This is a genomic window from Halomonas sp. PGE1, assembly GCF_013000985.1.
Classification (GTDB): domain Bacteria; phylum Pseudomonadota; class Gammaproteobacteria; order Pseudomonadales; family Halomonadaceae; genus Halomonas; species Halomonas alkalicola.
In genome coordinates, this window is sequence record NZ_CP053032.1 from 837327 (window position 1) to 1061157 (window position 223831).

195 protein-coding genes, 5 tRNA genes, 3 rRNA genes and 2 pseudogenes (2 of these 205 only partly in view) are annotated in these 223831 nt (G+C 68.8%); 118 read left to right on the forward strand and 87 right to left on the reverse strand.

All coding sequences use genetic code 11. The features are described from left to right. The 3 genes and pseudogenes from HIR79_RS04030 to HIR79_RS04040 form a co-directional block, all read left to right on the forward strand. Nucleotides 1-431 (forward strand): annotated as a pseudogene (locus HIR79_RS04030) (benzoate/H(+) symporter BenE family transporter); its annotated part reaches 274 nt to the left of the window's first position; the annotation flags it as partial. A gap of 70 nt (nucleotides 432-501) precedes the next feature. Continuing rightward, complete coding sequence (locus HIR79_RS04035) at nucleotides 502-1323, forward strand: universal stress protein (RefSeq protein ID WP_169957285.1); 822 nt, start codon at nucleotides 502-504, stop codon at nucleotides 1321-1323. Nucleotides 1324-1394: 71 nt separating this feature from the next. Beyond that, entirely contained in the window at nucleotides 1395-1775 is a 381-nt protein-coding gene (locus HIR79_RS04040) for a hypothetical protein (protein ID WP_169957287.1), read from the forward strand. 340 nt (nucleotides 1776-2115) lie between these two features. Here HIR79_RS04040 and HIR79_RS04045 read toward each other — a convergent pair. Beyond that, nucleotides 2116-2192, reverse strand: a tRNA-Met gene (locus HIR79_RS04045). A 188-nt stretch (nucleotides 2193-2380) separates the two neighbouring features. Between HIR79_RS04045 and phbB the strand changes: the two genes are divergently transcribed. Beyond that, on the forward strand, nucleotides 2381-3127 hold the full coding sequence (gene phbB, locus HIR79_RS04050) for an acetoacetyl-CoA reductase (protein ID WP_169957289.1): 747 nt from the start codon (nucleotides 2381-2383) through the stop codon (nucleotides 3125-3127). Between the two features lie 101 nt (nucleotides 3128-3228). Here phbB and HIR79_RS04055 read toward each other — a convergent pair whose 3' ends face one another. Beyond that, complete coding sequence (locus HIR79_RS04055; RefSeq protein WP_169957291.1) at nucleotides 3229-6015, reverse strand: DUF349 domain-containing protein; 2787 nt, start codon at nucleotides 6013-6015, stop codon at nucleotides 3229-3231. Between the two features lie 262 nt (nucleotides 6016-6277). Between HIR79_RS04055 and minC the strand changes: the two genes are divergently transcribed. The 4 genes from minC to sbcB all read left to right on the forward strand — a co-directional run bounded on the left by minC (nucleotide 6278) and on the right by sbcB (nucleotide 9728). After that, the gene (gene minC / locus HIR79_RS04060; RefSeq protein ID WP_169957293.1) at nucleotides 6278-7027 is read left to right on the forward strand and encodes a septum site-determining protein MinC; all 750 of its coding nucleotides are present in this window, start codon (nucleotides 6278-6280) and stop codon (nucleotides 7025-7027) included. Between the two features lie 60 nt (nucleotides 7028-7087). Then, entirely contained in the window at nucleotides 7088-7906 is an 819-nt protein-coding gene (minD, locus tag HIR79_RS04065; RefSeq protein WP_110069971.1) for a septum site-determining protein MinD, read from the forward strand. After that, a complete protein-coding gene (minE, locus tag HIR79_RS04070) occupies nucleotides 7903-8163 on the forward strand; it encodes a cell division topological specificity factor MinE (RefSeq protein WP_119023006.1) in 261 nt (86 codons plus the stop codon). The genes minD and minE overlap by 4 nt, the downstream gene beginning before the upstream one ends. A gap of 77 nt (nucleotides 8164-8240) precedes the next feature. Beyond that, entirely contained in the window at nucleotides 8241-9728 is a 1488-nt protein-coding gene (sbcB, locus tag HIR79_RS04075) for an exodeoxyribonuclease I (protein WP_169957296.1), read from the forward strand. A gap of 202 nt (nucleotides 9729-9930) precedes the next feature. Here the strand turns inward: sbcB and HIR79_RS04080 are convergent, their stop codons facing one another. Both HIR79_RS04080 and HIR79_RS04085 read right to left on the reverse strand, forming a co-directional pair. Then, on the reverse strand, nucleotides 9931-12765 hold the full coding sequence (locus HIR79_RS04080) for an insulinase family protein (protein ID WP_169957298.1): 2835 nt from the start codon (nucleotides 12763-12765) through the stop codon (nucleotides 9931-9933). 61 nt (nucleotides 12766-12826) lie between these two features. Continuing rightward, nucleotides 12827-13501, reverse strand: coding sequence for an SOS response-associated peptidase (locus HIR79_RS04085; RefSeq protein ID WP_169957299.1), 675 nt, complete (start codon nucleotides 13499-13501; stop codon nucleotides 12827-12829). A 221-nt stretch (nucleotides 13502-13722) separates the two neighbouring features. Between HIR79_RS04085 and HIR79_RS04090 the strand changes: the two genes are divergently transcribed. Both HIR79_RS04090 and HIR79_RS04095 read left to right on the forward strand, forming a co-directional pair. Beyond that, nucleotides 13723-14340 (forward strand): TetR/AcrR family transcriptional regulator, encoded by a 618-nt coding sequence (locus HIR79_RS04090; protein ID WP_169957300.1) that lies wholly within the window; start codon nucleotides 13723-13725, stop codon nucleotides 14338-14340. 2 nt (nucleotides 14341-14342) lie between these two features. Beyond that, entirely contained in the window at nucleotides 14343-15068 is a 726-nt protein-coding gene (locus HIR79_RS04095) for a 1-acyl-sn-glycerol-3-phosphate acyltransferase (protein ID WP_169957301.1), read from the forward strand. Nucleotides 15069-15139: 71 nt separating this feature from the next. Here HIR79_RS04095 and HIR79_RS04100 read toward each other — a convergent pair whose 3' ends face one another. Both HIR79_RS04100 and HIR79_RS04105 read right to left on the reverse strand, forming a co-directional pair. Next, nucleotides 15140-16411, reverse strand: coding sequence for an HlyC/CorC family transporter (locus tag HIR79_RS04100; RefSeq protein ID WP_169957302.1), 1272 nt, complete (start codon nucleotides 16409-16411; stop codon nucleotides 15140-15142). Between the two features lie 77 nt (nucleotides 16412-16488). Continuing rightward, nucleotides 16489-17289, reverse strand: coding sequence for a cytochrome C assembly family protein (locus HIR79_RS04105; protein ID WP_110069979.1), 801 nt, complete (start codon nucleotides 17287-17289; stop codon nucleotides 16489-16491). A 205-nt stretch (nucleotides 17290-17494) separates the two neighbouring features. Between HIR79_RS04105 and ffh the strand changes: the two genes are divergently transcribed. From ffh to HIR79_RS04160, 11 genes are all read left to right on the forward strand, one after another. Further along, on the forward strand, nucleotides 17495-18904 hold the full coding sequence (gene ffh, locus HIR79_RS04110; RefSeq protein ID WP_169957303.1) for a signal recognition particle protein: 1410 nt from the start codon (nucleotides 17495-17497) through the stop codon (nucleotides 18902-18904). Nucleotides 18905-19026: 122 nt separating this feature from the next. Beyond that, nucleotides 19027-19275 carry a 30S ribosomal protein S16 gene (gene rpsP / locus HIR79_RS04115; RefSeq protein WP_110069981.1) on the forward strand — a complete coding sequence of 83 codons (249 nt, stop codon included), beginning with the start codon at nucleotides 19027-19029 and terminating at the stop codon, nucleotides 19273-19275. A 37-nt stretch (nucleotides 19276-19312) separates the two neighbouring features. Next, nucleotides 19313-19864, forward strand: coding sequence for a ribosome maturation factor RimM (gene rimM / locus HIR79_RS04120; protein WP_110069982.1), 552 nt, complete (start codon nucleotides 19313-19315; stop codon nucleotides 19862-19864). A gap of 29 nt (nucleotides 19865-19893) precedes the next feature. Then, nucleotides 19894-20655 (forward strand): tRNA (guanosine(37)-N1)-methyltransferase TrmD, encoded by a 762-nt coding sequence (trmD, locus tag HIR79_RS04125; protein ID WP_110069998.1) that lies wholly within the window; start codon nucleotides 19894-19896, stop codon nucleotides 20653-20655. A gap of 156 nt (nucleotides 20656-20811) precedes the next feature. Then, nucleotides 20812-21168, forward strand: a complete 357-nt coding sequence (rplS, locus tag HIR79_RS04130) for a 50S ribosomal protein L19 (RefSeq protein ID WP_110069983.1) — start codon at nucleotides 20812-20814, stop codon at nucleotides 21166-21168. A gap of 113 nt (nucleotides 21169-21281) precedes the next feature. Continuing rightward, nucleotides 21282-22181 carry a site-specific tyrosine recombinase XerD gene (gene xerD, locus HIR79_RS04135; protein ID WP_169957304.1) on the forward strand — a complete coding sequence of 300 codons (900 nt, stop codon included), beginning with the start codon at nucleotides 21282-21284 and terminating at the stop codon, nucleotides 22179-22181. Between the two features lie 3 nt (nucleotides 22182-22184). Beyond that, the gene (locus HIR79_RS04140) at nucleotides 22185-22937 is read left to right on the forward strand and encodes a DsbC family protein (RefSeq protein ID WP_169957306.1); all 753 of its coding nucleotides are present in this window, start codon (nucleotides 22185-22187) and stop codon (nucleotides 22935-22937) included. Between the two features lie 163 nt (nucleotides 22938-23100). Next, nucleotides 23101-24417 (forward strand): homoserine dehydrogenase, encoded by a 1317-nt coding sequence (locus HIR79_RS04145; protein WP_169957308.1) that lies wholly within the window; start codon nucleotides 23101-23103, stop codon nucleotides 24415-24417. Between the two features lie 3 nt (nucleotides 24418-24420). Continuing rightward, on the forward strand, nucleotides 24421-25809 hold the full coding sequence (gene thrC, locus HIR79_RS04150; protein ID WP_169957311.1) for a threonine synthase: 1389 nt from the start codon (nucleotides 24421-24423) through the stop codon (nucleotides 25807-25809). 140 nt (nucleotides 25810-25949) lie between these two features. Then, on the forward strand, nucleotides 25950-27752 hold the full coding sequence (locus HIR79_RS04155; protein WP_169957313.1) for a single-stranded-DNA-specific exonuclease RecJ: 1803 nt from the start codon (nucleotides 25950-25952) through the stop codon (nucleotides 27750-27752). A gap of 78 nt (nucleotides 27753-27830) precedes the next feature. Further along, the gene (locus HIR79_RS04160; protein WP_119022992.1) at nucleotides 27831-28448 is read left to right on the forward strand and encodes a YitT family protein; all 618 of its coding nucleotides are present in this window, start codon (nucleotides 27831-27833) and stop codon (nucleotides 28446-28448) included. A 12-nt stretch (nucleotides 28449-28460) separates the two neighbouring features. On the opposite strand, the gene HIR79_RS04165 is transcribed toward HIR79_RS04160, so the two are convergent. Then, nucleotides 28461-29060, reverse strand: a complete 600-nt coding sequence (locus HIR79_RS04165) for a GspH/FimT family pseudopilin (protein ID WP_169957316.1) — start codon at nucleotides 29058-29060, stop codon at nucleotides 28461-28463. Between the two features lie 95 nt (nucleotides 29061-29155). Here HIR79_RS04165 and thiO point away from each other — a divergent pair, with 95 nt between their 5' ends. Then, nucleotides 29156-30247 carry a glycine oxidase ThiO gene (gene thiO / locus HIR79_RS04170; RefSeq protein WP_169957319.1) on the forward strand — a complete coding sequence of 364 codons (1092 nt, stop codon included), beginning with the start codon at nucleotides 29156-29158 and terminating at the stop codon, nucleotides 30245-30247. 29 nt (nucleotides 30248-30276) lie between these two features. Here thiO and HIR79_RS04175 read toward each other — a convergent pair whose 3' ends face one another. Beyond that, nucleotides 30277-30561: a PP0621 family protein gene (locus HIR79_RS04175; RefSeq protein ID WP_169957321.1), complete on the reverse strand. Its 285-nt coding sequence runs from the start codon at nucleotides 30559-30561 to the stop codon at nucleotides 30277-30279. Between the two features lie 101 nt (nucleotides 30562-30662). On the opposite strand from HIR79_RS04175, the gene HIR79_RS04180 reads away from it, so the two are divergent. Then, nucleotides 30663-32294 (forward strand): NAD+ synthase, encoded by a 1632-nt coding sequence (locus tag HIR79_RS04180; RefSeq protein ID WP_169957324.1) that lies wholly within the window; start codon nucleotides 30663-30665, stop codon nucleotides 32292-32294. Nucleotides 32295-32388: 94 nt separating this feature from the next. Here HIR79_RS04180 and HIR79_RS04185 read toward each other — a convergent pair whose 3' ends face one another. Then, nucleotides 32389-33213 (reverse strand): outer membrane protein assembly factor BamD, encoded by an 825-nt coding sequence (locus HIR79_RS04185; protein ID WP_169957326.1) that lies wholly within the window; start codon nucleotides 33211-33213, stop codon nucleotides 32389-32391. 140 nt (nucleotides 33214-33353) lie between these two features. Here HIR79_RS04185 and rluD point away from each other — a divergent pair, with 140 nt between their 5' ends. The 5 genes from rluD to ilvN all read left to right on the forward strand — a co-directional run bounded on the left by rluD (nucleotide 33354) and on the right by ilvN (nucleotide 40582). Continuing rightward, nucleotides 33354-34313, forward strand: a complete 960-nt coding sequence (gene rluD, locus HIR79_RS04190; protein WP_169957329.1) for a 23S rRNA pseudouridine(1911/1915/1917) synthase RluD — start codon at nucleotides 33354-33356, stop codon at nucleotides 34311-34313. A 24-nt stretch (nucleotides 34314-34337) separates the two neighbouring features. Next, on the forward strand, nucleotides 34338-35093 hold the full coding sequence (gene pgeF / locus HIR79_RS04195) for a peptidoglycan editing factor PgeF (protein WP_110069996.1): 756 nt from the start codon (nucleotides 34338-34340) through the stop codon (nucleotides 35091-35093). Nucleotides 35094-35286: 193 nt separating this feature from the next. Then, on the forward strand, nucleotides 35287-37881 hold the full coding sequence (clpB, locus tag HIR79_RS04200) for an ATP-dependent chaperone ClpB (protein WP_169957332.1): 2595 nt from the start codon (nucleotides 35287-35289) through the stop codon (nucleotides 37879-37881). Nucleotides 37882-38366: 485 nt separating this feature from the next. Continuing rightward, nucleotides 38367-40091: an acetolactate synthase 3 large subunit gene (locus HIR79_RS04205; protein WP_110070876.1), complete on the forward strand. Its 1725-nt coding sequence runs from the start codon at nucleotides 38367-38369 to the stop codon at nucleotides 40089-40091. Next, nucleotides 40091-40582 carry an acetolactate synthase small subunit gene (ilvN, locus tag HIR79_RS04210; RefSeq protein WP_110070877.1) on the forward strand — a complete coding sequence of 164 codons (492 nt, stop codon included), beginning with the start codon at nucleotides 40091-40093 and terminating at the stop codon, nucleotides 40580-40582. Before HIR79_RS04205 ends, ilvN begins: the two co-directional genes overlap by 1 nt. Nucleotides 40583-40813: 231 nt before the next feature. On the opposite strand, the gene ilvY is transcribed toward ilvN, so the two are convergent. Then, nucleotides 40814-41701 carry an HTH-type transcriptional activator IlvY gene (gene ilvY, locus HIR79_RS04215; RefSeq protein WP_110070878.1) on the reverse strand — a complete coding sequence of 296 codons (888 nt, stop codon included), beginning with the start codon at nucleotides 41699-41701 and terminating at the stop codon, nucleotides 40814-40816. 71 nt (nucleotides 41702-41772) lie between these two features. On the opposite strand from ilvY, the gene ilvC reads away from it, so the two are divergent. The 13 genes from ilvC to HIR79_RS04280 all read left to right on the forward strand — a co-directional run bounded on the left by ilvC (nucleotide 41773) and on the right by HIR79_RS04280 (nucleotide 59372). Next, nucleotides 41773-42891, forward strand: a complete 1119-nt coding sequence (ilvC, locus tag HIR79_RS04220) for a ketol-acid reductoisomerase (protein ID WP_283241852.1) — start codon at nucleotides 41773-41775, stop codon at nucleotides 42889-42891. 156 nt (nucleotides 42892-43047) lie between these two features. Continuing rightward, nucleotides 43048-43929 carry a CDP-diacylglycerol--serine O-phosphatidyltransferase gene (pssA, locus tag HIR79_RS04225; protein ID WP_110070880.1) on the forward strand — a complete coding sequence of 294 codons (882 nt, stop codon included), beginning with the start codon at nucleotides 43048-43050 and terminating at the stop codon, nucleotides 43927-43929. A 735-nt stretch (nucleotides 43930-44664) separates the two neighbouring features. Further along, a 16S ribosomal RNA gene (locus tag HIR79_RS04230) occupies nucleotides 44665-46203 on the forward strand. A gap of 94 nt (nucleotides 46204-46297) precedes the next feature. Further along, a tRNA-Ile gene (locus tag HIR79_RS04235) sits at nucleotides 46298-46375 on the forward strand. A gap of 213 nt (nucleotides 46376-46588) precedes the next feature. Next, a tRNA-Ala gene (locus HIR79_RS04240) sits at nucleotides 46589-46664 on the forward strand. A gap of 230 nt (nucleotides 46665-46894) precedes the next feature. Further along, nucleotides 46895-49783, forward strand: a 23S ribosomal RNA gene (locus HIR79_RS04245). 85 nt (nucleotides 49784-49868) lie between these two features. Continuing rightward, nucleotides 49869-49984, forward strand: a 5S ribosomal RNA gene (rrf, locus tag HIR79_RS04250). The 16S, 23S and 5S rRNA genes sit together here with 2 tRNA genes alongside, the layout of an rRNA operon. A gap of 355 nt (nucleotides 49985-50339) precedes the next feature. Continuing rightward, nucleotides 50340-51029, forward strand: coding sequence for a tRNA (guanine(46)-N(7))-methyltransferase TrmB (gene trmB / locus HIR79_RS04255; protein WP_169957337.1), 690 nt, complete (start codon nucleotides 50340-50342; stop codon nucleotides 51027-51029). Between the two features lie 63 nt (nucleotides 51030-51092). Continuing rightward, nucleotides 51093-52532, forward strand: coding sequence for a D-alanyl-D-alanine carboxypeptidase/D-alanyl-D-alanine endopeptidase (dacB, locus tag HIR79_RS04260; protein WP_169957340.1), 1440 nt, complete (start codon nucleotides 51093-51095; stop codon nucleotides 52530-52532). 31 nt (nucleotides 52533-52563) lie between these two features. Beyond that, a complete protein-coding gene (locus tag HIR79_RS04265; RefSeq protein ID WP_169957344.1) occupies nucleotides 52564-52935 on the forward strand; it encodes a diacylglycerol kinase in 372 nt (123 codons plus the stop codon). 79 nt (nucleotides 52936-53014) lie between these two features. Beyond that, nucleotides 53015-55996, forward strand: coding sequence for a bifunctional [glutamate--ammonia ligase]-adenylyl-L-tyrosine phosphorylase/[glutamate--ammonia-ligase] adenylyltransferase (glnE, locus tag HIR79_RS04270; protein ID WP_169957347.1), 2982 nt, complete (start codon nucleotides 53015-53017; stop codon nucleotides 55994-55996). 381 nt (nucleotides 55997-56377) lie between these two features. Further along, nucleotides 56378-57697: an IS1380 family transposase gene (locus HIR79_RS04275; RefSeq protein WP_119023480.1), complete on the forward strand. Its 1320-nt coding sequence runs from the start codon at nucleotides 56378-56380 to the stop codon at nucleotides 57695-57697. Between the two features lie 265 nt (nucleotides 57698-57962). Beyond that, the gene (locus HIR79_RS04280; protein WP_249322247.1) at nucleotides 57963-59372 is read left to right on the forward strand and encodes an ABC transporter substrate-binding protein; all 1410 of its coding nucleotides are present in this window, start codon (nucleotides 57963-57965) and stop codon (nucleotides 59370-59372) included. A gap of 25 nt (nucleotides 59373-59397) precedes the next feature. Here the strand turns inward: HIR79_RS04280 and HIR79_RS04285 are convergent, their stop codons facing one another. Continuing rightward, nucleotides 59398-60204, reverse strand: coding sequence for an SDR family NAD(P)-dependent oxidoreductase (locus HIR79_RS04285; protein ID WP_169957349.1), 807 nt, complete (start codon nucleotides 60202-60204; stop codon nucleotides 59398-59400). A 408-nt stretch (nucleotides 60205-60612) separates the two neighbouring features. Between HIR79_RS04285 and aroQ the strand changes: the two genes are divergently transcribed. Then, nucleotides 60613-61056 carry a type II 3-dehydroquinate dehydratase gene (gene aroQ, locus HIR79_RS04290; protein ID WP_169957352.1) on the forward strand — a complete coding sequence of 148 codons (444 nt, stop codon included), beginning with the start codon at nucleotides 60613-60615 and terminating at the stop codon, nucleotides 61054-61056. 9 nt (nucleotides 61057-61065) lie between these two features. Here the strand turns inward: aroQ and HIR79_RS04295 are convergent, their stop codons facing one another. From HIR79_RS04295 to HIR79_RS04310, 4 genes are all read right to left on the reverse strand, one after another. Beyond that, nucleotides 61066-61509 (reverse strand): hypothetical protein, encoded by a 444-nt coding sequence (locus HIR79_RS04295; protein ID WP_169957355.1) that lies wholly within the window; start codon nucleotides 61507-61509, stop codon nucleotides 61066-61068. A gap of 99 nt (nucleotides 61510-61608) precedes the next feature. After that, a complete protein-coding gene (locus HIR79_RS04300) occupies nucleotides 61609-61923 on the reverse strand; it encodes an AzlD family protein (protein ID WP_119023717.1) in 315 nt (104 codons plus the stop codon). Further along, nucleotides 61923-62633 (reverse strand): AzlC family ABC transporter permease, encoded by a 711-nt coding sequence (locus tag HIR79_RS04305; protein ID WP_169957358.1) that lies wholly within the window; start codon nucleotides 62631-62633, stop codon nucleotides 61923-61925. The genes HIR79_RS04300 and HIR79_RS04305 overlap by 1 nt, the downstream gene beginning before the upstream one ends. Further along, a complete protein-coding gene (locus tag HIR79_RS04310) occupies nucleotides 62630-63625 on the reverse strand; it encodes an LLM class flavin-dependent oxidoreductase (RefSeq protein WP_169957361.1) in 996 nt (331 codons plus the stop codon). The genes HIR79_RS04305 and HIR79_RS04310 overlap by 4 nt, the downstream gene beginning before the upstream one ends. Nucleotides 63626-63820: 195 nt before the next feature. Between HIR79_RS04310 and HIR79_RS04315 the strand changes: the two genes are divergently transcribed. From HIR79_RS04315 to HIR79_RS04335, 5 genes are all read left to right on the forward strand, one after another. Further along, nucleotides 63821-65455 carry a BCCT family transporter gene (locus HIR79_RS04315; RefSeq protein WP_119022924.1) on the forward strand — a complete coding sequence of 545 codons (1635 nt, stop codon included), beginning with the start codon at nucleotides 63821-63823 and terminating at the stop codon, nucleotides 65453-65455. A 105-nt stretch (nucleotides 65456-65560) separates the two neighbouring features. After that, nucleotides 65561-65761, forward strand: a complete 201-nt coding sequence (locus HIR79_RS04320; protein ID WP_240407690.1) for a hypothetical protein — start codon at nucleotides 65561-65563, stop codon at nucleotides 65759-65761. A gap of 3 nt (nucleotides 65762-65764) precedes the next feature. After that, nucleotides 65765-66463, forward strand: coding sequence for an extensin-like domain-containing protein (locus HIR79_RS04325; protein WP_169957365.1), 699 nt, complete (start codon nucleotides 65765-65767; stop codon nucleotides 66461-66463). An 87-nt stretch (nucleotides 66464-66550) separates the two neighbouring features. Then, nucleotides 66551-67906 (forward strand): MFS transporter, encoded by a 1356-nt coding sequence (locus tag HIR79_RS04330; protein ID WP_169957367.1) that lies wholly within the window; start codon nucleotides 66551-66553, stop codon nucleotides 67904-67906. Nucleotides 67907-67918: 12 nt separating this feature from the next. Further along, nucleotides 67919-68665, forward strand: coding sequence for a sulfite exporter TauE/SafE family protein (locus tag HIR79_RS04335; RefSeq protein ID WP_249322248.1), 747 nt, complete (start codon nucleotides 67919-67921; stop codon nucleotides 68663-68665). Nucleotides 68666-68704: 39 nt separating this feature from the next. On the opposite strand, the gene HIR79_RS04340 is transcribed toward HIR79_RS04335, so the two are convergent. After that, complete coding sequence (locus HIR79_RS04340; RefSeq protein ID WP_249322249.1) at nucleotides 68705-69976, reverse strand: E22 family MetX-like putative esterase; 1272 nt, start codon at nucleotides 69974-69976, stop codon at nucleotides 68705-68707. A 118-nt stretch (nucleotides 69977-70094) separates the two neighbouring features. On the opposite strand from HIR79_RS04340, the gene HIR79_RS04345 reads away from it, so the two are divergent. The 7 genes from HIR79_RS04345 to HIR79_RS04375 all read left to right on the forward strand — a co-directional run bounded on the left by HIR79_RS04345 (nucleotide 70095) and on the right by HIR79_RS04375 (nucleotide 77836). Continuing rightward, complete coding sequence (locus HIR79_RS04345) at nucleotides 70095-70619, forward strand: retropepsin-like aspartic protease family protein (RefSeq protein ID WP_169957374.1); 525 nt, start codon at nucleotides 70095-70097, stop codon at nucleotides 70617-70619. A 7-nt stretch (nucleotides 70620-70626) separates the two neighbouring features. Continuing rightward, nucleotides 70627-71655, forward strand: coding sequence for a YihY/virulence factor BrkB family protein (locus tag HIR79_RS04350; RefSeq protein ID WP_169957376.1), 1029 nt, complete (start codon nucleotides 70627-70629; stop codon nucleotides 71653-71655). Beyond that, entirely contained in the window at nucleotides 71652-72689 is a 1038-nt protein-coding gene (locus tag HIR79_RS04355; protein ID WP_169957378.1) for an NAD(P)H-dependent flavin oxidoreductase, read from the forward strand. The genes HIR79_RS04350 and HIR79_RS04355 overlap by 4 nt, the downstream gene beginning before the upstream one ends. A 31-nt stretch (nucleotides 72690-72720) precedes the next feature. After that, nucleotides 72721-74457, forward strand: a complete 1737-nt coding sequence (locus HIR79_RS04360) for a VRR-NUC domain-containing protein (protein ID WP_169957380.1) — start codon at nucleotides 72721-72723, stop codon at nucleotides 74455-74457. Continuing rightward, a complete protein-coding gene (locus HIR79_RS04365; RefSeq protein ID WP_169957383.1) occupies nucleotides 74454-76871 on the forward strand; it encodes an ATP-dependent DNA helicase in 2418 nt (805 codons plus the stop codon). The genes HIR79_RS04360 and HIR79_RS04365 overlap by 4 nt, the downstream gene beginning before the upstream one ends. A gap of 10 nt (nucleotides 76872-76881) precedes the next feature. Then, nucleotides 76882-77547 (forward strand): cupin domain-containing protein, encoded by a 666-nt coding sequence (locus HIR79_RS04370; RefSeq protein ID WP_119022916.1) that lies wholly within the window; start codon nucleotides 76882-76884, stop codon nucleotides 77545-77547. A gap of 109 nt (nucleotides 77548-77656) precedes the next feature. Next, complete coding sequence (locus HIR79_RS04375; protein ID WP_110070209.1) at nucleotides 77657-77836, forward strand: PLDc N-terminal domain-containing protein; 180 nt, start codon at nucleotides 77657-77659, stop codon at nucleotides 77834-77836. A gap of 74 nt (nucleotides 77837-77910) precedes the next feature. Here HIR79_RS04375 and HIR79_RS04380 read toward each other — a convergent pair whose 3' ends face one another. From HIR79_RS04380 to HIR79_RS04395, 4 genes are all read right to left on the reverse strand, one after another. Then, a complete protein-coding gene (locus tag HIR79_RS04380) occupies nucleotides 77911-79239 on the reverse strand; it encodes a hypothetical protein (RefSeq protein ID WP_169957386.1) in 1329 nt (442 codons plus the stop codon). An 88-nt stretch (nucleotides 79240-79327) separates the two neighbouring features. Next, the gene (locus HIR79_RS04385) at nucleotides 79328-79840 is read right to left on the reverse strand and encodes a hypothetical protein (protein WP_119022914.1); all 513 of its coding nucleotides are present in this window, start codon (nucleotides 79838-79840) and stop codon (nucleotides 79328-79330) included. A gap of 365 nt (nucleotides 79841-80205) precedes the next feature. Continuing rightward, on the reverse strand, nucleotides 80206-81456 hold the full coding sequence (locus HIR79_RS04390; protein ID WP_169957387.1) for a ribonucleotide-diphosphate reductase subunit beta: 1251 nt from the start codon (nucleotides 81454-81456) through the stop codon (nucleotides 80206-80208). Nucleotides 81457-81648: 192 nt separating this feature from the next. Then, on the reverse strand, nucleotides 81649-84546 hold the full coding sequence (locus HIR79_RS04395) for a ribonucleoside-diphosphate reductase subunit alpha (RefSeq protein WP_169957390.1): 2898 nt from the start codon (nucleotides 84544-84546) through the stop codon (nucleotides 81649-81651). 338 nt (nucleotides 84547-84884) lie between these two features. On the opposite strand from HIR79_RS04395, the gene HIR79_RS04400 reads away from it, so the two are divergent. Both HIR79_RS04400 and HIR79_RS04405 read left to right on the forward strand, forming a co-directional pair. After that, nucleotides 84885-85598 (forward strand): winged helix-turn-helix domain-containing protein, encoded by a 714-nt coding sequence (locus tag HIR79_RS04400; protein ID WP_110070206.1) that lies wholly within the window; start codon nucleotides 84885-84887, stop codon nucleotides 85596-85598. Nucleotides 85599-85601: 3 nt separating this feature from the next. Further along, nucleotides 85602-87203: an ATP-binding protein gene (locus tag HIR79_RS04405; protein WP_169957393.1), complete on the forward strand. Its 1602-nt coding sequence runs from the start codon at nucleotides 85602-85604 to the stop codon at nucleotides 87201-87203. Nucleotides 87204-87216: 13 nt separating this feature from the next. On the opposite strand, the gene HIR79_RS04410 is transcribed toward HIR79_RS04405, so the two are convergent. After that, a complete protein-coding gene (locus HIR79_RS04410; RefSeq protein ID WP_169957396.1) occupies nucleotides 87217-88131 on the reverse strand; it encodes a LysR family transcriptional regulator in 915 nt (304 codons plus the stop codon). Between the two features lie 104 nt (nucleotides 88132-88235). Between HIR79_RS04410 and metE the strand changes: the two genes are divergently transcribed. From metE to HIR79_RS04425, 3 genes are all read left to right on the forward strand, one after another. Then, nucleotides 88236-90533, forward strand: a complete 2298-nt coding sequence (gene metE, locus HIR79_RS04415) for a 5-methyltetrahydropteroyltriglutamate--homocysteine S-methyltransferase (RefSeq protein WP_169957398.1) — start codon at nucleotides 88236-88238, stop codon at nucleotides 90531-90533. A 95-nt stretch (nucleotides 90534-90628) separates the two neighbouring features. After that, complete coding sequence (locus tag HIR79_RS04420; protein ID WP_119022909.1) at nucleotides 90629-91339, forward strand: COG3650 family protein; 711 nt, start codon at nucleotides 90629-90631, stop codon at nucleotides 91337-91339. Nucleotides 91340-91513: 174 nt separating this feature from the next. After that, nucleotides 91514-92122 (forward strand): FMN-dependent NADH-azoreductase, encoded by a 609-nt coding sequence (locus tag HIR79_RS04425; protein ID WP_169957401.1) that lies wholly within the window; start codon nucleotides 91514-91516, stop codon nucleotides 92120-92122. A 96-nt stretch (nucleotides 92123-92218) separates the two neighbouring features. Here HIR79_RS04425 and HIR79_RS04430 read toward each other — a convergent pair whose 3' ends face one another. Next, a complete protein-coding gene (locus HIR79_RS04430; RefSeq protein ID WP_119022907.1) occupies nucleotides 92219-93286 on the reverse strand; it encodes a metal-dependent hydrolase in 1068 nt (355 codons plus the stop codon). A 61-nt stretch (nucleotides 93287-93347) separates the two neighbouring features. After that, the gene (locus HIR79_RS04435; protein ID WP_169957404.1) at nucleotides 93348-93884 is read right to left on the reverse strand and encodes a DNA-3-methyladenine glycosylase I; all 537 of its coding nucleotides are present in this window, start codon (nucleotides 93882-93884) and stop codon (nucleotides 93348-93350) included. 101 nt (nucleotides 93885-93985) lie between these two features. Here HIR79_RS04435 and HIR79_RS04440 point away from each other — a divergent pair, with 101 nt between their 5' ends. From HIR79_RS04440 to HIR79_RS04450, 3 genes are all read left to right on the forward strand, one after another. Continuing rightward, nucleotides 93986-94462, forward strand: a complete 477-nt coding sequence (locus tag HIR79_RS04440; protein ID WP_169957407.1) for a DUF411 domain-containing protein — start codon at nucleotides 93986-93988, stop codon at nucleotides 94460-94462. A gap of 180 nt (nucleotides 94463-94642) precedes the next feature. After that, nucleotides 94643-95083, forward strand: a complete 441-nt coding sequence (gene gloA, locus HIR79_RS04445) for a lactoylglutathione lyase (protein ID WP_169957411.1) — start codon at nucleotides 94643-94645, stop codon at nucleotides 95081-95083. A 35-nt stretch (nucleotides 95084-95118) separates the two neighbouring features. Next, nucleotides 95119-95565 carry an META domain-containing protein gene (locus HIR79_RS04450; RefSeq protein WP_502708660.1) on the forward strand — a complete coding sequence of 149 codons (447 nt, stop codon included), beginning with the start codon at nucleotides 95119-95121 and terminating at the stop codon, nucleotides 95563-95565. A 184-nt stretch (nucleotides 95566-95749) separates the two neighbouring features. Here HIR79_RS04450 and HIR79_RS04455 read toward each other — a convergent pair whose 3' ends face one another. The 5 genes from HIR79_RS04455 to HIR79_RS04475 form a co-directional block, all read right to left on the reverse strand. Next, a complete protein-coding gene (locus tag HIR79_RS04455; RefSeq protein WP_169957414.1) occupies nucleotides 95750-96487 on the reverse strand; it encodes a phosphatase PAP2 family protein in 738 nt (245 codons plus the stop codon). 181 nt (nucleotides 96488-96668) lie between these two features. Continuing rightward, a complete protein-coding gene (locus HIR79_RS04460) occupies nucleotides 96669-99641 on the reverse strand; it encodes a valine--tRNA ligase (protein ID WP_169957415.1) in 2973 nt (990 codons plus the stop codon). Between the two features lie 263 nt (nucleotides 99642-99904). Next, nucleotides 99905-100360, reverse strand: a complete 456-nt coding sequence (locus HIR79_RS04465) for a DNA polymerase III subunit chi (RefSeq protein WP_169957416.1) — start codon at nucleotides 100358-100360, stop codon at nucleotides 99905-99907. 3 nt (nucleotides 100361-100363) lie between these two features. Continuing rightward, nucleotides 100364-101464, reverse strand: coding sequence for a branched-chain amino acid aminotransferase (locus HIR79_RS04470; RefSeq protein WP_169957417.1), 1101 nt, complete (start codon nucleotides 101462-101464; stop codon nucleotides 100364-100366). A 165-nt stretch (nucleotides 101465-101629) separates the two neighbouring features. Continuing rightward, nucleotides 101630-103141: a leucyl aminopeptidase gene (locus tag HIR79_RS04475; protein WP_119022899.1), complete on the reverse strand. Its 1512-nt coding sequence runs from the start codon at nucleotides 103139-103141 to the stop codon at nucleotides 101630-101632. Between the two features lie 150 nt (nucleotides 103142-103291). On the opposite strand from HIR79_RS04475, the gene lptF reads away from it, so the two are divergent. The 8 genes from lptF to HIR79_RS04515 all read left to right on the forward strand — a co-directional run bounded on the left by lptF (nucleotide 103292) and on the right by HIR79_RS04515 (nucleotide 109852). Further along, on the forward strand, nucleotides 103292-104374 hold the full coding sequence (lptF, locus tag HIR79_RS04480) for an LPS export ABC transporter permease LptF (protein WP_119022898.1): 1083 nt from the start codon (nucleotides 103292-103294) through the stop codon (nucleotides 104372-104374). Beyond that, nucleotides 104371-105435: an LPS export ABC transporter permease LptG gene (gene lptG, locus HIR79_RS04485; RefSeq protein WP_169957418.1), complete on the forward strand. Its 1065-nt coding sequence runs from the start codon at nucleotides 104371-104373 to the stop codon at nucleotides 105433-105435. Before lptF ends, lptG begins: the two co-directional genes overlap by 4 nt. A gap of 13 nt (nucleotides 105436-105448) precedes the next feature. After that, on the forward strand, nucleotides 105449-105925 hold the full coding sequence (locus tag HIR79_RS04490; RefSeq protein ID WP_110070189.1) for an RDD family protein: 477 nt from the start codon (nucleotides 105449-105451) through the stop codon (nucleotides 105923-105925). Between the two features lie 111 nt (nucleotides 105926-106036). Next, nucleotides 106037-106243, forward strand: a complete 207-nt coding sequence (locus HIR79_RS04495; RefSeq protein WP_169957419.1) for a (2Fe-2S)-binding protein — start codon at nucleotides 106037-106039, stop codon at nucleotides 106241-106243. Between the two features lie 155 nt (nucleotides 106244-106398). Then, nucleotides 106399-106881 carry a bacterioferritin gene (gene bfr / locus HIR79_RS04500; protein ID WP_110070187.1) on the forward strand — a complete coding sequence of 161 codons (483 nt, stop codon included), beginning with the start codon at nucleotides 106399-106401 and terminating at the stop codon, nucleotides 106879-106881. Nucleotides 106882-107184: 303 nt separating this feature from the next. Further along, a complete protein-coding gene (locus HIR79_RS04505) occupies nucleotides 107185-108243 on the forward strand; it encodes an ABC transporter substrate-binding protein (protein ID WP_169957420.1) in 1059 nt (352 codons plus the stop codon). A gap of 2 nt (nucleotides 108244-108245) precedes the next feature. Beyond that, nucleotides 108246-109088, forward strand: coding sequence for an ABC transporter ATP-binding protein (locus tag HIR79_RS04510; protein ID WP_169957421.1), 843 nt, complete (start codon nucleotides 108246-108248; stop codon nucleotides 109086-109088). Continuing rightward, on the forward strand, nucleotides 109085-109852 hold the full coding sequence (locus tag HIR79_RS04515; protein WP_169957422.1) for an ABC transporter permease: 768 nt from the start codon (nucleotides 109085-109087) through the stop codon (nucleotides 109850-109852). Before HIR79_RS04510 ends, HIR79_RS04515 begins: the two co-directional genes overlap by 4 nt. A gap of 6 nt (nucleotides 109853-109858) precedes the next feature. On the opposite strand, the gene HIR79_RS04520 is transcribed toward HIR79_RS04515, so the two are convergent. The 4 genes from HIR79_RS04520 to HIR79_RS04535 all read right to left on the reverse strand — a co-directional run bounded on the left by HIR79_RS04520 (nucleotide 109859) and on the right by HIR79_RS04535 (nucleotide 113024). Continuing rightward, nucleotides 109859-110083 (reverse strand): DUF1653 domain-containing protein, encoded by a 225-nt coding sequence (locus HIR79_RS04520; protein ID WP_169957423.1) that lies wholly within the window; start codon nucleotides 110081-110083, stop codon nucleotides 109859-109861. Between the two features lie 35 nt (nucleotides 110084-110118). Continuing rightward, nucleotides 110119-110973 carry a tRNA cyclic N6-threonylcarbamoyladenosine(37) synthase TcdA gene (tcdA, locus tag HIR79_RS04525; RefSeq protein ID WP_169957424.1) on the reverse strand — a complete coding sequence of 285 codons (855 nt, stop codon included), beginning with the start codon at nucleotides 110971-110973 and terminating at the stop codon, nucleotides 110119-110121. Nucleotides 110974-110985: 12 nt separating this feature from the next. After that, nucleotides 110986-111759: a pseudouridine synthase gene (locus HIR79_RS04530; protein ID WP_110070233.1), complete on the reverse strand. Its 774-nt coding sequence runs from the start codon at nucleotides 111757-111759 to the stop codon at nucleotides 110986-110988. 86 nt (nucleotides 111760-111845) lie between these two features. Further along, the gene (locus tag HIR79_RS04535; RefSeq protein ID WP_110070181.1) at nucleotides 111846-113024 is read right to left on the reverse strand and encodes a cation diffusion facilitator family transporter; all 1179 of its coding nucleotides are present in this window, start codon (nucleotides 113022-113024) and stop codon (nucleotides 111846-111848) included. A gap of 171 nt (nucleotides 113025-113195) precedes the next feature. On the opposite strand from HIR79_RS04535, the gene HIR79_RS04540 reads away from it, so the two are divergent. Next, the gene (locus HIR79_RS04540; RefSeq protein ID WP_119022896.1) at nucleotides 113196-113870 is read left to right on the forward strand and encodes an SDR family oxidoreductase; all 675 of its coding nucleotides are present in this window, start codon (nucleotides 113196-113198) and stop codon (nucleotides 113868-113870) included. A gap of 97 nt (nucleotides 113871-113967) precedes the next feature. Then, a complete protein-coding gene (locus tag HIR79_RS04545; RefSeq protein WP_119022895.1) occupies nucleotides 113968-115260 on the forward strand; it encodes an MFS transporter in 1293 nt (430 codons plus the stop codon). Here HIR79_RS04545 and HIR79_RS04550 read toward each other — a convergent pair. Then, nucleotides 115229-116575: a glycosyltransferase gene (locus HIR79_RS04550; protein WP_169957425.1), complete on the reverse strand. Its 1347-nt coding sequence runs from the start codon at nucleotides 116573-116575 to the stop codon at nucleotides 115229-115231. The two genes, HIR79_RS04545 and HIR79_RS04550, sit on opposite strands and share 32 nt — an antisense overlap. 157 nt (nucleotides 116576-116732) lie before the next feature. Between HIR79_RS04550 and HIR79_RS04555 the strand changes: the two genes are divergently transcribed. Together HIR79_RS04555 and HIR79_RS04560 are read left to right on the forward strand one after the other, a co-directional pair. Then, nucleotides 116733-117152 carry a SpoIIAA family protein gene (locus tag HIR79_RS04555; protein WP_169957426.1) on the forward strand — a complete coding sequence of 140 codons (420 nt, stop codon included), beginning with the start codon at nucleotides 116733-116735 and terminating at the stop codon, nucleotides 117150-117152. A gap of 39 nt (nucleotides 117153-117191) precedes the next feature. After that, the gene (locus tag HIR79_RS04560; RefSeq protein ID WP_169957427.1) at nucleotides 117192-117656 is read left to right on the forward strand and encodes a LysE family translocator; all 465 of its coding nucleotides are present in this window, start codon (nucleotides 117192-117194) and stop codon (nucleotides 117654-117656) included. On the opposite strand, the gene tnpC is transcribed toward HIR79_RS04560, so the two are convergent. Further along, nucleotides 117657-119105 carry an IS66 family transposase gene (tnpC, locus tag HIR79_RS04565; protein ID WP_154487592.1) on the reverse strand — a complete coding sequence of 483 codons (1449 nt, stop codon included), beginning with the start codon at nucleotides 119103-119105 and terminating at the stop codon, nucleotides 117657-117659. 129 nt (nucleotides 119106-119234) lie between these two features. Between tnpC and HIR79_RS18620 the strand changes: the two genes are divergently transcribed. After that, nucleotides 119235-119363, forward strand: coding sequence for a hypothetical protein (locus tag HIR79_RS18620; RefSeq protein WP_283241853.1), 129 nt, complete (start codon nucleotides 119235-119237; stop codon nucleotides 119361-119363). 18 nt (nucleotides 119364-119381) lie between these two features. Here HIR79_RS18620 and HIR79_RS04575 read toward each other — a convergent pair whose 3' ends face one another. From HIR79_RS04575 to ugpB, 4 genes are all read right to left on the reverse strand, one after another. After that, nucleotides 119382-120536, reverse strand: coding sequence for a sn-glycerol-3-phosphate import ATP-binding protein UgpC (locus HIR79_RS04575; RefSeq protein ID WP_169957428.1), 1155 nt, complete (start codon nucleotides 120534-120536; stop codon nucleotides 119382-119384). A gap of 2 nt (nucleotides 120537-120538) precedes the next feature. Further along, nucleotides 120539-121387 (reverse strand): sn-glycerol-3-phosphate ABC transporter permease UgpE, encoded by an 849-nt coding sequence (gene ugpE, locus HIR79_RS04580; protein WP_169957429.1) that lies wholly within the window; start codon nucleotides 121385-121387, stop codon nucleotides 120539-120541. A gap of 15 nt (nucleotides 121388-121402) precedes the next feature. Continuing rightward, a complete protein-coding gene (ugpA, locus tag HIR79_RS04585; protein WP_110070860.1) occupies nucleotides 121403-122287 on the reverse strand; it encodes a sn-glycerol-3-phosphate ABC transporter permease UgpA in 885 nt (294 codons plus the stop codon). Between the two features lie 64 nt (nucleotides 122288-122351). Continuing rightward, nucleotides 122352-123671 carry a sn-glycerol-3-phosphate ABC transporter substrate-binding protein UgpB gene (gene ugpB / locus HIR79_RS04590; RefSeq protein ID WP_169957430.1) on the reverse strand — a complete coding sequence of 440 codons (1320 nt, stop codon included), beginning with the start codon at nucleotides 123669-123671 and terminating at the stop codon, nucleotides 122352-122354. Between the two features lie 238 nt (nucleotides 123672-123909). Between ugpB and HIR79_RS04595 the strand changes: the two genes are divergently transcribed. The 3 genes from HIR79_RS04595 (at nucleotide 123910) to HIR79_RS04605 (ending at nucleotide 128095) form a co-directional block, all read left to right on the forward strand. Next, nucleotides 123910-124605 (forward strand): HAD family hydrolase, encoded by a 696-nt coding sequence (locus HIR79_RS04595; RefSeq protein WP_169957431.1) that lies wholly within the window; start codon nucleotides 123910-123912, stop codon nucleotides 124603-124605. 99 nt (nucleotides 124606-124704) lie between these two features. Then, nucleotides 124705-126300: a methyl-accepting chemotaxis protein gene (locus HIR79_RS04600; RefSeq protein ID WP_169957432.1), complete on the forward strand. Its 1596-nt coding sequence runs from the start codon at nucleotides 124705-124707 to the stop codon at nucleotides 126298-126300. A 52-nt stretch (nucleotides 126301-126352) separates the two neighbouring features. Next, nucleotides 126353-128095: a GGDEF domain-containing protein gene (locus HIR79_RS04605; RefSeq protein WP_502708661.1), complete on the forward strand. Its 1743-nt coding sequence runs from the start codon at nucleotides 126353-126355 to the stop codon at nucleotides 128093-128095. A gap of 12 nt (nucleotides 128096-128107) precedes the next feature. On the opposite strand, the gene HIR79_RS04610 is transcribed toward HIR79_RS04605, so the two are convergent. The 3 genes from HIR79_RS04610 to HIR79_RS04620 are packed head-to-tail and all read right to left on the reverse strand — an operon-like array spanning nucleotide 128108 to nucleotide 131908. Next, nucleotides 128108-129751 (reverse strand): ABC transporter permease, encoded by a 1644-nt coding sequence (locus HIR79_RS04610; protein WP_169957434.1) that lies wholly within the window; start codon nucleotides 129749-129751, stop codon nucleotides 128108-128110. A 53-nt stretch (nucleotides 129752-129804) separates the two neighbouring features. After that, nucleotides 129805-130770 (reverse strand): ABC transporter substrate-binding protein, encoded by a 966-nt coding sequence (locus HIR79_RS04615; protein ID WP_169957435.1) that lies wholly within the window; start codon nucleotides 130768-130770, stop codon nucleotides 129805-129807. Between the two features lie 40 nt (nucleotides 130771-130810). Then, nucleotides 130811-131908: an ABC transporter ATP-binding protein gene (locus HIR79_RS04620; RefSeq protein ID WP_169957436.1), complete on the reverse strand. Its 1098-nt coding sequence runs from the start codon at nucleotides 131906-131908 to the stop codon at nucleotides 130811-130813. A 235-nt stretch (nucleotides 131909-132143) separates the two neighbouring features. Between HIR79_RS04620 and HIR79_RS04625 the strand changes: the two genes are divergently transcribed. Together HIR79_RS04625 and ltrA are read left to right on the forward strand one after the other, a co-directional pair. Beyond that, on the forward strand, nucleotides 132144-133196 hold the full coding sequence (locus HIR79_RS04625; protein WP_169957437.1) for a porin: 1053 nt from the start codon (nucleotides 132144-132146) through the stop codon (nucleotides 133194-133196). A gap of 625 nt (nucleotides 133197-133821) precedes the next feature. Further along, a complete protein-coding gene (ltrA, locus tag HIR79_RS04630; RefSeq protein ID WP_211620937.1) occupies nucleotides 133822-135198 on the forward strand; it encodes a group II intron reverse transcriptase/maturase in 1377 nt (458 codons plus the stop codon). 181 nt (nucleotides 135199-135379) lie between these two features. Here ltrA and phnE read toward each other — a convergent pair whose 3' ends face one another. From phnE to HIR79_RS04645, 3 genes are read right to left on the reverse strand one after another with little or no spacing between them, the layout of a single operon-like run. After that, entirely contained in the window at nucleotides 135380-136180 is an 801-nt protein-coding gene (gene phnE, locus HIR79_RS04635; RefSeq protein WP_169957438.1) for a phosphonate ABC transporter, permease protein PhnE, read from the reverse strand. Next, a complete protein-coding gene (gene phnC, locus HIR79_RS04640) occupies nucleotides 136137-136940 on the reverse strand; it encodes a phosphonate ABC transporter ATP-binding protein (RefSeq protein WP_169957439.1) in 804 nt (267 codons plus the stop codon). The genes phnE and phnC overlap by 44 nt, the downstream gene beginning before the upstream one ends. A gap of 10 nt (nucleotides 136941-136950) precedes the next feature. Next, nucleotides 136951-137760 (reverse strand): phosphate/phosphite/phosphonate ABC transporter substrate-binding protein, encoded by an 810-nt coding sequence (locus HIR79_RS04645; protein WP_169957440.1) that lies wholly within the window; start codon nucleotides 137758-137760, stop codon nucleotides 136951-136953. Here HIR79_RS04645 and HIR79_RS04650 point away from each other — a divergent pair. Next, complete coding sequence (locus tag HIR79_RS04650) at nucleotides 137737-138474, forward strand: SIR2 family NAD-dependent protein deacylase (protein ID WP_169957441.1); 738 nt, start codon at nucleotides 137737-137739, stop codon at nucleotides 138472-138474. The genes HIR79_RS04645 and HIR79_RS04650 overlap by 24 nt on opposite strands. Before the next feature lie 54 nt (nucleotides 138475-138528). Beyond that, a complete protein-coding gene (locus tag HIR79_RS04655) occupies nucleotides 138529-139323 on the forward strand; it encodes a tRNA-uridine aminocarboxypropyltransferase (RefSeq protein WP_169957442.1) in 795 nt (264 codons plus the stop codon). Between the two features lie 6 nt (nucleotides 139324-139329). Here the strand turns inward: HIR79_RS04655 and HIR79_RS04660 are convergent, their stop codons facing one another. The 7 genes from HIR79_RS04660 to def form a co-directional block, all read right to left on the reverse strand. Next, nucleotides 139330-140577 (reverse strand): TraB/GumN family protein, encoded by a 1248-nt coding sequence (locus HIR79_RS04660; protein ID WP_169957443.1) that lies wholly within the window; start codon nucleotides 140575-140577, stop codon nucleotides 139330-139332. 65 nt (nucleotides 140578-140642) lie between these two features. After that, nucleotides 140643-142091, reverse strand: a complete 1449-nt coding sequence (locus HIR79_RS04665; protein WP_169957444.1) for a TrkH family potassium uptake protein — start codon at nucleotides 142089-142091, stop codon at nucleotides 140643-140645. 13 nt (nucleotides 142092-142104) lie between these two features. After that, entirely contained in the window at nucleotides 142105-143478 is a 1374-nt protein-coding gene (trkA, locus tag HIR79_RS04670; protein ID WP_169957445.1) for a Trk system potassium transporter TrkA, read from the reverse strand. Between the two features lie 100 nt (nucleotides 143479-143578). Continuing rightward, on the reverse strand, nucleotides 143579-143785 hold the full coding sequence (locus tag HIR79_RS04675) for a dodecin (protein WP_110068383.1): 207 nt from the start codon (nucleotides 143783-143785) through the stop codon (nucleotides 143579-143581). A gap of 31 nt (nucleotides 143786-143816) precedes the next feature. Continuing rightward, the gene (rsmB, locus tag HIR79_RS04680; protein ID WP_169957446.1) at nucleotides 143817-145187 is read right to left on the reverse strand and encodes a 16S rRNA (cytosine(967)-C(5))-methyltransferase RsmB; all 1371 of its coding nucleotides are present in this window, start codon (nucleotides 145185-145187) and stop codon (nucleotides 143817-143819) included. Beyond that, nucleotides 145184-146188 (reverse strand): methionyl-tRNA formyltransferase, encoded by a 1005-nt coding sequence (gene fmt / locus HIR79_RS04685; protein WP_169957447.1) that lies wholly within the window; start codon nucleotides 146186-146188, stop codon nucleotides 145184-145186. The genes rsmB and fmt overlap by 4 nt, the downstream gene beginning before the upstream one ends. Before the next feature lie 109 nt (nucleotides 146189-146297). Continuing rightward, nucleotides 146298-146810: a peptide deformylase gene (gene def, locus HIR79_RS04690; protein WP_169957448.1), complete on the reverse strand. Its 513-nt coding sequence runs from the start codon at nucleotides 146808-146810 to the stop codon at nucleotides 146298-146300. 173 nt (nucleotides 146811-146983) lie between these two features. Here def and HIR79_RS04695 point away from each other — a divergent pair, with 173 nt between their 5' ends. The 5 genes from HIR79_RS04695 to aroE are packed head-to-tail and all read left to right on the forward strand — an operon-like array spanning nucleotide 146984 to nucleotide 151619. Next, nucleotides 146984-148093 carry a LysM peptidoglycan-binding domain-containing protein gene (locus tag HIR79_RS04695; RefSeq protein ID WP_169957449.1) on the forward strand — a complete coding sequence of 370 codons (1110 nt, stop codon included), beginning with the start codon at nucleotides 146984-146986 and terminating at the stop codon, nucleotides 148091-148093. Nucleotides 148094-148102: 9 nt separating this feature from the next. Beyond that, the gene (dprA, locus tag HIR79_RS04700) at nucleotides 148103-149215 is read left to right on the forward strand and encodes a DNA-processing protein DprA (protein ID WP_110068388.1); all 1113 of its coding nucleotides are present in this window, start codon (nucleotides 148103-148105) and stop codon (nucleotides 149213-149215) included. Between the two features lie 52 nt (nucleotides 149216-149267). Further along, the gene (gene tsaC, locus HIR79_RS04705) at nucleotides 149268-149825 is read left to right on the forward strand and encodes an L-threonylcarbamoyladenylate synthase type 1 TsaC (protein ID WP_169957450.1); all 558 of its coding nucleotides are present in this window, start codon (nucleotides 149268-149270) and stop codon (nucleotides 149823-149825) included. A gap of 38 nt (nucleotides 149826-149863) precedes the next feature. After that, complete coding sequence (gene hemF, locus HIR79_RS04710; RefSeq protein ID WP_169957451.1) at nucleotides 149864-150793, forward strand: oxygen-dependent coproporphyrinogen oxidase; 930 nt, start codon at nucleotides 149864-149866, stop codon at nucleotides 150791-150793. A 13-nt stretch (nucleotides 150794-150806) separates the two neighbouring features. Continuing rightward, nucleotides 150807-151619, forward strand: coding sequence for a shikimate dehydrogenase (aroE, locus tag HIR79_RS04715; protein WP_110068391.1), 813 nt, complete (start codon nucleotides 150807-150809; stop codon nucleotides 151617-151619). A 38-nt stretch (nucleotides 151620-151657) separates the two neighbouring features. On the opposite strand, the gene HIR79_RS04720 is transcribed toward aroE, so the two are convergent. Together HIR79_RS04720 and HIR79_RS04725 are read right to left on the reverse strand one after the other, a co-directional pair. Continuing rightward, on the reverse strand, nucleotides 151658-151915 hold the full coding sequence (locus HIR79_RS04720; RefSeq protein WP_110068392.1) for a hypothetical protein: 258 nt from the start codon (nucleotides 151913-151915) through the stop codon (nucleotides 151658-151660). Between the two features lie 52 nt (nucleotides 151916-151967). Next, a complete protein-coding gene (locus tag HIR79_RS04725; RefSeq protein WP_169957452.1) occupies nucleotides 151968-152774 on the reverse strand; it encodes a M48 family metallopeptidase in 807 nt (268 codons plus the stop codon). 126 nt (nucleotides 152775-152900) lie between these two features. On the opposite strand from HIR79_RS04725, the gene HIR79_RS04730 reads away from it, so the two are divergent. Further along, entirely contained in the window at nucleotides 152901-153767 is an 867-nt protein-coding gene (locus HIR79_RS04730; protein ID WP_169957453.1) for an ATP-binding protein, read from the forward strand. 35 nt (nucleotides 153768-153802) lie between these two features. Here the strand turns inward: HIR79_RS04730 and HIR79_RS04735 are convergent, their stop codons facing one another. From HIR79_RS04735 to trmJ, 15 genes are all read right to left on the reverse strand, one after another. Then, a complete protein-coding gene (locus HIR79_RS04735; protein ID WP_169957454.1) occupies nucleotides 153803-154429 on the reverse strand; it encodes a hypothetical protein in 627 nt (208 codons plus the stop codon). Between the two features lie 249 nt (nucleotides 154430-154678). Continuing rightward, the gene (der, locus tag HIR79_RS04740) at nucleotides 154679-156085 is read right to left on the reverse strand and encodes a ribosome biogenesis GTPase Der (RefSeq protein ID WP_169957455.1); all 1407 of its coding nucleotides are present in this window, start codon (nucleotides 156083-156085) and stop codon (nucleotides 154679-154681) included. Then, nucleotides 156082-157233 carry an outer membrane protein assembly factor BamB gene (bamB, locus tag HIR79_RS04745; protein WP_169957456.1) on the reverse strand — a complete coding sequence of 384 codons (1152 nt, stop codon included), beginning with the start codon at nucleotides 157231-157233 and terminating at the stop codon, nucleotides 156082-156084. The genes der and bamB overlap by 4 nt, the downstream gene beginning before the upstream one ends. Next, the gene (locus HIR79_RS04750; RefSeq protein ID WP_169957457.1) at nucleotides 157230-157895 is read right to left on the reverse strand and encodes a YfgM family protein; all 666 of its coding nucleotides are present in this window, start codon (nucleotides 157893-157895) and stop codon (nucleotides 157230-157232) included. Before HIR79_RS04750 ends, bamB begins: the two co-directional genes overlap by 4 nt. A 54-nt stretch (nucleotides 157896-157949) precedes the next feature. After that, nucleotides 157950-159260, reverse strand: coding sequence for a histidine--tRNA ligase (gene hisS, locus HIR79_RS04755; RefSeq protein WP_283241854.1), 1311 nt, complete (start codon nucleotides 159258-159260; stop codon nucleotides 157950-157952). A 40-nt stretch (nucleotides 159261-159300) separates the two neighbouring features. Then, complete coding sequence (gene ispG / locus HIR79_RS04760) at nucleotides 159301-160413, reverse strand: flavodoxin-dependent (E)-4-hydroxy-3-methylbut-2-enyl-diphosphate synthase (RefSeq protein ID WP_169957458.1); 1113 nt, start codon at nucleotides 160411-160413, stop codon at nucleotides 159301-159303. Nucleotides 160414-160421: 8 nt separating this feature from the next. Then, on the reverse strand, nucleotides 160422-161387 hold the full coding sequence (locus HIR79_RS04765) for a RodZ domain-containing protein (protein ID WP_169957459.1): 966 nt from the start codon (nucleotides 161385-161387) through the stop codon (nucleotides 160422-160424). A 30-nt stretch (nucleotides 161388-161417) separates the two neighbouring features. Continuing rightward, nucleotides 161418-162170 (reverse strand): type IV pilus biogenesis/stability protein PilW, encoded by a 753-nt coding sequence (gene pilW / locus HIR79_RS04770; protein ID WP_169957460.1) that lies wholly within the window; start codon nucleotides 162168-162170, stop codon nucleotides 161418-161420. A 118-nt stretch (nucleotides 162171-162288) separates the two neighbouring features. Beyond that, nucleotides 162289-163416 carry a dual-specificity RNA methyltransferase RlmN gene (gene rlmN / locus HIR79_RS04775; protein ID WP_169957461.1) on the reverse strand — a complete coding sequence of 376 codons (1128 nt, stop codon included), beginning with the start codon at nucleotides 163414-163416 and terminating at the stop codon, nucleotides 162289-162291. Nucleotides 163417-163487: 71 nt separating this feature from the next. Continuing rightward, the gene (gene ndk, locus HIR79_RS04780; RefSeq protein WP_169957462.1) at nucleotides 163488-163913 is read right to left on the reverse strand and encodes a nucleoside-diphosphate kinase; all 426 of its coding nucleotides are present in this window, start codon (nucleotides 163911-163913) and stop codon (nucleotides 163488-163490) included. Nucleotides 163914-164111: 198 nt separating this feature from the next. After that, nucleotides 164112-164438: a HesB/IscA family protein gene (locus tag HIR79_RS04785; protein ID WP_169957463.1), complete on the reverse strand. Its 327-nt coding sequence runs from the start codon at nucleotides 164436-164438 to the stop codon at nucleotides 164112-164114. A 58-nt stretch (nucleotides 164439-164496) separates the two neighbouring features. Further along, entirely contained in the window at nucleotides 164497-165654 is a 1158-nt protein-coding gene (locus HIR79_RS04790) for an IscS subfamily cysteine desulfurase (protein WP_169957464.1), read from the reverse strand. 34 nt (nucleotides 165655-165688) lie between these two features. Next, a complete protein-coding gene (gene iscR / locus HIR79_RS04795; protein ID WP_169957465.1) occupies nucleotides 165689-166159 on the reverse strand; it encodes a Fe-S cluster assembly transcriptional regulator IscR in 471 nt (156 codons plus the stop codon). Between the two features lie 97 nt (nucleotides 166160-166256). Continuing rightward, nucleotides 166257-167126, reverse strand: a complete 870-nt coding sequence (gene cysE, locus HIR79_RS04800; RefSeq protein ID WP_169957466.1) for a serine O-acetyltransferase — start codon at nucleotides 167124-167126, stop codon at nucleotides 166257-166259. Between the two features lie 117 nt (nucleotides 167127-167243). Further along, complete coding sequence (gene trmJ / locus HIR79_RS04805) at nucleotides 167244-167987, reverse strand: tRNA (cytosine(32)/uridine(32)-2'-O)-methyltransferase TrmJ (protein ID WP_169957467.1); 744 nt, start codon at nucleotides 167985-167987, stop codon at nucleotides 167244-167246. A gap of 205 nt (nucleotides 167988-168192) precedes the next feature. On the opposite strand from trmJ, the gene HIR79_RS04810 reads away from it, so the two are divergent. The 3 genes and pseudogenes from HIR79_RS04810 (at nucleotide 168193) to HIR79_RS04820 (ending at nucleotide 172202) form a co-directional block, all read left to right on the forward strand. Next, the gene (locus HIR79_RS04810; protein WP_169957468.1) at nucleotides 168193-168987 is read left to right on the forward strand and encodes an inositol monophosphatase family protein; all 795 of its coding nucleotides are present in this window, start codon (nucleotides 168193-168195) and stop codon (nucleotides 168985-168987) included. A 376-nt stretch (nucleotides 168988-169363) separates the two neighbouring features. Beyond that, entirely contained in the window at nucleotides 169364-170485 is a 1122-nt protein-coding gene (locus HIR79_RS04815) for an AI-2E family transporter (RefSeq protein ID WP_169957469.1), read from the forward strand. A 9-nt stretch (nucleotides 170486-170494) separates the two neighbouring features. After that, nucleotides 170495-172202: pseudogene (locus HIR79_RS04820) on the forward strand (potassium/proton antiporter). Between the two features lie 92 nt (nucleotides 172203-172294). On the opposite strand, the gene secF reads toward HIR79_RS04820, so the two are convergent. The 5 genes from secF to queA form a co-directional block, all read right to left on the reverse strand. Continuing rightward, entirely contained in the window at nucleotides 172295-173221 is a 927-nt protein-coding gene (gene secF / locus HIR79_RS04825) for a protein translocase subunit SecF (RefSeq protein ID WP_169957470.1), read from the reverse strand. Between the two features lie 9 nt (nucleotides 173222-173230). Next, a complete protein-coding gene (secD, locus tag HIR79_RS04830) occupies nucleotides 173231-175081 on the reverse strand; it encodes a protein translocase subunit SecD (RefSeq protein WP_169957471.1) in 1851 nt (616 codons plus the stop codon). A 153-nt stretch (nucleotides 175082-175234) separates the two neighbouring features. After that, nucleotides 175235-175567, reverse strand: coding sequence for a preprotein translocase subunit YajC (gene yajC, locus HIR79_RS04835; protein ID WP_119022049.1), 333 nt, complete (start codon nucleotides 175565-175567; stop codon nucleotides 175235-175237). A 138-nt stretch (nucleotides 175568-175705) separates the two neighbouring features. After that, complete coding sequence (tgt, locus tag HIR79_RS04840) at nucleotides 175706-176824, reverse strand: tRNA guanosine(34) transglycosylase Tgt (protein ID WP_211621025.1); 1119 nt, start codon at nucleotides 176822-176824, stop codon at nucleotides 175706-175708. Nucleotides 176825-176834: 10 nt separating this feature from the next. Next, complete coding sequence (gene queA, locus HIR79_RS04845; protein ID WP_169957473.1) at nucleotides 176835-177890, reverse strand: tRNA preQ1(34) S-adenosylmethionine ribosyltransferase-isomerase QueA; 1056 nt, start codon at nucleotides 177888-177890, stop codon at nucleotides 176835-176837. 128 nt (nucleotides 177891-178018) lie between these two features. On the opposite strand from queA, the gene HIR79_RS04850 reads away from it, so the two are divergent. The 3 genes from HIR79_RS04850 (at nucleotide 178019) to HIR79_RS04860 (ending at nucleotide 179910) form a co-directional block, all read left to right on the forward strand. Beyond that, a tRNA-Leu gene (locus HIR79_RS04850) sits at nucleotides 178019-178105 on the forward strand. A gap of 161 nt (nucleotides 178106-178266) precedes the next feature. Beyond that, nucleotides 178267-179139, forward strand: a complete 873-nt coding sequence (gene yghU / locus HIR79_RS04855) for a glutathione-dependent disulfide-bond oxidoreductase (RefSeq protein ID WP_169957474.1) — start codon at nucleotides 178267-178269, stop codon at nucleotides 179137-179139. 126 nt (nucleotides 179140-179265) lie between these two features. Further along, nucleotides 179266-179910, forward strand: a complete 645-nt coding sequence (locus HIR79_RS04860; RefSeq protein WP_169957475.1) for an alternative oxidase — start codon at nucleotides 179266-179268, stop codon at nucleotides 179908-179910. A 22-nt stretch (nucleotides 179911-179932) separates the two neighbouring features. On the opposite strand, the gene HIR79_RS04865 is transcribed toward HIR79_RS04860, so the two are convergent. From HIR79_RS04865 to HIR79_RS04875, 3 genes are all read right to left on the reverse strand, one after another. After that, nucleotides 179933-180316, reverse strand: a complete 384-nt coding sequence (locus HIR79_RS04865) for a septal ring lytic transglycosylase RlpA family protein (protein ID WP_169957476.1) — start codon at nucleotides 180314-180316, stop codon at nucleotides 179933-179935. A gap of 200 nt (nucleotides 180317-180516) precedes the next feature. Then, nucleotides 180517-181404, reverse strand: a complete 888-nt coding sequence (locus HIR79_RS04870) for a S66 peptidase family protein (RefSeq protein ID WP_169957477.1) — start codon at nucleotides 181402-181404, stop codon at nucleotides 180517-180519. A 226-nt stretch (nucleotides 181405-181630) separates the two neighbouring features. Next, a complete protein-coding gene (locus HIR79_RS04875; protein ID WP_119023650.1) occupies nucleotides 181631-181951 on the reverse strand; it encodes a hypothetical protein in 321 nt (106 codons plus the stop codon). 146 nt (nucleotides 181952-182097) lie between these two features. On the opposite strand from HIR79_RS04875, the gene HIR79_RS04880 reads away from it, so the two are divergent. Together HIR79_RS04880 and HIR79_RS04885 are read left to right on the forward strand one after the other, a co-directional pair. Next, the gene (locus HIR79_RS04880) at nucleotides 182098-182490 is read left to right on the forward strand and encodes an HIT family protein (protein ID WP_169957478.1); all 393 of its coding nucleotides are present in this window, start codon (nucleotides 182098-182100) and stop codon (nucleotides 182488-182490) included. Nucleotides 182491-182527: 37 nt separating this feature from the next. Next, complete coding sequence (locus tag HIR79_RS04885) at nucleotides 182528-183154, forward strand: transglycosylase SLT domain-containing protein (protein WP_249322307.1); 627 nt, start codon at nucleotides 182528-182530, stop codon at nucleotides 183152-183154. A 12-nt stretch (nucleotides 183155-183166) separates the two neighbouring features. Here HIR79_RS04885 and HIR79_RS04890 read toward each other — a convergent pair whose 3' ends face one another. Together HIR79_RS04890 and HIR79_RS04895 are read right to left on the reverse strand one after the other, a co-directional pair. Continuing rightward, on the reverse strand, nucleotides 183167-183499 hold the full coding sequence (locus HIR79_RS04890) for a hypothetical protein (protein WP_169957479.1): 333 nt from the start codon (nucleotides 183497-183499) through the stop codon (nucleotides 183167-183169). Between the two features lie 74 nt (nucleotides 183500-183573). Then, the gene (locus tag HIR79_RS04895; RefSeq protein ID WP_169957480.1) at nucleotides 183574-184539 is read right to left on the reverse strand and encodes a patatin-like phospholipase family protein; all 966 of its coding nucleotides are present in this window, start codon (nucleotides 184537-184539) and stop codon (nucleotides 183574-183576) included. A 147-nt stretch (nucleotides 184540-184686) separates the two neighbouring features. Between HIR79_RS04895 and ftsH the strand changes: the two genes are divergently transcribed. Beyond that, nucleotides 184687-186630, forward strand: a complete 1944-nt coding sequence (gene ftsH, locus HIR79_RS04900) for an ATP-dependent zinc metalloprotease FtsH (RefSeq protein WP_249322250.1) — start codon at nucleotides 184687-184689, stop codon at nucleotides 186628-186630. A 153-nt stretch (nucleotides 186631-186783) separates the two neighbouring features. On the opposite strand, the gene HIR79_RS04905 is transcribed toward ftsH, so the two are convergent. Further along, nucleotides 186784-187401 (reverse strand): LysE family translocator, encoded by a 618-nt coding sequence (locus HIR79_RS04905; protein ID WP_169957481.1) that lies wholly within the window; start codon nucleotides 187399-187401, stop codon nucleotides 186784-186786. A gap of 154 nt (nucleotides 187402-187555) precedes the next feature. Between HIR79_RS04905 and HIR79_RS04910 the strand changes: the two genes are divergently transcribed. The 6 genes from HIR79_RS04910 to HIR79_RS04935 all read left to right on the forward strand — a co-directional run bounded on the left by HIR79_RS04910 (nucleotide 187556) and on the right by HIR79_RS04935 (nucleotide 192325). Continuing rightward, the gene (locus HIR79_RS04910) at nucleotides 187556-188071 is read left to right on the forward strand and encodes an Lrp/AsnC family transcriptional regulator (RefSeq protein WP_169957482.1); all 516 of its coding nucleotides are present in this window, start codon (nucleotides 187556-187558) and stop codon (nucleotides 188069-188071) included. Between the two features lie 216 nt (nucleotides 188072-188287). After that, on the forward strand, nucleotides 188288-189691 hold the full coding sequence (dbpA, locus tag HIR79_RS04915; protein ID WP_169957483.1) for an ATP-dependent RNA helicase DbpA: 1404 nt from the start codon (nucleotides 188288-188290) through the stop codon (nucleotides 189689-189691). Nucleotides 189692-189719: 28 nt separating this feature from the next. Next, nucleotides 189720-190622, forward strand: a complete 903-nt coding sequence (locus tag HIR79_RS04920) for a PA4780 family RIO1-like protein kinase (protein WP_119022034.1) — start codon at nucleotides 189720-189722, stop codon at nucleotides 190620-190622. A gap of 85 nt (nucleotides 190623-190707) precedes the next feature. Next, nucleotides 190708-191454 carry a creatininase family protein gene (locus tag HIR79_RS04925; protein ID WP_169957484.1) on the forward strand — a complete coding sequence of 249 codons (747 nt, stop codon included), beginning with the start codon at nucleotides 190708-190710 and terminating at the stop codon, nucleotides 191452-191454. 98 nt (nucleotides 191455-191552) lie between these two features. Next, entirely contained in the window at nucleotides 191553-191744 is a 192-nt protein-coding gene (locus HIR79_RS04930) for a tautomerase family protein (RefSeq protein ID WP_110068427.1), read from the forward strand. A 134-nt stretch (nucleotides 191745-191878) separates the two neighbouring features. Continuing rightward, nucleotides 191879-192325: a DUF4399 domain-containing protein gene (locus tag HIR79_RS04935; protein ID WP_110068428.1), complete on the forward strand. Its 447-nt coding sequence runs from the start codon at nucleotides 191879-191881 to the stop codon at nucleotides 192323-192325. Between the two features lie 12 nt (nucleotides 192326-192337). On the opposite strand, the gene HIR79_RS04940 is transcribed toward HIR79_RS04935, so the two are convergent. Further along, the gene (locus HIR79_RS04940) at nucleotides 192338-192715 is read right to left on the reverse strand and encodes a hypothetical protein (protein WP_169957485.1); all 378 of its coding nucleotides are present in this window, start codon (nucleotides 192713-192715) and stop codon (nucleotides 192338-192340) included. A 95-nt stretch (nucleotides 192716-192810) separates the two neighbouring features. On the opposite strand from HIR79_RS04940, the gene menA reads away from it, so the two are divergent. Both menA and HIR79_RS04950 read left to right on the forward strand, forming a co-directional pair. Beyond that, nucleotides 192811-193698, forward strand: a complete 888-nt coding sequence (menA, locus tag HIR79_RS04945; protein ID WP_169957486.1) for a 1,4-dihydroxy-2-naphthoate octaprenyltransferase — start codon at nucleotides 192811-192813, stop codon at nucleotides 193696-193698. A gap of 40 nt (nucleotides 193699-193738) precedes the next feature. Then, entirely contained in the window at nucleotides 193739-194581 is an 843-nt protein-coding gene (locus HIR79_RS04950; RefSeq protein WP_169957487.1) for an alpha/beta hydrolase, read from the forward strand. Nucleotides 194582-194625: 44 nt separating this feature from the next. On the opposite strand, the gene HIR79_RS04955 is transcribed toward HIR79_RS04950, so the two are convergent. After that, the gene (locus HIR79_RS04955) at nucleotides 194626-195348 is read right to left on the reverse strand and encodes a YebC/PmpR family DNA-binding transcriptional regulator (RefSeq protein WP_169957488.1); all 723 of its coding nucleotides are present in this window, start codon (nucleotides 195346-195348) and stop codon (nucleotides 194626-194628) included. A gap of 181 nt (nucleotides 195349-195529) precedes the next feature. Between HIR79_RS04955 and HIR79_RS04960 the strand changes: the two genes are divergently transcribed. The 3 genes from HIR79_RS04960 to HIR79_RS04970 all read left to right on the forward strand — a co-directional run bounded on the left by HIR79_RS04960 (nucleotide 195530) and on the right by HIR79_RS04970 (nucleotide 201505). Further along, a complete protein-coding gene (locus HIR79_RS04960) occupies nucleotides 195530-196738 on the forward strand; it encodes a M24 family metallopeptidase (protein WP_169957489.1) in 1209 nt (402 codons plus the stop codon). 116 nt (nucleotides 196739-196854) lie between these two features. Then, nucleotides 196855-198261 carry a uracil-xanthine permease family protein gene (locus HIR79_RS04965; RefSeq protein ID WP_169957490.1) on the forward strand — a complete coding sequence of 469 codons (1407 nt, stop codon included), beginning with the start codon at nucleotides 196855-196857 and terminating at the stop codon, nucleotides 198259-198261. A gap of 154 nt (nucleotides 198262-198415) precedes the next feature. Continuing rightward, complete coding sequence (locus tag HIR79_RS04970; protein ID WP_249322251.1) at nucleotides 198416-201505, forward strand: bifunctional diguanylate cyclase/phosphodiesterase; 3090 nt, start codon at nucleotides 198416-198418, stop codon at nucleotides 201503-201505. Nucleotides 201506-201511: 6 nt separating this feature from the next. Here the strand turns inward: HIR79_RS04970 and HIR79_RS04975 are convergent, their stop codons facing one another. Continuing rightward, the gene (locus HIR79_RS04975) at nucleotides 201512-203299 is read right to left on the reverse strand and encodes an acyl CoA:acetate/3-ketoacid CoA transferase (RefSeq protein WP_169957491.1); all 1788 of its coding nucleotides are present in this window, start codon (nucleotides 203297-203299) and stop codon (nucleotides 201512-201514) included. A gap of 182 nt (nucleotides 203300-203481) precedes the next feature. Here HIR79_RS04975 and HIR79_RS04980 point away from each other — a divergent pair, with 182 nt between their 5' ends. Together HIR79_RS04980 and HIR79_RS04985 are read left to right on the forward strand one after the other, a co-directional pair. Continuing rightward, on the forward strand, nucleotides 203482-203940 hold the full coding sequence (locus HIR79_RS04980; protein WP_249322252.1) for a LexA family protein: 459 nt from the start codon (nucleotides 203482-203484) through the stop codon (nucleotides 203938-203940). Continuing rightward, complete coding sequence (locus HIR79_RS04985; RefSeq protein WP_169957492.1) at nucleotides 203937-205214, forward strand: Y-family DNA polymerase; 1278 nt, start codon at nucleotides 203937-203939, stop codon at nucleotides 205212-205214. Before HIR79_RS04980 ends, HIR79_RS04985 begins: the two co-directional genes overlap by 4 nt. Before the next feature lie 49 nt (nucleotides 205215-205263). Here the strand turns inward: HIR79_RS04985 and HIR79_RS04990 are convergent, their stop codons facing one another. Further along, the gene (locus HIR79_RS04990; protein ID WP_169957493.1) at nucleotides 205264-208767 is read right to left on the reverse strand and encodes an EAL domain-containing protein; all 3504 of its coding nucleotides are present in this window, start codon (nucleotides 208765-208767) and stop codon (nucleotides 205264-205266) included. Nucleotides 208768-208924: 157 nt separating this feature from the next. On the opposite strand from HIR79_RS04990, the gene HIR79_RS04995 reads away from it, so the two are divergent. Both HIR79_RS04995 and HIR79_RS05000 read left to right on the forward strand, forming a co-directional pair. Next, nucleotides 208925-209788, forward strand: coding sequence for a bifunctional nuclease domain-containing protein (locus HIR79_RS04995; protein ID WP_249322253.1), 864 nt, complete (start codon nucleotides 208925-208927; stop codon nucleotides 209786-209788). Between the two features lie 55 nt (nucleotides 209789-209843). Next, complete coding sequence (locus HIR79_RS05000) at nucleotides 209844-210224, forward strand: hypothetical protein (protein ID WP_169957494.1); 381 nt, start codon at nucleotides 209844-209846, stop codon at nucleotides 210222-210224. Between the two features lie 77 nt (nucleotides 210225-210301). On the opposite strand, the gene HIR79_RS05005 is transcribed toward HIR79_RS05000, so the two are convergent. Together HIR79_RS05005 and HIR79_RS05010 are read right to left on the reverse strand one after the other, a co-directional pair. Further along, nucleotides 210302-210377 (reverse strand) — tRNA-Thr (locus HIR79_RS05005). Between the two features lie 36 nt (nucleotides 210378-210413). Further along, on the reverse strand, nucleotides 210414-211238 hold the full coding sequence (locus HIR79_RS05010; protein ID WP_169957495.1) for an acyl-CoA thioesterase: 825 nt from the start codon (nucleotides 211236-211238) through the stop codon (nucleotides 210414-210416). A gap of 54 nt (nucleotides 211239-211292) precedes the next feature. On the opposite strand from HIR79_RS05010, the gene tadA reads away from it, so the two are divergent. Next, the gene (tadA, locus tag HIR79_RS05015) at nucleotides 211293-211778 is read left to right on the forward strand and encodes a tRNA adenosine(34) deaminase TadA (RefSeq protein WP_119022016.1); all 486 of its coding nucleotides are present in this window, start codon (nucleotides 211293-211295) and stop codon (nucleotides 211776-211778) included. On the opposite strand, the gene HIR79_RS05020 is transcribed toward tadA, so the two are convergent. Beyond that, the gene (locus HIR79_RS05020; RefSeq protein WP_169957496.1) at nucleotides 211743-213767 is read right to left on the reverse strand and encodes a GGDEF domain-containing protein; all 2025 of its coding nucleotides are present in this window, start codon (nucleotides 213765-213767) and stop codon (nucleotides 211743-211745) included. The two genes, tadA and HIR79_RS05020, sit on opposite strands and share 36 nt — an antisense overlap. Next, nucleotides 213733-215214, reverse strand: coding sequence for a membrane-bound lytic murein transglycosylase MltF (mltF, locus tag HIR79_RS05025; protein ID WP_169957497.1), 1482 nt, complete (start codon nucleotides 215212-215214; stop codon nucleotides 213733-213735). The genes HIR79_RS05020 and mltF overlap by 35 nt, the downstream gene beginning before the upstream one ends. Before the next feature lie 168 nt (nucleotides 215215-215382). Here mltF and purL point away from each other — a divergent pair, with 168 nt between their 5' ends. The 5 genes from purL to scpB form a co-directional block, all read left to right on the forward strand. After that, nucleotides 215383-219399, forward strand: a complete 4017-nt coding sequence (gene purL, locus HIR79_RS05030; protein ID WP_169957498.1) for a phosphoribosylformylglycinamidine synthase — start codon at nucleotides 215383-215385, stop codon at nucleotides 219397-219399. A 163-nt stretch (nucleotides 219400-219562) separates the two neighbouring features. Continuing rightward, on the forward strand, nucleotides 219563-220384 hold the full coding sequence (locus HIR79_RS05035; protein ID WP_249322254.1) for a crotonase/enoyl-CoA hydratase family protein: 822 nt from the start codon (nucleotides 219563-219565) through the stop codon (nucleotides 220382-220384). Nucleotides 220385-220432: 48 nt separating this feature from the next. Next, on the forward strand, nucleotides 220433-222310 hold the full coding sequence (gene radD, locus HIR79_RS05040) for a DNA repair helicase RadD (protein ID WP_169957499.1): 1878 nt from the start codon (nucleotides 220433-220435) through the stop codon (nucleotides 222308-222310). 126 nt (nucleotides 222311-222436) lie between these two features. Further along, the gene (locus tag HIR79_RS05045; RefSeq protein ID WP_169957500.1) at nucleotides 222437-223360 is read left to right on the forward strand and encodes a segregation and condensation protein A; all 924 of its coding nucleotides are present in this window, start codon (nucleotides 222437-222439) and stop codon (nucleotides 223358-223360) included. After that, nucleotides 223357-223831 carry the 5' portion of an SMC-Scp complex subunit ScpB gene (scpB, locus tag HIR79_RS05050; RefSeq protein ID WP_169957501.1) on the forward strand. The gene runs 416 nt beyond the window's last position, so only the first 475 of its 891 coding nucleotides appear in the window; its start codon is at nucleotides 223357-223359; the stop codon falls past the right edge of the window. Before HIR79_RS05045 ends, scpB begins: the two co-directional genes overlap by 4 nt.

The following is a 223831-nucleotide window of genomic DNA, read 5'->3' on the forward strand; positions in this document are numbered from 1 at the left end:
TCGGCGGCATCACCACGGTGGTGGCGGCCATCACCGCGGCGATCTGCACCAGCAAGGAGGCCCACGAGGATCCCGACAAGCGCTACGTGGCCGGGGTGGCCAACGGGCTCTTCTACCTGATTGGCGGCACCTTCGCCGGCACCATCGTGCTGCTCTTTACCTCGCTGCCCGGCGAGTTCGTGGCGATCCTGGCGGGGCTGGCGCTGATCGGCGCCATCACCAGCAACGTCAGCGCCTTCGCCGCCCACAGGGACCACCTGGAGGCCTCGGTGATCACCTTCATCGCCACCGCCTCCGGGATCAGCTTCCTGGGCCTGGGCTCCGCCTTCTGGGGCGTGGTGGTGGGGGCCCTGGCCTACCAGCTGCTGCACCGACCCTTCACGCTGTCGCGGCGGGATGCCCCTGCGGCGGCTTCCGAGAAACAACAATAGGCGCCAGGCGCCGATCACAGACGTGCCGGGTCATTCCGACAACTCGCCCGGCGCTTCGAGGAGAACCTTCATGCAGACGATCCATGTGGCCCTGGACGAGACCGACCACTCCCTGCGCGGCCTGGCGCTGGGCCGGAACCTGGCGGCCCAGCTCGGGGCCTCCCTGAACGTGGTGTCGGTGGTCGCCGACCCGGCCCAGTCCGAGAGGCGACGCGAGGCCCTCAGGGCTCGCCTGGCCGAGGAGAAGACCCCCGGCCTCGAGTCGATACCCGTTGAGGTGATGGTGAACGACAGCGCCAAGGACGCCCTGGCGAGCCTGGCCGATCAGGAGGGCGTTGGGCTGTGCCTGGGCGCCCACGGGCGTCGCCCGGTGCCGGAGATGCTGATCGGCAGCGTCACCGCGGGCGTGGTGCGCCGCGCCAGTCGCCCGGTGCTGCTGTGCGGGCCGCGCTATGTCCCGGAGCGCCATGCTCGGGTGGAGGTGGTGATGGTGTGCGTGGATGGCTCCACGCTCTCCGAGGCAATGCTGCCCCACGCGGTGGCGCTGGCCGAGTGCTTCGGGGCCCGCCTGCAGCTGCTGCAGGTGATCGACGCCAGCGCCATGGCGGCGGCCGCGGGGGAGGGCGGTCCGGGTGACGTGATGGAGTCCGGCTACGTGCACGGCCTGGCGCGGCGCCTGGAGCGGGAGTACCGCATCGAGGTGGACTGGGAGGTGCTGCATGGCACCCCTGCCGACGCCATCGTCAGCTACCTGGCCGACAGCCGCGACGTGATGCTGGCCATGACCACCCACGGGCGCAGCGGCCTCTCTCAGGTAGTGGCCGGCAGCGTCAGCCACGAGGTGCTCCACGAGGCGTGCTGCCCGGTGGCGGTGCTCAGGCCAAAGGGCTGATGCGGATCAACTTCTGGCCTTTTGAGGTGGGCTAGGCTGGGGGGAACCGAATCACCAACGAGGGGTTCCCCATGCTCGCTATCACCTCTGCCATGCGCCGCATGGCCCACGCCTGGCGCTGCCGCCAGCAGCGCCAGGCGTGGAGCGCCATGGACGCCGACCAGCAGGAGCTGCGGCTGCGCGACCTGGGGCTGGCACGCCTCGACGAATCGCTCTTCTGGTCCGGGGAGCGTTCGCCCCTGGAGCAGCTGCCGCGGATGATGGTGGTCTACGGCGTCAAGCATGCCGACACCATCCTGGCCGGCCCGGGTGTTCGCCGTGACCTGGAGCGGGTCTGCTCGCTCTGCCCGGAGAAGGCCCGCTGCAAGCGCGTGCTGGCCAGCGAGCCCGACGTGGATGCCTGCGGCTTCTGCCCCAACGCCTGTACCCTGGAGGCGCTGCGGCGGCACTGAGGGGCGGGAGGGGGAGGTCCACATCGGGCCGTGAACTCAAGAAAGCCGACTCCAGGAGGGGCCGGCTTTTTTCCGGTATGAACGGGGCATCGGGCACAAAAAAAGCCAGAACCTGTTGGTTCTGGCTTTTTTCGATGTTTGGTAGCGGGGACCGCCGGCCTCGAAACAAGAGGGAACCGATGACCGTCATCGGCCCCAAAGCAAAACGCCGGCTCCCTAGGGAACCGGCGTTTCGATATTTGGTAGCGGGGACCGCCGACCTTGGAACAGGCGCGAACCGATGACGGGTCATCGGGCACAAAAAAGCCAGAACCTGTTGGTTCTGGCTTTTTTCGGTATTTGGTAGCGGGGACCGGATTTGAACCGATGACCTTCGGGTTATGAGCCCGACGAGCTACCAGACTGCTCCACCCCGCATCAACGTGAGGCGTATTCTACAGGGATTACCCCTTTAGTCAAGGGTCCGGGTTCAAACGCTCGTCCCGGCACTGGTTCATGGTCCATACTCCGCGGAGTTGTCATCAAACTGGCAACGCTACAAAGAATAATTGGTGTGCAGGCCGAGTTGGCCTGGTCACAGCGTCATGACAATCAGGGAGGTTACAATGGCCAACAACGCAATCGTTGCTTGGGTGACCGGTGGAACCGGCGGCATCGGCAGTGCCATCTGTCGTTCGCTGGCCGATGAGGGCTATCAGGTGGTGGCCGGCTACCACAATCCGGAAAAGGCCAAGAGCTGGCTCGAAGCCCAGAAGGCGGATGGCTACAGCAACATCGATATTGCCGGGGTGGACCTGGTGGACTTCGAGGCCTGCGTGAACGGGGTCAAGGAGATCGAGGCGAAGCACGGCCCGATCGGCGTGCTGGTGAACTGTGCGGGCATCACCCGCGATGGCACCATGAAGAAGATGACCCCCGAGCAGTGGCACGAGGTCATCGACACCAACCTCAACAGTGTCTTCAACACCTGCCGCAGCGTGCTCGACAGCATGCTGGAGCAGCAGTACGGCCGAATCATCAACATCTCCTCCATCAACGGCCGCAAGGGCCAGTTCGGCCAGGTGAACTACTCGGCCGCCAAGGCGGGCATGCACGGCCTGACCATGGCACTGGCCCAGGAGACCGCCACCAAGGGCATCACCGTGAACACCGTGTCGCCGGGCTACATCGCCACCGACATGATCATGAAGATCCCCGAGAAGGTGCGCGAGTCCATCCGCGAGACCATCCCGGTCAAGCGCTATGGCAAGCCGGAAGAGATCGGTCGCCTGGTGGCCTATCTGGCCCACGAGGAGTCCGGCTTCATCACCGGCGCCAACATCGACATCAACGGCGGCCAGTTCATGGGCTGATCGCCCCGGTTTCCTGCGCCCCTGGTCATCGATCGGCCAGGGGCCGCCGTAACGACAAGAAGCGCGAGGCGATCCCTCGCGCTTCTGCCTTTTCTGGGGTCTCAGGGTGGCGGCAGGCGGGTCAGGCGCTCCAGCAGGCGATCCAGCTCCCCCACCTCGCGGCTCCACAGCGCCGGTGCGATCGGTCCCGTGGCCAGCAGCTCGCGCAGCACGCCGTGGACCTCCTCGGCGCGGGAGAGCTCGCGCCCGAGGTTCTCGTTGAGGCGCTCCACCTGGATCGCCAGGCGCAGCGGGTCGTCGCGGTGGCTGACGCTGCCCACGGCAAGCAGGGAGAGATGCACACGCACCCTCGCCAGGCGCTCCGCCACCTCTTCGTCGGTTTCGGGCGCCTGGCGCGCGGCGTTGCGGCGGGCGTGGGCGCTGCGCATGTCATCCGCCAGGCGCGGAGACTCGGGCAGCGCCACCTCGCGGGGCTCGCCGCCGGCCAGGCGCTCGGCGTCGGCTGCCAGGTGGGCGAGCAGCAGCGGCTGAACCTCTCGCCAGCGCTCCACCTCTTCCACCACTGCCAGGCGCTCGAGGCGCTCGCGTCGGGCGCGCACGATGCCCGACCAGCGCCGGCGCATGCCCTCGGTGCGACGTCCGCCGGGGAGGGGCTCCAGAGCGGCGGCCTCGGCAATGGCGGAGGCGAGCACCGCCTCGTCGGCGCTGCCGGCGGGGTGCCAGGCGTCCAGGCGTTCGATCAGCGCCTGCATGGCCTCCTGGCGTTCCCGGGCCTGACGGACGCGGTCGTCGCGCTCGGCTTCCCGGGAGGCAAACACCTGGTCGCACAGGCCGCGAAACTCCCGCCACAGCGCCTGCTCCTCGCCCCGTGGGGCGCGCCCCAGCTCGCGCCAGCGCTGCTGCAGCGCCTTGACCGCTTCGGCACGGCGGGCCGCGGGCATCGCCTGGCCCAGCAGGGCGCGCACCTGCTCGATGAGATCGCGCTTGGTCTCGGCGACCGCCCGGGCGCGCTGGTCGATCAGCGCCTGAAGCGCATGGCGGATGCGGGCGAAGCGACGCCCGATGGTCTCGGCCTGGTCGCGGGGCACCGGCGAGGCGCGTCGCCACTGGTCCCTGGCGCGGTCGCGGATCTCGCGCAGGGCGTCGGGATCGGCCTCCTCGGCGGGCTGCTCGAGCAGCGTTTCCAACTGATCGCAGAGGGCCTGCCGGGTGGCCAGGTGGGTCTGGCGCTCGGCGTCGAGGCGTTCGCGCCATGGGGCGAGCCGCTCATGGATGCGGTCGGAGGCGGCCCGGAAGCGGGCCGATTGTTCGCGATTGGCGGCGGCGTCCCCCAGCGCCTTCCACTCCTTGACCAGCTGGCGGTGGCGGCGATCCAGCGCGGCGTCGACGAGGCTCGCCTCCTCGGCCAGGGCCTCGATGGCCTGCAGCAGCTGGTCGCGCTTGGGGCCGGCCACGAAGCTGCGCCAGTCGCGCAGCTCGGCGAGACAGGCCCCCAGCTGTCGAAGGCGCGCCCGGTGGGGCTGGGGCACCCTGGCGTCGAGCCCGTCGGCGGCCTGGCGCAGGCGCTGGTGAAGGCGGCTGGCGCCCTTGAAGGCGCCGCGCTCCAGCAGGCTCTCCAGGTCGTCGAGGTCGGCGATGAAGCGGGCCAGGCGTGCCGTCTGATCTTCCTCGTCGCCCGGGGCATCCGGCTGTGCCAGACGCTGTCGGGCCCGCTGCAGCAGCGGGGCAGGGGCCAGGCCACGAGGCCAGTCGATGGCCCCCAGGAGTGCCGTGAGGCGGTCGTCATCGCCGTCGGTCAGGGCCCGCTCGAGCTCGTCGGCGCGCTCCTCCAGGCGCACCCAGGCCTGGCTGATGCGCTCGAAGCCTTCGCGGACGGCGTCATAGCGCTGGCGGAGCGCCTGGTCCGCCAGGTGCTGATCGGAGAGCGCCTGCCAGCGCTGGGCCAGCAGCTGCTTCTGGGCGCGCAGGCTGGCAATGTCCTGGGCCGTGACCACGTCGCTGCGCCCCAGGGCCTCGAGCCCCTCCTCCAGGGCCTCCACCAGCGCCTCCCTGGCCTGCTCGGCGTCCTCGCGGCGGGCCTCGGCGGCTTCGCTGGCGCGCAGCCGGGCCTCGTGGTCGCCGATCACCTTGCGACAGCGCAGGCAGGCATCGTGGAAGCGGCGCTCCTGAGTGGCGTCGGGGAGATCCTGAAGCGCCATCCATTCGCGCTCCAGGTGGCGAAAGCGGCCGCCATAGAGCGGCTCCCAGGGGGCGGTGGCGTGGCGTTCCAGATCGGCCAGCAGCCCCTCGCGGCGCTCCCGGGCGGCGGCCAGCTGCGCCGAGTCGGCGCGCAGGCGGTTGAGGCGCTCCCTGGCCCCGCGCATGACCTGGCGGTCGCGTCGCGCCTGCTGGGCCAGGCGAGCCAGTCCGGCCTCGCTGTCGACCCGCGCGGCGGCGGCGTGGCGCACGGCGGCGATGCCGTTGTCGCAGGCCTGGCGGATCAGGGCCTCCTCGCCGTCCAGCCTGGCCAGTGCCGCCAGGCGCAGCTGCTGGTTATCGCCCTTCAGACAGAGTTCGGCGAGCAGCGCGTCATCATCGAGCCGTTCGATCAGGGCGATGCGCGTGCCCAGTTCCAGGTTGCCGCTGCCGCCGGCGAGCAGGGCGATCAGCCGGTGAGTGAGCTCCGCTGAGGCATCGCCCCTGCTGAGCAGGGTGATCAGCCGCTCTGGGTCGTCGAGGCGGGCCAGCGCCTCGCTGCGCACGCCGGGGTCCTCATCCAGGGCGAGCCGCTCCAGCGCCTGGCGGTGCTCCTCGCGGCTGAGGTCGAGGCGTGCGACGGCCTGTCGCCGTACCAGGGGGTCGGGGTGCTGCCAGCGCGGGGCAAACAGGCGGCGGAGGAGTCCGGACATGGGCGATCCTGATCAAGGGGCGCATCACGCACCAGGACGCGCCAGTCGGTTATTGTCGGGAGGGCCGGGAAGGGCCGCCAGGCGAGGCTCGGGCCTGGCCTGGGTATCTAAGCATGCGGTGCCGCTGGGGAAAAGCCCGCGCTGTGGCCGCCTGGAGACACTGACAGTGTAGGCTTGCTGGGCGTATGATCAGTTGCAGGGGGCGCGGCACTCGCTTAGCTTTGGTGGCGTACCCCGACCAACACCGATGTGGAGTTCGGCAATGAGCCTCAAAGTGGACAGGGATAGCATGGCCTTCACCTTCAAGGGCGGCATGCTGCCGATGACGGTGATGGAACTGAGCAGTGCCGACCCCGAGCAGATTCGAGAGCAGCTCGCCGGCAAGCTCAGTCAGTCCCCGGCCTTCTTCCAGCACACCCCGGTGGTGCTCAGCGTCGAGAAGCTCGACGAACCCCACCTGGCCCTGGAGCGGATCTGCGCGGTGTGCCGTGCCCATAAGCTGCTGCCGGTGGCGGTGCGCGGCGGTGCCGAGCCGGTCAAGCAGTCGGCCTGGGCACTGGGCCTGGGCTGGTTCCCGCCCCTGGAGGCCAGCCGCCCCAGGGCCCTCGAGAGCGTGCCGCCGGTCGAAGCCGCGGTGGTCGCCGAGGAAGAGGCGGCGCTGACCTCCCCGCCGGGCGTGGCCAGCGGCGGAAGGATCTTCCGTGGCACGGTGCGCTCCGGCCAGCAGATCACCTCCCCGGAAGGGGACCTGGTGGTCATCGGTGCGGTGAACGCCGGCGCCGAGGTGCTGGCCGCGGGCAGCGTGCATGTCTACGGCGCCCTGCGCGGCCGCGCCCTGGCCGGCATCCATGGCGACCCCCTGGCTGCCATCTTCTGCCGTGAACTCCACGCCGAGCTGCTGTCGGTGGCCGGCAACTACAAGCGACTCGAGGACATCGACCCGCGCCTGCTGGGCGCCACGGTGCAGGTGCGCCTCGACGGAGACCAGCTCGGCATCACCGCGCTGACCTGAGGCACGGCAGGACCGAGAGGGTCATCCTCTTACCACTCAATGACAGACAGGAAGCGACTCTTGGCCAAGATCATCGTTGTGACCTCCGGCAAGGGAGGCGTCGGCAAGACAACCAGCGCGGCAGCCATCGCCACCGGCCTGGCGCTTCGCGGCAACAAGACCGTGGTCATCGATTTCGACGTGGGGCTGCGCAACCTCGACCTGATCATGGGCTGCGAGCGCCGGGTGGTCTATGACCTGGTCAACGTGATCCAGGGCGAGGCCGGGCTCAGCCAGGCGCTGATCCGCGACAAGCGGGTCGACAACCTGCATATCCTGCCGGCCTCCCAGACCCGCGACAAGGACGCCCTGAGCCAGGAGGGCGTGGAGAAGGTGCTCGAGACCCTTGCCAAGGACTTCGACTACATCCTCTGCGACTCCCCGGCGGGCATCGAGCGCGGCGCCCAGCTGGCCATGTACTTCGCCGACGAGGCGATCGTGGTCACCAACCCCGAGGTCTCCTCGGTGCGTGATTCCGACCGCATCCTCGGCCTGCTGGCCTCCAAGACCCGGCGCGCCGAGCGCGGCGAGGAGCCGATCAAGGAGCACCTGCTGGTCACGCGCTACAACCCGGAGCGGGTCGACCTGGGCGACATGCTCAACCTGGACGATATCCGGGAGATCCTGGCCATCGACCTGATCGGCGTGATTCCCGAGTCCGAGGCAGTGCTGCGGGCCTCGAACCAGGGGGTGCCGGTGACCCACGATGCCGCAAGCGACGCCGGCCAGGCCTACACCGACACGGTGGCCCGCCTGCTCGGCGAGGAGGTCCCCCTGCGTTTCCACGAGTACCAGAAGAAGAGCCTGCTGAGCCGCATGTTTGGAGGTGTTCGCCGGTGAAACTGCTTGAATTCCTGAAGCGAGAGCGCAAGAAGACCGCGTCGGTCGCCAAGGAGCGGCTGCAGATCATCGTGGCCCACCAGCGCAGCCAGCGCGGTCAGCCCGACTACATGCCCCTGCTCGAGAAGGAGCTGCTGGAGGTGATCCGTCGCTACGTCCAGGTGGATGACGACGCCATCAACATCAGCCTCGACAGCGAGGACAACTGCTCGGTGCTGGAGCTCAACGTCACCCTGCCGAAGGGGGCTCCGGGCTGAGCAGGTCCGGCTGAGACCGGCGCGGGGCTGTGCTAGGCTGTGGCCTCCATCCCGTCTGACCGTCGGAGAGCCCGCCCATGGCGCCGCCCGCTGCCCCGCTGACCTTCCTGTGGCATGACTACGAGACCTTCGGTGCCGATCCGCGCCGTGACCGCCCGGCGCAGTTCGCGGCGATCCGCACCGACGCCGACTTCAACGAGGTCGGCGAGCCGGTGGAGTGGTTCTGCAAGCCCGCCGACGACTTCCTGCCCCACCCCCAGGCCTGCCTGATCACCGGGATCACTCCCCAGCAGGCGCGCCGCCGCGGCCTGCCCGAGGCGGAGTTCGCCGGCCGCATCGAGGCGCTGATGAGTGCGCCCGGCACCTGCGTGCTGGGCTACAACAGCCTGCGCTTCGATGACGAGGTGACGCGCCACCTCTTCTATCGCAACCTGATCGACCCCTACGCCCGAGAGTGGCAGAACGGCAATTCCCGCTGGGACCTGATCGACGTGGTGCGGGCCTTCCACGCCCTGCGCCCGGCGGGCATCGAGTGGCCGCGCCGCGCCGACGGCGCGCCCAGCTTCCGCCTCGAGGACCTGACCGCCGCCAACGGCATCGCCCACCAGGGCGCCCACGATGCCCTGGCCGACGTGCGCGCCACCATCGCCCTGGCGAAGCGGCTGCGCGAGGCCAACCCCCGGCTCTTCGACTACCTGCAGGGGCTGCGCGGCAAGCGCGCGGTGGCCCGGCTGCTCGACGTGCCGGGGCGCAAGCCGGTGCTGCACATCTCGCGTCGCTACCCCGCCAGCCGCGGCTGCGCGGCCCTGGTGGTGCCGCTGGCCGAGCACCCCACCAATCCCAACGGCGTGATCGTCTACGACCTGTCGATGGACCCGACGCCGCTCTTCGACCTCTCCGCCGAGCAGATCCGCCAGCGGGTCTTCGTCAGCAGCGACGACCTGGCCGAGGGCGAGGAGCGTATTCCCCTCAAGGTCATTCACATCAACAAGTGCCCGGTGCTTTTCCCGGTCAGCGCGCTCAAGGACGTGGAGGGGCCGCACCGGGGCGAGTATGGCGAGATCGTCACCCGCCTGGGGCTCGACGTCGATGCCTGTCGCGAGCACTGGAAGCGCCTCGCCGCCCGCCCCGAGGTGGCGGCGCGGGTCAGCGAGGTGTTTGCCGCACCGCCCCCGGCGGGCCCGGAGGACCCCGACCTGATGCTCTACGCCGGGGGCTTCTTCTCGCCGGCGGATCGCCAGCAGATGCAGCGGGTGCGTGACAGCGACCCCTGGGACCTGGTGGGGGCGCGCTTCGCCTTCCAGGACCCGCGCCTGGAGGAGATGCTGTTCCGCTACCGGGCGCGCAGCTACCCGGAGACCCTGGAGGGGGAGGAGCTGGCACAGTGGGAGGCCTATCGCTGGGCGCGCATGAACGATGCCGCGGTGGCCGGCCTCACCCTCAAGGGCTTCGCCCGCGAGATCGAGCGGCTCAACCAGGGCGAACTCGGCGATCGCGAGCGCCAGGTCCTCGAGGAGCTGGTGATGCATGTGGAGGCGATCATGCCCCCTCAGGCCTTCGACTGAGGCATCGCTCCTCAAGCCTTGGAGACCACGGGCTACCAGCGAGGCTGTTGCTACTGGTGGGAGCCACGCTCTGCGGGGCGAAGGTTATGGCCTCGGCACCGGCGGCAACACCGCCGGGCGGCTGCGCCGCCATTCGCCGGGCGGAGCCCAGCTCCCACCAGTGCTCCTCGCTTATCTTGCGTTACTCCTTACCCTCCACTCTTCATTCCTCGACTTCCGGCAGCGGCTCCAGGTGCTGGGCGAGGGCCAGCACGTCGTCCGGCTCGTCACCCGGGTCGAAGGCGACACGGGCCACCGCCGCCTGGCGCAGCTCGGGCCACAGTTCGCGCAGTTCGTCGGCGCTGACCGCCAGGGCCCGCTCGGCGAGTCGCTCGCGGCGGTCGAATTCGGTGTCGCCGAAGGACATCGCCTGCCACAGGCGGCCGGCGCGGCCGGCCAGGCTGGTGTCGCGCTGGGTCAGGCGGTCGTGGACCGCCTGGCGATAGGGCGCCAGGGCCTCGTCGTCCAGGGCCGCCAGGGTCTCCTCGAAGTCGTCCAGGAAGGCGTCGATGCGCGCCTCGATCGCCTCGCTCCCGGTATCCGGGGACTGCACCAGCAGCGCCAGCCCCGGGGCGTCGAGCATCGGCGAGTAGCCGGCATGGACCACATAGCCCAGCTGCTCCTCGGTGCGCAGCCGCTGGTAGAAGGGGGTGTCGATCAGCCGGCCGAGCACCGCCAGGCGGGCCTGGCTGGTCAGCGAGCGGTCGGGCCCCTGGAGGTAGCGCAGCACCACCGACTCCTCGCGGCTGGTGTGGGGGGTCAGGCTCGGCAGGTCGGTATCGGCCTTGAGCGGCGTGAGGTCGGGAATGGCCGCTGCATCGAGGCTCGGCGCCAGGCGTTCGGCGACCCGCCGGCCCAGGGCCTCGGCCTCCTCGGCGCCCAGGTTGCCCACCGCCATGGCCTCCAGGCGAAGCTCGGCCAGCAGGGCATCGCGGTAGTCGCGCAGGTCATCCGCGTCGAGCTCACGGCTCGCCTCCAGCAGGGCGGCGCTGGGCCACTGGGGGCGCACCAGCGCCTCGGCGAGGGTGCGACTGGCCTGGCGGTGCAGCGCCGCCTGGGGGGCGTTGCGCCACTCCCGCTGCAGCCGGTAGCGCACCCGCGCCACGCTGGCGTCGTCCACCTCGCCCTCCTGCAGCTGCTCGAGCACCCGCTCCATCATCCGCTCCTGGCGGTCGCGCCAGCCGGAGAAGGCCAGGGTGATGCCGCGGGCGTGGGCATAGGCCTCGACGTGCTGGCCGGCCAGGCGTGCCGGGTAGAGGGCCTCGTTGAGGCTGTCGTCCAGCCAGCCGGCGAGCAGGCGGGCGAGGGCGGCGTCCCGGGCGGAGCTGGCCGCGCCGGGGTGCTGTAGGCTGAAGCGCCACTCCACCTTGGGGGTGTTGAAGGTGGCATCGGCCATGTGCCAGAGGTCGAAGGCCGGCTCCGCCACCAGCCGCCGCGGGCGCTCGTCCTGGTCGTCGAGCAGGTCGAGGTCCTCGGCGATGTAGGGGTTGGGGGCGGGCAGGGCCAGGCCGGAGAGCGTCGGCGCCTCGTCGTGTCTGTCTTCACCCCAGGGGGCGTGAAACCAGGGGGAGCGCTCCTCGCCCTCCACGTCCGGAGCGCTGTAGAGGCGGATCAGGTTGTCGGGGGTGAGGGCGTCGAGGTAGGCCTCGCTGCGCTCGCGCTCGAAGCCGTCCATGCGATAGGCCGCATACTGCACGTCCTCCACCGGGAAGCGCGAGAGGTTCATGGCCAGACGCATGGCCTCCTGCAGCGGCGCGCCATGCTGCTGGAAGCGGAACTCCTGCTCGGCAAGGCTCGCCTTCTCGTCGTAGCGCCACGCCTCCAGGCCCTCGTCGCGGACCTGGTCGATAGCGGCGAACAGCGTCGCCTCGATGGCATTGCGGGCCTCGGCGCCGGCGGGAGTCAGGCTGACGTTGATGCTGAACAGGGCGTGCCGGCCGTCACCGCGGGCGACACCCGCCGAGAGGCCGTCGGCCCAGCCGGCTTCGCGCAGCACCGCCAGCAGGCTGCCGTCTCCCTCGTGGCCGAGCAGGTGGGCGATCAGGTCGGCGGGCTTGTGGCGGTACTCGGTGATGGGATCGGGAATCGGGAACAGCAGGCGCAGCTGGCGGCTGTCGCGCACCGACTGCAGCGCGACCCGCCGGGGCAGGGTGTCGGTAAGCGCCAGCGGTTCGGTGATCTCGGGCGGCGCGAGCCCGCGGTCGGCGATGTCGGCGAAGCGGCTCGCCACCATGCCCTCGAGCTCATCCAGCGGCTGGGGCGCCACCAGTGCCAGGTGCATGACGTTGGCATCGTAGTAGCGCTCGTAGAAGTCGATCACCCGTTCGCGCAGGCTGGGCTCGCCCTCGGGGCGGTCGGCCAGTGTCTCGCGGCTGCCCACCGAGAAGCCGGTGGTGGGGTTCTCGGGGTTGAGCAGGCCATTGAGCACGTCGTTCTCGCGGCGCACGTCGTCGCGGATGCGCGCCATGTACTCGGAGTGCACGATGTTGCGCTCGCTCTCCAGCTGGTCGGCGTTGAACAGCGGCGAGATGAAGAACTGGCTGAAGCGGTCCAGGGCCCCTTCCAGGGCGCTCGGGTCGATGTCGAAGAAGTAGTTGGTGTCCTGGGGCGCGGTGAAGGCGTTGTGGGTGCCTCCGTGGCGCGAGATGAAGCCCTGGTAGGCGTCGGCCTCGGGGAAGGGCTCGGTGCCCAGGAACAGCATGTGCTCCAGGAAGTGGGCCAGGCCGGCGAGGTCCTCCGGGTCCTGGGCGCTGCCCACCGAGACGTTCATGGAGGCGGCGGCCTTGTCGGCCTCGGGGTCGCTGACCAGCAGGGCGGTGAGGCCGTTCTCCAGGGTCAGTATCCGGTAGTCGCGGCTGTCGTGGGGGCTGACCCGCGGCGTGGTCACCTCGGCGATGGCGTCCGCGTCGGGGTGGGGCTCGGCCACGGCGGGTGCGGCGATCAGCAGGGCCGCGGCGGCGGCCAGTCCGCAGCATCGGGCAGTCAGGGTGGGGGACATCGTCTCTCCTGTGGATCTGGGCGTCGTGGCTCGGGGCGTCGCGGTTCGCGGCATCGGGGCCTCAGTCGGGCTGGCGCAGCATGGGGCCGACCGGGTGGGCGCAGGCGGCATCCTGATGCGCGGGGCTGTTCACTCGTCTTGATACCGGGAAAGCGCCCAACAGTTCCCGTGGGGCGGGGATGAGCATGGCCTGGGCTGCCTCCGACGGCGTCTCGGGGTCGAGCCAGCGACGCGCGTCCTCGGGGGCGATCACCGCCGGGAGCCGGTCGGTGAGTGGGGCCAGCAGCGGACCGGTGGGCACCGTGATCAGCGCCAGGGAGTCGCTGTGCTGGGCCAGGCTGGTGTGGAAGCGGCACCAGAGCCCGGCCAGCAGCAGCGGTCCGCGGTCGATTCGGGTCACCAGGAAGGGCTGCTTGAAGCGCGGCTGCGCCTTCCAGACGTAGACGCCGCTGGCCGGGACCAGGCAGCGCCTCGCCTGGAAGGCCTCGCGGAACATGGGGCGCTCCTCCAGGGACTCGGCCCGGGCGCAGTGGGGAGCATGGTCCAGCACCTCGAGCCAGGGGGGCGTCAGGCCCCAGAAGAGTCGGCCCAGGCGCGGCACGCCGGCCTCGAGGCGAATGGCCGAGAGCATGCGCCTCGGCGCCAGGTTGGGGCTGGTCACCAGGGGGGCGTCGATGACCAGCCCCGGCAGCAGGCGCGCGAGGTCGAGGGGGGCGATATGCAGTCGTCCGGCCATGGGCGCTCCGCGGGGGATGGGTCGCTCAGGGTAACCAAGGGGCGGGCCGGAAGAAAGGGTGAGGCCGGCTCCTTGGCCGCTGCTGAGAGGGGAAATCGGGGCGGGGAGGGCGTGGGTATCGAAAACAGTGTTCGAACTGCGCTATCCTTGGGTTCCGGAGTGCGTCGACGTCGCCGCGCTCCTGCTTATGCAACCGCCCGCTCGAGGCTCGCGAGGAAACGATGGCCCGTCCCAGACAGCATGCTCCCGAGGCGCTCCATGCCCAGGTCATGGCGGCTTGCGATGCCTGGCTGCAGGAGAATCAGGTGCACACCCTCTCCCTGCGCGCCCTGGCCCGGGAGGTGGGCTGCGCCCCGAGCACCCTGCTCAAGCTCTATGGCAGCTTCAACAACCTGCTCCAGCACGTCAACATCGAGACCCTGGCCCACCTGCGCGAGGTGATCGAGCCGCTGAGCAGTCAGGCCGCGCCGGAGCAGCGGCTCACCGCCCTGGCGCGCGCCTACTGGCAGTTCGCCCAGCGCGATGCCTACCGCTGGCAGCTGCTGTTCGACTATCCCCTGGCTCAGGAGGGCGAGCTGGACCAGCGCCAGAGCGACATGATCGAGGGGCTCTTCCTGCGCGTGGAGGCGACCCTCAAGGAGTACCAGCCGGCCCTGGATGACCTGGAGGCGCGTCGCCTGGGGCGCACCCTGTGGGGCAGCGTCCACGGCCTGGTGCTGCTCGGGCTCAACGAGCGCCTGGGCTACTGGCAGGGCCAGCAGCTCGAGGTGGGCGAGCTGCTCGACCAGTTGCTCTGTACCATCCTGGCCGGGCTCAAGGCGAGGTCGACCGGGACGTGAGCATGACGGGTTGGGAGGCCTTGGGGTGGGGAGTGCTGGTCGGCCTGGGGGCGCTGCTGGCCTGGCGGGTCGTTCGCCGCCCCAGGCCCCTGGTGCGCTGGCTGGTCTACCTGGCGGTGCGCCTCATCTACCGGCTGCGACTGAGTGGCACGGCCCATATTCCCGACCGCGGGGCGGCCCTGGTGGTCTGCAACCACGTCAGCTTCATGGACGCCCTGGTCATCGGCGGCGCCAGTCGGCGCCCGCTGCGCTTCCTGATGGACAAGCCGATCTACGACTCGCCCTGGCTCAACTGGCTGTTTCGCCTGGTGGGGGCGATTCCCGTGGAGTCGGAGCGCCATGATCCGGGCAACGTGCGGCGCGCCCTCCACCATGTGAGTCGGGCGCTGCGCGATGGCGAGGTGGTGATGCTCTTTCCCGAGGGGCGCCTGACGCCGGACGGCGAGATCCACGCCTTCCGGCGCGGCCTGGAGCTGATCCTGGCCCGTGACCCGGTGCCGGTGGTGCCGGCGGGGCTCTCGGGCCTGTGGGGCTCCTGGACCTCCCATGTCGACGGCCCGGCCCTGAGTGGCCGCCCGCGGCGCTTCCGGGCGCGGGTGGCGCTGCATTTCGGTGAGCCGCTTGCCCCGGGGCGTGCCACCCGGGCGGTGCTGGAGCGGCGGGTGAGGGAGCTCAAGGCCGAGGCCGACCAGCGGGCGCTGCCCGCGGGCGTCGAACCCCTGGAGTGATGCCGAGACCGGCCGTCCGGTGCTGCCCGCGGGCGTCGAGGCCCTGGAGTGACGCCGCTCCCGGGCCGCCCTCAGCGGCGGCGCGGGGCCTGCCAGCAGCGCGCGGCGGTGATCAGGTTGTCGCGCACCTCGAGGATCTCCATGCGCACGCTGCCCACCTGCAGGCAAGCGGGGCCGTCGGGAAAGGCCTCCAGGTGCTCGAGGATCAGGCCGTTGAGGGTCTTGGGTCCGTCGGTCGGCAGCTGCCAGCCCAGCGCCTTGTTGATATCGCGAATGTTGGCGGTGCCGTCGATGAGCTGGCTGCCGTCCTCCTGTCGGTGAATCTCCTGCTCCATGCCTGCCACGTCGGTGGTGAACTCGCCGACGATCTCCTCGAGGATGTCCTCCAGCGTCACCAGCCCCTCCACGTCGCCATACTCGTCCACCACGATGCCGATGCGCCGCTTCTGCTTCTGGAAGTTGAGCAGCTGGGTGTGCAGCGGGGTCGATTCGGGAATGAAGTAGGGCTCGCGGGCCTCCTGGACGATGGCCGCCTTGGTGACCTCGTCCCGTGACAGGAAGCGTGCCGCGTTGCGCAGGTGCAGCATGCCGATGATGTTGTTGATGTCGCCCTTGTAGACCGGCACCCGGGTGTGCTGGCTGGTGCGGACCTGGGTCAGGATCTCCTCCAGGTCGTCGTCCAGATCGATGCCCACCACCTCATGGCGCGGCACCATGATGTCGTTCACGGTGACGTTCTCGAGATCGAGGATCGACAGCAGCATCGCCTGGTGGCGCTGGGGAATCAGGGTGCCGGCCTCATGGACCACGGTGCGCAGCTCGTCGCGGGTCAGATGGTCGCCGCCCCCCTCGATGCTCTTCACGCCGAGCAGCTTCAGCAGTCCGTTGGAGATGACGTTCACCAACCATACCAGCGGATAGAGCAGCCTGAGCAGCGGCTCCAGCACCCGGGAGGCGGGGAAGGCGATGCGCTCGGGCTTCACCGCCGCATAGGTCTTGGGGGTGACCTCGGCGAAGATCAGCACGGTGATGGTCAGCAGCGCGGTGGCCACGGCGGGGCCGGTGACCTCGCCGAAGAAGTAGATGGCGATGATGGTGGCGATGGAGGCCGCCAGGTTGTTGACGAAGTTGTTGCCGATCAGGATCACCCCGATCAGGCGGTCCGGCCTGGCAAGCAGCCGCACCACGCGCCTGGCCCGAGAGTCGCCGCTGTTGGCCTGATGGCTCAACCGGTAGCGGTTGAGCGACATCATGCCGGTCTCGGAGCTGGAGAAGAAGGCGGAGAGACAGATGAGCAGGAACAGCAGGCCGAACAGCAATCCCAGCGGGAAGTCGTCGCTCAAGTCGAAGGATCCTCGTTGCGTGTCAGGCCCGATTTGACGGGACGGGCGCGCGCGCTGTCAAGGCGCCGGGAGCGGCCTCAGCCGCGGCCCAGCAGCACCTCCAGTACGAACTTGCTGCCGAAATAGGCGACCAGCAGCACGCCGTATCCGCCCAGGGTCCACCGCACCGCCCGCATGCCGCGCCAGCCCAGCCGGTGGTGGCTGAACAGCAGCACAGTGAAGATCACCCAGGCGGCCAGCGACAGGATCGTCTTGTGGGCCAGGTGCTGGGCGAACATGCTGTCGAGGAACAGGAAGCCGCTGAGGATCGACAGGGTGAGCAGCCCCACGCCTCCCCAGATCAGCTCGAAGAGCACGCGTTCCATGGTGGTCAGTGGCGGCAGTGCCTGGACCAGCCCGCGGATATGGTGCTGGCGCAGGGCGCGGTTCTGCAGCCCCAGCAGCACCGCTTGCACGGCAGCGATGGCCAGCACGGCGAAGGCCAGCAGCGAGCTCAGGGCGTGCAGGGCGATGCCCGGCGTCAGCCCTTGCGCGCGCTCGGGGCTCGGCAGTCCCGCGGCCAGCAGCAGGGCCAGGCCGGCCAGCGGCAGGATGCCCACTGCGGAATTGAGTATCGGCTTGAACAGGCTGACCAGCAGCAGTACCGCGACCACGCCGGCGCTGATCAGGATCACGCTGGTGGAGAGGCCGGGCAGCACGGGCACGCCGTGACCGAACAGGCCGATGGCCAGCGGCAGATGGCTGAGCAGCCCGAGCAGCGCCATGCCGCGCACCAGCAGCGGCTGCGGAGAGGCCCGGCGCAGCAGCACCATGCCCTGCCAGGAGGCGGCGGCCAGGTAGAGAAGGAAGGCCAGGAAGGCCAGGGAGAGCGCCTGCATCGATTGCGTTCCGTGCGCCGGTGGAAATGAATGACGTGAGCGTTAATGGCGAGGGCTACTATAACCAATCCCTCGGGCAGCGCACAGCGTGGCGGGTGCGTCACCCTGCCGCCAGGGTCGGCGGCGGATGGCGAGCGCATGGAGACTGCCGGCCACAGCACGTATAATCGGTTCCACTTTCGGGCCGTCGTCTCTGGAGAGGCCAATGTTTCAGAATCTCAGCGAGCGTCTGTCGCAGACGCTGAAGTCGATCAAGGGTCAGGCGCGCCTGACCGAGGAGAACATCAAGGAGACCCTGCGCGAGGTGCGCCGGGCGCTCCTCGAGGCCGATGTCGCCCTGCCGGTGGTCAAGGACTTCATCGAGCGGGTACGCGAGCGCGCGGTGGGGCAGGAGGTCTCCAAGAGCCTCTCGCCGGGCCAGCAGTTCGTCAAGATCGTCCAGCAGGAGCTCGAGGCGACCATGGGCGAGGCCAACGAGGGGCTGACCCTCAAGGGCTCTCCCGCGGTGGTGCTGATGGCCGGCCTGCAGGGCGCGGGCAAGACCACCTCCGTGGCCAAGCTGGCGCGCTACCTGAAGGAGCGCGAGAAGAAGAAGGTGCTGGTGGTGTCGGCGGACGTCTACCGTCCGGCGGCCATCGACCAGCTCGAGACCCTGGCCGGGGAGGTCGGCGTCGACTTCTTCCCGTCGCGCTCCGACCAGAAGCCGGTCGATATCGCCGAGGCAGCGATCAAGCACGCCAAGATCCAGTTCCACGACGTGCTGCTGGTGGATACCGCCGGCCGCCTGGCCATCGACGAGGCGATGATGGCCGAGATCCAGGCGCTGCATAAGGCGGTGGCGCCCCAGGAGACGCTGTTCGTCGTCGACGCCATGACCGGCCAGGACGCCGCCAACACAGCCAAGGCCTTCCACGAGGCGCTGCCGCTGACCGGGGTGATCCTCACCAAGGCGGACGGCGACGCCCGCGGCGGGGCGGCGCTGTCGGTGCGCCACATCACCGGCAAGCCGATCAAGTTCATGGGCGTGGGCGAGAAGGTCGACGCCCTGGAGCCCTTCCACCCGGATCGCATCGCCTCGCGGATCCTCGGCATGGGCGACATGCTGTCGCTGATCGAGGAGGCCGAGCGCACCGTCGACAAGAAGAAGGCGGAGCAACTGGCGAAGAAGGTCAAGAAGGGCGAGGGCTTCGACCTCGAGGACTTCCGCGACCAGCTCCAGCAGCTCAAGAAGATGGGCGGCATGGGCGGCCTGCTCGGCAAGCTGCCCGGCATGGGCCAGATGGCCGAGCTGGCCCAGGGCCCCGGCCCGGAGAAGGAACTTGGCAAGCTCGAGGCGCTGATCAACTCCATGACGCCCCAGGAGCGCCGCCGCCCCGAGATCATCAACGGCTCGCGCAAGCGGCGCATCGCCGCCGGCGCCGGCCTGCAGGTGCCCGACCTCAACCGCCTGCTCAAGCAGCACAAACAGATGCAGAAGATGATGAAGAAGGCGGGCAAGAAGGGCGGCATGCAGAAGATGATGCGCGGCATGTCCGGCATGATGGGCGGCGGCGGTCCCGGTGGTCCCGGTGGCATGGGCGGAATGGGCGGCCCCGGTGGGATGCCCTGGCGGTAGGCCCGAAAAAGGTTCCCAAGCGGGGCTGTTTTCCGTAGAATGCTGCCTCTTCACTGGCAGGACCGCGATGTCGCGGTCATTGTTGTGACCGAATTCAACTCAACCGAAGGACTGACTAGGCCATGGTTACCATTCGTCTGGCTCGTGGTGGCGCCAAGAAGCGTCCCTTCTACCACCTGACCGTTACCGATTCCCGCAACTCCCGCGACGGCCGCTTCATCGAGCGTCTGGGCTTCTTCAACCCGATCGCCCGCGGTCAGGAAGAGCGCCTGCGCGTCGACCTCGAGCGCGTCGCTCACTGGCAGAGCCAGGGCGCCATGCTCTCCGACCGCGTCGCCGAGCTGGTCAAGGAAGCCCGCAAGCAGGCCTGAGCCTGACTTGCTGTTGTCAGTGATCACGAGGTCGTCGATGAGCGAACACGCTACCGTGCAGCCCGCTGACGATCATGTGGTGCTGGGCAAGCTGACCAGCCCCTATGGTGTCAAGGGCTGGCTCAAGGTGTACTCGTACACCAGCCCCATGGAGGGCGTGCTCGACTACCCCGAGTGGGTGTTGAGATGTGGCGATCGTCTGGAGCGTCGGCGCCTGGTACAGGGGCGTCGTCACGGCAAGGGCCTGGTCGCGCTGCTCGAGGGGTGTGATACCCGTGAGGGCGCCGAGGCGCTGGCCGGGGCGGAGATCCTGCTGCCCAAGGCCGAGCTTCCCGACCTCGACACCGGTGAACTCTACTGGCACCAGCTCGAGGGCCTGCGGGTCGTGACCCGCGAGGGCGTCGTGCTGGGTTGCATCGATCACCTCTTCGAGACCGGCGCCAACGACGTCATGGTCGTGAAGGGTGCGCTGGACCCCGAGGCCGTCGACGGCGGAGAGCGGCTGCTGCCCTACCTGCCCGAGCAGGTGATCCTCGAGGTAGATCTCGAGGGTGGGGTGATGACCGTCGAGTGGGATCCCGATTTCTGATGGCCGAGGGCTCCCCCGAGCAGGCGGCGATGTGGATCGGTGTCGTCTCGCTGTTCCCGGAGATGTTCGAGGCGATTACCCGCCACGGCGTTACCGGGCGAGCGGTGGAGAAGGGGCGCATCGCGCTGGAGTTCTGGAACCCCCGGGACTTCGCCACCGACCGCCATCGCACCGTGGATGACCGCCCCTACGGCGGCGGCCCCGGGATGCTGATGAAGGTCGACACCCTGCGCGCGGCTATCTTCGCCGCTCGCGAGCGGGCCGAGCGGGCCACCGGGCAGCGCCCGAAGGTGGTCTACCTGTCGCCCCAGGGGCGACGGCTCGACCAGGCCGGAGTGCAGGAGCTGGCGTCGGGTCCCCCCCTGGTGGTGGTGGCCGGACGCTATGAAGGCATCGATGAGCGCGTGGTGGAAGCGGATATCGATGAGGAGTGGTCGATCGGCGACTACGTGCTGAGCGGCGGCGAGCTGCCGGCCATGGTGCTGATCGACGCCGCGGCGAGGCTGGTGCCCGGGGTGCTGGGCCATCAGGACTCTGCGGTCGAAGACTCCTTCAACGACGGGCTGCTGGACTGTCCGCACTACACCCGCCCCGAGGAGATCGACGGGCGCTGCGTGCCGGAGGTCCTGCTAAGCGGCAACCATGGCGCCATCCGGCGCTGGCGGTTGAAGCAGTCCCTGGGGCGCACCTGGCAGCGCCGCCCCGACCTGCTCGAGGGCAGGACGCTGGACCGGGAGCAGCGCGAGCTGCTCGCCGAGTTCATCGAGGAACACGCCCTGTCGACCCGCTAGGACAGGGCGGAGGTGCGGGACACGACAAGCCCCCGAGGCCGTGGACCCGTGTCACCCATCATCTCCCGCGCTCTCGAGCTCGCTCGGGCGCCGGAATCACGATTCATCGGCACTCCAAGCCGACTGATGAATCAGGTTATCAAGGAGTTAGTTGTCATGAGCAGCAAGAACAAGGTGATCCAGGCGCTCGAAACCGAGCAGATGAGCAAGGAAATCCCGGCCTTCGCCCCCGGCGACACCGTCGTCGTCCAGGTCAAGGTCAAGGAAGGCACCCGTGAGCGTCTCCAGGCCTTCGAAGGCGTGGTGATCGGCAAGCGTAACCGCGGTCTCAACTCCGCCTTCACCGTGCGCAAGATCTCCCACGGCGTCGGCGTCGAGCGTACCTTCCAGACCTACAGCCCGCTGGTCGACTCCATCAGCGTCAAGCGTCGCGGCGACGTGCGCCAGGCCAAGCTGTACTACCTCCGCGAGCGCAGCGGCAAGTCTGCCCGCATCAAGGAAAAGCTGGCCTGAGGCTGCCGCCTCGGCCGCTGGTGGGCCGGGCGCTGCCCGGCCCCGCGAGACCCCGTCACCGCACCCGCGGGGCGGGGTCTCGTGCCATCTGGGCCACGCCTTCCTGACGCGCCATGACCTCGCCCGACAACGCTTCCCGCATCGATGCCTTCCTCGATGCCCTGTGGCTCGAGCAGGGCGTGAGCGAGCATACCCTGGCGGCCTACCGCCGCGACCTCTCGGCCTGGGCAGGGCGTCTCGACGCCCGGGGCGAGGCGCTGCTGGCGCCGGCCCCGGAGGCGCTGCCTGGCTGGCTCGATGAGCGCCGCGAGGCGGGCTATCGCCTGACCAGCAACGCCCGGCTGCTCTCGAGCCTGCGGCGCTTCTACCGCTGGGCCCTGGAATCCGGCCTCATCGAGGGCGACCCGCTGGCGGAGGTGCGCCTGCCGCGGGTGCGGCCGGCCCTGCCGGACACCCTGGAGGAGGCCGAAGTGGAGCGGCTGATCGCCGCCCCCGATATCGCCACCGACCTGGGGCTGCGCGACCGGGCCATGCTGGAAGTGCTCTACGGCGCGGGGCTGCGGGTCTCCGAGCTGGTCGGCCTGACCACCGATGCGGTCAACCTGCGCCAGGGGGTGGTGCGGGTGCGCGGCAAGGGCGACAAGGACCGGCTGGTGCCGCTGGGCGAGGAGGCGGTAGAGTGGCTGTCACGCTACCTGCGTGCGGGGCGTGGCGGCCTGATGCGCGACATCACCCGTCCGGCGCTCTTCCCGGGCCGGGATGATCGTGCCATGACCCGCCAGGCCTTCTGGTACCGGATCAAGGCCCACGCGCGCAGCGCAGGTATCGAGCGACCGCTGTCGCCCCACACCCTGCGCCACGCCTTTGCCACCCATCTGTTGAATCATGGGGCCAACCTGCGTGTCGTACAGCTGCTGCTGGGTCACAGCGATCTCTCGACCACGCAGATCTATACCCATGTGGCGCAGGCGCGCCTGGAGCGCCTGCACGCCGACCATCATCCCAGAGGCTGAACGATGAACATCTCTTTCCGGACCCTGCTTGGCGGCCTGTTGGCCACCACCCTCGGTGCTTCCCTGCTGGTCCAGGCCGACTCGCCACAGGGCCAGGCCGAACGGCTGGCCGAGCGCCTGGCGGTCAACGGCCAGCCGATGCCGGTCCAGAGCGTCAGCGAGACCCCCGTGGCCGGCTTCTTCGAGGTGCTCCTGGAGACCGGCGAGCGCTTCTACAGCGACGCCGAGGGGCGCCACTTCCTGGTCGGCGATCTCTACGAGAACGGCGAGCAGGGGCTGGTCAACCTGACCGAGCAGGGCCGCAACGGCGAGCGCGCCGCGCGCCTGGCCGAGGTGCCGGAGGCCGAGCGGGTGATCTTCCGCGGCGCCGGTGAGAGCCGCGCCGAGCTGGTGGTCTTCACCGACACCACCTGCCCCTACTGCCGGCAGCTCCACGAGGAGGTGCCGCGGCTCAACGAGCTGGGCATCGAGGTGCACTACCTGGCCTTCCCGCGCACCGGCATGAATGCCGAGGGTGCCCGCATCCTGCAGCAGATCTGGTGCGACGCCAATCCCAGCGAGGCGATGAGCAGCGCCAAGCGGCAGGAGTCGCTTTCCGGGGCCGCCAACTGCGACAATCCGGTCGAGGCGCAGTATCATCTGGGCCTGGAGCTCGGCGTCCAGGGCACCCCGGCCATCGTGCTGCCCGACGGTCGTCTGGTCCCCGGCTACGTGCCGGCGGAGCGACTGGCCGCCATGCTCGGCATCGAGGGCTGAGCCCCGCGATCCATTAAACGACAGACACCGGCCCGAGCCGGTGCAGCGGCCTGCCTCGGGGCAGGCCGCATCCGCTGAGACACAGCGTCCGGCCACCTGGCCTGGCCACAGCGCCAGGCCAGGTGGCCGGACCACAAAGAATCATCCGAGCAGGAGCGAGACATTGAAACCGGTGAGAGTAGGAATCTGTGGGCTGGGTACCGTCGGCGGCGGTACCTTCAACGTATTGACGCGCAACGCCGACGACATTGCGCGGCGTGCGGGCCGCCCGATCGTGATCGAGCAGGTGGCCTACCGCACTCCCAACCCCGAGTGCGACCTCACCGGCATCCAGACCACTGCCGACGTCTTCGAGGTGGCCACCAACCCCGACGTGGATGTGCTGGTGGAGCTGATCGGCGGCTATGACGTGGCCCGGGATCTGGTGCTCACCGCCATCGAGCACGGCAAGCACGTGGTCACCGCCAACAAGGCGCTGATCGCGGTGCACGGCAACGAGATCTTCGAGGCCGCCCATCGCAAGGGCGTGATCGTGGCCTTCGAGGCCGCCGTGGCCGGGGGCATCCCGGTGATCAAGTCGCTCCGCGAGGGGCTGGGCGCCAACCGCATCGAGTGGGTGGCCGGCATCATCAACGGCACCGGCAACTACATCCTCACCCACATGCGGGACGAGGGGCGCGCCTTCGAGGACGTACTGGCCGAGGCCCAGGCGCTGGGCTACGCGGAGGCCGACCCCACCTTCGACGTGGAGGGGATCGACGCCGCCCACAAGCTCACCATCCTCGCCTCCATCGCCTACGGCGTGCCGCTGCAGTTCGAGAAGGCCTACACCGAGGGCATCTCCCGGGTCACCGCCGAGGACGTGGAGCAGGCCGACAACCTGGGCTATGTGATCAAGCACTTGGGCATCTCCAAGCGCACCGACCTGGGCCTGGAGCTGCGCGTGCACCCGACGCTGATCCCCAAGGAGCGGCTGCTGGCCAATGTGCACGGCGTCAAGAATGCCATCGCCGTGATGGGCGATGCCGTGGGCCCGACCCTCTACTACGGCGCCGGCGCCGGTGCCGAGCCCACCGCCTCCTCGGTGGTGGCCGACATCCTCGACGTGGCCCGCGATATCGCCACCGATCACCACTACCGGGTGCCCTACCTGGCCTTCAGCGGCATCAGCGAGGACGTCAGCCAGCTGCCGATCATGCCCATGGAGGAGATCATCTCCGCCTACTACCTGCGGCTGCTGGCGGTGGACCGCCCCGGCGTGCTGGCCCGGGTGGCCACCATCCTCGCCGAGCAGGGCATCTCCATCGAGGCGCTGATCCAGAAGGAGGCCACCGAGGGTGAGCTGGTGCCGATCATCCTGATGACCCACCGCACGGTCGAGAAGCAGATGAACGAGGCGATCCGCCAGATCGAGGCCATGGCCGATATCGCCGGACCGGTGACCCGGATCCGCGTGGAATCACTGGACGAGCAGGAATAACTCATGCGCTACATCAGCACCCGCGGGCAGGCGCCCGCGCTCTCTTTCGAGGAGGTCGTGCTCACCGGCATGGCCAGCGACGGCGGCCTCTACGTGCCGGAAACCGTGCCTCAGCTCTCCCACGACGACCTGGCCGCCATGGCGGGCCTGTCGTACGCCGAGATCGCCTTCCGGGTGATGCAGCCCTACGTCAACGGCGAGATCGATGACGAGACCTTCCGCACCATCGTCACCGAGGCCTATGCCACCTTCAGCCATGACGCCGTGGTGCCGCTCAACCAGCTCGACGCCAACCACTTCCTGCTCGAGCTCTTCCACGGCCCGACCCTGGCCTTCAAGGACGTGGCCCTGCAGCTGCTCGGTCGCCTGCTCGACCACTTCCTGAAGAAGCGCGGCGAGCGTGCGGTGATCATGGGCGCCACCTCCGGCGATACCGGCTCCGCGGCCATCGAGGGCTGCCGCCACTGCGACAACCTCGACATCTTCATCCTCCACCCCTACCAGCGGGTCTCGGAGGTGCAGCGCCGCCAGATGACCTCGGTGCTGGCCGACAATGTCTTCAACGTCGCCATCGAGGGCAACTTCGACGACGCCCAGGCCATGGTCAAGGCGAGCTTCGCCGACCAGTCCTTCCTGAACGGCACCCGGCTGGTGGCGGTGAACTCCATCAACTGGGCGCGCATCATGGCCCAGATCGTCTACTACGTGGCCTCCGCGGTGGCGCTGGGCGCGCCGCACCGCAAGGTGAGCTTCTGCGTCCCCTCGGCCAACTTCGGCAATGTCTTCGCCGGCTACATGGCCTACCGCATGGGCCTGCCGGTGGAGCGCTTCGTGATCGCCACCAACGCCAACGACATCCTGCACCGCACCCTGGCCGCCAACGACTTCTCCAAGCAGGAGCTCAAGGCGACCCTGGCGCCCTCCATGGACATCGTGGTGTCGTCCAACTTCGAGCGCCTGCTGTTCGAGGCCTACGGTCGCGACGGCGCTGCGGTGGCGGCGCTGCTGGAGCGCTTCCAGGCCGAGCCGACCGCCCTGGCAGACGCGCCCCTGGCCAGGCTGCGCGAGCTCTTCGCCAGCCACAGCGTGGATGACGCCACCATCCTCGGGGTGATCCGCGAGGCGCACCACCGCACCCAGGAGATCCTCGACCCCCACACCGCCACCGGCTACCGCGCCGCCGAGCGCGAGCGGGGCGAGGCGAGCGTGCCGATGGTGACACTGGCCACCGCCCACCCGGCCAAGTTCGCCGAAGCGGTGGTCAAGGCGGGCTTCCCGGGCGTGCCGCTGCCGCCGCACATGGACGACCTGCTGGAGCGCGAGGAGCGCTACACCGTGCTGCCGGCCGAGCTCTCCGCGGTGCAGCAGTTCGTGGTCGACAACCGCCGCTAGCTTTTCCTTACGGGGTTGATCCGAGCTCGCATCACCGTCACCAGGGGTGGCCTTAGCATCAGCGAGGGGCGCCGGATCAGCCCCGAGCGGGCTGCTGCCTCTGCGCTCTCAACTGCCAGCACTATCTGCAGGAGTCAGGCGTGAACGCCGCAAGCGATCCCATCGAACTGAGTGAGCGCCTGAGGCCGCGCATCCTGCCGCGGCCCCGGGATGCTGCCCTCTACGCCCGCGCCCAACGCGAGGGGCTATCCGAGCTCCAGGCGCGGATCCTCGCCGGGCGCCTGGCGGGCTTTACGGGCGAGATCGGCCCCCTGGTCGCGCCCAGCCTGCGCCACCTGGCCCACCCCGAACAGCTCGCCGATGGCCGCCGTGCCGCCGAGCGCATCGCCCGCGCGGTGGTCGACGGCGAGCATATCGGCATCCTCACCGACTACGACGTGGACGGCATCACCTCCCACGTGGTGATAAGGCGCACCCTGGTGGAGCTCTTCGGCGTGCCGGAGGTGAAGCTGCACAGCCTGATCGGCCACCGCATCCATGACGGCTACGGCATCAGCCTGCCGCTGGTGGAGCGCACCCTCGCCCTCTCGCCGCGCCCGACCCTGGTGATCACCGCCGACTGCGGAAGCTCCGATGAGCCGCGTATTGCGCGCCTGGCCGCGGCGGGCATCGACGTGGTGGTCAGCGACCACCACGCCCTACCGGTGGAGGGGCCGCCGCCCTCGGCCCACGCCGTGGTGAACCCCACCCGGGAGGACTGCGCCTACCCCGACCCCACCATCGCCGGCTGCATGGTGGCCTGGCTGGTGATGTCGCTGGCCCGCGGCGTGCTGATCGAGTGGGGCGTGCTTGCTGAAACCACGCCCAAGCTTTCGCCCTGGCTCTCCTATGTGGCGCTCGGTACCGTGGCGGACTGCGTCTCCCTGGGCGGCAGCCCCGCCAATCGCGCCGTGGTGACCCACGGCCTGGCCCTGATCAACCGCATGGAGGCCGCCTGCTGGCGGGCCATGGCCGAGCGCCTGGGCGCCGACAGCGTGCCCTTCGACGCCGAGACCCTGGGCTTCCAGATGGGGCCGCGGATCAACGCCCGCTCGCGGCTCGACGACCCCTATGCGGCGCTGCACTTCATGCTCGCCGAGCAGGATCATGTGGCGAGCCGCTACCTCGACGTGCTCGACCAGGATAACCAGTCGCGCAAGGCGATCGAGGCCGACATGGCCGAAGAGGCGAGGGCGCTGGCGCTGCCGGCGCTGGCCGCCGACGAGCCCGCCGTGGTGGTGTTTCTGGACAGCGGCCACCCCGGCGTGCAGGGCATCGTGGCGTCCCGCCTGGTGCAGGCCTACGGGCGCCCGGCGCTGGTGCTGACCCCGGCGGCGGCCCCCGGCATGCTCACCGGCTCCGGGCGCTCCATCGAGGGGCTGCACCTGCGCGATGCCCTGCAGCGCACCTTCGAGCTGGCCCCGGAGGCACTGCCCCGCTTCGGGGGCCACCGCGGGGCCGCCGGCGTCGGCGTGCCCGTCGAGCGTCTCGAGGCCTTCAGGGCGGCCTTCCTGCAGGCGGTAGGCGAGCAGTTGGGCGGCGCGGCGCTCTACCCGAAGATCCTCACCGACGGCGAGCTGGGGGCGGATCAGCTGAGCCTGGCGACCCTGGACGAGCTGCAGGCGCTGGGCCCCTATGGCCGCGAGTTCGAGGCGCCGCTGTTCCAGGGTGACTTCGTGGTGGAGGCGCTGCGGCCGGTGGGGGCCGATGGCACCCACCTGATGCTGGAGCTCTCCTCCGGGCCGGTCAGCCTCAAGGCGATCTGGTTCCGGGCCCTGACCCCCGGCGAGATCCCCGCCTTCGGCGTCGGGGATAGGCTGCGCTGCGCCTACAAGCTCAACCGCAATCGCTGGCGGGGTCGCGAGAGCCTGCAGCTGATGGTGGAGCACGCCGCGCCGAGCTGATCCCGGGACCTGGATCAAGCGCCCCCGGGCAGCGCTTCGCTACACTGCCCCACCGTCATCCGTCGCAAGAGAGGCGCCATGGACCCGCAAGAACAGCCCACCGACCCCCATCGCCACTACGAGGATGCCCTGGCGCTGCTGATCGGCACCCTCTTCGTGGCCCTGGGCGTCACCCTCTACAGCCAGGCGCTGCTGCTCACCGGTAGCACCGCCGGTATCGCCTTCCTGCTGCAGTACGCCAGCGGCTGGTCCTTCGGGGTCTGGTTCTTCCTGATCAACCTGCCGTTCTACTGGCTGGCCATCCGCCGCATGGGGTGGTCCTTCACCCTGCGCACCTTTGCCGCCATCGGCCTGGTGTCGCTCTTCTCCGAGCTGACCGGGCGCTGGATCGTGATCGAGGCGGTGGCGCCGCTCTACGCCTCGCTGATGGGCGGCTGCCTGATCGGGCTGGGCATGCTGGTGCTGTTTCGCCATCGCGCCAGCCTCGGCGGGGTCAACATCCTGGTGCTCTACCTGCAGGACCGCCACGGCTGGCGCGCCGGCTATGTGCAGCTCGCCATCGACGGCGCCATCATGCTGCTGGCCCTTGCCCTGCTGCCTCTGGAGCGGGTCGGCCTGTCGGTGCTGGGCGCCGTGGCCCTCAACCTGATCATCGCGCTCAACCACAAGCCCGGGCGCTATATGGGGGTCAGCTGAGGCCTGGTGTCATCAGCACTGGGCGGGGTCCGTCTCCTCGTCATTGAGGCGTACCCGCCCCATATTGTTGACGATGATCTTGCGGCCATCGCCGTGGCGACCACAGACGGTGAAGGTGCCGTTGTGGCCACGGCTCCAGCCGGTGGCCTGGTAGCGCACCGGGTAGTCGCGGTTGAAGGTGATGGTCGGCCCGCGGCTGGGCTCGAGCACCCGCAGTACCTCGACGTCGGCCAGATTGCCGGCGGTGGCGTGGCCGTCGAGGATGGCGATGGGCAGCGTCCAGTCATGCTTCTCGCAGTGGGTGGCCTCCGGGCCGGTGACCGGGCAGAGGGCGATCACCTGGCGTCGGGTGACCGCGGTATTGCGGGCCAGCGCCAGGGCGGTCTTGATGCGCATCACCTCGGCGGCCACCTCGTTGCGGGCGGTGAACTGCTGGTAGCGGGGAATCGCCGCGGTGAACAGAATGAGCAGCACGGCGATGGCCACGATCAGCTCGATCAGCGTCAGGCCGTGCTGGTGGAGAGCGGACCAGGGCGGCGCAGAGCGCCCTGCCTGGTGGCCGCTGGCATCGACAGGGTGGCGGACGATGTGGCGAGGCGTGATGGGGCGCATGTGGCCCTCCCGGAGTGGACTCCCTGACCCGTGGGTGGTCCCTTCACCCTAGCCAAGCGACGCGATCTCCCTGTCAGACAAAACGGACAATGACTGTGAGCGAATTCCTGATTGTGGGGGGCGGGGTCATCGGCATGATGACCACGCTGCAGCTGGCCGATGCGGGCCACTCGGTGACCCTGGTCGAGCGCCGCCGCTGCGGCCAGGAGGCATCCTGGGCGGGGGGCGGCATCGTCTCGCCGCTCTATCCCTGGCGCTACGGCCCGGCGGTCTCGTGGCTGTCGCGCTGGTCGGAGGGCTTCTACCCCGAGCTGGCCCTGCGCCTGCGGGAGGAGAGCGGCGTCGACCCGGAGTACCGCCAGAAGGGGCTGCTCTACCTGCGGGTGGAGGACGAGGCGCGCGCCCTTGAGTGGGCCCGGGAGCAGGGCAAGCGGCTCGAGCGCGTCGATGCCGACTTCCTCTATGCCCGGGAGCCTCAGGCGGCGCCGGGCTTTCAGGAGGCGCTGTGGATGCCGACCCTGGGCAGCATCCGCAACCCGCGGCTGGTGAGTTCGCTGCGGACGCGGCTGGCGGCGATGCCCCGGGTCACCCTGCATGAGGAGGTCGAGGTGACGGGGTTCGAGGTGGCCGGCGGCCGGGTGCTGGCGGTGCAGACGACCCGCGGCGACCTGGCCGGCGGCCAGGTGGTGGTGAGCGGCGGGGCCTGGGCGGCGGGGCTGCTCGAGACGCTGGGCGTTGCCCTGCCGGTGCGTCCGGTGAAGGGGCAGATGATCCTGTTCAAGGCGCCGCCGGGGCTGGTGCAGCGGGTGGTGCTGATGGACGGCCGCTACGTGATTCCCCGCGCCGACGGTCGCGTGCTGGCCGGCTCCACCCTGGAGGAGTGCGGCTTCGACAAGTCGACGGACACCGAGGCAAGGGCATCGCTGCTGAGCAGCGCCACGGCGATCATCCCGGCCCTGGCCGACTGCAAGGTGGAGCACCACTGGGCGGGGCTGCGCCCGGGCTCGCCGGACGGGGTGCCCTTCATCGGGGCGGTGCCGGGCCTCGACAACCTGTACGTCAATGCCGGCCACTACCGCAACGGCCTGGTGCTGGCGCCGGCCTCGACGCGGCTGCTGGTGGATCGGCTGCTGGGTCGCGAGCCGATCCTCGATCCGACGCCCTATGCCCTGGAAGGGCGCTGTTAGAAGGCGCTGGCCGACTTTTCAGGCAGAGCCTACTCCCGGTCGTCCGGGGCCTGCTCCTTCTGCTCCTGGAGGTAGCGGTCGAGGTGGGCGCTGGAGCAGAACCACTCGCCCTGGTCGCGCAGGGCGTCGCTCTCGGGGACGTGCACCTTGCACCAGCTGCAGCGCACCATCTGGCCGCCCTCCGGGCGGGCGTCGTCGTCGTGCTCCAGCAGCTCCTCGCGGTTGAGCTTCCACTCCCGGTACATGCGGTAGAGCTTGAGGCCGGCGAAGAACAGCACGGCGAAGATGATCAGGCGGATGATCAAGAGGTTCATTCCGTAGGGGACTCCCAGGTGGGGGCGGGACGGCTTTGCCAGTCGGCGGCCCTTGCGGGACAATGGGTGTATTCGTCGATTCTCGAGAGATTTCCAAGCCCATGCAAGACCTGACGCTGGTGATGGCTCAGCTGGACCCCCTGGTCGGGGACATTCCCGGCAATACCGATCGCGCCATCGAGGCGGTGCGCGAGGCGCGCATCGAGCATGGTGCCGATATCGTGGTGCTCCCCGAACTCTTCCTGACCGGCTACCCGCCGGAGGACCTGCTGCTGCGCCCCTCCATGGAGACCCGCCTGCGGGCGGCCCGCGCGCGCATGGCGCAGAAGGTGGTGCGCGACGTGCTGGTGATCGTCGGCTACCCGGGGCGCCGCGAGGGGCGCACCTGGAACCTGGCCGGCGCCCTCTACAACGGCGAGTGGCTAGGCGAGTATGCCAAGCAGGCGCTGCCCAACTACCAGGTGTTCGACGAGCAGCGCTACTTCGCCGCCGGCACCCAGCCGCTGGTGCTCGATCACAAGGGGGCGAAGCTGGGCCTGCTGATCTGCGAGGACCTGTGGGACGAGGCGCCGGCGCGCCAGGCCCGGGAGGCCGGTGCCCAGGTGCTGGTCAGCCTCAACGCCTCCCCCTTCCACCAGGACAAGCCCGCCGAGCGGCTGCGTCTGCTCGAGGCGCGGGCCGCCGAGGTGGGGCTGCCCATCGTCTACGTCAACATGATCGGCGGCCAGGACGAGCTGGTGTTCGACGGCGGCTCCGCCTGCGTGGATGCCAAGGGAAGCCTGATGATCCAGGCGCCCCACTGGCAGGTGGGGCTGATGCCGGTGCAGCTGGTCAGGGAGAAGGGCCACTGGGTGCCGCAGCCGGGCGAGACCGAGCCCGACGTCGAGCCCGAGGAGAACCTCTACTGCGCGCTGGTCACCGGGCTTCGCGACTACGTCAACAAGAGCGGCTTCGAGGGGGTGGTGCTGGGGCTCTCCGGGGGCATCGACTCGGCGCTGTCGCTGGCCATCGCCGTGGATGCGCTGGGCCCCCAGCGGGTGCAGGCGGTGATGATGCCCTACCACTACACCGCGGACATCTCGAAGGAGGACGCCGCCAGGCAGGCCGAGCTGCTCGGCGTGCACTACGAGGTGCTGCCCATCGAGCCCATGGTGGAGGCCTTCATGACGACCCTGGCCGGGGTCTTCGAGGGCAGCGAGCGCGACACCACCGAGGAGAACCTGCAGTCGCGCTGTCGCGGCGTGCTGCTGATGGCGATCTCCAACAAGAAGGGCCTGATGGTGCTCACCACCGGCAACAAGAGCGAGATGGCGGTGGGCTATGCGACCCTCTATGGCGACATGGCGGGGGGCTACAACGCCATCAAGGACGTCTACAAGACCTGGGTCTACCGCCTGGCCCGCTGGCGCAATACTCAGTCGCCGGCGATCCCCGAGCGGGTCATCGAGCGGCCGCCCTCCGCGGAGCTCGCCCCCGGCCAGCAGGACAGCGACTCGCTGCCGGACTACGACACCCTGGATGCCATCCTGGTGCGCTATATCGAGGGCGACATGAGCGCCGAGGCGATCATCGAAGCGGGCTTCGATTGCGACGATGTCTACCAGGTGGTCCGGCTGGTGGACCGCTGCGAGTACAAGCGCCGCCAGGCCGCGGTGGGGGTGCGGGTCACCCGGCGCGGCTTCGGTCGCGACCGCCGCTATCCCATCGTCAACGGCTGGCAACCCGGCGAGTAGGGCCCGCCGCGACCAGGCTGCCCCGGAACGCCACCTCCCCCTCGGGAGGTGGCGTTCTGCCGTGTGGGGCTCAGGGCGGGGCGGGCGCTCGGGGTCAGGCCGAGAGCGACTGGGCGTTCACGTGCCTGGGTTCGAAGGTGCGGCCGCGCAGCTGGTTGTGGCGGGGGTCGTTCTCGATCAGCACTTCCAGCACCTCACGCGCGCGGTCGCGCATCTCCAGGCCCAGATAGCCTTCGACCATCACCGCCAGGGCGTCGCGGGTCGCCTCGCTCTCCGGGTAGTTCTCGATCACCCAGCGGCCGCGCTCCACGGCGGCCAGGTAGGCCCCGCGGCGCAGGTAGTAGTCGGCCACGTGAAGCTCGTGGCGGGACATCAGGTTGCGCAGGTAGACGATGCGCTGCTGGGCATCCGGGGCGTACTGGCTGTTGGGGTAGAGCCGCACCAGTTCGCTGAAGTCGGTGTAGGCGTCGCGGGAGGCGCCCAGGTCACGCCGGGAGATGTCGATCAGCTTCAGGCGCTCGAGGCTGAAGCGGCCGGCCTGCCAGGCGGCGAGCGCGCGCATGTAGAGCGCGTAGTCGGCCTGGGGGTGGCTCGGGTGGAGGCGGATGAAGCGGCTGGCTGCGGCTCGGGTGGCTTCCCAGTCGCTGCTCTCGTAGTAGGCGTAGATCAGCTCCAGCTGCGCCTGTTCGGCGTGGTTGCCGAAGGGGAAGCGGGTGTCCAGGGCCTCGAGCCGGGTGATGGCCGCAGTGAAGTTGCGCCGCTCCAGGGAGCTGCGCGCCTCTTCGTAGAGCTCGCGCTCGGCGATCCCGGCGAACTCATCCTCTTCTTCATCGGTGGAGCCGCTGCTGGCGCAGCCCACCAGCAGGCTGGAGGCCACCAGCAGGGCCGCAAGTCGGGCGGTAGGGCGGAATACGCGCATCGTGATCCTCGTGGCAAACAACGCGGACTGGCCGTGGTAGAATCGACCGAAACCCGCTCACTATAAAGCACTGCGCGGCAAAACGCAGTCACCGCGCGCTGCTCTGACCCACTCTCCTGCTGACAGGCCGCCCCGCACCCATGCCACAGACCCTGGAAGCCCAGCAACGCGTTCCCGACGCCATGGCCGGCCTGCGCCTCGACCAGGCCGCTGCCGAGCTCTTCGCCGACCACTCCCGCGAGCGCCTCAAGGCCTGGATCAAGGCCGGGGCGCTGACCCTGGACGGTCGGCCTGCCAAGCCCAGGGACAAGGTCTACGGCGGCGAGTGGCTGCGCCTCGACGCCGAGATCGAGGATGACACCCGCTTCGAGCCCGAGGACATCCCCCTGGCGGTGGTGCACGAGGACGACGAGGTGCTGGTGATCGACAAGCCCGCGGGGCTGGTGGTGCATCCGGCGGCAGGCAATCCCGATGGCACCCTGCTCAATGCGCTGCTGCACCACTGCCCCGCGCTTGCCGGCGTGCCGCGAGCCGGCATCGTCCATCGCCTCGACAAGGACACCACCGGCCTGATGGTGGTGGCCAAGACCCTGGCCGCCCAGACGGCCCTGGTGGCGCAGCTCCAGGCGCGCACCGTGTCCCGCGAGTACGATGCGGTGTGCGTGGGGGTGATGACCTCCGGCGGCACGGTGGACGCCCCCATCGGCCGCCACCCCAAGGATCGCAAGCGCCAGGCGGTGACGGCCTCCGGCAAGCCGGCGGTGACCCACTACCGGGTGGTGGAGCGCTTCCGCGCCCATACCCATGTCCGCTGCCGGCTGGAGACCGGGCGCACCCACCAGATCCGCGTGCACCTGGCCCACCTGCGCTACCCCCTGGTGGGAGACCCCACCTACGGCGGTCGCCTCAAGCTGCCGCCCGGTGCCGCCGAGCCCCTCAAGGAGATCCTGCGCGAATTCCCGCGCCAGGCGCTCCACGCCCGCAAGCTGGCCTTCGTGCATCCCGGCAGCGGCGAGACGGTGACCTTTCGCTCGGCGCTGCCGGATGACATCCTGATGCTGCTGGACTACCTGCGCCATGACCACGAGACGATGCGCTGACCCCTCCTTGTCGAGGACCCGTTGATGAGCGATGCCCCCGATCTGCGGCCGACCCTGATCCTGCCCGACTGGCCGGCGCCCACCTCCGTGGGCGCCTTCGTCACCACCCGCGAGACCGGCCCGAGCCAGGGCGACTTTGCCTGCTTCAACCCGGCGGACCACGTCGGCGACAACCCCGACCACGTGGCCCTCTGCCGGCGCCTGCTGCAGAAGCAGGTCGACGAGGAGCGGCCGCTGCTGTGGCTCAACCAGGTCCACGGCGCCCGGGTACAGCAGCACTTCGAGGCGACGCCGCCCGAGGCCGATGCCGCGGTGGCCGTCAATCGCGACTACGCCTGCGTGGTGCTCACCGCCGACTGCCTGCCGGTGTTCTTCAGCGACCTTCGCGGCACGCGGGTGGCGGTGGCCCACGCGGGCTGGCGCGGGCTGGCCGGCGGGGTGCTCGAGGCCACGGTGGCGGCGCTGGGCGTGCCGCCGGAGGAGCAGCTGGCCTGGCTGGGGCCGGCGATCTCCAATGCCCAGTTCGAGGTGGGGCCCGAGGTCTACCAGGCCTTCGCTGGCGTGCACCCCGAGGCGGCCGACGCCTTCGACCCGAGCCCCTATCGCCTGGGTCACTACATGGCCGACCTCTACCGCCTGGCGCGCCTGCGCCTGGAACGTCTCGGCGTCGCCCACATCAGCGGCGGCCACTTCTGCACCGCCTGCGAACCGCGCTTCTACTCCCATCGCCGCGACGATGGCCGCACCGGGCGAATGGCCAGCGTGATCTGGCTGCGATAGCGCCAAGCGAGAGGCGCCGTGGGCCGGTCGAAGAGCGACTCCTTGTGCCTTGATCCGCGTCAACTTGCCACGTGCTTCCCCTGGCGGCCGACTTGAAAGCCGGCCAGCCTGACTCCATTGAGTGTGTCAAGACAAATTGACCGGGCCGAGCGGGGCGTCCGACCGCCTCGCCACCCCGATGGAGGAAGTTCTCATGCGTTTCGACAAGTTCACCGCCAAGCTGCAGAGCGCCGTGGCCGATGCCCAGTCCCTGGCGGTTGGCCGCGGCCATAACCAGCTGGAACCCGGCCACCTGCTGCTGGCGCTGCTGGATGCCCGCGATACCGGCGTGAAGGCGCTGGTCCAGAAGGCCGGCGGCGATGCCGCCCGGCTTCGCGACGCCCTGGTGGGCCACCTCGACGACCTGCCGAAGGTCGCCCACTTCGACGGCGAGGTGCAGCCCTCCCGCGAGCTGATCAAGCTGTTCAACCTCACCGACCGCGAGGCCCAGAAGCGGGGCGACCAGTACATCGCCAGCGAACTGGTGCTGCTGGCCGCCCTCGAGATGGGGCACGCGGTTACCCGGCTGCTGACCCAGGCGGGGGTGACTCGCAAGGCCCTGGAGGCCGCCGTCGACGGCGTGCGCGGCGGCGAGCGGGTCGATGATCCCAACGCCGAGGAGAGCCGCGAGGCGCTGGAGAAGTACACCCTGGATCTCAACGAGCGCGCCGCCAGCGGCAAGCTCGACCCGGTGATCGGCCGCGACGACGAGATCCGCCGCACCATCCAGGTGCTGCAGCGGCGCACCAAGAACAACCCGGTGCTGATCGGCGAGCCCGGCGTGGGCAAGACCGCCATCGTCGAGGGCCTGGCCCAGCGCATCGTCAACGGCGAGGTGCCCGAGGGCCTCAAGAACAAGCGCGTGCTGTCGCTGGACATGGGCGCGCTGCTGGCCGGCGCCAAGTTCCGCGGCGAGTTCGAGGAGCGCCTCAAGTCGGTGCTCAAGGAGCTGGCCCAGGAGGAGGGCCGGGTGATCCTGTTCATCGACGAGCTGCACACCATGGTGGGTGCCGGCAAGGCCGAGGGCGCCATGGACGCCGGCAACATGCTCAAGCCGGCCTTGGCCCGCGGCGAGCTGCACTGCGTGGGCGCCACCACCCTGGACGAGTACCGCCAGTACATCGAGAAGGACGCGGCGCTCGAGCGGCGCTTCCAGAAGGTGCTGGTGGATGAGCCCAGCGAGGAGGATACCGTGGCGATCCTGCGCGGCCTCAAGGAGCGCTACGAGGTGCACCACGGCGTCGATATCACCGACGGCGCCATCATCGCCGCGGCCAAGCTCTCGGCACGCTACATCACCGACCGCCAGCTGCCCGACAAGGCCATCGACCTGGTCGACGAGGCCTCCTCGCGCATCCGCATGGAGCTCGACTCCAAGCCCGAGGAGATGGACCGTCTCGATCGTCGGCTGATTCAGCTCAAGATGGAGCGCGAGCACCTCAGGAAGGAGACCGACGAGGCCTCGAAGAAGCGCCTCGAGGTCCTCGAGGAGCAGATCGAGGCCCTCTCGCGGGAGTACGCCGACCTCGAGGAGATCTGGAAGGCCGAGAAGGCCAGCATTCAGGGGGCGGCCCAGTTCAAGGACGAGCTCGAGCGCGCCCGGGTCGAGCTGGAGCAGGCGCGCCGCCAGGGCGACCTGGCGCGGATGTCCGAGATCCAGTACGGGGTGATCCCCGCGCTCGAGAAGAAGATCAGCGAGGCCGGCGAGGGCGAGGCCGACACTACCCGTCACCAGCTGCTGCGCTCCAACGTCACCGAGGAGGAGATCGCCGAGGTGGTCTCGCGCTGGACCGGCATCCCGGTGGCCAAGATGCTCGAGGGCGAGCGCGACAAGCTGCTGCGCATGGAGGAGGCGCTCCACGAGCGGGTGATCGGCCAGGAGGAGGCGGTGACCGCGGTGGCCAACGCCGTGCGGCGCTCCCGGGCCGGGCTCGCCGACCCCAATCGCCCCAACGGCTCCTTCCTGTTCCTGGGCCCCACCGGGGTGGGCAAGACCGAGCTGTGCAAGGCGCTGGCCCATTTCCTCTTCGACACCGAGGAGGCGATGGTGCGCATCGACATGTCGGAGTTCATGGAGAAGCACTCGGTGGCGCGGCTGATCGGGGCGCCCCCCGGCTACGTGGGCTACGAGGAGGGCGGCTACCTGACCGAGGCGGTGCGGCGCAAGCCCTACTCGGTGCTGCTGCTCGACGAGGTGGAGAAGGCCCACCCGGACGTCTTCAATATCCTGCTGCAGGTGCTGGAGGACGGACGCCTCACCGATGGCCAGGGTCGCACCGTGGACTTCCGCAACACTGTGATCGTGATGACCTCCAACCTGGGCTCGGAGATCATCCAGCGCCTGGGCGGCGACGACTCCAACGTTGACAAGAACTACGAGCAGATGAAGGAGATGGTGATGGAGGTGGTGGGCAGCCACTTCCGCCCCGAGCTGATCAACCGCATCGACGAGGTCGTGGTGTTCCACGCCCTGGGCCAGGAGCAGATCCAGGCCATCGCCGCCATCCAGCTTGCGCGGCTGCGTGCGCGGCTGGCCGAGCACGACCTCGGCCTCGAGGTCAGCGATGCGGCCATGGCGCAGCTCGCCGTGGTGGGCTTCGACCCGGTCTACGGCGCCCGCCCGCTCAAGCGGGCGATCCAGGCGCGGCTCGAGAACCCGCTCGCCCAGGACCTGCTGGCCGGCAGGTTTCTGCCGGGAGATGTCATCCACGTGGAGGCCGAGGGCACCCAGCTGGTGTTCCAGAGCTGAGGCGTACAAAGCGTTACGCGGCCGGCCGGGTGCGAGCCCGGCGACGGTCTACACTGAGTTCAGGTTGCGTCCTGTAACCCCCTTGCCCGCCCGGTGTTCAACCCGGCGGGCTCTTTTATGCCCATGCCCCTCGCCACTCTCACACTTTTTATGCGGTTGACACCGTTGCATCGCTAATGGAATCTTGGCCCTTCCTGATTTGCGGGCGCGGAACTCTGCGGGCAACCCCCTCATCCCCGCGCGATGGGTAGGCCAGAGGGCCTCTACCCGCCGAAGGACTTCCGGGCACGGGCCAACCGCCCGTCCCGGCCAACGCCCCGACGCGGCGATCCGCCGCGATGAGAGTGCAGGCCCCAACAGGGTCTTTAACTGCCAGGGTTTGGCATCAGGTGCCGGCATGTCCGGCAGCGGCATACCGCCGCACTCGACCCCGCGCCCGCTTCGGGCGCGGATCGCACTCGAGACCTCCAGGGGAGAAACACAACGTGGAACTGCTTTCCGGCGCGGACATGATCGCCCGCTTCCTGCAGGATGAGGGCGTCGAATATATCTACGGCTATCCAGGCGGAGCGGCGCTGCACATCTACGACGCCCTGTTCCGTCAGGACAAGGTCAAGCACATCCTGGTGCGCCACGAGCAGGCCGCCACCCACGCCGCCGACGGCTACGCGCGCGCCTCGGGCAAGCCCGGCGTGGTGCTGGTCACCTCCGGCCCCGGCGCCACCAACGCCGTCACCGGCATCGCCACCGCCTACATGGATTCGATCCCGATGGTGGTGTTGTGCGGCCAGGTGATGAGCCACCTGATCGGCGACGACGCCTTCCAGGAAACCGACATCATCGGCGTGACTCGCCCCATCGTGAAGCACAGCTTCTCGATCAAGCATCCGACCGAGATTCCCGAAGTCCTCAAGAAGGCCTTCTACCTGGCCTCCACCGGTCGTCCCGGCCCGGTGGTGGTGGACATTCCCAAGGACATGACCGCCCCCACCGAGCGCTACGAGTACGTCTACCCGAAGAAGGTCAAGATGCGCTCGTACAACCCGGTCACCCGCGGGCACACCGGCCAGATCAAGAAGGCCGTGGAGATGATGCTCAAGGCCAAGCGCCCGGTCTTCTATACCGGCGGCGGCGTGGTCACCGGGCGGGCCAGCGAGGGGCTCACCGATCTGGTCAAGCAGCTGGGCTTCCCGATCACCACCACCCTGATGGGCATCGGCGCCTACCCGCAGGGCGACAGGCAGTGTCTGGGCTGGCTGGGCATGCACGGCTCCTTTGAATCCAACATGGCCATGCACCATGCCGACCTGATCATCGCCATCGGGGCGCGCTTCGATGACCGTGTCACCAACAACACCTCCAAGTTCTGCCCCACGGCCAAGATCATCCATGTGGACGTCGACCCGAGCTCGGTCTCCAAGACGGTGCGCGCCGACGTGCCCATCGTGGGGCCGGCCGGCAGCGTGATCAGCGAGATGATCAGCCTGGTGCAGGGCAAGGAGATCGCCAACCCCGAGGCCCTGGCCGAGTGGTGGCAGAAGATCGACGGCTGGCGCGAGGAGCGCGTGGGCAAGCTCTACGAGCCCTCGAAGCCCGGCGAGAAGATCAAGCCTCAGGAGGTGGTCGAGGCGCTGTGCCGGGTGACCCGCGGCGAGGCCTATGTCACCACCGACGTGGGGCAGCACCAGATGTTTGCCGCCCAGTACTACAAGTTCGACAAGCCCAACCGCTTCATCACCTCCGGCGGCCTCGGCACCATGGGCTTCGGCTTCCCGGCGGCCATGGGCATCAAGCAGAACTTCCCGGAAGAGCAGGTGGTCTGCGTGACCGGCGAGGGCAGCTTCCAGATGATGATGCAGGAGCTCTCCACCTGTAAGCAGTACGGGGTGGGCGTGAAGATCATCAACCTGAACAACGCCTCGCTCGGGATGGTGCGCCAGTGGCAGGACCTGAACTACAAGTCCCGCCATGCCCACTCCTACATGGAGTCGCTGCCCGACTTCCAGAAACTGATCGAGTCCTATGGCTTCACCGCGCTGAAGGTCGAGACCCTCGACCAGCTCGAGCCGGCCCTGGAGCGCTTCCTGGCCGACAAGCACGAGCTGGTGTTCCTCGACGTGGCGGTCGACCCGCACGAGCACGTCTATCCGATGCAGGTGCCCCTGGGCGCCATGCGTGACATGCTGCTTTCCAAGACGGAGCGGACCTGATGCGCCATATCATCTCGATTCTGATGGAAAACGAACCGGGCGCCCTGTCTCGCGTGGTGGGGCTCTTCTCTCAGCGCAACTTCAACATCGAGACGCTGAACGTGGCGCCCACCGAGGAGCCGACCCTGTCGCGCCTCACCGTCACCACCGTGGGCGATGACCGGGTGATCGAGCAGATCACCAAGCACCTCAACAAGCTGATCGACGTGGTCAAGCTGGTGGACCTCACCGAGGGCAACCACATCGAGCGCGAGCTGATGCTGGTGAAGGTCAAGGCGCTGGGCGCGGCCCGCGACGAGGTGAAGCGCACCGTGGATATCTTCCGCGCGCAGATCGTCGACGTGTCGCCGAGCCTCTACACCGTGCAGATCACCGGCGATGCCGGCAAGCTGGACGCCTTCCTGCAGGCCATGGCCCCGGTGGGCATCCTGGAGGTGGCGCGTACCGGGGTTTCCGGTATTGCCCGCGGCGACAAGGTGCTGTCGCTCTGATTTACTACTGCGTTCGACGACCCACATGGATGTGGGAAGTGCGCTGGTTCGCCGGGAGCGAACCTAGCCATCTCGGCCACCGGCGGTGCTCACAATCCTCATTGAGCAGCCAGTCAACTCCGGTTGCTGCGCTCCGGCGGTGGCCGACTTATCGTCGCTCGTGACGTAAATCTACATCTGCAGAATGTTAGGCCGCCCCTCGGGGCGGCCTTGCTGTTTTCGGGGAAAACCTCAGCGCTCGATCACCTCATCCCATAGCGCCTGGATCAGCGGGCTTCGCAGGCGTCGCTCCAGCACGCAGAGGCCCACGTCGTAGTGGGGCAGCTCCGGCTTCACCGGCAGCACCCGCACCCGCTCCTGGAGCGGGCTGTTGTCGAGCACGATCTTCGGCACCACGCCGATGCCGAAGCCCAGCCCCACCATGCTGACGATCGCCTCGTGGCCCGCCACCTGGGCGTAGATGCGTGGCGCCACCCCCAGTGCCTTGAACCAGGTGTCGGCAAACTCCCGGGAGAGGCCCGCCTCGGAGAGGATCATCGGCACCTCCCGCCACTGCTCGGCGCTGGGCGACTCCGGGGTAGAGGGAATCCACGGGGCGGCCTCCCGCGGCGCGATGAACACCAGCGGCGCACGGGTCAGCGACTTGAAGGCCAGCGCCTCGGGGGTGCGTCGCGGGCGGGGGGTGATCGCCATGTCCTCCTCGCCGGCCAGCACCCGCGCCATGGCCTCGGCGGGGTCGCCGGTATGCAGCTTGAGCTCGATGCCGGGGTGGTGGGTGCGAAACTCGCTGAGCAGCGCGTAGAGGAAGCTGTAGCTGGCGGTCACCGAGCAGTAGACGCTGATCTCCCCGGTGAGTCGCAGCGCCTCGCTCTGCAGCGAGAGCCGCAGCTGTTCCCACTGCTCGAGGGCCTCTCGGGCGTAGGCCTGGAAGGTCTCGCCCTGGCGGGTCAGGGCCACGTGACGGTTGTCGCGCTCGAAGAGCGTGACCCCCAGGCTCTCCTCGAGCTGGCGGATCGAGCGGGAGAGGGTCGAGGGGCTGACGTGGCAGGTTTCGCTGGCGCGGCCGAAGTGCAGGCTGTCGGCCAGGGCGAGGAAGTGCTTGAGGGGGCGCATGTCCATGAGGTCAGTATTGCATGATCTGGCATGTCACGTTGCAAATATCGCGTTTTACGCAATGGTAGGGCTGGCGTATGGTGTCCCCATCGGATGCCGCGAATCCAGTCCCGCGTCAGACGGGGCGGGTGGCCATCAACGCTGACACCCACATTCATCGACGTTCCAGGAGCACGACCATGCACGTTTACTACGACAAGGATTGCGACCTCTCCCTCATCCAGAGCAAGAAGGTCACCATCGTGGGCTACGGCTCACAGGGCCACGCCCACGCCAACAACCTGAAGGAGTCCGGCGTCGACGTCACCGTCGCCCTGCGCGCCGGTTCTTCCTCCGCCGCCAAGGCCGAGGCCGCCGGCCTCAAGGTCGCCAGCGTGCCCGAGGCGTGCAAGACCGCCGACGTGGTGATGATCCTGGCCCCGGACGAGAATCAGAAGGCGATCTACGAGAACGAGGTCGAGCCGAACCTGAAGCAGGGTGCCACCCTGGCCTTCGCCCACGGCTTCAACATCCACTACAACCAGATCGAGCCGCGCAAGGACCTGGACGTGATCATGATCGCGCCCAAGGCCCCGGGCCACACCGTGCGCTCCGAGTTCGTCAAGGGTGGCGGCATCCCCGACCTGATCGCCATTCACCAGGACGCCTCCGGCTCCGCCAAGGAGCTGGCGCTCTCCTACGCTGCCGGCGTCGGCGGTGGCCGCAGCGGCATCATCGAGACCACCTTCAAGGATGAGACCGAGACCGATCTGTTCGGTGAGCAGGCCGTGCTGTGCGGCGGCGCCGTCGAGCTGGTCAAGGCCGGCTTCGAGACCCTGACCGAGGCGGGCTATGCCCCCGAGATGGCCTACTTCGAGTGTCTGCACGAGCTCAAGCTGATCGTCGACCTGATGTACGAGGGCGGCATCGCCAACATGAACTACTCCATCTCCAACAACGCGGAGTATGGCGAGTACGTGACCGGCACCGAGGTGATCAACGAGCAGTCTCGCGAGGCGATGCGCAACGCTCTCAAGCGCATCCAGACCGGCGAGTACGCCAAGATGTTCATCCAGGAAGGCAACGGCAACTACCCGTCGATGACGGCGCGTCGCCGCCTGAACGCCGAGCACCAGATCGAGATCGTGGGTGCCAAGCTGCGTGGCATGATGCCGTGGATCGCCGCCAACCAGCTGGTGGACAAGTCCAAGAACTGATCCCGATCGGTTGTCGGACAGACGAAGAGGGCGCGGGCATCCGCGCCCTCTTTCATTGTGGGGCCGAGCCGATGCGTGGCGTTGTGGGGGCGTGTCGGGCGTGTAGAATGAGGGTGCGCCCTCGCGGCGCCTTCATTTCGGCTATGGACGAGACGCATGAGTCAGGACCCCCGTACTACCGATCACGACCCTGCCCGGCCGGATGCCGAGCCGGACGCCCAGGCGTCACCCGAGCGGGTGCCCCCGGCCGAGGAGGATCTGGCGGCGGCCTTCGTGCGCGAGACCGAGGTGATCGAGGAGGCCGTGGAGGATGGCAAGAAGGTTCGCCGCAAGGGAATCTATCTGCTGCCCAACCTCTTCACCACCTCGGCCCTGTTCGCGGGCTTCTTCGCGATCGTTGCCGGCATCAACGGCGACTTCACCGCAGCGGCGGTGGCGATCTTCATCGCCATGGTGCTCGACGGCCTGGATGGCCGGGTGGCGCGCATGACCAACACCCAAAGCGCCTTTGGCGCCGAGTATGACAGTCTCTCGGACATGCTCTCCTTCGGGGCGGCGCCGGCGCTGGTGGCCTTCACCTGGATTCTCCAGGACATCGGCAAAACCGGCTGGGTGGTGGCCTTCCTCTACGTCGCCTGTGCCGCGCTGCGCCTGGCGCGCTTCAACGTGCAGATCGGCAGCGTCGACAAGAAGTGGTTCATCGGCCTGCCCAGTCCCTCGGCGGCGGCGCTGGTGGCCGCCAGCATCTGGACCTTCCACAGCTTCGATGCCGAGGCCTTCGGCTTCAAGCTGCTGATGCTGCTGATCGTGGCCGCCGCCGGCGTGCTGATGGTCAGCAATATCCGCTACTACAGTTTCAAGGAGGTGGACCTCAAGGGGCCGGTGCCCTTCGTGGTGCTGCTGGCCATCGTGCTCGGTTTCGTGGTGATCTCGATGCAGCCCTCGGTGATGCTGCTGCTGCTGTTCGGGGCCTACGTGGCCTCCGGTCCGGTGATGGCCGTGATGCGCAAGATGAAGAACGCGCCCCCCGCCGGCTGACTACCACCGCCTCATGATCACAGCGCCCGCCTCGTGCGGGCGCTGTCGTCTCGGCGCCGCGGTTTGTCCACAGCCCCTTCCGCTGCGGCGCTGTGGATAGTTCGGGGCGATGTACTGACTCCCCGGATTCGCCGCTCTGCCATCATCCTGAAACTTTTTTACAGAGAGGGCTTGCCCCGGGCCGGGGGAAGCCGTAAAGTATGCATCCGCTGCCGGTGACCAGCAAGGTTGCAGGCGGTGAAAGGTGGTAGAAGTGGTTGTTCTGCTTGGGATTTTTGAAAGTTTCGAAAATCTTCTCGCTTGACACTCACCGCGGATTCGCTAGAATGCGCACCACTTGTTCTGCAGGGCTCGCTGAGGGCTCTATTCGCAGCGCCTCGGCAAGATGAGGTGAGCAGTCAGCGAAAGTCGGACGGGGTGCCACGCACCGCCAACCGCCGCTTGACACGCTGAAGCGAATCGGTAGAATACGCCTTCCTCGCAGGGCGCTGGCGACAGAGAGTTCACTCTCACCGACAGCAAGCGAGACGCTCCACTCGAATGTCGAGACGGGAGCCGCTCTTTAACAATCGATCAGGTAATTCATGTGGGCGCTTGTCGATGTGTCGGTGACCAGTCACTGAAACATCAAGGCAAGCGACTCGTCAAAGATCTTCGGATCTTTTTGAGAACGTTTGAACCTTGAGCCAAGTTTGGTCCGCTTCCTTCTTCGAAGGGTAAGGACTATATGATCTTAAACTGAAGAGTTTGATCATGGCTCAGATTGAACGCTGGCGGCAGGCCTAACACATGCAAGTCGAGCGGCAGCACGGGAAGCTTGCTTCCTGGTGGCGAGCGGCGGACGGGTGAGTAATGCATAGAAATCTGCCCGGTAGTGGGGGATAACCTGGGGAAACCCAGGCTAATACCGCATACGTCCTACGGGAGAAAGCAGGGGATCTTCGGACCTTGCGCTATCGGATGAGTCTATGTCGGATTAGCTTGTTGGTGAGGTAATGGCTCACCAAGGCGACGATCCGTAGCTGGTCTGAGAGGATGATCAGCCACATCGGGACTGAGACACGGCCCGAACTCCTACGGGAGGCAGCAGTGGGGAATATTGGACAATGGGCGAAAGCCTGATCCAGCCATGCCGCGTGTGTGAAGAAGGCCTTCGGGTTGTAAAGCACTTTCAGTGGGGAAGAAAGCCTTGGGGCTAATACCCTCGAGGAAGGACATCACCCACAGAAGAAGCACCGGCTAACTCCGTGCCAGCAGCCGCGGTAATACGGAGGGTGCGAGCGTTAATCGGAATTACTGGGCGTAAAGCGCGCGTAGGCGGTCTGATAAGCCGGTTGTGAAAGCCCCGGGCTCAACCTGGGAACGGCATCCGGAACTGTCAGGCTAGAGTGCAGGAGAGGAAGGTAGAATTCCCGGTGTAGCGGTGAAATGCGTAGAGATCGGGAGGAATACCAGTGGCGAAGGCGGCCTTCTGGACTGACACTGACGCTGAGGTGCGAAAGCGTGGGTAGCAAACAGGATTAGATACCCTGGTAGTCCACGCCGTAAACGATGTCGACTAGCCGTTGGGCTCCTTGAGAGCTTTGTGGCGCAGTTAACGCGATAAGTCGACCGCCTGGGGAGTACGGCCGCAAGGTTAAAACTCAAATGAATTGACGGGGGCCCGCACAAGCGGTGGAGCATGTGGTTTAATTCGATGCAACGCGAAGAACCTTACCTACCCTTGACATCGTGCGAACTTTCCAGAGATGGATTGGTGCCTTCGGGAACGCACAGACAGGTGCTGCATGGCTGTCGTCAGCTCGTGTTGTGAAATGTTGGGTTAAGTCCCGTAACGAGCGCAACCCTTGTCCTTATTTGCCAGCGAGTCATGTCGGGAACTCTAAGGAGACTGCCGGTGACAAACCGGAGGAAGGTGGGGACGACGTCAAGTCATCATGGCCCTTACGGGTAGGGCTACACACGTGCTACAATGGCCAGTACAAAGGGTTGCGAAGCCGCGAGGTGGAGCTAATCCCGAAAAGCTGGTCTCAGTCCGGATCGGAGTCTGCAACTCGACTCCGTGAAGTCGGAATCGCTAGTAATCGTGAATCAGAATGTCACGGTGAATACGTTCCCGGGCCTTGTACACACCGCCCGTCACACCATGGGAGTGGACTGCACCAGAAGTGGTTAGCCTAACTTCGGAGGGCGATCACCACGGTGTGGTTCATGACTGGGGTGAAGTCGTAACAAGGTAGCCGTAGGGGAACCTGCGGCTGGATCACCTCCTTATCGACGACGTCCCGACACGCGGCAAGTGCTCACAATGAATTACCTGATCGACCAGAGCAAAAGACTGTTTGGGTATAGGCCCAGCGTGACCAATGGGTCTGTAGCTCAGTTGGTTAGAGCGCACCCCCTGATAAGGGTGAGGTCGGCAGTTCAAATCTGCCCAGACCCACCATTCTCTGAACGGCCGGGTAGCTCAGTTGGTTAGAGCGCGCCCCCAGAATTTCTGTAAAGAGAAGGGTGAGGTCGCGGGGTTTATTCAAATCTGCCCAGACCCACCAAATTTGATCCAGTCCTGCGTTATTTCTGTGACTCGCATAGCAGGCTATGCGTCGCCACGAAAATGCCTTGCCTGAATAAACATTACCCAGAAGTATCGGGCTATCGTGGGGCCATAGCTCAGCTGGGAGAGCGCCTGCCTTGCACGCAGGAGGTCAGCGGTTCGATCCCGCTTGGCTCCACCATCCTCCCCCCCACAACAGTCATTACCTGATCGGATCCGCAGTCATAAGCCATCCTTGCACCTTGCAATGACCGGTTTATGACTGTCGATTGACAGTCTGCTCTTTAACAATGTGAATCATGCTGACAAACGTTCCTTCCTGGAGAGATTCAGGAAGAACATGAGATACGTCTCAAGCGTATCCGGCAATTGTCAAACTGTCATCGCAGATCAGACCCCTTGGGGTTATATGGTCAAGCGATGAAGCGCACACGGTGGATGCCTAGGCAGCCAGAGGCGATGAAAGACGTGGTAGCCTGCGATAAGGCTCGGCGAGGTGGCAAACGACCTGTGACCCGGGCATTTCTGAATGGGGAAACCCACCCTGCATAAGCAGGGTATCCCACACTGAATACATAGGTGTTGGGAGGCGAACCGGGGGAACTGAAACATCTAAGTACCCCGAGGAAAAGAAATCAACCGAGATTCCCCCAGTAGCGGCGAGCGAACGGGGACCAGCCCTTAAGCATGTGACTGATTAGACGAACGCGCTGGGAAGCGCGGCCATAGTGGGTGATAGCCCCGTAGTCGAAAATCTGATCATGTGAAATCGAGTAGGTCGGGGCACGTGAAACCTTGACTGAATATGGGGGGACCATCCTCCAAGGCTAAATACTCCTGGCTGACCGATAGTGAACCAGTACCGTGAGGGAAAGGCGAAAAGAACCCCGGAGAGGGGAGTGAAATAGATCCTGAAACCGTGTGCGTACAAGCAGTGGGAGCAGACTTGTTCTGTGACCGCGTACCTTTTGTATAATGGGTCAGCGACTTATTTTCAGTGGCGAGCTTAACCGTATAGGGGAGGCGTAGGGAAACCGAGTCTTAACTGGGCGACCAGTCGCTGGGAATAGACCCGAAACCGGGCGATCTATCCATGAGCAGGTTGAAGGTTGAGTAACATCAACTGGAGGACCGAACCAGGATCTGTTGAAAAAGATTTGGATGACTTGTGGATCGGAGTGAAAGGCTAATCAAGCCCGGAGATAGCTGGTTCTCCTCGAAAGCTATTTAGGTAGCGCCTCACGTATCACCGCCGGGGGTAGAGCACTGTTTCGGCTAGGGGGTCATCCCGACTTACCAACCCGAGGCAAACTCCGAATACCGGTGAGTGCAGCGTGGGAGACACACAGCGGGTGCTAACGTCCGTTGTGAAAAGGGAAACAACCCAGACCGTCAGCTAAGGCCCCGAAATCCTGGTTAAGTGGGAAACGAGGTGGGAAGGCTCAGACAGCTAGGAGGTTGGCTTAGAAGCAGCCATCCTTTAAAGAAAGCGTAATAGCTCACTAGTCGAGTCGGCCTGCGCGGAAGATGTAACGGGGCTCAAACCAGGTGCCGAAGCTACGGGTTCATCCTCTGGATGAGCGGTAGAGGAGCGTCGTGTAAGCCGATGAAGGTGGATTGAGAAGTCTGCTGGAGGTATCACGAGTGCGAATGCTGACATGAGTAACGACAAGGGGAGTGAAAAACTCCCCCGCCGGAAGACCAAGGGTTTCTGTTCGACGCTAATCGGAGCAGAGTGAGTCGGCCCCTAAGGCGAGGCCGAAAGGCGTAGTCGATGGGAAACGGGTCAATATTCCCGTACCTCACTGTATTGCGATGGGGGGACGAAGAAGGCTAGGTGAGCCAGGCGTTGGTTGTCCTGGTGAAAGCCAGTAGGCTGGGATCTCAGGCAAATCCGGGATCCTAAGGCCGAGAGGCGAGACGAACTGACCACGGTCAGGAAGTCATCGATGCCACGCTTCCAGGAAAAGCCTCTAAGCTTCAGATACAGTGGGACCGTACCCCAAACCGACACAGGTGGTCAGGTAGAGAATACCAAGGCGCTTGAGAGAACTCGGGTGAAGGAACTAGGCAAAATGGTGCCGTAACTTCGGGAGAAGGCACGCCGCGTTAGTGTGAAGGGACTTGCTCCCGGAGCACGAGGCGGTCGAAGATACCAGGTGGCTGCAACTGTTTATTAAAAACACAGCACTCTGCAAACGCGCAAGCGGACGTATAGGGTGTGACGCCTGCCCGGTGCCGGAAGGTTAATTGATGGTGTTAGCGCAAGCGAAGCTCCTGATCGAAGCCCCGGTAAACGGCGGCCGTAACTATAACGGTCCTAAGGTAGCGAAATTCCTTGTCGGGTAAGTTCCGACCTGCACGAATGGCGTAATGATGGCCACGCTGTCTCCACCCGAGACTCAGTGAAATTGAAATCGCAGTGAAGATGCTGTGTACCCGCGGCTAGACGGAAAGACCCCGTGAACCTTTACTATAGCTTCACACTGGACGCTGATGTTGCTTGTGTAGGATAGCTGGGAGGCTTTGAAACCCGGACGCCAGTTCGGGTGGAGCCAACCTTGAAATACCAGCCTGGCATCATTGGCGTTCTAACTCAGGTCCGTTATCCGGATCGAGGACCGTGTGTGGTGGGTAGTTTGACTGGGGCGGTCTCCTCCCAAAGCGTAACGGAGGAGCACGAAGGTACCCTCAGCACGGTTGGAAATCGTGCATTGAGTGCAAGAGCATAAGGGTGCTTGACTGCGAGACAGACACGTCGAGCAGGTACGAAAGTAGGTTCTAGTGATCCGGTGGTTCTGTATGGAAGGGCCATCGCTCAACGGATAAAAGGTACTCCGGGGATAACAGGCTGATACCGCCCAAGAGTTCACATCGACGGCGGTGTTTGGCACCTCGATGTCGGCTCATCACATCCTGGGGCTGAAGTCGGTCCCAAGGGTATGGCTGTTCGCCATTTAAAGTGGTACGCGAGCTGGGTTTAGAACGTCGTGAGACAGTTCGGTCCCTATCTGCCGTGGGCGTTGGAAGTTTGAGAAGAGCTGCTCCTAGTACGAGAGGACCGGAGTGGACGCACCTCTGGTGTTCCGGTTGTCACGCCAGTGGCATTGCCGGGTAGCTATGTGCGGACAGGATAACCGCTGAAAGCATCTAAGCGGGAAGCCCCCTTCAAGATGAGACTTCCCTGAGGCCTTGAGCCTCCTGAAGGGCCCAGCGAGACCAGCTGGTTGATAGGTCGGGTGTGGAAGCGCTGCAAGGCGTTGAGCTAACCGATACTAATGGCCCGTGAGGCTTGACCATATAACACCCAAGTGGTCTGTCGATGACAGATGACAGCGGATACGCAAGAGACGTCTCGACGTCAGCATGATTCACCCCCTTTTCGCCTGACGACCATAGCGTGCGTGAACCACCTGATCCCATGCCGAACTCAGCAGTGAAACCGCTCAGCGCCGATGGTAGTGTGGGGTCTCCCCATGTGAGAGTAGGTCATCGTCAGGCACTTATATAGAAAAGCCCCGATCATCACGAGATGGTCGGGGCTTTTCGCATGGCCCCACCGTGTCGAGCCGGGGGTCTCCTCATGGAGAGTCCCGGAGTGCCGGCCAGATCATCGTCAGGCACCTTTTCAGAAACCCCAGCCCTATGGCTGGGGTTTCGTCGTTCTGGGGGTCTCCCCATGGAGAGTCCCGGAGTGCCGGCCCCCGGAGCGCCGGCCGGATCATCGTCAGGCACTTATAGAGAAAAGCCCCGATCATCGCGAGATGGTCGGGGTTTTTCGCATTTCTGGCGGTCATGCGGCCATCATGCCGGACTGATAGAATCATCCCCTTGTTTCGTGTCGTGGCCGATCACCATGCAATGCAGTTCCCGCTCCATCGTCACCAACCAGCCCGGGCCCCACGAGGACCTGAGCCGGCGTGTGGCACGCGCCCTGGCGCACCCGCTGCGCAAGCCGGTGGCAGAGCACACTCGCCAGGCCTTTGAGGCGGCTCGGACATGGCGTGCCGCGCGGCCCGACATGCCGCTGATTCTGGACGCCGGCTGCGGAGTGGGGCTCTCCACCCGCCGCCTGGCGGAGCGCTTTGCCAACCATGCGGTGATCGGCGTGGATCGCAGCGAGAGCCGCCTGACCCGCGAGCATGGCCCGCTGCCCGACAACGCCCTGCTGGTGCGCGCCGACCTGGTGGACTTCTGGCGCCTGGCGCTGGCCGATGGCTGGCGGCCCGTGCGCCACTACCTGCTCTACCCCAATCCCTACCCCAAGGCGGCCCATCTCAAGATGCGCTGGCAGGGCCACCCGGTCCTTCCGGTGATCCTGGCCCTTGGCGGGCGCCTGGAGCTGCGCTCCAACTGGCGGCTCTATGTGGAGGAGTTCGCCCTGGCCGTGGCCCAGGCCACCGGCCGCAAGGCCGAGGTCGGGCCCCATGTGCCGGGGAATGATTTCCTGACTCCCTTCGAGCAGAAGTACCATGTCAGCGGACAGCCGCTATGGAAGCTGGTGGTGGAGCTGCCCCATGATCCCGGCCTCGTCCCGATCTCGTGACGCTGGCTCCCTCGATATCCAGCCACTGATATCCCCCTACTGATCCAACCCCGCGGTGTTGCCATGTGTCGTCGTCTGTCGAAACTGCTTCTCTTCCTGGCCTGCCTGCTGCCGGTGACTGCCCAGGCCTCGGGCTTCACCCAGCTGGGCCGGCTGGCCGACAAGGGCTTCCTGATCAGCGCCGAGGCGCGCCTGATCGATGAGGGAACGGTGCTGGGGGCCATCGAGGCCGATCGCCAGCTCTCGCCGGCGTCGGTGACCAAGAGCTACCTGGCCGCCGCGGCGCTGGATCGTTGGGGCCCCCAGCATCGCTTCACCACCCGGCTGCTCGCCGAGTCGCGCCCGGACGGCGATGGCGTGCTGTCGGGCGACCTGATCCTCGACGGCGGCGGCGACCCGGCGCTGACCACCGAGGACCTGTGGCGGCTGGTACAGCGCCTGCACCAGGCCGGGGTACGCGAGGTGGAGGGGCGGCTGCTGGTCAGCCAGTGGCGCTTCGGCCCGGTGGAGTGCATCACCACCGACCGCTGCCAGGCCCGCGATCGCACGGCCAACGCCTACAGCGCGCTGCTCTCCTCGGCGGGGGTCAACTATGGCAGCTGGTGCGTCAGCGTGGCACCCGGCGCTGCCTCCGGGCAGCCGGCCCGGGTGACCGGCTGCGACAGCCAGGCGGCCATTCTCGAGATCGACAACCGCGTGGAGACCCGGCCGGACAACAGCGGCACCGAGCTGCGCGCCGAGCGCATCACCCGCAACGGCCATGATGTCATGGTGCTCAGCGGCCAGATCTCCACCAATGCCCGTCCCCGGGACATCTACCGGGGCAGCTCCGATCCCGCCGACCAGATGGCCAGGACCCTGCTGGCGATGCTCGACCAGGCCGGCATCGCGGTGCGCGGCGGGGTCGAGACCACCCTGGCCGAGCCGCCTGCCGGCGCCCGGTCGCTGGCCGAAGTCGAGGGCAAGCCGCTGCAGGAGCTGCTGCTGCGGGTGATGAACTACTCCAACAACTTCATGGCCGACATCCTCGCCCTGAACCTGGTGGAGACCCCCCGCGCCGATCTGCGCCTCGGCGGTGCGGCCATCGAGGCGTTCGTGGCCGGCATCCCGGACCACGGCCCGGTGACCCTGCTCAGCGGCAGCGGCCTGACCACCGAGAACCGCACCTCGGCCCGTGGCGCCAATGCGCTGCTGGAGAGCATGTTCCACCGTCCGTCGCTGTTCCCGAGCTTCGTGGCGACCCTGCAGTCCCCCGGCAACGGGGTGATGCGCTCCATCCGCCGCGGGTCGCCGACCTTCCAGCACCACGTCATGCTCAAGACCGGCACCCTCAACCAGCCGGTGGCGGTGCGGGCGGTGAGCGGCTACTTCCGCACGCGCAGCGGGCGCTGGGGGGTGTTCACCGCGCTGGTCAACGGCACCGGCAGCACCCCCTACCTGAGCTGGTCCGAGGTGCTGGATCCGCTATCGGTGGACCTCGAGCGAATGATCGACAACCATTGAGCCCCCTGGCCTCCACCCAAAGGATCCCCCGATGAAGCCCGGACATACCGGTTGGCGCCACCTGGTGCACTCCACCCGCTACTCCCTCAAGGGGCTCAAGGCCGCCTGGCGCCATGAGTCGGCCTTCCGTCAGGAGCTGGCCCTCTGCGTACTGCTGCTGCCGCTGGCCTGGTGGGTCGGCCAGGGGCCGGTGGAGTGGATCCTGCTGGTGGGCAGCTGCCTGCTGGTGCTGGTGGTGGAGCTGATCAACAGCGCCATCGAGAGCGTGGTGGACCGCATCGGTCCCGAGCACCACGAGCTCTCCGGACGCGCCAAGGACCTGGGCTCCGCGGCGGTGATGGTGTCGCTGGCCCTGGCCGGACTCACCTGGCTGCTGCTGGCCGGGCAGAAGCTGTTCGGCTGAGTCGCTCGTCGCTCCGGGTGCCCATGGCGTTCGCGCTTCGCTATGCTGGGGGCATTCGCCACCCGGATGCGAGACGCCCATGCCCCTGCCCGATGACTTCCTGCCGCTGATCGATATTCCCGAGCCCCTCAAGGCGCCCCTGACGCGTACCCGGGAGCGGCTGGCCGAGGCGCTGGCCCAGGCCGACCACCTGGCCGGCATGACCGGTCGCGAGTCGCCCCTGGAAGACTGGCAGGGCCTCTCCGAGCCGCGCCGCGAGCAGCTGGCTCGGGTGCTGGCGATCTCGGAGTTCGTGGCCGAGACCCTGGTGCGCTACCCGGAGTGGCTGCTGCACCTGGATGCCAGCGGGGAACTGGACGTCGCCCCCGACGCGGAGAGCCTGCGCGACTGGCTCGAGGAGCGCCTGGAGGCGGCCGAGGACGAGGCCGCCATGCAGGCCGCCATTCGCCGCTTTCGCCGCGCGCGGATGACCGGCATCGTGTGGCGCGACCTCACCCGGCCCGAAGGCACCGACATGTGGGCCACCGCCGCCGCGGTGTCGCGCCTGGCCGAGGTGTGCCTGGAGGGGGCGCTCACCTGGCTGGAGCGCTTCCTCGCGCCGCGCTGGGGCCGGCCCGCCCTGCGCCGCGACGGCAGCGAACAGCGCCTGGTGGTGCTGGGCATGGGCAAGCTCGGTGCCGGCGAACTCAACCTCTCCTCCGATATCGACCTGATCTTCGCCTTCCCCGAGAACGGCGAGACCGAGGGCGGGCGCAAGTCCCTGGCGCACCAGGAGTACTTCACCAAGCTGGGACAGCGGCTGATCGGCGCCCTGGATGCGGTGACCGCCGACGGCTTCGCCTTCCGGGTCGACATGCGCCTGCGTCCGCTGGGCGACGGAGGCCCCCTGGTGGGCAACTTCAGCTCCCTGGCCAGCTACTACCAGGACCAGGGGCGCGAGTGGGAGCGCTACGCCATGCTCAAGGCGCGCCCGGTGGCCGGCGACCTGGACGCCGGGGCCGAGCTGCTGGCCAGCCTGCGCCCCTTCGTCTATCGCCGCTACCTCGACTTCGGGGCCATCGAGTCGCTGCGCGAGCTCAAGGGCATGATCAACCGCGAGGTGCGCCGCAAGGGCATGGAGGGCAACATCAAGCTCGGCCCTGGCGGCATCCGCGAGGTGGAGTTCGTGGTGCAGGCCTTCCAGCTGATTCGCGGCGGGCGCGACACCGAGCTCCAGGTCACCTCGCTGAAGAGCGCCCTGGAACGGCTGCCGGCGCTGGGCCTGCTGCCCGTCGCGGTGGTCGAGGAGCTCATCCCGGACTACGTCTTCCTGCGCGACCTGGAACACGCGCTGCAGGCGCTGGAGGATCGCCAGACCCAGAGCCTGCCCGACGATGACCTCGACCGCGAGCGGGTGGCCCTGGCCCTGGACATGGAGGACTGGCCGGCGCTGATGGCCAGGCTCGACGAGGTCCGCGCCCGGATCCGCCAGCACTTCGATGCGGTGATCGCCGACCCCGAAGAGGAGGTCGAGGAGGCGTCGGAGGAGGCGGCCGGCGGCATCGCCCTGGAGCAGTGGCGGGCGCTGTGGCGCGGCGAGCTCGACGAGGAGGAGGTCAGCGTGCTGCTGGAGGAGACCGGCTTCGCGGAGAGTGCCACCGCGGCACGGCGGATCGCCTCGCTCTACCACTCCCGCCAGGTCCAGACCATGCAGCGCATCGGCTTCGAGCGCCTGGAGGCCCTGATGCCGCTGCTGCTCGACGCCGTGGCCGAGAGCGAGGCGCCCGACACGGCGCTGGAGCGGGTGCTGCCGCTGATCGAGGCGGTGCTGCGGCGCACCGCCTACCTGGCGCTGCTGCGCGAGAACCCCGAGGCGCTGGGCCACCTGATGACGCTCTGCGCGGCGAGCCCCTGGATCGCCGAGCAGCTGGCCCGCTACCCGATCCTGCTCGACGAGCTGCTCACCCCCGAGACCCTCTACACCCCCGCCGACAAGGCGCGCCTCGCCGACGAGCTGCGCCAGACCCTGGCGCGGATTCCCGAGGAGGACGAGGAGGCCCAGCTCGAGGCGCTGCGGGTCTTCAAGCACGCCCAGACCCTGCACGTGGCCGCCTCCGACATCGCCGGTACCCGCCACCTGATGAAGGTGAGCGACTACCTCACCTATATCGCCGAGGTGATCCTCGAGGCGGTGCTGGCCATGGCCTGGAAGCACCTGACCCGCAAGCACGGCGTCCCGGAGCGGGCCGACGGCAGCCGCGCCGGCGCCGAGCCAGACTTCCTGATCGTCGGCTACGGCAAGCTCGGCGGCATCGAGCTGGGCTACGGCTCGGACCTGGACCTGGTGTTCATCCACGACGGCGCCACTCAGGGCAGCACCGATGGCCAGCGCCCCCTGGACAACGCCGTCTTCTTCACCCGGCTGGGGCAGCGCATCATCCACCTGCTCACCGCGGTGACTCCCGCCGGCACCCTCTACGAGGTGGACATGCGCCTGCGCCCCTCCGGCAACTCGGGGCTGCTGGTCAGCTCGCTGGCCGCCTTCGCCGACTACCAGCGTCGCGATGCCTGGACCTGGGAGCACCAGGCGCTGGTGCGTGCCCGGGTGGTGGCGGGGCATCCGCGCCTGGTCGAGGGCTTCGACGCCATCCGGCGCGAGGTCCTCGGCCGCGAACGCGACGCCGAGGCGCTGCGTGAGGAGGTGGTCAAGATGCGCCACAAGATGCGCGACCACCTGGGCGGCAAGAGCGGGGAGGGGGAGTTCGACCTCAAGCACGACCCCGGCGGCATGGTCGATATCGAGTTCCTCTGCCAGTACGCCGTGCTCGCCATGGGTCACGAGGCCCCGGAGCTGCTGCAGTGGAGCGATAACATGCGCATCCTCGAGACCCTGGAGGCCGCCGAGCGCCTCCCGGCCAAGGAGTGCCAGCGCCTGCGCGAGGCCTACCTGGCCCTGCGCAGCAGTGCCCACCGCGCCTCGCTGACCCGCGAGCCCGCCCGGGGACGCAGCGACGCCTTCCAGGACCACCGCCGGGTGGTGATCGAGGCCTGGCAGCGGCTGCTGGAGCCGCCGACGCCCTGACCCTCGGCAGGTGAGGTGCCTGCCCACCTGCCCGCTGGCCCCTCGCCAATGCCTGCCCCGGCCGTCTCGACGGCCGGGGCTTTTCTCGTGTTGCGTCACCCTCGGGCCGCCATGGGGAAAATAACCAGATTGGATATTTCACCCCCCAAGCGCCGTTGCCGCGAGCTCTTGCCAGCCCATAAGCTGCATTCACCCTGACGGGCAGCAGGCCCGCTCAGCCACGCAACGCCAGATTGCCATTACAACAGCCTATTACAACAACGGGTGACAACATGTTCTACAAGACAGCGCTAGCCTGGATATTGCACCGGAAATGAAAAAGGCGGCTGAAAATCGGTTATAATTCAAGCTCCTACACAAGAATCAACCGCCTCAGCCGCCATGACAAAATGTACCACGCCGTCCGCCTCCTTTCCACGCTGCAAAGGTCGTCAGATCATCGCCCGTTTTGATGGCGGTGATGTCACTTCTGACGGCGGTATCCTGCTGTTGCGGCAGCTCGATCGCGAGATGGGCCTGACCTGCGCCGTCGCTCGCCGACTCAGCGACGAGCGCGACGCTCAGCGCTGCCTGCACCGCACCGAAACCCTGGTCCGGCAGCGCGTGTTCGGCCTGGCACTGGGCTATGAGGATCTCAATGACCACCATGCGTTGCGTCACGATATCGCCCTGCAGACCGCCGTCGATACCGATGGCGTGCTGGCCAGTCAGTCCACCTTGTGCCGCTTCGAGCAGCAAGCTGACCGGGACTGGGCGATCACCATCCACGAGGAGATGATCGAGCAGTTCATCCGCTCGTTCCGGCGGCCACCCAAGAAGCCGCTCTACCTCGACTTCGATGCTACCGACGATCGGGTGCATGGCCAGCAGCTCGGGCGGCACTTCAACGGCTACTACAACCACTACATCTTCCTGCCGCTGTTCGTGTTCTGTGGCGACCAGCTGCTGGTCAGCTACCTGCGTCCGGCCTCGCTGGATGCCGCTCACCACGCCGGTGCCATCCTCGCTCTGTTGGTCCGGCGGCTGCGCCAGGCGTGGCCTGAGGTGAAGATCGTCTTCCGAGGCGACAGCGGCTTCTGCCGTCCGCTGATCCTCAACTGGTGTGACCGCCATGGCGTCGATTACATCATCGGCCTCGCCGGCAACAAGCGCTTGGCCAAGCTGGCTCTGGACATCGACTACGAATCGGCCATCCGCTTCGAGAAGAGCTGGGAGAAGGAACGTGTCTTCGGCTTCATCGAGTACGCTGCCAAGAGCTGGAAGGAGCGTCGACGAAGGGTGATCGTCAAGTCCGAGACCAGCCGGCGTGGCTTCAACACCCGCTACGTGGTCACCAGCCTGCGCGGCTGCAGCGCCGAGTGGCTCTATGACCACCGCTACTGTGCCCGGGGCGAGATGGAGAACCGCATCAAGGAGCAGCAGTTCCTGTTCTCCGACCGCACCAGCTGCCACGAGTGGTGGCCCAACCAGTACCGGCTACTGCTCTCGGGGCTGGCCTATCTGCTTCTGGAACGACTGCGTCGGATTTACCTCAAGCGCACCGCCTTCGCCCAGGCCCAGGTCAATACCATCCGCCTGAAGCTGCTGAAGATCGGCGCCGTCATCACTCGCAACACGCGCACGATTCGGCTGATGTTGAGCAGCCAGTACCCGGAGCAGGACCTCTTCCTGAAGCTGGCTGGCAAACTGGTGCCTGGGTAGCGCCGCGGCGTGCTGTCCCCGGCACAGAAAACACATGGGGGTTGGGGGCAGTGCGTCTTGAACTCAGTAATTTGATCAATATGTAGCCAATTTCAGGCCCGGAGAGGGATCACACTCTCCGGGCCTGAAACCTGAGAGCGTCTGGCCGGCCCGGTGCAATATCCGGGCCAAGCGCGGGATAGAGAGCATCATCAAGCGCGGGCTGATCCTGTCACGGCCCAGGACGAAATCGGGCAAGTCGGTCTCCCTGCACCCCTCGCCGATTATGATCGAGGAGTGGGAGGCCTATGCACACCGGATCAAGGGCCTGCTGGGCCCCCTGTTCGGCGTGGACCCCGAGTCGGAGACCGGGCGCCGGATCTTCCTCGATGCGGCCGCGACGGATCGCGTGATCTCACCGCCGGCGGTGCTCTCGGCGCGGCTTGAACTGAAGGGCGGGCTGCGTGGGCTCATCCACGCCGATCCCACCTTCATGGCGATGCACAATCTCAAGCAGCAGCTGGAATCCATCTTCGGCCTGGAGATTCACAACTCCGCCCGGTCCATCGATGACCTGCTGGAGGCGATCCTCACCAATGCCGGCCGGGCGAAGTCCCGCTACGACCTGGTGGCCTGCGACCTGCCCTGGTTCGGCGAGCTGGCCTCGAAGGGCATCCTGATGCCGCTCGACCGCTTCATCCGGCGCGATGCCTTCGACCTCTCCGACTTCCATCCTGTCGCCGTGCAGAGCACGCGATACGCCGGCCAACAATACGGCATTCCCCTGCAGACCACCCCGGAACTGCTCTGCTACCGGAAGGACATCCTCGAGGAGGCTCAGCTCGAGCCGCCGACGACGACCGAGGCGCTGATCAAGGCGGCCAGGCGGCTGCACGATCCCGCCAGGGGGCGCTATGGCATTGCCTGGAATGCCGCGCGCGGCACGCCGCTGGGCCATACCTTCAGCTTCCTGATGGCCAAGTTCGGCCAGCCGATCGTCAACCTTCGCCGCGACGAGAAGGGCTACGATTTCCAGCAGGCCTCCGGAGAGGAGCTGCGGCCGATGTTCCTGTCGGATGCCGCCTACCGGGCCTGCGAGTACATGCTGGACATCCTCAAGTACTCGCCACCCAATATCCTCAACATGGCGTGGTACGAGCGCGCCCAGTCCTATGCCAGCGGCGAATCCTGCATGGCCTACTGCTACACGCTGCTGGCGCCGCTCATCGAGTTCGATCGCCAGTCACCGGCCTGGGGCAAGACGGGCTACCTGCCGCACCCGATCGGCAACCATGGCCGCGCCATCACCCCGATCGGGGGCTATGCCCTGGCCATTCCCGCCAACCTCTCCGAGGAGCGTATCGAGGGCGTCTGGACGGCCCTGCGCCACCTGACCTCGGCCAACATGTCCAAGCTCTATATCCTGAACGGCAGCCTGGTGACGCCGCGCTTCAGCGTCAGCCGCGACCCGGAGGTCTCGGCGCTGTCGCCGCTGATCGGGATCGTGGATGATATGGCGAGGCAGGACATCCTGCAGGCCTGGCCGAGGCCTCCCGTGCCGGGCATCACCGACCTGATCAGCATCGCCGGACACGAGATCTTCGAGGTGCTGGACGGGCGGCGCTCCATCAAGAAGGCCCTGTCCTTGGCGCAGGACAGGGCCGATCGAGTGATGCGGGACAGGGGATTCTACTGAGCCATCGGCGTGCTTCCCGGTGGCATCACTGCAGGATCATGCCGCCGTCGATCATCAGCAGCTGGCCGGTCATGTAGTCCGATTCGGGGCTGGCCAGGAAGGAGGCCGTGCCGACCACGTCTTCCGGGTAGGAGTAGCGCTTCATCAGGATCATCTTCTCGGCGAGCTCGTCCATGGACTGGCCCTGCTTGTCGAACTTGCCGATGCTGACCAGGTCCTTGTCGAGCTGTTCCCACAGCTCGGTGCGCACCACGCCGGGGCCATAGCCGTTGACGGTGATGTTGTGGTCGACCAGCGCCTTGGCGCCGCCGTTGATCATGGCCAGCACCGCGTGCTTGCTGCAGGAGTAGGGCACCACGTCATCGAAGGCCTGGCGGGAGAGGATGGAGCCCACATTGAGGATCTTGTAGGGGCCGTTCTCCTTGCCCTGCGCGATCATCTGCTTGGCGGCTTCCTGCATACCGAGCAGGCAGCCCAGCGCATTGACGTCCATGATTTGATGCCAGTTCTCCTCGGTGATGTCGAGGAACATCAGCGGCTTGTTGATGCCGGCATTGTTGACCATGACGTTGAGGCTGCCGAAGGCATCGACGGTGGCCTGAACGGCCGCCTTCACCTGGCCACGATCGGTGACGTTGAGCTTGACCGCGATGGCCTTGCCGCCGTCCCTTGCGTTGATGCGCTGGGCCACTTCCTCGCAGCCCTCGATGTTCAGGTCGGCCACGCAGACGTTGGCACCCTGGGCGGCATAATGTTCGGCAACGGCCGCGCCCATGCCGCGTGCGGCGCCGGTAATCAGGCAGTTCTTTCCTGCCAAGCGAGTCTTGTCCATCGGGTCACCTCTTTGGAGTTGTTGAAGGCGAAGGCATGGCGACATGCCATGTCGATTGTTGACCCCTGCATCGGGAGGCCGGGCTGGGCGTTGCGGTTGACGCTTGCGCTGCCGGGCATGAATGCCCTGCATCACGAGGTCCCGCCGTCGCCTTGCTGATCCGCATTGTCGGCAGGGCAGGGAGGAATTCACAGCGGGGGCAGGGGCCAATCTGACCAGATTGGATGTTTCGGAGTGGAGAGGCCGTTTCGGCTAAGGGCGCCGCTTTTGCCGCCGGATGGGGGAGGGAAGGATGCCGATTCGCTGCCTTGCAACCCGAGGGGCCGCGACACACAATCAGCCGATCGAGGAGCGGCGCCCTGGCGGCCTTCCTGGACACTCGGATTTCATGGTGTGGGAGACTGACGGATGAGTCAGCGCAAGATACTGGTACTGCACGGCCCCAACCTCAACCTGCTGGGCACCCGGCAGCCGGAGATCTACGGCCACGAGACCCTCGAGGACATCAACAACGGGCTCTATGAGCGGGCGGCGCTGGAGGGCTGGGAAATCACCTGCAGGCAGAGCAACCACGAGGGGGAGCTGATCGACTGGATCCAGGCGGCACGCCTGGATGGCACCGCCGCCATCATCATCAACCCGGCGGCCTACACCCATACCTCGGTGGCGATCCTCGATGCCCTCAACGCCTTCGAGGGGAGGGTGATCGAGGTGCATCTCTCCAACGTCCACCAGCGCGAGAGCTTTCGCCACCACTCCTACGTCTCGCTACGCGCCGACGGGGTGATCGCAGGGCTCGGCAGCCAGGGCTATCGCGCCGCTCTGGAGGCGGTGATGCGCCAGCCCGGCTGAGGCCGGGCGTCAGTCGCGGCGAGGCTCGCGCTGGGCCGGGTCATCGCCCCTGGCCTCGTCGCCCTTCACCACATAGTCCCCCTCCAGCACCTGCTGTTCGCGGTAGCTGCCGTCGGCGCCGCGGGTCTCGCGGTAGCGGGTCTCCCGGTAGTGGAAGCCGCTGCCGACGTCCTCGGCCTGGTCGGCGCGCATCTTCTCCATGCGCTTCTTGAGCCGGTAGCGCAGCAGCGGCATCAGCGCCCAGCCGAGCAGCAGAAAGAACAGCCCCAGCACCATGGCGACGATCATCATGGCGCCGAACAGCAGCCAGGCCAGCAGCATCTTCAGGCTGTCCAGCAGGCCGCCGCTGCGCCGCTGCCGGGCGCGCTGCTGCCACGCCTGGGCGGTGCGCCAGGCGACGTTGTGCTGGAAGTCTCGGCGCGGGTCCTGATCGGGACCTCGGGAATCGGACATCACTCTCTCCGTTGGGCGGCGCACGGCGCCGCAGGACATGGTGCCCCGCAAAGGGCTGCCCCTTGGAAAGCGCGCGGGGCGCTTCGTTCCGAGGATGGATCAGGATGCGACCAGGCGCCACAGCGCGGCGGTGAGGATGCCGGCGGTGATCGCCGGCAGTGGCTTGCGCAGCGCCAGCATCACCACAGCCGTGGCGATCAGCGCCATTCGGGCGCCGCCGTCGCCGTTCACGGCCATGGGGGTGATCACCGCCACCAGCACCGAACCGGCCATGGCGTTGATGAAGCGCTCCACCCGCGGTCCGATGGGCACCCGGGCCATCACGAAGACCCCGCCGGCGCGGGTCAGGTAGGTGGTCAGCGCCATGATCAGAATGGCCAGCAGCACGCCGCCGTTGGCGGCCGTCAGGGTCATCATCTCCTCTCCTTGGCCGCGGGAGGCAGCAGCAGGCCCACCAGGCCGCCGGCCAGGGCCCCGACGATTACATGGGCGTGGGGCGGCAGCCAGGCCATCGCCGCCAGGGCGGCGATGGCCGCGGCACCCCAGGGCAGCAGCACCCCGGGGTCGCGCTTGTCACCCACCAGCATGGCCAGCAGGAAGCAGCCCATGATGGCGTCGAGCCCGAAGCGCTCGGGCTCGCCGATGCCGCTGCCGAAGGCCACGCCGAGACCGGTGCCGATCATCCAGGTGATCCACAGCGCCAGCCCGCCGCCCACCAGGATGCCCAGGCGTGCCGCCGGGGAGCCACCGCTCATGGCCATGGCCCAGTTGGCATCGCTGAGCAGGATCAGGCTGGCGTAGCGCCGTCCGGCAGGCAGCTCGCGCAGGTGGGGGTAGAAGGCGGCGCCCATCAGCAGGTGGCGGGCGTTGATCGCCAGGGTGATGGCCACCAGCGGCACCAGCGGGATGCTGTCGTCCCACAGCTCGAGGGTGGCGAACTGGGCGGCGCCGGCGAACACCAGGCCGCTCATCAGCAGGGTCTCCAGGCCGGATAGCCCCTGCTGCAGGGCCGCGACCCCGAAGGCGAGCCCGAAGACGATGACGAACAGCGACAGCGGGGCCATGCGGCGGAAGCCCTCGACCAGATGGCCGACCCCCGATCGAGACGCGGCCGGTTCGGTCATGAACGCCACACCTCGGCGACGATCTCGTAGCTTCTCAGGCGGTCCTCCAGGGCGAACACATCGGTATTGAGCATCAGCTCGTCGGCGCCGGTCTGCGCGAGGAAGGCCTCCAGCCCCTCGCGCACGGTCTCGGGGCCGCCGACGATGGCCGCCCCCAGGAACTGCTGCAGCTGGCTCTCCTCCAGGGGCGTCATCGCCAGATGCTCCACCGGCGGCTTCGCGCAGGTGCGCTGGCCGCGGATCATGCCCAGGAACTTCTGGCGAGCGGTGGTGGCGAGATACTCGGCCATGGCGTCATTCTCGGCGGCGATCACCGGCAGGCCGACCATGGCGTGGGGCCGCTCGAGCACCGCGGAGGGTCGGAAATTGTCGCGGTAGAGGCGCAGCGCCTCGAACAGGTAGCCCGGGGCGAACTGGGCGGCAAAGGCGAAGGGCAGCCCCAGGCGAGCGGCCAACTGGGCGCTGTAGCCGCTGGAGCCGAGCAGCCAGATCGGCACCTTGGTGCCCTGGCCGGGCACCGCACGCACCCGCTGGCCGGGCCGCTCGTCATCCAGGAAGCCCTGCAGCTCCTCGAGCCGCTGGGGGAAGTCCTCGACGCCGGCATAGGGATCCCGGCGCATGGCGGCCATGGTGGCGCCGTCGGAGCCCGGTGCGCGACCCAGGCCCAGGTCGATGCGCCCGGGGTAGAGGGTCTCCAGGGTCCCGAACTGCTCGGCGATCACCAGGGGCGGGTGGTTGGGCAGCATGATGCCGCCGCTGCCCACCCGGATGCGCCGGGTGGCGCCCGCCACGTGGCCGATCAGCACGGCGGTGGCGGCGCTGGCGATGCCCTCGATGCTGTGGTGCTCGGCGAGCCAGAAGCGGGTGTAGCCCAGCCGCTCGGTCAGCTGCGCCAGGGCGACGCTCTCCCGGAAGCTGTCCGCCGCGCTGCCACCCTCGCGGATCGGGGCAAGATCGAGTACGGAGAGAGGCGTGTCGGCGAGACGGGGCATGGTTCCTCCAGAATGTTAGCCTGCTGATGAAGCCTACCATGGGGGCCGCCGGACCGCCGTGCAATCCTCCAGGTCGAGTGTGCCGCGCCGCTGGCCTGGCCGAGAGGCGGTGGTGGCCACGAGCGTCGCCATGGTAATGCTGGGCCAGACTGGTAGAGTATTTGTTGTACAAATCCTTCACAAAAGGACTCTCTGATGGCAGACCATGGAGGAAAGACGGTCTTTACCGTCTCTGCACTCATCATCCTGGCGCTCGTCGCGGTCGGGGCGGCCTTCCCCGAGGGCTTCGGCAGCGCCGCCAGTGCCGCCCTGGCCGGCGTCACCCAGCTGTTCGGCTGGTTCTATCTCTTTTCCGTATTCGGCTTCGTGATCTTCCTGCTGGGCCTGGCCTTCAGCAAGTACGGCAAGATCCGCCTCGGCCCCCAGGACAGCACCCCGAGCTACAGCTTCTTCTCCTGGGTCAGCATGCTGCTGGCCGCCGGCTTCGGCGTGGGCCTGGTCTTCTACGGCATGGCCGAGCCGATGTTCCACTACATCGACCCGCCCTACGGTGACGTGCCGGCCGAGACCACCGACTCGGCCCGCTACGCCATCCAGTACGCCTACTTCAACTGGGGCATCCACCAGTGGGCGGCCTTCTCGGTGGTAGGGCTGATCATCGCCTACTTCCAGTTCCGCAAGGGGCAGGCCGGGCTCGTCTCCTCGGTGCTCTCCTCGGTGACCGCCAAGCACCCCAGGGCGCGCCGATACGCCCCGGCCCTGGATATCTTCGCCGTGGTGGCCACGGTGATGGGGGTGGCGACCTCCCTGGGTCTCGGCGTGCTGCAGATGAACGGCGGGCTCAATGCCGTCTTCGGCCTGCCGGAGTCGGTGCTGTGGCAGTTTCTGATCCTCTTCGTGATGTTCCTGGCCTACATGGCCTCCACCTGGTCGGGCCTGGACAAGGGGATCAAGCGCCTCTCCAACCTCAACATGGTGCTCTGCATCGGCCTGATGCTCTACGTGCTGGTGACCGGCCCCACGGTGGCGATCCTCGAGACCATCACCCTGGGGATCGGCGACTACCTGCAGAACTTCATCGGCATGAGCCTGCGCATCTCGCCTTACTCGGACAACACCTGGGCGGCCAGCTGGACCATCTTCTACTGGGCCTGGGTCATCGCCTGGTCGCCCTTCGTGGGCACCTTCGTGGCGCGGGTCTCCCGCGGCCGCACCATCAAGCAGTACGTGTTCGGCGTGCTGATCGTGCCGCCGCTGCTGGCCTGCCTGTGGATCGGCGTGTTCGGCGGCGCGGCGCTCAACATGGAGCTCAATGGCGACGTGGGGCTGGCCGCGGCCACCCAGGCCAACATCACCGTGGCGCTGTTCGAGATGTTCGCCCTGATGCCCTTCAGCGGCCTGCTCTCGGTGGTGGCGATGATGCTGATCTTCATCTTCCTGGTGACCTCGGCGGATTCCGCCTCCTACATCGTGGCCCAGATGACCGACAACGGCTCCATCAACCCGCCCCTCTACAAGCGGGTGATCTGGGGCGTGCTGATCGCTGCCATCTGCCTGACGCTGATCGCCGCCGGCGGCCTCACCGGGCTGCAGTCGGCCTCGGTGCTCGCGGCACTGCCCTTCACCTTCATCCTCTACGGCATGGTGGTGGTGCTGGTGCGCGAGCTGCGCGCCGACCGCCGCGCGATGCTTACCCAGCTCTATCGCCGCCACGGCGAGACCCCGGTGGGCGCCGACGCCTTCGAGGCGGAGCTGCTGGGCGAGGAGGAGCGCCTGCGCCGCGCGCCCAACGTGGTCAACCGCCGCATCAACCGCCGCGAGGGGATGTAGCGACGCGCGATAGCGGGCAGTGGCGGCATCCTGTGCGCCGCCGCCACTGGCCTGGCGGCGGCGCAGGCCGTAAGCTCAGGGAAATGGTGAAAACGGACTTCGACCATGTCGCTTCTGCCCACTGCCCGCGCGCCCCGCCGCGGGGCCACCCGACGCCGCCAGCCACGGCGTGGCCAGCGCCTGCCCGGCGGGACTGGGCTCGGTCGTTGGCTCGATCGCTGGCTCGACCGCCTGGTGGATATCGCCGTGGTGGTGGCGCTGGTGGTGGGCGCCACGGCCCTGCTCCTCACCCTTGTGACCCGGTAGGACATGCGGGGCCTGCTGCTTCTTATCCTGCTGGCCGGCGCCCTGGCGCTGGCCTGGTGGCAGTTCGAGGCGCTGATCCCGCGCCACTGGCACCCCGCCGAGCCGCTCCACATCGATGACCCCCTCACCCCGGTGACGCAGTGGAAGCTGCGTCGCCTGGCCGACGACCGCGAGGGGTGCCTGGCGGCCCTGGCCACGGCGCCGGAGGGCGAGCTTTCGTTCACGCCTCTCGAGGACCATGAGCCCGTGGCGGGCTGCCCGTTGGCCAACGTGGTGCGCCTGGAGGCCAGTGGCGTCGACTTCAATTCAAGCTTCGTGGCGAGCTGCCCGCTGGCGCTGGCCTGGACGCTCTTCGAGCGCCAGCGCCTGCAGCCCGCCGCCGAATCGGTGCTGGGCAGCCGCGTGGCGAGAGTGGAGCACCTGGGCAGCTTCGCCTGCCGCAACGTCTACGGCCGGGAGGAGGGGCGGCCCAGCGAGCACGCCACCGCCGAGGCGCTGGACGTGGCCGCCTTCCGGCTGGCCGACGGGCGCGAGATCCGCCTGATCGACCACTGGGACGACGAGGGAGAGCGAGGTGAGTTCCTGCGCGAGGCCCGGGACGGCGCCTGCGACCTCTTCGGCAACGTGCTGGGGCCGGATTACAATCAGGCCCACGCCGACCACTTCCACTTCGGCATGCGCGGCTTCCGGCTCTGCCGCTGAGCGGCGCCATGCACCTCGGCGGCTCGAGATGGTGCGCTTCTGGCCCATGCTGCTAGGCTTGCCGTCTCGACCCGCAAGGACAGCCCCATGTCACCCCTGACCAGCGTCACACCGCCGCGGACCCGCGCCTCGCGCAAGGAGATCCTCGGCTGGGCGATGTTCGACTTCGCCAACCAGGCCTACACCCTGCTGATCATCACCGTGGTGTTCGGCGAGCTCTTCACCACGGTGATCGTCGGCGACCGCGGCGATGGCTACCGGCTGGCCAACTTCCTGTGGAGCCTGGCGCTGGCGGTGAGCTACCTGCTGGTGGTGGTCACCGGCCCCCTGTGCGGGGCGGTGATGGACTACCAGGCCTCCAAGAAGCGCTTCCTGTTCGCAAGCTACCTGGCCACCGTGGCCACCACCGCCATGCTCTACTTCGTGGCGCCGGGCTACGTGGTGCTGGGGTTGCTGCTGATCGTGGTCTCCAACTACGCCTACTCCATGGGGGAGTCCTTCATCGCCGCCTTCCTGCCCGACCTGGGGCCGCCGGAGGATCTCGGCAAGATCTCCGGCTTCGGCTGGGCGCTGGGCTACGTGGGCGGGCTCTTCGCCGCGGGCTTCACCCTGGTGGCGCTGGGCGAGGCCACCGCGGAGAACTTCGAGCGCATCCGCTGGGTGGGGCCCTTCGCCGCGGCCTTCTTCCTGGTCACTGCCATTCCCACCTTCCTGTGGGTGAAGGAGCGCGGCACCCCCCAGCCGCCGGGCAAGCCCTACCGGGAGATCGCCTGGGAGCGGGTCTCCACCACCCTGCACGAGCTCCGGCGCTTCCGGGACCTCGGCATCTTCCTGGTCTCACTGCTCTTCTCCATGGCCGGGGTCTACATCATCATCGCCTTCGCCTTCATCTACGGCGCCCAGGTGATCGGCTGGGACGAATCGATCCGCAACCTGATGTTCATCATCGTGCAGATCACCGCGGCGGCAGGGGCGCTGGGCTTCGGCTTCATCCAGGACCGCATCGGCACCAAGGTCACCTACCTCTTCACCCTGGGGCTCTGGGTGGCGGCGATCCTGGCCATCTGGGCGACCCCGGAGGTCACCGCCTTCCTCAACGCGCGCTTCGCCCTCGACTGGGAGGCCCAGCACCTGTTTCTCTTCGTCGGCTGCCTGGCCGGGCTCTCGCTGGGTTCCAGCCAGTCGGCCAGCCGCGCCCTGGTGGGGCTCTTCTCGCCCACCCGCAAGGCCGCCGAGTTCTTCGGCTTCTGGGGCCTGGCCAACAAGCTGGCCGGGGTCTTCGGCATCGTGGCCCTCGGCCTGCTGCAGACGGTGGTGGGGCTGCAGGCCTCGATCCTGCTCTGCGCCGCGCTCTTCATCGTCGCCATCCTGATCTGTCTGGGCGTCGACCAGGCCCGCGGCCAGCGGGCGGCGGCGGAGTGGGAGGCGCGCAATGGCCGCTGAGGGGCGCGAGTGATGGGAGAGCCGCTCATCCTGCTGCTTGTCGCCGCCACCTTCCTGGTGGCCGGTGGGGTCAAGGGCATCATCGGCATGGGCATGCCCACGGTGTCGCTGGCGCTGCTGGCCGCTACCCTGGGGTTGCAGCCCGCCATGGCGCTGCTGCTGGCGCCCACCCTGATCACCAATGTCTGGCAGGCGCTGGTGGGCGGCTACCTGGGGCGCATCGTCAGGCAGCTCTGGCCCTTCCTGCTGGCCTCGGTGGTGACGGTGTGGCTGGGGGTGAGCATCCTGGCGCGGGTCGAGGTGCGCTGGCTCTCGGGGCTCCTGGGCGTGCTGATCGTCTTCTATGCGCTCGCCGGGCTTTGCAACCTGGGCCTGGCGAGGCTGGTCGGCGGCGGGCGTCATGCCGCGCCGGTCAACGGGGCCCTGACCGGCCTCCTGACCGGCATGACCGGCTCCTCGGTCTTTCCGGGCGTGGCCTACCTGCAGTCCCTGGGCCTGCCGCGGGAGATGCTGATCCAGGCCATGGGCGTGCTCTTCGTGGCCACCACCCTGGCGCTGGGCCTCGCCCTGGGCGGCCAGCGCCTGCTCAGCATCGAGCTGGGCCTGCTCTCCCTGGCGGCGGTGGTGCCGGCGCTGGTGGGCATGCGGCTGGGGCAGTGGCTGCGCGGGCGCCTCTCGGAGGCGACCTTCCGGCGCGCCTTCCTCAGCGGCCTGCTGGCCATGGGCAGCTACCTGCTGGTGCGGGCCCTGGCGGGTTGAGCCGCCAGGGCGCCGGGGTCGCGCTGCATGACCCTGCCATCACTCCGCCAGGAAGGCGCGCAGGCGATCGCCTGCCTGGTCGATGGCCACCACGCCATCCAGGTGGCCGCGGGTGCCCGTGAGGGGAATCAGCTCCACCGGGGTGCCATCGGCGGCGATCAGCTCGGCGGTGCGCCGCACGCTCTGGGGAGCGAAGACCAGGTCATCCTCGCTGTAGAGCATCAGGGTCGGCGCCTCGATGGCGGCCAGGCCCGCTTCCAGGCTCTTGCCGTAGCCGGCCATGAAGGTCTGGTTGGCGCGCACCAGGTAGAGCAGGTGGTTGGCGTCGGCCACCTCGGCGCGGGCCGTGGCGATGTCGTCAAGGGTCTGCTCGATGGCGTAGCGGGCGTCGAGATCCCGGGCAGGGTCCGCATCCTCGTCGGCCCAGCTGCGGTCGAAGGTCTCGTTGGCCCACTGCCAGTGGTTGGCGTTGAGGGTCACCAGCTTGAGCGCCTCGCGCAGCCCATCCAGCGGGGGCTCGCCGTCGTAGTAGTCCCCGCCGTTCCAGTTGGCATCCACGCGGATCGGCGCGGCCCAGGCGGCGAGGGTGGCCAGCAGCCAGGGGTCGGCCTCGCCGGCGCCGATCACCGGAATCAGCCGCTCGACCCGCTCCGGGTAGGTGCTGGCCCACTCGTAGGCCTGCAGCGCCCCCATGGAAGCGCCCATCACGGCGTGCAGCCGCTCGATGCCCTGGCTCTCCAGCAGCGCCTTCTGGACATCGACGAAGTCGCCGATGGTCACCACCGGGAAGTCCAGGCCCCAGGGCTCGCCGGTCTCGGGGTGGGGCGAGGCCGGGCCGGTGGTGGTCACGTTCGTGTCATGGGCGTTGAGGTTGACCAGGGTGTCCGAGGCGATGATGTAGTACTCGTCGGTATCCAGCGGCTTGCCGGGACCGATGATGCTGTCCCAGTAGCCGGCGGGGCCCTCCTCCTCGTAGCGGCCGGCGGCGTGGCTGGTGCCCGAGAAGAAGTGGGTGATCAGGATGGCGTTGTCCCGGGCCTCGTTGAGGGTGCCGTAGGCCTCCCAGCCCACCGCCAGGTCCGCGATGGTCTCGCCGCCGCGGGTGGTGTATTCCTCCATCTCGAAGACCTGCTTCTCGACAACGCCATCCCAGGCGTAGGCCGCGCCCGCCATCAGCAGCGCCGCCCCCAGGCAGAGGCCGGCGGCAAGGGCCTGAAGGGGAGCGGGAGAGGGGTGGTGAGAGGAGTGGTGACAGGAAGAGTGGGAATGATGGGCGCTCGGGGGAGTCGAAAGCTGAGTGCTGTCCTGCATGGGGCGTTATCCTTGTGATTGAGCGGGTGTCCGGCCGGACGGCATTCAGTACAGTCAGGGAGGAGTGAGGTGTCAACGCAGGAGTGTCACAGGCCACCAACGCCCCGGGAGGCGTGCCATGAGCGATGACAACAGGGCGGTTCGGCGCACCGGGCTCGGCATGATGCTGCTGTTCTGGATGCTCTTCATCGGGGCCGGGACCTGGTGGTTCCACGGCTTCCTGGAGAGCCAGCGCAACCCCAACGCCCACCTGGTCAACGCCGTGAATGGCGAGAGCTCGGTGGTGCTGGAGCGCAACCGCGCCGGCCACTTCCTGGCCACCGGGCGCATCAACGGCGAGCCGGTGGAGTTCCTGCTCGATACCGGGGCCACCTACGTGGCCGTCTCCTCGGCGCTGGCCGAGCGGCTGGGCCTGGAGGCGACCGGCAGCGCCTGGTTCAATACCGCCAACGGCCGGGTGCGCGGCGAGCTCACCACCCTCGACGAGGTGAGCCTCGGCGGCTTCGCGGCCCGAGAGGTGCGCAGCTCCATCAGCCCCGGCATGGAGGGCGAGGTGGCGCTGCTCGGCATGAGCTTCCTCAACCGCTTCGACATCGAGATCCGCGACGCCCGCATGGTGCTCCATCCCGCCGGTTCCAACTGAGGACGTCATGACCCTATCGCGACGCGGCCGGCGCGCCGCCAGGCCCGCACAGATTCCCGGTCCCGGCTGGCTCGACATCCTCTGGCGCGTCAAGGAGCAGCTGGCCGACGACCGCGTCGGCCTGCTGGCCGCCGGCATCGCCTTCTATGCCCTGCTCTCGGTGTTTCCCGCCATCGCGGCGGTGATCTCCCTCTGGGCCCTGGTGCTCGACCCCCAGGACATGGCACGCCAGATCGCCGAGCTGGCACGCTTTGTGCCGCCAGAAGCGGCGGGGCTGATCGAGGAGCAGGCCCGCGAGATCGGCGACAACACCCCCACCGGCCTCAGCCTCACCGCCCTCGGCAGCCTGGCGGTGGCCCTGTTCGCGGCCTCCAAGGGAGTGCGCGGGCTGATCATCGCCCTCAACCTGGTCTACGGCGAGGAGGAACGGCGCGGTCCGCTGGGCCGCCAGCTGGTGGTGGCCGCCCTGACCCTGGGGCTGATCGCCCTGACCCTGGTGAGCCTCGTGGTGGTGGCGCTCTTTCCCCTGGCCAGCGGCCAGCTCGGCCTGACGGGTGTCCCGGCCCTGCTGGCCGGCCTGGCGCGCTGGTCGGTGCTGCTGCTGGTAATGATGGCGGTGATCGCGGTGCTCTACCGCTTCGCCCCCTACCGCCGCTCGCCGCGCTGGCAGTGGGTCAGCGTGGGCAGCGTCACCGCCACCCTGCTGTGGATCCTGGGCTCTGCCGGCCTCTCGCTCTACGTGGGGCGCATGGCCACCCTGAGCCAGCTCTACGGCTCCCTCGGTGCCGTGGTGGTGCTGATGCTGTGGTTCTGGCTATCGGCCTTCGTCGTCTTGCTGGGCGCCGAGATCAACGGTGAAATGGAGCGCCAGACCCGCCGCGACACCACCGTCGGCGAGCCCCGGCCTCTGGGCGAGCGCGGCGCCTTCGTGGCCGACACCCTGGGGCCCCGTCGGCCCTGGCGCCGCGATGGCAAGGGCGATGATTCACCCGACGTGACACCCGACGTTCCACACCAGCCAGGAGAGCCCCGATGAGCCTGACCCAGACCCTCGGCATCACGCTGCCGATCCTCCAGGCCCCCATGGCCGGCGCCCAGGGCAGCGAGTTGGCCATCGCCGTGGCCCGAGCCGGCGGCCTCGGCGCGCTGCCCTGCGCCATGCTCGCGCCCTCGGCCATGGCCGAGGAGCTTGCCGCCTTTCGCGCCGCCACCTCGGCCCCCGCCAACGTCAACTTCTTCTGCCATGCATCGCCCGCACCGGATGCCGCCGCCCAGGCGCGCTGGCACGAGGCGCTCGCCCCCTACTACGCCGAGTTCGGTCTCGACAGCGGCGCGGTGCCGGCTGGGCCGGGGCGGCGCCCCTTCGACCATGAGGCCTGCGAGGCCATCGCGCCCTTCCGCCCCGAGGTGGTGAGCTTCCATTTCGGCCTGCCCGAGGCCGCGCTGCTCGAGCGGGTCAAGGCGTGGGGCGCCACGGTGCTCGCCTCGGCCACCACGGTGGCGGAGGCCGAGTGGCTCGCGGCCCACGGCGCCGATGCCATCATCGTCCAGGGGCTGGAGGCGGGCGGCCACCGCGGCATGTTCCTGACCGAGGAGCCCACCACCCAGGTGGGCACCTTCGCGCTGCTGCCCCAGGTGCGCGAGGCCGTCGACCTGCCGCTGATCGCCGCCGGCGGCATCGCCGATGCCCGTGGCGTGGCGGCGGCCCGGGCGCTGGGGGCCGAGGCGGTGCAGGTGGGCACCGCCTTCCTGTGCTGCCCCGAGTCGACCATCTCGGCGATCCACCGCCGGGCGCTGATGAGCCAGGCGGCCCGCCACACGGCGCTGACCAACCTCTACAGCGGCCGTCCGGCCCGGGGCATCGTCACCCGGCTGATGCGCGAGCTGGGGCCGATGGGCAGCGCCGCCCCCGCCTTCCCCCTGGCCACCGCCGCCATCGCCCCGCTGCGTGCCGCCGCCGAGGCCTCCGGCAGCGGCGATTTTTCACCGCTCTGGGCGGGCCAGAACGCCAGCCGCTGCCGTGAGGTACCCGCCGCCGAGGTGGTGGCCGCGCTGGCGGAGGGGCTGTGAGTCGGGCAGTGGCGGCTGATATTATGGATGGATGACCAGTAACTCGCCCGGCGCCTCCCTCGCGGATCCATTCTACTACCTGGTGAACTTCCAGTTCGTGCTGGCGTGGGTCGCCGAGCGCCATGGCGACCTGCTCGGCGACGAGGAGCGGGCGTTCCTTACCGACTTCGCGGCGCTGCCCCGCGCCTCCCGGGCGCTGCTGGTGCGCATGGTGATGCGCCGGGGCGAGCACTTTCGCACCTCGAAGCTCGTCTATCCGGAGATCGACGCCGAGATTAGCGCCGACAGCGAAGAGCGCGCCCTGGGCGACCCTGTCGAGGCGGCCCTGGCGCCCCTGGTGGCCGTCGGCCTGGTCGAGGCGGCCCCCGCCCTCTCCCTGGAGACCCTCTTTGCCCAGTTGCGCCTTCCCGAGCTGCGCGTGGCTCTGGCCGAGGAGGTTCGCGCCGCGGGCCTGCCGGCCTCCCTGGGCAAGGGGGCGCTCTTCGACGCACTGGCCCCGCGGCGCCTCGAGGCGCGCCCGCTCGCAGAGTGGTGGCCGGCGGCGCCGGATCGGGTGGTGCACCTCACCGTGATGGCCACCTGCGACCGGCTGCGGCTGATGTTCTTCGGCAACCTGCGCCAGGACTGGTCCGACTTCGTGCTCGCCGAGCTCGGGGTGCAGCGCTTCGAGCGGGTGCCCTTCAGCGCCGACTCCCGCGCCTTCCGGCAGCGCGAGGAGGTGGATGCCTACCTGGCCCTGCACCGGCTGCGCGAGCGGCTCGACGCCGGCGAGCCCGCTTCGATGCTGGCTGCCGAACTGCCTCCGGTGCCGGCGGACAACCCCTGGCTGTCGGCGCGGCGACGGCGCCTGGCGCTCGCCCTGGGGCGCCAGGCGGAGCGTGACGGAGAGGGCGAGCGGGCCCTTGGGCTCTACCGCCAGGCGGGCTGGCCGGCGGAGGCCGGCAGCGCCGAGGCGCGCATCCGCCACCTGCGCCTGCTGGAGCGCCGGGGCGAGCACGCCGAGGCCCATGAACTGGCCGAGGCCCTCGCCGGCGGGTCACCGGGGGAGGCGGAGGCCCAGGCCCTGGCGCGGCTGCGCCCCCGGCTGCGGCGCCGACTGGGACTCACACCGCTGCCCCGGGAGGCAGCGCCTGATCCCGAGCGCCTCGCGCTCTGTCTGCCGCGCGCTTCCAGCGTCGAGCGCGCGGCGGGCGAGCACCTGGCCCGGGACGACGCCCCGGTGGTCTACGTGGAGAACACCCTGCTCACCGGGCTCTTCGGCCTGCTCTGCTGGGAGGCGCTCTTCGCGCCCCTGCCCGGCGCCTTCTTCCACTCCTTCCACAGCGGCCCGGCGGACCTCTACCGGGAGGGGTTCGTGGCCCGCCGCCGCGACCGCTTCAACGCCTGCCTGGCGTGCCTCGACGACGGCCTCCACCGCCCGGCGATCCTCGCCACCTGGCGGGAGAAGCAGGGGCTCGCCAACCCCTTCGTGCACTGGGGGGCGCTGGACGAGGCGCTGCTGTCGCTCTCGCTCGACTGCCTGCCCGCCGAGCACCTGCGCGCCTGCTTCGAACGGCTGCTGGGGGACCTCAAGGCCAATCGCGCCGGCCTGCCGGACCTGATCCAGTTCTTCCCCGAGGCGCCCGCCGGGGAGCCCCGCTACCGGCTGATCGAGGTGAAGGGCCCCGGCGACCGCCTGCAGGACAACCAGCGCCGCTGGCTCGCCTTCTTCCGGGAGCACGGCATCCCCGTCGCGGTCTGCCACGTGCGCTGGGCGGACCCCGCATGAGCGGACCTTGCATAAGTGAGGCGCGACGCCTGCGGGTGGCGGTGCGCACCCTGTGCGACTTCACCGCCCGGGAGGGGGACCTCGACCACCGCTTCACCCCGGCGCCCAGCGCCGAGGAGGGCATCGCCGGCCACGCCGAGATCGCCCGCCGCCGCGGCGAAGGCTACCAGCGCGAGGTGGCACTCGCCGGCGTGGTCGAGGGGCTCGAGGTGCGCGGGCGCGCCGACGTCTATGACCCGGCCGCCCGCTGCCTGGAGGAGGTGAAGACCCATCGCGGCGACCTCTCGCGCATGGCGGCCAACCAGCGCGCCCTGCACTGGGCCCAGGCGAAGGCCTACGGCGCCCTGCTCTGCGCCGAGCGGGGCCTGGCCGAAATCACCCTGGCGCTGGTCTACCTGGAGGTGGGCAGCGGTCGGGAGACCCGCCTCGAGCAGCGCTGTGATGCCGCCGAGCTGTGGGCCTTTCTCGCCGCGCTCTGCCGGCGCTACCGCGCCTGGGCCAAGCAGGAGGCGGCGCATCGCGCGCGGCGGGATGCCGCCCTGCAGGGGCTCGCCTTTCCCCATGCCGACTTCCGCCCCGGGCAGCGGGCACTGGCCGAGGGCGCCTACAAGGCCGCGGCCACCGGCCGCTGCCTGCTGGCCCAGGCCCCCACCGGCATCGGCAAGACCCTCGGCACCCTCTTCCCCCTGCTCAAGGCGATGCCCCGCCATGACCTCGACCGGGTGCTGTTTCTCACCATGAAGACCCCGGGGCGCGCCCTGGCGCTGTCGGCGCTTCGCCAGCTGGAGGCGAAGGGTGAGGCGGGAACCACAGCGGAGCCGGGCGGCGGACCCTCGGAAGCGGGGCCTGAGCGACTGCCGCTGCGGGTGCTGGAGCTTACCGCCCGGGAGAAGGCCTGCGAGTACCCCGGCCGAGCCTGCCACGGCGAGGCCTGCCCGCTGGCGGCGGGCTTCTACGATCGCCTGCCGGCGGCGCGCCAGGCAGCGGTCGAGCGCGGCTGGCTGGATCGCGAGGCGCTGCGCGAGGTGGCCCGCGAGCAAGGCGTCTGCCCCTACTACCTGGGCCAGGAGCTGGCGCGCTGGTGCGATGTGGTGGTGGGGGACGTCAACCACTGGTTCGACGCCAACGCACTGCTCCACGGCCTGGCGACGGCCAACCGCTGGCGGGTGGGCCTGCTGGTGGACGAGGCCCATAACCTGGTGGAGCGGGCCCGGGGCATGTACAGCGCCGAGCTCGACCAGCGCCGGCTCGCCCGCCTGCGCCGCAGCGCGCCGCCGGCGCTCTCCCGGCCGCTGGCGCACCTGGCCCGCCAGTGGCAGGGCGTGGTGAAGGAGGCGGGGCTGGCCGAGGCCGGCGAGCCGGGGCGGCCGGCCTATCGGGTGTTGGAGGGCGTGCCCGAGGCCATGGTGGGCGCCCTGCAGGGGGCGGCCAGCGCCATCACCGACTACCTGGGCGAGCACCCCGAGGGGGGCAGCGTCGAGCTCCAGGAGCTGCTCTTCGAGGCGCTGGCCTTCACCCGCCTGGCGGAGGCCTTCGGCGACCACTCGCTCTGCGACCTGGCCCGCCACGGCCGCGGCAGGGCCCTGCTGGGGCTGCGCAATCTGGTGCCGGCGGACTTCCTCGCCCCGCGCTTTGCGGCGGCTCACGCCGCGGTGCTCTTCTCGGCGACCCTGGCCCCGCCCGGCTACCATCGCGATCTGTTGGGGCTACCGGCACAGACGGTCTGGCAGTCGGTGGCCTCGCCCTTCGCCGCCGGGCAGCTCGAGGTGCGCATCCGCGCCGATATCTCCACCCGGCTGCGGGATCGCGAGGCCTCGCTGTCGCCCATCGTCGCCGAGCTGGCCGGCCAGTACCACCGCCGCCCCGGCAACTACCTGGCCTTCTTCAGCAGCTTCGCCTACCTGGAGCAGGCGCGTGTGGCCTTCGCCGAGGCGCATCCGACGATTCCCATCTGGACCCAGGTGCGCGGGATGGGGGAGCCCGAGCGCGACGCCTTCCTGGCCCGCTTCACGCCGGAGGGGCAGGGCATCGGCTTCGCGGTGCTGGGCGGCGCCTTTTCCGAGGGGATCGATCTGCCGGGGGAACGGCTGATCGGCGCCTTCGTCGCCACCCTCGGCTTGCCCCCCTTCGACGACTTCAACGAGGCCCTGAAGGCGCGGCTTCAGGCCCGCTTCGGCCGCGGCGACGACTACGCCTACCGGGTGCCGGGGCTGATCAAGGTGGTGCAGGCCGCCGGCCGGGTGATCCGCGGCCCCGAGGACCGCGGTACCGTGGTGCTGATGGACGACCGCTTCGCCCGGCCCGAGGTGCGCGCTCGGCTGCCGGTGTGGTGGCAGCTGCCGGGAACGCTGGGCGATGCCGGCGGTCCGACCCACACGGCGGGGCCCTCGTCCGGCCCTGCAAGCCAACCCTGAGGAGAGTGCCATGCGACTCAATGCCGACTTCGACCAGCGGGTGGTGGTCACCCCCGAGGCCTACCGCTGGGTCGACTCGCCCATGGCGGGGGTCGAGCGGATGATGCTCGATCGCATCGGCGAGGAGGTGGCCCGGGCCACCTCCCTGGTGCGCTATGCGCCCAACAGCACCTTCCCGTCCCATGAGCATGGCGGCGGCGAGGAGATCCTGGTGCTGGAGGGCGAGTTCGCCGACGAGCACGGCCGCTACCCGGCGGGCAGCTACCTGCGCAACCCCATCGGCACCGCCCATGCCCCCCGGGTGGGGGAGCAGGGCGCGACGATCTTCGTCAAGCTGCACCAGTTCTCGCCCGAGGATACCGAGCAGAAGGTGATCGATACCCGCTCGGCCGAGTGGCGCCCGGGGCTGGTGGAGGGGCTTTCCGTGATGCCCCTGCATGACTTCGAGGGCGAGCACGTGGCGCTGGTGCGCTGGGCGCCCAACACCCGCTTCCAGCCCCACGCCCACTGGGGCGGCGAGGAGATCCTGGTGCTGGAGGGCGTCTTCCACGACGAGCTCGGTGCCTATCCCGCCGGCAGCTGGCTGCGCAGCCCCCATCGCAGCCAGCACACGCCCTTCACGGGCGAGGAGGGCGCGCTGCTCTACGTGAAGGTGGGCCACCTGCTGCCGGACTGAGCGCGCGAACGCCCCGTCACATTTCGCTACCCGGCTTCCTTTGTCTCCCGGTGGTGCGCTGTGCTACCCATGAAAGGGGCAATTCGCCGAATGGACAAGGAGACGTCGAATGGGAATCGAAGTGACCGGCCTGCTGGGCCTGATCTGGCTGATCATCGTGATCTGGGCCGTCGTCAAGGTGGCCAAGAGCTCGGCCGGGCCCGTGGCCAAGCTGCTGTGGATCCTGATCCTGCTGTTCTTCCCGCTGCTGGGGCTGATCATCTGGTTCCTGCTGGGGCCAAAGGGGTAGCCGCCATGCCTCACCATGGCGATGCAAGAGCAGCGGGCCGCCCTCGGGCGGCCCGCTCGCGTTGGCGGCAACTCCTATCCGGTCGGCGCTGCCGCCTTGCCCTGCAGGCGCTCCAGCACGTTGACGCCGATGAAACCGCTCAGGGCGCCGGTCAGGAAGGCACCGGCCTCGGTGGCGACCACCGCCACCGGCAGGGCCAGATAGCCGACGCCGAGCACGCCCGCCACATAGGCCACCAGTGCCACCAGGACCCCTTCGAACAGGCGCAGGGGTGTCTGACCCTGGGGGGCGCCCTTGACGAAGCGCCGGCCAAACCCGCCCAGGGCGCCACCGAGCAGGGTGGCCAGCATCGGCCCCCAGGGAAAGCGCTGTTGGATGGTGGCTTCACCGCTCAGGCCGCCGGCGACGGCGCGCACGGTCAGCGGTGTCAGGCCGGAGGAGCGCAGCTCGAAGGAGGTCGTCGACTGGTCCGGCGCCAGCCGCAGCTCGCCGGGCTCGGGCGTCGCGGGTCCGTCTACCGTCAGGGCGATATGCGTGGGGCGAGTGGCCGGCAGAGGGGCGCCATGTGGCGCGATCTGCTCGACGTTGACGGTCATCCTGGCCAGCCCGAGCCCCATCATGCGGGTCGATTGCGGCCGCACGTCCAGCCGCGGCAGTGCGGCGAGCTCCAGGTTGACGTCCGAGAGAGTGGACCGAACCTCCAGGGTGGGGGTTGGCGTCGAGGGCAGAAACTCCAGTACCAGCGAGCGTTCGTTGACCAGCCCGGGCGCCTCGATCATCAGGGGAGGAAGCGTCTCCCGCGTGGTGAGACCCTGCAGTCGTACACGGATTTCGATGGGGCGCTCGAGGGCCTGCTCGGGGTCGATCGTCCCCTCGTCGGAGGGGTGAACGCCGAAGCTGAGTTCGGTGTGGTAGCTGCCGCTCAGCGGATTCCAGGTGGCGGGAATCGGACTCGCCACGGCGGTGAGGCGCAGCCAGGTGGCGGGCCTGGGAGGTAGCGGCGGCAGCGGGGCAATCCCCAACCCGGGGGGCAGGATCACCTCGGCGACCGGCTCGTCGGTGGGTAGGATGAGCCCGCCTGGCAATATCTCCCGGGTATCCGCGGTGAGGCGACGGGTCTCGATCTCGTCGCTCTTGACCACGAAGGGGCCGGTTACCGGCGCGCTGAGGCTAATGCGCCCCGGCTCCTGCAGGGGCGCTATCTCGGCGACGATCTCGCGGCCCTCGAGATCCATGACCCTCAGGCTCTCAGGGCTGTGCTCCCAGGCGAACGAGACATGCTCGCTGGGCACCGGCCGGGCCGTGTCGACGGGGGGTGGTGTCTGCGCCCAGGCAGCCGGCGCGGCGGCTAGGCCGATGGCCAGGAGGAGGGCGTGCCAGGCACGATGGGCTGCTGAGGGCATGGCGACTCTCGCCGTTGGGCAAGCTGGTTCTCAGTATAGTCGTATCGCAGTGCGGGCCCCCTGGCGCCCTGGCCGGTATCGTCTCGTCTTACAGGCAAAGCCCTTCGTCGCCGACGCCGCGACCGCAGTGGTAGCGGACCTCCAGGTACTCGGCGTGCCAGCCGTCGGCCTCCTCGTGCATGGTGAGCCGGTAGTCCTGGCCCAGCACCGCATCGTCCTTGAAGCCCCACATGAGCACTACGCCAACAGCCGCTTCCCCGTTGCGCTGGAGACGCTGGGTCTGCTCCCAGTGCCCTTCGCCCAGGGGCGAGAGCCGCTCCTGCTCGGCGACCAGGGCCGCGAGCAGCGCGGCGGGGGAGTCCTTGGTGGCGGGGAGAGGCATATCGCTGGCCTCCCACTCGGTGGTGCCGGGGCTGAAGCCGAGCCCCTCCGGCAGGCGCTCGATATGGGCTGAGAGCCGTGGCTGGGCCGAAAGGCCGTCGCTGTCCCACAGCGGAGCGGAGGGCGCGGAAGAGGCCGCGGAGGCAGAAAACGAGGCCGAGTTGGTGCCTGCATCGCTTCCCGGCACGGCGCAGCCCGCAAGCACCAGGCCCAGGGCCATGGCGAAGCCGGCGCCCGCGTGGCCCCGTCCGCCTGGCGCTGGGCGGCATGCCCTGGCCTTCCGGGCCGTTGTGGGGGGATGGCGTTTCGGGGCCGGGGGCATCGGGATACGAGATACCGAGATAGGCGTCGTCGGGACAGGCGTCGTCGAGATAGGGGGCGTGAACATGGAGCTCTCCGGTCAGGGCGCCGCGGGGGAGGCGAAGGGGCGACCCCCACAGTCTGGGTCCGCCTCTCGCCGACTGCCAGCGTCGCCATCCCGGTTGCCCGGGGTTTGCCCGCCCGAAACGACGATCGCCGCCCCCGCTGGGGGCGGCGATAGAAGCCGCTGGTATCTCGCCGGTGCCGAAGCGCCGGGGGTTGGGCTCAATCCCAGCTCAGTGCGCCGCCCACCTGGTACTCGGTGACCCGGGTCTCGAAGAAGTTCTTCTCCTTGCGCAGGTCGATGATCTCGCTCATCCACGGGAAGGGGTTCTGGGCGCCGGGGAACTGCTCCTTGAGGCCGATCTGGGCCAGGCGACGGTTGCAGATGAAGTGCAGGTACTCCTCCATGATCGCCGCGTTCATGCCCAGCACGCCGCGGGGCATGGTGTCCCGGGCGTAGGCGATCTCGAGCTCGGTGCCCTCGAGGATCATCTGGGTCACCTCGTCCTGGAACTCGGGGGTCCAGAGGTGCGGGTTCTCGATCTTGATCTGGTTGATCATGTCCACGCCGAAGTTAAGGTGCATGGACTCGTCGCGCAGGATGTACTGGAACTGCTCGGCGACGCCGGTCATCTTGTTGCGCCGACCCATGGAGAGGATCTGGCTGAAGCCGCAATAGAAGAAGATGCCTTCGGTGACGCAGTAGAAGGCCACCAGGTTGCGCAACAGCTCCTGGTCGGTCTCCGGGGTGCCGGTCTGGAAGTCCGGGCGGGCCAGGGACTGGGTGTGCTTGAGGCTCCAGGCGGACTTGGCGGCCACCGAGGGCACCTCGCGGTACATGTTGAAGACCTCGCCCTCGTCCATGCTCAGCGACTCCACGCAGTACTGGTAGGCGTGGGTGTGGATCGCCTCCTCGAATGCCTGGCGCAGCAGGTACTGGCGGCACTCGGGGTTGGTGATCAGCCGGTAGAGCGCCAGCACCAGGTTGTTGGCCACCAGCGAATCGGCGGTGGAGAAGTAGCCGAGGCTGCGCTCGACGATGCGCCGCTCGTCCGGGGTCAGGCCGTCCTGGCTCTTCCACAGGGCGATGTCGGCGTTCATGTTCACTTCCTGGGGCATCCAGTGGTTGGCACTGCCGTCCAGGTACTTCTGCCAGGCCCACTCGTACTTGAACGGCACCAGCTGGTTCAGGTCCGCGCGGGCGTTGATCATCTGCTTGTCGTCGACCTGGATGCGCGCCGCGCCCATCTCCAGCTCTTCGAGGCCGGCGGCCACGTCGAGCTCCTCCAGTGACTTGCGGGCCCGCGCCAGGCGATCACCCTCGGCGACCCGGTAGCTGCCGCGACTCTCGGCCACGGCTTCGGCCGGCTGGGCCGGCTGCGGCTTGGCGGCCGGGGGCGGCGTGGGCGCGGCCTCGGTCGGTTGCTCGGCAACGGGGGTCTCGTCCTCGTGGAATTCGTCCCAGTTCAGCATAGATAAATACCTTTAAGCATATGTATGACCGAATTCAGAGCTAGATGGGCAGGGGCTTTTAAGCCCCTCCCATTTTTAGTTCTTCATCCGAAAAGCTGGAGAAGTCCGCCAATAAGAAGAGTAATACTGGCTCCCATTTCAAAAGTGAGCTCGCGATTTTGAGATTTGTAGTGAAGTCGCATGGAGTCTCCTTTACTGGCAGGCTTCGCAGCCCAGGTCGTCGATCTCGGCGGCCGAGGGGGCCCGTGAGCCTGCACCCGCCTTGCCGGTGAGGAAGTCCTCCACACCTCTTGGCTCTCGCGCCATCGGCTGGGGTGCGGGGGCGTCGGCGGCGGGGGCCTGGTTGCTCACCGCGTTGAGGTTGCCGCGTTCCACGGTGGACTTCTCCACCGCGGTGGCGCCCAGGGCGCGCAGGTAGTAGGTAGTCTTGAGGCCGCGGAACCAGGCCATGCGGTAGGTCACGTCGAGCTTCTTGCCGGAGACCCCCTTGATGTAGAGGTTCAGCGACTGCGCCTGGTCGATCCACTTCTGGCGGCGTGCCGCGGCTTCCACCAGCCATTTCGGCTCCACCTCGAAGGCGGTGGCGTACTTGGCCTTGAGGTCCGCCGGGATGCGCTCGATGGGCTGGGCCGAGCCGTCGTAGTACTTGAGGTCGTTGATCATCACCTCGTCCCACAGCCCGCGCGCCTTGAGATCGTTGACCATGTAGGCGTTGACCACGGTGAACTCGCCGGAGAGGTTCGATTTCACGTAGAGGTTCTGGTAGGTCGGCTCGATCGACTGGGTCACACCGCAGATGTTGGAGATGGTCGCGGTGGGGGCGATGGCCATCACGTTGGAGTTGCGCATGCCCTGCTGGGCGATCTTGTCGCGCAGGGCGCCCCACGCCTGGGTGGCGCTCTCGTCGAGCTCGATGTACTTCTCGCCGCGTTCGGTCTTGAGCTTCTGGATGGAGTCGATGGGCAGCACGCCCTGGCTCCACAGCGAGCCCTCGAAGCTCTCGTAGCGGCCGCGCTCGGCGGCGAGATCCGAGGAGGCCTCGATGGCGTGGTAGCTCACCAGCTCCATGGAGCGGTCGGCGAAGGCGACGGCAGCCTGGCTGGCGTAGGCGATGTCCAGGGCATAGAGGGCGTCCTGGAAGCCCATGATGCCGAGCCCCACCGGGCGGTGCTTGAGGTTGGAGTTGCGCGCCTGGGGCACCGCGTAATAGTTGATGTCGATGACGTTATCGAGCATGCGCACCGCGGTCCTCACGGTCTTGCGCAGCTTGGCGTCGTCGAGCTCGCCGTCGACCACGTGCTGGGCCAGGTTCACCGAGCCCAGGTTGCACACGGCGATCTCGTCCACGCTGGTGTTCAGCGTGATCTCGGTGCACAGGTTGGAGGAGTGCACCACGCCGGCGTGCTGCTGGGGGCTTCTCAGGTTGCAGGGATCCTTGAAGGTGATCCAGGGGTGGCCGGTCTCGAACAGCATCGAGAGCATCCGGCGCCACAGGTCCTTGGCGCGCACCCGCTTGAAGAGCTTGAGCTCGCCGGTGCGGGTCATCGCCTCGTACTCCTCGTAGCGCGTCTCGAAGGCGGCGCCATAGAGATCGTGGAGATCCGGGCAGGTGGAAGGCGAGAAGAGCGTCCACTCCTTGTCGTCGAAGACCCGCTTCATGAACAGGTCCGGCACCCAGTTGGCGGTGTTCATGTCGTGGGTGCGGCGGCGGTCGTCGCCGGTGTTCTTGCGCAGCTCCAGGAACTCCTCGATGTCCAGGTGCCAGGTCTCCAGGTAGGCGCAGACCGCGCCCTTGCGCTTGCCGCCCTGGTTGACCGCCACCGCGGTGTCGTTGACCACCTTGAGGAAGGGCACCACGCCCTGGCTCTTGCCGTTGGTCCCCTTGATCCAGGAGCCCAGGGCGCGCACCGGGGTCCAGTCGTTGCCGAGCCCGCCGGCCCACTTGGAGAGCAGGGCGTTGTCGCGGATGGCGCTGTAGATGCCGTCGAGCTCGTCGGGCACGGTGGTGAGGTAGCAGCTGGAGAGCTGGCTTCTCACCGTGCCGGCGTTGAACAGGGTCGGGGTCGAGGCCATGTAGTCGAAGCTGGAAAGCAGCTCGTAGAACTCGATGGCCCGCGCCTCGCGGTCGTCCTCGTTCAGCGCCAGGCCCATGGCCACGCGCATGAACATCACCTGAGGCAGCTCGTAGCGCACGTCATCGCGGTGGATGAAGTAGCGGTCGTAGAGGGTCTGCAGGCCCAGGTAGGTGAAGGCGTTGTCGCGGGTGTGGTCCAGCGCATCACCCAGGCGCGCCAGGTCGAACTCGGCCAGGCGCGGGTCGAGCTGCTCGAACTCGATGCCCTTCGCCACGTAGGCCTCGAAGGCCGGCCGGTAGAGCTCGGCCATCTCCTGATAGGTGGCCTCATCCGCCACGCCGAGGAAGGCGAGCGCCTCGCGGCGCAGGTTGTCCTGCAGCAGGCGGGCGGTGACGTACGTGTAGTTGGGCTCCTTCTCCACCAGGGTGCGGGCGGTCATCATCAGCGCCTGAGAGACGCCATCGACGCTGACGCCGTCGTAGAGGTTCTTCAGGGAGTCCTCGACGATGCGGCCGGGCTCGACGCTGTCGAGGCCCGCGCAGGCATCCTGCACCAGGGTCTCGACCCGGCCCAGGTCCAGCGGGCGGGTGGTGCCGTCGAGCAGGGTCACGTTGAGAGTGGGGTGAGGCTTCTGGATATCGCCGCCGGCGGCGGCGCGGGCCCGGGCGTGGGCCTCCCGGTAGAGCACGTAGGCGCGCGCCACCTTCTGCTCGCCGGCACGCATCAGCGCCAGCTCGACCTGGTCCTGGATGTCCTCGATATGCACGGTGCCGCCGTCGGGCATGCGGCGCAGGAAGGCCTGGGCGATGGCCTCGCTGGCGTCACGCACGAGATCGCGTACCCGGGAGGAGGCGTCGGCGTTGTCGCCCTCCACGGCCAGGAACGCCTTGCGCATGGCCACGGCGATCTTGCCGGCATCGAAGGGCACCACGTCGCCGGTGCGCTTGATGACGCGCAGGGTCTGCGGGGCGGTGACGGTGACGGACGGCGCGTCCGGAGAGGTCGTGGATGACATGTCGATGGAGTCCCTGTCAGGTGAACGAGAGGCGGTGATGAAAAACGCTCGGGGGCGTCTGTGAAGGAACCGCGGCGGAGAGGGTCTTTTCACAGGATGTAGTGTTATGCCTCGTATGGAGGCACAAGATAGTGTGTGTTTCGGCAGGCTTCAAGTGGATAACCCTGTGGACGGCTTGTGATCTTCCTGGGGAGCCGTGGGCCCCCGCCGGGCGCTATGCCGTCGTCGAGTGGCGACAGGCAGGCGTATCCGGGGATTTCGGGTATCCTTTAGCCAATGGCGGTATGCCCCTGGGCGCCGCTGCCCCGATCACCTGCCAGTCAGGATGGAACTTGAGGATGGACGAGAGCTTGGACCCCCGGGAACAGGATCATGTGCTGATCATCGAGGATGATGAGCGCCTGGCCGACCTGACCCGCGACTACCTGCAGGCCAACGGCTTCCGCGTCACGCTTGAGGCCGACGGCGCTCGCGGCGTGGAGCGGATCCTGGCGCTGCAGCCGGACCTGGTGATACTCGATCTGATGCTGCCCGGCGAGGACGGCCTGTCGATCTGTCGGCGCGTGCGCGGCGACTATCCGGGCCCGATCCTGATGCTGACCGCGCGCACCGACGACATGGACCAGGTGCTGGGCCTGGAGATGGGCGCCGACGACTACGTGCCGAAGCCCGTTCAGCCCCGGGTCCTGCTGGCGCGCATGCGCGCCCTGCTGCGCCGGGCCGAGAGCGCCGAGGCCGCGACGGAGCCGCGGCTCACCTTCGGCAACCTGGAGATCGACAGCGCCACCCGCGAGGCGTGGCTGGACGGCGAGCGCATCGATCTCACCAGCGCCGAGTTCGACCTGCTGTGGCTGCTGGCCAGCAACGCCGGTCGGGTGCTGACCCGCGAGGAGATCTTCGCCCAGCTGCGCGGCATCAAGTACGACGGCCAGGACCGCTCCATCGACGTGCGGGTGTCACGCATCCGGCCCAAGGTCGGTGACGACCCCAACCAGCCGCATCGCATCAAGACGGTGCGCAGCAAGGGCTATCTCTTCGTCAAGGAGAGCTGAGCCATGCGGCGGGTCCTGGCCGACAGCACCTTCCTGCGCGTCTACGTGCTGCTGGCGCTCGCCCTGCTGCTGACCTTCGGCCTGGCCCTGCTGGGCGTGGCCATGGTCGACCAGGTGCGCCGTGAGCACCATCGCGAGCAGCTCGCCGAGGTGCCCATGCGCCTGCTCGCCCAGCGCCTCGAGGCCCTGCCCGCCGATGCCCATGCCGGCTGGCTCGAGGCCCAGGCCCGTCGCCTCGACCTGACCCCCTCCGTGCTGCCCGTCGGGGGCGCCTCCCTCGGCTACTTCACCCGCCTGCGCCTGGAACGGGGCAAGGTGCTGGTGCAGGAGCGCGATGAGCGCGGCTGGCGCCTGCTGAAGCAGCTGCCCGACGGCGAGCGCCTGCTGCAGGTGGACCTGGCCAGCCTCAGCGAGCAGCAGCTGCGCGGCTTCACCGAGCTGCTGGCGGAATGGCTGGCACAGAGCCCGCCCGCCGAGCGGCGCGCACGGCTCTCCCGGGTGGCTGCGGGCAGCGTTCCGGTCGACCTCGGCGATACGCCGCCGGCGGGGCTGGACCCCTACCAGCTTGGCCGCCTGGCCGATGGCGAGGTGGTGATCCGGCTCTTCCCCGGGCGCTGGGGCATGGCCATGTACCTGGCGCTGCCCGGCGGCGGCGAGGCCAACTGGCTGGCCATCGGGCCGGTGGAGGCCTTCGACCCGGTGCCGGTATCGCTGCAGCTGCTGGTGGTGCTGATCCTCCTGGCGGTGCTCGGGGCGACCATCTACCTGATCGTGCGCGGCGTCGAGGCGCGCATGGCAAGGCTGGAGCTGGCCGCCACGCGCATCGCCGCCGGCCGGCTCGACACCCGGGTCAAGGTGGAGAGTGGCGACTTCCTCGGCCGGCTGGGCATGGCCTTCAACGGCATGGCGGCCCAGGTCCAGGCGCTGCTGCGCGCCCAGCAGGACATGATCCGCGCGGTCTCCCATGAGCTGCGCACGCCGGTGGCCCGCATCCGCTTCGCGGTGCAGATGGTCGAGGACATGACCGACGACGCGGCGATCCGGCGTCAGCTGCAGGGGATCGATGGCGACATCGAGGAGCTCGATGGCCTGGTCGACGAGATCCTCACCTATGCGCGCCTGGGCAGCGACGCGGTCAACGGCCGCGAGATGGAGGCGACCCTGGTGGATTGCCGGGCCATGGCGGAGCGGGTGATCGATGCGCTGAGCCCGCTGCACGGCCACCTGGCCATCGTGCTCGCCGAGGGACCCGAGGTGGAGGCCCTGGCCGAGGCGCGCTACCTGCAGCGGGCGCTGCAGAACCTGGTGGCCAACGCCTGCCGCCATGCGCGCAGTCGGGTGGTGATCCAGGTGCAGGCGGAGCCCCGCCTGGTGCGCATCGACGTGGAGGATGATGGCCCCGGGGTGCCGGTCGGCGAGCGCCAGGCGATCTTCAAGCCCTTCGCGCGGCTCGACGACAGCCGCACCCGCAGCTCCGGCGGCTATGGGCTGGGGCTCTCCATCGTGCAGAAGGTGATGACCTGGCACGGCGGCAGCGTGGGGGTGGACGCCAGCCCCGCCCTGGGCGGGGCCCGCTTCACCCTGCTGCTGCCCCAGCGACCCTAGCCGCCGGCGCCCGCTAGGCGGGCTTGATCCCCTCCAGCACCGCGAAGGAGGTCTCCCGGGCGGTGCGCAGGAAGTCCTCCATCCAGGGCGCCTGGCGGGTCTCCTCGCGGATCGCCGCGAACAGGGTGCTCCACACGCCCTTCTCCCCCAGCGCCACGGCCTTCACGTAGTCGCGCTCCAGGTACTCGGTCAGGGCCCAGTTGGGCAGCGCGCAGACCCCGCGGCCGCTGGCCACCAGCTGCATCATCATGATGGTCAGCTCGGCGGTGCGCAGCTCCTTCGGGCGCACCCCGGCCGGGTCCAGGAACTGGGTGAAGACATCCAGCCGCGCGTGCTCCACCGGATAGGTGATCAGCGTCTCCTCGGCCAGCTCCCGGGGGCTGACGAACACCTTGCCGGCCAGGCGATGCTGGCGGGCCACCGCCAAGAGCCCCTCGTAGCGGAACAGCGGCTCGTAGTGGATGCCGGCCAGCGGCTGGGGGTCGGCGGTGATCACGAGGTCGAGCTGCTCGCGGGCCAGGGCCGGCAGCGGGTCGAAGTGGTGGCCGCCGGGGATGTCGATCTCCACCTCGGGCCAGTGGTCGCGGAAGTGGTCGACGGTGGGCATCAGCCACTGGAAACAGCTGTGGCACTCGATGGCCATGTGCAGCCGGCCCTGTTCGTTGCCGGCCAGCCGCGCCAGGTCGCGCTCGGCCATGCGCACCAGCGGCAGCACCTGTTCGGCCAGGGTCAGCAGCCGCTGGCCGGCGCGGGTGAACTCCACCGGCCGGGTCTTGCGCACGAACAGCGGATTGTCGAGCCGCTCCTCGAGGTCCTTGATCTGGTGGGAGAGGGCAGACTGGGTCAGGTGGACCCGCTCGGCCGCCTCGACGAGGGAGCCGGCGTCGCGCAGTGCGACCAGGGTGCGGAGGTGTCGCAGTTCGAGCATGCCGAGTGAGCCATTTTCATTTTCAAGATTAGGAAGTTTAGTTTGATTCACCCTGCGTGGCCAGCCAGACTCTGCTGGATTATTCATCCATGGAGGGTTTTTCAATGAGTATCTCTCATGTTATCGGTTATCCGCGCATCGGCGCCGATCGCGAACTCAAGCGTGCGGTGGAGGCCTACTGGCAGGGCGAGCTCGATCGCGAGGGGCTGGAGCGGGCAGGGCGCGAGCTGCGCGCCCGGCACTGGGCCGAGCAGCGCGAGGCGGGGCTCGACCTGGTCACGGTGGGTGACTTCGCCTTCTACGACCAGGTCCTGGACCTCTCCGTGACCCTGGGGGCGGTGCCGGCACGCTTCGGCGCCGAGGCCGAGCTGGCGGCCGGCGAGGTGTCGCTGGACACCGCCTTCCGCATGGCCCGCGGCCGGGCGCCCAGCGGCGAGCCCGCCGCCGCCTGCGAGATGACCAAGTACTTCGATACCAACTATCACTACCTGGTGCCCGAGCTCCACGCCGGCCAGTCCTTCCGGCTGGCCAGCTCCCGCCTCTTCGAGCAGGTGGCCGAGGCCCAGGCGCTGGGCCATGCGGTGAAGGTGACCCTGCTCGGCCCCCTGACCTGGCTGTGGCTGGGCAAGGCCCGCGACGAGGGGCTCGACCGCCTGAGCCTGCTCGAGTCCCTGCTGCCGGTCTATGGCGAGCTGCTGGTGCGCCTTGCTGACCTGGGCGTGGAGTGGGTGCAGCTCGAGGAGCCGGCGCTGGTGCAGGACCTGCCCCGTGAGTGGCAGCAGGCCTATGAGGCCGCCTACAGCGTGCTGGGCCGGGCCCCGGTGAAGCTGCTGCTGGCCAGCTACTTCGGCGGCCTGGGCGATAACCTCGGCCTCGCTCTCGGCCTGCCGGTGGCGGGGCTGCATATCGATGCGGTGCGTGCCCCCGAGCAGCTGGCGGCGGTGCTCGACCGGCTGCCCGCCTACAAGGTGCTCTCGGTGGGTGCCATCGATGGGCGCAACGTCTGGCGCGCCGACCTGGCGCTGCTGCGCGAACGTCTGGCCCAGGCGCGCATCCGCCTCGGCAGGCGGCTGTGGATCGCCCCCTCCTGCTCGCTGCTGCATGTGCCGGTGGACCTTGCGCGCGAGACCGAGCTCGACCCCGAGCTCAGAAGCTGGCTGGCCTTTGCCCGCCAGAAGCTCGACGAGACGGTGACCCTGGCGCGCCTGCTCGATGGCCGCGCCACCGAGGCCGACCGCGAGCGACTGGAGGCCGCCACCCTGGCCCTGCAGGCCAGGCGCGACTCGCCGCGCATCCACCGCCCCGAGGTAGCCGACCGCCTGGCGGGCGTCGAGCCGGCGGACCTCGAGCGCCAGAGCCCCTATGGCGTGCGTGCCCAGGCCCAGCGCCGGGCGCTGGACCTGCCGCTCTTCCCCACCACCACCATCGGCTCCTTCCCCCAGACCGCCGAGATCCGCGCCGCGCGCCGCGCCTTCAAGGCCGGCGAACTCTCCCGTGAGGCCTACGAGGCGCAGATGTGCGAGGAGATCGCCCATGCCGTGGCGCGCCAGGAGGCGCTCGGCCTCGACATGCCGGTGCACGGCGAACCGGAGCGCAACGACATGGTGGAGTACTTCGGCGAGCAGCTCGATGGCTACGCCTTCACCCGCTTCGGCTGGGTGCAGAGCTACGGTTCGCGCTGCGTGAAGCCACCGGTGATCGTGGGTGACGTCAGCCGCCCGGGCCCGATGACGGTGCGCTGGAGCCGGTACGCCCAGTCGCTCACCGACCGGCCCATGAAGGGGATGCTGACCGGCCCCGTCACCATGCTGCAGTGGGCCTTCGTGCGCGACGACCAGCCCCGCGAGACCACCTGCCGCCAGATCGCCCTGGCCCTGCGCGACGAGGTCCGGGACCTGGAGGCGGCCGGCATCCGCGCCATCCAGATCGACGAGCCGGCGCTGCGCGAGGGGCTGCCGCTGCGCCGGAGCGAGTGGCCGGGCTATCTGGCCTGGGCGGTGGATGGCTTCCGGCTGACTGCGGCCGGGGTGCGCGACGAGACCCAGATCCACACCCACATGTGCTATTCGGAGTTCAACGACATCATCGAGTCGATTGCCGCTCTGGATGCCGACGTCATTACCATCGAGACCTCACGCTCGAACATGGTGCTGCTCGACGCCTTCCAGGACTTCGCCTATCCCAACGAGATCGGCCCCGGCGTCTACGACATCCACTCGCCCAATGTGCCGGACGTGGCGTGGATGGTGGCGCTGATGGAGAAGGCCGCCGAGCGCATCCCGCTGGAGCGTCTGTGGGTCAACCCCGACTGCGGCCTCAAGACCCGCCGCTGGGAGGAGGTGGAGCCGGCCCTGGCCAACATGGTGGAGGCGGCGCGCCAGCTGCGCCGGCGCTTCGGCTAGGCGCCTCCAGCGTTGAGCCAGCGGGAGCGGCCGCCGGCCCCGGCGGCTGCTATGCTCGGCGGGTCAAGGAATCGTAACCCTCGCAAGGAGATGCCATGTCCCGCCTGCTCGTTCCCGCCGCCCTCGGGGCGGCCCTGCTGTTGGGGGGCTGTGCCACCGCCCCGGCGCCGGCGCCGATCACCTCCGGTCATCACGCCCCGCTGCTGCCCTCGGTGCTCTTCCCCGGTGGCGCCGAGAGCTTCACCGCCTGGCGCTGCACCCCCGACCAGGCCCTGGTCACCGCCGTCCCGGAGGGGGCGGAAAGCGAGCTGCGGCTGTGGTCGGCTCACGGCGCCTGGCGGCTTGCGCCCGCCGTGGTGGCCAGCGGCGCCCGCTACGAGCAGGGCGACGTCAGCTTCTGGAACAAGGGCTCCGAGGCGGTGGTGGAGACGCCCCGGGGGCGGCTCGAGTGCCAGGCCTACGTGCAGCGCCAGGCCCTGACCCGGCAGCAGCGGCCCGGGGTGATGTTCCAGGGGCGCGGCAACGAGCCGGGCTGGATGGTGCACCTGGCCCACGACCGGCCCGAGGCGACCCTGAGCCTGGATTACGGTACCCGGGAGCAGACGCTGCCCTATCGGGTGACCACCCTGGACAACGGCGCGGGGCGGGTGATCCTGCAGAGCGGCCGCGGCGATACCCCCTTCGAGCTGCGCATCGAGGCCGGCGCCTGCCTGGACGACATGAGCGGCGAGCCCTTCCCGGCGCGGGTCACCCTGACCGTGGACGGGCAGCAGTATCGGGGCTGCGGCCAGGGCATCGCTCCCTGACCGGGGCTGGCGAAAACTGTGTGCCCTCGACGCCTTTTCGCCAAGCCCCGGCGATTTGATCTTGGTCTCATCGATTTTATCGAACGGAGGGTGCGGATTTTTGCGCTTTTTATGGCAAAAAATGCATCTATCATGGTGACCATCATCCTGATGTCTGACTTCTAGGAGGTCGCCATGACCACTCGTACCCTCGTGATTACCGCTTCCATCCTCGGCGAGAACGGCCAGTCCAAGGCCCTGGCCGAGCACTTCATCGCCCAGGCTAAGAGCCGCGACGGCGTCGAGGTGACCCATCGCGACCTGGTGGCCAGCGAGCTGCCCCACCTCAACCTGGCCGAGCTCGGCAGCTGGCAGGTCGCCGAGGAGGAGCGCAGCGCCGAGCAGCGCGCGCTGGCTGCCCGCTCCGACTCGCTGATCGAGGAGCTCAAGGCCCATGACGTGGTGGTGCTGGCGGTGCCGATGTACAACTTCGGCATCCCGAGCCAGCTCAAGGCCTGGTTCGACCGCGTGATGCGCGCCGGAGTGACCTTCCGCTACACCGAGAACGGTCCCCAGGGCCTGGTGGAGGGCAAGCGTGCGGTGATCCTGGCGGCCCGCGGTGGCCAGTACGCCGGCACCGAGATGGATACCCAGACCCCGCACCTCAAGCTGATGCTCGGCATGATCGGCATCAAGGAGGTGGATAGCGTCTTCGCCGAAGGGCTCAACATGGGCGAGGGCAAGCGTGATGCGGCGCTCAAGGAGGCCCGTCAGGCCATCGACGGCCTGGTGGAGCGTCTGTAAGGCGGCGCTACTTCCGGCGCTGCGCTCGATAGCGCGCACACCCGAACGCAGCGGGGCGGCCATGGCCGCCCCGCTGCGTTGTGGCGTCTGCCTGCCTCAGCAGGCTTCCGGGGTCTCCAGCGCCCAGCCGGCGGCGACGAAGTCGCTGGTGCAGAGGGCTGTCTCGGGTGTCAGGATGCGGCCGGCCAGCCGGGTGAGGGCCTCGCGATTGCCGCGGGAGGGTGGCTCGAGCTGTTCGGAGGTCGCCACCGGCTGCCAGCCGTCGCTTTCGCGGGTGGCCAGGGTGAAGGCGAAGGGGTGAAAGCCGGGGAAGCCCAGCCGCAGATCGGTCACCACCAGGGTCTCGCGGCCGTCGAGCTCGCGGGTCTCGTAGCGCAGGAAGGGGCCGGCGAACCAGTCCAGCCGCTGGCCACGCGGGCTGTCGAGTGCCACCGCCTCCAGGTCGGCCCCGCGGCGGTAGGTCTCCACCAGCGGCGGTGTGTCTCCATCCAGCACCCCCACCAGCAGCTCGTGATGCTCGTCGCCATCCACCACCGTGACGCGCCACAGCAGGGTGTTGAAGGGGGTGGGCTGGACCAGGCGTGGGGCCTCGGCAAGCCCCCGCTCGGCCAGCACCGGCTCCAGGCGATGCTCCACCAGCTGCTTGGCGCCGAAGGCGAACACCAGGTAGGCGCTGGAGAGCGCCAGGCCCCAGGCCGGCCCGCGCCGCCCGTTGCCGGTGGCCAGGGCCACTCCGATGCCCACCAGCAGCGGCAGGGTGTAGAGCGGGTCGATGATGAAGACGATGGGGTAAGCCGCGGGTCGCACGTCCATGGGCCACCATAGCTGGGTGCCGTAGGTGGTGAGGGCGTCGAGCAGGGGATGAGTGGTCAGGCAGAGTACGTAGAAGAGCCACCAGTGCCCGAGGGGAATGTTCCGGGCCGCTTTCAGGCGCGAGGTGAGCAGGGCCAGCAGGGTGCCGAGGCCGGTGAGCACGAAGAGCGAGTGGGAGAAGCCGCGGTGCTCGGTGACATTGGCCACCGCATCGCCGTAGTCGATCATCACGTCGAGATCGGGGAGGGTGCCGAGCACGGCGCCGATCAGCACCGCCTTGCGGCCCAGTCGGCGGCCGAGCACGGCACCGCCCACGGCGGCGCCCAGGGCAGCCTGGGTAATCGAGTCCATCGGGAGGCGTTCCTCGCTGAGAGTGCCCGGCTATGATGCCACGGGCGGGGGGCCGGTTCCCTTACGCCTCCGCCCAGCGTGGCTCCGCGGCGAGGATGCGCGCCTGCACCGGGCAGTCGTCGCGGTGGGCGCCGGGGAGGTAGCCGGTGCTCATCAGAAACTCGCCGGTGATCTCCGGCCCGGTGAAGCGGAAGGTGCGCTTGAAGAGCCGGACCCACTCCGCATGGGAGAGCGGGTGGTGGTGGTCGAGCCAGGCGGCGAAGCTGCCGTGCTCATCGCGCAGGGCCTGGACCACGCCGGCATTATGGATCACCGCCTCGACCTTGAGGCGGTTGCGGATGATGCCGGCGTCGGCCAGCAGCCGGGCCCGCTCGGCCTCGCCGTAGGCGGCCACCCGGTCGATGGCGAAGCCCTCGAAGGCCGCCCGGAAGGCGGTGCGCTTCTTCAGCACCGTGAGCCAGGAGAGCCCCGCCTGGTTGATCTCCAGGGCCAGGCGCTCTAAGAGGGCCTCGTCGTCGGCCACCGGGAAACCGTACTCGCGGTCGTGGTAGGGGCCGTGAAACGGATGGCCCGGGGCCAGGTCACAGTAGTGGCTCATGCTGAAGTTCCCCGTGGCGCGCTGACTTGACCCAGGCCCTTGGCAAGGGCCCCGCCGATGCCGACAATCGTCCTATCACCCTACACCGCGGAGATCCTGCGATGAAGAAGACCCTTCGCCCTCTGGCTGCCGGGGGCCTGCTGGCCGGTGGCGCCCTGGCCGCCTTTCTTGCCTTCATGCCGGGTCCCGACCCCCAGGCGGGCACCGTGGTCGAGATGTACCAGGACCCCGGCTGCGGCTGCTGCGGCGCCTGGGCCGACCACCTGGAGGCCGAGGGCTTCACGGTGGAGCGCCACAAGACCCGCGAGATGCGTGACATCAAGATCGAGCAGGGCCTCTCGCCTGAGCTCGCCTCCTGCCACACCGCCTTGGTGGACGGCTACGTGATCGAGGGCCACGTGCCGGCGGCGGACATCCACCGCCTGCTGGAGGAGCGCCCCGACGTGGCGGGCCTGGCGGTGCCGGGCATGCCCCACGGCTCGCCGGGCATGGAGACCGGCCGCTATGACGACTACCGGGTGCTGGGCTGGCACCGTGACGACCGTACGCCTGAGATCTTCAGCGAGTACACTCACTGAGCCAGAACACCGTCAGCGACACCAATCAGGGGCGCTGGGGGCAAGCCTTGGAGGAGGTCCTACGCCATGGATGGCGTCGGTAGCGTACAGGGACGTATTCACAGCGCCTCCGGAAAGGCTTGTCGCCAGTAAAGCCCCGTGCTGCTGGGTGGTTTCGTTATCAATGACAAGGAGTTGGCTATGCAGTACCTGCACACCATGGTGCGCGTCAGCGACCTCGATGCCTCGCTGCGCTTCTACTGCGACCTGCTGGGCCTCAAGGAGGTGCGCCGCAAGGAGAACGACAAGGGTCGCTTCACCCTGGTCTTCCTGGCCGCCCCCGAGGACGAGGCGCGCTCCGCCGAGCTCAAGGCGCCGGAGCTCGAGCTCACCTACAACTGGGACCCGGAGGAGTACAGCGGCGGGCGCAACTTCGGCCACCTGGCCTATCGGGTCGACGACATCTATGCCCTGTGCGAGAAGCTCCAGGCCAACGGCGTGACCATCAACCGCCCGCCCCGGGACGGCCACATGGCCTTCGTGAGAAGCCCCGACGGCATCTCGGTGGAGCTGCTGCAGAAGGGTGATCCGCTCCCCGCCCGGGAGCCCTGGGCCTCCATGGACAACACCGGCAGCTGGTAGGCGGCCGGCCACGCGACAAGGAAGAACGACGACCCATGAAGATGACAGTTGTGGCCCGCCTGGGCCTGGTGATGGCCGCCGCTGCCCTGCTGGCGGCCTGTGGCGGGCGCCCCGAGGCACCGCCGGAGCGCGAGGTGAGCCTCTCGGGGCCGGTGGTGGAACAGCGCTGGAACCTGCTGCTGGTGGGCACCGACGAGCGGCTCTCCCTGCCCGAGCCCGCCTGGTTCCGCATCGACGAGAACGGCCGCGTCAGCGGCAGCGACGGCTGCAACCAGCTGATGGGACGGGCCAATCTCGGCGAGAATCAGCGCATCGAGTTCTCGCAGCTGGCCACCACCCGGCGCGCCTGCCCCCAGGGCGAGGACGCGGCGCGGGTGAAGGGGATGCTGGAGACCGCCTACCGCTACCTGATCGACCATGACCGGCTGGTCTTCTTCGGCCCCGATCAGCGAGTGCTCGGCGGCTGGCGCAAGGCCAACTGATCTTATTCAAGGCTGAGCTGCGCTTTGTGGGCGCATCGGAGCGAGAGGCGCCGGGGACAGGGCGAAGAGGAGGTCCTACGCCAGGGATGGCGTCGGTAGCGTACAGGGAGGTATTCACAGCGCCTCCTCGTAGCCCTGTCGACGGGTCAGCCTCGAGCGATCCTGCCAGGAGCAATGACCTGGTTTACCTTCTTCCCGGCAGCAGCGCCTGGACCCTGGCCATGCCCGCGGTGAGGCCGCGGGCCATGGCCGGTCCGACCGGCGTGAGCAGGAACCAGGGCGCGATGATCAGGTTGATGGCGATGGCGCCGAAGTAGACGTCGCTGAACCAGTGGGCACCGCTCAGGATGCGCGGGGCGCTCAGGATCACCGCGGCCACCAGGCTCACCAGCATCACCCTGAGTCCGGCGAAGCGCCACATGAAGGCGGCGAACAGGAAGAGGTTGACGCCGTGGTCGCCGGGAAAGCTCGCACCGGAGCTGTCCTTGGTGGAGAAGTCGACCATCTCGGTGATCAGGTTGACCTCCTGGTAGACCAGGGTGGGGCTCGGGTGGCTGTAGTCGATCACCATGCGCACGCCCTGGGCCATGAACACCGCCACCAGCAGCATGGTGATGCCGATGCCGCCCCAGCGCAGCATGCGCTGCTCGCGCACCGGGTCCCGGGAGATGGCCCACAGGTAGATGGCCAGCAGCACCAGCAGGCTCACCACGTCGAAGAGCCGCGCGTTGGTGGCCGCCACCAGCCACACCCAGGCACCGTTCTCCTCGGTGAGCCAGCCGTTGGTGGTAAAGAAGACGGCGTCGTCGATCTCGGTCCAGAACAGCAGGTCCGGCGAGAGCCAGGTGAAGATCAGCAGCGCGCCCAGCAGGTTGAACAGCAGCAAGCGCCCGATGGCGAGGACGGGGAGAGTCTGTGGCATCGTGAAGTCGCGGGTCGGTGTATGTTCCGGCCCATTCTAGGTGAAGGGATTTTGGGGGAACAGTGTTTCTTAACAGAAACGCAACCTTTCTGTGTTGATCGGGTGCCTGGGCATCTCGATGATGGCCCGACGCAAGCGGCCCGCCGATGGCGGGCCGCTTGCGTGAGGTGACGCAGCCGAATCAGAGCGCGGCGATCTTGTCGCGCTGCTCCACCAGCAGGCGATGGGCGGCCTGGAACTCGGCCAACTTGGCGCGCTCCTTCTCCACCACGGCCTCGGGGGCCTTGGCCACGAAGCCCTCGTTGCCGAGCTTCTTCTCGATGCCGCCGATCAGCTTCTCCTGCTTCTCGATCTCGCGGGCCAGGCGCGCGAGCTCCGCGTCCTTGTCGATCAGGTCGGCCATGGGCACCAGCACCTCCATCTCGCCCACCAGCTGGGTGGCCGAGAGCGGTGCCGCGGCCGGGTCGTCGAGCCAGGTGACGCTCTCGAGCTTGGCCAGCTTGGCCAGGAAGCGGCGGTTGGCCTCCAGGCGCTCCTGGTCGGCGGCGCTGCCCTTGGTAAGCAGGACATCCAGCGGCTTGCCCGGGGCGATGTTCATCTCGGCGCGGATATTGCGCACCGCCACGATCACCCCCTTCAGCCACTCGATATCCCGGGTGGCGGCCTCGTCGATCAGCGCCTCGTCGGCGGCGGGCCAGGGCTGGGCCATGATGGAGTCGTCCTTGCCCTGGCGGGTGCCGGCCAGGGGCGCCACGCGCTGCCAGATCTCCTCGGAGATGTAGGGCATCATCGGATGGGCCAGGCGCAGGATCGCCTCCAGCACCCGCACCAGAGTGCGGCGGGTGCCGCGCTTGGCCGCAGGGCTTGCGTCCTCGTCCCACAGCACCGGCTTGGAGAGCTCCAGGTACCAGTCGCAGTACTCGTTCCAGACGAACTCGTAGAGCGCTTGCGACGCGTGGTCGAAGCGGAACTCCTCCATGGCCTTCGTCACCTGGGCCGCGGTCTGCTGCAGGCGGGAGAGGATCCAGCGGTCCGCCAGGGAGAGCTCCACCGGTTCGCCACCCAGGCCGGTATCCTCGCCCTCGGCGTTCATCAGCACGTAGCGTGAGGCGTTCCACAGCTTGTTGCAGAAGTTGCGGTAGCCGTCCAGGCGCCCCATGTCGAACTTGATGTCGCGCCCGGTGGTGGCCTGGGAGAGGAAGGTGAAACGCAGCGCATCGGTGCCGTGGGACTCGATCCCCTCGGGGAACTCGCCGCGGGTGGCCTTCTCGATCGCCCTGGCCTTCTGGGGCTGCATCATGTTGCCGGTGCGCTTCTCCACCAGGGTGTCGAGCGCGATGCCGTCGATCAGGTCGATGGGGTCGAGCACGTTGCCCTTGGACTTGGACATCTTCTGGCCCTGGCCGTCGCGCACCAGGCCGTGGACGTAGACCTGCTTGAAGGGCACCTCGCCGGTGAACTTCAGGGTCAGCATGATCATCCGCGCGACCCAGAAGAAGATGATGTCGAAGCCGGTGACCAGGACGCTCGAGGGGTGGAAGGTGCGCAGCTCCTCGGTGCGCTCCGGCCAGCCCAGGGTGCCGAAGGTCCACAGGCCCGAGCTGAACCAGGTGTCGAGCACGTCCTCGTCCTGGGTCAGGCGCGGCACGCCGAGCTTCTCCATGGTCCTGAGGGCGTCGGGGGTCATCTCGCTGGTGCTGCCCAGCAGCTGGTTGAAGCCGCGCAGGCGCATGGCGGTGTCGAAGTCGCCCTGCTCATGTTCGATGAAGCCGGCCAGCTCGACCAGGTAGTCGCGGGTCGCCTCCACCTCGTTGCGGGCCACGAAGACGTTGCCGTCCGCGTCGTACCAGGCAGGAATGCGGTGGCCCCACCACAGCTGGCGGGAGATGCACCAGTCCTGCAGGTCGCGCATCCAGGCGAAGTACATGTTCTCGTAGTTCTTCGGCACGAACTGGATATCGCCCTTCTCGACGGCCTCGATGGCGGGCTTGGCGAGGCTCTCCACGGCGACGAACCACTGATCCGTGAGCAGCGGTTCGATGACGTCACCGGAGCGGTCGCCGTAGGGCAGGGTGTTGCTGACCGTCTCGATCTGCTCGAGGAGCCCGGCGGCCTCCATGTCGGCGACGATCCGTTTGCGCGCCTCGAAGCGGTCCAGGCCGGCGTAGGCCTCGGGCAGGCTCGTGTCGATCTCGGGCAGGGGCCGGCCCTGGATGTCGAAGGCCTCGGCCTGGGGCAGGATGGCAGCGTCCTGGGTGAAGACGTTGATCAGCGGCAGCCCCTGGCGGCGGCCCACCTCGTAGTCGTTGAAGTCGTGGGCCGGGGTGATCTTCACGCAGCCGGAGCCCTTCTCCATGTCGGCATGCTCATCGGCGACGATGGGGATGCGACGGCCGACCAGCGGAAGCGTCACGAACTTGCCGACCAGGGAGGCGTAGCGGGGATCCTCCGGGTTGACCGCCACGCCGGTGTCGCCCAGCAGGGTCTCCGGACGGGTGGTGGCGACCACCAGGTAGTCGAGGCCCGCGTCGGTGGTAACGCCGTCGGCGAGCGGATAGCGGAAGTGCCAGAACTGGCCCTGCTGGTCGCGGTTCTCCACCTCGAGATCCGAGATGGCGGTGTGCAGGGTGGGGTCCCAGTTGACCAGGCGCTTGCCGCGGTAGATCAGCCCTTCCTTGTGGAGGCGCACGAAGACCTCCTGCACCGCCTTGTAGAAGCCGTCGTCCATGGTGAAGCGCTCGCGGGACCAGTCGACGCTGGCCCCCATGCGGCGCAGCTGGCGGGTGATATGGCCGCCGGACTCGTGCTTCCACTCCCAGACCTTGTCGATGAAGGCGTCGCGGCCCAGGTCGTGGCGGCTCTTGCCCTCCTCGGCGGCGACCTTGCGCTCCACCAGCATCTGGGTGGCGATGCCGGCATGGTCGGTGCCCACCTGCCACAGGGTGTTGCGCCCCTGCATCCGCCGCCAGCGGATCAGGGTGTCCATGATGGTGTCCTGGAAGGCGTGGCCCATGTGCAGGCTGCCGGTGACGTTGGGCGGCGGGATCATGATGGAGTAGGGCTCGCCCTCACCGGAGGGGGCGAAGCGGCCATCGGCCTCCCAGCGCTCGTACCAGCGGGATTCGATCTGCTCGGGTTGGTAGGTCTTGTCCATGGGCGTTCCGGGTCCAGAAATGAGCACCGCCGACCCGGGGGTCGGACGGCAGGAGAGGGCGATGAAAATGGGGCTGATTATAGCCCGGGGAGGCACGCGGCGTCAGCCGGACTGGCCGGGGCATATCGTGAGGGGCTGACCCGGCGACAGGTCTCTGGGGAGGCGCTGTGAACCCCTCCCTGGGCGCTACCGATGCCATCCCTGGCATAGGACCTCCCCGACGACCTGTCCCCGGCGCCCCTCTCCAGGCGTGGGTGGAGCCACTACCCTCCGCGCAGCTGGTGGGCCTTCACGGGATAGCCGCGCTTCTTGTAGGTCTGCCAGCACTCGCGCTTGGCGGTGAGCACGTCCTGGTGCTGGTTGATGATCTCGGCGACCCGCTCGAAGCGGGAGAACCACTCCGGAATGTCCGGGGCGAGGTTGAGCAGCGCCTGCACGGCCAGGTCGGGGGAGGGCGGGGAGGCCCAGCCGATGGTCACCGGCACCCGCTCATCCAGTTCGGCTGCCGCTTCTTCCGTGTCCAGCAGGACGTGGGGCACGTAGGCGTCGGCGCGGAAGGTCCAAAGCCGCTCATCGAGCTCCCGGGCCATGGCCTCGTCCTCGGCGTGCAGGTGCAGCCGATAGCCCTTGCGCTGGATGGTCTCGGCCAGCCGGCAGGCGAAGTCGAGACGCGCCTCCAGGGTGGTATCGGGGAGGACGTAGAAATCGACCTGGGTCACTCCTTACACCAGCCGCGTCAGCCAGCCGTGGGTATCCTCGGCGCGGCCGTACTGCAGGTCGAGCAGCTTGCTGCGCAGGCGCTTGGCCACGGGGTTGCCGTTGTCTTCCTTGAGGCGGATGGAGCCCTCCTCGGTGACCAGCTCGCCCACCGGGGTAATGACCGCCGCGGTACCGCAGGCGAACACCTCGGTCAGCTCGCCGGAGGCGGCCGCCTCGCGCCACTCATCGATGCTGATCGGGCGCTCCTCGGGGGTGAGGCCCTCGTCGCGGGCCAGGGTCAGCACCGAGTCGCGGGTCACGCCCTCGAGGATGGTGTCGGTCAGGCGCGGGGTGGCGATGCGGCCGTCCTTGAAGACGAAGAACAGGTTCATGCCGCCCAGCTCCTCGATCCACTTGTTCTCGACGGCATCCAGGAAGGCCACCTGGCTGCAGCCGTGGGTGCTGGCCTCCTTCTGGGCAGCCAGGGAGGCGGCGTAGTTGCCGCCGCACTTGGCGAAGCCGGTGCCGCCGGGGGCGGCGCGCTTGTAGTGGCTGGAGAGCCAGATGGAGACCGGCTCGACGCCGCCCTTGAAGTAGGCGGCGGCCGGCGAGGCGATCACGTAGTAGTCCACCTCATGGGCCGGGCGCACGCCGAGGAAGCTTTCGCTGGCGATCATGAAGGGGCGCAGGTAGAGGCTGCACTCGTCGGCCTCGCTCTTCGGCGTCGGCACCCAGCCGTGGTCCTGGGCCAGCAGCGCCTTGAGCGAGCCGATGAAGTCCTCGTCGGAGAGCTCCGGCAGGGCCAGGCGACGGGCGCTGCGGCGGAAGCGCTCGGCGTTCTTCTCCGGGCGGAAGGTCCACACCGAGCCGTCGGCGTGGCGGTAGGCCTTGATGCCCTCGAAGATCTCCTGGCCGTAGTGCAGCACGGCGGCGGCGGGGTCCAGGGTCAGCGGCCCGTAGGGGCGTACCTCGCGGCCGTGCCAGCCGGCATCCAGGGTCCAGCGGACGTGGGCCATGTGGTCGGTGAAGTAGCCACCGAAGCCGGGGTTCTCGAGGATCCCTGCCCGGATGGTGTCGGCGGTGGGGGTGGCGTTGGGAAGCAGTTCGAAGCTGGCAGTCGACACGGCAAGGGGTCTCCGCTACGCCCGGGGCGTGCCAGCCCCGGGGTGATACTGGAAGCTCGGGCCGGCGAGAGCCGGCCCGGGTCGTGGATTTATCGTCAGTCCCACATGAGAAAGGCGACGCGGAAAAAACGCAAGCCCGCGCCGCTATTCCACCTCGGTTTCCACTCAGGTTTCCACGATGGCGTCGCTTTCGCGATCCAGCAGGTACTGGGTCAGCAGGCCCACGGGACGGCCGCTGGCGCCCTTCTGCTTGCCGGAGGTCCAGGCGGTGCCGGCGATGTCCAGGTGCGCCCAGGGGAACTTGTCGGCGAAGCGCGAGAGGAAGCAGGCGGCGGTGATGGTGCCCGCCGGGCGGCCGCCGATATTGGCCAGGTCGGCGAAGTTGGAGTCGAGCTGCTCCTGGTACTCGTCCCACAGCGGCAGGTGCCAGGCGCGGTCCCAGGCCGCCTCGCCGGCGTCGAGCAGGTCGAGGGCCAGGTCGTCATCGTTGGAGAGCAGGCCGGTGGCGTGGTGGCCGAGGGCGATGATGCAGGCGCCGGTGAGGGTGGCGATGTCGACGACGCTGGCCGGCTCGAAGCGCTCGGCGTAGGTGAGGGCGTCGCACAGCACCAGGCGGCCCTCGGCGTCGGTGTTGAGCACCTCCACGGAGAGGCCCTTCAGGGTCTTGATGATGTCGCCGGGCTTGGTGGCGCGGCCGTCGGGCATGTTCTCGGCGGCGGCGACGATGGCCACCAGGTTAACCTTCGGGCGGATGCCGAGGACGGCCTTGACGGTGCCGAAGACGCTGGCTGCGCCGCACATGTCGAACTTCATCTCGTCCATGGCCTCGCCGGGCTTGAGCGAGATGCCGCCGGTGTCGAAGGTGATGCCCTTGCCCACCAGCACGTGAGGGGCCTCCTCGGGATTCTCGGCGCCCTGGTACTTCATCACGATCAGCCGCGAGGGCTGCTCGCTGCCGCGGCCCACGGAGAGCAGGCTGTGGGCGCCCAGCGCCTCCAGGGCCTCCTCGTCGAGGATCTCCACGGCAAGCGCGCCGCCGGAGGCCTTGCCCAGCGCCTCGGCCTGCTCGGCCAGGTAGCTCGGGGTGCAGACGTTGCCCGGCAGATTGCCCAGGGTACGGGTGAAGCTCACGCCCTGGCCCACGGCGTCACCGATGCGCGCGCCCTCGCGGGCGGCGCCGGCCTCGCCGTCCTCGCTGACCAGCAGGGTCACCTGGGCGAGGCGCGAGGTGGGCGCCTTCTCCGACTTGAACTCATCGAAGCGATAGAGGGCGCGATGGGTCGCCTCGGCCACCATGCGCGCCTTCCAGTCGGCGCCGCGCTCGGCCAGCGGCACGTCGGTGAAGGCCACGGCGCAGTCGTCCACCGGCAGCTCGGCCAGCGCCGTGAAGGCGGCGTCCAGGGCCTTGCGGAAGGCGGCCTCCTGGCACTTGTCGCGCTTGCCCAGCCCCACCAGCAGCAGGCGCTCGGCACACAGGCCCGGGGCGAAGGGGATCATCTGCACACGGCCCAGCTTGGCGTCGAAGTCGCCGCGCTCGATGAGCTGGCCGATCAGCTTCTCGCTGGCGTCGTCGAGGCGTGCGGCGGCGGGCAGGAGCTCGCCCTCCTGATACACCGGGATGACGAGGCAGGCGGTCTCGACCTTGGCGGGGTTACCCGTCTTGACAGGAAATTCCATGGCGTCTCCACAGACAAGCGTGTTGGTTGCAGGCGTCGGGGGTTGCAAGCGCTAGGGTTACAACTGCTGGGGGATTCTGGATAATGCCGGCACGTCGCCGTGCCGTCCCAGTGTACCCAAGGCATGGCCCCATTGCATGGCAGACGCCGCATGATCATCTTCCGTTATCTGACCCGCGAGATCCTGCTGACCATGGCCGCCGTCGCCGGCGTGCTGCTGCTGGTGATCATGGGCAGTCGCTTCATCCGCTACTTCGCCGACGCCGCCGAGGGGGACATCCCGGCGAGCATCCTCGGCACCCTGATGCTGTTCCATCTGCCGGGCTTCCTTGAGCTGATCCTGCCGCTGGCCTTCTTTCTGGGCATCCTGCTCGCCTACGGCCAGCTCTACCTCAACAGCGAGATCACCGTGCTGGTGGCCTGTGGCACCAGCCCCAACAAGCTGCTCAAGGTGAGCCTGGTGCCGGCCACCCTGGTGGCGATCCTGGTGGGGCTGTGCAGCCTGTGGCTGACCCCGGCCGGCGCCCTGCACAACGCCGTGATGCTCGAGGAGCAGCGCAGCCGCATCGACTTCTCGGCCCTGGCGCCGGGGCGCTTCCAGGAGTTCGGCAGCGGCCGCACCGCCTACATGGAGGGCCTCAGCGCCGACGGCAGCGAGATGCGTGGCGTCTTCATCAGCGAGCGCCAGCGGCGCCGGGACGGCACCCCGGAGACGGCGGTGACTCGCGCGGAGGGGGGCTACCAGACCCTCGATCCCGAGACCGGCAGCCGCTTCCTGGTGCTGGCCGATGGCGAGCGCTACAGCGTCGATCCGGGGCGCTTCGAGGCGGAACGTCTCGAGTTCGACACCTACGCGGTGCGCCTCTCCCAGGCCGACGACATGCGCGAGCTCGACGCCCCCGAGTACGCCACCACCGCGGCGCTGTTCGGCGACGACTCGACCCGCGCCCAGGCCCAGCTGCAGTGGCGCCTGGGGCTGCCGCTGATGGTCTTCATCCTGACCCTGCTGGCGATGCCGCTCTCCCGGGTCAATCCGCGCCAGGGGCGCTTCGCCAAGCTGCTGCCGGCGATCTTCCTGCACGTGGCCTACCTGAGCCTGCTGCTGGCGGCGCTGGATGCCATCGGCCGCGGCGCCCTGCCGGCCGTGGTGGGCATGTGGCCGATCCACGGCGCCTTCCTGGCCCTGGGCCTGGTGATGATGATGCGCGCCCAACGCAAGGGGATGAGCGGATGATTGCCGATCGCTTCGACCGCTACCTGGCGCGCAACGTGCTGGGGGCCATCATCGTGGTGCAGGTGGTGCTGCTGGGCCTGGACCTGGTGATCACCTACATCAACGACCTGGACGACGTGGAGGGCGACTATGGCGCCTTCCAGGTGCTGCTCTACCTGGGGATGCGCCTGCCCTGGCGCTTCTACCAGTACGCGCCGGTGGGGGTGCTGATCGGCGCGCTGATCGGGCTGGGCAGCATGGCCTCGAGCAACGAGCTCACCGTGATGCGCGCCGCCGGGCGTTCGCTGACCCGCATCCTGTGGGGGGCGATGAAACCGATCATCCTGGTGATCATCGCCGTGCTGCTGGTCGCCGAGTACGTGGCGCCGCGCACCGAGCAGTTCGCCAATGCCTGGCGCCTGGAGCGCATCCAGGGGGCCGGCGCCGTGGTCACCGAGCGCGGCGGCTGGCAGCGCGAGGGTGACAGCTTCTACCGCTTCGGCGCCATCCGCGCCGATGACACCGTGCTCGACCTGACCCGCTACCGCTTCGAGGGGGAGCGCCTGGTGGAGGCCGCCAGCGCCGAGCGCGCCGCCTGGCTCGACGGCAGCTGGCGGCTGGAGGAGGTGGAGGTCACCCGCTTCCATGACGAGCACACCGAGGCGGAGCACCACGCGGTGCTGCCCTGGGAGACCAGCCTCACGCCGGAGCAGCTCAACCGCCTGCTGCGCCCCATCAACAGCCAGGCGCCCAGCGAGCTCTGGGCCTATGCCCGCTACCTGCAGGCCCAGGGGCAGGCGGCCACCCAGCCGCTGCTGCACTTCTGGCAGAAGATGCTGATGCCCTTGACCATGGGCTCCCTGGTGCTGGTGGCCGCCTCCTTCGTGTTCGGCCCGCTGCGCACCGTGGCGGCGGGTACCCGAGTCTTCTACGGGGTGGTCACCGGCCTGGTCTTCAAGTACCTGCAGGACCTGCTGGCGCCGGCCTCCATGGTGTTCGGCTTCTCGCCCGCCTGGGCCGTGCTGGCGCCCACCCTGATCTGTGCCGCGGTGGGACTCTACCTGCTGCGGCGAACCGCCTGAGCAAGGAACTTCCATGCAACGACGTTTCGGCAACCTCGATGACGTCTGGCCGGCGGGGTTCGCCCGCCGGCTGGGCGCCATGGTCTATGACAGCTTCCTGGTGGCCGCCATCTGGATCCTGGTGGCCGGCCTGCACCTGACGATCGGACGCCAGCTGCTGGGGATCTCCGCCGAGCAGGTGGGGGACGGGCCGTTCTGGGTGCTGTCGCTGCAGCTGCTGCTGCTGCTCTCGGCCTTTGCCTTCTTTGCCTTCTTCTGGACCCGCGGCGGCGTGACGCTCGGCATGCAGGCCTGGCGGCTGCGGGTGCAGACCCCTGACGGCCGCTCCATCACCCTGGCCCAGGCGGCGGTGCGCTTCGTGGTGGCCTGCCTCTCGATCGCCGCCTTCGGCCTCGGCTACCTGTGGATCCTGTTCGATGCCGAGCGGCGCAGCTGGTCCGATATCGCCTCTGGCACCCGGGTGGTGGCACTGCCCAAGCCGGCGAAGTAGGGGGCGAGCCGCGCGGGGTTGATCCGGATCAGACATTTGTCGATTCCCGCTTGCAGGGGGCTATGCGAATCATTTACATTTACCACAGCAGTCGTCAGCGAGGTGATGTCGATGTACGTATGTCTCTGCAAGGGGGTCTCCGACCACCAGATCCGCCAGACCGTCGAGGACGGCGCCCGCAGCTGGCGCGACGTCCAGCGCGAGACGGGCTGCGGCACCCAGTGCGGCAAGTGCGCCTTCCAGGGCAAGGTCATCACCCGCGAGGCGGTGAAGGCCGAGCTGATGGTGGGTGCCGAGGACCTTGCCTACGCCGTCTGACGGAATCGAGATCATTCTCGCTTTCGTTATCATCCTCTTGATTTCATTGGTTTTTCGCCAGAATTCGCTAGACTGGCAAGCAGCGCCTGGCAATGTCGCCCCTGGCATGCCAAGCTGCAGTCACATTTCCCTGACGACAGCCACAAGGTGAATCCATGAAAGGCGACAGCAAGGTCATCGAGCATCTCAACAAGGCGCTGGGCAACGAGCTGGTGGCGATCAACCAGTACTTCCTGCATGCCAAGATGTACAAGGATTGGGGCCTGCAGAAGCTGGCCAAGTGGGAGTACGACGAGTCCATCGAGGAGATGCAGCACGCCGACAAGCTGATCGAGCGCATCCTCTTCCTCGAGGGTATCCCCAACCTGCAGGACCTCGGCAAGCTCAATATCGGCCAGAACGTCCGTGAGATGCTGGAGTGCGACCTCAAGATCGAGCACGAGGGGCGCGCCGACTACATCGAGGCGATCACCTACTGCGAGCAGGTCAAGGACTACGTCAGCCGCGACCTCTTCCGTGACATCCTCGCCGACGAGGAAGATCACATCGACCATATCGAGACCGAGCTCGGCCTGATCGACAAGGTCGGCATCGAGAACTACATGCTCAAGCAGATGCAGATGGCCGGCGAGGAGTAACTCGCCTTCCCTCCTTCTGTCTGCTTCCCCTCACCGGCGCCCTCGTGGCGCCGGTGGCGTTTTGGGGCAGCCCCCCTCCTGAGCGACGCGATGTTCTACGCTGGTGCATAGCCCCCGCCGTGGCGTGGGGCAGTGCGCCGTCATGGTGCTGGTGCCGGCGGCGGGGATGCCCTGCCATGGCGCGCCTGCCTTGACCGACAGGTCAGGCCGTCAACCTGGCAGGCTTCCTGCAAAGCAAAGAAGAACAATGCCACCACCCTTCAGGTCGGTGGACCACAACACGATCCGCGCGAGGGCAACTTCATGAGTCGTCACCTCCTCTCCAGGGCCGGGCTGCCGCTCGGCATGATGGGCCTGCTGCTGGCCGGCGCCACCCTCTCCAGTGCCACCCTGGCCGACGAGACCCGCATCCGCTTCCAGCTCGACTGGCGCTTCGAGGGGCCGTCCGCCCCTTTCCTGATGGCCGTGGAGCGGGGCTACTTCGCCGAGGAGGGGCTCGAGGTCCAGGTCGACTCCGGCAGCGGTTCGGCCGGTGCCATCAACCGGGTGGCGTCAGGGGCCTACGAGATGGGCTTCGGCGACCTCAACGCCCTGGTGGAATTCCTGGCCGAGAACCCCGACGGGCCCGGTATCCAGGGGGTCTACGTGGTCTACGATGGTACGCCCGCGGCAGTCTTTGCCCGCCGGGATCGCGGCATCGAATCCGCGGCGGACCTGGCCGGCAAGTCCCTGGCCGCGCCGGCCTTCGACACCGGCTACCGCGCCTGGGGCATCTTCGCCGCCGCCAACGGCCTCGAGGCCGATGACGTCGAGTGGCAGAACGTCGACCCCACCCTGCGCGAGACCCTGCTGGTGCGCGGCGACGTGGATGCCATCACCGGCTTCTACTTCACCAGCCTGCTCAATCTCGAGGGGCGCGGCATGGGCGAGGAGGCGCTGACCATCCTGCCCTTCCCCGACCATGGGGTGCCGCTGTATGGCAACGCCATCATCACCAGCGAATCCTTTGCCGAGGCCAACCCTGAGGCGGTGGAGGGGTTCCTGCGGGCCTTCAACCGTGCTCTGGCCGAGACCCTGGCCGATCCGGATGGCGCCATCGACTACGTACTGGCCCGGGACGGCCTGATCGACGTGGCGATGGAGACGCGGCGGTTGAAGCTGGCCATCGAGAGCGTGATCGACACCCCGGATGCCCGGGCCAACGGCGTGGGGGCGGTGGACGAGGCGCGCCTGGCCAACGCCATCCAGCTGGTGGCCGACGCCTACGACCTGCCCGAGGTGCCGGCGACGGAGCGGGTCTTCACCTCCCGCTACCTCCCCGCGGAGGAGGCGCGGATGATCTTCCCGGCGCAGGGAGACTGAGCATGACGGCACCCGCCACCCTGACCCCGGAGGGCGCTACGCGCGCCGGGGCGGCCCCCTTCGTGGCCTTCGACCAGGTCAGCCTGGCCTATGACGAGACGGGTAACGCCATCGAGGAGGTATCGCTGACCATCGAGGAGGGGGAGTTCGTCGCCTTCGTGGGCCCCTCGGGCTGCGGCAAGTCCACCTTCATGAAGCTCTGCACCGGCCTGCACGCCCCCACCGCGGGGAGCGTGCGGGTCGATGGCCAGCCGGTGGGCGGGCCGCTGAAGATCTGCGGCATGGCATTCCAGAGCGCCAACCTTCTGCCCTGGCGCACCACCCTGGACAACGTGCTGCTGCCCCTCGAGATCGTGAAGCCCTACCGGCGACAGTTTCGCCGCCGTCGTGCGGAGTTCGAGGGCTGGGCCCGGGAGCTGCTGCGCACCGTGGGCCTCGAGGGCTACGAGGAGCAGTACCCCTGGCAGCTCTCCGGCGGCATGCAGCAGCGTGCCTCCATCTGCCGTGCGCTGATCCATCGGCCGAGGCTGCTGATGCTCGACGAACCCTTCGGGGCCCTGGACGCCTTCACCCGGGAGGAGCTGTGGTGCGTCCTGCGGGAGCTCTGGGAGGCGCAGCGCTTCACGGTGGTGCTGGTCACCCACGACCTGCGCGAGGCGGCCTTCCTGGCCGATACCGTCTACGTGATGAGCCGTCGTCCGGGGCGTATCCTCGAGGCTCGTCCCATCGACTTCCCTCGCCCACGCCCCCTGGAGATGACCTTTGAGGCATCCTTCACCACCCTGGTGCAGGCGCTTCGCTCCCGAATCGGTGATATCCGCAGCGGCGGGGAGGTGCGCTCATGACGACGCAGACGAGATGGCGCGAGCGTCTGGCGCCCTGGGTCGCCGTGCTGGTGCTGGTCCTGGTCTGGGAAGCCACGGTCAGGCTCTTCAATGTGCCGCCCTTCATCTTCCCCAGCGCCTCGGCCACCGCCCAGGCCTTGGTGACCTTCGCCGGGCCCATCGGGATGCACTCCTGGCAGACCTTCTGGACCACCATAGCGGGCTTCGGCCTGGGGGTGGCGGTGGGCCTGCTGCTGGGCTTTATCATCGGCTCCTCGCGCTTCCTCTACCACGCCTGCTACCCACTGCTGGTGGGCTTCAACGCCATTCCCAAGGTGGCCTTCGTGCCGATCCTGGTAGTGTGGTTCGGCATCGGCTCGGTGCCGGCGATCCTCACCGCCTTCCTGATCTGCTTCTTCCCCATCGTGGTCAACGTGGCCACGGGGCTCGCCACCCTGGAGCCCGAGCTGGAGGACGTGCTGCGGGTGCTGGGGGCGCGGCGTCTGGACGTGCTGCTCAAGGTGGGGCTGCCACGCTCGCTGCCCTACTTCTTCGCCTCGCTGAAGATCGCCATCACCCTGGCCTTCGTCGGTACGGTGGTGTCGGAGACGGTGGCCTCCAACCAGGGGATCGGCTACCTGATGATGAGCGCCGGCTCCCAGATGCGCATGTCGCTGGTGTTCGCCGGGCTGATCGTGATCAGCGCCATGGCCATGGTGATGTACGAGCTGTTTGCGCTGCTGGAGAAGCGGATGACGGGGTGGGCCCACCGCGGCCAGAGGTAGGGCGCGTCAGAACGCCTTCTCCAGGGCGAAGCGCGGCACCGGCTCGCCCTGCACCTCCACCGTCTCGGTGAACATGACCAGGGGCCTCACCCAAAGGCCGTAGTCGCCGTAGAGGGCGCGGTAGACCACCAGCGGCTCCTCGGTCTCGCTGTGGTGGGCCACGCCGAGGACCTCGTAGCGGTTACCCTTGTAGTGGGCGTAGATGCCGGGAACGGGAAGCGGGCGAGGCATGGCAGGCTCCTGGGGTGTCGGGGTTAAAGGGGCGCTCAGGACGCCGGGGTGTCGGCCGCGGCCCGCCTGGCCAGCCGGGCCAGCACCCGGGAGGCGGCCACGAAGCCGAAGCTGCCGGTGACGAAGGTGGCGGCGCCGAAGCCCGAGGCGCAGTCCAACCGGGTGGCCTCGCCAGTGCCCGGCTTCTGCAGGCAGACCTCGCCGTCGCTGCCCGGGTAGACCAGCTGTTCGTCGGAGTAGACACACTCCACCGAGAAGCGCCGCTTGGGGTTGCGCGAGAAGCCGAAGTCCCGGCGCAGGCGCGAGCGCACCTTGGCCAGCAGCGGATCGTGCTCGGTGCGGGCGAGGTCGGCGACCCGGATGCGGGTGGGGTCGGTCTGGCCCCCGGCGGCGCCGGTGACCGTGATTGGCAGCTTGCGCCGCTTGCACCAGGCGATCAGCGCCGCCTTGGCCACCACGCTGTCGATGGCATCCACCACATGGTCGGCGTCCTCGGGGATCCGCTCGGCCAGGTTGGTGGGGGTGACGAAGGCGATCTCCTCCACCACCTCGATGCCGGGCTGGATGGCCCGGCAGCGCTCGGCCAGCACCTCCACCTTGGGGCGGCCGATGGTGCCGTCCAGGGCGTGGAGCTGGCGGTTGACGTTGGAGACGCAGACGTCGTCCAGGTCGATCAGGGTCAGCTTGCCGATGCCCGAGCGCGCCAGCGCCTCCACCGTCCAGCTGCCCACGCCGCCGACGCCCACCACCACCACATGCGCGGTGCGGAAGCGCTCGACGGCGCGGGTGCCGTAGAGCCGGCGGATGCCGCCGAAGCGCAGGGCGTGGTCGTCGGTATCGACGCTCTCCTGGGGAACGACGGCGGGGGAGGAGAAGGGCAGGTCGGTCATGGCAGGTGTCGGTCAGTCGATGGCGGCGGGTTGGAGGGGCGTGCGGGTAGCGTCCACGGCGTCCACCGACAGGTGGCCGGCCCAGCCGAAGCGCCGGAAGAGCGCGCTCATGGTGGCATCCAGGGCGCAGGTCAGGCGCAGCGGCTGCCCGGTGACCGGGTGCACGAAGGAAAGCTCGGTGGCGGCCAGCAGCAGGCGCGGGGCGTCGAGGTGCTCGGCGAAGAAGCGGTTGTGGTTGCCCTTGCCGTGCTTGGCGTCGCCGATGATCGGATAGCCCCGCTGCGACAGGTGGCGGCGGATCTGGTGACGGCGCCCGGTCAGCGGGCGCGCCTCCATCAGCGAATAGCGGCTGCTCGGGTAGCGGTCCACCTGCACCGGCAGCTCCACGCTGTCCAGGCGGCGGATATCGGTCACCGCCTCCAGGGCGGGCATCTCGGCCTTGGGACGGCTGCCGTCCTCCTCGCGCAGCGGGTATTCGAGCCGCTCGGCCTCGGGGCCGATGCCACGCACTACCGCCAGGTAGCGCTTGGCCACCCGGCGCTCGGTGAAGGCCTCGGTGAGCCGGGTGGCGACGCCTGGAGAGAGCGCCAGCACCATCACCCCGGAGGTGGGGCGGTCGAGCCGATGTACCGGGTAGACCCGCTGGCCGAGCTGGTCGCGCAGCCGCTGCAGCAGGAACTCGCGCTCGCCGCGAGCCAGGGCGGTGCGGTGCACCAGCAGCCCCGAGGGCTTGTGCACGGCCACCAGGTGCTCGTCGCGATGGAGTATCCGCAAGGGGTCGCTCATGCCGGTCAGGTCGCCGCCAGGGTCGTGGAGAAAGGGGCGGCCATTGTCGCCGCCCGGGGCGGCGATGTCACCCATGGGGTCTGGGCTCAGCGGGTCGGCGAGGGGAGGGCGGCCAGGCGGCGGATCTCCACCTGGGCGAACCACTCGAGGTCGTCGGCGGCGCGCGCCAGCCGCCGGGCCGTCGCGGCACTCTCCAGCGGCGAGTGCTCGTCGAGGCAGGCCACCACGGTCACCGCTCCCTCCAGGTAGTGCAGCTCCAGGTCGAGGATCCAGGGCCACTCGGGAAGCCCGGCCCAGCGCTCGGTCAGCGCCGCCTCCACTGCAGGGCGCAGCGGCAGGCCCGGCAGGCGGCTGGGGTCGCCCTCGCCGGCGTCGTCCTCGGGGTCGATGTGGAAGGTCAGGTCGGTGAGCGCCGGAAACGCCTGGCGCAGGCGTCGGCTCACCTCGTTGCCGATCTCGTGGCCCTCGGAGACGCTGATGCGCGGCGGGACCACCACGTGGAGGTCGAGCATGGTGTGCCCGGCCGACTGGCGGGTGCGCAGGTCGTGGACCCCCGCCACCCCGGGCACCGAGAGCGCCACCTCGCGCATCGCCTCCTGCTGGGGAACCGGCAGGGCGGTGTCCACCAGTTCGCGGCCCGACTCCCACAGCAGGTCCCAGCCCACCTTGCCCACCAGCAGGCCGACGATCACGGCGGCGATGGTGTCGAGCCAGCCGTGGCCCAGTTGGGTGCCCACCAGGCCCACCAGCACCACGCCGGTGGAGAGCACGTCGGAGCGCGAGTGCCAGGCGTTGGCCTCCAGCAGCTTCGAGCGCAGCCGGCGCGCCACCCGCATGGTGAGGCGGAAGAGCGCCTCCTTGGCCAGCAGCGCCAGCAGCGCGATGAGCATCGCCCAGAGGCCCGGCGGCGGGATCTCGGCGCCGGCCACCAGCCGCTCGATGCTCGACCAGGCGATGGCGCCGGCCACGAAGATCAGTACGCTGCCCAGGAAGAGGGTGGCCAGGGTCTCGATGCGCCCATGGCCGTAGGGGTGGTCATGGTCCGGGTCCTGGCTGCCATAGTGGGTGGCCGCCAGCACGAAGCCGTCGGTGACCAGGTCGGAGAAGGAGTGGATGCCATCGGCCACCAGGGCCGCAGAGCCGACGATGATGCCGGTGATCAGCTTGACCAGGCCGACGATGGCATCGACCCAGATGGCCAGCAGGGTGACGCGGCGGGCTTCCTGAGCCTTATGAAGGGCAGGGCTGTGTTCGGTGCTCGACATGGTGCCAGGCCTCGGGCGGCGTGGTCGATGGGCTAGGGCAGCGGCCCCGGCGGAGCCGCTGCAATGCAAAATAGTACCGAAAGGGTCCACTTTCACGCAACGCTGTCGGGTTGATGTCGCCTCCCCCCTGGGGCACTGTCTTGGCAGGTACCTTCCCGAACAGGAGATCGCATGGCTTCCACCGTACTGATCACCGGCGCCAACCGAGGCGTAGGCCTCGCCCTGGCCCGCCACTACCACGCTGCGGGCTGGGAGGTGATCGGCGCCTGTCGCGGCAGCGGCGATGACACCGCCGAGCTGCGCCTGGTGGCCACACGGGTGATCGAGGGCATCGATGTGACCCGCGACGAGGATGTCGCCCGGCTCGCCGTGGAGCTGGAGTGGCAGCGCCTCGAGGTGCTGATCAACAACGCCGGCCTGCTCCGCGACGAGCGCCTGGGCGAGATCGACTTCGACTCCATCCGTACCCAGATGGAGGTCAACGCCTATGCGCCGCTGCGCGTCACCGAGGCGCTGCTCGGCTGCCTGGGGGAGGGCAGCAAGGTGGCCAACATCACCAGCCGCATGGGCTCCATCGCCGACAACGACTCCGGCGGGCGCTACGGCTACCGCGCCTCCAAGGCGGCGCTCAACGCCTTCGGCAAGTCCCTGGCCATGGACCTCGCCCCCCGCGGCATCGCCGTGGTCCAGCTCCACCCGGGCTATGTGCAGACCCGCATGGTCAACTTCGGCGGGCTGATCACCCCGGAGGAGGCCGCCGCCGGCATCGCCGAGCGCATCGCGGCCCTGAGCCTCGCGACCACCGGCACCTTCTGGCACAGCAACGGCGAGCCGCTGCCCTGGTGACGTGAGCCTTCGACGAACGCAGGCTTCGCCATTGGCGTTGGCGGCGATGGCAAAATTGTGTGTAGGCTAACGGTTCTGTCCTCGACCGGAGCCCCCCATGTCCGAGCCATCCTCTGCGGCACTGCCTGCCCCCTCCCGCCGCGAGGGGTGGTGGGTGCTGGCCGCCACTACCTGGGTCCAGGTGCTGTGCAGCGGGGGCATGCTGCTGGTGCCGACCCTGGCGCCCCAGGTGGCGGCGGCCTTCGGCGTGCCGACGGGCTGGGTGGGGCTGCAGGTCAGCCTGCTCTACGGGGTGGCGATGCTCGCCTCGCTGCAGTCGGCGGTGCTGGCCAGGCGCCTGGGGGGCTGCCGGGCCAGCCAGCTGGCCATGGCGCTGGTGATGGGGGGCTGCCTCATGGCGCTGATCGGCACGCCCCTGGCGCTGCTGGCCACCACCCTGCTGCTGGGGCTCGCCTACGGGGTCACCAGCCCCGCGGCCGCCGAGCTGCTCTCCCGCTTTACCCCGCCCGAGCGGCGCAACCTCGTCTACTCCATCAAGCAGACCGGCGTGCCCCTTGGGGGCGTGCTGGCGGGTCTGATGGCGCCGCCCCTGGCGGCCATCTGGAACTGGCAGGCCGCCTTCCTGGCGGTGGGGGTGGCGTGCCTGGCCACCCTGGCGGTGCTGCAGCCGCGTCGCGAGCGCTGGGACGCCAGCCGGGACGCCAGCGTGCGCATGCAGGGCGCCGGCAGCCTCGGCGTGCTGCGCCGCTACCGCGCCATGCGCTGGCTGGGGGCCACCGGCTTCTGCCTCTCCGCCGCCCAGCTCTCGCTGCTCAGCTTCGCGGTGGCCTACATGGTCGAGGAGCTGCTGCTGAGCCTGGTGCTGGCCGGGGCCGTGGTCTCCCTGGTGCACGTGGCCGGGGTCACCGGGCGCCTGGTCTGGGGGGCGCTGGCCGACCGCCTGGGGGGCAGCCTGCCGGTGCTGTTCGGCCTGGCCGGGGTCATCGCGGTGATCTTCTTCCTGCTGGCGGTGCTGGGCACCGCGGTGCCGACCTGGGTGACCCTGATCCTGATGGTGCTGGCCGGGGGCACCGCGGTGGCCTGGAACGGGGTCTACCTGGGGGAGGTGGCGCGGCGCTGCGAGCCCGGCGAGGTGGGCGAGGCCACCGCCGCCGTGCTGGTGCTCACCTATATGGGGGTGCTGGTGGGGCCGGCGCTGTTCAGCCTGATCGTGTGGCTCTCCGGCAGCTACGCGGTGGGGTTCCTGCTACCCACGGTGACCGGCGCCCTGGCCGTCTTCTGCCTGCTGCGCTGCGTGCGCAGCGACGGCCTCGCCGCCAGCGCTGGCGGAACGGGGCAGCCAAGCGATGACGCGGCGGTTACCGCGCCGCCAGGGCGGCAGGGGCGGTGACGCGGCGGTAGAGCTCGGCCAGCTCGGCGGCCTTGGCATCCTCGTGCCAGCCTGCCGCATAGGCGCGGCCTCGCTGGGCGAGGGCCCGACGCAGGTCGTCGTCCTCCAGCACCCGGTTCACCCTGGCGGCGAAGTCGTCGTGGGTCTCCTCGGCGATCAGGCAGCCTTCGCCCTCCTTGAGCACGTCACGGGTGCCCATCACCGCGGTCGAGACCACCGGGGTGCCCAGCGCCATGGACTCCAGCAGCACCAGCCCCTGGGTCTCGGTGCGCGAGGCGAAGACGAACAGGTCCGCGGCGCGGTAGGCGGCCTGGAGGGGGCCGTCGCGGTCCAGGTAGCCGAGGAACAGCACGGCGGCCCCCACCCCGGCATCCCGGGCCAGGCGAGCCAGCGCGTCCTGGGCGGGGCCCTCGCCGGTGATGATCAGGCGGGTATCGGGGTGCCTGGCGAGCACCAGAGGCAGCATCTCGATCAGGAAGCCGATGTTCTTCTCATGGGCGGCGCGCCCCACGAAGAGCAGCAGCCGTGCCCGGTGCGGGAGGCCATAGCGGGCGCGGAAGTCGCTCTCCTCATGGGGGTGGGTGAAGGCCTCCAGGGCCAGCCCGGTGGGAATCACCGCCATGGGGGTGGTCACCCCGTAGCGGGTCAGCGCCGACTGCATGGCCCGTGACGGTACGATCAGGGCATCGAGCCGGTGGCACTGGTTCACCGAGAGGCGACGCGCGGCGAAGCGCAGCCAGCGGCGTGGCAGCCAGCGCACGTAGTGGTGCAGGTACTCCTCGAAGAGGGTGTGGTAGGTGGCCACCACCGGAATGCCCAGGCGTCGCCCCAGCCCGATGCCGGCATAGTGGGCCACGAAGGGCGTATGCACATGGATCAGGTCGAAGGCCGGCTCGGCGGGCGGCGCGGCCAGGGCAAGGAGCTCCCGGTAGCGCATCATGCGGTCCTCCGGGTCCCCGGGGACGCCCCGGGAGGAGACCCGTATCACTCCCGGCTCGTCCACCTGGCCCACCGGGTAGTCAGGGCAGACCAGGGTGACCGAATGGCCCTGGCGCTGGAGCGCACCGCGGAAGCTGGCGATGGAGGTGGAGACGCCGTTGATGCGCGGAAAGTAGACGTCCGAGAGCATCAGGACCCTCAAGGCGCCCGGACGGGCCTCGGCAGCGCCGGTGGCCGCCTGGAGCGCCGCTGCGGCTGGCGCCAGCTGCCCCCGCTGCTTGGCCTGAATCTGCTGGGCCAGCGCATTGCTCCTGGCCAGCCGGATCAGGTATTCCACCTCCGCTTCGCTGAGCGGCTTGCGTGCGCGCCTTGGCATACCGGGCGACCCTCCTGTGGGTATCTCGCCCATGGTGGTCTGCGACCGTGACGTTTGTGTGATCACGGGCCCCGGGCTCGCCGGCAGGGGTGTCCTCGCGCGCTATGCTGAAAGTGGCCGAGGTGCATTGCCTCTCTCTTACCCAAGGAGTACGCCCATGTTGGACCTGATCTCCCATCCGGCAGAGCATGTCGTGGCGATGAAGGCAGGGGGCATCGTGACCGGCAGCGAACTGCAGCGCGCCATCGACGCCATCGAGGTCGCCAAGCGCAATCATCCCCTGATCAGCCTGGTGGTCGAGATCGACGACCTGCGCCTGATGACCCTGACCGCCCTGCTCAAGGACGTCGGCTACGGCCTGACCCAGCTCGGCGATCTCGAGCACTACCACCGCGCCGCCGTGGTCACCGACCAGGCCTGGATCCAGCTGGTGGCCGACCTGGAGGAGCGGCTCTTCAAGGCGGTGGAGATCCGCACCTTCGCAAGCCACGAGCACGCCGCCGCCATGGCCTGGGCCGCCGAGCTGCCCCCGGGCGCCCACGAAAATCCGGAGGAGGACGGCTACCACGGCGCGTGATAGCGTAGATGGCTTGGTTCACCACACCGGCAGGACGCCATGTCTCCCGAAAGCGCACTCCTCTATCTCCTGGCCATCTTCGTCTTCGCCGTGACCCCGGGCCCCGGGGTCTTCACCCTGCTGGCCCGCGGCATGGCCTCCGGCGGGCGCGCCTGTCTGACTCTGGCGCTGGGGATGACCGCGAGCGACCTGATCTACCTGATGCTGGCCTTCTATGGCCTGGCGGCCATCGCCGAGAACTGGAGCGAGGCCTTCACGGTGATCCGCTACCTTGGCGCCGCCTACCTGCTCTACCTCGCCTGGAAGATGTGGACCGCCCCGGTGACCGCCGAGCCCCTGGACCCCGAGCAGCGGCGGGTCGACGCCCTCAAGGGCTTCCTGCAGGGCTTTCTGATCTCCGCCTCCAACCCCAAGGTGATCCTCTTCTACATCGCCTTCCTGCCCACCTTCATCGACCTCACCGCCCTGGGCGGCGCCGACATGGGGCTGGTAGTCGGCCTGTAACTATTCAGCACCGGTTGGCTGAGTCGGGGCTTCTTGCTGCATGAAGGCTGGCACCTCCCCCGCAAACAGTTGCTCCAGTGCGGTATGCGCCGCTACCCCTTGCTTGACGGCGGTCGAGAGAAAGCTACGCATGCGGCAGAAGATCTCAGCACCCTCCCAGGAGCGGAAACAGCCCGAGATTTTCTGCTGGACCTTGGTCATTCGCAGATCGCGCTCCCCCTGGTTGTTGGTGAAGGGAGCGGCAGGGTCGTCGAGGAAGCGCAACACGTCGTCCTCGTACGCCTGGAGGCGTTCCAGGAGGTTGCGCGGCTTGGTGCGCTTGGCCCGGCCTCGCGTTCCAGGTGGCGGTTTCACCGGCGGGGGGCACTCGGCGTCCCCTTTCGCCAGGCAATCTCGATAGCGCTGCCGCCAGGCTCGGGTCTCATCGGCCGAGAGGCAGCCGTCGGCCACCTCCACGGCGCGATGCATCTCCAACAACAGGTCATGCAAGGCCTTGGCCCATGCCTGGCCATCGTTCTCCCAGGCCGCTGTCAGCTCCCGAAGGTGGTGCGCATTACAGAGCGCGTGCCGGCAATCCGGATAGCGGTAGTAGGGCTTCCAGTGATCATGCACCAGCACGCCACGCACGAAGGGCAATACGCCGATGGCGTCCATCGCTTCCTGGCCGCGCTTGGGGTGCGGGGCCAACCAGGTCAGGGCCTCGTTGGAGGCGCTGTGTAGCCAGTAGCGTTTGCCACCGACCTGCATTCCGGTTTCATCGGCATGGACGGTGGCTGCTTCACGTAGCGCCGGGATCACCCACTCGGCGAACGCCTCGGCCCGCTGGTAGGCCTCCTGGTTGAAGGCGAACAGGGTGCCGGTGCTCAGCGACAGGCCGCACTGCGAGGTGAGCAACTCGCGGATACGCGCATAGGGCAACAGCTGATACTGGGAGAGATAGACGACATGCGCCTTGAGGCGAGGGCCATACTGGATGGGGCGAGTCACGCCCTCGGGGAATGGCGCCACGTAGCGTTGCCCCTGATCATCTTCGAGGACCTCAGCCTGATATTCGGTGACCACGGCCTGGATTACGATGTCCTGCACTTGGCGCGTTTCGACGCCGACCGGGCGGTAAGAACGCCCCTTGGGGAGTTGCCGACGATCGACACGGAGCTTGACCACCTCGTCGGGGTCCGTCACCGGCGCCAACGTCTTACCCTCATGCCCTGGCTGTCCGCCGGGGCGCCGCTCGCCTTTGGCGCGCGAGCGGCGCTGGCGATTGGGATCCTGGGACGGTGGCTTGCTGCTGTTGCGGCTACTGGTGGCCAGGCGATCGGCCATGAGCTTGACCAGCAGCATCAGCACATCGATGGCGGCACGCAGCGACGGCGAGACCGTCTGGTCTTCCTTGAGCTGCTGCCGGACCCGCTCCAGGGCCTCGTCGACGTTGATATCGCTGATGGTCATATCACCGCATAGGTGTGCCGAATGATGCTGTGCACTATGCCAGAAAAATCAGCTGGTTGGCGATATCCCATCCGCAGCCACCTGAATAGTTACGTCGGCCTTACCTTTATCGGGCTGATGGCGGGGCTGATGCTGGTGGCCTACGGGGCCTCCAGCGCACGACGTTTCCTGCAGACCGAGCGTGCCATGAAGGGCGCCAACCGCTCCGCCGGCTCGCTGATGGCCGCCGCCGGCGCCTTCCTGATCGCCAAGGGGTAAGGTAGGAGTGGCGCCCGGTCAGCCTTGTCCTGCCGGGCGGGTTGCATCCATGTACTCGAGAGGCGAGCTGTGCCCAGCGGTCGAAGCCGCCGAGGCCGCCATGGCTGGCTCGTCGAGGCGCACCCCGCTCTCTCGGTGGAAGGGGTGCAGGACGTCTCGGGTCAGATGGATGTGCAGGCGCTGGCCCTCCGCCACCGTCGGCTGGCCGGCGGTGCGGATCACCAGGGGCTGGTCGCTGCCGGCCAGGCGCACATGGAGGTGGCTCTCGGCGCCGGCGGCCTCGAAGAGCTCCAGGGTGGCCGAGAGGGTCAGATGGGGCCCGTGGGGCGCCTCGAGGCGCAGCGCGTCGGGGCGGATGCCCAGGATGCCGGTGCCCGGCGGGAGGTCTCCCAGCAGGGCGCCGTGGATCGCCGCGCTCGCGCCGTTCAGCAGAGCATCCAGGGGCAGCAGGTTCATGGCCGGGGAGCCGATGAAGGTGGCCACGAAGAGCGAGGCGGGCCGGGCGTAGATCTCCATGGGCGTGCCCACCTGCTCGATGCGCCCGCCGTTGAGCACCACCAGGCGGTCGCCCAGGGTCATCGCCTCCATCTGGTCGTGGGTGACGTAGAGGCTGGTGGTCTTCAGGCGGCGCTGCAGCCGCTTGATCTCCACCCGCATCTGCACCCGCAGCTTGGCGTCCAGATTGGAGAGCGGCTCGTCGAACAGGAAGACCGCTGGCTCGCGCACAAGGGCCCGGCCCATGGCCACCCGCTGGCGCTGGCCGCCGGAGAGCTGGCGCGGCTTGCGGGGCAGGAAGGCCTCGATCTCCAGCATCCTGGCTGCTTCCTCTACCCGGTGACGGATCTCGTCGCGCTTGAAGCCGCGGTTCTTGAGGCCGTAGGCCAGGTTGTCGAACACTGTCATGTGGGGATAGAGCGCATAGTTCTGGAACACCATGGCGATATCGCGCTGGGCGGGCTCCAGCTCATTGACCCGGCGCTCGCCGATATGGAGCTCCCCGGCGCTGATGGTCTCGAGCCCCGCCACCATGCGCAGCAGGGTCGACTTGCCGCAGCCCGAGGGCCCCACCAGCACCACGAACTCGCCGTCGGCCACCTCCAGGTCGATGCCCTTCACCGCCTGCACGCCGCCGGGATAGGTCTTCTCGAGGCCCTCGAGCTTGATACTTGCCATGATTATTTCTCCGTCTCGGTGAGGCCCTTCACGAACAGGCGCTGCATGAACAGGATCACCAGCACCGGGGGCAGGGCGGCCATCACCACCGCGGCCATCACCAGGTGCCACTGGGGGTCGCCGTCGGCGGCGGTGGTCATGCGTTGGATGCCCATCACCACGGTGTAGTAGTCGCTGTTGGTAGTGATCAGCAGGGGCCAGAGGTACTGGTTCCAGCCGTAGATGAACAGGATCACGAACAGCGCCGCGATATTGGTGATGGAGAGCGGCAGCAGGATGTCCTTGAAGAACCGGAAGGGGCCGGCGCCATCCACCCGGGCGGCCTCCAGCAGCTCTTCCGGCACCGTCATGAAGAACTGGCGAAACAGGAAGGTGGCGGTGGCCGAGGCGATCAGCGGGATGGAGAGCCCGGCGAAGCTGTTGAGCATGCCGAGGTCGGCCACCACCTGGAAGGTGGGGATGATGCGCACCTCCACCGGCAGCATCAGGGTGACGAAGATCAGCCAGAAGAAGAACAGCCGGAAGGGGAAACGGAAGTAGACGATGGCAAAGGCCGAGAGCAGCGAGATGACAAGCTTCCCCAGGGTGATCGCCAGCGCCATCACCAGGCTGTTGAAGAGCATCTGGCCCACGGGCGGCGCCCCGGCCCTCGAGAGGCCGCTCTCCCACATGGTGCGGTAGTTCTCCAGGGCGTGGCCGCCGGGCATCAGAGGCAGGGTGCCGCGCAGGAACTCTCCCGGGGCCTGGGTGGAGGCGACGATGGCGATGTAGACGGGAAATAGCACCAGGGCCACGCCGGCGATCAGAATCAGGTGCGCGGCCAGCTGGCTCAGGGGGCGGTGTTCGACCATGGGGGCTCCTCCGGGTCAGTAGTTGACGCGCCGTTCGATGAAGCGGAACTGCACCACGGTGAGGAGCACCACGATGGCCATCAGGATCACCGACTGGGCGGCGGAGCTGCCCAGGTTGAGCCCCACGAAGCCGTCGGCGTAGACCTTGTAGACCAGGGTATTCGTCGCCTGGGAGGGGCCGCCCTGGGTAGTGGCGTGAATCACACCGAAGGTGTCGAACATGGCGTAGACCACGTTGACCACCATCAGGAAGAAGGTGGTGGGCGAGAGGAGTGGAAAGACGATGGTCCAGAAACGCTTCACGGGGCCGGCGCCATCGATGGCCGCCGCCTCGATCAGCGACTGGGGGATCGACTGCAGCCCGGCCAGGAAGAAGAGGAAGTTGTAGGCGATCTGCTTCCAGGCGGCGGCGATGATTACCAGCATCATGGCATCGCTCCCTGAGGTGCGGTGGTTCCAGCGGTAGCCCAGCATTTCGAGCGCATAGGGCACGATGCCGATGGAGGGGTTGAAGAGGAACCACCAGAGCACCCCGGCGATGGCCGGGGCGATGGCGTAGGGCCACACCAGCAGGGTGGTGTAGGCGTTGCGCGAGCGCAGCATGCGGTTGACGGTGGCCGCCAGCAGCAGGGCGGCCGACATCGACAGCAGTGTGGTGCCGATGGCGAATACCGCGGTTACCGAGAGCGAGTCGAGATAGGTGTCGTCGGCGAAGAGCCGTGCGAAGTTGGCCAGGCCCACGAAGGTGCTGTTGAGGCCGAAGGCGTCCTCGCGCAGCAGCGACATGTATAGCGCCTGCAGCGAGGGCCAGATGAAGAAGATCAGGGTCACGATCACCTGGGGGGCCAGCAGGGCATAGGGCAGCCAGCGCCCGGGAAAGGTCATGCGTTTGGTCTGCATCGGAAGGCTCGAAGCGACGGTAAACAGGCGCCCCCTCCGCGGGGAGGGGGCGCAAAGGCAGGGCTCAGCGGTTGGCGGCCTCGAAGTCGCGCAGCAGAGCGTTGCCGCGGCGGGCGGCGTCGGCGCTGGCCTGCTCGCCGTTCTTCTGGCCGCTCATCACCGCCTCCATCTCCTCGGAGATGATGTCGCGGATCTGCACGAAGTTGCCGAAGCGTAGCCCCTTGGAGTTTTCCGTGGGCGGGTTGAGGTTCATCTGGCGAATGGAGATGTCGGCGCCCGGGTTCTCGGCGTAGAAGCCCTGCGTCTCGCTCAGCTCCCAGGCGGCCTGGGTGATCGGCAGGTAGCCGGTACGCTGGTGCCAGTCGGCCTGCACCTCGGGCCGGGAGAGGTACTCGAAGAAGGCGGCCACGGCCTCGTACTCCTCATCGCTGTGGCCCTGCAGCGCCCAGAGGGTGGCGCCGCCGATGATGGAGTTCTGGGGCGCGCCCTCCACCTCCGCGTAGTAGGGCTGCATGGCGAAGCCCACTTCGAAATCGGCGTTGGCCAGCACCCCGGCCCGTGAGGCGGAGGAGCCGAAGAACATGGCGCACTCTCCCGAGTAGAACATCGGCGCGGCATCATCCCCCGGCCCCGGGCCGCCCCAGCGGAAGACCCCTTCGTCCTGCCACGCCTTGAGGTTGTCCCAGTGACTCGCCACCAGGTCATTGTCGAAGACGAACTCCGTATCCAGGCCGCCGAAACCGTTCTCCCGGGTGCCCAGGGGCGAGTTGTGCATGGCGGAGAAGTTCTCCAGCATCACCCAGCTCGGCCAGGAGGTGGTGAAGCCGCAGCGGGCCGCGCCGCTCTCGCGCAGCTGGCGGGAGGCCGCGACGATCTCCTCCCAGGTCTCGGGCGTGCCGCTCAGGCCCGCGGTCTCGAAGGCGTCACGGTTGAGATAGAGGATCGGCGTGGAGGAGTTGAAGGGGAAGGAGAGCATGTTGCCGCGAGTATCGGTGTAGTAGCCCACCACCGCCGGCAGGAAGGCCTCGCGCTCGAAGGCGCGGCCGTGGTCTTCCATCAGCTCGTGGATGGGGTAGATGGCCCCCTCGGCGGCCATCATGGTGCCGGTGCCCACCTCGAAGACCTGCAGGATATGCGGCTGCTGGCGGGCACGGAAGGCGGCGATGGCGCCGGTCATGGTCTCGGTGTAGTTGCCGCGGTAGCTGGGGTTCACCCGGTAGTCGTCCTGGGAGGCGTTGAACTCCTCGGTGATGCCTTCAAGGATCTCGCCGAGCTCACCGCCCATGGCATGCCACCACTGGACCTCCACGGCGGCGTGAGCGGACAGCGACAGGGTAGCGGCGGCGATGCCGGCGGCCAGGCCTTTCAGTGTGGGTACGAACATGGGGCTCTCCTTGCGGTGTGATTCACGGCGGTGACGTGGGCGGCGGTAAGCCGTTCTGCTCCGTCGCCCGACGTTATCCGCACAAGGTGACGACGGCATGGCGGGTCGGTGTCAGTCGGTTGGCGACGGCGTGACGGCGAGATGGCAGTGCCGTGACAGGTCGCGCCGGTCATGCCTTTGTCACCCGGATGGCCCAGGCTATGGGCCTTCTCGAGCTACCGGGTAACTGGAGACCGTCATGCGCCTTGCTCTCTTTGACCTCGACGATACGCTGCTGGACGGCGACTGCAGCGCGCTATGGAACGACTGGATGGTGGAGTGCGGCTGGGTCGACTCTCCCGGGGACTATCTCGCCCGTACCCAGGCCATGAACGCGGCCTATCACGCCGGGCGGCTCAAGCTGGAGCAGTATCTGGCCGTGACGCTGTCGCCGCTGGCGGGGCGCCACGAGGCGGAGGTCGCCGCCGAGGTCGAGACCTTCGTTACCGAACGAATCGCGCCGCGCTTCTTTCCCCAGGGGCGGGCGCTGATCACGCGCCACCGGGAGCAGGGCGATCTGCCGCTGCTGATCTCCGCTTCCTCGCGACATCTGGTGGGGCCGGTGGCCAGGCGGCTGGGCATCGAGGAGGTGATCGCCGTGGAGCCGGAGCTTGCCGCCGGCCACTTCACCGGCGCCACCACCGGGGTGCTCTCCTACCGCGGCGGCAAGGTCACGCGCCTGGAAAGCTGGCTGGCCGAGCGCAATGCCACCGCCAGCCACCTCTGCTTCTACTCCGACTCCCAGAACGATCTGCCGCTGCTCAACCGGGTGGATCGCCCCGTGGCGGTCAACCCCGACCCGGTGCTGGCCGAAGTGGCCCGGGTCGAGGGATGGGAGCAGTTGGGTTGGCGATGCTCCGAATCCCTGCGATTTCAAACCTGCGCTGAAGCCTAACTGGCATCAGAATGCGAGTGTCAGAAGATCTGAAGCGATCGTTTCGCATGATTTGTGACTTGGATAGCTTACCCTGCTAGGCAGGTAATAGAGGCAACTGTGTCGGAGTCGGTATTTAAAAATCTTCCCATTCGCTACGCCGGTCTGGCAATGCTGGTCGCCGCGGCCTCTCTGGTGCTTTTCTCCGGAGGCCTGGCATGGAAGATCATGCAGGAGGGTGGCCGAAACCTTGAGCGGCTGGAGCATATCCATGTGCAGCAGGCATCCAGCCTGAACAGATTGCATATCTCGGCTCTGGAAGGTCTGAATCTGATGGATCGGGCGCTTGAAAGGCAGCTTCGTCCCTCTCTGGGCGACCCCCTGCAGGCCATCCAGGATGTAGAGCATGAGCTGGCAGAGATACGGGATGCCAGGGTGAGGCTCGCAAGCTCCATAGCAGACCATGGGCACACGGACCCAGAGCTGCATGCCGCCATCGATGTGCAGTCAGCTCATCTTCTGGCACTGATGGAAGAGCAGCTGGGGGCTATCCGGTCCGGTGACCGGGCGGCCTATCGTCGGGTCACCGCCGAAGCCGTCGTCGCGAGTCGCGACTTGTCGGCATCCTCGCGGGACTTCTACCGTAACGCCGAAGCTCAGGTCGGCGAGCTGTTGGAAAACGCCAGAGATCAAGCCAGCCATTTCGGGTGGGTACTGACCGTGGGTGGTGTTGCGGCGGTGCTCTTCCTGATGCTGCTTGCCTGGCTGGCAGAGCGATATGCGCTGATGCCGCTGCGCAGGCTGGTAACACACTTTCGCACCATGGCAGGGGGCAACCTGGCGCTGGCTATCGAGCCTATGGGAGACAATGAGATCGGCCAGCTATACACCGAGCTCGAGTCTCTGCGTGCGTCGCTGGCCGAGACTGTGGAACAACTTCATCTCAACAGCCGCCAGGTACTCGGCAGCGCGCACCATATCAGCCATGGCAATGCAGAGCTGGCTTCTCGAACCCACCAGCAAGGGCACGCCATCGAGCAGGCGTCATCGACGCTGGAAGCACTGGCGGAAGGTGTTGCCAGGACTGCAGAGCACACATCGAGAGCGTTTCAGCTGACGACCAGTACGGTCGAGCAGGTGCGTGGTTCGAGCGCAGTCATCAAGGATTTTGTGGCTACCATGCAGGAGATCCATGCTCGCTCTCAGCGTATCAATGAGATAGTGACATTGATTGATTCCGTGGCATTCCAGACCAATATTCTGGCACTTAATGCCTCGGTAGAGGCGGCAAGGGCGGGTGAGAACGGCAAGGGGTTTGCTGTTGTGGCAAGTGAGGTTCGTGTGCTGGCGTCACGCAGTGCCGATGCGGCCCGTCAGGCCCAGGTCCTGCTCTCCTCCTCTTATCAGAGTGTGGAGAAGGGCAACAGGCTATCCAGCCAGGCCGAAAGCAGCATGTCGCGAATCCTGCAGGAGACAGAGGCGCTGGATGCCCTGATGGTAGGCATCAGTGACGCCTCAGAAAGGCAGCGTGATGGCATTGTTCATTTCAGTGCAAGTGTTCGCGAACTGGAGCTGGCCAATCAGGCGAATGCTCGCCAGGCCGATATTCGACGGCATGAGGCGGAAGAGCTCGAGCGTGCTGCCGGCCGGATGAGCCAGCAAGCGGCTCGTTTCAACCGGGAGCCAGCGTCAATAGAGACGCTGTCATCCGACTGACATTCATTTGTCTTACTGTCTCGAGCTTTCTGCATGGGGCGAGGATGCCATGGTGAGTGAGCAGTCACTGCTGGACGAGATCATTGCCGATGAGGGGCTGACGCCCCACTTTCAGCCCATCGTGGACGTCGCCAGGCGCGATATTCATGGCTACGAGGCACTGATACGAGGGCCTTCCGGCACCTTGCTGCATGCCCCCCAGCGGCTCTTCGAGGTGGCCATGCAGGCGGGACGGCTGGTGGAGCTGGACCTGCTCTGTCGGCGCATCGCCATCGAGCGCTTCGTGGCGCTGAACCTCGACGGCAAGCTGTTTCTCAACGTCATGCCTGCCACCCTGCTGGAACGAGACTTCCGCGAGGGGCTGACGCTAGGCTTCCTCGAGGGGGCCGGGCTGGCGCCCGAGCGCGTGGTCATCGAGCTGACCGAGCACGACCCCATCCTGGACTACCAGGCCATGCGCCATGCCATGCGGCACTATCGCGATATGGGCTTTCGGGTGGCCCTGGATGACCTGGGCGCCGGCCACTCAAGCCTGCGTCATTGGGCCGAGCTACGCCCTGACATGGTCAAGCTGGATCGTCACTTCGTGTCCGGCATTGATATTCAGCCCGACAAGCGCGAGTTCCTGCGCTCCCTGCTGGACGTGGCGAGAAACCTGGGCTGCGAGCTGATCGTGGAAGGGGTCGAGACAGCGGCGGAGCAGCGCTGCCTTTGGGAGCTGGACCGCAGCCTGGCGCTGATGCAGGGGTATTATTTTGCTCGCCCGAGCGCCGAGCCGGCTCGAGAGGTGAGTGCCTTGCTGCCCATGCATGAGCTGCCGGCCTCGGCGCCTCGGCAGACCGCCTCTGCCCTGCTGGCCGCCGTGCCGCCGGTAACACCAGAGCTGCCGGTGGCTGCGCTGGCGGAGCGTTTCCGTGCTGAGCCCGGACTGCGCTGCGTGGCGGTGGTCGCTTCAAGCCGCCCCGTGGCGGTCGTGCGTCGCCAGGAGTTCCTGACGCTCTTCACCAACCCCTACAGTCATGCTCTGTATGCCCGCAAACGGGTCAGGGACGTCGCCGACCGCCGGGTACTCTGCGTGAGCCGGGATACCTCTCTGGACCTCCTGAGTCAGCGCATTACCGACGTGAGCGGCCTGCAGCAGGAGGACTTCGTGATCGTCGATGCCGAGGGGGGGTACCTGGGCATGGGCAATATCATCGATCTGCTGCGGGAGATCACGGCCATCCAGGTGCGGCAGGCGCGCAATGCCAACCCGCTCACCGGCCTGCCTGGCAATATCCTGATCCAGGAGAGCTTGGCGGAGCGGCTCCGGCAGGAGCGGGCGTTCGTGGCCGTCTATGCCGATCTCGACAACTTCAAGGCCTTCAACGACTGCTACGGCTATGCTGAGGGGGACCGGCTGATCCTGGCGCTTTCACGTCTGCTGCTGTCACACCTGAGCGAGGCGGAGGATTTCCTGGGGCATATCGGCGGCGACGACTTCATGCTGCTGCTCGGCGGCCCACGCTGGCGCGCCAGCTGTGAGCAGGTGCTTTCCGACTTCGCGGCGCTGGTCCCGGACTTCTATCAGCCTGAGCACTGCGCAGCGGGCGGGCTTACGTGCGAGAACCGCCGCGGCGAAGCGGTCTTTCACCCCCTGGTCAGCCTATCGCTGGCGGCCCGTCCGGTTCATGCCGGGGAGGGGCTCAGGCCCGCCCAGCTGGCTGCCGAGCTTTCCGAGCTGAAGGCCCAGGCCAAGCGCCGGGCGGGTAATACGCTGTTTATCGACCGCCGCCGCCACGCCTGCCAGGCATGACGGCGGCGAGGGTCACCCCGCTATCGGCAGTCGCTTGCGGCTGAACACCGTCAGCGCCACCAGCAGTGCCGTGGTGGTGAAGATCGCCACGGCGCTCATCGCCATGCCGACGCCGGGGGAGCCCTGCTCGAATTGGCCGAACACGAAGGTCGAGACCGTGCGCATGCCGGCCGGCGCCACCATCAGCGAGGCAACGAGCTCACGTGAGGCGATGGCGAAGACCAGCAGCATGGAGACGATCAGGCTCGGGGCCAGGGCCGGCAACAGGATGCGCCGGAAGGCGGTGAAGAACCCGGCCCCGCACACCCGGGCCGCGGCCTCCAGGCTCTCGCCCATCTGGCGGAAGGCCGCCGAGGCGTAGCGCACCGGGTAGGGCAGCAGCAGGCAGGCATAGGCGAGCAGCAGCATGGCGCCGGTGTTGTAGACCTGGATCGGCCACCAGCTCTGGTTCCAGGCCAGGATCAGCCCCACCGCCACCACGATGCCGGGCATGGTGTTGGGCAGCAGCGAGAGCAGGTCGAGCACTCCCTTGCCGCGCAGGCGGGCGCGCACCACCAGATAGCCCACCAGGGCGCCCAGCACTCCGGTGAGCAGTGCCGCTCCGATGGCAAGCCCGAGGCTGGTGGAGAGCGCCTGCAGGGCGCCGCCGCGGTTGGCGAAGAGCGCCTCGAAGTGGCGCAGCGAGAGGTTTTCCGGGGTCAGGCCGCCGGAGAGGGTGCCGGTAAAGGCGGTGGCCAGCACGGCGAGTAGCGGCACGCCCACCGACACCACCCCCACCAGCCCGAACAGCGCCAGCACCGGCCAGCGCCAGGGGCCCAGCTCGATACGGTCCACCGCCGCCGGCTTGCCGGTCTGGCTGACGAAGGAGCGTCGCGTCACCAGCCAGTGCTGCAGGTAGAAGGCGGCCATGGCCAGCATCACCAGCAGCAGCGAGAGCACCGCCGCACCCGGGATGTCGATGGGCCAGTCAGAGAAGCGCTCGTGGATGCCGGTGACCAGTACCTTGTAGCCCGCCTGGGCGCCCAGGGTGGCCGGCGTGCCGAACTCCTCGATGGTCAGGGCGAAGACCAGCAGCAGGCTGGCGGCGATGCCGGGAGTGGAGAGCGGCAGGGTGATGCGCCAGAAGGCGCGCCAGGCCCCGGCACCGCTGACCCGGGCGGCCGAGGCGTAGCGTCCGCCGACGCTCATCATGGTGCGCGACACCGCGAAATAGACCACCGGGAAGACGTTGAGCACCATCACGAAGACGATGCCGAAGAAGGAGAACAGGAAGCCGCTGGCGGAGAACCCGGTGAGCTGCTCGGCGTAGCCCCGCGGCTGCAGCGTCAGCATCCAGGAGAGGGCCGCGATGTAGGGCGGGATCATGAAGGGGATCAGGAAGATCAGGTCCCAGGCGGCCCCGCCGGGCACCCGGGCCAGGGCGCGCAGTGCACCCAGCGGGATGGCCAGCAGGGCACAGACGAGCACCACCACGAGGCCCAGACGAAGGGTATTGCCGAGGAGTCCCAGCAGCGCCGGGTCGGAGAGCAGCGGCACGAACAGGCTGAAGGCGCCGGCCAGCTCCCCGCGCGACCAGCCGGGAAAGATCGCCTGCAGCACCACGTAGAGCAGCGGCAGCCCCACCAGCAGCAGCAGGGCGGCGGCGGTCAGCAGCATGACGACGCCTGCCCCGGTGAACCGGGGCAGGCGAGAGACGACAGGTACCGGCATCAGCTCCCCGTGGCCTCGCGGAAGCGGGTGAGGATGGCGTCGCGCTGGGCATTCATGGCCTCGCTGTCTACCTCGATCAGGGTCAGCTCCTCGAGGGTCGGGCGTAGCGCCTCGATATCGGTGCGAGCCGGCATCAGATAGCGCTCGGCGACCCGCGCTTGGCCCTGCTCGGAGAGCACGAAGTCGATGAACTGCTCGGCCTCGTCGGGCATGGCGGTGGAGGCGAGGATCATCATCGGCCGCGGGGCGATCACGGTGCCGCTCTCGGGGAAGATCACCTCGATGGCCTCGCCCTCGGCCTGCTGGCCCAGTGAGATGTAGTCCACCGCGCCGAACACCACCGACTTGGCGCCCTGCAGCACCGGGTTGAGGGCGCGGGCGTTGGGGCCGGGAACGATCATCTCGTTGTCGGCGAGTGCGTCCATCAGCGACCAGGTGGCCTCCTCGCCCAGGGCGGTTAGCAGGCTGGTGATCAGCTCGAAGGCGGCGCCGGACTGGGCCGGGTCGGGCATGGTTACCTGGTCGCGGTAGGCCGAATCGGTCAGGTCGCTCCAGTCGGCGGGGGCGGGCACGTCGCTGTTGCGGTTCCACACCAGGGCCAGGGCCGAGACTCCCTGGGCCACGTAGTGGTCGGTCTTGAGGAAGTCGGGCACCGTCTCGGCGTTGGGCGAGCGGTATTCGTGCAGGAGGCCATCCGCGTGGAGCGATTCGGCGCTGTCCCAGGAGGCGGACACCACCACGTCGGCCAGCGGATTGGCCTGTTCGGACTCCAGGCGTGCCATCACCTGGCCGGTGGTGCTCTGGAAGACGTTGACCTCGATGCCGGTCTGGTCGGTGAAGTCGGCGGCGAGGTCCTCGATCAGCGCGCCGGGGCCGGCGGAGTAGACGGTCAGGGCACCGGCGGCGGCAAGGCCCGGCAGGGCGAGCAGGCAGGCGCCGAGGGCGAGGGGTTTCAGGGGGAACATGTGAATCTCCGGGATCAGGGTTTGAGCGAGAGTGGAAGAATCAGCCGGTGGTGGCGGCCGCCACGTCGGCGTGGGGCATCAGGTCGAGCAGGCGGCTCTGGTCATCCCAGGCGCGCAGGGCACTGACATCGATGTCGATCCCTACCTGGCAGCCGCGCTCCGGCGCGTGGAGGGCATGCAGCTTGAGGGCGCTGCCATCGGCCAGGGTGAGCTGAAGTGACAGGTGCTCACCCTGGAACAGGCGGCCGGTGATGCGCGCGCGCAGCCGGCCGTCATCGGGGGCGCAGAGGTGCAGGGCCCGGCGCGGCAGCAGCAGGCGCACCTCCCCTCGGTAGCCGCAGGCCGCGGTCATCGGCAGCCGGGTATCGGCGATGGCCAGGCCGCAGGCATCGAGCCGGCCGTCGAGGAGGGTGCCGGCGTCCACGAAGTCGGCGATGGCCGGGGTGGCCGGGGTGTGGAAGAGCGCCTCCGGCGAATCGACCTGCTGCAGGCGCCCCTGCTGCAGCACGGCGACCCGGTCGGCCAGGGCGAAGGCCTCGTGCTGGTCATGGGTGACGAAGACCGCGGTCAGGTTGAGCTCCTCGATCAGGCCGCGGATCTCCAGTGCCAGGCTCTCGCGCAGGCCCTTGTCGAGGTTGGAGAGGGGCTCGTCCATCAGCAGCAGGCGGGGCCTGGCGACGATGGCCCGGGCGAGTGCCACCCGCTGCTGCTGGCCACCGGAGAGGGCGCCGGGGGCACGCTCGGCGTAGTCGGCAAGCCCCACCAGCGAAAGCGCCCATTCCACCTGGGGGCGGCGTGCGTTGGGCTTCACCCCCTGCATCTCCAGCGGAAAGGCCACGTTCTGGTAGACGCTCATATGGGGCCACAGGGCGTAGTCCTGGAAGACCATGCCCAGGCGGCGGTCGTCGGGGCTCAGGTGGCGGCCCGGCGAGGCCACGCACTCTCCTTCGAGGTGCACCTCACCCTCATCTAGCTCGGCCAGGCCGGCGATGCAGCGCAGCAGGGTGGTCTTGCCGCAGCCGGAAGGGCCCAGCAGGGCCAGCACCTGGCCCCGGGGCAGGGCGAGATCGATGCCATCCAGGGCCACGGTGTCGCCGAAGCGCTTGTGAAGGCGCGAGATATGCAGTGCGTCTTTCATGGCGTACTCGGTCGCTGTTTCTCCTGCATGATGGAGGCCAACCATTGCATTTCCATGAAATTCGTCGGTACCGATCGGCGTGAATAAAAGCGTCACCTTCCTGACATGATCCCGGGATATCGTCCTCGGCCATACAACAAGAAGCCACCAATGGCCGTCCTCCATGCCGGTGCTGTCTACCGAGCCAGGAGGCATCCCTTTTGCTATCCCAAGAGATCATTCAAGGAATCCTGTCATGTTCAAGAAGTCCCTCATCGCCACCGCCGTGGTCGGCGCGCTGTCCGCCTCTGCCGTCGCCCAGGCGGCTACCGTCTACGACCAGAACGGCACCAAGGTCGATATCTACGGCCGCATCAACTACATGATTACCTCCGGCGGTACCCAGGACCTGACCCCGGGGGCGGACAAGACCAACGGCAGCGAGTTCCAGAACAACGGCTCGCGCTTCGGTTTCCGTGCCAGCCATGAGCTCAACAGCGACCTGAGCGCCTTCGCCCGCATGGAGTTCCGCTTCAATGCCGACGAGGTCAACCGCGATGCCATGCAGGTACGTAACAGCTTCCTGGGCCTGAAGAGCCAGCAGCTGGGCACTCTGACCATCGGTAACTTCGACAGCGTCTACAAGGAGGCCGTGACAGGCGTCTTCGACAACTACGAGAACGAGGGCTGGGTGACCCATGATGGCGGCTCCACCAGCTCCCGCGGCGATACCGTGGCCTACGCCACGCCGGTCTTCAACGGCCTGCAGGGCCATGTGCAGGTCAAGCACATCAGCGGCAATGACGCTACGGTGGGCGCTCAGGACAACAGCTCCACTACCTCCACGGCGGCAGCGGTCACCTACAGCTGGGAGAATCTCTACCTGGCGGCGGGCTATAACCAGTCCAAGGATGTCTCCGAGCGCGGTGCTTCCTATGGCGGCGGCGGCAGCAACTCGGCCGGCGAGGATATCTGGGGCGTCTCCGCCCAGTACAAGTTCCTGCCCAACTTCTCCGCCCGGGTCATGTACGAGGAGCTGGGCTCCGTGAACGAGGGGGCTTCGGCCAGCGCCAGGAAGGAGATCGTCGGCCTGGGCGCCACCTTCAACTACGGCCAGGGCAACCTCTACGCCGACGTCTATGACGTCAGCTATGTGGGCGATATCAGCAGCAACAACCCCTGGGCCATCGGCGTCGACTATCGCTTCAGCCCGATGCGTGTCTATGCCGAGATCTTCGATGAGGATGCCAGCGGCGAGAATATCGACGACAGCCTGCTCTACACCGTCGGTATCCGCTACGACTTCTAAGCGCTTCCTTCACGTTTTATCCCGCATGACCCTGCCGATCTTCGCCGCCAGCAGGCGGTGAGGGTCGGTAGGAGAGTCGCCGAAGACTCTCTTTCATCACCGTATGTCTCGCACTGATTCGATATTTGCCGGCCGGGGAGACCCGCCGGCTTTTTTGTTGTGCGCCAGGCATGGCGCGTAGCACCGATAGGTGCTGTTCCCGAGGGTGGTGCCTCGGGATGACTCGGGGGTGAAAGTCCCCTGCGGACCCTGATAGCGGGAACCGCTAGCCGAACAGCAAGGGTGTCCGCCGCGAGGCGGAATCTGAAGGAAGCTGAAGGCAAACTCCCGGCCTGACGAACAGGAATCGCATATGAGGCAGCCACATCTGGGCGAGAGGGCAATGACACTCGAAGCCCAATAGCTATCCGGAAGATGTGGAGGTAAATGCGGCGGGTAGATGGGAGGAAGGTCGCGCGTCTTACCCTGGGAGGTCTGGTGGTCTGCCACGGTGCTACCGGCGCCGAGAGGCGACGGGATGGGCCACCAGACGTCAGCAGAGGCCATAGTAAGTGCCGGTTCACCGCGGCACCAAGGGCCGAACATGAAGAGCCGCGAGTAGGCGATGATGTCTCGAGGATCGATCATGAAGGCAGAAAGTGGCGCTGATACCGCCACCCACCCAGAGGGGCAGGGGCAGTACCCCGGGTCCCAGCCGGTGGGCGTCGAGACGATCCCGGCGTCGTCATCGTGGACGAAAGCGGAGCCCGCCCCGCTCATGGAGGCCGTGGTAGGGAAGGCCAACATGGCGCGGGCTTACCGAAGGGTGGTCGCCAACAAGGGGGCGCCGGGTGCCGACGGCATGACGGTCCACCAGTTGGCCGACCACCTGAAGGAATGCTGGCCAACGCTGTGCGAACGGCTGCTGGCCGGTGAGTACCACCCCAGCCCGATCCGAGCCGTCGAGATTCCCAAGCCCAAGGGCGGGACGCGACAGCTCGGCATCCCCACGGTGACCGACCGGCTGATCCAGCAGGCGCTGCTTCAGGTGTTGACGCCGATCTTCGATCCGGGGTTCTCCGCATCGAGTTACGGCTATCGGCCCGGGCGCAGCGCCCAGCAGGCCGTCTCGGCGATGAAGGCCCATGTCACTGCCGGCCACCGCTGGGTGGTCGACCTCGACCTGGAAGCCTTCTTCGACCGGGTGAATCACGACCTGCTGATGGCGCGGGTCGCGCGCCGCGTCTGCGACAAGCGAGCGTTGCGCTTGATCCGCCGCTATCTGGAAGCCGGGATGTTCCAGGACGGCCTGGTCGCGCCACGCCGGCAGGGCACGCCCCAGGGCGGACCACTCAGCCCGCTGCTGGCCAATATCCTGCTGGATGACGTGGACAAGGAACTGGAACGCCGCGGCCACCGCTTTTGCCGCTATGCCGACGACCTGCAGGTGTATGTCAGGAGTCGGCGAGCGGGCGAGCGCGTCATGGCCAGTCTGAGTGATTTTCTCGAGAGCTCACTCAGGCTGACGGTCAATCGCAACAAGAGTGCGGTGGATCGACCCTGGCACCGGGGGTATCTGGGCTACACGCTGACCCGGCACAAGCGGCCGAAGCTGACGCTGGCCAAGACCAGCCTGCAGCGCCTGATGCAGCGTGTCCGCGAGATCCTCAAGCGTGGCAGGGGGCGCAACATACGGCGCGTTATCGAAGAGTTGACCCCGGTCCTGCGGGGCTGGGCCAACTACTTCTCCTTCGTCGACGTAAAGCGCCCGCTGGAAGCGCTGGAGGGTTGGATACGTCGTCGACTGCGTTGCGTGATCTGGCGGCAATGGAAACGCCCGCGGACCCGGCGCCGCAAGCTACGGGCGCTGGGTCTGGACGACCATCGGGCGTGGAAGTCAGCGGGAAACGGGCGAGGCCCTTGGTGGAACGCCGGCGCCTCGCACATGAATCAGGCCTTGCCACGGAAATGGTTCGAGCAGCAGGGCCTGATCTCGGTACTCGATACGGTCAAGAGGGCTTAGTCGTTCTTCGTGAACCGCCGTGGTACGGAACCGTATGCCCGGTGGTGTGAGAGGACGGGGGAGGCGACTCCCCCTCCTACTCGATTGCCTTCATCGAGTAATCAGGCCGGAAGGTCCGGGTAATCGGCCATGAAAAAGACCGCCCGAAGGCGGCCTGAGGAGGTGGGCTTGGCGAGCGGCGTCAGATCACCCGCTTGCGAATCCAGGCGCTGACCTGCTCCACGCCGATCACCACCACCAGGATGGCGAGGATCACGGTGAGGGCCTGGTCATAGCGGAACAGGCTCATGGCGGCGGAGAGCTCCACGCCGATGCCACCGGCGCCGACGAGGCCCAGCACCACGGCGCTGCGCACCGCCTTCTCCACCGAGAAGAGGCTGGTGGCCACGAACGATGGCGTGCACTCGGGCAGGATGGCGCCGCAGACCACGCCGCTGCGCGAGGCGCCGGTGGCGGCCAGGGCCTGGCCGGGGCCGGGGTCCACTTCCTCGATGCGCTCGGAGAAGAAGCGGGCACAGAAGCCGATGGTATCCATGACGATGGCCAGGATGCCGGCCAGCGGGCCCAGCCCCACGGCGACCACGAAGATCAGCGCCCACACCAGGTCCGGCACGGTGCGCAGGGTGGCGACGACATTGCGGGCGATCACCCTGACCACCGGGTGCGGGCTGGTGTTACGGGCGCAGAGCAGCGCCATGGGCAGGCTCAGGATCACCCCGAACACCACGCCGACGATGGCCATCTGGAAGGTCTCCAGCATGGCCATGGCGATCACGTCCCAGCGGCCGAAGTCTGGCGGCAGGGCCTCGCCGAAGAAGGTGCCGAGGTTCATCACTCCGCGCAGCAGACGATCCGAGTGGATGTTGGCGCTGGAGAAGCCGCTGATGAAGAAGGCCGCGAAGGCCAGCAGCAGGATAAAGGCGATGGGAGAGGGGCGCTCAAGCCTGGGCGGCGCGGCGTGGCGCGGCGATGAATCGTTCATCGGTAGCGGCCTCCTGTGGTGTGACGGTCTGGTAGAGGGCCGTGATGTCGGCGTCGCTGACCTCGGCGGTGGGGCGGTCGAAGGCCAGCTGGCCGCCGTGCAGGCCGATCAGCCGCTCGCCGTACTCCCGGGCGAGCTCGATCTGGTGCAGCACGCAGAGCACGGTCATTTTCCGCTCGCGCACCACCGACCAGAGCAGCTCCATCACCTCGCGGCCCGCGCGGGGGTCGAGGCTCGCCACCGGCTCGTCGGCCAGCACGATCTCAGCGTCCTGCATCAGCATGCGGGCGATGGCCACGCGCTGCTGCTGGCCCCCGGAGAGGGTGTCGGTGCGGCGCGCCGCCAGGTGGGCGAGGCCGACCCGCTCCAGGGCCTCCATGGCCGCCTGGCGTGACTGCCGGCTGGCGGTCAGGGCATGGCTGGCGAGGATGCCGCGGCGCCCCATCAGGCCGAACAGCACGTTCTGCAACACCGAGAGGTTGCCGACCATGTTGAACTTCTGGAAGACGCAGCCGATGCGCTGGCGCAGGGGCCGTAGCTCGCGACGCGATGCCGAGGTGAGGTCGACGCCGGCCAGGCTGAGGCGCCCCGAGGTGGGGCGCTCCAGGCCGGTCAGGCACTTCATCAGCGTCGACTTGCCGCAGCCGTTATGGCCGAGGATGACCACGCCTTCGCCGGGGCTGACGTCGAACGACAGCCCGTCGAGGGCGCGGGTCCCGTCCGGATAGACCTTGGTGAGGTTGTCGATGCTTAGCTGCATGGAAGCTCCATCAGTCGGAGAGGCCCAGCAGGGCGTAGGATTCGCGCACCATGTCGTAGGCGCTGTCGTCCACCAGCACCATCTCGGCGCCCAGGTACTTGTCGCGCTCGCCCGGAGCGAGGATCGCCTGCAGCAGGCCGTCCGGATCGTTCATGAAGGCCTCCTGCATCTCGCTGATGCACTCGGCGGAGATGTGCGGGCCGGCCACCATGGGGTCACCCGGCATGTCCTGACCGCGCTCGATGATGCGGTAGTTCTCCTCGCCGTGCTGGGCAGCGAAGGGGGCAAAGTCGCGCACGCCGGTGCCGACGGCATCCACCTCGCCGGCGGCCAGGGCCTGCATGCGGGCGCCGTCCAGCAGCGAGATCCGCAGGTCGCGGTCGATATCCAGGCCGGCCTGGTCCAGCATGTAGCTGGGCATGATGTGGCCGGTGGTGGAGCCATGGTCCTTCATGGCCACGTGCTTGCCCTTGAGGTCCTCGAGGGTCTCGATATCGCTGTCGGTGGGGGCGATGAACACCGAGTAGTACTCGGGGCGCACGATGGCGGTGACCGCCTTGGTGCCCGGGACCCGCTCGGCCATCAGCACGTACTCGGAGGGGCCGGCCAGCACGATATCGACCTGCTCGAAGCGCAGTGCGTTGATGGCGGTGGTGCGGTTGCCCACCGGGAAGAACTCCACCGTCACGCCGAGCCGGGACTCGACCTCGTCGACGAAGCCCTCGTGTGGTCCTGAGCCGGCCGCAGGTGGTATTTTCAGCCCAGGTAGTTCAGATGCCCCGAGCGGAGAGAGTCGATGGCAGAACAGCGCGCGCCGCATCTGGTGGTGTTCACCGGAGCGGGGATCAGTGCCGAGAGCGGTATCCAGACCTTCCGCGCCGAGGATGGCCTCTGGGCGGATCATCCGGTGGAGGAGGTGGCAACGCCCGGTGCCTGGCGGCGGGACCCGGCCCGGGTACTGGCCTTCTACAATGCGCGCCGCGACCAGGTGCGCCAGGCGCGGCCCAATGCCGCCCACAAGGCGCTGGCGGCGCTGGAGAAGCAGGGCTTCCGGGTCAGCATCATCACCCAGAACATCGACGACCTGCACGAGCGGGCCGGCTCCCGCCACGTGCTGCACCTGCACGGCGAGCTTCTCAAGGCGCGCTCCACGGTGGACCGGCGCATGCACTATCCGCTGCCCCGCGGCGGCATCGAGCTGGGCGACATCTGCGACAAGGGCAGCCAGCTCAGGCCCGACGTGGTCTGGTTCGGCGAGGAGGTGCCCCACTTCGGGGAGGCCTGCGAGATCGTCAGCGAAGCGGACCTGCTGCTGGTGGTGGGCACGTCGCTTGCCGTGATGCCGGCGGCCTCGCTGCTTCAGTACGCGCCCTTCGATGCCCCCCGCGTGCTGGTGGACCCCGAGGCCGAGGCGCTGGCGCCGCCCGGGGTGACCCGGCTCAGCCAGCCCGCCGGCAAGGGGGTGCCGGCGCTGGTGCGCCACTGGCGGCGCGAGGGACGGCTCTGGGTGCCGGAGACGCTGCTGGCCTCCTGAACGGCGCCTGCGGAGGTGCTAGAATGCGGCGCCTCTTTCCATGCGGTAGCCGCCATGCAGCACGACAGCCCTGACACCTGTGCCGAGCGTCCTCTGGACGGTGCGCTTTCCCATGACCCCGGAACCGGGCTTTCCCATGACCCCGCCACCGGTCATCCGCGGCCGCCGCGGCGCGAGTTCAAGGCCCGGGGCAGCTTCGTTGCGCGCTGCCCGGGCTGCCACCTGCCCGAGCTCAACTGCCTCTGTCCCTATGCGGTGAGGGCCGAGAGCGAGGCGCGGGTGTGGCTGCTGACCCACCCCATGGAGCACCACAAGCCCACCAACACCGGGCGGCTGATCCGTGACGTGCTGCCCGAGACCGAGGTCTTCACCTGGTATCGCACCGCGCCGGACGAGCGGCTGCTGGCGCTGCTGGACGACCCCCGCTACGCCCCCTTCGTGATCTTCCCCGACGACCAGCCCGACTACGCCGAGCGGGTGGTGGGCATCGACGCCGTGGCCGAGGCCAAGGCCGCCGGGCGCACGCCGGTCTATGTGCTGCTGGACGGCACCTGGCGCCAGGCTAGGCGCATCTTCCGCAAGAGCCCCTACCTCGACCGGCTGCCGGTACTGCCGCTGCACAGCGAGCGGCTGACCCGCTACCGCCTGCGCAAGCCGGCCTCCGCGGCCCATCTGTGTACCGCCGAGGTGGCCGCCGAACTGCTGCGCCAGGGGGGCGACGACTCGGCCGCCCAGGCCCTGGACGACTACTTCGACGCCTTCAACGAGAGCTACGCCGCCAGCCGGCGCTTCGAGAAGATCGAAGCGCCGACGGCGGCGATGCGGCGCCTCCTGGCGCGAAAAGAGTAGCGCTGATCAGGCGGCGCCGCTGCCGAACAGGGCGCCGGCGATGCGGAAGCCCGCGACCCAGGTGCCGGCGGCGGAGCCCAGGGTGGCCAGCATGAAGACCAGCAGGGTGCGCGAGACGCGGTTGCGCCACCAGCCCTTCAGCTCGGTGACGTCATGGCGCAATGTCGAGAAGTCGCGCACCTTGGGCTTGCGCAGGTAAAGCTCGACCCCGGCGGCCACGAAGCCGGCGCCGATGGTGGGGTTGAGCGAGGTGAGCGGCGCGGCGAAGAAGGTGGCCGTTACCGTCAACGGATGGGCCAGAGCGACGAGGGTGGCCGCCGCCGAGAGCACGCCGTTGATCAGGAACCACTCGCCGACGAGCTGCCAGCCCAGCTCGGTGTTGCGCGAGAAGCCGATGGCGAAGCCGGTCAACACCAGCACGGTGATCACCCAGGGCAGCGCCTTCCAGACCCTCGACGGCGGCGGGGTCACCTCCAGCGCCTCGCGCTCCGGCGTCGGGGCCTCGGGCAGCGGCGCCTCCAGCTCCTCGGCCATGCCCTTCATGTGGCCGGCGCCGATCACCACCAGCACGTTGCGGTAGCGCCCCGGCGGGGCCTCCTCGGCCAGGCGCAGCACCATGTAGCGGTCGCGCTCGCTGATCAGCGGCGTGTAGAGGGTCTCGGATTCGGCGGCAAACTCGCTGAAGGTGGACTCCAGCACGTCGCCCTCCTTGAGGCGCTCGATCTCCGCGGCGGAGACGTCCTGGCGCGACAGCACGCTGCCCAGCAGCCCCGAGAACAGCGAGAAGCGCTGCCACCAGGGGACGTTGTGGTAGATGCGCTTGAGGGTCACCCCCACGTCGCGGTCGATCAGCAGCAGCGGCAGGCCCGCCTCACGGCTCTCCTCCAGGGCGGCGCGCATCTCGGCGCCGGGCTCGATGCCCGACTGCTCGGCGACGCGCTGCTGGAAGGCGCCCAGCGCCAGGCTCGCTGCCACCATGCCCGCCTTGCCCTGGCGAAAGATCTCGAACAGGTCCTGGTTGTGCATGGCGTCCGGGTTGTCGAGGCTGTGGTGTCGGGCATCGCACAGCTCGATGGCCACGGCGTCGAACTCGCCGGAACGGACCAGGGCGCGCACGTCCTGGGCGCTCTCGGCGGAGACATGGGCGGTGCCCAGCAGGGTGTAACGGGTCTCGCCCACCTGGATGACGCGGCGCGGGCCGGTCACGCCGGCCGGCGAGTCGATGGGCATCGCGGTGTCCTGGGAGTCGGTCATGGACGCTCGATCTGAAAGAGTGAGGGACCGATTATCCACGATGGGCCCGTGCCGGCCAAATCCCCTCAGCGCCGCCAGAAGGCGGGGGTGAACAGCACCAGCACGGTGAAGATCTCCAGGCGGCCGAGCAGCATGGCCATCACCAGGATCCACTTGGCCAGGGTCGGCAGGTCGCCGTAGTGGCTGGAGGCCTCGCCCAGCGCCGGACCCAGGTTGTTGAGCGCCGAGGCCACGGTGGACCAGGCGGTGACCTGGTCGACCCCGGTGGCCATCACCCCCACCAGCATCAGGAAGAAGAGCATCACGTAGACCGAGAAGAAGCCCCACACCGCCTGGGCGATGCCGTCCGGTACGCTCACCTTGCCCACCTTGACCGCGATCACCGCGTTGGGGTGGATCAGGCGCATCACCTCGCGCATCCCCTGCTTGAGGATCAGGATGATGCGGATCACCTTCATGCCGCCGCCGGTGGAGCCGGAGCAGCCGCCGACGAAGGCGGCCATGAACAGCAGGAAGGGCAGCGCCCCCGGCCAGGCCGAGAAGTCGGCCACGCCGAAGCCGGCGGTGGTGGCCACCGAGACCACCTGGAAGATGCCGTGGCGCAGGCCCCGCTCGGTGCCGTAGGTCTCGGTGAGCCACAGCGAGACCACGGTGATCACCGCCAGGCCCAGCAGGAAGAGCAGCAGGAAGCGCGCCTCGGGGTCCTGGAAGTAGTGGGTCAGCCGCTTCTCGCGCCAGGCCACGAAGTGCAGGCTGAAGCTCACCGCAGAGACGATCAGGAAGAACACACAGATCATCTCGATCACGGCGCTGTCGAAGTGGCCGATGCTGGCGTCATGGGGGGAGAAACCACCGAGTGCCACGGTGGAGAAGCTGTGGCCCAGTGCGTCGAACCAGTTCATACCGGCGGCCATGTAGGCCAGCATGCAGGTGACGGTCAGGGCGGCGTAGATGTACCACAGCGCCTTGGCGGTCTCGGTGATGCGCGGGGTGAGCTTGGAGTCCTTGAGGGGGCCGGGGATCTCGGTGCGGTAGAGGGCCATGCCGCCGACGCCCAGGGTCGGCAGGATCGCCACTGCCAGCACCACGATGCCCATGCCGCCCAGCCACTGCAACTGCTGGCGGTAGTAGAGGATCGATTCGGGCAGTTGGTCGATGCCGGTGATCACCGTGGCCCCGGTGGTGGTCAGCCCCGAGAAGGACTCGAACACTGCATCGGTGATGGAGAGGGCGGTATCGCCGGTGAGCATCAGCGGCAGCGAGCCGAACAGCGCCAGCACGCTCCAGAACAGCGCCGCGATCAGAAAGCCGTCGCGGGTGCGCAGTTCCTTGCGCGCGCGCCGGTTGGGCAGGTACATCACGGCACCGGTCACCACCGTGATGGCGATGGCGATGGCGAAGGCATTCCACTGGCCGTCGCCGAACAGCAGCGAGATCAGGATCGGCGGCACCATGGTCAGGCTGAACAGCATCAGCAGCAGCCCCAGGATGCGCAGGATCATGCGCAGGCTCATCGGTGACTCCCTGTCAGAAGAAGGTCAGGCCGACCTGGAACAGCCGCTCCACGTCGCGGATGCGGCGCTTGTCGATCACGAACAGGATCAGGTGGTCGCCGGACTCCACCACCACGTCGTCGTGGGCGATCAGCACCTCCTTGCCGCGCACAATGGCGCCGATGGTGGTGCCCCGGGGCAGCTCGATCTCGCCGATGGCACGGCCCACCACCTTCGAGGACTGGGTATCGCCGTGGGCGATCGCCTCGATGGCCTCCGCCGCGCCGCGGCGCAGGGAGTGGACGTTGACGATATCGCCGCGTCGCACGTGGGTCAGCAGGCTGCCGATGGTGGCCTGCTGGGGCGAGATGGCGATGTCGATCTCGCCGCCCTGGACCAGGTCCACGTAGGCGGCGTTGTTGATCAGCGTCAGCACCTTCTTGGCGCCCATGCGCTTGGCCAGCATCGACGACATGATGTTGACCTCGTCGTCGTTGGTCAGCGCACAGAAGATGTCGCACTCCTCGATGTTCTCCTCCTCCAACAGCCGCTTGCTGGTGGCGCTGCCGTGCAGCACCACGGTGCGGTCGAGGCGTTCGGAGAGCACCGTGCAGCGCTCAAGGTTGTGCTCGATGATCTTCACCTGGTGGCTGTGCTCCAGGTGCTCGGCGAGGCGCTCGCCGATGTTGCCGCCGCCAGCGATCACCACCCGGCGGAAGTCGCGGTCGAGGCGGCGCAGTTCGCTCATCACCGCGCGGATATCGCGGCGGGCGGCGATGAAGAAGACCTCGTCGTCGGCCTCGATCACGGTGTCGCCGCGCGGGATGATCGGCCGGTTGCGGCGGTAGATGGCCGCGACCCGGGTATCCACGCTGGGCATGTGGCGGCGCAGGAAGGCCAGGTCCTGGCCCACCAGGGGGCCGCCGTAGATCGCCTTGACCGCGACGAGCTGCACCAGGCCACCGGCGAACTCCAGCACCTGCAGGGCGCCGGGGTGCTCGATCAGCCGGCGGATATGGTCGGTGACCACCTGCTCGGGGCTGATCAGCACGTCGATGGGCACCGCCTCGTGGGCGAACAGTCCCTTGCGGGTCAGGTAGGCGGTGGCGCGCACCCGGGCGATCTTGGTGGGGGTGCGAAAGAGGGTGTGGGCGACCTGGCAGGCGATCATGTTGACCTCGTCCTGGCTGGTCACCGCGATCAGCATGTCGGCGTCCTCGCAGCCCGCCTGGCGCAGCACCATGGGGTAGGAGCCGGGCCCCACCACGGTGCGGATGTCGAGCTTGGTGTGCAGCTCGCGCAGCTTGTCACCGTCGGTGTCCACCACGGTGATGTCGTTCTCCTCCCGGGCCAGGTGTTCGGCCAGGGTGCCGCCGACCTGGCCGGCGCCGAGGATGATGATCTTCATGGAGTCTGATGTCCGCTGGCAGCGAGCGCGGCGCCTCTTGTGCGCCGCAACAGGATGGCGGCAAGCCTAAACCAGCCGCGGGGAGAAGAACAGCACGCCATCAGTCGAGGGTGAAGCCGACCTTGATGGTGACCTGCCAGTGGGCCACGCGGCCGTTTTCCAGATGGCCGCGGGTATCGATGACCTCGAACCAGCGCATGCCGTGCAGGGTCTCGCCGGCCTTGGCGATGGCGCTCTCGATGGCCTGCTGAATGCCCTCCTCGGAGGAACCGGTCAGCTCGATATGCTTGTAGGTATGGGTGCTCATGATGCCTCCTGCGCGGGTGGTGGTCGGCCGCTCACTGCGGCCGTTTCTTCAGTCTGGCATAGAAGAAGCCGTCGTGGCTGTCGATCTCCGGCAGCAGCTGGCGCCCGGCCCCCGCCGGTCGTCCCCAGGCCACGTCACCGGGGGTAGTGATCTCCGCGTCCGGGGTGCGCGAGAGGAAGGCGGCGATCTGGTCGCTGTTCTCCTCGGGCAGCACCGAACAGGTGGCGTAGAGCAGGGTGCCGCCTTCGCGCAGCAGCGGCCAGAGGTTGTCGAGCAGGCGGGTCTGCAGGGCGGCCAGGGCCGGAATGTCGCTGGGGCGGCGCAGACGCTTGATGTCGGGGTGGCGACGGATCACGCCGCTGCCGGAGCAGGGAGCGTCGAGCAGGATGGCGTCAAAGGGCGCACCGTCCCACCAGTCGCGGGCGGTGGCATCGCCATGGGCCAGGCGCGCCTCCAGGCCAAGCCGACCCAGGGCGTCCTCGACCCGAGCCAGGCGTTCGGCGTCGCTGTCCACCGCATGCATCTCGATGTCGAACAGCTCCAGCAGGTGGCTGGTCTTGCCCCCCGGGGCGCAGCAGGCGTCCAGTACCCGGGCGCCGGGACGCGGCGCCAGGGCCGGGCCGAGCAGCACGCTGGTGAGCTGGGCGGCCTCGTCCTGGACGCTGACGTCGCCATCGATGAAGCCCGGCAGCAGCTGGACATCGCAGGGCGTCTCCAGGGTGATACCGTCCGGCGCGTGCAGGCAGAGCCGTGCCTGGATGCCGGCCGCGGCCAGCCGGTCCATGTAGGCTTCGCGATCGCCGTGGCGGCGGTTGACCCTCAGGGTCATGGGGCCGGGCGTATTGTTGGCCGCACCGATGGCGCGCCAATCGTCGGGCCAGGCCTCGCGCAGTGCCTTGAGCAGCCACTTCGGGTGCAGCAGCGCCACCGCGGGGTCACTGTCCACCTCGGCCTGGAGCTCGGCGGCCTCGCGCTGCAGGCGGCGCAGGCAGCCGTTGAGCACCCGGGTGGCCCACTCCTTGCCGAGCAGGCGGGCCGCACCGGCGGTCTCACCCACCGCGGCGTGGGCCGGTATGCGCAGGTAGAGCAGCTGGTGGATGCCCAGCAGCAGCAGCGCCTGGATGTCGGCATCGCGCACCTTGAAGGGCTTGACCAGCAGCTTGGCCGCCAGCGCCTCGAGGCGCGGCAGGGTGCGGCAGGTGCCGTAGCAGAGCGCCTTGAACAGGGCGCGGTCGCGGGCCACCACCTGATGGTCGTCGAGGCCGGTGAGCGACCCCTTGCCGGTGATCACCGGCACGAGGGCGCGGGCCGCGGCGGCGCGGACCGCCAGGCCGCCGTCGTTCTCCAGTCCGCGCTTGCGCTGGCGCTGTGCGCGGGGCCGCTGCTCGGGGGGCTGGCTCATGCGGAGGCCTCCTCGTTGTGGTGGCCCAGGCACAGGCCCGGCGTGAAACGCTCGGCCCTGGCGCGCAATAGTTCACTCACCGGCAGCGCCTTGCCGCCGGGAAGCTGGGCCTGGGTCACCCGCAGCACCTGGTCGCCCGCGGGGCCGCAGGCGATGCGCAGGGCCTCGCCGTCGTGGTCGAGCAGGGTGCCCGGCGCGGCGGGCGCCTCGCCTTCGCGGAGCCCGGTCGCCTCGGCCATCAGCAGGCGCAGGCGGTCGCCGTCGAAGGCGCACCAGGCCACCGGCCAGGGGTTGAAGGCGCGGACCCGAGCGGCCAGGGCCGCGGCCGGCTCGCGGAAGTCGAGTTCGGCCTCGGCCTTGGAGAGCTTGGCGGCGTAGGTGACGCCGGCCTCGGGCTGGGGCGTGGCCGCGAGGCCCTCGCCTGCCAGGGCGTCCAGCGCCTCGACGATGGCCTCGCCGCCCAGCGCGGCCAGGGTGTCATGCAGCTCGCCGCCGGTGGTGGTGGCGGTGATCGGGGTGCGCCGCACCCGCAGCATGGCACCGGTGTCGAGGCCCTCGTCCATCTGCATGATGGTCACGCCGCTCTCGGCGTCGCCGGCCTCGATGGCGCGCTGGATGGGGGCGGCGCCACGCCAGCGCGGCAGCAGCGAGGCGTGGACGTTGAGGCAGCCCAGCCGCGGCGTCTCGAGCACCTCCCTGGGCAGGATCAGCCCGTAGGCCACCACCACCATGAGGTCGGCGTCCAGGACGGCGAGCTCGGCCTGGGCCTCGGGGGCCCTGAGGGTCTCCGGCTGATGGACCGGCAGCCCATGCTCGAGGGCGAGACGCTTGACCGGGCTTGGCGTCAGCTTGCGGCCGCGGCCCGCGGGGCGGTCCGGCTGGGTGTAGACGGCGATGACGCGATGGCGGCTGTCCAGCAGCGCCTGCAGACTCTCGGCGGCGAAGTCGGGCGTGCCGGCGAAGATGACGCTGAGGGAGTGAGAGTCGTGGGGTCGGGACATGGTTCGTGCCTGGCCGGGGAGTGGATGACCTCAATGATAACGGAGCCGGCTGCAAACGACGAAGGCCGACGCCATGGCGTCGGCCTTCCGGGGGGAGCTCGCGGAGGAATCAGGCGGGCTGCATCAGCTTGTGGCGCTTCTGCATCTTCTTCATCACCCGGTCGCGCTTGAGCGGCGAGAGGTAGTCGACGAACAGCACCCCCTCGAGGTGGTCGTGTTCGTGCTGGATGCAATGGGCCAGCAGACCGTCGGCCTCGAGCTCGTAGGGCTTGCCGTCGCGGTCCAGTGCCTTGAGGCGAACCTTGAGCGCCCGTGGCACCTCGGCGTAGTACTCGGGAATCGACAGGCAACCCTCGCTCATCAGGTCGCGCTCGTCGCCGATCGGGGTGTACTCGGGATTGATCAGCACCAGCGGCTTGTCCTGGGCATCGCTGACGTCCATCACGATCACCCGTCGGTGGACGTTCACCTGGGTCGCGGCCAGCCCGATGCCGCGGGCGTCGTACATGGTCTCGAGCATGTCGTCGACCAGTTGACGGACCTCGTCGTCGACCGTCTCCACCGGCGCCGCCCTGGTGCGCAGGCGCTCGTCGGGGAATTCGAGGATCGGTAATTTGGCCATGGCGTTGGTTTCACCGTTATGCTGTCATTTACAGAATGACACTATTCTAGAGGGGTGCGTTCGGTGGAGAAACCGCCGAATGCACATCACGTCGATAACCTAAGACTATAGCATGCCGGCCGGGTTCGATGAGAGCGCGTCAGGGCCAGGCAACCGACGCGGGGAGAGCAGGGATGAAACAGACGAAAGAGGGCAAGGTGCGGCGCCGCTGGCCAGGCAGGGCGGCGCTGGTGCTCGGCGTGGCACTGGCGCTGGGGGGAGTGGCCGGCAAGGCCCTGGCCCAGGGGCTCTCCTGGGACGATGGCCTGCGCGGCGATGCCCCGGACCGCTACACGGTGGTGCGTGGCGATACCCTCTGGGACATCTCCGGGCGCTTCCTGCGCCACCCCTGGCAGTGGCCCGAGGTGTGGCAGGTCAACCCGCAGATCCGCAACCCCCACCTGATCTACCCGGGCGATGTCATCTACCTCTATGACTGCAACGGGCGTCCCTGTCTGGGGCTGGAGCGCGGCCAGGGCCAGGTGCGGCTCTCACCGGAGATGCGCACCATCCCCCACCGAGAGGCGATCGAGCCGATTCCCCTGGAGGCGATCCGCCACTTCCTGCGCGACCACCGCATCGTCGACGACCCCGACGCCCTCGACGAGCTGGCCTATGTGGTGGGCGGCGACGATCGCCGCCTGCTGAGCGGCGTGGGAGATCGCCTCTACGCCCGCGGGGAGGTGGAGGGCAGCGGTCGGGTCGGCTTCTATCGGGTCGGCGAGCGCTTCCTGGACCCCTCCAGCGGCGAGCTGCTCGGCCTGGAGCTGGAGAGTGTCGGCCAGGCCCGCCGCGAGCGACAGGAGGAGGAGATCGTGGTGCTGGAGGTGACCTCTTCGAGCCAGGAGGTGCGCAACAACGACATCGTGCTGCCCCTGGAGGTGCGCGATCTGGTCACCGAGTTCATCCCCCGCGCCCCGGAGCGCGAGGTGGAGGGCACCGTTCTCGCGGTGCCGGGGGGCGTACAGTTCATCGGCCGCCTGCAGGTGGTGGCGCTGGACCGCGGGCGCCGCGACGGCCTCGAGCCCGGCCACGTGCTGATGGTCGAGCAGCGCGGCGAGCTGGTCAGCGACCCGCGCACCGGCGAGTCGCTGCGCCTGCCCGGTGAGGACGCCGGCCTGGTGATGGTGTTCCAGCCCTACGAAAAGATGAGCTATGGCCTGGTGATGAAGGCCAGCCGCTCGCTCTCGGTGGGGGATCGCGTGCACAGCCCCGAGCGCGCCCTGGGCGCCACCCTGCGCTGAGGCAGCCGCATGCCTGCCCAGCGGCCCGGCGCTCGCGAGTGGCTGGCCCTCTCCAGGCTGCCGGGCCTGGGCGGTGCGCGGCTGGCCGAACTGGCGGCCACGGCCACCGCATGGCCCGATGGCTGGCTGGCGCTGCTGCCCCGGGAGGCCGCCACGGCGCTGCGCCTGTGGCTCGACCATCCCGGGCGCAGCCCGCTGACGGTTGAGATCGACCGGGCCGAGGCGTGGCTCGCCGCGGCCCCCGATCGTCACCTGCTCCACCCCGGTCATCCTCGCTGGCCGACCCTGCTCGCCGAGATCCCCGACCCGCCTCCCCTGCTGTGGGCCTGGGGCGACCTGGCCGCGCTCGAACCGCCGCGCCTGGCCATGGTGGGAGCCCGGCGGGCCACCCGCGAGGGGCTGACCAATGCCGCCGCCTTCGCCCGGGAGCTCGCCGGGCGCGGCTGGTGCGTGGTCAGCGGCATGGCGCTGGGCATCGACGCCGCCGCCCAGCAGGCGGCGCTGGACGCCGGCGGTGCCAGCGCCGCGGTGCTCGGCTGCGGCGTCGATGTGGTCTACCCGCCGCGCCACCACCGGTTGCACGCGCGACTGCGCGAGCCGGGTGGCCTGCTGCTCTCCGAGCATCCGCCCGGCACTCCGGCGCGGCCGGCCTTCTTTCCCAGGCGCAACCGCATCGTTACCGGGCTCTCCTTCGGCGTGCTGGTGGTAGAGGCGGCCGAGCGCAGCGGCTCCCTGGTCAGCGCCCGCCTGGCCGCCGAGCAGGGCCGCGAGGTCTTCGCGCTGCCGGGCTCCATCCACAACCCCCAGGCCCGGGGCTGCCTGCGGCTGATCCGTGACGGGGCCGTGCTGGTACGCGAGGTCGACGATATCGTCGCCGAGCTGACCCAGTGGCTGCCCGCCGCGAGCCCCCGGGTGCCAGCAGACCCGCTCCCGGCGGAGGAGGGCGCCGCGTCCGGCGAGCCGCTGCTGCGCTGGCTGAGCGGCCAGCCGACGCCGGTGGATACCCTGGTGGGCCTCTCGGGACTGGGCATCGCCGAGTGCCAGCGGCGCCTACTGGAACTCGAACTGGAGGGGCGGGTGGCTCACGCCGCCGGCGGCTGGGTGCGCCTCTCGGGGGCGTGATAGAATCCCCGGCCATTCATCAGCCCAGCCTGCCCACCGCCGAGGAGTTCCCATGAGCCAGGCCAGTCAGATCGCCCATGCCGTTGTCGCCCTGCACCGTGGTGGAGTGATCGCCTATCCCACCGAGGCCGTGTGGGGGCTCGGCTGCGATCCGGACAACGACGAGGCCCTGGCGAGGCTGCTGCGCCTCAAGCAGCGTGATCCCGCCAAGGGGGTGATCCTGGTGGCGGCCAGCATCGCCCAGTTCGCCCCCTGGCTCGAGGGGCTGCCCCTGGAGCTCCACGCGCCGCTGGCAGCCAGCTGGCCGGGACCCAATACCTGGCTGGTGCCCGACAACGGCCGCAGCCATGGTCTGGTCCGTGGCGGCCACGACAGGGTGGCGCTGAGGGTGAGTGCCCATCCCCTGGTGGTGGCCCTGTGCGAGGCCTTCGGCGGGCCCATCGTTTCCACCTCGGCCAACATTGCCAGCGAGCCGCCGGCCATGAGCGCCGAGGAGGTCCGCGGGGTCTTCGGCGATGGGCTCGATGCCATCGTTGAGGGGGAGCTCGGCGGCCTCGAGCGGCCCAGCACCATCCGCGATCTGGTCACCGGCCAGCTGATGCGCGCCTGATTCCCGACATTCACCCGCCCGGCCTCGAGGAGATCGCCTTGGCCCACGCCCGACTCGACGACGTCAAGACCTACCTGCTCGACCTTCAGGAGCGCCTCTGTGCGGCCCTCGCCGCCGAAGATGGCGGCGCGGGGTTCCGTGAGGACGCCTGGGAACGCCCCGAGGGGGGCGGCGGGCGCTCCCGGGTGATCGAGCACGGCCGCGTGTTCGAGAAGGGCGGCGTCAACTTCTCTCACGTCTTCGGCGAGCGCCTGCCGCCCTCGGCCACCGCGGCCCGGCCGGAGCTGGCCGGCCGCAGCTTCCATGCGGTGGGCGTCTCCTGGGTGCTGCATCCGGAAAATCCCCACGTGCCCACCAGCCACGGCAACGTGCGCTTCTTCATCGCCGAGAAGGCGGGGGAGGCGCCCGTCTGGTGGTTCGGCGGCGGCTTCGACCTGACCCCCTACTACCCGGTGTTCGAGGATGTGGTGCACTGGCACCGCGTTGCCCGTGCTGCGTGCGCGCCCTTCGGCGACGACGCCTATCCGCGCTACAAGGCGTGGTGCGACGACTACTTCTATCTCAAGCACCGCGACGAGACCCGCGGCGTCGGCGGGCTCTTCTTCGACGACCTCAACGAGGGGGGCTTTGCGCAGTGCTTCGCCTTCCAGCGCTCCGTGGGCGATGCCTTCCTCGAGGCCTACCTGCCCATCGTGGCCCGCCGCCGCGACACCCCCTTCGGGGAGCGCGAGCGCGACTTCCAGCTCTATCGCCGCGGCCGCTACGTGGAGTTCAACCTGGTGTGGGACCGCGGCACCCTGTTCGGGCTGCAGAGCGGCGGGCGCACCGAGTCGATCCTGATGTCGATGCCGCCCCTGGCGCGCTGGGAGTATGCCTGGACGCCGGAACCCGGCAGCCCCGAGGCGCTGCTCTACGACGAGTACCTGCGCCCTCGGGACTGGCTGGGCGAGGCGGGTCTCGATGACTGATCAAGGAGTGACCATGACCGACCGCTACTGCGTCTTCGGCCACCCGGTGGCCCATTCGAAGTCGCCGGCCATCCACGCTGCCTTCGCCGCCCAGACCGGCCAGGCCATGGAGTACACCGCCATCGAGGCGCCCCTGGACGACTTCGCCGGTGCCTGGCGGCGCTTCACCGCCGAGGGCGGGCGCGGCGCCAACGTCACCGTGCCCTTCAAGGAGGAGGCTTTTCGCCTCTGCGACACCCTGAGCCAGCGCGCCCGGCGCGCCGGGGCGGTGAACACCCTGGTGCTGGGAAAGAACGGACTGACCTATGGCGATACCACCGACGGGGTGGGGCTGGTGCGCGACCTCGTGCGCCACGGCGTGACCCTGGCCGGCGCCCGCATCCTGGTGCTGGGCGCCGGCGGCGCGGTGCGCGGGGTGCTGGAGCCGCTGCTGGCCGAGAGGCCGGCGAGCCTGGTCGTGGCCAACCGCACGGCGGCCAAGGCCCGCGCCCTGGCCGCCGACTTCCGCGAGCTGGGCACGATCACGGGCGGCGGCTTCGATGCCGTGGCCGGTCCCTTCGATGTGGTGATCAACGGCACCAGCGCGAGCCTAGCCGGGGACCTGCCGCCGCTGCCTGACGACCTCTTTTCAGAGGGTGCTACCGCCTACGACATGATGTACGGCGCCGAGCCCACGGTGTTCCTGCGCTGGGCCGAGGCCCGCGGCGCCCGGCCCGTCGACGGCCTCGGCATGCTGGTGGAGCAGGCGGCGGAGTCCTTCTTCCAGTGGCGCGGCAGGCGCCCCGACACTGCCCCGGTGCTGGAGACACTCAGGGCGTCGCTATAGTCTCGGCGTCGCCCTCAGCGTCTCTTTACGTTGAGCCCTCAGCGTCTCTTTACGTATAGCCCCACCATGCACAGCCCCATGCCGATCACCGACAGCAGCATGCCGCCGTTGACCAGCCACGGGTAGCGCTGCAGCCAGGAGACGAAGGGTTGGGGCGTGTCGCGGCACACCCCCTCCAGGTAGTCCCAGTAACCGCCGGCGTAGGTGCACTCGCGCACGTCCGACAGTTCCCAGAAGTAGACCCCCATCAGCAGCAGGATGGGGGCAATCAACAGCAGCAGTCCAAGTCTCAGCATTCGCTTTCCAACAAGCCGTAGGGTTTCGAGCGCAGCAACGAATCAGTGTTGCCTAGGGGCGCGGGCAGTTCGGCGTGCGTCCCGCCTGTCGCGCCTGCTCGAAGCGTGCCACCGCCTCGGGCATGTTGGCCTGCAAGCCGGCCATGCGCTGGCCCTGGCTGGGGTGGGTGGACATCCAGGCGGGCGGGCGGGCGCCGCCGCCGGCGGCCTCCATGTTCTCCCACAGGGTGACGCTCTCGCGGGGGTCGAAGCCGGCATCCGCCATCAGGCGCAGGCCGATCACGTCGGCCTCGCTCTCGTGGCGCCGGGAGAAGGGCAGCAGCACACCGTACTGGGCGCCGAGGCCCAGGGCACCCATCATCTGCTGGCCCCCCGGGCCCTGCATGCCGGAGGCCGAGGAGAGCACGGAGAGGCCGAGCTGGGTGGCGGTCTGGGTGGAGACCCGCTCGTTGGCGTGACGGGCCAGCACGTGGCCGATCTCGTGGCCGACGACCGCCGCGACCTGCTCCTGGGTCCGGGCGACGTTCAGCAGGCCCGTATTGATCCCCATGTAGCCGCCCGGCAGGGCGAAGGCGTTGGCCTGCTCCGACTCGAAGACGCGAATCTGCCAGTTCTGTGAGCGCTGCTGCTCCGCCGGCAGCGCACCGATGATGGCGTCGGCGATGCACTGGGCATAGCGCTGCTCGGCGGCGCCGGCCTGGGGCAGGTCCTGCTGGTACTGCTCGAAGGCCTGGGCGCCCATCTGGTTGAGCTGGGCATCGGAGACCAGGGTGAGCTGCTGGCGACCGGTGGGAGAGGTGGCACAGGCGGTCAGACTGAGGCTGAGCACGCCAACGGTGAGGAAGTGGAACCAGCGCATGGGGGTCTCCTGTGACCAGTCATGTTCGTCTCAGTGCGGTATGACGCTGGACGGCGCCACAAGGTTCGCCACAAGATACCCGGAATGCCTGCAAGGTCAACCGCCCGACACGGAGAAGGAGCCCCCATGGACACGGAGCTGACGCGCCGCCTGATCAACCTGCTGGACCACGTGGAGCACTGGTTGCCGCCGCCTCCCCAGGAGGTGGACTGGACCCGTGATGTGGCGGCCCTGTGGCAGCGCCACAGCCTGGGTGGCCGGCTGCTGCCGGTGCCGCCGCGCGATGCCCTGAGCCTCGACGACCTGCTGGGCATCGAGCGCCAGAAGCTGGCGCTCGTGGACAACACCCGCGCCTTCCTGCGAGGGCTGCCGGCCAACCATGCCCTGCTGTGGGGCTCCCGGGGCAGCGGCAAGTCATCGCTGATCCGCGCGCTGCTCAACTCCCTGGCCGCGGACGGGCTGCGGCTGGTGCAGGTGGATCGCCACGATCTCGCCGGGCTGCCGATGCTGGTGGAGCAGCTGCGCCACCAGCCCCACCGCTTCGTGGTCTACTGCGACGACCTCTCCTTCGAGGGGCACGACGACGCCTACAAGGCGCTGAAGAGCGTGCTGGATGGCGCCTTGACCGGCCCACCGCCCAACGTGCTGCTCTATGCCACCTCCAACCGCCGCCACCTGCTGCCGGAGTCGATGAGCGACAACGAGGGCTCGCGGCTGGTGGGCGACGAGCTCCACCACGGCGACGCCGTGGAGGAGAAGATCTCGCTCTCCGATCGCTTCGGCCTGTGGCTGGGCTTCCACCCCTTCAACCAGGACATCTACCTGGAGGCCTGCTGCCACTGGGTCACCCAGCTGGGCAGCCGCGAGGACTGGAATGCCGAGGCCCGCGCCGAGGCGATCCGCTTCGCCACCCTGCGCGGCGGGCGCAGCGGCCGCGGCGCCTGGCAGTTCGCCACCCAGTGGGTGGGCCGCCGACGCCTGCATGGGAAGTAGGGGAAGGCCTGTCGCCGGAACAGCCCCGAATCGAGCTACCCCCGCGGAATCAGCCTGCCATCCTCGCCGATGCCCAGGCGAATTGTCGGGGTGAGCAGGCCGGCGGGCAGGGTCATGCCCAGGCCGCGCAGGTCGCCCGGGGTGATGGCCAGTTCGCTGCCGGCGGGCAGCTCGCCCTGGCGGGCCAGCTGGCTGGCCAGCTCCACCATCGGGCCGAGCCCCTCGCGTCCGCCGGCCAGCAGGTCGAAGGCCACCGGCAGGCGCAGGTTGGCGTCGTCACCCGAGGTCAGGGTCACGTCCTGCTCGTAGTTGCCGCTGACCGGGTCCACGCCCGGCATGTCCAGGCTCCAGCGGAAGCCCGACATCTCCACCGGCGGCATGCCCACCGGCAGCCCAAGGCCCATGGCCAGGGTGGCCTGCACCGGCAGGCTGCCGGCGCCGAGGCTCTGGAGCGCCAGGGACATGATGTCGCTGGTGTCGAGGCGGGCATCCACGGCGTAGGGGCCGATGCGCACCTCCTCGACGCCCAGTGAGGTCACCGCCAGGCGGAAGGCGAAGAGCCCGGTCTGCGGCAGCGCCAGGCAGCCGGCGAGCAGGGCGGAGAGGCACAGCGGGGCAAGCAGCCGCCAGCGCCGGAAACGGGCAGGAACGAGACGTAACATGGGCGGAGGTGCCTCCTGTCGGAATGGGGGTAGCGGGGCCCGCGGCGCACTATGCTGCGCTGCAAAATCGGCGCATTAGATGGCCGGCGGGCCCGGCTGTCAAGCGGATTGTGTCAAGGGGGCGTGCCAGGCGGATTCTGCGGGATTCGGCGAGGCGCGGGAAGTGGCCGAAAAGCGACAGCGCCCGGACGCCCCTCTGTCGTTGCAGGGGCGGGGCGGGCGCTGTCAGGCGGGCTTGGCGCGGTGGATTCAGCGGCGGCGGCTGTTGCGCGCCTCCTTGGTGCGGTCCAGTTCGCGCTTCTTGGCCTTCTCGCGGTCGCTGGCGTCGGCCATGGGGTCGAAGGGGTTCTTTCCGGAGCGGAATTCGAAGCGCATCGGCGTGCCGCGCACCTTCAGCACCTTGCGGAAGGTGTTGGTCAGGTAGCGGCGGTAGGCCTCGGGCAGCGAGTCGGTCTGGTTGCCGTGGACCACGATGATCGGCGGATTGGCGCCGCCCTGGTGGGCCATGCGCAGCTTGATCCGCCGGCCATGCACCATGGGCGGCTGATGGGACTCCACCGCGTCCTGAAGGATAGTGCTCAGGCGGTTGGTGGACCAGTGGGCGTTGGCCGAGGCGAAGGCGCGCTCGATGGAGGGGTAGAGGTCGCCTACGCCGGTGCCGTGCAGCGCCGAGATGTAGTGCAGGTCGGCGTAGTCGGCGAAGCCCAGGCGGCGCTTGATCTCGGCGCGCATCTTCTCCTTGGCCTCGTGCTCCAGGCCGTCCCACTTGTTGACCACCAGCACCAGGGCGCGACCGCTGGTCAGCACGTAGTCGAGCAGGTGCAGGTCCTGCTCCACCAGGCCGCTGCGGCCATCCAGCACCATGATGGCGACATGGCACTCCTTGATCGCATCCAGGGTCTTGATGATCGAGAACTTCTCGGCGATCTCGTGGACGTTCTTGCGCCGCCGGACGCCGGCGGTATCGATCAGCACGTAGGGCTTGCCGCGGCGTTCGAAGGGGATCTCGATGGCGTCGCGGGTGGTGCCCGCCTCGTCATAGACCACCACCCGCTCCTCGCCGAGCAGGCGGTTGACCAGGGTCGACTTGCCCACGTTGGGGCGGCCGATCACGCCGATGCGGATGCCCTTGGTGCCGGTATCCACCGGGATGCTCTCGTCCCGCTCGGGGAAGGGGGAGAGCACCTCGTCGATCAGTGCGGTGACGTTGCGGCCGTGGGCGGCGGCGATGGGGCGCGGCTCGCCGAGCCCCAGCTCCCAGAACTCGGCCACGGCGCTCGGCTCGTCGAGGCCGTCGGTCTTGTTGACGACCAGCCAGGTCTTCTTCTGGTTGACCCGCAGGTGGTTGGCGATGGCCTGGTCGGCCACGTTGAGGCCGGCCCGGGCGTCCACCAGGAACAGCACGATGTCCGCCTCGTCGATGGCGACGAGGGACTGCTCGGCCATGGCGGCGTCGATGCCTTCCTCGTCGCCGCTGATGCCGCCGGTATCGATCACCGTATAGGCCTTGCCGCCGAGCACGCCGTTACCGTACTTGCGGTCCCGGGTCAGCCCCGGGAAGTCGGCCACGAGGGCGTCCCGGGAGCGGGTCAGGCGGTTGAACAGGGTCGACTTGCCCACGTTGGGGCGGCCGACCAGGGCGATCACGGGTGTCATTGGCGAATGTCCAGGGCCTTGAGAGTGCCGTCGTTGGCCAGCACGTGGATGCGGCGGCCCTCGGTGATGGGCCGCACGCTGATGCCGGAGCGGTCGACGCGTTCACGGCCGACGATGTCGCCGCTGCGGGCGTCGATCAGGTGCAGATAGCCCTCGAAGTCGCCGAACACCAGCTTGCCATCGGCGAAGGCCGGGGCGGTGATGCTGCGGCCTTCCAGGGCGGTATTGCGCCAGATCTCGCTGCCGTCGTTGGCGTCCAGGGCGTGGATATGGCCCGCCTCGTTGACGGCGAAGAGGAAGTCGCCGACCAGGATCGGGGTGTGGTAGCTGGAGTAGTCGATGGCCCACAGCGGCTCGCCGCGGGTGGCCTCCAGGGCGACCAGGCGGCCGTTGAAGCTGGAGACGAACAGGCGGCCGTCCGGGGTCAGCACCGGCTGGCCGGCCAGGTCCACCAGGCGGTCGATGTCGCTGCGGCCCTGGGCCACGGCGATGCGACGCTCCCACAGCGGCTGGCCGCTGCGGTTGTCCAGGGTCACCAGGCGGCCGTTGGCGAAGCCGGCGAAGGTCACCGGGTCGATCACCGTGGGGGTGCCGGTGCCGCGCAGGGTCAGCGACGGGCGGCTGGCGCTGTAGCTCCAGCGCTCCTCGCCGCTGGCGCGATCCAGGGCGGTGACGCTGCCGTCGACGCTCTGCACCACCAGCAGCTGCTGGTTGGGCTGCGGGGCGGCCAGGATCTCGCTGGGCACCCGGGCGCGCCAGCGCACGCTGCCGTCGCGCTGGCTCAGGGCCAGCACCTCGCCGTTGCGGGTGCCGAGGTAGATATCGCCGGCCACGGCGGTCAGGGCGCTGGAGACCGGGACCTCGAGCTCCACCTGCCAGCGGCGGTCGCCGTCGTCGGCATCGAAGGCGGCCAAGCGGCCGCGCTCATCGGCGGCGAACAGGGCGTCGCCATCCCGGGAGGGGGCGATCGGGTAGGTGGCGCGACCCAGCCCGCGGCCGACCCGCTCGCTCCAGGCGCTGGCCAGCTCGGCGCGCTCCTCGAAGCTTGCCAGCTCCTTGGGGGGATACTGCGGCTCCACCTGGTTGCGAGCGCAGCCGGTGAGCACGAGCAGGCCGGCCACGGCGGCGATCAGGAAGGTCGGTTTCATGAGTCCACCCCCTGGTGGTCAAGGCCAAGGTTGTCGAGCTTGAGCTGCACGCCGTAGAGCGGCTGGTCGCGCGCCTCGGCCAGGTCCAGCGCCTCGCGCCAGGCTTCGCCGGCGTCGCCGTCACGGCCCAGGGCGTGGTAGGCGTCGCCGCGTACCTCGGCGCGCTGGGCGGACAGCGCCTCGGGCACCCCGGCCTCCAGGGTGGCCAGCGCCGCCTCGGCGTCGCCGTCGGCGACCTGCAGGCGGGCCAGGCGCAGGCGAGCCAGCCCCTTGACGTAGTCGCGGCCGCTGGCATCGATCACCGCCTCCAGGGCGGCGCGGGCTTCGGCCGGGTTCTCCTGGGCCACCGCCAGGCGGGCATCGATCAGCCGGGCCAGGTCGGCGTAGAGGGTCTTGCCGTGGTTGTCGGTGATCTCGACGACCAGCTCGCGGGCCTCGGCGATGCTGGCGTCGTCGAGCTGGGTGCCGGCGGTCAGGTTGATCAGGTGCTGGTAGCGGGCCGAGGCGGCGCTGGCCTGATTCTCCTGGTAGTTCTGCCAGGCGTTCCAGCCCAGGACGCCGGCGGCGGCGATGGCCACCCCGGCAATCAGCGAGATGCCGTTCTCCTTCCACCAGCGCTTCAGCGCCTCGACCTGTTCTTCTTCGGTTCTCAGCTCCGCCACGGGCGGTCTCCTTCTGTTCGGGTGGGCGCCGGCGCAGGGCCGGCGCCGGAATGATCAGGTGTCCCGGGAGGTCAGCAGGCCGCTCAGCACCTCGGCCAGCGCCTCCTGGCGCAGGCTCTGCTGCTCGCGCTCCTCGCGCAGGAACTTCAGGGTGACGGTGCCCTGGGCCAGCTCGTCCTCGCCCAGCAGCAGCGCCAGGCGGGCGCCGCTCCTGTCGGCCTTCTTGATGCGGCTCTTGAAGCTGCCGCCGCCGCAGTGCAGCTGGGCGCGCAGGCCGGGCAGCTCGCCGCGCAGCCGTTCGCCCAGCAGCAGGGCGGCGGCGGTGGCGCTGTCATCCATGGGCAGCAGGTAGAGGTCGAGTTCGCCGAGGGCGGACTCGGGCACCAGCGCCAGGGTCTCGAGCAGCAGCACCAGGCGCTCGATGCCCATGGCGAAGCCCACCGCCGGCGTCGGCTTGCCGCCGAGCTGCTCCACCAGGCCGTCGTAGCGGCCGCCGGCACACACGGTGCCCTGGCTGCCGAGCGCGGTGGTGGTCCACTCGAACACGGTGCGACCGTAGTAGTCCAGGCCGCGCACCAGCCGCGGGTTGATCACGTAGGCGATGCCCGCGGCGTCGAGCATGGCGCAGAGCGCCTCGAAGTGGGCGCGGGAGTCGTCGTCCAGGTGGTCGATCAGCTTCGGCGCGTCGGCCAGCATCTCGGCCATCTCGGGATTCTTGGAATCCAGGATGCGCAGCGGGTTGCTGCCCAAGCGGCGCCGGGAGTCCTCGTCGAGCTGCTCATGGTGCCGTTCGAAGTAGGCCACCAGGGTGTCGCGGTAGGCGGCACGCGCCTCGGAGGAGCCCAGGGAGTTGAGCTCCAGGGTGACGTGCTCCGCAAGGCCCAGTTCGCGCCACAGGCGCGCCGAGAGCAGGATCACCTCGGCATCGATGTCCGGCCCCTCCAGGCCGAAGGCCTCCACGCCCACCTGGTGGAACTGGCGGTAGCGGCCCTTCTGGGGGCGCTCGTGGCGGAACATCGGGCCCTGGTACCAGAGCCGCTGGGTCTGGTTGTGCAGCAGGCCGTGCTCCATGGCAGCACGCACACAGCTCGCCGTGCCCTCGGGACGCAGGGTCAGGCTGTCGCCGTTGCGGTCGTCGAAGGTGTACATCTCCTTCTCGACGATGTCGGTGACCTCGCCGATGGAGCGCTTGAACAGGGCGGTCTGCTCGACGATGGGGGTGCGGATCTCGGCGTAGCCGTAGCGGGCCAGCAGTGCCTGCACCTTGCCCTCGAAGTACTGCCACAGGGGGGACTGCTCGGGCAGCAGGTCGTTCATGCCGCGGATGGCCTGGATCTTCTTCTTGCTACTGTCAGACTTGCTCAACGCTTGCTCCTTGATGGGTCGCCGCTGCGATCTCTGCGATTCAGCCGCGGGCGATCATGTCCTTCTCGGCCTGCTCCTTCTCGCGCACCTTGTCGCGGATCAGCCGCTCGAGGTCGTCGACCAGGTGGTCGTTGCGCAGCTTGGAGGCCGGCTTGCCGTCGATGTAGACGAGGTTGGCCGGCGACCCGCCGGTGAGGCCGATGTCGCTTTCCTTGGCCTCGCCCGGGCCGTTGACCACGCAGCCGATCACCGAGACGTCCAGCGGCGTCCTGACGTCCTCGAGGCGCTCCTCCAGGGCGTTCATGGTGCCGATGACGTCGAAGTTCTGGCGCGAGCAGCTGGGGCAGGCGATGAAATTGATGCCCTTGGCGCGCAGGCGCAGGCTCTTGAGCATGTCGAAGCCGACCTTGATCTCCTCCACCGGGTCGGCGGCCAGCGACACCCGGATGGTGTCGCCGATGCCGTCCATCAGCAAAAGGCCGAGGCCAATGGAGGACTTGACGGTGCCCGAGCGCAGCCCGCCCGCCTCGGTGATGCCTAGGTGCAGCGGCTGCTCGATCAGGCCGGCCAGCTTGCGGTAGGCGGCCACCGCCATGAACACATCGGAGGCCTTGACGCTGACCTTGTACTCCTGAAAGTCGAGGCGGTCGAGGTGGTCGATATGGCGCATGGCGGACTCGACCAGCGCATCCGGGGTGGGCTCGCCGTACTTCTTCTGCAGATCCTTCTCGAGCGAACCGGCGTTGACGCCGATGCGGATCGGGATGCCGTTGTCCCGGGCGGCGCTGACCACGGCGCGCACGCGCTCTTCCTTGCCGATATTGCCGGGGTTGATGCGCAGGCAGTCGACGCCGAGCTCGGCCACGCGCAGGGCGATCTTGTAGTCGAAGTGGATGTCGGCCACGAGGGGCACCGCCACCTCACGCTTGATCTTGCCGAAGGCCTCGGCGGCATCCATGTCGGGCACCGAGACGCGCACGATGTCGGCGCCTGCCTCCTCGAGGCGGCGGATCTGCGCCACGGTGGCGGCCACGTCCAGGGTGTTGGTGTTGGTCATGCTCTGCACGGAGATGGGGGCATCACCCCCGACCGGCACATTACCGACGTGGATCTGGCGTGACTTGCGACGAACGATGGGGGATGGGGCGTGCATGGTGACGGTCAATCTCCCAGGGTGAAACGGGCGACGTTGTTGGCGCCGGCGCGGGCCGTGAGGTCCACGGCTTCGCCTGCCCAGATCAGCTCGACGCCGGTGGCGTTGCCCACGGTCAGGCGGAAGGGCGGTTCGCCTTCGACGCTCGCCATGGTGCCGGGTTCCTGCAGGCCGACGAAGATGCGCTGGTTGTTGGCATCGAAGATCTCGGTCCAGGACTGCTCGTTGAAGGTCAGCTCCAGCTGGCGCGGGTCGGCGGCGCTGGCTTCCTCCTCCACGGGGGCCTCATCGATGGCGGCCTCGTCGACCATCTCGGGCTCGGCATCGGCCAGCGCCAGGGCGCTGTCGGCGTCGACCTCGGCGGGGGCATCGGCCAGGGCGTCGGGGTCTTCCACCAGGCCCAGGCCCTCACCCTCCTCGGGCAGCGGCGGCAGGCTCTCGGTGGCCGGGGCCTCGGTCACCGCGGGGGGCTCGGGCTCGGCGATGGTGGTGGTGGTGCCGTCCAGGCCGTCCACGGCCACCGGGCTGCTGTCGCCGATGCCGGGGGGCTCGTTGCCGCCGCGGCTTTGCCACCACATCAGGGTCAGGCCGAGCAGGCCGGCGATCACCAGCAGGGTGACCAGCCGGAACAGCCAGGCACCGATGCGGGAGGGAGGGCGCGTCACCTGAACCGGGGCGATGCGGCGCTCGGCCTCCTCGCTACCGAAGCGGGCGCGATAGGCCGAGAGCACCGGCGTCTCGTCGATACCCAGCAGATGGGCGTAGGCACGCAGATAGCCCCGCCGATAGGTGGGGATCGGCACCTCCTCGTAGCTGTCCTCTTCCAGCCCGCGAATCACCGCCGGGCGCAGGTTGAGCGCACCGGCCACCTCGGTGACCGTGAGGCCCTGGGACTCACGCTCCTGCCTGAGCTGTTCGCCCGGCGAGGCCGAGAGGGCGGTATCCGCGGAGTCCGGTGTCTGGGTGTCGCTCATGGCTGAGCATCCTTCGTCTAGAGTCTTGGGTCAGGGCGTGCCGGAGCGGCCGTCCAGTTGTTCGGAATAGAAGGCCGCCGAGGCCCGGTCGCCGCGGGCCTCGGCGATCTGACGCGCCAGGCGCAGCGCCTCGGGGTTCGGGCCTGCCAGGCGAATCAGGGTGTCGATCTGCTGCTGGGCGAGCTCGTGGTTGCCGGCGGCATACTCGAGCTCGGCCCGGGTGAAATAGCTGCGCGGATTGCGCGGGTCGATGCTCTGGGCGCGCTCGAGGCTCTGTCGGGCCGCCTCGAGGTCGCCCAGCTCGCGCTGGCACTGCCCCAGGTTGGCGAAGAGCTGAGCCCGGGCCGGGTACTGGGCGTCGTTCGAGGCCAGCTCGAGCTGTTCGCAGGCCTCGCGGATGCGGCCCTGGTCATAGAGGAAGGCCGCATAGTTGTTGCGCCCCCGGGTGAAGTCGCGATTCGCCGAGAGCGCACGACGGAAGGTCTCATCGGCCAGCTGACGCTCGCCCTGGCGCTGGTAGACCATGGCCATGGCCTGCAGCGCCTCCGGGTCGTTGGGGGCGATGGCCAGGGCGCGGTCGAGGGCGCCCATGGCGCGCTGCAGGTTGTCGCGCTCCAGATAGGCCACGCCCAGCTGGGTGTGGGCATCGGCGGGACTGGTATCACGCTCGCTGCCGGCCAGCCCCTGGGTCTGGGTGGCACAGCCGGCAAGCCACAGGGTGCCCAGCAGCAGGGCCAGGGTGGGTAGCCGTGAGGTTCCTGGCAGGCGAGTGCGGCGCGTCATGGTGTTCTCCCCAGGGTCGACACGAGGCCTCCGGCGGCTGGCCGCGGGCAGGCGGGGGCGATCAAAAGCCTGACCATCAAAGCGTTGTGACCAGTTGAAGTCAAGGCGGCCTGCCCGCTCAGTCGGCGTCGATCTGGATCGACTGGATATAGCGCTCGTGGCGCTTGGTACGATCCTTGACCCGTCCCACCAGCTGGCCGCAGGCGGCGTCGATGTCGTCGCCGCGGGTAGTGCGGATCGGTGCGGTGTAGCCCAGTTCGTAGAGCCACTGCTGGAAGCGCACGACCTGGTTGCGCGAGGGCTTCTCGTAGCCGGAGTGGGGGAAGGGGTTGAAGGGGATCAGGTTGATCTTGCAGGGCAGCTCGCGCAGCAGTTCGGCAAGCTCCTGGGCATGCTGCTGCTGGTCGTTGACGTCCTTGATCACCGTGTATTCGACGGTGACCATGCGGGTGTCGTCGCACTTGGCCAGGTAGCGGTGGCAGGCGTCCAGCAGGGCACGAATGTTGTACTTGCGGTTGAGCGGTACCAGCTCGCTGCGCAGCTCGTCGTTGGCGGCGTGCAGCGAGATGGCCAGGCTCACGTCGAGCTCGTCGCCTAGCCTGTCGAGCATCGGCACCACCCCGGAGGTGGAGAGGGTGACGCGGCGCTTGGAGAGGCCGTAGCCGTTGTCGTCGAGCATCAGCTTCATGGCCGGCACGACGTTATCGTAATTCAGCAGCGGTTCGCCCATGCCCATCATCACCACGTTGGTGACCGGGCGGTTGGCGGTGTCCTTGCGCGGGCCCACGCTGCGCTGGGCGACCCACACCTGGCCGATGATCTCGGCGGCGGTGAGGTTGCGCTGGAAGCCCTGCTTGCCGGTGGAGCAGAAGCTGCAGTCCAGCGAGCAGCCCACCTGGGAGGAGACGCACAGGGTGCGGCGCTTGCCGTTGTCGGCGGGAATCAGCACCGTCTCGACGTAGCTGCCATCCTCGACCTCCAGCACCCACTTGCGGGTGCCGTCGCTGGAGGTGCCCTCGTAGACCACGCCGGGGCCGCGGATCTCGGCGACGTCGGCGAGCTTGGCGCGCAGCGCCTTGGAGAGGTTGGTCATGGCCGCGAAGTCGTCACAGCCCTCGTGGTGAATCCACTTCATCACCTGGGCGGCACGGAACTTCTTCTCACCGATGGAGAGGAAGAAGGCTTCCATCTCCTCGCGAGACATGCCGAGCAGGTTGGTCTTCTGGGGTGCGGTATCAGCGGTCATGGCGATCAGCGGGTCTGGGGAGTAGAGAACAGCAGGGGAGGCGGGGGGCTGGCCCCCGCCCGGGGCCTCGATCAACGCGGGCAGATTTCGCTGCTCTCGAAGAAATAGGCGATCTCGCGCTCGGCGGACTCGGGGGAGTCGGAGCCGTGCACGGCGTTGGCGTCGATGGTCTCGGCGAAGTCGGCGCGGATGGTGCCCGGCGCGGCTTCCTTGGGGTTGGTGGCGCCCATCAGCTCACGGTTCTTGGCGATGGCGTCCTCGCCCTCGAGCACCTGGACCACCACCGGGCCGGAGGTCATGAAGCCGACCAGATCCTTGAAGAAGGGGCGCTCCTTGTGCTCGGCGTAGAAGCCGCCGGCCTTGTCGTCGTCCAGGTGCAGCATCTTGGCGGCGACGACCTGGAGGCCGGCCTTCTCGAAGCGAGCGATGATCTCGCCGATGGCGTTCTTGGCAACGGCGTCGGGCTTGATGATGGACAGGGTGCGCTGGGTAGCCATGGGCATGTCTCCAGTAGGGGATGGGGGGTGGAGGAATAGCGCCGCGCCGCCCCTGGGCTCCCGGATCGGAGCGTGGGCGGCGCGGTGAATCTGATGAAGCTCGGCGGCTGACGCCGATTGGGCGCGGATTATACCGCCCCGGGGCGGCGTTGAACAATCGTCGCTGATTGCGGGGCGCCGACCCGGCGCTCTTGTGCTTTAGACCGTGAAGCTCTCGCCGCAGCCGCACTGGTCCTTGACGTTGGGGTTGTTGAAGCGGAAGAAGCGGTTGAGCCCCTCGTTGACGTAGTCCACCTCGCTGCCGTCGAGCATCTCCAGCGCCTCCGGGGCGACGAAGACCCGGACGCCGTGCTCCTCGAAGCAGGTATCGTCGCCCTCGGCCTCGTCGGCGAAGTCGAGCACGTAGCTGTAGCCGGAGCAGCCGCTGGGCTTGACCGAGACGCGCAGGCCGAGGCCCTCGCCGCGCTCGGCGAGCACCCGGCGGATCTGGTCGGCGGCGGCGGGGGTGATGGTCAAATGCGCCATGGGTCTCTCCTGGGTTCGGTGGAATGGCCGTGAGTCGTTGGATGGGCCTGGGGCGGTGCTAGATCGCCTGGCGACGCAGCCCGGTCAGGGCGTGGCGCAGCGCGGAAAGCGCCGTGTCGATGTCGGCCTCGGTAGTGAAGCGCCCGAAGCTGAAGCGCAGCGAGGATAGCGCCAGCGCTCGCGGCAGGCCGATGGCCTTCAGTACATAGGACGGCTCCACGCTCGCCGAGTTGCAGGCGGAGCCGGTGGAGAGGGCCACGTCGCGCAGCGCCATCAGCAGCGACTCGCCGTCGACGCCCTCGAAGGCCAGGTTGAGGATGTTGGGCACCGCCACCTCCACCGCGGTATTGCGGTGGATGCCGTGGAGATCCGCCAGGCCCGCTAGCAGGCGGTCGCGCAGGGCGGTGATGCGCGCCTGGTCGTCCTCGCCCTCGGCGCCGGCCAGGGCGAAAGCCTCGCCCATGCCGACGATCTGATGGGTGGCCAGGGTGCCGGAGCGCATGCCTCGCTCGTGGCCGCCGCCGTGGATCAGCGCCTCCAGGCGGATGTCCGGGTCGCGCCTGACGAAGAGGGCGCCGATGCCCTTGGGGCCATAGGCCTTGTGGCCGGAGAGCGACATCAGGTCGATGCCGAGCCGCTCGACGTTGAGGTCCAGGCGCCCCACCGCCTGGGCGGCATCCACGTGGAAGAGCGCGCCGCCGGCGTGGGCCACCTCGGCAAGCGCCGCCAGGTCGTGGATCACGCCCAGCTCGTTGTTCACCGCCATCAGCGACACCAGCACGGTGTCCTCACGCATCGCCTCGCGCAGCTGCTCGGGCGTGACGCGGCCGTCGCGCCCCGGGGTGAGCCAGGTCACCTCGAAGCCCTCGCTCTCGAGGGCGTGGGCGGTATCCACCACCGCCTTGTGCTCGATGATGGAAGTCACCAGGTGGCGGCCGCGGTGGCGGTTGGCCCGCAGGTAGCCGATCAGCGCCAGGTTGTCGGCCTCGGTAGCGCCGCTGGTCCAGACGATCTCGCGGGGGTCGGCGCCGATCAGGTCGGCCACCTGGCGGCGGGCGTTCTCCACCGCCTGCTCCGCCTGCCAGCCCAGCATATGGCTGCGCGAGGCGGGATTGGCGAAGATGCCATCGAGGGTCAGGTGGCGGCTCATCAGCTCGGCGACGCGAGGGTCGACGGGCGTGGTGGCGGCGTAGTCGAGATAGACGGGTGTGGTCATGGACTCGGGTGTCGTGTCGCTCGGTGGGGCGCCATCAGGGCGCCGAGGCGAAAACGTCGCTGCCGTCCAGGCGGTCGCGCTGGCGGTCGGCGATCTGCTGGACCTCCTGGCGGGCCGCGAGCTGCCCCAGGGTGATGCCTTCCAGGAAGCCGTGAATCTGCTCGGAGAGCTCGCACCACAAGTGGTGGGTCAGGCAGGTGTCGCCCTGCTGGCAGTCGGAGAGCCCGCCGCAGCGGGTGGCATCCACCGATTCGTCCACCGCGTCGATCACCCGGGCCACCGAGATGGTTTCCGGCGCCCTGGCCAGAAGGTAGCCGCCGCCGGGGCCGCGCACGCTGGCCACCAACTCGGCCCGGCGCAGCCGTGCGAACAGCTGCTCCAGGTAGGAGAGCGAGATCTCCTGGCGCTTCGAGATGTCGGCCAGACTGATCGGCCCCGCCTGGGCGTGCATGGCCAGGTCGAGCATGGCGGTAACGGCGTAGCGTCCCTTGGTGGTCAGGCGCATGGCGACCTCGGCGCCGAACGGGTCGGCGGTCGGTGAACGGGCGCTCCGCTGCGGAGCGCGGTCAGACAAGCATTATGGTAAAGACCGAGTGCTATGGTCAACCATTGGTGCCGCGGCCGTCGTCGCCCTTGGTGGTCGCCGGTTCTTCCCTGGCGGCCGGCGCCTTCTCGGGCATGGCGCAGGCGTCGGCATCGTCGAGGATGTCGGCGAAGTCCTCGTCGCGCAGCTCCGGCAGGCGGCCATCGCGGTAGCTGGCATCCACCTTGCGCAGGGTCTGGCACATGCGCTCGATGCGCTCGTCCACCGCGTGCATGTGGTCGAGCATCGCCTGGATCGAGCGCGCCACCGGGTCGGGCATGTCCTCGCTGATGCCGTAGGCGTCGAAGCCGAACTTGCGGCGCATCGCCTCGCGGCGTTCGGGGTCCACCTCCAGCACCTCGGCGGCGTCAGGCTCGGTGCGCTTGACGATCTTGCCGGGGATGCCCACCACGGTGGCGCCGGCGGGCACCTCCTTGGTGACCACGGCGTTGGAGCCGATCTTGGCGCCGGCGCCCACGGTGAAGGGACCGAGAATCTTGGCCCCGGCCCCGACGATCACACCATCCGCGAGGGTCGGGTGGCGCTTGCCCTTGTTCCAACTGGTGCCGCCAAGGGTCACCCCCTGATAGAGGGTGACGTCGTCACCCACCTCGGCGGTCTCGCCGATCACCACGCCCATGCCGTGATCGATGAAGAAGCGCCGGCCGATCCTGGCGCCCGGATGGATCTCGATGCCGGTGAGCCAGCGCGAGAAGGTGGAGAGCGAACGCGCCAGCCACTTGAGGTTCTTCCGCCACAGCCAGTGGCTCAGGCGGTGGATCAGCAGGGCGTGCAGTCCCGGGTAGTTGGTCAGCACTTCCAGGAAGTTGCGCGCCGCCGGGTCGCGGTCGAAAACGCTGTTGATGTCCTCACGCAGACGTTGAAACATGCAGCGGTCCTTGGGGTGGGGGGGGCAGGGCGGCATCCGCCGCGGGCAATGGTCTCAGTGTGGGGGCGCGGTGGGCCCCCTTCAAGGCACGGCCTCGGGCGTCCTCCCGGAATCGCCTCAGGTATCGTCCCGGGGCGGTGCCAGCTTCTCGGTATCGGAGAGGATGCCGCGCAGGATGTTGAGCTCCATGCGCTCGGGGCGTGCCCGCAGGGTGAAGCGGCGTAGTCGGGCCATCAGCTGGCGCGGCATGGCCGGGTCATGGAAGCCGATGGCGACCAGGGTGCGCTCGAGGTGGGCGAAGTAGTGCTCCAGCTCCTCGTGGGTGGCCAGCGCCTGGCCGGGCTCCTCGGCGGGAGCCTCTTCGCCTGCCAGCCAGGCCAGGCGGCACTCGTAGGCGAGGACCTGCACGGCGGCGGCCAGGTTCAGCGAGCTGAAGTCGGGGTTGGTGGGAATGTGCACGTGGGCGTGACAGCGCTGCAGCTCGGCGTTGGTCAGGCCGCTGTCCTCGCGGCCGAAGACCAGGGCGACCCGGGCGCCGTCGCCGGCCAGCTCCGCCGGCAGTCGGCCGCCCAGCTCGCGGGGGGTGATCATCGGCCAGGGCAGGGTGCGCGAACGGGCGCTCGCCCCCACCACCAGGGTGCAGTCGGCGACCGCCTGCTCCAGGGTCTCGACCACCCGGGCGCCATTGACCAGGTGATCGGCGCCGGAGGCCCGCGATACGCTGTCGGCGGTGACCGGCTCGCAGCGCGGCGCCACCAGGGCCAGGTCGGCCAGCCCCATGTTGTGCATGGCGCGGGCGACGCCGCCGATGTTGCCGGGGTGGCTGGTGCCGATCAGGACGATACGGATACGGTCGAGCATGGGGGTTCCCTGGGGCGAAATGAATCGGGCCGATGAATCTGGGCGATAGAGTCTAGCATGTTGCAGCGCCTCTGCCGCCGGATCGGTCGCGCGCCGGCGTGGCGCAATCGGGCCGCGTCTGCTAGGATTCGCGCCGACCGTTCCAGCCGAACGCTTTCACGAACCTCCCCGTTCTTTAACACCACCGACTCCCCAAGGCCCGATCATGCATCCGATGGTCCAATATGCGCTGCGCGCCGCGCGCAGCGCCGGCGAACAGTTCCTGCGCATTCGCGAGCGTATCGAGAATGCCCACGAAGAGAGCAACCTCGACCGCCTGCTCGAGGACGCCGCCCGCAACGCCGAGTCGCTGATCGTGAATCAGCTCTCCCGCGGCTACCCCCAGCACGGCGTCGTCGGCCGCTTCACGCCCCACCGCGCCGGTGAGGGTGAGGGCAGCGACACCCTGTGGAAGATCGAACCCTTCCACGGCTACTCCAACCTCGGCGTGGCCGCCTCCGGCTTCGCGCTGTCGGTGGTCTGCATGGTCAAGGGCCGCCCGGAGCATGCGGTGGTGATCTGTCCCTTCAGCGATGACGAGTACCTGGTCAGCCGCGGCCGCGGTGCCCAGCATAACGGCAAGCGCATTCGCGTGCCCAAGACCCACGCCGTGGGCGGTGCCCGCATCGCCATGGGTCTGCCCGAGACCTGGCTGCGCCCCCGCAACCTGCCCGCCTACCTGACCCTGGTCCAGCAGCTGGGCCCGGTCATCGAGGTGCAGCGCGCCTCGGGCAGCGGCCTGCTGGACCTGGCCGAGCTGGCCGCCGGCCGCGCCGATGCCGCCTTCGTGCTGGGCCTGGAGGAGCAGGACATGCACGTGGGCAGCCTGCTGCTCAAGGAGACCGGTGCCCTGATGGGGACCCCGGACGGCCAGCCCAGGGTCGAGGTGGAAGGCCAGCTGATGGCCGCCGGCCCGCGCCTCTACAAGGCCCTGGTCCAGCAGCTCAAGCCGCACTTCTAGGTCTCGGTCGAAAGAATACAGGTACGGCCCCCCCACTCCCCCCTCAGGGAGCTCTGAACGGCACCCCGAAGGTTGGACACCAAATCCAACCTTCGGGGTTTTTTATTGCGCGAGTCTCCGTGGAGTCGACATGCTAGAGTTGTTAATCTTGTTGAATAATAAGTGCTTTGATGTGTGTGGTGTGAAGTCCGGTGGTCACTCTCTGCAAGTTGCAAGGGCAAGTTGGCTCTACTTTTGATACTTGGTGGCAGACTTGTACGGCGCTGTTTGGGCCTGTTCATAGGCCATGGAGTGGGCTCGCTCGTTCTTTAAACGCCAGTAGGCCGCTAGGGGCTGTCTGCCATGACCGCGTTAAAGGTATGCCTTGGGGTACGACATGACGCTGCGTTCCGTCTTCAAGAATTGGATCGACCACTACTTCTCCGACGAGGAGGCGGTGATCCTGCTGGTAGTGCTGGTGCTCGGTTTCGCCGTGGTGATCCTCTTCGGCCGCATGCTGGCGCCCTTCCTCACCGCCCTGGTGATCGCCTTCCTGCTGCAGGGGGCGGTGGGCTGGCTGGAGCGACGCCACGTGCCCCATCTGCTGGCGGTGAGCCTGGTGTTCCTGGGCTTCATCGGTCTGCTGCTGGCGCTGGCCTTCATCCTGATGCCGCTGATCTGGAACCAACTGGTGGGGCTGGTGCAGGAGACGCCGCGCATGTTTGCCAGCGGCCAGCAGCTGCTCGACGATCTGCAGGAGCGCTACCCGCAACTGGTGACCCCCGACCAGATCCAGAACTGGATCGCCGTGGCCGGCCGCGAGCTGACCCAGTTCGGCCAGCGCGCCCTGACCCTGTCGCTGGCGTCGCTGGGCAACGTACTGTCGCTGATCATCTACCTGGTGCTGGTGCCGATCCTGGTCTTCTTCCTGCTCAAGGACCGCGAGACGCTGGTGGGCTTCTCCCTTTCGTTGCTGCCCCAGAAGCGGGCCCTGATGACCCGCATCTGGCACGAGATGGACGCCCAGATCGCCAACTACGTGCGCGGCAAGTTCATCGAGATCATCATCGTCGGCACCGTCTCGTTTCTCACCTTCGCCTACTTCGGGCTGCCCTATTCGGCGCTGCTGGCGGTGCTGGTGGGCTTCTCGGTGCTGGTGCCCTACATCGGCGCGGCGGTGGCCACCCTGCCGGTGGCAGCGGTGGCCGGCTTCCACTTCGGCATGACCAGCGAGTTCGCCTACGTGCTGATCGCCTACGGCATCATCCAGGCGCTGGACGGCAATGTGCTGGCCCCGATTCTCTTCTCGGAAACCAACAATATCCACCCGGTCTCGATCATCGTGGCGGTGCTCTTCTTCGGTGGGGTCTGGGGCTTCTGGGGGGTGTTCTTTGCCATTCCCCTTGCGACCCTGCTCAAGGCGCTGGTCTATGCCTGGCCGAGGGGGATCCAGCAGCACAGCCGAGCCGCGAAAGCTGACGCGCTGGCAAAAGCCAACTCACTCAACTCAATTCTCTAAGGCTGAGCGATGGACTCCATCAATACCTTGTTCCTCCTCTCCGGGCTTCTTCTTGCCCTCAGTATCATGGCCAGCCGGCTTTCACGCCTGTTCGGTCTACCACTATTGGTGCTCTTTCTGGGACTCGGCATGCTGGCCGGAGAGCAGGGCATTCTGGGCATACGTTTCGACGACTACCCCTTGGCATTCACGATCACTCATCTTGCGCTGGCCCTGATCCTGCTCGACGGCGGCCTGCGCACGCGGCTGACTACCTTCCGCGCCGCTTTCAAACCGGCGATGGCCCTGGCCTCCGTCGGCGTCTTCGTGACGGCCGGTATCACCGGGCTGATCGCCATGTGGATCTTCGATCTTAGCCTGATTGAAGGGCTGTTGATCGGCGCTATCGTGGGCTCCACCGATGCGGCGGCGGTGTTCTCGATGCTAAGTGGCAGGGGCGTCAATCTCAATGAGCGGGTAGGGGCGACCCTGGAGATCGAGTCGGGCACTAACGATCCCATGGCGATTTTTCTCACCATCATGCTGATCGAGCTGTTGGTAGGGGATATCGGTGGCATCGTCGAGACCGCGCTTTTCTTCGTCCAGCAGTTTGGTTTGGGGATCGTGATCGGCGTCGGTGGCGGTTGGCTGGTCGCCAGGCTCATGCGCTGGGTCGACCTCGAGCCTGGGCTCTACTCGCTGCTTGCGCTGGCGCTGGGCTTCTGTGTATTTGGCATCACCAGTGTTCTTGGCGGTAGCGGTTTTTTAGCGATCTATCTGACAGGGCTGATGATTGGCAACCAGCCGGGAAAGCACCTGAATTATATTCTGCCCGTCAATGACGGTCTGGCGTGGCTGAGCCAGATCGGCCTGTTCCTGGTGCTGGGGCTGCTGGTCAATCCTAGCGAGCTGCTGGAGTTCGCGCTGCCGGCCGCGCTGCTGGGGCTGGCGCTGATCTTCGTGGCCCGGCCCCTGGCCGTGGTGCTGACCGTCAAGCCGTTCTTCAAGTTTCGTTGGCACGAAATCGGCTTCATCTCCTGGGTGGGCCTGCGCGGTGCGGTGCCTATCGTGCTGGCGATCTTCCCCGTGATCGGCGGCGTCGAGAACGCCTCGCTCTACTTCAACGCCGCCTTTGCCGTGGTGCTGATGTCGCTGCTCATCCAGGGTGGCACCATCCCCTTGATGGCGCGCTGGATGAAGGTGGAGGTGCCGCCGGGGGTAGAGCCTGATCAGCGTGGATTGCTGGGTGTGCTGCCTGAGAACGACTACGAGATGTTCGTCTACCGGGTCGAGAATGAGACACTGGACGACGTGCCCATTCGTATGCTGCGTTTCCCCTCGGGGGCGCTCATTTCTGCCCTGTTTCGCGAGGGGAGCATGCTGCACCCCAAGGGCAGCACGCGGCTGCAACTGGGTGACGTGGTGTGCGTGATCGGCCGGGAGCATGACCTGCCTGCCCTCAACAAGCTCTTCAGCGGCGAGCAGCGGCTCAAGCGGAGCGAGGAGTTCTTCGGTCCCTTCACGATTGATGCCGACGCCACAATGGAGGAGATTGCCAAGGCCTATGGGCTCGCTATCACGCCCGGCGAGGGGGAAATGACGCTGGGGGACTTCATCTCCCAGCGGGTGGGGGGGGCACCCGGTAGTGGGCGACGACGTAAGCTGGCACGGCATCCACTGGGTCGTCAGAGAGGTAGAGGGCGATAAAATCAAGAGCGTTGGGGTAAGGTTTTATTGATTCCCGCCGCCGGGTCGGCGGAATAACAAACCGCCCCCGCAGCTTGTGCGGGGGCGGTTTCAGGTTTCATTGGGCTGCGATCCAGCCAGCTGTCAGGGCAGCTCCTCCTCGGCCTCGGCGTCCTCTTTCTTGGCGGGAATCAGGTCCTCGCGCTGCAGCTTCACGGCGATCAGCAGGGCCGCGGCCACGTAGATGGAGGAGAAGGTCCCCACCACCACGCCGATGATCAGGGCGATCGAGAAGTGGTGGATCATGTCCCCGCCCAGCAGCAGCAGCGCCATCAGCACCAGCAGGGTGGTACCGGACGTCGCCAGGGTGCGCGACAGGGTCATGTTGATCGCTTCGTTGAAGATCGCCGGCATGTCGTCGATGCGCGACTTGCGGATCGTCTCGCGGATGCGGTCGTAGACCACGATGGTGTCGTTGAGCGAGTAGCCGATCACCGCCAGCAGCGCCGCCAGCACGGTGAGATCGAAGTCGAACTGGAACAGCGAGAAGATGCCGACCACGATGATCACGTCGTGCATCAGCGCCAGCAGGGCGCCGATGGCGAACTTGTACTGGAAGCGGACGGCCACGTAGAGCATCACCACCCCCATCGCCACGAGCAGCCCGAGGCCGGCCTGGTCGCGCAGCTGCTCGCCCACCTGGGCGCCGACGAACTCGGCGCGCACCAGCTCGACGCTGTCGCCGCCGGAGCGCAGCAGCTCTACCACTCGCTCGCCCACCTCGGCATCGAAGGCCTGCTGTAGGCGGATCAGCACCTCGGTGGAGGCGCCGAAGGTCTGCACCGAGACGTCGCGGAACTCGGCGGCCTCCAGGGTCTGGCGCACGGCCTCAAGCGAAGGCGCCACGGCGTAGCGCACCTCCACCAGGGTGCCGCCGGTGAAGTCCAGCCCCAGGTTGAGCTGCTGGAACAGCAGCGAGGCGATCGACGCCAGGATCAGCAGGCCGGAGATCGCGAAGGCGATCCGGCGCTGGCCCATGAAGTCGAACTGTCGATTGATCAGGGTTTTCATGAGCACCTCTTAGATCCAGAGCTTCTTGACCGGCTTGCCGCCGTAGATGAGGTTCACCATGGCGCGGGTCACCGCCAAGGCGGTGAACAGCGAGGTGATGATCCCCAGCGACAGGGTCACCGCGAAGCCCTTGACCGGGCCGGTGCCGATCGAGAACAGGATCACCGCTACCAGCAGGGTGGTGATATTGGCATCGACGATGGAGGTGAAGGCGCGCTCGTAGCCGGCATGGATCGCCTGCTGGACCGAGAGCCCGCCGCGCAGCTCCTCGCGTATGCGTTCGAAGATCAGCACGTTGGCGTCCACCGCCATCCCCAGGGTCAGCACGATGCCGGCGATGCCGGGCAGGGTGAGGGTGGCGCCGAGCAGCGACATGGCCGCCATCAGCAGGGTCAGGTTCAGCGCCAGTGCGACGTTGGCGATGATGCCGAACACCTTGTAGCGGATCAGCATGAAGAGCACTACCAGCAGCAGGCCGATCTGCACCGACATCACGCCGCGCTTGATGTTCTCGGCGCCAAGGCTCGGGCCGATGGTGCGCTCCTGCACGAAGTAGATCGGTGCGGCGAGCGAACCGGAGCGCAGCAGCAGGGCGAGCTCGGCGGCCTCGGTGGGCGAGTCGAGCCCGGTGATGCGGAAGCTGTTGCCCAGCGCGCTCTGGATGGTGGCCAGACTGATCAGGCCGCGCTCGGTGTAGGGCTCGCGGACGATCACCTCCTCGCCATCGACGACCTCCACGCGGTCGCGGGTCTTGTGCTCGATGAAGAGCACCGCCATGTTGCGGCCGATGTTGGTGCGGGTGGCGCGGTTCATCAGGGTGCCGCCGGTGCCGTCCAGGTTGATGTTGACCTGGGGGCGACCGTTCTCGTCGAAGCTGCGGCTGGCGCTGGAGACGCTGTCGCCGGTGATGATGACGTCGCGCATCAGGTCGGCGGTGCGGGATTCGTCGTTGCGGAACGCGAAGGTCTCGGTCTCGGCGTCCGGGGTGTCCGGGCGCGCCTCGAGGCGGAACTCCAGGTTGGCGGTGGCGCCCACCACCCGCTTGGCGGCCACGGTGTCCTGTACGCCGGGCAGCTCCACCACGATGCGGTCGGGGCCCTGGCGCTGCACCATGGGCTCGGCCACGCCCAGCTCGTCGACCCGGTTGCGCAGGGTGGTGAGGTTCTGGTTGACCGCGTAGTCCTGGATCTCGTTGACCGCCTGGTCGGTGAGGGTCATGGCCAGTGCCGCGCCGCGGCCGTCGCCCACGTTCTGGTAGTCGAAGTCGCGGAACTCACGGCTGATCAGGCGGCGGGCCGCGTCGCGGTCCTCCTCGGTGGTGAAGGTCAGCGTGAGGGTGCGTCCCTCGATCTCGGTGCCGCGATAGCGGATGCGCTCGCTGCGCAGCTGCTCGCGCATGGCGCTGGCGTTGACCTCGAGGCGCTGGGTCACGGCGGCGTCCATGTCCACTTCCAGCAGGAAGTGCACGCCGCCACGCAGGTCGAGGCCCAGGGTCATGGGAGAGGCGGAGAGCGCCTGCAGCCAGGCGGGGGTGGATTCGGCGAGGTTCAGTGCCACCACGAAGTCGTCGTCGAGCATGGCGGCGATGCGGTCGCGGGCCTGGAGCTGCTCGTCGGCGTCGGCGAGGCGGATCAGTACGCTGCTGGCGTCGCGCTCGACGGCCTTGATGGTGATGCCGGCGTCACTCAGGGCGCGCTGGACGCGCTCCAGCTCGCCGTCGTCGATGGTGGTGTCGCCGCTGGCGCTGCTGATCTGCACTGCCGGGTCTTCGGGGTAGAGATTGGGCAGCGAGTAGATAAGGCCGGCGGCGAGGACGATCAGTATCAGCAGATACTTCCATAGTGGGTAACGGTTGAGCATGCGAGCCCTGCCCTCAGGTTGCTGACAACGTTTTCTGACAACGTGCGTTGCGGACGTTAGGAGGATGACGTCTAGAACGTCATGATCGCCGCGGGGGTGCCGCGGCGATCAGAAGCGGCCCCACCGCGAGGGGCGGGGCCGGAAGGACACGGCTCAGATGGCCTTGATGGTGCCCTTGGGCAGCACCGCGGCCACGGCGTTCTTCTGCACGTTGATCTGGGTGCCTTCGGCGATCTCCATGGTCAGGAATTCGCTGTCGTCGCTCACCTTGGTGATGCGGCCCAGCACGCCACCGCCGATGACGATCTCGTCACCCTTGGAGAGGCTGCCGATCAGCTGCTTGTGCTGCTTGGCGCGCTTGGCCTGGGGGCGCCACAGCAGGAAGTAGAAGATCAGCACGAAGCCGAGCAGCATGACGATCTGGGCCATGCCGCTGCCGGCAGCGGCATCCTGGGCGTAGGCCGGAGCGATGAAGAAATCCAGCATGGGTGGGTGTCTCCTGGTTGGTATGAAAAGTTGGTATGAACAGTTGGTATGAAAGGTCGAGATGGGTAAGGGGTGCTGCCCGCCTGGGCGCGGCAGTCTCGTCCGGTGTCGGCCGCCAGGGGCCGGCACCGGACGTTATCAATTCGGGGCGGGAGGCACCGGCAGGCCGCGCCGTGCGTAGAAGCCTTCCACGAAGTTGGCCAATGTACCCGCTTCGATGGCACCGCGCAAACCGGCCATCAGGCGCTGGTAATGGCGCAGATTGTGGATGGTGTTGAGCATCGAGCCGAGCATCTCGCCGCAGCGGTCCAGGTGGTGGAGGTAGGCCCGGGAGAAGTGCTGGCAGGTGTAGCAGTCGCACTCGTCGTCCAGCGGCCGGGTGTCGTGACGATGCTTGGCGTTACGGATCTTCACCGTGCCCTCGGCGGTGAACAGGTGGCCGTTCCTGGCGTTGCGGGTCGGCATCACGCAGTCGAACATGTCGACCCCGCGGCGCACCCCTTCCACCAGATCCTCGGGCTTGCCGACGCCCATCAGGTAGCGGGGCTTCTCCTCCGGCATCCAGGTGGGCAGGTAGTCCAGGGTCCGGATCATCTCCTCCTTGGGCTCGCCCACCGAGAGGCCGCCGATGGCCAGGCCGTCGAAGCCGATGTCGAGCAGGCCCTTGAGCGACTGCTCGCGCAGCCCGGGGTACATGCCACCCTGGATGATGCCGAACAGCGCCGAGGGGGAGTCGCCGTGGGCGTCCCGGGAGCGCTGCGCCCAGCGCAGCGAGCGCTCCATGGAGAGGCGCGCCTCCTTCTCGGTGGCCGGGTAGGGGGTGCACTCGTCGAAGATCATCACCACGTCGGAGCCCAGCGAGCGCTGCACCGCCATGGACTCCTCGGGCCCCATGAATACCTTGGCGCCGTCCACCGGCGAGCGGAAGTGCACCCCCTGCTCGGTGATCTTGCGCATGGCGCCGAGCGAGAAGACCTGGAAGCCGCCAGAGTCGGTGAGGATCGGCTTGTGCCACTGGGCGAAGTCGTGCAGGTCGCCGTGGGCCTCGATCACCTCCATCCCCGGGCGCAGCCAGAGGTGGAAGGTGTTGCCAAGGATGATCTCGGCGCCGATCTCCTCCACCGACACCGGGGTCATGCCCTTGACGGTGCCGTAGGTGCCCACCGGCATGAAGGCGGGGGTCTCCACCGTGCCGCGGGGAAAGGTGAGGCGGCCGCGGCGCGCCCGGCCATCACTGGCCAGGCGCTCGAAGGTCATGAAGCATTCGTTACGCATGAGGGGTCTCGGCGCTCTTGCGGGTTAGAAACATCGCGTCGCCATAGCTGAAGAAGGCGTAGCGTTCGGCCACCGCCTCGCGGTAGGCCGCCATGGTGGTGTCGAAGCCGGCAAACGAGGAAACCAGCATCAGCAGGGTGGACTCCGGCAGGTGGAAGTTGGTGATCAGGGCGTCCACGCAGCGCCACTCGTAGCCCGGGTAGATGAAGATGTCGGTCTCGCCGCGGTAGGGGGCGATCTCGCCGGTGGCACTCTTCATGCAGGCGCTCTCCAGGCAGCGCACGCTGGTGGTGCCCACGGCGATCACCCGGCGCCCGGCGGCGCGGGCCGCCTGCACCTTGGCGCAGGTCTCCTCGTCCACCTCCAGCCATTCGCTGTGCATGACGTGCTCGCGGATATCGTCCACGCGCACCGGCTGGAAGGTACCGGCGCCCACGTGCAGGGTGACGAAGGCGCGCTCCACGCCCTTCTCGGCAAGTCGCCCGAGCAGCGGCTCATCGAAGTGCAGTCCCGCGGTTGGGGCGGCCACGGCGCCGGCGCGGCGGGCGTAGACGGTCTGGTAGCGCTCGCGGTCGGCGCTCTCGTCGGCGCGGTCGATATAGGGCGGCAGCGGCATATGGCCGTGCGCCTCGAGGAGCGCGATCAGCGGCGTCTCGCCGAGGAAGCGCAGCTCGAAGAGGGCATCGCGGCGCCCCTCCACCACGGCGTGGATATCGCCCTCGAAGATCAGCTCGGTGCCGGGCTTGGGCGACTTGCTCGAGCGCAGGTGGGCCAGGCCGCGGTGGGCGTCCAGCGGGCGCTCCAGCAGCATCTCCACCTTGCCGCCGCTGGCCTTGTGGCCGTGCAGCCGCGCCGGGATCACCCGGGTGTCGTTGAACACCAGCAGGTCGCCGGGCTCGAGCAGCTCGAGCAGGTCGGGGAAACGGTGATGGGCCAGCTTGCCGCTCTCGCCGTCGACGCACAGCAGGCGACAGTCGCTGCGCTGCTCGGAGGGGTAGCGGGCAATCAGCTCGTCGGGGAGCTCGAAGTGGAAGTCGGCGCGCTGCATGGGAGGTGTCGGGATCCGGTGTCTTGGCAAGCCGCCTAGGATACCGGCTCCATGGGGTGAAGTCAGGGGGGGGAAGTCAGGACCCAGATTGACCTGCTGAAGGGCCCACGTATAATGCGTCACGCGTTGCCGGCGTGGCGAAATTGGTAGACGCAGGAGATTCAAAATCTCCCGGGGGCAACCTCTTGCCGGTTCGAGTCCGGCCGCCGGTACCAGCGTGACGCTTCTCCAGGTCAGCCTTCCAGAACAGCCGCCTTCGGGCGGCTGTTCGCGTTGGTGCGGGCCCCTCCCGTTGGCGAAGCCCCCGGGCTCGCGGTGCCGGGCGCGGCGGGGTATCGTGAGTGGCACATACCATGTCCCTGCTAATGGAGTCAGCATGAGCGATCACGCCTACGTTCCGCCCCGGGTATGGAAGTGGGAGCAGCCCAGCGGCGGCAAGTTCGCCAGCATCAACCGCCCCATCGCCGGGCCCACCCACGACAAGGCGCTGCCGGTGGGCAAGCACCCGCTGCAGCTCTACTCCATGGGCACGCCCAACGGGGTCAAGGTCACGGTAATGCTGGAGGAGCTGCTGGCGCTGGGCCATGCCGGCGCCGAGTACGACGCTTGGCTGATCCGCATCGGCGATGGCGACCAGTTCGGCAGCGGCTTCGTGGCGGTCAACCCCAACTCCAAGATCCCGGCGCTGATGGACCACACCGTCGACCCGCCCCGGCGGGTATTCGAGTCCGGGTCGATCCTGCTCTACCTGGCCGAGAAGTTCGGCGAATTCCTGCCGGACGCCCCTGCCGAGCGCACCGAGACCCTCAGCTGGCTGTTCTGGCAGATGGGCAGCGCTCCCTACCTGGGCGGCGGCTTCGGCCACTTCTACGCCTATGCCCCGGAGAAGTTCGAGTACCCCATCAACCGCTTCGCCATGGAGGCCAAGCGCCAGCTCGATGTGCTGGACCGTCGCCTGGCAGAGAGCCGCTACCTGGGGGGCGACGCCTACAGCATCGCCGATATCGCCACCTGGCCCTGGTATGGGCAGCTGGCGCTGGGGCGACTCTACGATGCCGGGGAGTTCCTGCAGGTGCAGGAGTATCGGCACCTGCGGCGCTGGGCCGAGGAGATCGACGCCCGGCCAGCGGTACGGCGCGGGCGCATGGTGAATCGCACCTTCGGGGAGCCCTCGGAACAGCTCCACGAGCGCCATGACGCCGGCGACTTCGCGACGCGCACCCAGGACCGGCTCGAGCCCGGGAGCTGAGGGTGGCAAGCAGCGTGGCGTGCTGCCCCACGCCGCGGTGAAGGGAACCGTCTGGCAGGACGGCAGTCTGTGAGGGAGCCCCGGTCATCGGGGCCGCCCTGCCAACGAAGCCAAGGAGAGTGCTTGATGAGTTCCAGTGACGCGTCCTCGCCGTCTGAAACACCCCTTCGCCGCCACCACCGCCCCAGAGGGCTCTCCGACCGGTTCGCCTACCGGCTGGTGCGCTTCATGCGTTTCTTCGCCGACCTGTTCTTCGCCGGACGCTATGGCCACCGCGCCGTGGTGCTGGAGACGGTGGCGGCGGTGCCGGGGATGGTCGGTGGCACCCTGCAGCACCTGCGCTCCCTGCGGCGCCTGAAGGATGACGACGGCTGGATTCGGACCCTGCTGGACGAGGCCGAGAACGAGCGCATGCACCTGATGACCTTCATCGAGGTGGCGCAGCCCACCCGGCTGGAGCGGGCTCTGATCGTGCTGGCCCAGGGGGTGTTCTACAACCTCTTCTTTCTGCTCTACCTGTGTTCCAGCAGGACGGCCCACCGGGTGGTGGGCTATCTCGAGGAGGAGGCGGTGATCAGCTACACCGAGTATCTCGAGGGCATCGATAGCGGCAAGTACGAGAATATTCCGGCGCCGCAGATCGCCATCGACTACTGGAAGCTGCCGGCCGATGCGCGCCTTCGCGAGGTGGTCGCGGCGGTGAGGGCCGACGAGGCCGACCATCGCGACGTCAATCACGATTTTGCCGACCAGATCGCCGGCGGTCGCTGAGCGCCGGGCGGTGGCGTCTGCCTCAGTTGATGGCGGTGATGATGACCGGTGCCACGCCGCGATGGAGCATGCCGAGCTCGCGGGCGGCGCGCTTGGAAAGGTCGATGACACGCCCCTTCACGAAGGGGCCGCGGTCGTTGATCACCACCGTGACCTCGCGGCCGGTGTCGGGCCGGGTCACGACGACTTCGGTGCCGAAGGGCAGGTCGGGGTGGGCGGCGGTCAGCTGGTTCTGGTCGAACCGCTCACCGCTGGCGGTGGCCCGCCCCTGGAACTTGTCGTGATAGAAGGAGGCGTAGCCTTCCTGGATATCGGGCTCGGCCTCATGGGCCATGGCCGCCTGGGTACCGAGGGTCAATGCGCCTGTCAGGCAGCAGGCGAGTAACAGTCTCGATCGGGTTCCCATCTGGTTTCCTCAGGGTCTCTCGTGGTGCGGGTCGCGTATGCTGCGATGCAGCGAGTTGCCATAAGGGCGATCAAATAGTAGCCGCCTTTTCCAGGGGCGGCAAGCAGCGTTTCGAAGATCGGCGAAGATCGATGCAAGATGGCGACAATTGTGTAACTGCTTTGTTGGCGCACCCTCTACGCTGCGGTGCAGCACCAAGGCTAGCCCGCCACGCTAAGGCGCCCCTCCTCGAGAACCCCCGTTGCGCCATAGCGCCAGGGGCGGTTGTGCAGGCCGTGGCCCACCGGCAGGCCGTGGTAGAACGGTAGCCCAAGGGGGGCCAGGGTCTCGGCGACGATCGCCTCGAGCGGCGTCTCGTCATAGGGGCGGCACCCTTCGAAGGTCCCCAGGCAGACGGCGCCGGCCTCATCCAGGGCGCCGGCCTGCACCAGTTGCCAGAGGGCGCGCTCCAGCCGGTAGTAGGGCTCGCCCACGTCCTCGAGGATCACCAGGGCGCCGGGCGGCGCGCGGAAGGCCAGCGGGGTGCCGGCGAGGCTGGCCAGGGTGATGAGGTTGCCGCCCACCAGCGGGCCTTCCCGCCGTGATGGGGCGTCGTGCCAGGCGGTGAGCGGGTAGTCGAGGGAGGCGCTGCCGCGGATCAGGGCGAGGGTCTCCTCGAACTGGCGCCGAACGACGGTGCGCTCATCCGCGGATCCATCGAGCAGGGCGCCTGCGGCCTTGACCACCGGAGCGTGGATCGCCGGCAGCCCGTGCAAGTGGCACTGGTGGAGCAGGGCGGTGAGGTCGGAGTAGCCGACCAGCGGCTTGGGCCGGCCGGCCAGCCGCGCCCAGTCGATTCCCGCTGCCAGCTGGGCGCAGCCGAAGCCGCCGCGCACCGCCCACACCGCCTGGGTGTCGGGGTCGGCATAGGCGGCGTGGAGCTGCGCAAGGCGCCACTCCCGATCGCCCGCCAGGTAGCGGGTCCGCCGCTGCAGCGGGGCCGGCCGGCGCACGGTCACCCCGAGGGACTCGAGTCCGCGCACGCCCCGCTCGATGTCGTCATCGGGGGTGAAGGAGGAAGGGGCAATCAGGCTGATGGCAAGCGGCATGGCGACACGTTCCGGTGGCGAGCGAAGGACCAAGGATGGCATGCCGCGTCACCGGGTGCATCTCGCCGGGCCCCCTCGCGGGGCGTATCCACGCCGGACGTATCCACGCCGGACGTATCCACGCCGGACGTATCCACGTCGGGCAGATCCGGCAGGCCGCAATGAAGACGCCCCATCCGGAGTCCGAATGGGGCGTGGGGATGGCACGCGGCTGCGACGGCGCGTGTCAGTGCCGGGGGCTTTCCTCTTCCTCCGCGAACAGCTCGGCCTTGGCGTCGCGCATGACGTCCTCACAGGCGGCCTGCTGGGCGAGCTGGGTGAGCAGGCTCTGGGTCACGGCGAAGCCCTTGCCCAGGCAGGTGTTGATCTCGTCCTCGCTCACCGCGGGTGTGACGTCGCAGTCGATCTTCAATGTCCTGCCGCCGCCGTCCAGCCGGTCGGCAAACTCGCGCAGCTGCCAGGCGATCCTCTCCTTCCAGCTGGCTGATTCTTCCGCGCCTTCGTTTACGCTAAACGTGCACCGCCATTCAGGTTTGTAGACCTTCATGTGAACCTCCGTGCTGGCTTGGAATGAATGATCGATCGTGTATTCTGCTCCGTACTGAGGGTGTTGCGCCTTCAGCATACCGGTTTCGTGCCGCCGCTGCAGTCCGCGCGTGTCGGCATGTCGTCCCCACTGCCAGGAGAGTGCCGATGGCGAGCATCTTCACCCGTATCATGCAGGGAGAGATCCCGGGCCACTTCGTCCACGAGGACGAGCAATGCGTGGTTATCATGACCATCCAGCCGATGAAGCCCGGCCATGTGCTGGTGATCCCCCGCGAGGAGGTCGACCACTGGGATGACCTGCCCGAGGCGCTCTACGTGCATCTGATGGGCGTCTCCCGGCGAGTCGCCAAGGCGATCAAGCGCGCCTTCCCCTGTCGGCGGGTCGGCATGCTGGTGGTGGGCCTCGAGGTGCCCCACGTGCATATCCACCTGACCCCGCTCGACGAGATGAGCGATATCCAGGTGGTCGACCTGCCCATGGCCGATCCGGCCGACCTGGCGGCGGCCGCCGACAAGCTGCGTGCGGCCCTTGGCTAGCAGCCTGCCGGGCAGGCGCGAGGGGCGGTGGCGTCGCCTGCTGCGCACCGGCCTGGCGGCAGGCGCGCTAGGCCTGCTCGGTGGCTGTGCGGCCCTGGCGCCGTCGCCGCCGGCGGACCAGAGCAACGTCTGCGAGATCTTCCGCGAACAGCCGCGCTGGTACGACTACGCCCGGGAGTCCGAGGCGCGCTGGGGGACCCCCATCGCCACCCAGATGGCCTTCATCCAGCAGGAGTCCTCGTTCCAGAGCCATGTGCGCCCGCCGCGCCAGCGCTACCTGGGCTTCATCCCGGGGCCGCGCCCCTCCTCGGCGCGGGGCTATGCCCAGGCCCTGGACCCGGTATGGGGGGAGTATCGCGACGAGGCCGGCGGCACCCTGGCCCGGCGCAGCCACATGAAGCATGCCACCGACTTCATCGGCTGGTACAACGCGCGCAGCCAGCGGCAGGCCGGTATCTCGCTGAACAACCCCGAGCACCTCTACCTGGCCTATCACGAGGGGGCCGGTGGCTATCAGCGCGGCACCTGGCGCGGCAAGCCCGCGGTGCAGCGGGCGGCCGGCCAGGTGGCGAGCCGGGCCAGCCGCTACCAGGGGCAGCTGGCCAGCTGCGAGGCGGAGTTCCAGTGCCGGCGCTTCTATCAGGTCGGGCCCTTCTGCCGCTGAGCCCGCGCGGGATCAGGTGATCTCCTTCCAGCCCTCGTGGGCGCAGCTGCCGCAGCGGTAGAGGGCTTCAAAGCCGCCATAGTCGCTCTCGCGGATGGTGCCCCGCTGGAAACGGTAGCTACGCAGCGAGCAGACCGGGCAGCGCTCCACCTCGTCGCGGGGTGCCCTGGGTGGCGGCCCCGCGGGCCTTGGCGCCGGGGGCGACGCCTCGAGCAGCCCCTCGAGGTCGCCGGTCAGGGTCTGTGCCAGGCGGCTGGCATGCTCGCGGTGCTCGGCGGCGGCCAGGCCGGCCAGCTCGTCAATCCTGGCCTTGAGGTCGGCCAGCCGTGCGGTGATGTCGGCCATCGCGCGTCTCCTGCGGGGGCGGTGGGGGCTCTCCTGAGCATAACCTCCCGACGGCGGTCGGGCACGGGGATCCGTCAGGGCATGGCGGCGTCGGCCTGGATGGCCAGCCAGATCGTCAACTGGTCGCGCAGCTCGTCCGCCACCGGCTCGGCCTGGGCGAGGATCTCGTGGATGCGGTTGAAGTGCAGCAGGCGCACTCCCGCGGCCTCCGGCTTCAGGTAGAGGTGCGGGCGCCGGTGCGCCAGCGCCTGGCGGATCAGCGACTGCTGCATGATGCTGAAGGTCTTGAACAGCAGGTCGGTGATGCCGGGGACGGGGTCGCTGTCGGGATGGCGGGCGCCGGAGACGTCCACCGCGATCACCAGGTCCATCTCATCCAGCAGCAGCTCGAAGGGCAGCGGGTTGGAGGTGCCGCCATCGATCAGCAGCAGCTCGTCGCGGCGCACCGGCGAGAACAGCCCCGGCACCGCCATGCTCGCTTCGATGGCGGGGAACAGCCGGCCCGCCTCGATCACCACGCTGTCGCCGCTCCAGTAGTCGGTGGCCACCACCGAGAGCGGGATCGCCAGGTCATCGAAGGTGCGCGCCTCGGTGTGGGCAGCCAGATAGCGCAGGAACCCCCCGGAGTCGAACAGGCCGCCGTCGCTCAGGCCGAGCTGCAGTAGGTCCGCCAGGTCCAGCTCCGAGCCGGCGAGCCCCGAGAGGGCGTCCAGGGGCGAGCCCGCCACGTCGTCGAAGATATCCTGGATCTGGTCGGCGGAGAGCCCCGCCGCATAGAGCCCGCCGATCACCGCGCCGATGCTGGTGCCGGCGATGCGGTCGGGGACGATCTCGAGTTCGTCGAGTACCCTCAGCATGGCGATATGGGCCAGCCCGTTGGCGCCCCCCGAGCCCAGCGCCAGGCCCAGGGTGGGGCGCTCCGGCGCCGCCGCGCCGGCCTGGCCGACGAAGAGCCCCCCGAGCAGTAGCCAGATGCCGGCCAGCCTGGCGAGGCGGGCGATGATGGCGCGCGGGTGACGGGGGGTGGTCGATCGCCGCATGGCGCTCTCCTGGCGGGTGACGAGGCCCGCTGCGACGGGGCCTGCCACTACTATGGCATAGCCGGCCAGGGGCGCCCATGCCCCGGCACTTGCCAGCCGGGGGGCGACGGGGCCATGGTGGTAGTGATACCCCCAGTGGAGGCCGCCATGGCTGCTCCCCAGGCCCCTCGGCCCGACGCGCCACCCCCCGAGCCGGCCGGCACCCCGCCCGGCGACGATGGCGACGGCCGTGCCGGCAACGGCTCGCCCCGCCAGCAGTGGCTGCTGTTCGTCTGGATGGCGGTGGCCATCCTGCTGATGTTCCACTACCTGGATGGGGCCGACCGCCAGGCCCGGGTGGAGCTGACCTACTCCGACTTCCTCGAGGCGGTGGATGCCGGCCACGTGGCCGAGGTCACCCTGCGCGGCCAGGCCCTGGAAGGGGTGTTCAGCGACTCCGGGCGCCTCGATCTGGACCTGGGCGAGACCCGCGCCTTCACCACCACCCGCCCCGACGTCGAGAGCGAGCGCCTGCTGGAGCGTCTGGAGGCCCAGCGGGTGCGCATTGCCGCGCGACCGGCGGAGCCCGAGGCGTGGCAGCGGCTGCTGATGGGCGTGGTGCCCTGGCTGCTGATGCTGGCGCTGCTGTTCTGGTTCTGGAACCGCATGCAGGAGCGCCTGACCGGTGGCGGCGGCACCTTCGGCATGGGCAAGTCCCGGGCGCGGCTGGTGGAGCCCCAGCAGAGCAAGGTGAAGCTGGCCGACGTGGCGGGCTCGGAGAACGCCAAGCGCGATATCCTCGAGGTGATCGAGTTCCTCAAGGAGCCGGCGCGCTTCCAGGCGCTGGGCGCCCGCATTCCCCGTGGCATCCTGATGATGGGCCCGCCGGGCACCGGCAAGACCCTGATGGCGAGAGCGGTGGCCGGCGAGGCCAGGGTGCCCTTCTTCAGCATCAGCGGCTCCGAGTTCATCGAGATGTTCGTGGGGGTGGGGGCCTCGCGGGTGCGCGACCTCTTCCGCCAGGCCAAGGAGAGGGCGCCCTCGGTGGTCTTCATCGACGAGATCGATTCCATCGGCCGCACCCGGGGCACCGGGGTAGGCGGCGGCCACGACGAGCGCGAGCAGACCCTCAACCAGATCCTGGCCGAGCTGGACGGCTTCGAGGGCCACGAATCGGTGGTGGTGCTGGCCGCCACCAACCGCCCCGACGTGCTCGACCCGGCGCTGCTGCGCCCGGGTCGCTTCGACCGCAAGGTGACCCTCGAGAACCCCCACCGCCAGGCCCGGGAGGCGATCCTCCAGGTGCATACCCGGCGCATGCCACTGGCCGCCGACGCCGACCTGGCGCGGCTGGCCGAGATCACCATCGGCTTCTCGGGGGCGGATCTCGCCAACCTGGCCAACGAGGCCGCCCTGCTGGCCGGGCGGCGTGGCCGGGCCGACCTGGACTGGGCCTGCTTCGTCGACGCCCGGGACCGGGTGATGCTGGGCGAGGAGCGCGACCTGGGGCTCTCCGAGGCTCAGCGCCGCGTGGTCGCCTACCACGAGGCGGGCCATGCGCTGCTCGCCCACCTGCTGCCCCACGCCGACCGTCTGGAGAAAGTCACGGTGCTGCCCCGAGGGCTCACCCTGGGCGTCACCGCCCAGGTGCCCGACGAGGAGCGCGTCAACTACAACGAGTCCTACCTGCACGATCGCCTGACGGTGATGTTCGGCGGTCGGCTGGCCGAGTCGATCGTGTTCGGCGAGGTGAGCAGCGGGGCGGAGAACGACCTGGAGCAGGCGACCCGCCTGGCGCGGCGCATGGTGGCGCGCTGGGGCATGAGCGAGCGGATCGGCCCGGTCGCCCTCTCCCAGGGGCAGGAGCACGCCTTCCTGGGGCGCGAGATGACCCAGCTGCGCGAGCACAGCGAGGCCACCGCGAGCCTCGTGGACCAGGAGATCCGGCGCCTGCTCGGCGAGATGGAGGCTCGCGGACGCCAGCTGCTGGAGCAGCACCGCGCCGAGCTGGATCGTCTGGCCGCCGCGCTGGAGGCGCGTGAGACCCTGGAGGGCGAGGAGATTCGCGAGGTACTGGAAGGCGGCGCCTCACGGCTGCCGGTGCGGGCCTGATCCTCGAAGGAGGCCTCGCCCACGGCCAGGCAGTCGCAGCCGCCCAGGCGCTACTCCAGCTCGGCATGGCCCTCGCCGACGGTGGCCATCTGCGGCTCGGTAAAAGGCGATGGCCCGGCGGCGGCGTCTTGACGCAGGGCAAGGCGCAGGGGGTCAGGCGGCCAGGCGCAGTCCGAAGCCGATCAGCAGCGAGCCGAAGGTCCAGCGCTGCAGCCGCGCCTTCAGGGGGCTGCCGGCGAACCAGCGCTGCAGGGCGGCGCCAAGGGTCGCATAGCCGGCATCGAACAGCAGGCCGATGGCTACCAGCAGCCCCCCGAGCAGGGAGAACTGCAGCAGCACGGGCCCACGGTCGGGATGCACGAACTGCGGCAGCAGCACCGAGCAGAACAGCAGCGACTTGGGGTTGAGCAGGTTGGTGAGTAGCCCGCGGCGCCAGGCCAGGCGGTGGCTCGCCTGGCGCGGCATCGCCCCACCCGGGGCCTTTGGGGGCGGTTCGCCGGGGGCGCGCAGCAGCTGCAGGCCGATCCAGGTCAGGTAGGCGGCGCCTGCATAGCGCACGGCATCGAAGGTCCAGGGGGCGGTGACGAAGAGCGTGGCCAGTCCCAGGGCAGCCAGGGTCACGTGCAGCCCGCGGGCCACCGCCAGGCCCGCTGCCGTGGCCAGTGCCCGGGAGCGTCCCTGCAGGCTGCCGGTATGCAGCACCAGCAGCATGTCGGGGCCGGGCAGCAGGTAGACCGCCGCCAGGGCGACGATGAACAGCCAGAGCTCCATGGGGCGCCTCCTGCCGTGGGACGTGGGTGAAAGTTGGTGCGGGGCAGCGACGCCAGTCTAGCGCCATGGGCGAGGGCAGGTCCTTGCAAGATTCACCATTCCATCGGCTATAGTTGGCATCTACTGCCACTTGTATTGTTAATGGTGACGTTTCATGCCAAATCGACGGCTGGATGCCATCGACCGCCGCATCCTGGCCGCGTTGCAGCGTGACGCCCGACTGACCAACGTCCAACTGGCCGAGGAGGTGAACCTCTCGCCGTCGCCCTGCCTGCGCCGGGTGCGTCAGCTGGAGGCGGCGGGACTGATCCGCGGCTATCACGCCGAGCTGGATCGCGGCGGCGTGGGCTTCGGCCTCACGGTGTTCGTCGGCATCAGGGTGGAGCGCCACCACGAGGCCCAGGCCAACGCCTTCCGTGAGGCCGTCGTCGCCCTGCCGGAGGTGGTTTCGGCGCATCTGGTGTCGGGGGAGTCGGACTTCCTGCTGCAGGTGGTGGTGCCGGATCTGGCGGCCTACGAGCGCTTCCTCACCGGGACCCTGCTGAGGCTGCCCGGGGTCACCGACATCCGCAGCAACTTCGCCATCCAGACCGTCAAGGCCCACGGGCCGCTGCCCGTGGAGAGGCTGGCGGAGGCGGGCGGCGAGGTGCCGGTCCTGCGGCAGCCGTGACCCCCGCCCGCTCGCGCCCCTCGGCGGCGCGCCACCCGGCAGTCGGTATCTGCAGCGTGCCGGGCAGCTTTCTGCTATCCTGCAGGCCTTCCAGTCTCCCGCTTCCCCGGCCCATGCCGCCCGGCCTTCGCTGCTCTTCATTGTCGACCCCGGCCGTTATCGACCCCGGCTCGTTCGCTGTCGTCGGCGCCCCTATTTTGTCTGCAGGATGTTCCCTTGTCTGATTCCTCCCCCGACGCCGCCTTCGCCTCGCTGCCGCTGGCGCCGGAGCTGCTCGATAACCTCGCCTCCCTGGGCTTCGCCGCCATGACGCCGATCCAGGCCGAGAGTCTGCCGCCGATCCTGGCCGGTCGCGATGTGATCGCCCGGGCGAAGACCGGCTCCGGCAAGACCGCGGCCTTCGGCCTGGGGCTGCTCTCGCGGCTTGCGCTTTCAAGCTTCGCGGTGCAGGGGCTCGTCCTCTGCCCGACCCGGGAGCTGGGCGACCAGGTGGCCGGCGAGCTGCGCCGGCTGGCGCGCACCCTGCCCAACGTCAAGGTGCTGACCCTGTGCGGGGGCGCCCCCTTCGGCCCGCAGCTCGCTTCCCTGGCCCATGGCGCGCATATTGTGGTGGGCACCCCAGGCCGGATCGAGGAGCACCTGCGCAAGGGCTCGCTCGTCCTGGACGGGCTTGCGACCCTGGTGCTGGACGAGGCCGACCGCATGCTCGACATGGGCTTCCAGGCGAGCCTCGAGGCGATCGTCGCCGAGACCCCGGCGTCGCGCCAGACGCTGCTGTTCAGCGCCACCTTCTCCGACGCCGTGCGCCCCGTGGCCGCGGCGCTGATGCGCGACCCGGTCACCGTGGAGGTGGCCGAGACCCACGATGCCGGCAGCATCCATGAGCGGGTCTACCGGGTCGCCGACGGCGACGAGGCGCGCCTGGAGGCGCTCTGCCGGCTGCTGCTGCACTTCCGCCCGGGTAGCAGCGTGGTGTTCTGCAATACCAAGCGCGAGACCGACGAGGTGGCCCAGGCGCTCGGGGCGGCGGGCTTCAGCGCCCTGGCGCTGCACGGCGACCTGGAGCAGGCCGACCGCGACCGGCTGCTGGTGCTCTTCGCCAACCGCAGCGCCTCCATCCTGGTGGCCACCGACGTGGCGGCCCGGGGGCTCGACATCGCCGAGCTGGATGCGGTGTTCAACTACCACATCGCCCGGGAGCTCGAGGTGCACGTGCACCGGGTCGGGCGTACCGGCCGGGCCGGCAGCGCCGGCATCGCCTGTACCCTGGTCGGCGAGGGCGAGGCCTACCGGCTGGCGCGCCTCAACGACTTCCTCGGCGAGCCCTTGGAGGAGGCCCCGCTGCCGCCCCGCTCGGTGCTCTCTCGCGAGCCGCTGGTACCGCCCATGGCGACCCTGCAGCTGGGGTCCGGCAAGAAGCAGAAGGTGCGCCCCGGCGACATCCTCGGCGCCCTGACCGGCGAGGCGGGGCTGGCCGGCGACCAGGTGGGCAAGATCAAGGTGCTGGCCAACAGCGCCTTTGTTGCCGTGCGGCGCGAGGTGGCCGACGAGGCCCTGGCGCGGCTGCTCAATGGCAGAATCAAGGGGCGCAGCGTTCGCGCCCGGCGGGTCGGCCGGTGAGGCGCCTCGGCGAATTTCGGGAGACGAGATGAAGATACCCAAGCGACTGCAGCCGCTGGTGGACGACGGTCTGATCGAGGCGGTCGAGAGCCAGCTGATGAGCGGCAAGGAGGCCCAGGTCTACGTGGTGCGCTCCCACGGCGAGCGGCGCTGCGCCAAGGTCTTCAAGGAGGCCAAGCAGCGCAGCTTCAAGCAGGCCGTGCAGTACCAGGAGGGGCGCCGCGAGCGCAACAGCCGTCGCTCCCGGGCCATGGCCAAGAAGACCCGCTACGGCCAGAAGGAGCAGGAGCAGGCCTGGCTCAACGCCGAGGTCGACGCCCTCTACCGGCTGGCCGCGGCGGACGTGCGGGTGCCCAAGCCCTATGGCTTCATCGACGGCGTGCTGCTGATGGAGATGATCAGTGACGCCGAGGGCTTCACCGCCCCACGCCTGGACGACATCTCCCTGAGCGCCGAGCAGGCCCGCGAGTCCTACGCCAAGATCATCCGTGACGTGGTGAAGATGCTGTGTGCCGGCCTGGTGCACGGAGATCTCTCCGAGTTCAACGTGCTGATGGCCGCCGATGGCCCGGTGATCATCGACCTGCCCCAGGCAGTGGACGCCGCCGGCAACAACAGCGCCGAGTGGATGTTCGAGCGCGACGTGGACAACATGCGCCGCTACTTCGGGCGCTTCGCCCCTGAGCTTCTGGCCACCGACTACGGCAAGGAGATCTGGGCGCTCTATGAGTCGGGCGAGCTGCATCCGGAGAGCGAGCTCACTGGCTGCTTCGTCCACGACACCGCGCCGGTGGATGTCGACGACCTGATGACGGTGATCGACGACGTGCGTGACGAGGAGGCTTACCGTCGGGCGGCCCTCAACCGCGGCGACGAGCCCGGGGTGGAGGAGGCCGCCGAGGAGTGGCGGGAGTCCCAGCGGGAGCGTTGAGCCCCGCGCGGCCGTGGCAGGCGGGCAGCGCCAGGGCGGATCTGCCATCATGGCGTCATCAACGGCGCCAACGGGGAGAGCAGCGATGCGACTGCAACACGCCACCTGGCAGGAAGTGGAAGCCTACCTGGAGCACTCGACGGGCATCATCCTGCCCATCGGCTCCACCGAGCAGCACGGCCCCAACGGCCCGATCGGCACCGATGCGCTCTGCCCCGAGGCGATCGCCTGGGCGCTGGGCGAGCGCCACGGGGTGCTGGTCGGTCCGACCCAGGCGATCGGCATGGCGCAGCACCATCTGGCCTTTCCCGGCAGCCTCACCCTGAGGCCCAGCACTCTGGTCGCGGTGTTGCGCGACACCATCGCGTCGCTGGCGCACCACGGCTTCACCCACGTCTTCTTCCTCAATGGCCACGGCGGCAACGTGGCCACCGTCAACGCGGCCTTCGCCGAGGTGCTCAGCGAGCGCAGCCTGCAGCGCCCGCCGGCGGGGGAGCTCCACCTGCGGCTGTTCAACTGGTTCGCTGGCCGGCGCGGCCGCGAACTGGCCGACTCCCTCTACGGCGAGGCCGAGGGCACCCATGCCACCGCCTCCGAGGTGTCGCTGGCCTGGCATGCCGCCCCCCAGACGGTACGCGATGTGGCCATGTCGCCGCGCCTGGCGCCGGCCGGCAGCGCCCGGTGCGACGCCCACACCTTCCGCCGGCGCTTTCCCGACGGACGCATGGGCTCCGCCCCTTCCCTGGCCAGCCCCGAGCACGGCGAACGCTTCCTCGAGGCGGGCGTCGAGGATGCCTGGGAGGCTTACCAGGCGTTCGTCGCCAGCCGCTGAGTTCGCACGCATCGCCCACCGGAACCCGCCCATCGGCGGGTTTCTGCTATCTTGGCCTGCCACTTCCACGACCGAGACCCCCGCCCGAGGAGGCCAGCATGCCCATCGTCACCATCCAGCAGTTCCCCCGCGACCTGGCGCAGAAGCGCGAGCTCGCCCGCCGCATCACCGAGGCCTTCGAGGAGGTCTACGGCGCCCGCCCGGAGTCCGTGCAGGTGTTCTTCCAGGAGGTGGACGGCGAGCACTGGGCCCGCGGCGGCGTGATGGGCTGCGACACCCCCGGGGACTGAGCAGGACCCGTCTGCCAACCCTGCCAGGCTCGACTAGTCTTGGAGGGCGGGAGCGGGCCATGTCGCTCCCATCGAGCCAACCGGGTGGTGGATGCCGCCCTGCACGCCATCACGGGATGGACAAGGAGATAACCATGAACAAGCGGATCTATTCCCTGGGCCTGGCGCTGGGAGTGGCCGGCAGCGCGCTGCTCGCGGCGCCGGCCATGGCGGAACTGGAGCGCATCTCGGCCCCCGAGGGCGCCGAGGTCTACTTCATTGCGCCGGAGGATGGGGCGACCCTGTCGGGCCCGGTGACCGTGCGCATGGGCCTCAAGGGCATGGGGGTAGCGCCGGCAGGCGCCGACTTCCCCGACACCGGCCATCACCACCTGCTGGTGAACATGCCTCTGGAGGAGGTGGACCTGGGCGCGCCGCTCCCCTTCACCGATCACACCCGCCACTTCGGCGGCGGCCAGACCGAGGGCAGCCTGGAACTCGAGCCGGGGGAGTACACCCTCCAGCTGCTGTTCATGGACTACCGCCACGTCAGCTTCGACCCGCCGCTGGTCTCCGACGTCATCACCATCACCGTGGAGTAGCGCGGCCGGCCGTCAGGCGCCGCGCAGGCGGCTGACGGCCATCACCCCCAGGGCGCCGGCCAGGGCGAGCCCGATCACCAACAGCGATCCTCCCAGGCTCTCCATCATCCCCGGCGCCACCAGCATCACGATACCCAGTGCCAGCATCACCATGCCCCCGACCAGCTTGAGCGTGCGGCCGTGGGTCTCCTGCATGCGGCTCATGCGCAGCGTCACGATGGCCACCGCCAGCACCAGGATCTCGTCGAGCAGGTAGACCAGCAGATAGACGGCCAGCAGCCCGGCGAAGGCGATCCCCTCGACGCCGGACTCGGCCAGCAGCGAGCTCCAGACCACCGGGAAGCCGGCGGTGCAGGGCAGCTCCACCTGGGACAACCAGGCTGCTGACATCCTTATCTCCTTGCAGGCACGGGGGATACGCCACAGAGTATGCCCCATGTCATGCGCTGCGGCGAAGGGCGGCAGCGCGCTCAGGGAGGAGGTCGATGACGGCATCGGTGAGGCACAAGGTGAGGGTCTGGGGGCAGACGCTGCGCCCGCGCACGCTGCCCGCCGCGGTGGGGCCGGTGCTGCTGGGCCAGGCGCTGGTGGTGCCCGGCCACTTCAGCCTGTCGACCGCCGTGCTCTGCCTCGCCTGCGCGCTGGCGCTGCAGCTGGCGGTCAACCTGGCCAACGACCTCTTCGACGGCCTTTCCGGCGTGGACCAGCCGGACCGCCTGGGGCCTACCCGCGCCCTGCAGGCGGGCTGGCTCAGCGCCGCCGAGCTGCGCGCGGGCCTCGCCGTGACCCTGGGCATTGCCGTGGCCACCGGGCTCTGGCTTGTGCTCTTCGGCCACTGGCTGCTGTGGCTGCTGGGTGGCCTGGCGCTGCTCGGCGTGCTCGGCTACAGCGGCGGCAGGCGTCCCTACGCCAACCGGGGCCTGGGCGAGCTCGCGGTGTGGGGCTTCTTCGGTCCGGTGGCGGTGCTGGGCTCGCTGCTGGCCCAGCAGAGCCCGATCACTCGGGAGGCGGTGGCGGCGGGCCTCCTGGTGGGCATGCCGGTGGCCGCCATCCTGGTGGTCAACAACCTGCGCGACCGCCATACCGACGCCCGGGCCGGCAAGATCACCCTGGCGGTGCGGATGGGGGCGGGCGCGACCCGGCGCCTGTTCGCTATGCTGACGCTTGGGCCGCTGGCGGCCACGCTGCCGCTGGGGCTGGCCGCCTGGGCCTGGGTCGCCTGGGGGATCACGGGCCTGGCGGCGCTGGGTCTCACGCGAGAGATCCGCCGCCGTGATGGCGCGGCGCTCAATGGCCTGCTGGGCCTGACGGCGCTCTACTCCCTGGCGATGGCCCTGTGGCTGGGGCTGCGCCTGGCGGCAGGGAACGGCTGAGCGCTCGCTCGAGCACCAACGGGCGCGGAAGGAGGCAACGATGCTGCTGCGCTGGGTCATCGGGATCGCCCTGGTCTACCTGCTGGTGGTGGCGCTGGCCTGGGCCTTCCAGGAGCGGCTGCTCTACCTGCCGCATATGGGCCGCGAGCCCATCGGCACCCCGGCGGATCGCGGCCTGGCCTGGTCGCCGGTGACCCTCGAGACGGAGGACGGCCTGGCCCTGGACGCCTGGTGGCTGCCCCACGAACGGCCGCGGGCCAGCCTGCTCTTCCTGCACGGCAACGCCGGCAACATCTCCCACCGCCTCGACTCCCTGGTGCAGTTCCATCGCCTGGGGTTCTCGGTGCTGATCCTCGACTACCGCGGCTATGGCCGCAGCGAGGGGCGACCCAGCGAGGCGGGCCTGGCGCTGGATGCCGAGGCCGGCTGGCGCTGGCTGCGCGAGGAGGCCGACCAGGCCCCGGAGGCGATCGTGCTCTTCGGGCGCTCCCTGGGGGCGGCGGTGGCGGCCGAGCTGGCCGAGGGGCGGGAGGCCCTGGGGGAGCGGCCGGCGGCGGTGATTCTGGAATCGCCCTTCCGCTCGGTACCGGCGCTGGCCCAGCGGGTCTATCCCTTCCTGCCGGCGCGCTGGCTGGCGCGCTTCTCCCACGATACCGAGAGGCACGTCAGGGGCGTCGAGGCGCCGCTGCTGGTGATCCACAGCCGCGAGGACGAGATCATCCCCTTCGCCGAGGGCGAGGCCGTCTACCGGGCGGCGCGAGACCCGAAGCGCCTGCTCGAGATTCGGGGCGGCCACAACACCGGCTTTCTGGAGAGCGAGCCGGACTACTCCGCAGGGATCGAGGCCTTCCTGACGGAGCAGGCGAGCCTGCCGCTGCACTGAAGGGTCGCTGCCGCCCTGAGCGGGCGGCAGGCGGGGGAGGGGTGTTACTCGGGCAGCTCGGCGTTGTGGAAGACGTTTTGGACGTCGTCCAGCTCGTTGAGCATGTCGAGGAACTTCTCGAACATCGCCACGTCGTCGCCCGCCACGGGCGTGGTGGTCTGGGGCACGAACTGGATCTCGTCCACCTCGAAGTCGAGCTCGCCGAAGGCGTCGATCAGCGCCTGCTTGGCCTTGGCATACTCGGTGTGCGAGGCGAAGACGGTGATCTGCCCCTCCTCGTTCTCGATGTCGGTCACGTCGACATCGGCCTCCATCAGCGCCTCGAGGGTGGCTTCCTCGTCCTGGCCCTTGAAGGCGAGGATGGCGCAGTGGTCGAACATGTGGCTGACGGTGCCCGGGGTGCCGATCTTGCTCTTGGTCTTGGTGAAGCAGGCGCGCACGTCACCGAAGGTACGGTTGGGGTTGTCGGTCAGGCAGTCGACGATGACCATCGCGTTGCCCGGCCCGAAGCCCTCGTAGCGGGCCGGGGAGAAGTCCTCGCCGCCCACGCCGCTGGCCTTGTCCAGCGCCTTCTCGATCACGTGGGAGGGCACCTGATCCTTCTTGGCGCGCTCGATCAGGCCGCGCAGGCTCAGGTTGCCGGCGGGGTCGGTGCCACCCTGCTTGGCGACCACGTAGATCTCGCGGCCGTACTTGCTGTAGACCTTGGTCTTGGCAGCGGCCGTCTTGGCCATGGATTCCTTGCGGTTCTGAAAGGCCCGTCCCATATCGTTGTCCTGTAGCGTTCAACACGAGGCTGGATTCTACGAAACCGGGCCGGAGGCGAACAGGGATATTTTCGCTTCCTTCCGCCGGGCTGCACCGGGTCCGGGGCTACACTGCCGGTAGCCGCGAAGCCGCCCGTGCGCCGCCGGCTGGAACCTCGTCGTCGCGATCAGGAGAGCGCCCATGGACCATCACGCCTACCGTCATGCCCTGGCCGAGCAGCTGGAGGGCGCCGAGCTGCCCTTCGCACCCGCCGAATTCGCCGCCCGCCTCGCCCGGGTGCACGCCGCCATGCGCGATGCAGGCCTCGAGGCGCTGCTGCTCACCGACCCCGCCGATATCTTCTACCTGACCGGCTACCACACCTTCGAGGTCTCGGTGCACACCGCCCTGGTGGTAACGGCCGACCGCCGGGTGCTGCAGGTGCCCTCCATCGAGACCGGGCCCGCCGTGGTCACCGCTGCGGTGGACGAGATCCTTGGCTACCGCTGGGAGGGGATCGACGAGGTGATCGCCCCGCTGGCCGAGACGCTCTCGCCCTTTCGCAGCATCGGCCTGGATCTCTTCGGTGCCGGGCTGCGCTTCGGGGTGATCCGCGAGCTGCAGGCGCGGCTCGGCGCCGAGCGCTTCCGCGACGACGGCGGGGCTCTGCTCGACGTCGTCCGCCTGGTCAAGACGCCGGCGGAGCTCGACTGCCTGCGCGAGAGCGCGCGGATCACCGCCGCCGGCCTCGCCGCCGCCGAGGCGATCATCGCCCCCGGCGTCACCGACAACGAGGTGGCCGCCGAGGGCGCCCGGGCGATGCTGGCCGCCGGCGGCGAATTCATGAGCCTGCAGCCCATCGTCACCAGCGGGCGGCGCATCAGCATCATCCACGTCAACCACAAGCGCACCGTCATCGAGGCGGGTGATCCGGTGTTCCTGGAATTCGGCTCGGCCTTCCAGCGCTATACCGCTCCCATGATGCGCACCGTCGTGGCCGGCCACGCCAGCCGCGAGATGCAGGCGGTCCGGGACCTCTGCCGGGCGCTGTTCGAGACGCTCGCCGCCGAGATGCGCCCCGGCCGTACCTTCGACGATGCCGCCCGCGCCGCCGAGGCGGTGCTCGCTCCCCACGCCGACCGGCTGTTCTTCTCGGGGGTGTTTGGCTATGCGGTGGGCGCCCAGTTCCCGCCCAGCTGGGTCGAGGGCACCGGCTACATCGCTCGCGGCCAGCCGCGCGAGTTCGCCGCCGACATGGTCTTCCACCTGCCGCTCTGCCTGCGTCTGCCCGGTCAGTGGGGGATCGGCCTGAGCGATACCGTGCGGGTCACCCCGAATGGCGGCGAGCCGCTCACCGACAACGACTGGCGGCTGGCCGAGGTGGCCGAGGTGGCCGAGGTGGCCGACTGAGACATTGGTCTACATTTTAAGTTTTTTAGTATACAAAAGTTGTGTACACCCTGGCTCTTGGCTAGGCTCGGTCATCGCGACCCCAACCAACGACAAGAATCGCGATGAGCCCCTCGATGAGCACACCACAGCACAGCCACTCCGTCTTCGACTTCCATGGCCGGCCGCCCCTGGCCAGGGCCCTGCCCCTCTCCTTCCAGCACATCCTGGCGATGATCATGGGCACGGTGACCGTGCCGATCATCGTGGTCGGCGCCGCCGGCGGCAGCCTGGCCGATCAGATGCTGCTGATCCAGGTCTCGCTGATCGCCTCGGCGCTGGCCACCCTGGTCCAGCTCTATGGCGTGGGGCGTTTCGGCGCCCGGCTGCCCACCATCTTCGGCGTGGGCTTCGCCTACGTGCCGACCCTGGTCGCCGTGGGCGCCCAGTACGGCATCGGCGGGATCCTCGGTGCCCAGGTGGTGGGCGGCATCGCCATGATCCTGGTGGGGCTCTTCATCACCCGCATTCGCCACCTCTTTCCGCCCATCGTGGCGGGGGTGGTGGTGCTGGTGATCGGGCTCTCGCTCTACGACATCGCCATCCACTACATGTCCGGTGGGGTGGGCGCCAGCGACTACGGTGATCCGCAGAACTGGCTGGTCGCCCTGGTGACGCTCGGGGTGGTGCTCGGCGTCTCCCAGTTCGCGCGGGGCTTCATGAAGCTGGCGGCGATCATCTGCGGCATCGGGGCGGGCTATGCGCTGGCCCTGGCGCTGGGCATGGTGGACATCACCCCGGTGCGCGAGGCGGGCTGGTTCAGCGCCCCGCGGCTGCTGCCCCATGAGCTCGAGTTCCACGCCGCCGCCATCCTCTCGGTGGTGATCATCTGCGTGGTCAACTCGGTGCAGACCATTGGTGATCTCTCCGCCACTTCGGTGGGGGGCATGAACCGTGAGCCCACCACCCGGGAGCTGTTCGGCGGCCTGCTGGGCAACGGGGCGACCACTGCGGTCGGCTCCTTCTTCGGCGCCATGCCGACCTCCTCCTACAGCCAGAACGTGGGCATCGTGGCGATGACCAAGGTGGTCAGCCGCTTCGTGCTGGCGCTGGCCGCGCTCTTCCTGCTGGTGGCGGGGCTGGTGCCCAAGTTCGGCGCCGTGATGACCACCATTCCCTATCCGGTGCTGGGCGGGGCCACCATCACGGTGTTCGGCATGATCACCATGACCGGCATCCAGCTGATCACCCGGGACGAGATGTCGGCGCGCAACATGACCATCGCCAGTCTCGCCCTGGCGCTGAGCATGGGGGTCTACGCGGTCCCCGAGGCGATCGGCCAGCTCCCGGCGATGCTGCAGCTGGTGGTGGGCGGCTCGCCCATCGTGGTCGCCGCCCTGGTGGCCTTCACCCTCAACCTGGTGCTGCCGCGGCGCAGCCTGGCCGACGAGGCCGCCGAGCGTGAGGCCCTGGCCAGGGCGATGGCCGAGGAGGAGCCGACCGGCCGCCGGGCGCAACGCGCAGAAGGGGGCCGCCCCTCCTGAGCGGGATCAGGAGCCCGGCGGCGGTGGCGGCCCGCTGCATGATGGAGCCGGGCGGGCCGGTTCAACGCAGAATTGACGGCGTCAGGTCAGCACACTCTTCACCAAGGCGTTACACTGCGGGTGCCACCGTCACACTCGCAAGGAACGCTGCTCGATGATCGAACCCGACGCCCAGGCCGATGCGATGGCGAGCCGGCGTGCGCGCCGGGATCGCCGGGTCGCCATCGCCCTCTACATCCTGGGCATGCTGATGCTGTTCGGCTCCCTGGGCGGTTTCCTCTTCGACCAGTACCAGCGTGACATGCAGGCCGCCCGCGAGCGCACGGCGGCGCGGGCCGACCTGGTGGCGGAGTGGGTCGCCAGCATCTTCTCCGCGAGCGATTTCAGCCTCGCCGCGGTCTCCCAGCTGATGCAGCCGCCCCAGCGGCAGCGCCTCTTCGGTGACCCGCCGGACCCCGAGTGGGTCGAGCCCTTCCTTGCCCAGCAGCTCGACCGCCTGGGGTTCGTCGACGAGATCAGCCTCGTCGATGCCGAGGGGCGGGTCGTCGGCTCCTCCAGTTCGCTCCATCCCCCGGGCTTCGATGTCTCCGGCCTGCCGTTCTATCGCACCCTGCGAGATGCGCCCGAGCGGGCGGAGTGGATCTCGCCGATCCACTGGTCGGCGCTGGAGCAGCGCCATGTGGTGGTGCACGCGCGGCGGCTGTCCGATGGCCAGGGCCTGGCCCTGGTGGAGCTCGACCCCGGGGTGTTCGGCGAGGCCCTGGAGCTGCTCAGCCTGACGCGCGGCGAGAGCATCGCCATCCTCGACACCGAGATGCAGCTGGTGGCACGGCGTCCCCGGGTCGGTGATGAGCACTCCCCGGCGGTGCTCGGGGTATCCATCGACGAGCCCCGGACGCGAGCCTTCATCGCCAGCGGGGCGGCCAGCGCCACGCTTCAGGCCACGTCGCCGCTGGATGGCGGCGAGCGGCTCTACACTTTCCGCCGAGTCGGCGACCTGCCCTTCGTGGTGGTGGTGGGCGAGGCGCGGGAGGTGCTGCTCGGCGACTGGCTCCATCGCCTGTGGATCCGGGTGCTGATTGCGCTTACGGTGATGGGACTCGGCTGGCTGGCGCTGCGCCACTACCTCAACCGGCTGCGGCTGGAGGAGGAGGTTCGCCGGCAGGCCCTGGAGCGTGAACTGGCCCGTCGCGAGGTACAGGCCCGGGAGTCGCGCCTCCAGGCGCTGGTGGGCTCCATCCGGGACATGATCTTCGTCTTCGATGGCGAGGGGCGCTTCAGCTATATTCACGCCCCCGACCCCGACGAGCTGATGACCGAGGCCGCCGCGGTGCTGCAGCGCCCCTATCGCGAGGTGCTGCCGCCCGCCATGACCGCCCAGCTCGACGGGGCCTTTGCGGAGATGCGTCGCAGCGGTGAGCCGGTGGAGTATGACTACACCCTTCACGTCGGCGGCAAGCCGCGCCAGTTCCACTCGGTGCTGAGCCCGCTGCTGAGCACGGGCGAGGCGCCGGCGGAGGCCTTCGGCGGGGCGCTGGCGGTGGTGCGCGACGTCACCGAGGAGCGCGCCACCGAGGCTCAGCTGCGCATCGCCGCCACCGCCTTCGAGACCCACCTGGGGATGCTGATCACCGATGGCGAGGGCCGCATCCTCAAGGTCAATGACACCTTCACGCGGATCACCGGTTACAGCGAGGCCGAGGTGCTGGGCAGGAACCCGCGGCTGCTGTCGTCGGGGCTGCATGACGAGGCCTTCTACCGGCGGCTGTGGCGCAGCGTGGTGAGCAGAGGCAGCTGGCAGGGGGAGGTCTGGAACCGGCGCAAGAACGGCGAGGTGTTCCCTGAGTGGCTGACCCTTTCTGCGGTGCGCAACGCCGCCGGCACCACGACTCACTTCGTGGCGACCTTCAGCGACCTCACCGAGCGCAAGGCGGCCGAGCAGGAGATCCATCAGCTGGCCTTCTTCGACCCGCTCACCGGCCTGCCCAACCGCCGCCTGATGCTCGACCGGCTGGAGGTGGCGCTCAAGGACAGCTATCGCAGCGGTGAGTTCGGCGCGCTGATGTTCCTCGATCTCGACCACTTCAAGCAGGTCAATGACACCCTCGGCCACCATGCCGGCGACCAGCTGCTCCAGGCGGTGGCCCAGCGGCTCGAGGGGGTGCTGCGCGATACCGATACTGTCGCCCGGCTGGGCAGCGACGAGTTCGCCATCCTGCTTCACGACCTGGGGACCGAACTTGAGGAGGTGGCGGTGATCGCCGAGCGGGTCGCCCACAAGCTGCTGGCGGTGATGCAGGCGCCGATGAGCCTCGGTGAGGAGCGCCTCGGCGTGTCGGTGAGCGTCGGGGTGACCCTCTACCGCGACCACGAGACCACCCTCGACGAGATCCTGCAGCAGGCCGACCTGGCGCTGTTCCAGGCCAAGGCGGCGGGGCGCAACACCCTGGCCTTCTTCGACCCCGAGATGCAGGTGCGCCTGCAGGCCCGCGCGCGGCTCGAAGCCGACCTGCGCCAGGCGCTGCCCAATGGCGAGCTGCGCCTGCACTACCAGCCCCAGGTGGACGAGCGGGGCGTGGTCATCGGCGTCGAGGCCCTGGTGCGCTGGCAGCATCCCGTGCGCGGCCAGGTCTCGCCCGGCGAGTTCATTCCCCTGGCCGAGGAGAACCGGCTGATCGTGGCCATCGGTCACTGGGTGCTGGAGACCGCGTGCCGGCAGCTGGCGGCCTGGGCGGCGGACCCGGCCCGTTCGACGCTGAGCCTCTCCGTCAACGTCAGTCCGCGGCAGTTCCGCGAGCCGGATTTCGTCGACCGGGTGCTGGAGACCCTCGAGGCGACCGGCGCTCCGGCCTCCCGCCTCAAGCTCGAGGTGACCGAGAGCCTGCTGCTGGAGGCCCGGGACGAGGCGCGCTCGCGCATGCTGGAGCTGCGCGCGCGGGGGGTGCGCTTCGCCCTGGACGACTTCGGCATCGGCTACTCCTCGCTTGCCTATCTCAAGCGGCTGCCCCTTGACCAGCTCAAGATCGACCAGTCCTTCGTGCGCGACCTGCTGGAGGACGAGGCCAGCGAGGCGATCGTGGCCAGTACCATCGCTCTGGCCCAGAGCCTCAAGCTGGAGGTGGTTGCCGAGGGGGTGGAGACCGAGGCCCAGCGGGCCTGGCTGCTGGCCCACGGCTGCCGGGCCTTCCAGGGCTACCTGTTCGGGCGGCCGGTGGCGGTGGAGGCCCTCGAACTCGATGCCTGAGAGGGCTCAGCCCTCGCCGTCGTGGAGGTGGGCCTCCGCCTCCGCGGCGCTCTGGTAGATGTGTGGGGCCACGGCCCGCGCCTCCAGGGCATGGCCCAGCTTGCGGCGCATGAAGCCGCTGGTGGTGTAGCGGGTCACCCGGGTATAGAAGCGCTCCTCCAGGCCGCGCACCATGGCCGTGTAGGCCTCCAGCACGGCGTCATCGATGCGGCAGTGGTCGTAGTTGACCACCGCATAGACCCGCCGGCCCAGCGGCGCCAGCCGCGTCTCCACCTCCCGCTCGATGGCGGCCACGTCGTCCCGGGTCGCGATGTGCAGGTTCTCGAAGTCGATGAACAGCACCTCGCCGGCGGCGTCCAGGTGCAGGCGCCGGGCCAGCGGGCGCTCGAGCAGTGTCTCGCGCAGCCCCATGGGTGCCTCGATGAAGATGCGCTGCTCCACCTCGGCGACGAACTTGGGCTGGCCCTCCCCGGGCAGGCGCAGGGCGCCGTCGACCACCTCCAGCGCCTCCCGGCTCGCCGTGAAGGTGCCCATGAAGACCACCCGGCGGGCGTTCTGGCTGATGTTGATGAAGCCACCGGCGCCCGCCAGGCGGCTGCCGAAGCGCGACACGTTGACGTTGCCGGCGGCGTCCGCCTGGGCCATGCCCAGGAAGGCGATGTCCAGGCCGCCGCCGTCGTAGAAGTCGAACTGGGCGGGCTGGTCGATGATCGCCTGGGTGTTGAGGGCGGCGCCGAAGTCGAGCCCGCCGGCGGGCAGGCCGCCGATCACGCCGGGCTCGGCGGTCAGCGTCACCAGTTCCAGCACCCGCTCTTCGCTGGCCACCGCGCCGACCCCCTCCGGCATGCCGATGCCGAGGTTGACCACGGCGTTGGGCGTGAGCTCGAAGGCGGCACGCCGGGCGATGATCTTGCGCGCCGAGAGGGCCATCGCGCCCGGCGCGGCCATGGGCGTGCGCAGCTCGCCGGAGTAGCCCGGGTGGTAGGGGGTCTGGAAGGTCTGCCAGTGGTGTTCGGGGGCGTCGCAGACCACCACGCAGTCCACCAGCACCCCGGGGATGCGCATCGCCTTGGGTGGCAGGGTGCCGGATTCGGCCAGCCGCTCCACCTGCACGATCACCAGGCCGCCGGAGTTGTGCACCGCCGTGGCGATGGCCAGCGCCTCCAGCACCAGCGCCTCGCGCTCCATGGTCACGTTGCCCAGGGAGTCGGCGGTGGTGCCGCGCAGCAGCGCGACCTGCAGCGGCAGCGCCGGGTAGAAGAGATACTCCTGGTCGTCGATCGTCATCAGCCGCACGCGCTCCTCGGTGCTGATGGCGTTGATCCGCCCGCCCTCCAGGCGCGGGTCGACGAAGGTGCCGAGCCCCACCCGGGTGAGGGTGCCGGGCTTGCCGGCGGCGATATCGCGAAACAGGTGGGAGATCACCCCCTGGGGCAGGTTCCAGGCCTGGATGCGCCCCTCGATGGCCAGCCGCTGCAGCGCCGGCACCAGCCCCCAGTGGCCGCCGATCACCCGGGCCACCAGCCCCTCGTGGCCCAGGTGGTTGAGCCCGCGGGTCTTGCCGTCGCCCTGGCCGGCGGCATACATCAGGGTCAGGTCGCGGGGTTCGCCGCTCTCCAGAAAGCGTGCCTCCAGGGCCACCGCCAGGTGCTCGGCGAAGCCGATGCCGACGAAGCCGCCGGTGGCCACGGCGTCGCCGTCGCGGATCAGCTCCACCGCCTCGCGGGCGGAGACCACCTTGCCCTTGGGGGAGAAGGGGCGGTCGGTGAGCAGCGGGTGGGTGCGGCGTTCCATGGCGAGTCCCCTCGGCGTGCGTTGCGGTTGTGATGGTTGTTGTGATTGTTGTTGTGATGGCTGCTGTCGTGCATGGCATTCACGTTAGCACGCCGCTGCGTCGAGCGACGGGCATGGCCCGTTGCCAAGCGTGAGTCCCTGTCTGATACTGTATGAAATTCCAGTATTCATCGGAGGTGCCCATGTCGTGCATTCACCCGACCCGAGCCCGCATTGTGGGCCGGGCCGCCGGCCAGGGGGCGGGTCCGCCCCGGCCGCTGATGGGCTGCCGGGTGCGGGCGGGCTTCCCGAGCCCCGCCGATGATCACCTGGACGCCGAGATCGACCTGCACGCCCACGTGGTGAAGCGCCCCGCGGCCACCTACTTCGTGCGCGCCGAGGGGGATTCCATGCTCGGTGACGGCATCCATGACGGCGACCTGCTGGTGGTGGATCGCAGCCTGGAGCCGCTGCCCGGCCGGGTGATCGTCATCGCCCTGGAGGGGGAGCCCACGGTCAAGCGCCTGGAGCGTCGCGGCGGGGCGGTGTGGCTGGTGGCCAGCAACCCGCGCTTCGCGCCGATTCCCCTTGCCGGGCGCGAGTGCGAGGTTTGGGGGGTGGTCACCCATGTGCTCCACGACCTGCTGGGGCGCACCCCGTGATCGCCCTGGTCGACGGCAACAACTTCTACGTCAGCTGCGAGCGGGCCTTCGATCCGCGCCTGGCGGGCCGGCCGGTGGGGGTGCTCTCCAACAACGATGGTTGCGTGGTGGCGCGCTCCGAGGAGCTCAAGGCGCTGGGCGTGGCCATGGGGGCGCCGCGGCACCTGCTGCCGCCGGCCGTGCGCCGCCAGGCGGTGCTGCTCTCCAGCAACTATGCGCTCTATGGCGACATGTCGCGGCGGGTCAACCAGGTGCTGGCGGAGTTCTCGCCGGACGTCGAGCCCTACTCCATCGACGAGAGCTTCGTGGGCTTCGCCGGCTTCCCTGAGGAGGGGCTGGAGGCCCGCTGCCGGGCGCTGCGCGAGACCGTGGGCCGCTGGACCGGCATCCCGGTGGGGGTGGGCGTGGCACCGACCCGGGTGCTGGCCAAGCTGGCCAACCGGCTGGCCAAGCGCGAGCCGGCCTTCGAGGGGGTCTGCCTGCTAGACGCCGACGGCGAGGCGACCCGCCGGGCCCTGGCCGCCTGCCCGGTGGAGGCGCTGTGGGGCGTGGCCCGGCGCAGCGCCGAGCGGCTGGCGCTGATGGGCATCACCACCGCCTGGGAGCTGCGCGAGGCCGACCCGCGCTGGGTGCGCAGTCGCTTCTCGGTGGTGATGGAGCGCCTCGTCTGGGAGCTGCGCGGCCGCCCGGCCATCGCCCTCGACGACATGAGCGAGCCGCGCCGGCGTCTGCTGGTCTCGCGCTCCTTCGGCCGGCTCACCGGCGAGCGCCACGAGCTGGAGGCGGCGATCCGCCAGCACGCCGCCCGGGCCGGCGAGAAGCTGCGCCGCCAGGGCAGCCTGGCCCGGGCGGTGCAGGTGTTCGTGCGCACCAGCCCTTTCCTGGCCGGCGAGCCTCAGTACCGCAACGCCGCCCTGGTGGCGCTGCCCGCGCCCAGCGCCGACAGCCGGGAGCTGCTCGCGGCGGCCCGCCGCGGCCTGGAAGCGATCTTCCTCGAGGGCTACCGCTACCAGAAGTGCGGGGTAATGCTGCTCGACCTGGTGGACGCCGAAGGCACCCAGCCCTCGCTGCTGGAGACGCCCGACGACGAGGCCCGACGCGCGCGCAGCGGGCGGCTGATGGCCACCCTGGACCGGCTTAACCGCGAGATGGGGCGCGATACCGTGCGCTTCGGCCTGCCCCGCCAGGGCAACGCCTGGGCCCTGCGCTGCGAGCATCGCACGCCGCGCTATACCACCCGCTGGAACGAGCTGATGCGGGTCAAGACGGGGTGAGCAGCGGGGTGGTCAACCTGCCGCGCCTGCCGCTGCCCGGTGAACAGGGTCAGCCAAGCAGGCGCTCGATCTCCTCCAGCAGGGCGTCGCGCCGGGCGTAGAGCTCCGGCAGCCTCTCCACGGCCTGCTCACCCTGGCCGTGATCCAGCAGCGCACAGAGCTCCACGGCCAGCCCGTGCACTCGGCGGTGCAGGCGATCGAGGTGCTCGATCGCCGGGCCCATGGGCTCGCGCAGCTGGTCGAGCCAGAAGCAGAAATTGCAGCATGACGGGTCGAGGGGAGGGCGTTCGGGGCTCTCCGACATCAGGGTGGCAGCGAGACGCCGGGCCCAATCGCGGTGCGCCACGGCGGCATAGAGCAGCGGCCTGGCTTCATGGTCGATGGTCGGCAGCTCGGCCCAGCGGGGCGGGGGGCGCCAGTCGCCCAGCCAGTCCGGAATCGCCTCCGGGGGCATGGGGCGAGCGATACCGTACCCCTGGGCCAGCTCGCAGCCGACGCGCAGCAGCATGTCGCCGTGTTGAACGCTCTCCACGCCCTCGGCAATCACCTGGCGATCGAAGGCGCTCGCCAGCCGCAGCACGCCGTCGAGGATCTTGAGGTCCTCGGGGTCGTCGAGGATGTCGCGCACGAAACTCTGGTCGATCTTGACGGTGCCGGCCGGCAGGCGCTTGAGGTAGGTCAGCGACGAGTAGCCGGTACCGAAGTCGTCCAGCGAGATCTGGATGCCGATCTCCCGACACCCCTCGAGCAGGCCGGAGACCAGCGCCAGGTCGCCCAGGGTGCTGGTCTCGAGAATCTCCAGCTCCAGCGTGCCGGGGGCAAGCTCGGGATGGGTGTCGAGCAGGCGCTTCAGGCGGGGCACCAGGTCCTTCTGGCGCAGCTGGCGGGCACTGACGTTGACGCTCACGGGCAGCTCGATCCCCAGGGCCTTCCAGGCGGCCGCCTGGGCCAGGGCGGCGCCGACCACCCACTCGCCGAGCGCCTCCGACAGCGGATGCTCCTCGATCACCGGCAGGAACTGGGCCGGCGGCAGCAGGCCACGCTCGGGGTGCTGCCAGCGCACCAGCGCCTCGGCGCCGATGACCTGGCCCGTGCGCATGTTGACCTTGGGCTGGTAGTGCAGGATGAATTCGCCCTGCCGCAGGCCGCGCTGGATACGCTCCAGGGTCCCGTGGTGGCTGCGGATGCTGCGGTCGTGATCGGCATCGAATCGGTGGTAGCGCCCCTTGCCGGCCAGCTTGGCCTGGTACATGGCCTGGTCGGCCTGGCGCAGCAGCTGATCCGCCTCGATGGGCTCGGCCTGGGGGTAGAAAGTCACGCCGAGGCTGGCGGTGACCGCAAGCTCATGGCCGTCAACGTGCACCGGCAGGGCGGCGGCCTCGAGCAGGCGCTCGAACAGGGCCGTGGCGACAGCCTCGCTGTCCAGGTCCAGCACGACCGCCACGAACTCGTCTCCGCCGAGTCTCGACAGCGTGTCTTCCTCCCGCATGACCTCCTTCATGCGTCGGGCGACGGCGATCAGCAGCTGGTCGCCGGCGGCGTGGCCGTGGCGGTCGTTGATGGCCTTGAAGCCGTCCAGGTCCAGGTAGGCCACGGCGAGGTGGCGGCCCTGGCGATGTTCCCGACTCATGGCCTGGGTCAGGCGGTCGGCCATCAGCACGCGGTTGGGTAGCCCGGTCAGGGGGTCGTAGTGGGCCAGGTGCTCGAGCTGCTGCTCATGCTCCTTGAGGGTGGTGATGTCGGTGGAGATGCCCAGCAGGCCGACGATATCGCCGTTGTCATGGATCGGCGTCTTCACCTCCAGGTAGACGTGCCTGCCGGTCGCGTCATGGATGGGAATCTCTTCCGTGGTCGACTCGCCGCTCAGCACGCGGGCATCGATCTTGCGCAGCCGGCGCACGATATCGCTGGGAAAGAAGCGGCTGTCGTCGCTCCCTGGCAGGCTCTGCGCCGAGCAGCCGAAGAGCTCCAGAGTGGCGCGGTTGGCGAAGGTGTAACGGCTGTCACGATCCTTCATGTAGATGTAGGAGCCCACGTGGTCGAGTGCCTCGCGGAAGCGTTCGGCCTCGAGGTGGGCGGCGCGCAGGGCGATCTCGGAGCGCTTGCGCTCGGTGGTATCGGTGATCACGCCATACCAGGAGGTGGCTCCGTCGGGTTCGCGATGGGGGAGCGAGTCGCCGAACAGCCAGTGTTCGCTGTCGTCTTCGAGGACCACCCGATACTCGTGGCGCCAGGGGGTGAGGGTCTCGGCGGAGTAGCGGATGGAGGCCACCACGCCGTCGAGATCGTCGGGGTGGATCACCGAGAGCACCGGAGAGGCATCCTCCCTGACCGCCTCGGGTGATACGCCGTAGACCTGCTGCATGCCGTCGCTGGCGTAGGGGAAGCAGGAGCGCCCGTCCGGCTGGAGCCGGTATTCATAGACCACGCCGGGCACGCGGTCGGCGATGGTCTGGAGCCGGGTCAGTAGCGTCTCGAGCTCGCGCTCCCGCTCCCGCACGGTGAGCATCAGCGCGTCGGTCATGCGCAGGGCGCGGGCTCGCGTGGTGGAGAGGGTAAAAACCAGGGCGCCGAACAGGGCGGTGATGATCAGGCCCCCGGCCAGGGTCAGCCAGGTGGCTCGGGTGGCGATGGCCTGGCCGGGCGCCAGGTGGTCGAAGGCCAGCAGCCATGGGGTGCCGTTGAAATCGATCAGGCGCTGCTGATGAAAGCCGCTGTCATGGGGCGCGCCGGGTGCCGGCCGGTTTGTGAACAGCAGGTGCTCCGCTGCCGCCACCTCGCCATCGTAGAGGCGCAGCCCCACGGCCTGTCCATCCTGCTGCTCCCAGTCGCCGAGGATGCCCTCCATCAGGTCGTACATGCGGTAGGGGCTGTAGGTCCAGCCGATCAGCGCCTTGCGGCGCTGCGCCACGCTGTCGGCTGGCGCCCCCTGGCGATAGACCGGCACATACATCAGGGTGCCGGGCTGGATGTCGGTATCGGTCTCCTGCACCAGCAGGACCCGACCGGTGAGCGCTGCTCGGCCGGTGTCGCGGGCCTGCCCCATGGCGGCGCGGCGCACCGGCTCGGCAAACATGTCGTAGCCGAAGGCGCGCAGGTTGCGGCCCTCGAAGGGCTCGAGGTAGATGATCGAGGTGTAGGCGTCACGGGGGCTGTCGGGATGGACACGGTAGTCGGTGAAGCCCTCCGCGCGGAGCCTGGCCTCGTGGGCGGCGAGGGACTCCGGGGGAATCCACTCGGCATAGCCGATGCCCTGGGCATAGCCCAGCGTATCGGCCGCCCGCAGCTTCTCGACGTAGTTACGCCACTCGCTGCGGTCGACCTCCTCGGAGGCGTCGAACAGCCCCGCGGCGCCGCGCAGCACCAGTGCATAGGCGGAGAGGCGCTCCTCGATACGCAGGGTGACCTGGTCGGCGGCGAAGCTGAACTGCTCCTGTGCCTTGGCCTCGGCATTCCGGTAGACCTGATGGCCGGCAAACAGCGACAGCAGGATGCCCGCCGCCACGATCAGCCAGACGACTCCCGGAAGCCGCGCACTCTGCTTCGCTCCCATGCGTATCGTTGATCTCGTGTAAGTGACCGTATCCAGATGGCAGAGTAACGGTAAAGGGGCAGGAGGTCATCGGGCCGGTGACACGCCGTGGCCCTGGACATGGCGGCCAGGCGCCGGGGCTGCCATCCTGACAGGGCACTCATCGAGGAGCTCTGCCATGTCCGTCCCGTTCCTGCCGCGCTGCCGGCGCCTGCTGGCCCCCTGCCTGGCCCTGCTGCTGGCCTGGGCGCTGCCCGCCCAGGCCCGGGAGCTGGCCGTGCCGCCCGAGGCGATGGTCGAGGTCGAGGTGGCCACCGTGGGCATGTCGGGCATGGCCGGTGTGCCGGTGGTGCTGCTGCGCGAGCCCGGTGCCCGGGAGGTGATTCCGATCTTCATCGGCGTGGCCGAGGCCCGCGCCATTCTGCGCGCCCTGACCGGCGAGCGTCCGCCGCGGCCGCTCACCCACGAGCTGCTCGGTGACGTGCTGGCGGGGGCAGAGGTCGCGCTGACCCGGGTCTACGTGGATGCCCTCACCGAGAGCACTTTCCTGGGCATGCTGGAGCTCTCGGTGCCGGGTCGCGATGCGCCGCTGCGCATCGACAGCCGCCCCAGCGACGCCATCGCCCTGGCGCTGACCGCCGGGGCCAGCATCCACGTGGCGCCGGAGGTGCTGGAGGCGGCTCGCCAGATCGAGTACCAGGGCTTCGATGACCAGGTGGTGGTGGCGCTGGGCATCACCGTCACCCCGCTGGACGACGACCTGCGCGAGGCGCTGGGGCTGCCGGACCGCGCCGGGGTGCTGGTCAGCGACGTGAGCGGCGAGGCCGCCGAGGCGGGGCTTGAGCCCGGCGACCTGCTGCTGGCGGTCAACGGCGAGACCCCGGAGAATCCGCTGCACTTCCTGGAACTGGTGCGCGACACCCCCGCGGGGGAGTTGGCCCGGCTGCGCGTATGGCAGCGTGGCGAGATCGTCGAGGTGGAGCTCTCCACCGAGGTGCCGGCACCCACGCCGCGGCGCCGCGCACCGGGGCTCGAGGCCTGAGGGGGCTTGGCAGCCTCGGCCGGGCGGGCAAGAATGGTGTCCGGGAGGACTGACCATGCTCGATTCACTGATCGCCTTCGCCCTGCTCGGCGAACCCGCCCTTGCCGCGCCCCCGGAGACCGGGCTGGCGGCCCGGGAAGCCCACCATCGGGAGCTGCTCTCCTGCGACCGGCTGGTGGGTCACTGGCTGCAGGAGGACGAATACCTGGCGCTGTACAACGCCATGGCGGACTCCCGCCAGGTGCTGGAGGCGCTGCGCCCCATGCCCTTCAGCGAGGAGGAGTTCCCGAAGGATGCCGCCGACCTGAGAGTGGGGGATGCCCACTATGGCGAGGCGGATCTTGCCCGCCTGCACGACCGGCCTGCCGAGGCGGACGTGCGCGAGGCCTACCTGGTGCTGCGCCCCCACTGCATGCGGCTGATCGGCTACTTCTGAGGGCCAGGCGCCCCGGCGCCCTGAACGCACAACGGCCACCGCGACGATTCGTCAGGTGGCCGTTTTTCAATGCTTTATGGTGCCGCAAAGAGGATTCGAACCTCCGACCTACGCATTACGAATGCGTTGCTCTGCCAGCTGAGCTATTGCGGCACTGCTGTCGATGGTAGCGCTGCCGCGGTGCTTCGCCTAGTCCCCGGCGGGCTCGCGCAGCCGGGTGAGCCCCTCCTGGGCGGAGGAGGCCACCAGGCGGCCCTGGCGGTCGTAGATGCTGCCGCGGGCGAAGCCGCGGGCACCACCGGCCCAGGGGCTGTCCATGTCGTAGAGCAGCCAGTCGTTGACCTGGACGTCGTGGTGGAACCAGAGGGCATGATCGAGACTGGCGATCTGCAGTTTGGGGTCGCGGAAGTCGAGCCCGTGCGGTACCAGGGCCGTGGTCAGCAGGTTGAAGTCGGAGCTGTAGGCCAGCAGGTGGCGATGCAGGGCGGGGTCGTCGGGCAGCTCGCCGGCCAGGCGGAACCAGACCCGCTTGTGGGCCGGCTGGCCGGGACGGCTCTCCTCGCCGGCGAGCAGGAACTCGATGGGGTGGCTGTCGAAGCGCACCAGGCGCGCGCCCTGTTCGGCCAGGCGCTCGGGGGAGTCCACCTCGGGCATGGCGGTCTGGTGCTCGAGGCCGGACTCCTCGCCGTGGAAGGAGGCGCTGCAGAAGAAGATCGGCCGGCCCTTCTGGATGGCGGTGACCCGGCGGGTGGTGAAGCTGCCGCCGTCGCGCACCGCGTCCACCTGATAGACTACCGGGCGGTGGGGGTCCCCGGGGCGCAGGAAGTAGCCGTGCAGCGAATGGGCCCGGCGTTCCGCCGTCACCGTCTGGCTGGCCGCCGACAGTGCCTGGCCCAGCACCTGGCCGCCGAACAGCTGGGGCAGCCCGAGGTCCTGGCTCACGCCCCGGAACAGGGTCTCCTCCAGGGGTTCCAGGGCCAGCAGGCCGACCAGGGCGTCGAGGGGGGTGGGCATGGGGGCGATCTCCGGGCCGTCGTGGCCGCGTCGGGCCACTCATACAGATGTTTCATGGCAGTCTACATGGAGTCGAGGGCGTTGCGCAGCGATGAGTTCTACATGCACCGGGCGCTGGACCAGGCCCGCCTGGGGCTGGCCGCCGGCGAGGTGCCGGTGGGGGCGGTGGTGGTGGATGGCGCGGGCGAGATCGTCGGCGAGGGTTTCAACGCCCCGGTGGGGGGGCGCGACCCTAGTGCCCATGCCGAGATCCGCGCCCTGCGCGATGCCGGCGCCCGGCTCGGCAACTATCGCCTCGACGGCTGCACCCTCTACGTGACCCTGGAGCCTTGCCTGATGTGTACCGGGGCCATCATCCATGCCCGCCTGGCCCGGGTGGTCTACGGCGCTGCCGAGCCGCGCACCGGCATGGTGGAGTCGAAGGCCAACCTCTTCGCCCAACCCTGGCACAACCACCGGGTCGAGGTGGTCGGTGGCCTGCTGGCCTCTCGCGCCTCGCGGCTGCTACGGGAGTTCTTCGCCGCCCGGCGCGGCGAGTGAATCCGCCAGCCTGGCCCGGTTGCGGCCGGCGCCCTTGGCCCGGTAGAGCGCCATGTCTGCCGCATTCAGCAGGTCGTCGACCCCCAGGGGGCCGGGGGCGCCTGTCGCCACGCCGATGCTGATGGTGAGCGGGGTGCCATCGGCGTGGGTCAGGCCGCGGGCCGCAACGGCCTCGCGCAGGGTGTCGGCGACCCGCATGGCCTCCGGGCCCTCCCGGCCGGGCAGGCAGGCCACGAACTCCTCGCCGCCCAGGCGGGCGAAGAGCCCGCCGGCCGGCTCGATCACCTCGCGACCCAGGCGGCCGGTCTCGATCAGGTAGCGGTCGCCCTCCAGGTGCCCGAGGCGGTCGTTGATCCGCTTGAAATGGTCGATGTCGCAGAGCAGCACGCTGATGGGCTGGCGCGGGTCGTGGGCGCGCAGCGCCTGCAGGAAGGTGCGCCGGTTGGGTAGGCCGGTAAGCTCGTCATGGCCGGCCAGCCACTCGACCTCCTGCTGCAGCCGGGTGCGCTTGCGGATCTCGCGGCGCAGCTCGTGGTTGGTGCGTCGCACCGCCCGGTGCTGGTTGGCCATCTCCTGCTGGGAGAAGAGCACCAGATAGAGCAGCTGGGCCAGCAGCAGGCCCACGCTCAGGCTCACCACCGGCTGACGGGGCAGGTCGCCCAGCAGCCGAGGCAGAGTGGGCTCGGCGCGCAGTACCAGGGGGATGCCGGAGAGATCCAGCTCGGCTTCCAGCTGCCAGGGCCCCAGGCGAGCCTCGGCGGACTGGTGGGCGAGGCGCTCGCCGCCATGGAACAGGCTGAGCTGCTGAGTGCCGGGGTCGATGGCGGTAAACAGCGTCTCGGCAAGGACCGGAAGGCTGACCACCATGGCCACGGCGCCTCTCGGGTGTGACTCATGCGAGAGGAAGAGCGGCAGGTAGTGGATCACCCCCGGGCCGCCCTGCAGCAGCTCGATGATATCGGTGCGCGCCTCCCTGCCGTGCTGCAGGGCGCTTATCACCGCCTCGCGTCCGGCGGGCTGATCCTCGAGGAGCCGGGAGCCGAGTATCCGCAGGTTGTGCGCGTTCGGTGGGTGCACCAGCTGGATGCGGGTTGCTGCGTCGATATAGGCGATGTTCAGGAAGTAGCGGAAGTCACGCTGATAGGGCGCCGCCTGGGTGGCCCAGTCGGTCGAGCCGGGCGTGGCGGCCGTGAGGCGCCAGACGTTGGCAAAGCGGCGCATGGCGGCGAGGTGGTCGTGGATCTCCCGGGAGAGGCTCTCGGCCATCTGGGCATGCTGCTGGCCGATGCGCTCGGCGAGCTCGCGCTCGCCGAGCGCCTTCTGGTGATGCCAGAAGAGCAGGCTCAGCAGGGCCAGGCAGAGCGCCGGCCACAGGGCGCGGCGCAGCCGGAAGGCGTGCTGTTGCCAGGCGCCGGCGACATCGACCATCTGGCCCGCCAGCAGGGTCAGCAGGATGGCCTGATCGAGCCAGCTCCCCCGCAGGGACAGCAGGGCGGGCGCCGAGTGGAATGCCTCGGCCGCCTGGGCCAGCAGCAGCAGGCCGGCGATCCCGAGCAACATGGGGGCGCCGAGGCCGGCGCGGGTGCGCACCGCAAGGCTCAGCAGCAGGGCGATCAGGCACAGGGTCAGCAGCAGCGGGGGGCGCCAGTCCACCAGCAGGCTGCCCGTCAGCAGCCGGTCGGCCAGCCGATCCCAGGCGGCATGGGGCAGCCAGTGTTCCGGCAGCAGATAGCTGACCAGGCACAGCGTCAGGAGCCCCAGGGCCGGCCACAGCAGCGCCTGGGCAGCGACAGGGCCCAGGCGATACCAGAGCAGCTGCCCCAGTGCCGCCATGACCAGAAGCACGGCGGTGGGAAGCGAGCCGTAGAGGCCGATTACGGCCAGGGCCAGGGCGATCAGGCTCCCCAGCAGCGCCGCCAGGCTGGCCGCGATGGCCCAGACGCTTACCGGGCGTTCACTGGCCAGGCGCAACGGATAGTATGGCGTCATGGCTCTCTTCCGGCTCCGGGAGACGGGCGTTGAGCAGGTAGAACTGCTCCTGGCTGCGGTCAACGTAGCTCAGTATCTCGTGGTAGCGCCGAATATTGCGCACGTAGATCACCGGCTCGCCGCCGCGGGCATAGCCATGGCGGGTCTGGCTGTGCCACTCGCGCTCCTGCAGCAGCGGCAGCGACTCGCGCACGTCGGCCCAGCGGTCCGGGTCGCCGCCACGCTGCTCGGTGATGCGCCGGGCGTCGTAGAGGTGGCCCAGACCCACATTGTAGGCCGCCATGGCCATGAACAGGCGGTCCTCTCCGGTTATCGACTCGGGCAGTCGATCCTTTAGCTCGCGCAGGTAGCGGGCGCCGCCCTCGATGCTCTGGGCGGGGTCCAGGCGGTCGCTCACCCCCAGGTCGCCGGCGGTGGGCAGGGTCAGCATCATCAGCCCGCGTACCCCGGTGGGGGAGGTGGCCTCCGGGTCCCAGTGGGACTCCTGGTAGCCCAGCGCGGCCAGCAGCTTCCAGTCGAAGCCGGTCTGGCGGGCCGCCTCCCGGAACAGCTCGGTGTAGTCCGGGAGGCGGGCGTGGAGGTGCTGGATGAAGGTGCGCGCGCCCACGTACTCCAGGTAGTCGTCATGGCCGAAATAGCGCGCCACCAGGGCCTCGAGTTCACCCTCGTCGTGAAGCGCCGCGAGGAAGCGGTTGGCCGCCTGCGCCAGCGCCAGGCCACCCTCAGCGGGAAAGGCCCAGGCCAGGGAGAGCGGCTCGCCCAGCGCGAAGCCACGCTCCACCCCGGGGAAGAAGAGCCGGTTGAGGCGGAACTGGTGCTCGAAGAGCACCGCGGCGTCGAGCCGCCCGTCCTCGACCCAGCGCAGCAGCTCGGCGGCCTCCAGGTCATCGGACTCCTCCCAGGCGAGCGACGGGTGCTCGGCCTTGAGCTCGCGCAGCACCCGGTCGGTGCCGGCGCCGGCCAGGGTGCCGAGGCGCAGTCCCTGCAGCCGGTCCAGGCCGGTCACCGGCGGCAGGCCGCGGCGGTAGACCAGCACCGGCTGCAGCTCGAGGATCGGCCGGCTGAAGATCACTCCGTCGAGGCCCGGGGTCAGCGGCAGTGCGGCGGCCCCCAGGTCGCCCTCCCGGCGGACGGCCTCGAGCACGCTGGCGATATGGTGATCCGCGCGCAGCGCCAGGCTCACGCCCAGGGAGGCGGAGAAGCGGCGTACCAGCTCGTATTCGAAGCCGGTGGGCCCCTCGCGTCCCTCGTAGTAGGTGGTGGGGGTGTTGCGGGTGTGCACCTGCAGGAACTCGCGGGCGAGGATCCTCTCCAGGTGCCGGCCGTCGGGCGTGCCCGGGGAGGCGGGCCACAGGCCCAGCAGGAGCGCGCCGGCCAGGCCCAGAGCGGGCAGGGCAGGGCGGCGGCGCCAGCGGCGCAGGAGCTGATCGATCGGCGGCAGGGGCATGCGGGGGACGGCTGGCGATGACGACCCACCACCATAACCAGCTGCGGCGCGGCTGTCATCCGTGCGATTTCTCACCGCGATTTCTTCCGCCCCGGGCTTTCCAGTATCATATGCGCTCTCTGCCGCTGGCCGCGGCCCCTCCTTGATGATTTCCAGAGGCTCCAGGATATGCTCGAACTGCGCGGCGCCCCCGCCCTCTCCGCCTTCCGTCACGCCAAGCTGCTGGCCGCCCTGCGCGAGGCGGCGGCCGACGTCGAGTCGCTGCAGGCGGAGTACGTGCATTTCGTCGACCACGACGGCGAGCTCTCCGGCGATGAGCTGGCCGTTCTGGAGCAGCTGCTGGACTACGGTTCTCAAATTCAGGGTTCTCAAATTCAGGGTTCTCAAATTCAGGGTTCTCACGTCGAGGTTTCCCAGATTGAGGAGCGCGCCGAGGGCCAGCTGTTCCTGGTGGTGCCGCGCATCGGCACCCAGTCGCCCTGGTCCTCCAAGGCCACCGATATCGCGCGCAACTGCGGCCTGACCCAGGTGCGCCGCCTCGAGCGTGGCATCGCCTACCGGGTCAAGCTCAGGGGCGTGCTCTCCGAGCAGGCCTACGAGGGCATCCGCGCCACTCTGCACGACCGAATGACTGAGACGGTGCTGGCCGACAGCTCCGACGCGGCACGGCTCTTCGCCCACCATGAGCCGGCGCCCCTGGGCAGCGTCGACATCCTCGCGGGCGGTCGCGAGGCGCTGGAGGCCGCCAACGTCGCCCTCGGCCTGGCCCTGGCCGAGGACGAGATCGACTACCTGGTGGCGGCCTTCCGCGACCTGGGCCGCAACCCCACCGACGTCGAGCTGATGATGTTCGCCCAGGCGAACTCCGAGCACTGCCGCCACAAGATCTTCAACGCCGACTGGGTGATCGACGGCGAGGCGCAGACGCACTCGCTGTTCAAGATGATCAAGAACACCTACCAGGCCTCCCCGGAAGACATCCTCTCGGCCTACAGCGACAACGCGGCGGTGATCAAGGGCGCCACGGCGCCGCGCTTCTTCCCGGCCCCGCTGACCGGCCAGGCCGGCGAGCGCGCCGTCTACGGGAGCGTCGAGGAGCCGATCCAGATCCTCATGAAGGTGGAGACCCACAACCACCCCACGGCGATCGCCCCGCACCCGGGCGCGGCCACCGGCGCCGGCGGCGAGATCCGCGACGAGGGCGCCACCGGCATCGGCGGCAAGCCCAAGGCGGGCCTCACCGGCTTCACCGTCTCCAACCTGCGCATTCCAGAGTTCGTGCAGCCCTGGGAGGCCTTCGACTACGGCAAGCCCGAGCGCATCGTCTCGGCCCTCGAGATCATGCTGGAGGGCCCCATCGGCGGGGCGGCCTTCAACAACGAGTTCGGCCGCCCCAACCTGGCCGGCTACTTCCGTACCTACGAGCAGGACACCCTGGGGGCCAACGGCATCGAGCGCCGCGGCTTCCACAAGCCGATCATGCTCGCCGGTGGCTACGGCAACATCCGCGACGGCCACGTCCAGAAGGGCGAGATCCCCGTCGGCGGCAAGCTGATCGTGATGGGCGGCCCCGCCATGCTGATCGGCCTGGGCGGCGGCGCGGCCTCCTCCATGGCCTCCGGCACCTCCAGCGCCGACCTGGACTTCGCCTCGGTGCAGCGCGGCAACCCCGAGATCGAGCGTCGCGCCCAGGAGGTGATCGACCGCTGCTGGGCCCTGGGCGAGTCCAACCCCATCCGCTTCTTCCACGATGTCGGCGCCGGCGGGCTCTCCAACGCCCTGCCGGAGCTGGTCAAGGACGGCGAGCGCGGCGGCCTGTTCGACCTGCGTGCGGTGCCCAACGCCGAGCCGGGCATGAGCCCGCTGGAGATCTGGTGCAACGAGGCCCAGGAGCGCTACGTGCTGGCGGTGGCCGCGGAGGACCTCGACACCTTCGACGCCCTGTGCCAGCGCGAGCGCTGCCCCTATGCGGTGGTGGGCGAGGCCACCGAGGCGCACCACCTGGAGGTGCGCGACGGCCACTTCGAAAGCAAGCCCGTCGACCTGCCGATGAGCGTGCTGTTCGGCAAGCCGCCGAAGATGACCCGCGAGTTCAGCCGCCAGAGCACCGAGATGCCCGGCGTGATGCTCGACAACCTCGACCTGCGCGAGGCCATGGACCGTGTGCTGCGCCTGCCCACCGTGGCCTCCAAGAGCTTCCTGATCACCATCGGCGACCGCTCCATCACCGGCCAGGTGGCCCGCGACCAGATGGTCGGCCCCTGGCAGGTGCCGGTGGCCGATGTCGCCGTGACCACGGCCAGCTTCGACACCCACGCCGGCGAGGCCATGGCCATGGGCGAGCGTCCGCCGGTGGCGCTGATCGACCCCGCCGCCAGCGCCCGCCTGGCGGTCGCCGAGGCGATCACCAACCTGGCCGCCGCGCCCATCGCCAAGCTCGGCGATATCAAGCTCTCCGCCAACTGGATGAGTGCCGCCGATCACCCCGGCGAGAACCAGGCGCTGTATGACGCCGTTAACGCCGTGGGCATGGAGCTCTGCCCGGCGCTCGGCATCGCCATCCCGGTGGGCAAAGACTCCATGTCCATGCGCACCGCCTGGCAGGAGGAGAGCGGCTCTGATGAAGGGCACGGCGAGCGGGAGGAGAAGAGCATCACCTCGCCGCTGTCGCTGATCGTCACCGGCTTCGCGCCGGTCACCGATGCGCTGAAGACCCTGACCCCCCAGATCAACCTTGAGCAGGACGAGTCCGACCTGCTGCTGATCGACCTGGGCGGCGGCAAGAACCGCCTGGGCGGCTCGGCGCTGGCCCAGGTCTATGGCCAGGTGGGCAGCGAGTGCCCGGACCTGGACGACCCGGAGGACCTCAAGGCCTTCTTCGCGGTGATCCAGGGGCTCAACGCCGAGGGCAAGCTGCTCGCCTATCACGATCGCAGCGACGGCGGCCTGCTGGTGACCCTGCTGGAGATGGCCTTCGCCGCCCACGCCGGCCTCGAGATCAAGCTCGACTGGCTGGTCGACGAGCCCGCCGAGGCGGTGAATGCGCTGTTCGCCGAGGAGCTCGGCGCGGTGATCCAGGTCAACCGCCAGCACACCGAGGAGGTGCTGGCCCAGTTCGCCGCCGCCGGCATCGAGACCTGCGGCGTCATCGCCCGGCCCCGCTACGACGACCAGGTGCGGGTCACCCTCTTCGAGGAGCCGCTGCTGGAGACCACCCGCATGCTGGCCCAGCGCACCTGGTCCGAGACCAGCTACCGCCTGCAGGCGCTGCGCGACAACCCGGAGTGCGCCAAGAGCGAGTTCGACGGCCTGCTCGATGACCGCGACCCGGGTCTCTCCGCCACCCCCGCCTTCGACGTCGACGAGGATGTCGCCGCGCCCTATCTTCAGGCACCCGGGCTCAACCTGGCTCGGCCTTCGGTGGCGGTGCTGCGCGAGCAGGGCGTCAACGGCCAGGTGGAGATGGCCTGGGCCTTCGACCGCGCCGGCTTCGAGGCGGTGGACGTGCACATGAGCGATATCCTGGCAGGCCGGGTATCGCTGGATGAATTCAAGGGGCTGGTGGCCTGCGGCGGCTTCTCCTACGGCGACGTGCTGGGGGCCGGCGGCGGCTGGGCCAAGTCGGTGCTCTTCAACGAGCGCGCCCGGGAGCAGTTCGCGGCCTTCTTCCAGCGTGACGACAGCTTCTCGCTGGGCGTCTGCAACGGCTGCCAGATGCTCTCCCAGCTCAAGGAGCTGATCCCCGGGGCCGAGTCGTGGCCGCGCTTCGTGCGCAACGAGTCCGAGCAGTTCGAGGCCCGGGTCGCCATGGTGCAGGTGGAGAAGACCCCTTCGATCCTGCTGGCCGGCATGGAGGGCTCCCGCCTGCCCATCGCCGTGGCCCACGGCGAGGGCCGCGCCGAGTTCCGCGACAGCGCCCACCTGCGCAGCATGCAGGGCAATGGCCAGGTGGCGCTGCGCTTCCTGGACAACCACGGCCAGGTCACCACCCGCTATCCGGCCAACCCCAACGGCTCGCCCTCCGGCATCACCGGCCTGACCACCCCGGATGGCCGCGCCACCATCATGATGCCCCATCCGGAGCGGGTGGTGCGCGCGGTGACCAACTCCTGGCGTCCGGCCGAGTGGACCCGGGACGGCGCCTGGCTGCGCCTGTTCCGCAACGCCCGGGTCTGGGTGGGCTGATTCACCGACCTCGCGCAGCAGCATCCCTCCAGCAGGAGATCAAAGGCGGCCTTCGGGCCGCCTTTGTCGTCTTGAGTCGCCCTCGGCATGAAACGAGTGTTTGAATGCGCGACCCGGGCCCGGCACACTCGATGCCATGGTGCCGAACAGGAGGACTGGCCAGATGGATGGAAGAAGCATGGAGGAGCGGTTCGAGGGGCGGGTGCGTCTCGGCGTCGAAGCGGGGGTGGCCGAGGTCACCCTGAGCCGACCGGAGGCCCACAATGGCCTGGACTGGGCGATGATCGACGGCCTGCTGGCGGCCCAGCGCCGCCTGGCCGCGCTCGATGGCCTGCGCGCCGTGGTGCTGGCCGGTGAGGGCGAGAGCTTCTGCGCCGGCCTGGATATGGGGGCCATCATGGGCCAGCCGGCGCGGCTGCCGTCGCTGCTCGAGGCCGACGAGGCCGGCATCAATCCGGTACAGCGCCTGGCGCTGGGCTGGCGCAACGCCGGGGTGCCGGTGATTGCCGCCCTGCACGGTCATGTCTATGGCGGCGGCCTGCAGATCGCCCTGGGCGCGGATATTCGCGTGGTGCACCCCGAGGCGCGGCTGGGCCTGCTGGAGATCGACTGGGGCATCATCCCCGACATGGGCATCAGCGTGACCGGCCCCGGACTGCGTCGGGACGCACTCCAGGAGCTGACCTGGAGCGGGCGCAAGGTAAGTGGCGATGAGGCCGTTGCCATGGGTCTGGCCACCCGCCTGAGTGAGACGCCCGAGGCCTCCGCCTTGGTGAGCGCTCGGGCCATCGCCGCGCGCTCGCCCAGGGCGGTGGCGGCAGCACGTACCCTCTTCGAGATGGCGCCCGACCTGGGGTTTCGTGAGCGCCTGGCCCTGGAGGCCCGCTTGCAGGCCGAGCTGCTGGGCAGCGCCGAGCAGCAGGAGGCGGTCGCCGCCCGCCTGGAAAAGCGCCCGGCCCGCTTTGACAGCCGCCGTTTGGGTTGATCCATGGCAAGCCGCTAGAATGGCGGCTTCGCTTATCTGGGCCCTGCCATGACCGTGCCCCTCTCCCTCGATGCTCTCGCCGCGCCCCCCAGCCTGCGCCCCTACCAGCAGGAGGCGGTGCGACGGGTGATCGAGCACTTTCGCGGCTCGGACGACCCCGCCGCGGTGGTGCTGCCCACCGGCAGCGGCAAGTCCCTGGTGATCGCCGAGCTGGCGCGCCTGGCCCGGGGGCGGGTGTTGGTGCTGGCCCACGTGCGCGAGCTGGTGGAGCAGAACCATGCCAAGTACCTGGCCTATGGGCTTGCGGCGGACATCTTCAGCGCGGGCCTTAAGCGCAAGGAGAGCGCCCGCCAGGTGGTGTTCGGCTCGGTACAGTCGGTGGTGCGAAGCCTCGAGAGCTTCGCCGCACCGGACCATCCGCGCGGCCCCTTCACCCTGCTGGTGATCGATGAATGCCACCGGGTCTCCCCCGCCGAGGACGCCAGCTACCGCCGGGTGATCGAGGCGCTGCGCGCGGCCAACCCGCGCCTCAAGGTGCTGGGGCTGACCGCCACCCCCTATCGGCTGGGCCAGGGATTCATCTACCACCGCCACCATCACGGCATGGTGCGAGGCGATGACGACTGCTTCTTTCGCGACTGCGTCTTCGAGCAGTCGCTGCGGCTGATGGTGAAGCAGGGCTATCTGGCCGAGCCGCGGCGCATCGACGCGGCCCTGTTCAGGGACGGAGAGGAGCTGCGCTATGATTTCTCGGTGCTGTCCCCCTCGGCCAGCGGGCTGTTCCGGGAGGAGGAGCTCAACCGGGTCGTGGCGGGCCACCGCGCCACCCCGGGGATCATCGCCGAGGTCATCGAGCGCGCCCGGGACCGCCAGGGGGTGATGCTCTTCGCGGCAAGCGTGGCCCACGCCGAGGAGATCCTCGGCTACCTGCCCGCCGCCGAGGCGGCGCTGGTCACCGGCGAGACCCCCCTGGCCGAGCGCGAGCGGCTCATCGCCGCCTTCAAGGCCCGCGAGCTCAAGTACCTGGTCAACGTGGCGGTGCTCACCACCGGCTTCGATGCGCCCCATGTGGATCTCATCGCCATCCTGCGTCCCACCGAGTCGGTGAGCCTCTATCAGCAGATCGTCGGCCGCGGGCTGCGCCTCTCGCCTGGCAAGCGTGACTGCCTGATCCTCGACTACGCCGGCAACCCCTGGAACCTCTATGCGCCGGAGGTGGGCTCCCCGAAGCCCGCCTCCGACAGCGAGCCGGTGCAGGTCCCGTGCCCCGCCTGCGGCCACGCCAACCTCTTCTGGGGCAAGCGCGACGGCGAGCTGGTGATCGAGCACTTCGGCCGCCGCTGCCAGGGGCTGGTGGAGGACGACCCGCAGGCCCGTGGCGCGGCGTCGGGCGCCGAAAATCGTGACGCGGCATCGGGCGCCGGAAAAAAACGACAGTGCGACTTTCGCTTTCGCTTCAAGGTGTGCGGCGACTGCGGCGCCGAGAACGACATCGCCGCCCGGCGCTGCCACGGCTGCCAGACCCTGCTGGTGGACGCCGACGACAAGCTCAAGGAGGCGCTGCGCCTCAAGGATGCCCGGGTGCTGCGGGTGGCCGGCATGCAGCTCGAGGCCACCGTCAACGGCCGCGGCATGGCCCGGCTCAAGGTGACCTACCACGATGAGGATGGCGCGACGCTGGCCGAGTGGTTCGCGCTGGAGACGCCGGCCCAGCGCGGCGCCTTCGCCGCGGTCTTCCTGCGCGACCACCTGCGCGCGCCGGGGGTACCGTGGCGGCCCACCACGCCGGAGGAGGTCGTGGCCGAGCGGCGCCGCCTGCGCCATCCCGACTTCGTGGTGGGGCGCAGGGTGGGACGCCACTGGCAGGTGCGGGAGAAGCTCTTCGACTACAGCGGGCGCTATCGCAAGGCCATTGGTGCGGAGTAGGGGGGGCGCAAGGATGGCCGGCTAAGCCCCGGGTTCATCGCCAGCTCAGAGGGTCAGCGCTGTCTCCGGCGCCGCGCTCTTGCTAGACTGCGCCGTTGACCCAGCGTCCCCGGAGAGGCACGCCGCGTGAGCGCCACCCCCGATACCGCCAGCCCCGAGCAGAGCGTCGCCGCGGCCCAGCAGGCCGCGGTGCTCGGAAGGCTGTTCGACGAGCCGATCACCGAGCTGCCCGAGGATCTCTATATCCCGCCGGAGGCGCTGCGGGTCTTTCTGGAGGCCTTCGAGGGGCCCCTCGACCTGCTGCTCTACCTGATCCGCCGCCAGAACCTCGACATCCTGGCCATCGACGTGGCCGCCATCACCCGCCAGTACATCGAGTACGTGGAGCTGATGAAGGCCATGGAGATCGAGCTGGCGGGCGAATACCTGCTGATGGCGGCGATGCTGGCCGAGATCAAGTCGCGTACCCTGCTGCCGCGCCCGCCGAAGGAGGGCGGCGACGGCGAGGAGGAAGATCCGCGGGCCGAGCTGATCCGGCGCCTGCAGGAGTACGAACGGCTCAAGCATGCCGCCGAGGCGCTGGCCGAGCTGCCGCGCCTGGGGCGAGACTGGTTCCCGGCGCGGGCGCTGCTGCCGCCGCTGGAGTCGCGGGTGATCCATCCGGACGTGGAGCTCGGCGAGCTGCTCGGTGCCCTTGCCGGCATCCTGCGCCGCGCCGAGCTGGTGCAGTCGCACCATATCAGCCGTGAGGTGCTCTCGACCCGGGAGCGCATGCTGGCCATCATGGAGCGGCTCGGCCACGATCACTTCACCCCCTTCGAGGCGCTGTTCAGCCTGGAGGAGGGGCGGGCGGGGGTGATCGTCACCTTCATGGCGATCCTCGAGCTCGCCAAGGAGGCGATGATCGAGATCGTGCAGAATGCCCCGCTCTCGCCGATCCATGTGCGCGCCCGCACCCCGGTGGAGGCGGACGAGGCCGGCGACCTGGATGACCTGGAAGCCGAGGGCGAGAGCGCCTTCGCGGACGATGATGAGGGAGGGCGGCCATGACCGCCATGGAGTATCCCGAGTCCCTGGACGAGATCCTCGAGGCGGCGCTGCTGGCGGCCGGTGAGCCGCTCTCCCTGGAGCGCCTCGACGGGCTCTTCGATGATCACGAGCGACCGCCAAGGCGCGCCCTGCGCGAGGCGCTCGAGCGCCTCGGCCTGCGCCACGAACGCGGCGCCATGGAGCTGCTCGAGACCGCCTCGGGCTACCAACTGCGCATCCGCCCGCGGCTCTCGCCCTGGGTCTCGCGGCTGTGGGACGAGCGTCCCCAGCGCTACTCCCGGGCGCTGCTCGAGACCCTGGCGCTGATCGCCTACCGCCAGCCGGTGACCCGCGGCGACATCGAGGAGGTGCGCGGGGTCACGGTGAGCGGTTCGATCATGCGCACCCTGCTGGACCGCGGCTGGATTCGCGTGGTGGGCCACCGCGACGTGCCGGGGCGCCCGGCGGTCTATGCCACCACCCGCAGCTTCC

Excerpts from the sequence above, each read along its gene's own strand:
- HIR79_RS04385 (WP_119022914.1), bottom strand. The coding sequence starts at position 79,840 with ATGGCCCTGGGCCTGGTGCTTGCGGGCTGCGCCGTGCCGGGAAGCGAT.
- bfr (WP_110070187.1), top strand. The coding sequence starts at position 106,399 with ATGAAAGGCGACAGCAAGGTCATCGAGCATCTCAACAAGGCGCTGGGC.
- rluD (WP_169957329.1), top strand. The coding sequence starts at position 33,354 with ATGCCACAGACCCTGGAAGCCCAGCAACGCGTTCCCGACGCCATGGCC.
- HIR79_RS04925 (WP_169957484.1), top strand. The coding sequence starts at position 190,708 with ATGCGACTGCAACACGCCACCTGGCAGGAAGTGGAAGCCTACCTGGAG.
- HIR79_RS04615 (WP_169957435.1), bottom strand. The coding sequence starts at position 130,770 with ATGTTCCCCCTGAAACCCCTCGCCCTCGGCGCCTGCCTGCTCGCCCTG.
- secF (WP_169957470.1), bottom strand. The coding sequence starts at position 173,221 with ATGAAAACCCTGATCAATCGACAGTTCGACTTCATGGGCCAGCGCCGG.
- def (WP_169957448.1), bottom strand. The coding sequence starts at position 146,810 with ATGGCCAAATTACCGATCCTCGAATTCCCCGACGAGCGCCTGCGCACC.
- HIR79_RS04895 (WP_169957480.1), bottom strand. The coding sequence starts at position 184,539 with ATGCGGCGATCGACCACCCCCCGTCACCCGCGCGCCATCATCGCCCGC.
- HIR79_RS04940 (WP_169957485.1), bottom strand. The coding sequence starts at position 192,715 with ATGTCAGCAGCCTGGTTGTCCCAGGTGGAGCTGCCCTGCACCGCCGGC.
- HIR79_RS04650 (WP_169957441.1), top strand. The coding sequence starts at position 137,737 with ATGGCAGAACAGCGCGCGCCGCATCTGGTGGTGTTCACCGGAGCGGGG.
- phnE (WP_169957438.1), bottom strand. The coding sequence starts at position 136,180 with ATGAACGATTCATCGCCGCGCCACGCCGCGCCGCCCAGGCTTGAGCGC.
- ugpE (WP_169957429.1), bottom strand. The coding sequence starts at position 121,387 with ATGGTCGAACACCGCCCCCTGAGCCAGCTGGCCGCGCACCTGATTCTG.
- tgt (WP_211621025.1), bottom strand. The coding sequence starts at position 176,824 with ATGACCTTCGAGCGCCTGGCCAGTGATGGCCGGGCGCGCCGCGGCCGC.
- HIR79_RS04460 (WP_169957415.1), bottom strand. The coding sequence starts at position 99,641 with ATGGACAAGACCTACCAACCCGAGCAGATCGAATCCCGCTGGTACGAG.
- HIR79_RS04345 (WP_169957374.1), top strand. The coding sequence starts at position 70,095 with ATGAGCGATGACAACAGGGCGGTTCGGCGCACCGGGCTCGGCATGATG.
- ugpA (WP_110070860.1), bottom strand. The coding sequence starts at position 122,287 with ATGCAGACCAAACGCATGACCTTTCCCGGGCGCTGGCTGCCCTATGCC.
- HIR79_RS04905 (WP_169957481.1), bottom strand. The coding sequence starts at position 187,401 with ATGGAGCTCTGGCTGTTCATCGTCGCCCTGGCGGCGGTCTACCTGCTG.
- pssA (WP_110070880.1), top strand. The coding sequence starts at position 43,048 with ATGAGTCAGGACCCCCGTACTACCGATCACGACCCTGCCCGGCCGGAT.
- HIR79_RS04080 (WP_169957298.1), bottom strand. The coding sequence starts at position 12,765 with ATGTCCCCCACCCTGACTGCCCGATGCTGCGGACTGGCCGCCGCCGCG.
- trmB (WP_169957337.1), top strand. The coding sequence starts at position 50,340 with ATGCAATGCAGTTCCCGCTCCATCGTCACCAACCAGCCCGGGCCCCAC.
- HIR79_RS04515 (WP_169957422.1), top strand. The coding sequence starts at position 109,085 with ATGACGACGCAGACGAGATGGCGCGAGCGTCTGGCGCCCTGGGTCGCC.
- HIR79_RS04455 (WP_169957414.1), bottom strand. The coding sequence starts at position 96,487 with ATGCCACAGACTCTCCCCGTCCTCGCCATCGGGCGCTTGCTGCTGTTC.
- HIR79_RS04920 (WP_119022034.1), top strand. The coding sequence starts at position 189,720 with ATGAAGATACCCAAGCGACTGCAGCCGCTGGTGGACGACGGTCTGATC.
- HIR79_RS04735 (WP_169957454.1), bottom strand. The coding sequence starts at position 154,429 with ATGTTACGTCTCGTTCCTGCCCGTTTCCGGCGCTGGCGGCTGCTTGCC.
- HIR79_RS04085 (WP_169957299.1), bottom strand. The coding sequence starts at position 13,501 with ATGGCCGGACGACTGCATATCGCCCCCCTCGACCTCGCGCGCCTGCTG.
- HIR79_RS04275 (WP_119023480.1), top strand. The coding sequence starts at position 56,378 with ATGACAAAATGTACCACGCCGTCCGCCTCCTTTCCACGCTGCAAAGGT.
- HIR79_RS04930 (WP_110068427.1), top strand. The coding sequence starts at position 191,553 with ATGCCCATCGTCACCATCCAGCAGTTCCCCCGCGACCTGGCGCAGAAG.
- HIR79_RS04490 (WP_110070189.1), top strand. The coding sequence starts at position 105,449 with ATGCAACGACGTTTCGGCAACCTCGATGACGTCTGGCCGGCGGGGTTC.
- HIR79_RS04720 (WP_110068392.1), bottom strand. The coding sequence starts at position 151,915 with ATGCTGAGACTTGGACTGCTGCTGTTGATTGCCCCCATCCTGCTGCTG.
- HIR79_RS05000 (WP_169957494.1), top strand. The coding sequence starts at position 209,844 with ATGCTCGATTCACTGATCGCCTTCGCCCTGCTCGGCGAACCCGCCCTT.
- HIR79_RS04980 (WP_249322252.1), top strand. The coding sequence starts at position 203,482 with ATGTCGTGCATTCACCCGACCCGAGCCCGCATTGTGGGCCGGGCCGCC.
- ndk (WP_169957462.1), bottom strand. The coding sequence starts at position 163,913 with ATGGCTACCCAGCGCACCCTGTCCATCATCAAGCCCGACGCCGTTGCC.
- tsaC (WP_169957450.1), top strand. The coding sequence starts at position 149,268 with ATGAGCCAGGCCAGTCAGATCGCCCATGCCGTTGTCGCCCTGCACCGT.
- ilvY (WP_110070878.1), bottom strand. The coding sequence starts at position 41,701 with ATGGACATGCGCCCCCTCAAGCACTTCCTCGCCCTGGCCGACAGCCTG.
- aroQ (WP_169957352.1), top strand. The coding sequence starts at position 60,613 with ATGAGTCAGCGCAAGATACTGGTACTGCACGGCCCCAACCTCAACCTG.
- HIR79_RS04595 (WP_169957431.1), top strand. The coding sequence starts at position 123,910 with ATGCGCCTTGCTCTCTTTGACCTCGACGATACGCTGCTGGACGGCGAC.
- der (WP_169957455.1), bottom strand. The coding sequence starts at position 156,085 with ATGACACCCGTGATCGCCCTGGTCGGCCGCCCCAACGTGGGCAAGTCG.
- secD (WP_169957471.1), bottom strand. The coding sequence starts at position 175,081 with ATGCTCAACCGTTACCCACTATGGAAGTATCTGCTGATACTGATCGTC.
- HIR79_RS04285 (WP_169957349.1), bottom strand. The coding sequence starts at position 60,204 with ATGGACAAGACTCGCTTGGCAGGAAAGAACTGCCTGATTACCGGCGCC.
- ispG (WP_169957458.1), bottom strand. The coding sequence starts at position 160,413 with ATGCACGCCCCATCCCCCATCGTTCGTCGCAAGTCACGCCAGATCCAC.
- HIR79_RS04575 (WP_169957428.1), bottom strand. The coding sequence starts at position 120,536 with ATGGCAAGTATCAAGCTCGAGGGCCTCGAGAAGACCTATCCCGGCGGC.
- HIR79_RS04530 (WP_110070233.1), bottom strand. The coding sequence starts at position 111,759 with ATGAGCGACCCCTTGCGGATACTCCATCGCGACGAGCACCTGGTGGCC.
- fmt (WP_169957447.1), bottom strand. The coding sequence starts at position 146,188 with ATGTCCCGACCCCACGACTCTCACTCCCTCAGCGTCATCTTCGCCGGC.
- HIR79_RS04995 (WP_249322253.1), top strand. The coding sequence starts at position 208,925 with ATGTCCGTCCCGTTCCTGCCGCGCTGCCGGCGCCTGCTGGCCCCCTGC.
- HIR79_RS04870 (WP_169957477.1), bottom strand. The coding sequence starts at position 181,404 with ATGCCGCTTGCCATCAGCCTGATTGCCCCTTCCTCCTTCACCCCCGAT.
- HIR79_RS04300 (WP_119023717.1), bottom strand. The coding sequence starts at position 61,923 with ATGACCCTGACGGCCGCCAACGGCGGCGTGCTGCTGGCCATTCTGATC.
- tcdA (WP_169957424.1), bottom strand. The coding sequence starts at position 110,973 with ATGACCGACCTGCCCTTCTCCTCCCCCGCCGTCGTTCCCCAGGAGAGC.
- lptG (WP_169957418.1), top strand. The coding sequence starts at position 104,371 with ATGATTGCCGATCGCTTCGACCGCTACCTGGCGCGCAACGTGCTGGGG.
- gloA (WP_169957411.1), top strand. The coding sequence starts at position 94,643 with ATGCAGTACCTGCACACCATGGTGCGCGTCAGCGACCTCGATGCCTCG.
- HIR79_RS04950 (WP_169957487.1), top strand. The coding sequence starts at position 193,739 with ATGCTGCTGCGCTGGGTCATCGGGATCGCCCTGGTCTACCTGCTGGTG.
- HIR79_RS04410 (WP_169957396.1), bottom strand. The coding sequence starts at position 88,131 with ATGCTCGAACTGCGACACCTCCGCACCCTGGTCGCACTGCGCGACGCC.
- HIR79_RS05035 (WP_249322254.1), top strand. The coding sequence starts at position 219,563 with ATGGATGGAAGAAGCATGGAGGAGCGGTTCGAGGGGCGGGTGCGTCTC.
- HIR79_RS04310 (WP_169957361.1), bottom strand. The coding sequence starts at position 63,625 with ATGCCCCGTCTCGCCGACACGCCTCTCTCCGTACTCGATCTTGCCCCG.
- HIR79_RS04325 (WP_169957365.1), top strand. The coding sequence starts at position 65,765 with ATGCGGGGCCTGCTGCTTCTTATCCTGCTGGCCGGCGCCCTGGCGCTG.
- trmD (WP_110069998.1), top strand. The coding sequence starts at position 19,894 with ATGTGGATCGGTGTCGTCTCGCTGTTCCCGGAGATGTTCGAGGCGATT.
- trkA (WP_169957445.1), bottom strand. The coding sequence starts at position 143,478 with ATGAAGATCATCATCCTCGGCGCCGGCCAGGTCGGCGGCACCCTGGCC.
- mltF (WP_169957497.1), bottom strand. The coding sequence starts at position 215,214 with ATGCCCCTGCCGCCGATCGATCAGCTCCTGCGCCGCTGGCGCCGCCGC.
- cysE (WP_169957466.1), bottom strand. The coding sequence starts at position 167,126 with ATGTTTCAACGTCTGCGTGAGGACATCAACAGCGTTTTCGACCGCGAC.
- ltrA (WP_211620937.1), top strand. The coding sequence starts at position 133,822 with ATGAAGGCAGAAAGTGGCGCTGATACCGCCACCCACCCAGAGGGGCAG.
- HIR79_RS04165 (WP_169957316.1), bottom strand. The coding sequence starts at position 29,060 with ATGCGCCCCATCACGCCTCGCCACATCGTCCGCCACCCTGTCGATGCC.
- HIR79_RS04555 (WP_169957426.1), top strand. The coding sequence starts at position 116,733 with ATGTTGGACCTGATCTCCCATCCGGCAGAGCATGTCGTGGCGATGAAG.
- HIR79_RS04105 (WP_110069979.1), bottom strand. The coding sequence starts at position 17,289 with ATGCAGGCGCTCTCCCTGGCCTTCCTGGCCTTCCTTCTCTACCTGGCC.
- HIR79_RS04505 (WP_169957420.1), top strand. The coding sequence starts at position 107,185 with ATGAGTCGTCACCTCCTCTCCAGGGCCGGGCTGCCGCTCGGCATGATG.
- HIR79_RS04435 (WP_169957404.1), bottom strand. The coding sequence starts at position 93,884 with ATGAGCCACTACTGTGACCTGGCCCCGGGCCATCCGTTTCACGGCCCC.
- HIR79_RS04645 (WP_169957440.1), bottom strand. The coding sequence starts at position 137,760 with ATGCGGCGCGCGCTGTTCTGCCATCGACTCTCTCCGCTCGGGGCATCT.
- HIR79_RS04140 (WP_169957306.1), top strand. The coding sequence starts at position 22,185 with ATGAACATCTCTTTCCGGACCCTGCTTGGCGGCCTGTTGGCCACCACC.
- dacB (WP_169957340.1), top strand. The coding sequence starts at position 51,093 with ATGTGTCGTCGTCTGTCGAAACTGCTTCTCTTCCTGGCCTGCCTGCTG.
- sbcB (WP_169957296.1), top strand. The coding sequence starts at position 8,241 with ATGGCGCCGCCCGCTGCCCCGCTGACCTTCCTGTGGCATGACTACGAG.
- HIR79_RS04425 (WP_169957401.1), top strand. The coding sequence starts at position 91,514 with ATGACCACTCGTACCCTCGTGATTACCGCTTCCATCCTCGGCGAGAAC.
- HIR79_RS04935 (WP_110068428.1), top strand. The coding sequence starts at position 191,879 with ATGAACAAGCGGATCTATTCCCTGGGCCTGGCGCTGGGAGTGGCCGGC.
- tnpC (WP_154487592.1), bottom strand. The coding sequence starts at position 119,105 with ATGACCATCAGCGATATCAACGTCGACGAGGCCCTGGAGCGGGTCCGG.
- HIR79_RS04810 (WP_169957468.1), top strand. The coding sequence starts at position 168,193 with ATGCATCCGATGGTCCAATATGCGCTGCGCGCCGCGCGCAGCGCCGGC.
- HIR79_RS04365 (WP_169957383.1), top strand. The coding sequence starts at position 74,454 with ATGAGCGGACCTTGCATAAGTGAGGCGCGACGCCTGCGGGTGGCGGTG.
- HIR79_RS04510 (WP_169957421.1), top strand. The coding sequence starts at position 108,246 with ATGACGGCACCCGCCACCCTGACCCCGGAGGGCGCTACGCGCGCCGGG.
- ffh (WP_169957303.1), top strand. The coding sequence starts at position 17,495 with ATGTTTCAGAATCTCAGCGAGCGTCTGTCGCAGACGCTGAAGTCGATC.
- yajC (WP_119022049.1), bottom strand. The coding sequence starts at position 175,567 with ATGCTGGATTTCTTCATCGCTCCGGCCTACGCCCAGGATGCCGCTGCC.
- HIR79_RS04180 (WP_169957324.1), top strand. The coding sequence starts at position 30,663 with ATGCAAGACCTGACGCTGGTGATGGCTCAGCTGGACCCCCTGGTCGGG.
- HIR79_RS04695 (WP_169957449.1), top strand. The coding sequence starts at position 146,984 with ATGAAACAGACGAAAGAGGGCAAGGTGCGGCGCCGCTGGCCAGGCAGG.
- HIR79_RS04785 (WP_169957463.1), bottom strand. The coding sequence starts at position 164,438 with ATGGCGCATTTGACCATCACCCCCGCCGCCGCCGACCAGATCCGCCGG.
- rlmN (WP_169957461.1), bottom strand. The coding sequence starts at position 163,416 with ATGACCGCTGATACCGCACCCCAGAAGACCAACCTGCTCGGCATGTCT.
- HIR79_RS04655 (WP_169957442.1), top strand. The coding sequence starts at position 138,529 with ATGCAGCACGACAGCCCTGACACCTGTGCCGAGCGTCCTCTGGACGGT.
- HIR79_RS04875 (WP_119023650.1), bottom strand. The coding sequence starts at position 181,951 with ATGAAGGTCTACAAACCTGAATGGCGGTGCACGTTTAGCGTAAACGAA.
- HIR79_RS04540 (WP_119022896.1), top strand. The coding sequence starts at position 113,196 with ATGGCTTCCACCGTACTGATCACCGGCGCCAACCGAGGCGTAGGCCTC.
- HIR79_RS04400 (WP_110070206.1), top strand. The coding sequence starts at position 84,885 with ATGGACGAGAGCTTGGACCCCCGGGAACAGGATCATGTGCTGATCATC.
- HIR79_RS04440 (WP_169957407.1), top strand. The coding sequence starts at position 93,986 with ATGAAGAAGACCCTTCGCCCTCTGGCTGCCGGGGGCCTGCTGGCCGGT.
- HIR79_RS04675 (WP_110068383.1), bottom strand. The coding sequence starts at position 143,785 with ATGAGCACCCATACCTACAAGCATATCGAGCTGACCGGTTCCTCCGAG.
- HIR79_RS04280 (WP_249322247.1), top strand. The coding sequence starts at position 57,963 with ATGATCGAGGAGTGGGAGGCCTATGCACACCGGATCAAGGGCCTGCTG.
- HIR79_RS04340 (WP_249322249.1), bottom strand. The coding sequence starts at position 69,976 with ATGCAGGACAGCACTCAGCTTTCGACTCCCCCGAGCGCCCATCATTCC.
- bamB (WP_169957456.1), bottom strand. The coding sequence starts at position 157,233 with ATGAAACCGACCTTCCTGATCGCCGCCGTGGCCGGCCTGCTCGTGCTC.
- HIR79_RS04865 (WP_169957476.1), bottom strand. The coding sequence starts at position 180,316 with ATGGGAACCCGATCGAGACTGTTACTCGCCTGCTGCCTGACAGGCGCA.
- radD (WP_169957499.1), top strand. The coding sequence starts at position 220,433 with ATGACCGTGCCCCTCTCCCTCGATGCTCTCGCCGCGCCCCCCAGCCTG.
- HIR79_RS04610 (WP_169957434.1), bottom strand. The coding sequence starts at position 129,751 with ATGCTGCTGACCGCCGCCGCCCTGCTGCTGCTGGTGGGGCTGCCGCTG.
- lptF (WP_119022898.1), top strand. The coding sequence starts at position 103,292 with ATGATCATCTTCCGTTATCTGACCCGCGAGATCCTGCTGACCATGGCC.
- ftsH (WP_249322250.1), top strand. The coding sequence starts at position 184,687 with ATGGCTGCTCCCCAGGCCCCTCGGCCCGACGCGCCACCCCCCGAGCCG.
- HIR79_RS04420 (WP_119022909.1), top strand. The coding sequence starts at position 90,629 with ATGTCCCGCCTGCTCGTTCCCGCCGCCCTCGGGGCGGCCCTGCTGTTG.
- HIR79_RS04965 (WP_169957490.1), top strand. The coding sequence starts at position 196,855 with ATGAGCACACCACAGCACAGCCACTCCGTCTTCGACTTCCATGGCCGG.
- yghU (WP_169957474.1), top strand. The coding sequence starts at position 178,267 with ATGAGCGATCACGCCTACGTTCCGCCCCGGGTATGGAAGTGGGAGCAG.
- HIR79_RS04990 (WP_169957493.1), bottom strand. The coding sequence starts at position 208,767 with ATGGGAGCGAAGCAGAGTGCGCGGCTTCCGGGAGTCGTCTGGCTGATC.
- HIR79_RS04660 (WP_169957443.1), bottom strand. The coding sequence starts at position 140,577 with ATGACCGACTCCCAGGACACCGCGATGCCCATCGACTCGCCGGCCGGC.
- HIR79_RS04790 (WP_169957464.1), bottom strand. The coding sequence starts at position 165,654 with ATGACCACACCCGTCTATCTCGACTACGCCGCCACCACGCCCGTCGAC.
- HIR79_RS04040 (WP_169957287.1), top strand. The coding sequence starts at position 1,395 with ATGCTCGCTATCACCTCTGCCATGCGCCGCATGGCCCACGCCTGGCGC.
- purL (WP_169957498.1), top strand. The coding sequence starts at position 215,383 with ATGCTCGAACTGCGCGGCGCCCCCGCCCTCTCCGCCTTCCGTCACGCC.
- HIR79_RS04960 (WP_169957489.1), top strand. The coding sequence starts at position 195,530 with ATGGACCATCACGCCTACCGTCATGCCCTGGCCGAGCAGCTGGAGGGC.
- HIR79_RS04265 (WP_169957344.1), top strand. The coding sequence starts at position 52,564 with ATGAAGCCCGGACATACCGGTTGGCGCCACCTGGTGCACTCCACCCGC.
- phnC (WP_169957439.1), bottom strand. The coding sequence starts at position 136,940 with ATGCAGCTAAGCATCGACAACCTCACCAAGGTCTATCCGGACGGGACC.
- HIR79_RS04390 (WP_169957387.1), bottom strand. The coding sequence starts at position 81,456 with ATGCTGAACTGGGACGAATTCCACGAGGACGAGACCCCCGTTGCCGAG.
- trmJ (WP_169957467.1), bottom strand. The coding sequence starts at position 167,987 with ATGCTCGACCGTATCCGTATCGTCCTGATCGGCACCAGCCACCCCGGC.
- HIR79_RS04160 (WP_119022992.1), top strand. The coding sequence starts at position 27,831 with ATGGACCCGCAAGAACAGCCCACCGACCCCCATCGCCACTACGAGGAT.
- HIR79_RS04095 (WP_169957301.1), top strand. The coding sequence starts at position 14,343 with ATGACGGGTTGGGAGGCCTTGGGGTGGGGAGTGCTGGTCGGCCTGGGG.
- HIR79_RS04955 (WP_169957488.1), bottom strand. The coding sequence starts at position 195,348 with ATGGGACGGGCCTTTCAGAACCGCAAGGAATCCATGGCCAAGACGGCC.
- HIR79_RS04035 (WP_169957285.1), top strand. The coding sequence starts at position 502 with ATGCAGACGATCCATGTGGCCCTGGACGAGACCGACCACTCCCTGCGC.
- HIR79_RS05020 (WP_169957496.1), bottom strand. The coding sequence starts at position 213,767 with ATGACGCCATACTATCCGTTGCGCCTGGCCAGTGAACGCCCGGTAAGC.
- aroE (WP_110068391.1), top strand. The coding sequence starts at position 150,807 with ATGACCGACCGCTACTGCGTCTTCGGCCACCCGGTGGCCCATTCGAAG.
- dprA (WP_110068388.1), top strand. The coding sequence starts at position 148,103 with ATGCCTGCCCAGCGGCCCGGCGCTCGCGAGTGGCTGGCCCTCTCCAGG.
- pgeF (WP_110069996.1), top strand. The coding sequence starts at position 34,338 with ATGAGCGATGCCCCCGATCTGCGGCCGACCCTGATCCTGCCCGACTGG.
- HIR79_RS04055 (WP_169957291.1), bottom strand. The coding sequence starts at position 6,015 with ATGTCCGGACTCCTCCGCCGCCTGTTTGCCCCGCGCTGGCAGCACCCC.
- pilW (WP_169957460.1), bottom strand. The coding sequence starts at position 162,170 with ATGACGCGCCGCACTCGCCTGCCAGGAACCTCACGGCTACCCACCCTG.
- HIR79_RS04560 (WP_169957427.1), top strand. The coding sequence starts at position 117,192 with ATGTCTCCCGAAAGCGCACTCCTCTATCTCCTGGCCATCTTCGTCTTC.
- HIR79_RS04535 (WP_110070181.1), bottom strand. The coding sequence starts at position 113,024 with ATGTCGAGCACCGAACACAGCCCTGCCCTTCATAAGGCTCAGGAAGCC.
- HIR79_RS04910 (WP_169957482.1), top strand. The coding sequence starts at position 187,556 with ATGCCAAATCGACGGCTGGATGCCATCGACCGCCGCATCCTGGCCGCG.
- HIR79_RS04090 (WP_169957300.1), top strand. The coding sequence starts at position 13,723 with ATGGCCCGTCCCAGACAGCATGCTCCCGAGGCGCTCCATGCCCAGGTC.
- HIR79_RS04890 (WP_169957479.1), bottom strand. The coding sequence starts at position 183,499 with ATGGCCGACATCACCGCACGGCTGGCCGACCTCAAGGCCAGGATTGAC.
- HIR79_RS04730 (WP_169957453.1), top strand. The coding sequence starts at position 152,901 with ATGGACACGGAGCTGACGCGCCGCCTGATCAACCTGCTGGACCACGTG.
- HIR79_RS04370 (WP_119022916.1), top strand. The coding sequence starts at position 76,882 with ATGCGACTCAATGCCGACTTCGACCAGCGGGTGGTGGTCACCCCCGAG.
- HIR79_RS04305 (WP_169957358.1), bottom strand. The coding sequence starts at position 62,633 with ATGACCGAACCGGCCGCGTCTCGATCGGGGGTCGGCCATCTGGTCGAG.
- rimM (WP_110069982.1), top strand. The coding sequence starts at position 19,313 with ATGAGCGAACACGCTACCGTGCAGCCCGCTGACGATCATGTGGTGCTG.
- HIR79_RS04815 (WP_169957469.1), top strand. The coding sequence starts at position 169,364 with ATGACGCTGCGTTCCGTCTTCAAGAATTGGATCGACCACTACTTCTCC.
- clpB (WP_169957332.1), top strand. The coding sequence starts at position 35,287 with ATGCGTTTCGACAAGTTCACCGCCAAGCTGCAGAGCGCCGTGGCCGAT.
- HIR79_RS04380 (WP_169957386.1), bottom strand. The coding sequence starts at position 79,239 with ATGCCCTCAGCAGCCCATCGTGCCTGGCACGCCCTCCTCCTGGCCATC.
- HIR79_RS04725 (WP_169957452.1), bottom strand. The coding sequence starts at position 152,774 with ATGCGCTGGTTCCACTTCCTCACCGTTGGCGTGCTCAGCCTCAGTCTG.
- HIR79_RS04430 (WP_119022907.1), bottom strand. The coding sequence starts at position 93,286 with ATGGACTCGATTACCCAGGCTGCCCTGGGCGCCGCCGTGGGCGGTGCC.
- HIR79_RS04335 (WP_249322248.1), top strand. The coding sequence starts at position 67,919 with ATGGGAGAGCCGCTCATCCTGCTGCTTGTCGCCGCCACCTTCCTGGTG.
- ugpB (WP_169957430.1), bottom strand. The coding sequence starts at position 123,671 with ATGTTCGTACCCACACTGAAAGGCCTGGCCGCCGGCATCGCCGCCGCT.
- HIR79_RS04315 (WP_119022924.1), top strand. The coding sequence starts at position 63,821 with ATGGCAGACCATGGAGGAAAGACGGTCTTTACCGTCTCTGCACTCATC.
- HIR79_RS04860 (WP_169957475.1), top strand. The coding sequence starts at position 179,266 with ATGAGTTCCAGTGACGCGTCCTCGCCGTCTGAAACACCCCTTCGCCGC.
- minC (WP_169957293.1), top strand. The coding sequence starts at position 6,278 with ATGAGCCTCAAAGTGGACAGGGATAGCATGGCCTTCACCTTCAAGGGC.
- iscR (WP_169957465.1), bottom strand. The coding sequence starts at position 166,159 with ATGCGCCTGACCACCAAGGGACGCTACGCCGTTACCGCCATGCTCGAC.
- rpsP (WP_110069981.1), top strand. The coding sequence starts at position 19,027 with ATGGTTACCATTCGTCTGGCTCGTGGTGGCGCCAAGAAGCGTCCCTTC.
- rsmB (WP_169957446.1), bottom strand. The coding sequence starts at position 145,187 with ATGAGCCAGCCCCCCGAGCAGCGGCCCCGCGCACAGCGCCAGCGCAAG.
- HIR79_RS04355 (WP_169957378.1), top strand. The coding sequence starts at position 71,652 with ATGAGCCTGACCCAGACCCTCGGCATCACGCTGCCGATCCTCCAGGCC.
- glnE (WP_169957347.1), top strand. The coding sequence starts at position 53,015 with ATGCCCCTGCCCGATGACTTCCTGCCGCTGATCGATATTCCCGAGCCC.
- thrC (WP_169957311.1), top strand. The coding sequence starts at position 24,421 with ATGCGCTACATCAGCACCCGCGGGCAGGCGCCCGCGCTCTCTTTCGAG.
- HIR79_RS04550 (WP_169957425.1), bottom strand. The coding sequence starts at position 116,575 with ATGCCAAGGCGCGCACGCAAGCCGCTCAGCGAAGCGGAGGTGGAATAC.
- menA (WP_169957486.1), top strand. The coding sequence starts at position 192,811 with ATGACGGCATCGGTGAGGCACAAGGTGAGGGTCTGGGGGCAGACGCTG.
- tadA (WP_119022016.1), top strand. The coding sequence starts at position 211,293 with ATGGCAGTCTACATGGAGTCGAGGGCGTTGCGCAGCGATGAGTTCTAC.
- HIR79_RS04625 (WP_169957437.1), top strand. The coding sequence starts at position 132,144 with ATGTTCAAGAAGTCCCTCATCGCCACCGCCGTGGTCGGCGCGCTGTCC.
- HIR79_RS04375 (WP_110070209.1), top strand. The coding sequence starts at position 77,657 with ATGGGAATCGAAGTGACCGGCCTGCTGGGCCTGATCTGGCTGATCATC.
- xerD (WP_169957304.1), top strand. The coding sequence starts at position 21,282 with ATGACCTCGCCCGACAACGCTTCCCGCATCGATGCCTTCCTCGATGCC.
- HIR79_RS04765 (WP_169957459.1), bottom strand. The coding sequence starts at position 161,387 with ATGAGCGACACCCAGACACCGGACTCCGCGGATACCGCCCTCTCGGCC.
- HIR79_RS04350 (WP_169957376.1), top strand. The coding sequence starts at position 70,627 with ATGACCCTATCGCGACGCGGCCGGCGCGCCGCCAGGCCCGCACAGATT.
- ilvC (WP_283241852.1), top strand. The coding sequence starts at position 41,773 with ATGGTGTCCCCATCGGATGCCGCGAATCCAGTCCCGCGTCAGACGGGG.
- rplS (WP_110069983.1), top strand. The coding sequence starts at position 20,812 with ATGAGCAGCAAGAACAAGGTGATCCAGGCGCTCGAAACCGAGCAGATG.
- HIR79_RS04185 (WP_169957326.1), bottom strand. The coding sequence starts at position 33,213 with ATGCGCGTATTCCGCCCTACCGCCCGACTTGCGGCCCTGCTGGTGGCC.
- HIR79_RS04880 (WP_169957478.1), top strand. The coding sequence starts at position 182,098 with ATGGCGAGCATCTTCACCCGTATCATGCAGGGAGAGATCCCGGGCCAC.
- HIR79_RS04495 (WP_169957419.1), top strand. The coding sequence starts at position 106,037 with ATGTACGTATGTCTCTGCAAGGGGGTCTCCGACCACCAGATCCGCCAG.
- metE (WP_169957398.1), top strand. The coding sequence starts at position 88,236 with ATGAGTATCTCTCATGTTATCGGTTATCCGCGCATCGGCGCCGATCGC.
- phbB (WP_169957289.1), top strand. The coding sequence starts at position 2,381 with ATGGCCAACAACGCAATCGTTGCTTGGGTGACCGGTGGAACCGGCGGC.
- HIR79_RS04320 (WP_240407690.1), top strand. The coding sequence starts at position 65,561 with ATGTCGCTTCTGCCCACTGCCCGCGCGCCCCGCCGCGGGGCCACCCGA.
- HIR79_RS18620 (WP_283241853.1), top strand. The coding sequence starts at position 119,235 with ATGCTGGTGGCCTACGGGGCCTCCAGCGCACGACGTTTCCTGCAGACC.
- HIR79_RS04450 (WP_502708660.1), top strand. The coding sequence starts at position 95,119 with ATGAAGATGACAGTTGTGGCCCGCCTGGGCCTGGTGATGGCCGCCGCT.
- ilvN (WP_110070877.1), top strand. The coding sequence starts at position 40,091 with ATGCGCCATATCATCTCGATTCTGATGGAAAACGAACCGGGCGCCCTG.
- queA (WP_169957473.1), bottom strand. The coding sequence starts at position 177,890 with ATGCAGCGCGCCGACTTCCACTTCGAGCTCCCCGACGAGCTGATTGCC.
- HIR79_RS04520 (WP_169957423.1), bottom strand. The coding sequence starts at position 110,083 with ATGCCTCGCCCGCTTCCCGTTCCCGGCATCTACGCCCACTACAAGGGT.
- HIR79_RS04970 (WP_249322251.1), top strand. The coding sequence starts at position 198,416 with ATGATCGAACCCGACGCCCAGGCCGATGCGATGGCGAGCCGGCGTGCG.
- HIR79_RS04360 (WP_169957380.1), top strand. The coding sequence starts at position 72,721 with ATGACCAGTAACTCGCCCGGCGCCTCCCTCGCGGATCCATTCTACTAC.
- HIR79_RS04330 (WP_169957367.1), top strand. The coding sequence starts at position 66,551 with ATGTCACCCCTGACCAGCGTCACACCGCCGCGGACCCGCGCCTCGCGC.
- HIR79_RS04975 (WP_169957491.1), bottom strand. The coding sequence starts at position 203,299 with ATGGAACGCCGCACCCACCCGCTGCTCACCGACCGCCCCTTCTCCCCC.
- HIR79_RS04545 (WP_119022895.1), top strand. The coding sequence starts at position 113,968 with ATGTCCGAGCCATCCTCTGCGGCACTGCCTGCCCCCTCCCGCCGCGAG.
- HIR79_RS04405 (WP_169957393.1), top strand. The coding sequence starts at position 85,602 with ATGCGGCGGGTCCTGGCCGACAGCACCTTCCTGCGCGTCTACGTGCTG.
- HIR79_RS05010 (WP_169957495.1), bottom strand. The coding sequence starts at position 211,238 with ATGCCCACCCCCCTCGACGCCCTGGTCGGCCTGCTGGCCCTGGAACCC.
- HIR79_RS04295 (WP_169957355.1), bottom strand. The coding sequence starts at position 61,509 with ATGTCCGATTCCCGAGGTCCCGATCAGGACCCGCGCCGAGACTTCCAG.
- HIR79_RS04620 (WP_169957436.1), bottom strand. The coding sequence starts at position 131,908 with ATGAAAGACGCACTGCATATCTCGCGCCTTCACAAGCGCTTCGGCGAC.
- HIR79_RS04475 (WP_119022899.1), bottom strand. The coding sequence starts at position 103,141 with ATGGAATTTCCTGTCAAGACGGGTAACCCCGCCAAGGTCGAGACCGCC.
- HIR79_RS04175 (WP_169957321.1), bottom strand. The coding sequence starts at position 30,561 with ATGAACCTCTTGATCATCCGCCTGATCATCTTCGCCGTGCTGTTCTTC.
- HIR79_RS04665 (WP_169957444.1), bottom strand. The coding sequence starts at position 142,091 with ATGAGCCTGCGCATGATCCTGCGCATCCTGGGGCTGCTGCTGATGCTG.
- HIR79_RS04395 (WP_169957390.1), bottom strand. The coding sequence starts at position 84,546 with ATGTCATCCACGACCTCTCCGGACGCGCCGTCCGTCACCGTCACCGCC.